Origin of the sequence: Paraburkholderia aspalathi, assembly GCF_900116445.1 — a bacterium.
GTDB lineage: Bacteria > Pseudomonadota > Gammaproteobacteria > Burkholderiales > Burkholderiaceae > Paraburkholderia > Paraburkholderia aspalathi.
In genome coordinates, this window is the sequence record NZ_FPBH01000005.1 from 115343 (window position 1) to 344293 (window position 228951).

Consider the following 228951-nt stretch of genomic DNA (forward strand, 5'->3'; position numbering starts at 1 on the left):
CGTAGGTGTCAGATAGACGGTGGAGCCGACGTCTTCTTCCTCGTCGAGGCCCGCGTTGATCGCGTTTGCTGTGCTATGCGTCGCCCCCCAATCCGACTGGACCTGTCCTTCAAAGCGCCAATCATTCTTTAGCACGTCGTTCAGCAGATGCGCGTTCTCACACGCATAGTCGCCATTGAGCCGGTTATAGCTGCACATCACGCTGCCTGGCTGCGCGCGCTTTGCGGCAATTTCAAACGGCAATAGATAAAGCTCGCGCAGCGTGCGCTCGTCGATCTGGCTGTTGCCGCCCCCACGGTTATGTTCCTGCTCGTTGCCGGCGTAGTGCTTGATCGTGGCGATGACTTTCTCACTCTGCGTGCCGTCCGTGCGCTCGGCGAGCATCTCGCCGGCGAGCACTGGATCTTCGCCGAGGTACTCAAACAGCCGGCCACCGCGCGGCTCGCGCGCGAGATTCGTACCGCCGCCAAGTCCCATTCCGAAGCCCTGCGCACGCAGTTCTATCGCAACCTGTCGGCCGAAATTGGAAGACAGGCGGCGATCCCAGCTTGCTGCAAGCGCGATCGTTGCCGGGAAGGTCGTGCTGGCCTGCGACGTGCTGCCGGAGCCCGTCGCGGAGTCGACCATGTTCAGATCAGGAATGCCGAGACGCGGTACCCCTTGAATGTAGCCTGCACCACCTCCCGGCACGGCAGACATTGCGTATTCCGAATGAATAAATTGCAGCTTTTCGTCGAGCGTCATCTTGCTGACGAGGGTGTCGGCGCGCCGATGCGCGGCGGCCGATCCGAACGCGTTCATCGCAGCTGAAGTGGGCGCGAAATCAAGTGAAAAGTCGGGTACATCCGCACGGGCAGCGACGCACACGGCCGCCGCTAACGCGACTGCTGGCCATAGTTTCTTCTGCATAGTTGTCTCTCCGAGATTCTGCTTTTGTTGGAATGCGGAAGCGGAGCGAGTCCGACAGGTTCACAGCGGACACGAAGGCTGGCGACGCAGGATGGCTGCGCAAACGTTTGCCTGCCCGAGCGGAATCGGGACCATCGGATTGACTGTAGCGACTCTCCGTGCAACGTAATGTAAGAATGTAGTCTGACTACAGCATCAGTACTTCTACTAATACGATGCGTTTTTATGCTGAATGAGGGTCGCCCGGTAAAAATTAACAGCGATTAAATGCATTGAGCACGTAAATCCAATGCATTCAGCACGACGAGCTCTGCCCAGTGCGGCTAAGCTTCAATTTCACGAAATGAAATATATCGGTCTATTTTGGTGTCAACGATTATTTTCATTCAAATTGCAGGCGGCTGTCCAATTCCAATGAAATCTGGCGTTCGCCGGCTCCGAGGCTCCATCGAATATGTACTCCGTGATCTGGACCGTCACATGGACATTCGTGCGACTACCCCGTTTTCTGAGCGGCCGTTTCGATCACAACGACGCGTGATTCATAGATGTTTGAGCGCAATGTTCGCCAGCGTGCGCAGTTCGTCGAACTGCGTAACGAGTTCGAGGCAGAGAATAAAGGCCAGCGCCGCTGAAGGTCCCGGGCAGCGGTCAATCCATCGCAGCGCCGGAGTCGCATAGCGCACGCGGATCACACGTCGCGTCATGACATAAGTAATTCCGATTCCCACAGCGGCGCCCACCAGCAAATCGGTTGGGTAGTGAAAGCCGAGATAGGCGCGCGGAACGCAAATGAACAGCACGGTATAGAGAATCGCCAGTACACCGATGCCACGCGACACGAGGAAGATGCCGGTGGCGACCGCCATCCATAGCATCGCGTGATCGCTAGGGAAGGAACTCCAACTTGTCAGCAGTGCTTCCTTGATATTGCTACCGGCAAACTGCAGATGCAGTTCGGCGCTATATACGGGGCGCACTCTGAACGGCAACCAGTGAGTCAGCAGTCTTCCGACGAAGAGCGCCACGAGGCCACTGAGAAGCGTCGCGAGAACCATTTCTCGTCGCCATTCGCGGCGCTCGTCCTTCTGAAACCACATCCACCACAGCACGGGAATGAGTACGAGGCCTTTGAAGGTGTAAAGGTCGGCGATGCTTTCTATGGATTGGGTCGCGAAATGGCCGAAGTGTACGTTGGACAGATATATTTCTATAGACGAATCGAAGCTATTCATCATTTTTTATGAAACTTGGCTAGTCGCATCGAGGCTAGCATAGCCCACTGAATGCGCTGCATTTATTGGTGCTTTCCTTCACTGGCTGCACTCCGAGACGCGCCGCACAGTTCGCAGGATGGCAACCATCGCCAGGTGATGCAGGCGCGCGTCAAATAAAGCGCGATGGAGGGAATCGCGGAGTCCTTCGCTGCGGTCGGGCCTCTTGCGCCGCTACAGCGACTGAAGAAGCTGGCGTGGTTCATCAAGCGCTGGCTCCGGCTCACATGAGAATCGTCAGCGCAGCGCTGCGAAAGGTATTCGGCGTTTCGGACTTAACCTTTGATTGAACCACGCCGTTTTTTAATCAACGTTCAGTCATGGTGACGATGTTTGTGATGGCGCTTGTTCGGTCGGTAGCCGCGGGCATAGTCGTCCGAGTACGAATTGGACCGCGACATGTTGCCGCCAAGCGCTGAACCCGCGCCGCCGCCCACAGCCGCGCCGACGAGGCCGCCCGTGCGGCCGCCCATCGCATTGCCTGCCGCTGTGCCGGCACCGCCGCCGAGCGCACCACCGATGATGGCGCCCGTGCGTTCCCTGCGGTTTGACGTGACTGCGCCGCCGGCGCCGCCGCCAATTGCACCGCCAATGACGGAACCGGTGCTGCCGCCTACTGCGCCACCCAGGGCAGCACCGGCTACGCCGCCGAGCGCGCCGCCAAGGGCATTGTTCATATCGCCGGCCACCGCGGGTAACGACGCTGCAGTGGTGAGCGCTGCAATGGCCACAATCTGGAAAATTCTCTTCGACATAAAAAGGTCTTTAGTTTTTGGGACGGCGCCGAGTATAACCGCCCCACGAAAGCATTTTGTAACCTACCAGTTGGGGCCTCGGTAAGAGGTGTAACAAAATGATCCGATGGCTTTTTAGTGGAACGCTTTCGGCGCCATTGGCGTCAGGCGGCCGCGAAGGTAGGGAGTAGTCGGCCGGAATCGAGTCGTGAAAGATGTCGGCGCTCCTGATCTGGCAGGCGCATCCGGAACGCTACATTTGTGTGTATGACCGTAGATGGCGCCCTGCTATCCTGTTTGAACTACACGCTGCCCTATCCGCGGGCAGCGAATTTCCTGATCGAGCGCCGTCATGAGATCGTCAGGCCTCAGGGTGCGCAGGTTCAGCTCGGCGGCTCAGGAACGCGCGTTCCGGATGGACTATGCGCGGCGCTTCTTCGGACAGCGCAGGCTCGCCATCACAATCTTCACCGCGTTGTGGGTCGCGTTTTCCATCCGCGACTTCCCCCGGTTAAACGTACTCGATCCCGCCCATCTGCACCACAACGAGCTCATTTTCCTGAGAGTCGCCGGCGCGATCGGAATGGCGATTCCCGTGCTGTTCTGGACCCCTCGCGCACTCGATGAACGTTGGGCCGTCGGGCTGCTCAGTGTCTGGACGATCAGTTGCTGGTTCGCCACCCTGAGAATGCTGCAGTTCTATCCGGGCGACCTTGGCTGGCGCGAAGTCTATCCAGTGCTGATGTTTTCCCTTTTCGTGATATTCATGGCTTTTCGGCTTCGGGTGATCACGGCGGCATGGCTAATCGGGATATGCGTCGTCAGCTATCTGGTCATGCTTTATTTCAAACCCGTCGGCGGGAGTGTCGAACTGCGCGTGGAGTCAGTGGCTGCACACGCCACGATGCTGCCGTTGATGTCTATTGTCGGCGTGCTGCTCAGCATTCCGCTGGAACGTGCCGCGAGGCGCGAATTCATCTACCGGCGCACCTTGCGTGCGGCCAAGGCGCGCGTCGAAGCGGCGTCGCGCGCGGTCAACGAGCAAAACAAACGCATGCAGGAGCTCGTCAAGGAGAAAGAACGGTTCTTTTCATCGGCGTATCACGACATCCAGCAGCCTCTCGCCGCCATCAACCTTTTCATCCGAAGCGCCCGGACGAGGATCAAGGACGGCCACGCTGTGGATCGCGAGCTCGATGTCATCGAGGAGACCGCGTCCGACATCCTCGACATGTTCAAGGATATTCAGGACTACAGCGAGCTGGGTTCATATGTTCCCCATGTCGTACCTGTCGATACCCACGGCCTGTTGACCGAGGTCTTCGAGCAATACCGGGAGACGGCGCGATTGCGTGGCATCGATCTAAGAATCGCGGGGCGGCGACGGCACCCGCCTTCCATCGAAACCGACCGATCGCTCTTCAAGCGGTCCGTGTCGAATCTCGTATCGAACGCGATCAAGAACACGTCATCGGGTGGCGTTGTGCTTGGCTGGGTGCAACTGAATGAACAGCTGCGCGTCGATGTATGGGATACAGGCATCGGTATTGCGCCCGCCCATCGGGATGCGATTTTCTCCGAGTATTATCAGATCAACAATCCGGGGCGCGATCGTTCGAAAGGGTTGGGACTGGGGCTTTCGATTGTGCATCGTGCGATCCATATTCTGCCGGGACACAGCATGAGTTTCGCCTCGGTGGAAGGGCGCGGATCACGCTTTTCCCTTTACGCGACGGTTTCGGCATCAACCCCGATCGTCGGGACACATGCTCAGGATGGCGACGTCTACACGCCCGATCTCACTGGCACGTTCATGCTCCTGTGCGACGACGAGCCTACTGTCCTCGAAGGCCTGAGGCGTCTTTTCTCAAGCGCGGGCGCGCTCGTGTACGCCGCCGATTCGATGGCTGGATTCGAAGCCATCCTTGCCGATGACAGCCGTATTCCCGATCTCATCGTCGCCGATATCCGCCTGCGCGACGGAGCCACCGGCAAGGAGGTTGCTAGTCAGATCAGGCGTCATTTCGCATGGGCGGGCGTTATTCCCGTCGCATTTATCACCGGCGAACTGCTGTCCGATCACGTCCTTCGCGACTTCCCCAAACCGTTCGTGCTATTGCGCAAGTCCTCCGCCCCTAAAGACCTGCTGGCGGAGATCAGCCGGTACGTGAGCGCTCAGCGGAAGATGAAATTCGATCTCGCGAACGATCAGTGATTGAAAGCGTCCCGGGCGCGGTGGTTCTTCGAGTACGCTTGATTCGTCTAATGATGGGCGAAAACCGCCACTTTTCAGGCGACGCCATTTAGATCAGCCGCCACTGTGTACTATCTGACCTGAATACATTGGACGATCACTACCGGTTTGGCCATCTTCCGATGTGTAATTGCAGCTCGGCTCGAAGCAGTTCCAGGAGACGATGGGATGCGCGTACTGATCGTCGACGACCATGAACTGTTCAGAGCCGGATTGGCGCTTCTGCTGACGGAGCTCTTTCCGGACATCGAGTTGCTGCACGCGAGCACATTGTCGCAGGGGATGAATCATGCGCTTGGCGAGCTCCTGAACATCGTTTTTCTCGATCTCGACCTGCCCGATGGCAACGGTTGCAATGCGCTTGCCGAATTGAAGGAGTCGCGACCGTCGTTACCGGTGATCGTGATATCGGCCGATGAGCGAGTGGAAACCATCAGTCGATGCATCCAGCTCCGCGCCATGGGATACGTGCCCAAATCGTCACCGCCTGAAGCGCTTCGTGCGGCGATAAGCGCGGTGCTTGCCGGGGGCGTGTTCCTGCCAGCCTCCAGCATCGCCAGTCTCAGTCGTGACATGGACGCTGACAAGGCGCCGGCAAATGGACCTGAAGATAAACAGCCGCGCGTTAAATCGGACACGAGCAATGCGTCCGAGCTGGGGCTCACACCGAGAGAGTTCGAAACGTTGGCGTGGCTGGTGCGCGGACTTCCGTCCAAGGCCATTGCCGTGAGAATGGGGCTCGAGGACATTACGGTACGGAAATACATCAGTCATCTGCTTGCGCATTTCAATCTGCGGCGCCGTACGGAACTCATCGTCATGCTGGCGGATAGAGGGGTCAGGCTGGGTGTCCCGCCGGTTACGGATCCGGCGCTTGACCGAAGCCTGCCGGCTGATGGCGGGCACCCAACCGCCTGACTATCAGATTGACAAGTCTGGTCGCGAACGATCGTAGTGCATACATCTTTCGCCGACGTTTGCTGTCCACCACCTACGCATGTGCGTTGCGACGGCACTTCCCCTGACCAAGAATGGATATGACAGCAACGCTGAGGGTGCATTCGTCGAGTGCACCCGGAGCGGTTGGTCGTCGTGATGAGCTGATATGGAAAACTCAACGCAGATAAAGGAACCAACATGAAATCACCACTGATAGTCGTATCCGCTGCCGTGCTGTTTGTTGTGGCCGGTACTGCGCATTCGCAAGGCACGCCGCAAACCTCTCAGCCCGTCCCGCAAGAAAACGCCGCGACACAAGCCAATGATCCGAGCGCGGGCATGGAAGCATACGGCGGCACGCCCGACACACGGGTACAAGGCGGTACAAAAAATGTCAGACCGTGCCGGATGGATCCTCAATGCAACGTTTTTTTCGGAGGGAGCTAACAGGCGCGCGAGGCGAGACGATTTCAAGAGCTAGCGGAATGGGCGTCGCTAACGCAACCCGTTGATGACGAAGGTGAAGAAATGAAAGTGCAACCCTCGGCCGTAACCGTCGTGCTATTCCTGCTGACCGCGGCCAGCGCTGCCGACGCTCAGGAAATGCAACCGTCAGACGTCCCTAGCCACTCATCCAGTCAGCAGTCGATGAATTCATCGCAGCGGGCAATGCCGATGGGCGGCGACAGCACGTGGGACCATGGAGCCCAACCGGGCGGACGAAATGGCTACGGCAAAACCCGAGACGGTCAACCGTGCGTGGTGGGGCTGTCGTGCGATATCTATCAGGGTAGTTAGCCCGCCATCTCAAACGGCGTATCCCTCAACCTCTTCCCCGTTAACCTGAACACCGCATTCGCCACTGCCGGAGCCACCGAAGGACTCGACAACTCGCCAACGCCTCCGGGTTTCGACATGTCCCCCTGCACAATCAAAATATCGACCTCCGGCATATCACTCATCCGCATCACGCGATACGTATCGAAGTTCTTCTGCTCCACCTGCCCATGCCGAATATCGATCCGATCGGCCGTCGCATGACCTAACCCCCACATCAACCCGCCATACAGTTGTTCTTCAACCCCACCCGGCGACACAGCCAACCCGCAATCCGCCACGCAGGTCAGCTTCTCAACCACCACCGCATCACCCTTCCTCACAACCCGCGCCACTACCGCAACGTAGCTGCTATACGCCTGATTCGTTCCAACACCCAATGCCGTCCCCACAGGCAACGCCTTCCCCCACCCCGCCCGCTCCGCCGCCTCGCGCAACACCGCCTTATGCCGCGGGTCCTTCATATACGCTAGCCGGAACTCAATCGGATCGCGCCGCGCGGCATGCGCGGCCTCATCCATGAACGACTCCACCGCGAACACGTTCGGGATATAACTCACCGCGCGATACCAACCGGTCGGCACACCGGTCTCGTGACGTACCCAACCAATATCAACGTGCGGCGCATCGTAAGCGAACTCGTATTTGCTGATCGCTTCGGTGGTGCTGTAGTCCATCCGATCCGGACGATCGAAATAACCCGGCTCCCATTGTTCCGGCGATGCGGGCATCACGGCACGCAATTGCAACGTGGTGAGATTGCCATGCGCATCGAATGCGGCTTTCGCACGGTGATAACTCGCCGAGTGATAAAAGAGCGCACGCATTTCATCTTCGCGACTGTTCATCAGCTTGACCGGTTTGCCGACTTTCAACGCAAGCCATGTCACTTCGAACAACCAGTACTTCGATTCACGCGAACCGAAGCTGCCACCCGATACAAGCTCATGCAATACAACGCGCTCAGCAGGAATCCCGCCGATCACCTCGGCGGCTTCCTGCACTGTGGAAGGCACTTGCAAACCACCCCAGTATTCAATACGCCCGTCTTTCGCCCACGCAGTGACATTGATCGGCTCAAGCGCGTTTTGCGCCTTATAGGGCATCGAATACGACGCCTCGATCACACGCGCACCATGTGGCCATGCAGTCTTCGCGTCACCGGTTTGAATCGTCGGCACAACATGCGCGACAGGATCGTCAAGCCAGGCAGCCTGACGTGCGGCGAGCGTACTGCTGTCGAAGGTTTCCAGCGGACTGTCTTCCCACTCGACCTTCAGCGCCGCCTGGCCTTGATGCGCCGACCAATAATCATCGGCCAACACAGCAACGCCCGCCTGATTGCCGCCAAGAAGGTCGGGGCGGCCAGGAATCTGCAACACCTGCCGCACACCCGGCACGGCTAACGCCGCTTTAGCATCGACGCTCCGCACACGCGCATCGATCACCGGCGCACGCGTGACAACCGCTACCAGCATCCCCGGCAACGACACATCGATGCTGTACGGGAACGCCCCTCTCGCTTTCAGATCGGCACCACGCTTCTTCTGCAGCTTACCGATGTATTTGAACTGCGACGGGTCTTTCAACGCGACGTCTTTCGGTGCGGGCAATTGGGCAGCTACGCTCGCCAACGATCCGTAGTTCGCGCGCTTGCCACTTGCTTTATCGATAACAAAGCCGTTTTCCGTCGAACACGCGGACGGCGTCACGTTCCATTGTTTCGCTGCGGCTTCGATCAACATGGCACGTGCGGTTGCACCTGCGCGCCGCAAGCGATCGTACTCAAGCGAAACGCTGGTACTGCCACCTGTCGAGAACACTTTCCACAGCGGATGAATGTAGTCTCCGTAAAACGGATTCTCCGGCGTGATCACCTCGACGCGAAACGGATCGACGTCGAGTTCCTCGGCGACAACCGCAGCGAGTGCCGTACGCGTCCCGGTGCCCGAGTCGTGCTTATGAACCACCAGTTTGATCGTGTCGTCAGGCAGCACACGCACCCACGCGTTCGGTTCGAACTCGCCTGCTTGCGGTTTAGGGTCGCCGCTTACGTTGGCGTCTTTGGCGAAAGCCTCGGGCAGTTGAAAACCGATCGCGAGGCCCGAAGCCAACAATGCCGAACTCTGTTTGATAAAACGCCGACGCGCCGCGCCGTGTGCGCCGTTCAGCGCTTGCTTGTCATTGCGCATTCAAGCCTCCTCTTTCGCGGAGGTGCACACGGAAGCGCAGATGGACTCGCCCCACGTGACTGACGCGAGCGCCAGATCACCGGAAGCGGCGCGTTTGATCGCCTTCCGAATGCGTGAATAAGTCCCGCAGCGGCAGATGTTGCCGGACATGGCCGTCGCGATGGTTTCATCGTTGACCGTCGGCTTGTCCTTCAGAAACGAGGCCGCCTGCATCAACTGACCCGACTGACAGTAGCCGCACTGCGGCACGTCTTCCGCCACCCACGCGAGTTGCAGCGGATGTCTGCCGTCTTTCGACAGACCTTCGATCGTCGTGATGCGTTTGCCTGCCACCGCAGCAATCGGCAACAAACAGGAGCGCACGGCCTCGCCTTCCAGATGCACCGTACACGCGCCGCAAAAGCCGCCGCCGCAGCCGAATTTCGTCCCGGTCAATTTGAGCCGGTCGCGCAACACCCACAACAGGGGCATGTCTTCCGGTACATTGTCGAGCGAGTGCCGCGTGTCGTTGACCACGATCTCGATCATGCGCTGTCTCCTGAATGGTGTTGTGCAGCGCGGCGCGTGATTCAAAGGGTCCGCGTGCTTGTGGCCATTATTGAAAGCCGTTAAGCACAACGCCAGCGACGATTTCTTCCATCACCGGTAAGTCCGGCTAACACCCATGTTGAAACGCTACCCTTCCATTCAGTCGATGCAGGCCTTTCTGCAAGCGGCACGCGTCGGCAGCTTTTCAAGCGCGGCGCGCCAGCTATCGCTCACGCATAGCGCGATCAGCCAGCAGATCCGCACGCTCGAAGAGTTCGTCGGGCAGCCGTTGTTCGTGCGCGAAAGCGGCCGCGTGGTGCTGACCGATGCGGGCGTGCTGTTTGCGAATCAACTGGCAGATGGCTTCGAACAGATCGATCGCGCGTTGTCGTCGGTGAAAGAGCGCACGGTCAAGCAGTCGATCACGCTCGACGTCGATCCCGAACTCGCGCAGAGCTGGCTGGTCACGCGCTTGCCCGCTTTACTCGATGCGTTGACCGGCACGTCGTTGACGGTACTGTCCACGCCGCGGCATGAACGTAGCGCGTTCGATCGCATCGATATTGCGTTGCGGTATGGGTATGGAGAATGGGAAGGTTTCGAAAACGCGCTGATTTGCGGCGATCGGCTGACTGCCATGGCATCACCCGCGCTTCTTGAAGCGCGCGGGCTGAGCCTGCCGCTCACGCCCGAACAGGTGCTCGATTTGCCCTTGCTCGGCTATACGAAACGCTCGTGGATTCCATGGCTTTCCGCGGCAGGCATGCCCGAGGTCGAACCGGATGCAGTCGCCGTGTTCGACAATGCCGCCGGACTGATTGCAGCGGCCAGCGCAGGCGTGGGCGCGGGTTTAGCGCGCGGCCTGCTCGCCGCGGATGCAAAACGCGAGGGACGTCTGGTCGAACTCACTCAAGTAGAAATTCCGACGCATTACAACCTGTATGCCGTATGGCCGCGCGAGAAAGCGGCCCGCGTTGCGCCCTTGATCGAGGTTATTCGCGAGTTGGTCGCGCAAACGGTCAACCCATGCTAGCAGCCACTTCGCGCACCGTATCGAGAAACAACGACAACACCGGCGACGGATCCTCAGCACGATAGCGCGCATGCAGCGACACCTCGGGACGCGGCGCAGCCAGCGGCACGAACGCGACATCACCAGTCGTCAATTGCCGTGCCGAAGAAGGCAGCAACGCCACACCCAGCCCTTCACGCACGAGACACAGCAGCGTATGCACCTCGACCACCTCCTGATCGATCTGCGGTGTAAACCCTGCCTCGACACAACAGTCCTGCAGAAAGCGCGCAAGCTGCGACTGCTGCAAACCGAACGACACAAAGCGCTCCGTCTCCAACTCGCGCAACGCGATCTCCTCACGCGCGGCAAGCCTGTGCCCTAACGGCAACGCCACCACCGCCGATTCGCGCATCACCACCTCACTACGAATCTCCGGGTCCTCATGCGATACCCGGAAGAAGCACACATCCAAGCGCCGCTCCTTGAGCGCGAGAATCTGCGCGGCGGGTGTCATCTCGTGCAGCGTCCACTGCACTTGCGGATGCTTCTCCGCAAATACCCGCAGCGCGCGCGGAATCGGATCGACCATCGCCGAGCTGATGATGCCGATCTCGAGACTTCCCACTTCGCCACGCCCCGCGCAACGCGTCAGGTCGATCGCGCGTTCGAACTGCGCGAAGATCAGCGGCACCTGCTCTTTAAGTGTTTTCCCTGCGTCAGTGAGTTCGACACGGTGTTGCGAGCGCGTGAACAACGCGGTGCCCATCTCCTCTTCAAGGATGCGAATCTGCTGACTCAAAGGCGGCTGCGAAATGTGCAGCCGTGCGGCTGCCCGGCCGAAATGCAGTTCGTCGGCAAGTACCGCGAAGTAACGCAACAGCCGAATGTCCATATCGAGAACGTATCAAGATCGTGGTTAAAAAATATTGTACAGAGCGTTTTTATCTTGTGAGACTGCATCGCAAGCAGCAGTGCACATCAGTGTGACACTCGATGCCGGCGAGGGGAAGGCGCACAAAAATGGCGCCTTGCAAAGGGCCGCATGGGCAAGCCTGTCTGGGCTCCGTTCCATCGATGCGCCTGCCCGCGATCCGGCAACTGGATACACCAGTTCCTCTCAAGGAGATCGAGTACATGATCATCGACACCAGCTGTTACCCGACCAATCTGGTCGACCTCGCCTGGCGCCACGACGGCGAGCCATTTACCGGTGAGCGTCTGATCGCAACGATGGACGGCCCGTACCTCATCAACGGCAAGCCGCGCCGCATCGACAAGGCCTTCATTCAACCGCCGCAAGGCAACACCATTTATACGTGGACCGACGGCAATCGTTCGGGCCGCGAATCGATCGACGATTACATGGCGTACACCGTCGAAATGACGCAAAAGTACCCGGATCGTCTGATCGGTTGCTTTGTGTACAACCCGCGGTGCGGTCCTGAGAACGGTGCCGAAGCGATCGAGTTCTATGCGAAGGAACACGGCTTCAAGATGGTGCAGTTGCAGGCCAATATGCATGCGTACCGTCCCGATCGCGCACTCGACTGGCTGCGTCCTGCATTGCGTAAATGCGCGGATCTCGGCCTGCTCGTGAAGCTGCACACCGGCGACGGGCCGTACAGCATTCCGAGCGAGTGGTATCCGTTGATCCGCGAATTCCCGTCGGTGAATTTCATCATGGCGCACTTTGGCGTGCAGACGGGGGGCGTGTATTGCTTCGAGCCGTATCAAATGGCGCTCGATACGCCGAACGTCTACTGCGAATCGAGCTGGTGCTTGCAATCGCGGATCGTCGAATTCGCGAAGGTGCTGCCGACGCACAAGATTCTCTACGGCTCGGACACGCCGCCGAATGAACCCGGCATGTGGCTGCGCTTGCTCGAAGTGTTGTGCCACGAGCCGCCGCAAGGCCTGAATCTCGACGAAGACACGCTCGAGGATTACCTCGGCAACAACCTCGCCCGCATGATCGGCATCGAGCCGAGCGCGCCGCCGAGAAGCGTCGAGGAAGCGCAAGCCTATCTGAAACAGCATGCCGGCGCGTCGCAGAAGCACGCCGCTCAGGCATCACAAGCAGCCTACGCAGGAGCCCGCTGATGATCATCGATACCCATCTGCACCCGACCAACCTCGTCGACGAAGCGTGGCGCCACACCGGCGAGCCGTTCACCGGCGAACGCCTGCTGAAGATGATGGACGGTCCGTACATCATCAACGGCAAGCCGCGCCGTATCGACATGGGCTTCATCCAGCCGCCGCCTGGCAACACAGGCTATCGCGACGGCAATCGCCGCGGCCGTGAAGGCATTCGCGACTACATGGCGTATATCGCCGAGCTGACGCAGAAGTACCCGGATCGCTTTATCGGCAACTTCACGTACAACCCGCGTTGGGGTCCGGAGAACGGCGCCGCCGAACTCGAATTCCACGTGAAAGAGTACGGTTTCAAGATGCTCAAGCTGCACGCGAACATGCACGGCTATCGTCCGGATCGCGCGCTCGACTGGTTGCGTCCGGCGATGAAGAAATGCGCGGAGCTCGGCGTGGTGGTCCTGATTCACACCGGCGACGGACCGTACACGATCCCGACGCAGTTCTATCCGATCATCCGCGAATTCCCGATGGTGAATTTCATCATCGGTCACTTCGGGATTCAAACAGGCGGCAACTACTCGTTCGAATCGTTCTGGATGGCGATGGATACGCCAAACGTGTATTGCGAATCGGGTTGGTGCTATCAATCGCGCATCGTCGAATTCGCTCGTGAGTTGCCGCGCAACAAGATCGTGTTCGGTACTGATTCGCCGCCGAACGAACCGGGCATGTGGCTGCGCGAACTCGAAATGCTATGCGGTCCCGCGCCGCAGGGCATGGATCTGGATGAGGACGGTCTCGAAGACTATATGGGCAACAACATCGCCCGTCTGGTCGGCATCGAACCGACCAAGCCGCCGAAGGATCTGGCCGAAGCAGAGAAGCGTTTGAAGGCGACTTACGTGAATGACGTCACGCAGCCGGCTTAACGCGTTTAGCGCTTGATGATGGACAGGCGCGGCCAACGGTTGGTGCCGCGCCTGCCTCGCCCGACAGTCCGCTTTCGTTATTGCTTTCGACGGAGTTCACTATGGCGGATAACCTCTTCCGCGCCACGCAGGATTTTCATCGCTTTGCCCTGGCGTACCGCGAGCAGTTTCCCGACGATGTATTGACCATCAAGCAGCCGGTGTCCGCGGATCAGGACGTCACCGCTATCGTGGCCGAACTGGCCGCGCGCGGTCGGCATGACATGTTGATCTGCGAAAAGGTCGACGGCATTGCGACACCGCTGGTTACCAATTTCTTTGCTTCACGTACACGCATTGGGCGTTTGTTCGACGTTGATGCGCCGGGCTTATTCGACGCTTACCAACAGCGTGCGAACACTCCTATCGCGCCGGTTTTCGTTCCGACCGGTCCGGTTCTCGATCAGGTTATCGAAGGCGACGCTGTCGATCTCGCGCATCTGCCGATGATCCGCCACTTCGATACCGATCGCGGTCCGTACATCACCAACGCGGTGATCGTTGCAGAAGATCCGGTGACGGGCGTCGCGAATCTCAGCTATCACCGTTCGATGCGGCATGCGCGCAATGCGCTCGCCACCAGCCTGCATTCTCGCGGCCACCTCTGGCGCATGCTGCAAACCGCGCAAGCGCGCGGCGACACATTGAAAGTCGCGATGGTGATCGGTGCGCATCCATTGTTCATGCTGGCCGCTGCGGCGCGCGTGCCCTTCGGTACCGATGAGCGAGCGATTGCAGGCGGATTGTTTGGCGCGCCGCTGGAACTGGTGCGTACGCCGCGATACGGAATCGGCGTTCCCGCTTCCGCCGAGTTTGTTCTGGAAGGCACGATCGATCCGGACGCTCACGCAGAAGAAGGCCCGTTCGGCGAATTCACCGGCTATTCGTCGGATCGCTCGACCAACAATGTGCTGCGCGTCGACACGATGATGCGGCGTAACGATGCATGGCTCGTCGATGTCGTCGGCGGCCCGTACGCCGAGCATCTGACGCTGGCCCGCTTGCCACGCGAAGCGGAAATGAGCGAGAAGCTGAAGGCACGCTTTCCTTCCGTCACTGCGCTGCACTATCCGAACTCGGGCACGCACTTTCACTGCTACGTCGCGCTGAATCAGACACGCGACGGCGAAGCGCGTCAGATCATGCTCGCGCTGCTCGGCTGGGACCCGTATCTGAAGAACGTGGTGGCGGTGGATAGCGATATCGACATCACCAACGATTCGCAAGTGTTGTGGGCCATCGCCACGCATTTCCAGCCGCATCAGGACGTGTTCATCGTCGATGGCTTGCCGGGTAGTCCGCTCGATCCGTCATCGTCCGCGGCGGGCACCACGTCGCGCATGGGTATCGATGCGACACGCGGGTCTCACTTCGACGGCATCCGCGCGAAGATCAGCGAGCGCGCTACGCAACAAGCGGTTGAGGTTCTGAACCGCGCCGCCGCCGGAGCCCAGCAATGACCCCGCGGCGACTCGTAGTCGGCATCAGCGGCGCATCCGGCTTCACGTACGGCGTACGCCTACTGCAATTACTGCGTGAGCTCGGTATCGAAACGCATCTGACCGTCTCGCGCAGCGCGCTGCTGACGATGACGCATGAAACCGACTACAAGTTCGCCGAAGTCAGCGCCCTCGCCAGCTTCACCTACCGTTGCGACGACATGGCCGCGGCGATCTCCAGCGGCTCGTTCCGCTCGCTAGGCATGATCGTCGCACCCTGTTCGATGAAGACGCTTGCCGAAATTGCCAGCGGCATGTCGTCGAGCCTGATCTCGCGCGCCGCCGACGTCACGTTGAAAGAGCGCCGCCCCCTGGTGTTGCTGGCGCGTGAAACCCCCTACACGCTGGCGCATCTGCGCAACATGATCGCCGTCACCGAAATGGGCGCCATCGTCGCACCACCGGTACCGGCGTTCTACTCGCGCCCTGCTTCACTCGATCAGATGATCGACCACACCCTAGGCCGCGTGCTCGATCTGTTCGGTCTCGAAGCTGGCACAGTCAAACGCTGGCGAGATGGCAAGGCAGAAACCGCATTACAAGAAGCGACACAAGTACCCCATGTCGCCTGACCAGCCGAACCGCACCAACCGCAGCACGAACGAAGAAACGGAGACGAGCCATGAATCACATTCACACCACTCACAATGAAATCGAGAAAATTCCCGTCACCGTGCTGACCGGCTTTCTCGGCGCCGGCAAAACGACGCTGCTCAACTATATCCTGCGCGAGAAGCACGGCCGCAAGATCGCGGTGATCGAAAACGAGTTCGGCGAAATCGGTATCGACGGTGGTCTCGTGCTCGAATCGACCGAAGAGATCTACGAGATGACGAACGGTTGCGTGTGCTGCGTCGGCGCGGTGCGTGAAGACCTCGTGCGGATCGTACGGATGTTGGTGGAAAGGCCTGACCGGCTCGATCACATCATCGTCGAAACGAGTGGGCTCGCTGATCCGTATCCGGTCGCACAGACTTTCTTCCTTGATGACCCGATCGCGAAGCAGGTGACGCTGGATGCGGTCGTCACGATGGTGGATGCGAAGCATATCGCCGCACACCTGGACGACCTGGTGCTCGACGGCAGTGACAACCAGGCGGTCGATCAGATCGTCTGCGCGGACCGTATCGTGATCAACAAGGTCGATCTGGTGACTGCTGAAGATATCGCTTCACTGACGCAGCGTATTCGCGGGTTGAACGCCACAGCAGAGATCGTCGAATCGAGCTACGCCCAGATTGATCTCGACAAGATTCTCGGCGTCGGTGCGAACGAGTTTTCGCAGATTCTCGTCGAGACGGATGGCTTGCATGAAGAAGCGCACGAACACGAGGATCACCACGACGCGCACGAAGCCCATCACGATCATGAGCATGCCCATCATGACGACGACCACGCCGACCACCAGCACGACGAAAGCGTGTCCTCGGTGGGCATCGAAGTCGATGCAGACATCGATCTCGACGCGCTGCAAGTCTGGCTCAACGAACTGCGCCAGTCCGACGCCACCAACCTGTTCCGTATGAAAGGCATTCTCGCTTTGCAGGGCCAATCGCACCGCTATGTGCTGCAAGGCGTGCACAACGTGATCGAACTTCGCGCGGCGCAGGTGTGGGGCAGTGAACCACGCTCGTGCCGCATTGTATTCATCGGACGCGATCTCGATCGCGCCGCGCTGACCGACCGCTTCCATGCCTGTCTTGCCGTGCCAATTGCGGCCTGACGGGAGACTTGGCCGGCACGCGACGTGATGCTGCACGGCAAAGCCGTGTGGTGCGTTCCGGCCAGAAACCGAAAATCGCTGCGCTGAGACTGGAGTAAACGCCTAGGCACCCACTCCGGCCGGCAGCTTTGCGTGACAAAGGAGACACGTCATGAACACCGCCATACATCCCGTCGATCGGATTCTGCCGAAGCGCCAGATGATCACGCTCGGTTTGCAGCACATGCTAGTGGCTTATATCGGCGCGATCGCAGTCCCGTTGATCGTCGCGTCGGCACTGAAGATGTCGCCGGCCGACACGACCGTGCTCATCAGCACCGCTCTGTTTTGCTCAGGCATCTCGACGATCCTGCAGACCGTCGGCGTCTGGAAGTTCGGCGTGAGGCTGCCGATTCTGCAAGGCGTCGCGTTCAGCAGCGTCGGGCCGGTCATTGCGATTGGTTTGAGTCCGGGCGTCGGTTTCGCAGGCGTGTGTGGCGCGGTGATTGGCGCGGGTCTCTTCACGATGTTTGCCGCGCCCTTGGTCGGACGCTTACGAAGATTCTTCCCACCTGTGGTGACCGGCTGCATCGTCACGGTAATTGGTTTGCAACTGTTCCCCGTTGCGTATCAATGGGCCGGTGGTGGTGAGGCCGCGCAGCAGCAGTTCGGTGCACTGCCCTTCCTGAGCGTCACGCTATTCGTCGCGCTGGTGATTCTCGCAATCAACCGCTTTGCTGGTCCGTTCCTGCGCAATCTCTCGGTGCTGATCGGATTGATCGCAGGCGGCATTCTGGCGTGCTCGCTCGGCATGGGCAATTTCACCAGCGTCAGCGCCGCGCCATGGTTCACGCTGCCGATGCCGTTCCACTTCGGCACGCCCGTGTTCTCGCTGGTGCCGGTGCTGACGATGATCGTCGTGATGGTGGTGCAGATGGTCGAATCGATGGGGCTGTTCGTCGCTATCGGTGACATCGTCGGCAAAGACGTGAGCGAGGACGACGTGGTGCGCGGCATGCGTGCGAATGGTCTCGCCAGCGCGATCGCCGGCATGTTCGCTGCGTTCCCCTTTATCGCCTTCATGGAAAACGTCGGCCTCGTGATTCTCACCGGCGTGCGCAGCCGCTGGGTGGTTGCGATCAGCGGCGTGCTGATGTGCGTCGTGGCGCTGGTGCCGAAGATCGGCGCGGTAGTCGCATCAACACCTGCCGCGGCGCTGGGTGGTGCAGGCATCGCAATGTTCGGCGTGGTGGTGGCGGCCGGCGTGCAGACCCTGGCGAAGGTGGACTTCGAGCGCAATCGCTACAACGTGCTGATCGTCGGCTTTACGATCGCCACTGCGTTGATTCCGGTGATGGCGCCACAAGTCTTCAAACACATGCCCGACTGGACGCAGCCCTTCCTGCATAGCGGTGTGGTGCTGGCGTGTCTGGTGTCGGTCGTGCTGAACGCGGTGTTGAACGGCGCGCACGAAGAAGAAAAAATCGTCGAGGCGCACAGCAACCTGGTGCGCGAATCCTAGTACGCGAATTAGCGACCGGGACAGCAGGACGAGCGCGGCCGTTGTACCTCCATGGACCGGCGGCCGCTTCGAAGTATCTGAAAGGACATTGAATCGTGAGCATGCAAACTGAAGCGTTGCTGATCAAGAACCCTGTCGCGGTGATGAGCGGCCGAAGCGGCGATAACGCCCGCCTGGGCCAAGTCGATCTGCGCATTCGCAACGGCCGTATAGAAGCCATCGCGCCCAACCTCGAACCGCGTGCTGACGAGCGGGTGATCGACGCGCGTTCATGCGTCGTTTATCCGGGCTGGGTGAACACGCACCATCATCTGTTCCAGAACCTGCTGAAGGCGGTGCCGTCCGGCATCAACGCCGATTTGCAGGAATGGCTGGCCGCCGTGCCGTATCCGCGTCTCGCGCGTTTTACTCCGGACCTGGCGCGTGTCGCTGCACGTCTGGGTCTTGCCGAGCTGCTGTTGTCCGGCGTGACGACCTGTGCCGATCATCACTACCTCTATCACGCGGACGGCACCACTGAAACCGGCGATCTGCTATTCGACGAAGCGGCGTCGTTCGGCATGCGCTTTGTGCTGTGCCGTGGCGGCGCATTGCAGGCGGCGGGGGACCATCCGGGTTTTTCCAAAGTGGCGTTGAAACCCGAGACGCTCGATCAGATGCTCGCCGACGTGGAGCGCTTGAAGTCGCGCTATCACGATTCGCGGGCGGCTTCCATGCGTCGCGTGGTGGTTGCACCGACTACGCCGACATTTTCACTGCCGCCAGAACTGCTGCCTGAAGTCGCTCGCGCGGCGCGGCGCATGGGCCTAAGGCTGCACACGCATCTTTCCGAAACGACCCGTTACGTCGATTTCTGCAAAGAGCGCTTCAACAAACTGCCGGTCGAGTTCGTCGCCGATCACGAGTGGCTCGGGCCGGACGTCTGGTTCGCTCACCTCGTGCATTTGCAGCCGAGCGAGATCACGATGCTTGCGGAAACCGGCAGCGGCTGCTCGCACTGTCCGGTGAGCAATGCGCGCCTCGGCAGCGGTATTGCGCCGGCACCGCAGATGGCGGCGGCGGGCGTGCCGATGTCGCTGGCCGTAGACGGCGTCGCCTCGAACGAGTCCGGCAGCATGACCAACGAAGCGCACTTCGCGTGGTTGGTGCATCGGGCGGCGCAAGGCGCGTCGGCGACCACCGTCGAAGAGACGATTCATTGGGGCAGCGCGGGCGGCGCAGGTGTGCTCGGCCTCGATGCAGTCGGCACGCTCGAAGTCGGCAAGGCAGCGGATTTCGTGCTTTATGACGTCAGCGATCTGCGCTTCAACGGCTTCCATGACGTGGCCATGGCGCCGGTGACGGCGGGTGAGCCGGCTCGAGTTCGCTACAACGTGGTGAATGGTCGGGTCGTGGTGGACAACGGTGTGATTCCGGGCCTCGATCTCGAGCAGCTTCGCTATGAAGCCGCTGAGGGCGTGAAGCTGTTGCTCGCCGACTAACCCCATCGAAGCACTCAAGCACCCAAGGGGCACACCACGATGCAACACAGGAGAATCCGGCTCGGCATCCTCACGCCGTCGTCGAACACGGCGTTGGAGCCGATTACTGCTGCCATGCTCAGCGAACTGCCGCACGTCAGTGCACACTTTGCGCGCTTCACGGTCACGGAGATCGCGTTGTCGGAGCAGGCACTCGGCCAGTTCGACGCGAGCCGGATTCTCGCAGCGGCGTGTCAGTTGGCCGATGCACGTGTCGACGTGATCGGCTGGAGCGGCACGTCGGCCGGTTGGCTCGGCTTTGAGCGCGACCAGGCGTTGTGCCGCCAGATCACCGAGGCGACCGGCATTCCCGCAACGACCTCGGTACTGGCGCTCAACGAGATTTTCGCCAAGACAGGCGTGCGACGGTTCGGTTTGGTGTCGCCATATATCGACGAGGTTCAGCAGAGGATCGTGCGCAACTACGAGAAGCTCGGCATCGAATGCGTTTCCGAACGACACCTCGGCTTGCAGGACAATTTCAGTTTTGCCGAGGTGCCGGATACGCAACTGGCGATCATGATGCGTGAAGCCGCGTTTGCGAGGCCGGATGCGCTGACAACGTTCTGCACGAATCTGCACGCGGCGCATCTGGTGCGGGCGTTTGAGATGGCGACGGATATTCCCGCGTATGACACGGTGGCCACCGTCGTTTGGAAGGCTTTAAGGATGTTGGGCGTGGACACCAGGCCGCTTGGGAGTTGGGGTAGATTGTTTGAGGAGGTGGATTGAGCGCGGCCGCAGGGGGTGTAGTGAGCAGACTGGATGAGTCCGGTTTGCAATGACATTGAACGGTTGAGCAAGAACGATAGCTTAAAGGCACAGGTCCGTGCGCCTTTAAGCCGGTGATGCTGTCATTGCTTCATTGCGTGCAAGGCGGCAACGCACACAGTCGCAAATGCTCGACGCCCTCGGCGAGCGCAAGCGTCGACTGCTGCCCGTCGCGCATGCGAATGCTGATCGTCCGATCGCGCTCATCGCGCGAACCGACTGCGACGAAAATCGGCACCTGCTTCTCCCTTGCATCGACGATCTTCTTCTCCAATCGCTCCGGTCGGCCATCGAGCAGTGCTCTGATGCCGGCGTCGTCAAGCGCCTGCATCACTTCTTGCGCGTAGGCCGCGTTCGCGTCGCTGATCGTCGCGACCACGACCTGTTCCGGCGTGAGCCACACCGGCAACCACCCTTCGTGATGTTCGAGCAGCATCGCGATGAAACGCTCCATGCTACCGAGCACCGCATGATGAATCATCACCGGCCGCTCACGTTCGTTGCGCTCGTTGACGAACTCCGCGTCGAGCCGATCGGGCAGCACGAAATCGAGTTGGATCGTGCCGCATTGCCAGCTGCGTTCACGGCTATCCGTCAAATGAAACTCCAGTTTCGGCCCGTAAAACGCGCCCTCTCCTTCGAGTACGTCGAATTTAAGGCTCGCTGCACGCGCTGCATTGGCCAGCGCCTCTTCTGCACGATCCCACGTTTGATCGTTGCCCGCGCGCATCGCAGGCCGTGTAGCGAGTGCCACTTTGAAGTCCGGGAAACCTAGGTCCGCATAGACAGCACGCAGCAGAGAACAGAAGCGGCCTACTTCGCCTTCGATATGCGCCTCCGTGCAGAACACATGCGCATCGTCCTGCACGAAAGCACGCGTACGTTTGAGCCCTTCAAGCGATCCTGAAGGTTCGTCACGATGACACGCGCCGAACTCGCTATAACGAACCGGCAGCTCGCGATACGACCGCACACGCTGGTTAAACACCTGTACGTGACACGGACAACTCATCGGCTTCAAACACAGCGTGCGTCCTTCTTCCGCGTCGGCCAACGAATACATCGCCGCGCCGAACTTCTCCCAATGGCCGCTTTTCTCCCACAACGAGCGCGCCAGCAGTTGCGGTGTACGGATCTCGCGAAAGCCCGCGCGCCGCATGCGGGCACGAATGTAGTCTTCCAGCACGCGGTACAACTCCCAGCCGCGTGGGTGCCAGAACACCATGCCGGCGCCTTCTTCCTGTTGATGAAAGAGGTCGAGTTTGTTGCCAAGTACACGATGGTCGATGTCGTTCACGATGACACTCCGTTTGATTTGATCTTGCAGATACTGAGGATCGATGCCGCAAACGGAGGTCCAGAAACGCCAAAGGCCCCGTCCGTTTCCGGCGGGGCCTTTGGTGGTCTGCCACAGCTTCCTGCTTCTAGCGTGCGCGACCTCCAGACGACCCGCCTGTGAAGGTGGTCGTCGTGGTGGTGACGGCAGCGAAGGGAATCGAATGGAAGTCCATGGATCGACAGTAAACGATTTTGTGGCGACGCGTCAATCGCAATCTGGATAAGCGATACGATGGATGTTTGATCCGGAGCCGCCGCATCTTCGCTAAACTTCGATCGACCTTCCAACAAACCGAGCACCTCACCTTGACCATCCACATCCGCCCCGCCCACGCAGCCGACGCCGCTCTGATTCTCCGCTTCATCACCGAACTCGCGGTGTATGAGAAAGCGGAGCACGAAGTTGTCGCGACCGTCGAAGACATCGAAACGAGCCTGTTCTCCGCTACGTCCACCGCGAAGGCTTTGATCTGCGAAATGAACGGCCAGCCGATCGGTTTTTGCGTTTACTTCTTCTCCTATTCGACGTGGCTCGGCAAACAGGGGCTCTATCTGGAAGACCTGTACATATCGCCGACATCGCGTGGCAGTGGCGCGGGCAAACAAATGCTTCGCCATCTTGCGCAAATTGCCTGCGAAACGGGCTGTGGGCGCTTCGAATGGAGTGTGCTCGACTGGAACGAACCCGCGATCGGCTTCTATGAATCGATCGGCGCGAGCGCGCAAAGCGAATGGGTTCGCTATCGGCTGGCGGGCGAGGCCCTTACGGCGTTCGCCGATGGCAATTCGTGAGACACGCTTGCCCCCGGACAGAAACGTAGCCGCTAGCCGATTAATCCCCCGCGCCGCTCGCCACCGGCGCGACTTCAAACGCATCGCCCGTGGCGAAGAACGTCCCGCCCGCCACGTAATGGCATGTGCGCAGATCCGGATCATCGCCAAAGTGCCAGCGGTTGTTCGAATACGCGCGGCTGTCCGCATAGGCGGCGACCACTTCGCCAATGATCAGATCGTGCCGTTGGCTATCGTCCGGAATCACCTTGCATTCCATCCACGTGATGCAGCCCGCCAGCATCGGCACATCGATTTCTTGTGCCGGGAAAGTCTCAAGGTTGAAGGCTGCGAACTTGTCGAGTTCCGCGCCTGGGTTCGTTCCCACTGCCAGCGTCTGCGCGGCAAATCCGCGGCTCGGCAGTTGCAGCCCGAACACGCCGCTCGCTTCGATCAGTTGTCGCGTGAGCGTGCGGCTGTCCACCACGACGACAACCTTCGGAGGGGTGAAATCGAGCGGCATCGCCCACGATGCCGCCATCACATTCGAGCGGCCGCCGTGCGCGCTGGTGATGATCGTGACAGGTCCATGATTCAGTAACTGCGTGGCCCGCGACAATGCGACGGGTTCCCGGGTGACTTTCATACGTGCTCTTCCGCGTCAAATGGATCAGGCAGATTGTAGCGGGGACACGTAAAACGGGTGCAGCGTGTCGCATGAAACGGAAAGTGAAAACTGCGCCAGGTCGGTGAGAAACTGCTGATGCAGTTTCTTCCTCGACTAGCCGCTGTGACATCAGAATAAGACGGCCCCAGCCAAGGAATGCAATCAAGTCTCCTGCTGAATCGATGCGACAACATCACCTGCGGAGACGACAGCGTTCCTTCCACTTCTTTTGGCCGCGTACAGCGCCATATCAGCTGAATTAGTCAATTCATCCAGCGACAAGGAACGTGAGCGTCGACCGGTCGCGCATCCAATACTCACTGTGAAGGGCGAAATTTTCGCAGAAGCCACAGCCTGTCGCCCATGCTCGACTTCACGACGTATTGCTTCAGCAATCTGAACCGCGCCCGCTTCATCCGTGTCGGGTAACACCACAACAAATTCTTCTCCACCATATCGTGCCGCGACATCGCCACGACGACGCGCGTGACGATTGATGCACTCCGCGAGATGTTGTAATGCTATATCGCCCTGAGCATGGCCGTGGCTGTCATTGTATTTCTTGAAGTTATCCGCATCGACGAACAGCAGTGACAGGTAACCATCATGGCGCTGAAGTCTGCCCCACTCGTTTTCGAGCACTTCGTCGAGGGCACGGCGGTTCTTGAGCCCTGTCAACGCGTCGGTTTGCGTCAGCTCTGTAAGCAGCACCTGAGTCTGTACCTGGTCCCGCAGTGCGAACGCAAGCAACCAGACCGCTGCACAGAACGCGAAGCTAACGGACGATGCGGAAATCCCGACTATCCATGACAACTGCTTCCAGGAGGCCAGTACGTCGCTTTCCGCCGGCGCGACGACGGCGATGAGTGGCGTGCCGGGAATGCGCTGGAATGTATACAGACGAAGTACGCCGTCCGAGATCGATCGAGCAGCATAGAACCCGGAATCATGGTTCACCATCCGCGGAAACACTGGAGATGTACCCACATTGACCTGCCCAGCCCGGCTGCTTGGGGGATTTCTGGCCACCAGCGTGCCGTCCGTCCGTACGATCGCAGTGATACCCTTTGGCCCCACGTCCAGTTTTGTAAGGAGTTGCCTGAAATACTCGACGTCAATAGCGACAATCGCTACCCCGCCGAATGACCCGTCGGGCCGGGTCATCCTTCTCGAGATCGCGATTGACTGCGCGCCTGGCCGCGACCGTGCCCGGTAAACTGATGACACATAGAGCCCGACATTCGCCGACTGGCGATGAACTATGAAATAGTCCCGATCGCTGAAATCCCATGTATGGGAGCTGGAACAGCAGCCGTCGATAAGACGACCTTGATCGTCCGTGACTCCCATCCCAGTGACGTACTTGGCCGCGGTCTGGTCAAACAGCAATTCGTGACGCAGGTCAGGATCCATGCTTTGGACCACAGGTTTGTCCAGCGCCGAAATCAAGGCGAGAAGCGAGTTATTTGACGTTTCAATCGTCCTCGCGATATTGCTGACCAAAACGGCAGTGACGTTTCTGGACGTTTCATGGGCATGTTCGACGGCGGCCTCACGGGAGGCCAGAAGCGTGATCAGACTGATCGCCAACACGCCCAATGACATCAGACTACCGAGCATGCCGACGATCAAAGGATGGCGGCCGGCGAGAACAGCCAGTTTTCCGGTAGTCATGGAAAGAGACACGGTAATGCTCTAATGGGTGCACCCGGTCCTAACAACGTTGTCCCGCAGGCGCGCCGTAGAGTCGGGTTGGAGTAAACGGATTCAGCGGCGAAGGATTGCCAAGGTTTCGCGGATAGCCGATGACCCGGTTAACGGCAGCGTCAAAAAAAAATGGACCCTCGGGTCCATTCGGTGGGCAATTTTCCTGCTGCACCTGAAGCACGGTCCTTCTTCCGAACGACGGGGTAGTTTGGCGCCTCGCGCGGTCCTCCGGCTAAGGCACGTCTCGGACTCCAGCTCGTGGAGCATGGCCAGAAACTTTGACCTTACGCCGAAAGAAAACGTGGCATTTGACGATTGGCGGCGGATGCCCGTCCATCTAGTACCAGCGAACCGGAACTGGCATCCAGACGAAAGAACGAAATAGCCTGATTAAGTTGCCGCCCCTGGTCTTCGAGCGACTTGGATGCGGCCGCCGCTTCCTCCACCAGCGCAGCGTTCTGCTGCGTGACCTCGTCCATCTGCGTGATCGACTGGTTGACCTGTTCGATGCCCCTGCTTTGTTCCGTCGACGCGGCGGCGATTTCGCCCATGATGTCGGTCACCCGCGCGACGGCCTGCGTGACCTCCGACATCGTCTTTCCCGCCTGATTCGCGAGCAACGATCCATCGTGGATTTTCTGGACGGACGCGTTGATCAGATCCTTGATTTCCTTCGCCGCGCTCGACGACCGCTGCGCAAGGCTGCGCACCTCGCTTGCAACCACCGCGAACCCGCGGCCCTGCTCCCCTGCCCGCGCCGCTTCCACCGCCGCGTTCAGCGCCAGGATATTGGTCTGGAACGCGATTCCTTCAATAATTCCCGTGATCTCCGCGATCTTGGTCGAACTCGTGCTGATCTCGCCCATCGTACCGACGACCTGACTCACTACCTCGTTGCCCTTTAGCGCCACTTCGGACGCGTTGGCGGAGAGCGAGCTTGCCTGCTGAGCGTTTTCGGCGTTCTGCTTCACTGTCGAAGTCAGCTCTTCCATGCTTGACGCGGTTTCCTGCAGCGATGCGGCCTGCTGTTCGGTGCGGGACGAAAGATCGACGTTGCCCGAAGCAATCTGGCTGGAGCCGGTCGCGATACTGTCTGCGGCGGTACGCACCTGACCAATCAGGCTGACGAGACTTGCCTGCATTTCACCCATTGACGCGAGCACGCTCCCTCCCGGCGCATTCTTCGCGCCTGCGACGGGACTCAGATCGCCAGCGGCTACGCGCCGTGTGACCTCACCGAGGGCCACAGGCTCAGCGCCGAGTGCACGCAGCAATCCTCGCGTGATAACCATGCCCGCCACGACCGCCAACGCAACAGCGGCGAGACAGATCGCCATCAGCAGATTCCGCTGCGTTGCATAATGTTCCTGGGACTGTCGAACGAGTTCCTCTTCACGGCCGCGCGTGTATTGCGCGTAGTCGTCCGTTGCCTTGACCAGGGCGGCGAGCAGCGGACGACAATCGTCGTCAATTTTCTTCACCGCCTCGTCGCGCTTGCCTCCAACGGCGAGAGCAACGATTGCTTGGGCGACAGGTGCATACACGGCCTCAATCCGGTTGATTTCGCCCACAAGGCTGCGGGTCTTTTCCGTCGCGTCGGTCGCGGACGAAACCATCTGGGTCAGTTTCGCGATGTTCGACTGGACATCCATCTGGGCCTGCGCTTCAGCAGCCTTTTCCATCTCGAAATCGCCTGGCGTGGTCACGAGCGCCATGTTGCGTGCGGCAATCGCACGTCGGTCAACTGCGGTTCGAACCTGCTCAGCCATAGTGGCGCGGGCATTGACGCCCGACACGAAATTTGCGAATCGGTCGTTGGCATCGTTCAGTGACTTCAGCGAAATGCCTGACACGATAAGGACAGTGGCGGCAAGCACGCCAAAGGTCCCCGTGAGTCTTGCCTTAACTGACAGATTGCTGAGATTCATATTTCAACTCCAGTTGCCAATCGGTGGTGCACAAAAAAAAGAAATTCGAGGCGTCGAGTAGACCAGAAGACGTGCGGGCTCCGAATGCACGAGCTTCAGCTGCATGCATCTGACTTTACGGCGTGCTGTCGCATTGCTAGAGGGGCACAAACACTGCGCGACCGGACGCAAAGGTTTGCGCCCAATTGAATTTATATATGGCTAGATCAATGCCATTTGTCAGAGGATTGTTGGCACTGAACATGCTGGCCGTGTCGGGCAATGGATAGATCCGCGCACTGTTCATCACGCTCCTCCTTCAGGTTCTCTCAATGTCCGGTCAAAAGCCGTGCGGCCATCGCCAGCACGAGCGCAGGCAGCATCACGACCATGCCGATCCTGCAAAACTGCATGAAGCTCACCTCTTCGCCTTCGCGGCGGATCGAAAGCAGCCACAGAATGGTCGCGAGCGAGCCGGTGATCGACAGGTTCGGGCCGAGATCCACGCCGACCAGCATGGCGTCGATGACCCGCTCGGGGCTATGCGCCTGCAATGCGGTCGCGCTGGCGATCAGCCCTGCCGGAAGGTTGTTGATCGCGTTGCTGCCCAGCGCGACGATGAGCCCCGATGTCGCGGCCGCAGCCAGTTGACTCTGCTGCGTCGCCTGCGCGAGCAGCCGCGACAGTTGAGCGATAACGCCCGTGTGCGCGAGCATCTCCACCAGCACGAAGAGTCCCGCCACGAGCGGCAGCACGCTCCATGAGATGCCGCTAATTAGTTCCGCCGGCGACTTGCGTTCCTTGACGAGCACCACCAGTGTCGTGAGGATGCCGAGCACGGCGGTCGGCAGGCCGAGCTGCAGATCGAGGGCGGAGACGACAAGCAACGCGATCGCCGTCACGCCGATGCCCGCCAGCGCCACCTTGCCGTTCGCGCTGAGCGTGTCCACCGGCAGACCGGAGGCGCACTCCCCTTGCAGATCCTGACGTTGCGTCCAGCGCAGCATGAAGAACGTCACGACGATCGACAGCACCGACGGCACGGCGAAGCGCGCCAACCACAAGTCCAGTGCCGGCGTGTGATTCGCGTAAAGCACGAGATTGGCGGGATTCGAGATTGGCAGGACGAAACTCGCCGCATTGGCGATGAACGCGCACACGAACAACAAAGGCAACGGCTTCGTATTCGCCTTCTTCGCGGCGGCAAACACGGCGGGTGTCAGCACGACGGCAGCGGCATCGTTCGACAGAAACGTCGTCACCACGACGCCGACCAGGTACACCAGCAGAAAGAGCCTGCGCGGCGAGCCCTTCGCGTGGTTCACGGCAAGCACTGCGATCCAGTCGAACAGTCCTTCACGGCGACCTAGCTCCGACAGCAACATCATGCCGATGAGGAACAGATAGACGTCGGTGCCTTCTGCGACCGCCTGCAGCGCGAGGCTGACAGGAAGCAGCCCGAGCGCGACGAGCAGCACCGCGCCTGTCACTGCCCAGATCGCTTCCGGCCATCGGAAGGGACGCAAGATAACGCCAGCGGTAGCGGCAAACGCGATACCCCAGGAGAGGAAAGTCGGATTCATGTAACGAGCGGATTCTGGTTGGCGAGATCGTTGTGAATGCCACAGGCCTTTTTCAGGAAGGTGCCGAACAGCAGCCACAGCGCAAGCGAGCTCACCGACACGGCGCCCAGCACGAGAAAGGCCGCCGCATAGCCGAAGTGTTGCGCGAGGACACCGCCGAGTGCAGGACTCAGCGCTGCGCCTACACCCTGCACGGTCATCACCACGCCCTGTCCGACGTTGACACGCCCGGTGCCCTGCAGGAGCCGCACGATGAGCGCTGGAACGGCCACGCTTTGCAGCCCCGCGCCGATGCCATCGAGCGCCTGCACGGGCCATACCCCCCAGGCCGAGATGAACAGCGCCGCGACTAGCCCGCGCAGCGGCAGCGCAAGAAAGGTGATGAGGATCACACCCCAGTATCCAACGCGCTGGATCAACCGGTTCGCGAAGCACGCTGCGAAGACCATCACCAGTTGCGCGACAACGATCGTCTGCGCGGTGAACGCGCTCGGGTCGCCCTTATGCGCGGCGACAACTGCGAGGCCGTAGAGCGGCAGCATCGCGGCATTACCGAGGTGAAACATCGCGAGCGCGGCGGACAACAGCAACAGCGGGCGGCACGTCAGCAGCACACGAATGCCGCTCGCCTGTTCGTGCTCATGCGTGGAAGGGGCGGCGGCTAGGCCCCGTGCGCGGTCGTGATCGATTGAATCAGCTCGGATCAGCAACGTCGAGACAACCGACAGCGCGCCGAAGACACCTGCGAGCGCGAACACCGCGCCGAAACCATAGCGCGAGCCAAGCCAGCCCGACAGCGCCGCGCCAACCACGTTGCCAGCGTGATTGGCCACCTGGTTGCGGCTAAACTGCCGGTCGAAGCCGCGCTCGTGGACAATGCCGAGCGTCACGCCGGCCACGGCCGGCCCGAGCGCGGCGCCTGTCACCGCCGTGAGGATCTGCGACGCCGCGACCATCCAGTACGTATGTGCGACCCATAGCACGAGCGAGGCGAGCGTCGTCATCACACCTGCCGCGACAATCAAGCCGCGCTTGTGACGAGTTGCATCGACGAGCGCGCCGGACGGCGAAGTCGCGAGCATGCCCGCTATGCCACCGAGCGTCATCACCGTGCCGATCGCGTCGGGGTGCCAGCCCTGTGCCTGCAGAAAGACGCCGAGAAACGGCCCGATGCCCGCCTGGACATCGGCCATGAAAAAGTTGAGCCCTTCGAGCGCGTATTGGGGATTCATCGGTCGAAAACCGTTTGCAGGCGATCGATGCTCCGATAGCCGTCGTCGGACGAAGCGTGCAGATCCCCGAAGTGCACCCAGCTCAACATGTCGCTTTCTCCCTGTACGGCCGGACCTGCTTCAGGCGGCGGTTTCTGCGTCGATGAGTTCGGCGATCTCGTCCACTTCAACGGTTCGCCCGTGCCGGTTCCTGATGCCATGTCCCCAGGCATGGACATGCGCCCCAGGCGCCAGGTACGACGCCAGTTCGGCGGCGGCATGCGGCGGCATGCGCAACGACGTGCCATCGTCCAGCAGCGCTCCGCGCAACTCGCCCTTCGGACCGAACAGTGACAGCAGCACTTCGCCGCTCGCCTCCATGGGGCTGCGCTCAGCGTCAGGATGATGATGTTTCTCGCCGTCGCGATGCGGGCCTTCGTCGAGAATGACCTTGCCTGTCTTCAACGTGAGCGAGACGGCTGCGATCATGTCTGCGCCGCGCGGCTTGACGCCGCGTACGCGCACCGTGTCGCCTACCGCCACGAGCCGCGCGATCTGCCGCGACAGATGGGGCGGAAAATGGACTTGTTGCAACTGACGCGAGCCGAGCACGAAGCCATCCAGTTCGCCGTGCGGATTCAAAAGAAAACGCGTTACCGTGCCGCGCGTTTCGGGAAGACTGTCGGGATCGATCCAATGCATGGTCGTGGTCCTTTTTTTCGATGATGGTTGAACGGGTGAATGTCAGGTGCGGTTACCGGGCGCGCTCAAGGGGCCGGTGGCGCGCGATCGTAGAGCCGGGTCAGATTGCCGGGCGATCCAAATGCCGTCGCCTGCAGTGCAGTGCCGTACTGGGTGCGCGTGCCGTAGCCTTGCGCCGAGACCTTCGCGCCGGTTTGCACGAGCGTCGGAAACTGCTGGGCGATCGGCGGCGTCAGCCGGATCACGGTGCCGTCGGCCAGGATCACGCCGTCCGGCTCGCCGCGTGGCGCGGTCGTGACGTGCGCCACCTGGCCCTGCACGCTGAGACGCGACAGCGCGACGCCGCGTAGCTCACGCGGCAGCCGCTGGGTGCCCGGCAGTGGCGGCTGATCTTCCAGTTGCTGGCCGCTGCGCGTGTCGGTGATGCGCTGCGCCGCGAGCGCGCCGCCGGCATCGCGCCTCCCGCTCACCTGCACGTTGTCACCCGGACGAACCATCGACGTAAGCTGCGGACCCATGTGCGGCGGGACATGCACGAGCACGCCGTCGCTCGTCAACAAGCCGTCGACGTCGCCATCCGGATTGGTGAGAAAACGCGCGACGGTGCCCTGCGCGGTCGTGAGATCTCCGACATCGGTGAGCGGCGCCGGGCCGCCGACTGGCTGCGGGAGCAGCGCCATGGCAGCGACGCTGGATGGAGGCACGGGTGGCGTCGCGCCGGTCGCGACCGGTGGCGGCGGAGGCGCGGTTGGCGGCTCAGGTTGAGTCTGGGCGGCACATCCGGTGCTCGCCGCCATGAGCGCCGCGAGGCTCATCGCGCTCAAGACGCGCGTAGCGATGCTGCTAAGCGGGTAATTCGGAATCGCTTGCATGGTCCACTCCTTCGTAAGACGAGGAGCTTTCTGCAAGGCCTATGCCATCGGCCAGAAATCCCATGCGGCCGGGCAGCAACGCAACGAAGCAGGGCCGCAGTGTCCATTAACCTGACAGGTGCTGTCCGGTTAATGGACACCTTGGACACCTTCGAACGGTCAGGAGTCGGACAGGCCGAGATTCGCCAGACGCGTATAGAGCGACTGGCGGCTGATGCCGAGCCTGCGCGCCGCTTCAGCGCGATTGCCATCGGCGAGCGCAAGCGCCCGGACGATCAGGGCGCGTTCGAGTTGTGCGAGGGCGTCGTTCAGCGGAAGGTCGATGAGGCCTGCGGGAATCGCATAGGCGTCGTTCGCGGCCGGATCGAACAGGAAGGTGAAATCTTCGCGGGTCAGCAGCGCGGCAGGCGCAAGCGCGCTCGCGCGTTCGATGGCGTTGGCGAGTTCCCGCACGTTGCCGGGCCAGCTGAAGCCGACGAGCAGGCGCTGGGCGTCCGCGGAGAGGTGCTTGCGCGCCGCTTCGGAGGGACCAGCGACGGCCGCGAGGAAATGCTCCGCCAGCGGCAGAATGTCGGCTACGCGCTCGCGCAGAGGCGGTATGTGCAGCGGAATCACGCTGAGCCGATACGATAGATCCTGCCGGAACGTGCCCGCTGCGATCATCGCCGGCAGGTCGCGATGCGTCGCGGCCACCACGCGTACATCGACAGCAAGCGGCCTGTTGGTTCCGAGCGGCGTGATCTGCCGCTCTTGCAGCACGCGCAGCAGCTTCGCCTGCATCGCGAGCGGCATGTCGCCGATCTCGTCGAGAAAGAGTGTGCCGCCATGCGCTTCTTCGAAGCGACCGCGCCGGTCTGCATGTGCACCGGTGAATGCACCCCTGGCGTGGCCGAAGAGTTCGCTCTCGAGCAGGTCTTCCGGGATCGCCGCACAGTTCACGGCGACGAACGGTCCGCCCACACGCGCCGACGCACGATGCAGCACGCTCGCCGCCACTTCCTTGCCGGTGCCCGTCTCACCGGTAATCAACACCGTCGAGTTGGTGCCGGCCGCGCGGCCGAGGCGCTTCTGTACGTCGCGCATGGCTTCGCTGATGCCGAGCAACTGCGGTTCGCGCGAGGGTGTTTCGTCCGCGAATCTGTGGATCGCCTGTGGCGCGGGCGTATTCGTGCGGGTTGCGAGAATGCGCGCGAGGAGCGTGGCGATCTCGTCTCGGCCAACCGGTTTGGTCAGATGCTCGAAGGCGCCGAGCCGCATCGCGCCGATCGTGTTGTCGCTGGTCGCGTACGCGGTCAGCATCACGACCGGCACGTCCTGCAGACCAGCCGTCCCGCGCAGCGTTTCGAGCACGGAAAGGCCGTCCGCGCCCGGCAGCCGGAAGTCGAGAAAGATGCAGTCGGGCGACGCCTCCTCGCGCAGACGTTCGATCGCTTCTTCGCCCGAACGTGCCTCGAGCGGCGTGTATCCAAGGTCCTGGATGGTTTCCGCAAGGCCGTCACGGAAGGCGTCGTCGTCGTCGATGATCAGGATGGTCGCCATGGCATATCGATTACAAAACAGGTCAATTCCGGATTGTCCTCAAGCCACGCGCGGCCGCCATGCGCCGATGCGATCTCGCGCACGACTGCGAGGCCCAGACCCGACCCGTCGGGCCGGCCTGTGACGAACGGCTCGAAGATACGTTCGCGCTCGCCCGCACTCACGCCGGGGCCATCGTCGATCACTTCGAGACGGAGCCGCTCGCCTCCATCCTCCGACATGGCGCGCGCCTTGACCGTGACGTGTCCGCCGGACGGTGCGTGACGCAGCGCGTTGACGATCAGGTTATCGAGTGCGCGCGCCAGTTGCGCCGAATCGAAGACCGGCTGCGTCGTGCAGGACGCAGCTTCGGCCTGCAAGGTTACGTGCCGGCTTTCCGCCCGAGATTCGTGCGTACGGACCAGTCCGGCAAGCCACGCCCGCAGGTCGACTTCCTGCGCGCGGACGGTGACGAGCTGGGTAAGCGCGAGCAGGCTCGACAACTGCGACTCGATGCGCCCCACCTGCTCGATGATGATCTTCAGCGCGGATTCGCGCCGGGCGGCGTCGCCCGCCAGCGCATTTTCCGCTTTGAGCCGCATGGCGCCCACCGGATTGCGGATTTCATGGGCGATCTGTGCGGCCATCTTCCCAAGCGCGCCGAAACGTTCCGCCTGCCCGAGTTTCGCGGTCAACTCGTTCGCCTCGCGTTGCAGGTGCTCTGCGCGTTCGACATAACGATTCAGCGCATCGACGATATGGTCCAGATCGCGCTCGCCAAGTCGATCGATCCGCCTGCCCTGCTCGAGTCGACCGTCTGGCGCAAGCGCCTGTTCGAGCCGCGTGAGGTTGCGCTTCCAGCGTCTGAGCGCCATCGCGAGCAGCAGCGCCAGCGCCACGATGATCGCTAGCACGCCGGCGAGGAACGTCGCGGCCCGCTGCCCATACGGCCCAAGCGGCGGCCGCGCGCGCGTGAGCGTCCAGGCGAGCAGGCCGGCATGACGCGGAACCGGACAGGCGACGGCGACTATCGCATCGGCGCCTCCAGCGACGACGTCGGCGCGCATCTGGCCGGTGCTGACCACGTTTCGCAGCGTGCGAAGAATGAGCGGTGTCTCAGCCTCGGGTATATCGCGTTTGACACCGCTACCTTCGTAGGTGGGAAACGCGTAGGCGAGAAAGCCGCTCGGTGCGCTGGGCACGGGTGCGGAAGTCCAGAAGCCGCCTTCGATACCCTCCGTGCGGACCAGGACGAGATCGAGCACGGCGTGCATAAGATCGACATTCGTTTCGCCCGGCCGCTGCACCGACATGTCGTAGCGCGACGCGACCGCCGCGCAGGCCGTGGCGGCCTGCTGCTTCGCATCCGCGACACGCTCCCCGAGCGCCGACGACAGCATCACCCACACGGTTACGGTCAGCAGGCAGCACAGTACGGCGATAAGGATCCACAGCGCGTAAAGCTGGGTGGAAAACGAAGGTCTCGGCATGATGAGCCTGCAAGGGAACTGGAGCGGAACTTCAGACGCAAAATTCCTGCCTGCACATAGGGACGAGCGACGGTACTCGCGGCGCCAGACGGCCCCGGCGATGCGACGGTCGGCCGCTTCATCGTATCGACTGTTTTCAACCAGCAACTGCAGCTCGTTCCAGATTGATATGCCCGATCAGAGGTCGCGCGTGCGCGGGATGACAACCGCCTGGCCGTGCAGTTTGCCGTCCATGTCGAGAAGCTGCCACAGCGTGGCTTCCTCGATCATGAAGCGCTGGCCCGACTTGGTGATACGCACACCCTTGTAGCCCGCCTCGTAGCCGAGCCGCTGTACGCGTGCGAGAAATTGCTGCCGCTCCTCGCGGTTCGGAGCCTCGGCCGAGAGTCGGGACGGCAGTCGAGTGATTTCATCCCAGCTATATCCGAAGCGGCGCTGCGCGGCCTTGTTGCCGTATATAAAGAGCGGGTCGGGATCGGTGTTATGCGCGAGTACCGCGAACGGGGCGTGCTCATAGAGCCATTCGGTAGCTTCGGCCACGGGCATGGCCTGGTGCACCAGGGGCCGACCAAGTAGCCGGGCATAGCTGTCGGCAAGGAGCTGATAGAAAGCTGGATCGCTGTGGAGTGGAATCATCTGGGGCATTTCGACGGAGATCGTGGGGTCTGTGCGACGGCGGTGGCGCTCACGATACAACATTGGCCGTGAAGGTTTCCAGCTTCCCGGCGCACTGTGTTGCTGGTCGAGACTACTTATCGCGAGACGTGAAGTCTCGTTCCCAATTACTCAACAGACCTGTTCGTTCCCCGCGACCGACAACAGCGATCCATCGCGAACTCACAATCCGCCGCGCCACTCACCGATCACCGCCACCATCGATTGATCTGTTTTTTTGATGCTCAGGTCAAAAATATATCGGTAGTCGAGCATTTCTGTCGTATCTAGACTTGGCTCCATAGCGTGAAGTAACGATTGCATGTCACAGCAACGGCACACCACGCAGGCTGCAAGCACACGCAGATCGATAACCCCACTGAGATTCAGTCATACCATGGACGCCACCACCAACATTCCCCCTTTCCATCTCGCCTTTCCGGTTCACAGCATCGCGTCGGCCCGGGAGTTCTACGGCGAACTGCTCGGCTGCCCTGAAGGACGTAGCGCCGAAGACTGGGTGGACTTCAACTTCTACGGTCATCAAATTGTCGCTCACCTCGCGCCGGAAGAAGTCGGCCACGTCAAGACCAGCGCCGTTGACGGTGATGCCGTGCCAGTGCGCCACTTCGGCGTCGTGCTGTCGATGAAGCAATGGTCCGAAATGGCAGGGAAGCTCACAGCGGCACACACGAAATTCATCATCGAGCCGCACATCCGCTTCAAGGGTGAGGTCGGCGAGCAGGCGACGATGTTCTTCCTCGACCCGTCGGGCAATGCACTCGAGTTGAAGGCGTTTGCGAACATGGCTGCACTGTTCGCCAAGTAAGTCGTCTGCTCCGTCGCGCTGCGCGCGCCGTTCCCTCTTCGACATCATCGCCCTCTATCGTCATGAAACGGACTCTGGTTGCCAATCGCGACGAAATGCCGTCGTGGACCATCCACCCATCAGGAGAACGGCTGCTCATCGTCGAACTCGCGGGCGGCGACACAGTGCAGGCCAACCGGATGGCGCGCGCCTTCGCTGCGCGGATCGTGTCGGCACGGCCAGATTACGTCACAGACATCGTTCCGGCCTTGACGACTGTCGGCATCCACTACGACCCGGCACGCGTGCCGCGCGATGCTACCCGGCGGATGCCGTTCGACACGATCCGCGACGCGCTCGGCGCGCTGCTGCAGAGCGTCGATATCGTGCAGCCCGCGGCGACCCGTATTGTCGAAATTCCCGTGTGCTACGGCGACGAACACGGCCCCGATCTCGACGAAGCCGCCTGCGCATGCGATCTGTCGTCGACCGAACTCATCGAGCGTCACAGCCGCGCACCCGTGGACGTGATGATGCTCGGCTTTGCGCCGGGACACCCGTATATCGGCCTGTTCGACGAAACGCTTTCGCTGCCCAGGCGTGCAACACCCCGCACGACTGTCCCGCCAGGCTCGATCGGCCTCGCGAACCGGCAAACAGTTATCTATCCGCTGACGTTGCCGGGCGGCTGGAATCTGATCGGCCGTACGCCGCTGTCGCTGTTCGCGCCAGCGCGCGCCGAACCGTGCCTCGTGCAGGCGGGCGATCAGGTCCGCTTCGTGCCGATCAGCGCGGCTCAATTCGACGCGCTCAACGAACACCCGGGAGCCTCTCAATGAACATCGAAGTGATCAAGCCCGGCGCATTGAGCACCTTTCAGGATCTCGGCCGCGTTGGCTTTCAGCATCTCGGGATTCCGGCAAACGGCGCCATGGACGAACGTGCCCACCGCATTGCCAACGCGTTGGTCGGCAATGCGGCGACGAACGCAACGCTTGAAATTACGCTGATGGGACCGACGCTGAGATTCCTGCACGACACAGTGATCGCGCTGAGCGGCGCCGATCTCGACGCGAAGCTCGACGCTACGCCGGTCCCGCTCGATCGGGCGACGATGGTGCCCGCCGGCAGCGAGCTTTCTTTCGGCAAGCGCCGCAGCGGCCTGCGCGCGTATCTCGCGGTGCGCGGCGGCTTCCGCTTCGATCCGGTGATGGGCAGCGCCAGCACCTACACGCGAGGCGGCTACGGCGGTCACGCGGGACGCCCATTGAAGAAAGGCGATCTGCTCGCCGCTCACGCGCCGACTCGACCTGTACCGCACCATCCGGACCGGACACTATTCGACGAAAACGTTCTGAGCGCGCCGGACGCGCCGATCCGCGTACTGCCAGGCCGCGAATGGCAATACTTCTCAATGAAGGCGCAACAGACGTTTCTGCACGAACCTTACCGGCTCGCGCCACAATCGGACCGCATGGGCTATCGCCTCGAAGGCGGGCGGCTCGATTTGAGCGCACCACGCGACGTCGCCTCCGAAGCGGTCAGCTTCGGTGCTATCCAGGTACCGGCGGACGGCCAGCCCATCATCCTGATGGCGGATCGGCAGACCACCGGCGGCTATCCAAAGATCGGTCACGTTTGCGCGGTCGATCTGCCCCGGCTCGCCCAGAAAATGCCTGGCGAATCCGTGCGCTTCACCCGTGTCGATCTGGAAACCGCGCAACAGCTTCTGCTGTTGCAGGAGGACTGTTTCGCCGCACTGGAACAACACGGTCATGGTTGAAATCGACTTCAACAGCGATCTCGGCGAAAGCTTCGGCGTGTATCGCCTCGGCTGTGACGACGCAATACTTCAGCACGTAACGTCGGCCAACATCGCCTGCGGTTTTCATGCGGGCGATGCGCAGACTATCGCGGCCACCTTCGCCCGGCAGATCCGCGACGCGTTGACCCGCGCCGGTGTTCTCGTTACGGCGCCGAGCTGTTCGTGCTCGAATCGATGAAGATGGAAATTCGGGTCGAGGCGGACGTATCGGGCCACATCGGGTCGTATCTCGTCGCAGAAGGAGAAGTTGTCGAGGAAGTTCAGACTGTAGCTCACTTCATTCCGGACTGAGCCGGTCGATCCTGTCACACCCGGGTATCCGTACTTATATTCGGCATGCTTATCATTTTAGAGGTTATTTCCTCGCTGTTTTTTCAGTCCCGGCCCGTGCTGAACGCATCCGGCCAACCCTAGCTGGGTGAACCGAAGCCACCGATCGTGCGTCGACCTCGCATCGAAGGAATCGGACGCTCTTTCTATCTCGTCCTAGTGTTACCGTCACGTGGGAATCATCATGTCGAATGCCTCAGCTGCAGAGTTCGATGTCGAAACGACGCCATCTTCGTCCGTACCCGGCACGACCGCCCGCAAAGCCGCCATCGCTGCAACCGCCGGCACCGCGATCGAGTACTACGAATTCGGTGTGTACGGTTATATGGCCGCGATCATCGGACCGCTATTCTTTCCTGCCGACAACGCCACCGCGTCACTGCTATCGGTACTGGCCGTGTTCGGCAGCGCGTTCCTGATGCGCCCGATAGGCGGCATCGTGCTCGGCCGGATCGGGGACAGAATCGGACGCCGCTCGGTCCTGCTCGTCACGGTGATCGGCATGGGCATCGCAACCGCTGCGGTAGGCATGTTGCCAGTCGCCTCCACAGCGGGTGTCCTCGCACCCGTTGCGCTGCTAGCCGTACGGCTCGTTCAGGGTTTCTTTTCCGGTGCCGAAGTGACCGGCGCCGCGGCCTACGTTGCGGAATCGGCGCCGCGCGGCAAACGCGGCCTGTTTGGTTCCGCAACGCCGGTCGGTGTCGCGATCGGTGGCTCGCTTGCAGCGGCAGTCTGCGGACTGACGACTGCATCGGTCAATAGCGCCGCACTGCATGACTGGGGCTGGCGCATCCCGTTTCTCATGGCGGTGCCGCTCGTCGTGATTGCTGCGTATATGCGCCGGCGTATTGACGAATCGCTCGCGTTCAAGAAGGTCCTCGAAGCAAGCGAGCCCGTCAAGGCACCGTTGCGCGAAGTCCTCGCCCATCATCGTGGGGCGATGCTCAGGGTATTTCTGGTGTCGTTCGGACAGAATGCCGGGTACTGGGTCGGCTTCGTGTTCATGAGCATCTATATGATCACGTACCTGAAGTACGACAAGACCAGTGTCTTCTGGATGATGTCGCTCGTGAGCATGACGATGGCCGCATTGATGCCGCTCTGGGGTGCGCTGTCCGATCGGATCGGCCGCCGCAGAGTGCTCGCGATCGGCTTCGCTTCGTACGCGGTCCTCGTGATCCCGATGATGATGCTGATGAACCACCACAATATGCCGCTGGCGTTTCTCGCGATGTTCATCGTCGCGTTGCCGATGCCGATCGTGCAGTCGGTCGGTTACCCGACCTACACCGAGCAGTTCCCGACGCGCGTGCGCTACACCGGCATGGCGTTCAGCTTCAACTTCGGCGCGATCCTCGGCGGCGGCGTCACGCCGTATCTCGCCACCGCGCTGATCGGCCACACCGGCAATCTGCTGAGTCCCGCCGTCCTCCTTGTCGGCGCCGCGGTGGTCGCGCTCGTGACCCTCGCCGGCATCCGGGAAACGGCCGACACATCTCTCGCCTGACACCAACACACGCAGCGCTTACTTCGCGCCTCAACACGGACACCTGGCATGACGCAAACCACTACAGTCCGCGTCGACGTTGAAGCTCAAGCCGCGCTCGCGCCAACGCCCTGGACCGAGCGCGCGAGAATACGGGCAGGCTTCAGCGGCAACACCAGCGGCATGGCGCCTGGCTACGCGCAAGGCAACCTCGTCGTGTTGCCGAAGGCGTGGGCGGACGATTTCGCCGCCTATTGCCGCGCCAATCCGACACCTTGTCCGTTGATCGGCATGACCGAACCCGGCAGCAGCCTCGTGCCGATGCTCGGCGACAACATCGATCTGCGCACCGACCTGCCCCGCTATCGCGTATGGCGCGACGGCGAACTGGTCGAAGAACTCGACGATGTCTCGGCGTTGTGGCAAGCGGATTGGGTCGGCTTCGTGATCGGCTGCTCGCTGTCGTTCGAACACGCTTTGCAGGTTGCCGGTCTGAACGTGCGTCACGTCGACGAACAGAAAGTGGTGCCGATGTACCGCACGTCGATTCAGACGCGGCAGGTGGGCGCTTTCCGCGGGCCGATGGTGGTGTCGATGCGGCCTTACACGCCGGAGCATGCAGCGATCGCGTATGCAGTCTGCGAGAAGCTGCCAGGCGCGCATGGTGCGCCCGTTCATATCGGCGATCCGGCCGCGATCGGCATCAGCAACGTCAACGTGCCCGACGAAGGCGAGCCGACCGCGATTCTCGACGGCGAAACACCGGTGTTCTGGGGCTGCGGTGTCACACCGCAAGCCGCAGTGATCGAAGCACGCCCACCGATCTGCATCACGCATGCGCCCGGTCACATGCTGATCTGCGATGTCCGGACCGACGACCTGAAGCTGCTTTGACCTCGCCCACGGCAGCCTGCACTCAATGCCCGGTGCGGGCGGTACAAGCGGTCTGTTTTTTTGCGCCGCCGCTTTGTGATGAAATACACGCCACACCAACGCCAGCGGCCATCCCACCGCCCCAGACGCCATGATGCGCGAACTCAAGACGTTCCTCGCCGTAGTCCGCTTCGGCACCTTCGGCAATGCCGGCTCGCATATCGGTCTGACGCAATCGGCGGTGAGCGCGCAAATCAAACGGCTGGAAGAAGATCTAGGGTTTCCGCTCTTCGATCGGACCGGACGCTCCGCAACACTCAACGAAGCCGGCATCAGGACTGCTGCCGTCGCCGAAGATCTGCTTCGGCAATATGCGACGCTCTCCGCTCAGGCCGGCGACTCGAGCGCAACCGGCTTTCTTCGCATTGGCGCCATTGCGTCGGCCCAGGCTTCGCTGCTGGTATCCGCGATTCAAAGGTTTCGTGTGAGCTCGCCGGGTTGGCACGTGCGCGTCGTGCCTGGCGTATCGCTGAATCTGCTGGCACAGGTCGACTCCGGCGACGTGGATGCCGCGCTGATCATCAAACCGCCGTTCGCGTTGCCAGCCGAATTGAAGTGGCACCTCCTCTGCGCCGAGCCCTTCGTTCTACTCGTGCCTAAGAAGCTCGCAAAGACGCCCTGGCGCGAATTGCTCGCATCGGAGCCGTTCATTCGCTACGACCGGAACTCGTTTGGCGGCCGTCTCGTCGAGCGCTTTCTGCGCAGGATACGCGTGCGCGTACATGACGTCGTCGAACTCGACGAGTTGCAAGGTATCGTCGGCCTCGTCGAACAAGGCGTCGGCATTGCGTTGATACCGAACGCGGCATCGCTGCATATTCCACGAGGTCTAGATAAGCTGTCGCTCGGCGAGCATACATTCAGCCGCGAGATCGGGCTGGTCGAGCGCGGCGGGCAAACTCAACGGACGGCGATTGCCGAGTTCAATCGCTGCGTCGTCGAGGCGGCGCCGGGCGGCAGAGCTTCGCCCACGACGATGACACAACGCCCCGGCTCGGCCGGGGCTTGAATGGCGTTAGCGCCACCTCATTTGCAGCGGACACCATCATTTGATGCGATGGCCAGGTGGTTTCCAACCCATCAGTGTCTCTGCGCTCCATTCCGCTGCGGCAAGTCTGGAGATGAAGAAATCAGCCAACGCGCTAACCTTCGCTGGCCGTGCGCGGGCAGTAGGGGTAACAAAATACAGACCACCTTCGGGTAGTCGCCAATCAGTCAGAATCGGTTCAAGCTGTTTGTCCGCGAAATACTGTGTCGCGACAAACTCGGGAAGCTCCGCAATGGCAAGTCCTGCGATGAGCATGGGCAGTAACGCTTCTACGCTTGTTACTCGCAATGCCCCAGTTGGTGTGATCGTGCATTCCTCGCCACTTTGGTGGGTAAAGCGCCAAACGTCGCGCTTGCTCCTGTTGGCGTAGGTCAGGCACTGGTGGGCGCCAAGATCGTGTGGGTGCTGCGGTCGACCACAGCGCAACAGATAGGCTGGAGATGCCACGACAAACCGACGCACGGGTGCAATGAGACGTGCAGCGAGTGACGAGTCTTCCATGATCGCGATACGAAGCGCGGCGTCGAAGCCGTCTCCGATCAGATCGGCATGGACATCCGTGAGATGAAGATCCACGGCAATATCCGGATAGGTCCGGAAGAACTCAGGCAGCAACGGGGCAACCCAGCGAGCACCGAAGGACAGTGGTGCGGCGAGCTTTACCAGGCCACGCGGCCGGCTCGAGGTCTCACGCGCGAAATCCTCGGCCTCCTCGGCGTCAGCGTAGATTTTCGCCGCTCGCTCGGCAAGCGTATGGCCGTAGTCCGTGAGTGCAAGTCGTCGGGAGGTACGGTTAAAAAGCCTCCCCCCGAGTCGCTCTTCCAGGCGCGTGACCGCCCGGGAAACCGTGGCGACGGAGACGCCCATTGCCGCCGCCGCGGCTGCAAACGAACCTTCTTCAGCGACCTTCGCGAACATCGCGAATCCTTCAAAGTCCGGTAATTTTGACATCGGCAATTTTGCAACGATGGTTTTCAATCATTTCTATTTCGAAAAGTAGCACGCTGCCATAAATTTGTCTCGTCGCACAGGAGATAAATCATGGAACGAAAGAGGACACCAGGGCTTGTCGATCTCGCCAGCCCCGATGCCACGCAACAACAGAGCATGCTCGAAGTTCATGCTTTCGCCACGCCCAACAGCATCAAAGTTCCCATCGCACTGGAAGAGATGGGGCTCGACTATCGGCTGGTTCCCGTCAATCTGCGCCAGGGCGAGCAGAAGACCGACGCCTTCAAGGCAATGAATCCCAACGCGAAGGTCCCGGTTCTCATCGACCGATCGGTTCCTGGGGATGGCGACGTGATACTCAGCGAGTCTGCCGCGATCCTCGTGTACCTCGCAGAGAAGACCGGGCAGCTTCTTCCGAAAGACGGCCCCCAACGCGGCAAGGTCTTCGAGCAACTTTTCTTCCACGCATCCGGCCTCAGCCCGGCGTTCCTGCAGTCATTCCAGGTCGCGATCCAGGCGTCGCCGCAACCCGAGGCAAAAGCGCGGGCGCTGGCGGAGGTCGATCGAACGCTGGGCGTGCTCAACCAGATTCTCGAGCGTCATCCATACGCTGCTGGCGTCGAGTACAGCATCGCAGACATTGCCCATTTCGGGTGGGTATGGCGCCATCAGGCGATCGGAGCGGCCCTCGACAAATTTCCGTTCGTCGCTCGCTGGTACGAAGAGATTTCGACGCGACCGGCTGTCGTCGCAGCCATCGCAAAGACCGTGGCGCTCGCTCGGTAATGCGATGCAACCTCCAATTCCCCAGACTTCTACACATCGTGACGTGGCTCTGTCCAGAGTCAATCACCAAGGAGAATCGCAATGAACGACCGCATCCATGAGCTGCTTTATCGTAACCTTCAGGAGGTCTTTGGCGAAGGTGACGCAGCGCGTCGTCGCGCGGCCATCGAGGAGCTTTATACCGAAGATTGTGTGCTCTACGTGCCTCCGGGTACGTTCGTCGGGCACGACGCGCTCGACAAATTCGCGGGAGATCTTCGGGCGACACACCCGCATTTTGTTTATGCGCCGCACGGTGAAGCGCAGGCCCTCCACAATGCTGGTCGCCTCGCGTGGGGTTCCGGTCCGCGTGGTGAGGTACCCGACTATACGGGCGTGGATGTCATCATCGTTCGCGACGGGAAGATTGAAGCACTCTACGTCTTTCTGGATTCCGTGCCGTCATAGCCACGCCATGATCCACTTGGCTTCACATTATTTCGTAACGAAATCACCGCGCAAAGCGAACAAACCCAGCGGCAGATTCCTAAACGCGAAAACGCGCAGATTTATCTGCGCGTCTCTACGTCATTCCATCAACAGACCAAGGACGTCTTGGCAGCACTCAATCAACGACACAAGGCTGCAATAAATCCCGTCAATTTATGCGCCGCCGAAAAACACGGGCTTCATTCCATCATTCGGGTCCGGGCGAACAGAGCCTTGAATTTTATGTCCCAGGTGGGAGACAGCAGTGCCGAACGAACGCAGCTCATGATGGCTGCCCGCCGCTGAAGTGCCGTCAGCAACACCGCCAAAACCGGTCGCGGCGCTAGTTTGTGCGGCCGGAGCGACCGCTTCGTTGGATTGAGCAAAAGATGAGACAGCCGGAATTGCAAGAGCAGCTGCGACGATGAGCGATTGAACGAGTTTCATGATGCTTACCTCCAGACTTCGTTTGTTCCGCAAACGCCCGTTTGCGTTTCAGTGCTTGCAGTCTAGGCTTGGGCCTGCTCGCAATTAAGTACCTGCAGAACAAAACAATGTTGAAAAAATAAGTACAAACCCTTAGAACTGAGCGTCGCGCATGCAGCATGCTTGCGTTTGCCTTGCCATCTACACCACCATGACCTCAGTTCGCGCCCCAATCGAACAGCAGAAATCCTGCGAGTCGAGCGCTCAAACGCGAGCGAGCGTTTGACCCGCTATCAAGCAAAGGCAAGTCATCGCAATTTTGCATTGTCATTAATTTGCCTCGCTATTTAATAAGTTGAAACAAGGCATTCCATAGACTAGAGTGGTCGGTAACTTCTATCTGCCTACATATTCGAATCTCCGACACGGAAAGCGGATAACAGGCTATCTCGTCATTGATCACTGTGACCCATGGTGGATCATCGGTAGCGTCTTGGTTGTACCAGCCAGCAATCCTAACTAACCGTGCCCGCTTTCCGATGAAAGCCAGCGCAATTTATCCCGCTATAGACGCGCGAACGGCATATATAGCAAATTTTTATTTTGCAAAAAACTCGACTTTCTTTCGATCTGCTCCTATATCGAAACGCAAGGTGTGCCCCGCTGTGCCGCATTTGAATTTATCGCAATCCGGGTTTTATCCCAGGAAAAGGGGATCACTATGCAATCCGCATGCAACATGATTGGCAATGTGCGCTATGTTCGCCGCGTCCTGATTGTTTTCACTCTGATCGCGGTCGCTGCATTCCAGCCTGCCGCAGGCCAAAGTCTCACCATCAAAGATCTCGGCGCGCTCCCCGGTGAATTTAACTACAGCAACGCGCTCGGGATCAACGAGCGCGACCAGGTGATCGGCTACTCGATCACAGCGGGCGGCAACACGCACGCTTGTCTGTTTGAAAACGGCGTGGTGACCGACTTGGGCACGCTCCCCGGTGGCAGCTACAGCTCAGCTAGCGCGATCAACAATCGCGGCCAGGTGGTCGGTTCCTCGAGCACCGCGCGTGGGAATTCGCACGCCTTTCTGTTCGAACACGGGGCGATGACCGACCTGGGTACGCTCCCCGGCGGCGACTTCAGCGGAGCTAGCGGGATCAACGAGCGCGGCCAGGCGGTTGGTTTAGCGTCCAACCTACGCGGATACGTTCACGCTGCGCTGTTTGAAAACGGCGTGGTGACCGACTTGGGCACGCTCCCCGGTGGCAGCGATAGCGGAGCTTTGGGGATCAACAATCGCGGCCAGGTGGTCGGCTATTCATCCATCGCAGGTGGGTACGCGCACGCCTTTCTGTATGAACACGGGGTGATGACTGACCTGGGCACGCTCCAGGGTAGTAACGGCAGCAGCCATGCTCAGGCGATCAACAATCGCGGCCAGGTGATCGGCATATCGTCTACCGCAAGCGGGGACGTGCACGGCTTTCTGTTTGAAAACGGGGTGATGACTGACCTGGGCACGCTCCCCGGTCGCAACGACAGCAACGCTTTTGGGATCAACAATCATGGCCAGGTGGTCGGCGAGTCGGATACCGGAACCAACCCGTACTTGCCGCACGCGTTTCTGTTTGAACACGGGGCGATGGCCGACCTGGGCACGCTCCCCGGGGACAACTTCAGCGAAGGTGTCGGGATCAACGAGCACGGCGATATCGCGGGTAACTCCACGTTGCACGCTATCCTTTGGACACGAAAAAAATGATTGGCAGTCTCTAGTGGGCTCACAAGTCATGTTGAAATTACGGGACCAGCATAGCCAACGGCACGGTTCAGCGAACCGTCCGCTGCAACCGATTGTTAGGCACCCTTACTGACGCACATAGCGCAAGTGTGTGGCAGCCGGACCATCGAGAACCCTGTCAATGCGAAACTGCGGCCCGGGCTCGCGCAGGTTCTCGAAGAGACGCCGCCCACTGCCGAACAACACGGGTGACAAAGCAATTTCCAGTTCGTCAACGACACCCATGGTCAGGTACTGCTGGATCACATCGGCTCCACCCGCGATACGAACATCACGACTGCCTGCGGATTCCCGAGCCAGCTCAAGGGCACGCTCCGGCCCGTCATTGATGAAGTGGAAGGTCGTGCCACCCGGGCGCACCCAGGGCTCGCGTTTCTCATGGGTAAGAACGTATACCGGTGTGTGAAACGGAGCCTCCTCTGGCCAGGCGCGCTCGCCTTGCTCAAACATTCGCTTGCCCATAATGTTGGCACCGATGCGCTCCGTGGTGCTGCGAAGCAGGTCATTGACCGGGCCGGTCTCTCCCCCTGGTCCGAGCTTGAGGTTCTCGCGGAAGTACTGTTGATTGAAGATCCAGGCCATCAACGCCCCCCACTTGGCGCCCCAGTTCTTGTACTCAGGCGTGTCCCAATTCTCCATGGTCATTCCTTCCGGTGCCATGTAGCCATCGAGGCTAAGTCCAATGTTGACGAATACTTTGCTCATGATTCTCCTTTCGCATGTTCGGATGTCGTCTCACTTTGATATGGGGCGAAAGTTTTGCGCCCTAATTTCGACGACTACCGGTTCAGGGAGTACGGCCTTGTGCTTGCTCGAACGCGGCTTTGAGAAATGCCGCGACGTCCGCGGGAGATTGCTCCTGTGCTTGCAGAACACCCCCTAATGTGATGCCCCTGGTCAGGCAACGCTTCGACTCAGCCACGGCGGCGGGGCCAGAGAGCGTCGGCCATCTCGGACCATTGTGAACCTCCTGCTGTCAAGATCATAGGAGCCCACCGCAGGCATTAGCAGCTAACCCTCCCCATCGTCCTCACCGAATCAAACCGCGGGTCGAGCGATCAAGGAAATCGTAAAAAGGCTTAACCTCGGCATGGGCTGTTGCAATCTCAGCAATCTCCGGCTTCGCTTGGTCAAGCGTCTTCCCGCTACGGTAAAGCAGCTTGTAGGCGTTCCGGATAGCTTGTATCGCCTCCTTGCTGAAACCACGGCGTTGTAGCCCCGTGGTATTCACTCCGACAGGTGAAGCATGATTGCCTTGAGCAATAACAAACGGCGGCACATCTTGCGCGACACCAGAACACCCCCCCACCATAACGTGCGCTCCGATGACGCAGAATTGATGGACTGCGCACATTCCGCCGATGATCACGTGATCATCCACGATAACGTGACCGCCTAGCGTTGCATTGTTTGCCAGAATGCAATGGTCACCAACAATGCAATCGTGGGCAACGTGAGCATTGACCATCAGAAGGTTGTCGTTTCCAACCTTGGTGATACCGCCTCCTTGGACCGTGCCGCGATGGATCGTGACACTCTCGCGGATTCTGTTGCGATCACCCACTTCCACGACGGTTGGCTCCCCAGCGTACTTCAAGTCCTGGTTGTCTTCTCCAATCGTGGCGAAAGGATAGATTGTGTTGTCTCGGCCAATGCGGGTGTGCCCGCTTACGACAACGTGCGACTTAAGGACGGTGCCTTCGCCAATCTCGACGTCACCACCTATACAGCAGTAGGGACCAATGCGAACGCGAGCCCCAATGACGGCACCTTCTTCAATAACTGCGGTGGGGTGGATGACAGCCGTTTCGTCGATCACAAATGTAGCCTCTCGGGAATGTCAGCATTAGACTTTAGCTCAAATTAAATGCTTGAGCAGCAAGCTGCGATTCGCTTTCCGCCGTACCCTTAGAATTTGTGTACGATCCCAACCCCGATGCCGCGCGTGTCAGTGCCGGGCGCGATCGTCAAGCCCGAATATGCCGTGCCGGCCAGCGTATAGGCCGCCTGATTCCTGTTCTGGATAAAGCCGGCGGCGGTGTAGAGCTCGGTCGCCTTGGACAGGGCGTATTCGAAAAGCAGGCCGAGTTCCTGCGCATTGTTGCCCCCTCCCGTGCGGTCGTGCACGTAACCGTACATCAGCGAACATAAAGCATAGGGCGAGACCTGATACGAGTCCGAGATCTGGTAGACGTCGTGCTGCATGTATTTTGGCGTGTTGGTCAGGTTCTCCGTGTGATAGGCCAGCCAGATGCGATTGGCTCCGATCGCATACGAAGCACCGGCGTTGAACACGCTAAATACCGCGCCAGGACCTGCGGCAGCACCGCCCGCCAACGTATAGCTACCACCCGCTCCGACGGCGGGCTCATCTCCTCGTTCGTAACCAGCCGCTACATTCAACGGCCCGTTGATGTACTGGACGACAACGTTGTAGAACCCTACGCCGCTGCCCGCCCCGGTACTCGGATCACGCAACGCCACCATAAATTTGGCATTCAGCCCGCCAAACGTAGGCGTGTAATAGGAGATGCCATTGTTCGCGCGGATGATCAGGCCGTTAAAATTATTCATTGGCGACGCGATGCTTTTAACCCAGGAAGGGTCCATCGCTGCCTGAAGAACGTCGTATTGCGGCGAGTTTTGCAAACCAAAACGGACTTCTCCGAATCCGCCGGACAGGCCGACGAACGCGAGACGATTAAAGGCTTCGGCCGCATTTGTCGCAGCACCTGTCTGACCGGAGAAGGCTTGCTCCAACTGGAAATTGACGTGCAGGCCGCCGCCAATATCCTCGCTGCCCTTAAAGCCGAAACGTGTCGCGAACAGTCCACCAGGCACCGCGCGCATCGCCGAATTGTCGCCGCCCGAACTTTGATAGACGAAGCCATTGTCGAGCACGCCGTAGAGCGTGACCGACGACTGAGCGAACGCGGAGGAGGCGGACACGCACGACAAGACTGCGCCGGACGCGAGAGTGATAAACCTTTTCATGCGGTGTCTCCATTTTTATCCGCATCGGCACGCCGATGCTTTTATAAATATCTATTTTGTTTGTACAGCTAATATAAAAGTCATGCGATTAGCACTCGAACGTCCCAGATACGCCCGGGTATGTCGGGGTTATGGAGGGGTCGTCGATTCCGGTGAACAGCGCACTGAAATTCATCTGGCAAGGTTAGTCGCGCGAACGGCGATGGGTCCATGGATAAAACTTAGATTGGTTGGCATTTTTCTTATATGAACCGGACGGGGTAAACCAGTATCGATGCCGTGGGTCGCGCGCACTTGCGGAGTTCGTCGAATGGTCAATGCGTGGAAAAAAACGAGCCCTCGAAGGATGGCCGCCTTGAGGACAAAAAGTAAGCACATGCCGCACGCGATCAAATTGGAGTTGCTCCAATGCCGCTATCCATGTGCGTATTTCAAGCACATGCAGCGCGGATTGCCCGCGCGGGCTGTTGGCGTCTAAGGCTCACTCGCCTGGTGGCGAGCAAGCCTCAACCGCGTAGCGCCACAGTAGCCACCACGAGAGCGGAGAAGACCAGCGCCGGGGCGAGATGCCCGAACGGCTCCCGGTTTCGTAGCAACGTGATGAGCGCGGCGACCATGATCGCACCGGCCAGCGTTAGGCCCAAAACTCTGGTTTGTTGTCCAAAAAGAAGTGCCGCAGACAACAGCTCAAGCGCGCCACAGAGAAAACGAAACCACGCCGGGTAACCCCAGCGTGCGAAGTCGCGCTTCACCGCGCCGAGTCCTATGAGATTGACCACCCCAGCAACCACGAACAGGACCGCTACGATCATCGCGAGAATCGATTCGAAAGATGCACTACTCCACGCCATCGTCATGCTCCGTTGAGTTGCTGAAAGTGCGTTTGCACAGAGAGGTCCGCAATCAGGCCGGGGCCTTGGGGCTTCCACGCAAGAACTTGCCGGGCGTGCTGGCCGCTTACTACCTGGTCGAGCGCCAGTGCGTCAGCGAACGGTCCAAGCGAATTGCGAGCATCGTCGAGCGGCCAGAGTTCGACGCGATCGGCGCCGACCGAGGCCCGAATCGCTTCACCCATTTCGGCAACGGCAACGGCATCTTCCGCGACCACGTTGAAGATCTGTCCCGCGACTCGACCGTCCTCACTTGCCGCCCGCTCCACCGCACTCAGGTAGGCCGTGGCGAGATCATCGACGTGAACGGCAGGCCAGTGGTTGCGACCGTCACCGACGATCCTCACACCGCCGGTCTGACGGACCATGCCGGCAAGCATGCCGAAGACGCCGCCGCCGTAGCCGTGCACCATCGCCGGCCTGAGGACCACTGCAGCAATCGAGCGGCGTGCTGCTAGCGCCAGCACCTGTTGCTCCACTGCGGGCCGCCAGGCGATGAGTGGTGTCGGGTTAAGCGCCGATGCTTCAGTCGCGGGCTCCCCCTCCGTATTGCCGTAGACCCAGGTGCCCGACGTGTAGACAAACGCCGCGCCCGGACGCAAATGCGAAAGCATCGCTACAGCCGCGGCCTCATCAGCGGCACCAGCGGAGGCATCGTTGGTCGACGCGGCGTGCACCACGCCGTCAGCGGCGCCGGCAGTCGCAGCGAAAGATTGTGGCTCGCGCAGGTCGCCGGAATGCAGTGTCACACCGAGACGTGCCAGCGCGCTGGCGGCCGCCGAGCTGTCCTTGCGCACGAGCGCCGTTACCTGATGACCGAGGCTGATCGCCTTGCGTGCGACCGCTTGCCCGATGAAGCCAGTACCACCTGTCATGAACAGTTTCAAAGCGTTCTCCAATGATTGGCTGCGAAGTTGAAAAGCCATACAACGAGACTTGCCGGTCTCGTTTTGTCAAATCTAAACGAGACTGGCCAGTCTTGTCAACTACTCAACGATCTGTTATTTATCTGGGATGGACACTTCTTCTCTCCCCGGCCTGAGCCCGCTGCAATGTCGCAAGCGGTCTGCAATCCTCGACGGCGCAAGAACCGTTTTCTTACGCGAAGGTTTCGGTTTGGCAACGATGGACGACGTCGCCTCGGCCGCCGGCGTCGGCAAACAGACGGTCTACCGCCACTTCAAATCGAAGGAGGCGCTCTTTGTTGGTCTGGTGAGCGCGATGTGCGCTCAGGTGGGCGCGGTGCTTGCGAGCGCTCAGGGCGAGCAATCCGATGGCGCACCCGAAGTCGAGTTGCGCGAGTTGGGATGGGTGCTGGCACGAAGCCTTATTACGCCGGATAGTCTGGGGCTTTACCGGGCCATCGTTGCCGAGGCCGCGCGTTTTCCGGAACTCGGCCAGGTGTTTTACGAAAATGGTGCGAAGGTCGTGCGCGCCTTCGCCGCAAAAATTCTGCGAAAGCGATTTGACGAATCGACCGCTGCATTGCGGGCAGCGACATTCGTTCAGTTGGTGTTAGGCGACGCGCATCTGGAACTGACACTTGGCTACACGGTGCCCGATGTTGATGCGCGCTTTGCGCTGCAGATTGATGAGGCGGTAGCGGCTGCACTTCGCTAAGGAGCGGCACATAGCATGCGGAATGCAACAACGTGTGGCGCGAGAAACATTTCCATCCCGCCCGCGGTCACGCGATGCCGCTAGCTTTAGTCAGCAGTTCGCCGAGGTGTATTGAAACCGGGTCTTCGGGCGAACGCCGCGCTAGAAATCGGATCAGGTCCTTTTCACTGCTGGGGCGACTGAGGAAAGTGAGGAATTGCTTGATCAAGGCAAACCCACCGCTGAGCACTAGCCGTATATATGTCTAGCATCGGCTTAAAGTCAGAAGTGTCATCCAGCGAGGGAAATCGGATAGAAGTGACTTGTGGATAAACTGAGCTTTGCGTGAACAAGGGGGTTCCGCAGTCAGGGCAAAAACTACGGGTTGTGAGGCCACCGCTGCTTGCAGGAACTGCATATGTTTTCGGCTTACCACTGATCTCAAGGTCGGCAGTCTTGACGATGACGCCTGACGCGAAAGGAGCGCCACTTGAGATCTGACAGTCTCTGCAATGGCAGTTGACCATGGCTAAGGGCTCCTGCACACATGCATAGCGAACCGATCCGCATGCGCACCCGCCTGAAAATGGAATAGTCATATTGCGCTCGTCAATCGATAGCTAGATTGACCGCGAGTCTACAACTTTTTGTAATAGCCGCTTCTGGCCGAATTCAGCCTGATGCGGTCGGCTCAGTTCGACCCGCAAGCAATGGAGAGCGAACGAATAGCGAGCATCGCACGACATACCGACCCAACACGCCACCTGCGCATCCACTCACAACAAAATCAGGATATCCCTACAAGCCTTCCCCTGTGCCAACTCTAAGCGCGCGCCGTTTACCTGTCGAGAACGTGAAAAAGTACAGGACCCGCCATGCGCAGCACCACACGAACATTCCTCCTGTGGCTAAAAATCCGCCGGTATCGCCAAGCCTCCGAGCTGGGTTTCTCCCACCTTGCCGAGAACGCTTCGCTGTATATCTGCCGCTACGATCGCCACGGCCGCTTTCTCTACGTAAGCCCGAACATGGCAAAGGCTTTGAACGTCGGCCCGCACGACCTGATCGGAAAAATCTCGACCGTCACGCGTCATCCTGACGGCCGCTTCGACACTTACTATGACGCGCTCCAACAGGTTCTCGCGACCAGCGAGCCGAAGGAGTTAGAGCTCACCGTCCCTTTAGGCGGCGGGAACACGGCGATTCATCACGTGCGGCTGGTGGCGGAGCACGATTGGCTGGGACGGTTGGTAGGCGCGCTCTGCGTCGGCCGCGACATCACTGAGACGAGGCTGGTCGAAAGATCGCTTCGTGAGCAGGAGGCGGAGCTTCGCTCGCTGATGGAGGGCGCCCCCGACAACATCGCCCGCTACGACCGCGAATGCCGCATCACCTTCGCGAACCGCAACCTGATGCACCGCGTGAACGTGCCCGTGGCGCCGGTCGTCGGACAGCGGTCACACGACATCAGCTGGGGTGAGACGCTCGCGGCAGAAAAACGCCGCTACCGCGAAACACTCGAGCGCGTGATTCGAACCGGCGAAGCGGAGACCGTCGAAGTCCTGATCGGCGCGCCCGATTCGAACGAGCTACGCCTGCACCACATCAAGATGGTGGCCGAGCGCGATCAGGACCAGCAGATCAGGGGCGCCCTGGTGTTCGGCCGGGACATTACCGAACGCAAGCGCATGGAGGAACTGCTGGCCGCCCACGAGCGCGAGTTTCGCTCGCTCGCCGAAAACCTGCCAGACATCATCGTCCGCTTCGATTGCGAAGGCCGCCGCACGTACGTCAACGGTGCTCACGGGCGCTTCACCGGCAGGCCGCCGGAGACGTTTCTCGGCAAGACGGTGCTAGAGATTTCAGCGTTTTCAGTGGAGCAGCACACGTACCACGAGCAAATCCGCCAGGCCATCGAAACGGGCCGAGACTCCGACGTCGAATGGAAAGCGCGCGGCTCGGACGGCATCGAGCAAACTTTCCACACGCGGCTGCGACTCGAGCGCGACGCCAACGGCAAAGTGCTGGGCCTGCTCGCTGTCGCGCGCGACATGACCGAAGTCTACGAGTACCGGAGCAAGATCCATCAGCTCGCGTATTTCGACACGCTGACTGGGCTTGCCAATCGCGCCCAGTTCAACGAGCGCATTTTGCAGGAGTTGCAGCAGGCCGCCCAGGAAGGCAGCAAGGTCGGCGTCCTGATGATGGACCTCGACCGCTTCAAGACCATCAATGACACGCTCGGCCACGTCGCCGGCGATCAATTGCTGTGCGAGGTCGCGCGGCGGCTCGAAGCGAGCGTGCGCGCCACGGACACCGTGGCTCGTCTCGGCGGCGACGAATTCATCATCGTCGCGCCGCACGTTCGCGACGCCGTGGAACTGCGCGGCCTCGCCGACCGCATACTATCGACCGTGGCCGCTCCGATGCAGCTCGAGGGCCGGGCGCTCGTGGTCCAGGCGAGCATCGGCATTGCCGTCTATCCCGATCATGGCGACGCCACGGAACAACTCGTGCGCTATGCCGACGGCGCCCTCTATCACGCCAAGGAGACCGGGCGCAACAACGTGCAGTTCTATACGCGCGACATCACGGACAACGCCACCGAACGCTTGCGTCTCGAAGCGGACCTGCGCCGCGGCATCGCCCGCGGTGAACTTGACGTCCACTACCAGCCGCAGATCGATCTCGCGACCGGCTGCATCGTCGGCGCGGAGGCACTGTTGCGCTGGCTGCATCCTGAACTCGGCTGGATACCACCGTCCGACTTCATCGGCATCGCCGAGGAGACGGGTTTGATCGTGCCGATCGCCGAGCAGGTCATGCGCAAGGCATGCAGCGTCGTTTGCCGATGGAACTCGTGGCAGGAGGACGAGCGACACATCGCCGTCAACCTGTCGCCGAGCCAGTTTCACCTGAGCCACCTGCCGACCGTCGTGCAGCGGGTCTTGCACGACACCGGCTGCCGGCCGGAATGGCTTGAACTGGAGATCACCGAGGGGCTGCTGCTCGTCAACCATGCGACCACGCTCGACACGCTAAACGCCTTGAACCAGATGGGCGTACGCATCGCCATCGACGATTTCGGCACCGGCTACTCGGCGCTCAGCTACCTCACGCGCTTTCCCTTTGCTACGTTGAAGATCGACCGCTCGTTCACGCAGTCGGCCACCGGTTGCCCAAAAAACCGCGTGCTCGTGGAAGCCATCGTCGCGATGGCTCACGGCGTGGGGCTCACGGTGGTGGCCGAAGGCGTCGAGACGCGCGAGCTGGCCGACTGGCTTGCCGGCATCGGCTGCGACATGGGGCAGGGCTACCTATGGTCCAGCGCGGTTCCTGCGGACACGCTTCTCGAGATGGAAACGCACGCGGGTGGCGCTCTTGCGAGTTGCCACGATGTCGTGCCGGCGCAGTCTTATGCCGCTCGCAAGAGTGGGTAATGTCTCCCCAAAGCGCTACGTTGGGCGACAGGAATTCAGGTTGGCTTGCGTCATCATTTGCCTGTCGTAAGAGAGGCACTGCATTCGGCGCGCGATCAGTTATTGCTCCGCCTGTTGCTCTCTCTGACGTCGAATCAGCACTGACGCCAGGCAGACAATGATTGTCGCCACAACGAAGCTCATGACGAGTAACGCGCCGAGCAATACGTTTTCTTCGCCCTCAGAACCGACGACACCAAATAGGTGAAACACCGGCGTCAGCGCATTCCACACGGCATCACTACCCACCCAACGCGCAAGCGGGTCGATACGCGAAAGCCCGAAGAATACGAGCGGTGTAAGTAGGATGGCAAGGCCGGTATGCAGAAGCACTTTCATCCTAAATGTACATTGCGCTGGCATGCCGATCCTTTGAGCCTGTGACTGCCGCAACGTATGACAAGCTAAGCGGTTTGCGCAATCGATGTGGCGTCGCGGTGCGCGAGAATATGCGGCGCGCATTGATAATCTAGCGTTATAGGGCTACGCATGCGAGCGGCGCTCTCAAGCTGTCCGGCTGATTAATGCAAGCACCAATCTTCGCAGTTGCTCACGACTCTGTCCGGGACATGCTGTCGCGGGTGGCGAAGCGTTGCCACCAGTAGATCAATTTTTCGCAACTGTCCATTAGTGAAGCAGCTTCAGGTGCCTGCATGAAGCACGCGAAGATTGGAGCGGCGTACAGATCAGCAAGCGTCACGCTCCCGCCGATCAGGAACCCCGCTTCGTCGGACAAACGGTCCAACTCAGATAAACATACAGCGGCGTGCGGCAACGCGGCGGCGATCTTCTGCTCATTTGCTAACCGGCCTTCGCGGGCCGATACCACGCGCTCAACGTATATGTCCCAAACGAGCGTTCGATATGCATAGGCGTCCAGTATCCCAACCATCTGGTTCATTTTGGCGCGAGCTTTCGGATCTGTCGGCTGCAGTCTGCATCCGGGGAAAGCGTCGTCGATGTAGCGCACAATCGCGCCTGTTTCGTAAAGATGGAAATCGCCATGCTCGAAGGTCGGAATGCGGCCAAACGGGTGACGCTTCAAATGCTCCTGCGGAACACCATTTTCCGCAAATACATCTACCTCGACCAAGCGGTAATTGACCTGTTTTTCTTCCAGCGCAAGCCGGGCGATCCGCACATACACACTCCATGCGGCACCATATAGATTCACCACTTCAGTTGTTTGCACAAGATCGCCCAATCGCGCGGAGAAGCGCGGACTCGACAGTTTAGATTAGCGAAGGCAGAGACATCCAATTCGACTCTCTCTGCTCTCTGCATCAACTCAATTACGCGGCTCCTGGCACAAGCTTGCGACACGCCCTTGCAGTTGGAAACCCATTGCCTCGTATAGCGCTCCGGCATGGTAACTTTCATCTGCAACCATGACGAGCCGGTCCGATTGTCCGGCCGTCAGTTTGATAACCTCGCTCACCAAGGTCTTACAAACATTTCGGTTTCGATGCTGTTCCGCGGTAAGAACCGATTGGAACCGCCCAATGCCGCCGAGGAAGAATAAGCCCAGACTTCCCACCTGTTCATCATTGATAAACGCTCCCCACCAGTTTCCAAGACCCCGTGCAATTAGAGTCCTGTAGGCGGTCTGTTGATGTGCCATGTACCGCTGTGAGGTAATGTTCGACGGATTGGGCATGTCGGCGAGCTGCATTCGAGACCAATCGTCCCAATCCTTCTGCGTCCCAAACTTGCGGACGTCGACCAATGAGTTTGTCGCAACTGGTCGTATGTCATTTGGATGCGCAGCCAGCACACGACAAACCGTTGCGTCGTAACCTTGCTCAACAAACGCGTCGAGATTCACAACACTGTCTGCTCTTTCCGGCCAGGCAAACGTGCGGTGTGCGATCAGCGGTGGGATCCCGACAAATTGGGCAAAATCGGCCTCCAGCCGTTTTAGATCGGTTCCCGAAGGTCGTTGCTCCAGGACGAGCATGTTGCCAAAAAAATATTCTGGTGCGTCCGGTGTCCGGACGACGACGTAGTCATCCTGCGACTCGACCATACCGGTTTCTGCGTGCAGTAATAGATCAGTAGCTAGACCCAGGTTATCGGAAAAATTGAGCATTTCAGTATCGTTATCTACAAGGTGCAACGGTTTGAGCCTACAGGGACGACTGTCGATGATCTAGGCACCGATCGAATGCCGTCATCCGGCACGACGCGCGGCCATTTCCAGGCGAGAATACAAAACCACCACAACCCGTTGGAGAAACAGTGCGTATCGTCTGCTTGCACACCGCTGACAGCAACATCGCCTTGTTCGATGCCGCGGCCCGCGCCGCCGGATTCGAAGCACTCGAGTTGACGCATGTGGTCCGCGCCGACTTGCTCGCGGCCGCCGAGCAGGCCGGCGGCTTGACCGAGGCGATCGCATCGCAAACCCGCGAGGTGCTCCTCACGCTAACGGACAACGCGCACGCCGTGTTGCTCAACTGCTCGACGCTCAGCCCATCAGTGAACGACGCTCTCGCCGCGCAAGCTGCGCCGGTACCCATTTTACGGGCCGATGCCGCGTTGGCTCAGCGCGCGGTGGAAAAAGGCGGCAAGGTTGTCGTGCTATGCACCGTATCCACCACACTCGAGCCGACCACCCGCGTGTTCGCTCAAGCCGCCACGCACACCGCCGCGGAAGTCGAGGTTAAGTTAGTAAGCGGCGCATGGGACCGTTTCAGAGCAGACGACACGGCGGGCTACCTGTCCATGATCGCCAGCGCTGCGGATGCAGCCTACGAAAACGGCGCGAACGTCCTAGCGTTCGCACAAACATCAATGGCCGGTGCGGCTTACCTGGTCAAGAGCGGAGCGAAACCTCTCACCACACCAACCATCGCCCTCGCCGCCGCAGTCCACGCAGCCACCCTCGCAGCCTGAAGCGCGATGTTCGCCGAGTACCTCGTCAAATGGGACCTGCTTTCGGACGGCGAGCCGATTCGCACGCATAGCAGCCGGCTGCTGCCGGTGCGCCAGCATGGCGTCGCCGCGATGCTGAAAGTTGCGCAGGAACCCGAAGAGAAATTCGGCGCGCAACTGATGGTGTGGTGGGACGGCGACGGCGCAGCCCGCGTGCTCGTCCATGATGCCGACGCCCTGCTATTGGAGCGTGCTCAAAGCAATCACGCGTTAGCGGACCAGGCCCGCACAGGCGACGATGAAGCAGACGACCACGCCATCGACATCCTCTGCGCCGCCGCGGCACGACTCCACGCACCACGTCACAAACCGCTGCCCGAACTGATCGGCTTGCCGCGCTGGTTCCAGAGTCTCTGGCCCGCAGCGCAGCAGTACGGCGGCTGGCTCTCCGACAGTGCCGCGACAGCACAAGCCCTACTCGCCGCGCCGCAAGACCCGATTGCGTTGCACGGCGATATTCATCACGGCAACATCCTCGATTTCGGCGCGCGTGGTTGGCTGGCGATCGACCCGAAAGGTCTCTACGGCGAACGCGGCTTCGACTACGCGAACATCTTCTGCAATCCAGACGAGGCGTCCGCGCTAGCACCTGGACGGTTCGAGCGTCGCGTCGAACGCGTGGCGCACATCGCCGGGCTCGACAGACACCGTCTGTTGCAATGGATTCTCGCCTGGTCGGGATTGTCAGCGGCGTGGATTCTCGAAACGGGCGAGACACCGGACATCGATATAGACATCGGCGGAATGGCGGCCGAAGCGTTGAAGCGGAAGTGAGAGCTGAGAGCTGAAGAGAAAACTGCCTTGGGCGGCCGCCCGCAAGCCGCCGCCCAAACCCTACGTCAGTTAATGCGGCGCTTTACCGTTGGGCAGGGCGTCCAGCGGTTTGTGCTGTTCTTCGCCGAGCCCTGGGAAGAACGCGTTCCATGCGGCGCGCACGCCCTGGGCCGCGGTGGCCTCCGCGCCAATCGATTCTGCCTCGCCGTCCGCAGCTTTCGAAGGGTCAGAGGAAAGGCCGCGCCAGTGCGTGAACACCAGCAGCGGTTTCTCGGTCCATACGCCCTCGCCATATTTCGCAAATGCCGTGTCGCCGCTCGTCAACTGCACCTCGTACCAGCCCTCATGGACAGGCGTATGGGCAGCAAGCTCAAACCAGGCGGTCGGTTCGATTTCCTTCATGTCGTCTCCGGTCGGATAAATCGTCAAAGATAACCACAAGCAAGGCATTCTTCATGCCCGAACCCGCTGGCGGCCCGGCAGGCGCGCGCCGCATGTCACGCGGTGCTGCAGGGCGGTGCGCTGGGCATGACCTGCGGGCGATTCGTCGACGTCGCGCACTTCGAATTCGCCGCGCATAGACGACACGATAGCGCGACATGGGCCGCGCGGACAGACGTAAAAAGTTACACAGCGCGTCGGGTTGTCGACCGGCTACCCGACTCAACCGCCATCTCCCGCACCAGCGTGGCCAATACGCGGACAGCGAGCGCCAATTGTTCGGCTGACGTGCTGCCGTAGCCGATCACCAGCCCGTTGGTTTCCTCGCGCTGCTGCAATGCAAAACCCGACAACGGACGCGGATTGAGCCGCCTGGCGTGCGCGCGTTCGGCGAGGGTCCGATCGGAAATATGCGGCGGTAAGCGCAGCGTCAGATGCATGCCGCAATTGCCGCCCAGAATCTGCGACGGCGCGAAATGCATAGTGAGCGCATCGCGCAGCGCCTGCTGGCGCTCCCGATACAAACGCCGCATGCGGCCCAGATGCCGCCCGAATTCGCCGCTATCGATGAAATGCGCGAGCGCCAGCTGCTCCAGACGATGCCCGCCGCGCAGCATCTCCTGCAACGCGACGGCCGTGTGCGCGGCGATCACGCGCGGCAACACCACGAAGCCGATGCGCAGCGCCGGAAACATCGTTTTGCTGAATGAGCCGACGTACAGAACCGGCGCTTCCTCGACCAGCCCTTGCATGCTGGCGATCGGCTCGCCGGTATGGCGGAATTCGCCGTCATAGTCGTCCTCGATCAGCCACGCGCCGCAGCGGCGCGCCTGCGCGATCAGTTCCAGCCGGCGCGCCACCGACAACACCGCACCGGTCGGATACTGATGCGCGGGCGACGTGTAGATCAGCTTGGGAGGATGCGCGCGCCACGCATCGGACGGCACCGCGATGCCTTCGGGATCGACCGGCATCGGCAGCATGCTCAGATCGCCGAGGTTGAAAGCGGCCTTCGCGCCGCGATAGCCCGGATCTTCAACCCATGCGATGTCGCCCGGATTGGTGAACAGCCGCACGCACAGGTTCAGCGCTTCCTGCGCGCCCTCGGTGATGACCACCTGCGAACCCTCGCAGCGCACGCCGCGCGCCATCCGCAAATGCGCGGCGATCGCGTCGCGCAGGGCCGGTTCGCCCGCCGGGTCGCCGTAGCCGAGCGCAACCGGCAACGCGCGCTCCATCGAACGTTCGAGCGCGCGCCGCCAGGCGGCTAGGGGAAAGCGGTCCAGCGCAGGCGTGCCCGGTGTCAGCGGCAAGGTGTTGTCGGCATGGGTGCGCGTCGCCGCGAATTGCTCGACGCGCGCCGCGTACGCAACCTCCGGCGCGGCCGACGATGTCCGCGTTTCACCGCGTGCCGAAGGACTGGAGAGCGGACTGACCCGCGTGCCCTTTTTGTCGGCCACCACATAGCCCACCGCGGCCAGATGCTCGTACGCGATCACCACCGTGTTGCGCGATACGCCCATCTCCGCCGCCAGCAAGCGCGACGACGGCAGTAGCGACCCCGCCGGCAAGCGCCCCGTGAGGATCGCCTGTTGCAAGCGTTCGATCAGTTGCTTTTGCAGCGGCACGGATTTTTCACCGTTGCCGCTGGTGGTCGTGACGGCCGGGTTGGCGAGCGGACCAATGATTTCGATCATCCTGGCTGGACCTATCAAATTCTGTTCTGCTGGATCTTTTTAACATACCACGTTTGCCGTATCGTTCTCCATAAGCATCGACCATCCAACTATCGACAGGAGAACAGACATGGAACCCAGACGTAACGCGTTCGATCAGCCGATTGGCGTCCCCGTGCCAGATTGGAAAGGCGCCCAGGCGCCTGGCCGCGAGCCGCTGGTGGGCAGCTATTGCCGGATCGAGCCGGTGGACGTCGAACGCCATGCGGCGGACCTGTACGAGGCCTACAGCTCGGCGCCCGATGGCCGCGACTGGACCTATCTTTCGGTCGGTCCGTTCGAGAGCCTTGCGGCGTATCGCGAGCACCTGACGCGCATGGCGGCATCGCCCGATCCGCTGCACTACGCGGTGATCGATCTGACTACCGGCAAGGCGGTCGGCACGCTCGCGCTGATGCGCATCGACCGCGCGAACGGCGTGATCGAAGTCGGGCACGTCACCTATTCGCAGCGCCTGAAACGCACGCGCATCGCCACCGAAGCGATGTTCCTGCTCATGAACCATGTGTTCGACGACCTCGGGTATCGCCGCTTCGAATGGAAGTGCGATTCGCTTAACGGACCATCGCGCACGGCGGCGTTGCGCTATGGCTTTACGTTCGAAGGAATCTTCCGGCAGGCGATCGTGTATCGCGAACGGAATCGCGATACCGCGTGGTTTTCGATCATCGATAGCGAATGGCCTGCGCTGCGTCCGAGCTATGCACACTGGCTCGACGCCGGCAATTTCGATGCGCAGGGTAAGCAGGTTGAACGGCTGGTGGACTTGATCGCGCGGCAGCGGGCAGCGGCCGGCAAAAGCGGTCAATAAGGCGGCCCGTTGCGGGCTGGTTGCGAGCCGGCCAGAAGGCCGGCTCGGGCCGAGTCGTCGATCCCGAGACTGCAGAGACTAAATAGACTTCCGGCGAGTGCCGCGCGGCGGCTCAAGCAACGCCCGCCGTTCGCCGCAGCAGGATGGTGGGGTTGCCTTTGTACGTCGTGCGGAGTTGCTCACGGTAACCGCACTTGCGCGCGACGTTCAGCGAAGGCTGGTTTTCCGGCGCGATGATGCAGGCCGTCTCGCCGTCAGGCCAATTCGCGTCGGCCCAATCGAGCGCAGCGCGCACAGCTTCGGTCGCATAGCCGCGGTTGTGGACGGCAGGATCCAGCGCCCAACCTATTTCCGGTGTGTCCAGCAAGGAAGGTTCGATCTCGCGGTGGTAGTCGGCAAAGCCAACTTCGCCGAGGAACCGGCCACTGTCCTTTTCCCGCACCACCCAATAGCCGTATCCCAGCATCGCCCAATGCCCGGCGTAGCGCAGCAGGCGCGCCCAGACTTCTTCGCGCGTAAACGGCTTGCCGCCGATGTAACGGATCACTTCGGGATCGGACCACATCGCATAGCTCTCGAGGAAATCGTCGCGTGCGTGCGGACGCATGATCAGGCGGTCGGTGGTGAGAAGCGTGGGGCGGTTGGACATAGGCGGGCAGGTGGTTGGCGTAGAGGCTCGGAAAGCCGTGTGTTTGATGATCGCAGATTCTAGCAATGCTGTTGTTGTCTCGTCGCGCAAAAAACGACGCCAAGGAAAGGCTCGGCGACAAGGCAAAGCTCATCCGCTCGTGGCACAACTCCCATCACTACATCCCATTAATATGGCTCCCTAATTAATGGTATCTTTACAATCCTATTCTTGAAGAGGCGAGGCACCTCGTTCAAGGACAGTTCAGTCAAAATAGTCCGCAACAACTTCCCGCAAGCAATCGTCTTGTAGGGGAACACCTGCTTGCGACAACACGCTGGGAGGCCGCGCACCAAGATGATCGTCGAAAAACACACCATTGAGATTCTGGATCGCTATAGCGACGTTGCTCCATTTGTAGATTCAGTCAACGAGGCAGCAGACAGCGATAAAAATGCCCTTGGATTCTTCCCGTCGCGTGTCTTTGAAGACTTTGCGCGGAAGGAGCAACTCTTCGTAGCGGTCGAACGTCATGCAAAGGGCATGTCGTATGCAGGCCACTTACTGTTTGAAGCCAGGCACCCGAAGGGACGAGTCCGACAGATTTCGTCGCGCCTGCGCTCAGAAAACATGGGATAGCCACTCGCCTATTGCAACACCTCAAGAAACATCTAACAGACCATGCTTTCATTTCCATGTATGCACGCGTGGCGGAGGACCTCACTCAGGCCAACAAATTCTGGGAAGAACAAGGCTTCTACGTGCAGCGCGTCGAAAGAGGTGGTGAAACGAGAAACCGGACGATCGTTGTTCGCAGTCACGAGCTAGATACACCGCAATTGTTCGCGCCAAGCGGGCTCAACGCCGCCGACCCCTTGGGCTTGAATTCCACATTTGGCGCGTCCACTCCTCTCTTCCTTCTGGACCTGAACGTACTGTTCGATCTTGGTCCACGCAGACGCAGAAACGAAGAAGTCCTTGATCTGTTTCGAATTGAAAGAGCCGGTTCCTGCCAATTAGCCTTGAGCACAGAGATTACGGACGAACTCGCCCGAACGGCAAGCGTTGGCGTAACGGACCCGATGTTGGCTTATGCTCGCATATTCCCCTCTTTTCCGACCCCGAGTGCAGAGGAGTGGAATGTACTCAAGCCGGAATTGGCATCCATAGTATTTCCGGAACGCCATCGAGCCGATGCATTGAGCAGCAACGACCTTTCCGACCTACGACATTTGGCCACTGCCATTCAGAACGGGCTCGCCGGTCTAATCACAAATGATTCTTCGATACTCAACGCGGCTGCGAGACTATACGACCGGTGCGGAATCCAAGTTATTTCGCCCGGCGCTTTTAAAGCGTTGAATGCTGGCGAAACAGGAGAAGAAGTATTTCAGACCGGAGGGGATAACGCACTCTCGATAGCATCCATTACGCAGGCGGACGAAGTCGAAGTCCATCGGCTTTTATCCCAGCTCGGAATTCCGGTCGCGGCCATCGTCGCCGCGTGGGCCGCAATCGACTCGAACGAGCGAGTCTGCAACCGTCACGGTGTCTGGTCCGATGACGTTCTGGTGGGATATCTGATGTGGCCCAGGACGATCACTGGCGTCGATCTCAATGCACGCGTCGCAATTGATGAAACTCAACCTGCTGCGATGCATGCAGCCCGTCTCCTGCTTGGATACCTGATAGAGCAAGCCACGGCAGAAGGACCGATCCAAATCAGGCTGACATTTCCTGCCCAGCAAGCGCAAATCCGCGAGGTAGCGTCCGCGCTCGGCTTTGGCGGATTGACGGGCCAAACATCGCTGGCCAAGATTGCCGTCGGACGCGTCGTCACGACATCGAATTGGGCAGACTGCAAGGATCATCTCTTTCGGGCGGCCCGCTTGGGCCTGCCAGACGCGCCACCGGTCTACAGAGACGTCGACCAACAGGTTCGCCTCGTCAGGCCTGATGGAAACGTGGGATATGTCTCCTTGATGACTCTGGAAACGCTGTTTTCGCCAGCGCTCTTTTGCCTGTCCGGACGAGCGGCCGTGATTTCTCCGGTGCGGCACGAGTTTGCAGAGGACTTACTGGCACACTCCCCCCAGAAAAGCCTCCTTCCGCACGCCCGGGCCAGACTGTATAAAGAGCGTCACTATTTGAGCGGCGCCAACACGCTTAGACACTTTAAGCGTGGTAACCTGATCTTGTTCTACGAATCCGCGAAGAACAAAGGTCTCGGCGCAATTGTCGCGATCGCGCGCGTACAGCACGCGTATTTGAAATCCCAAGAGGCGATGGAGAATTCGGACCTCGATCCGTCAGTTCTTGACTCGGTAGGACTCGAAGCGATTGGTCGATCCAAGACGAAAACCGTGACGGTGTTCGACAACATTATCTGCCTTGAACGTCCAGTTCCGCTCGCCACACTGCAGCGGTTGGGCTGCGGCAGTCCGCAAGACCTGCTTACCACGCATGCAATCAACAACGCACAGCTTCAAGGAATCCTCCGGGAAGGGTTTGTCCATGGAACACCCAGAGCACGTACTCATATCGCTTGAAGAGCGGCACGCTGAAAACATACTTGCGGGCACCAAGCATGTGGAACTTCGGCGTCGTGCGATGAACGTGAAAGCCGGTACTGTCGTCTGGATTTATGTGAAATTACCGGTTGGCCGCGTGGTCGGTTGCGCCAAGGTGAGCGCTGCCCATTCGCTTGCGCCCACCACGTTGTGGCGGCGATTCGCGAATGTGTGTGGCATCACTCGAAGCGAATTCTTCGACTACTTCGATGGTCTATCCAAGGGCTTTGCTTTGGGCTTGCATGAACCGGAACGACTCTCTGGCACCATTTCGTTAACGGAGTTAAGAGCTGTATCGGCCGGCTTTCAACCTCCGCAGTTCTTTATTCGCATTGCACCTGACAGCCCGCTCCTTCACGCCATCGAAGGCAAGCGCACGTAGGCAGCACTTATCGCGACCGCGCACGATGAAAGCCCGCTTGCGTTACCTCTCCGCGCTGGTCGTGAACGTCGCCTTTCCCTGGCTCGCCTACCGGCTTGCGTTCCCTCACTACGGCCAGCTCGGCGCGCTGGTTGCATCGGCACTCCCCTTGATCGCGTGGATGAGCTGGGACCTTGTCCGCTATCGCCATTTCGACGCGCTCAGTGCCATCGTGCTGGTCGGCATCGTGCTGTCGCTGCTTGCAATGGCCACCGGGGGCAGCGCGCACATGCGCGCGCTGGAAGATCCAATGGTCTCAGGGATGATCGGCGCGTCGTTCCTCGTCTCCCTGGCGTTACCGCGCCCGCTCGTGTACTACCTCGGCCGTTCGACGAGGGCGCGCGAAGATCATCGCAGCGTCGAAAGCTACGAAAAGCATTGGCGCGAACGCCCTGCGCTCGTCGCCTATGTCCGGTTGATGACGCTGGTGTGGGGCCTCGGTATGACCGGGGAGAACCTCTTGCGCAGCCTGATTATCTGGCAGCGGCCGAACGGTCCGCACTCGGAGCTAGCCTCCGACATACTGCGTTACGGCGTCTATGCTGGCTTAACAGCATGGACGTTCTGGTGCCGACAGCGCCTCAAGCAGGACGCCATGCGCTATCCAGCCGATCCTGCCGACCCTGCGAACGCCACCGACCATCTGGCGAATTCATGAAGCCGCCTCTCACGCCATCTCGAGAAACCGCGCCAGACACGGATTGCGATTAGCCGGCGACCACGCCAGCACCTGCTCGATCAGCGGCGCGTCGACTAACGGCCGGAACACCACGCCCGCGAGTTGCGCTTTACGCATCGAGGCGGGCACCAGCGCCACCCCTACCCCTTCATCGACGAGACTGAGCACCGTCTGCTGCAACTGCACTTCGAAGCGGATATCCGGTTCGAAGCCGCCTGAGCGGCAATGCTCGAGAATGGCCGTGCGCAAGCTCGGCGCGACTTCCTCGGACGCCAGCACGAATGGCTCGCCCGCCAGTTGCGCGATCTTCAGACGCCGGGCGCGGGCGCGTGGATGGCTGCGTGACAAGGCCACGCACAAAGGTTCGCGAAGAATCGTCCGGATCGCGATGCCCTTGTCGGGCACGCCTGGAAACATGATCGCGGCGTCAATCTGGCCGGCCAGCACTTGTGCAGCCAGATCGTTCGATACGACCTCGCGCAGGTTCAAGGCGACCTCGGGAAACGCGGCGCCGAACGTGCGCGCATAGCCGGGCACGACGCTGTACGCAGCGCACATCGTGAAGCCGATGGCGAGCTTGCCGGCGTCGCCATGCGCCGCCGCCTGGGCATTGCTGACGGCTTGCTCCACGGACGCAAGGATCGCCTTCGCATCGGCGTAAAAGCGCTCGCCCGCCGCGGTCAATGTGACGCTTCGCGGACTGCGCTCCAGCAGCGTCACACCCAGGTTCGCCTCCAGCGCCGCCAGTTGCCGACTCAACGGCGGTTGCGACAGATTCAGGCGCGCCGCTGCGCGGCCGAAATGCCGCGTCTCAGCGAGAGTCACGAAGTAGCGTAACGGCTTGATATCGATCACGACGCCCTCGCGCTGAATGACGATGCAGAAAAGGTATTGTTGCCGGCAGAAAACAGTATTGGATTGTATCAACGCAAGCCACTACGCTGGCGCATCGCTCCCTGCGCCCACGCTTTCTATTTAATCGATGTTAGCTACTCTCGAGATTCTGCTTCCCGTGTTCGGCCTGATTTTCGCGGGCTTTGCATGCCGCCGGCGCGGCGTGCTCGGACCGAACTCCGCGTCCGAACTGAACCGCTTCGTCGTCTGGCTGGCGCTGCCGGCGCTGCTGTTCGACACGATGGCGCATGCCACGTGGCAACAGCTTTATCAGCCGGCCTTCGTCGCGGCGTTTTCGATCGGGTGCCTCGGTGCGTTTCTGCCGATTCTCGCCATGCGGATGATCGGGGGCCGGCATCTGGCCGACGCGAGCGTCGATGCGATTGCGGCGTCGTATCCGAACACCGGCTACATCGGCTTTCCGCTTGGCATGATCGCGTTCGGCTCGGCCAGCCTGACACCGACCACGATCGCCACGATCCTCGTCGCGTGCGTGCTTTTTGCGCTTGCCATCGTGCTGATCGAAATCGGCCTGCAGACCGAACGCACGCCGCACAAGCTGGGGTTGAAAGTGTTGGGATCTCTGGCGCGCAATCCGTTGATCGTGTCGCCAATCCTGGGCGTGCTGTTGGCGAGCACCCATGTCGCGTTGCCGCAAAGCGCGGAGACGTTTCTGAAGCTGCTGAGCGGCGCTGCCAGTCCGTGTGCATTGGTCAGCCTTGGCTTGTTCCTCGCTGAAAAGCGTCCGTCCGAGGCGGGCGCGGGCGGCATCTCGCTGCTGCTGACCGGCGTCAAGCTAGTGGGGCAGCCGGCGCTGACCTGGTGGCTCGCGGCGCGCGTGTTCGGGCTCTCATCCACACTGGTCGAGATGGCTGTTGTGCTCGCCGCGCTGCCCACCGGCACCGGTCCATTCATGCTGGCCGAGTTCTACCGACGCGAGGCGCACATCACCTCGCGCACGATTTTGCTGTCGACGGTGGGGTCGATCGTGACCCTTTCGCTGTTGCTGCTAGTGATGGGGCATCGTACGTAAGCAAAGCCAGAGAATATCCGGCCCGCCGCGCCTCGCGCTATGCTTCGCACACGGACCACCAAGGTCCACACTCTCCTTCCGCAAAGAGCAAAGAGCGAACAGCAAACAGCAAACAGCAAACAGCGAACCGAACTGCCGTGCCCAAAGCCCGCCCACCCGAACTTCACGACGACGCCGACGCCCGCTCCCTCGCGCGGCGCTATCCGCGTGGGCTGCGCATCGACCCGCATTCGCACACGTGGGCGCAGGTGCTGTATGCGGTATCGGGCGTGATGTGGGTGGAAGTCGGCCGCGAGGCGCTGGTGGTGCCGCCGCAGCGCGCGGTCTGGTTGCCGGCCGGCACGGTCCACTCCATCCACATGATGAGCGAGGTGGAGATGCGCAATATCTATCTGCACGAACGCAACGTCGGCCATCTGAGCCGGCGCAGCGACGTGTTCGAGATCAACGGCCTGCTGCGCGAACTCATCACGTCGATTGCGGAACACGAGCGTACCCATGCTCGCGACGAAACCTATCTGGAAGCCGCCTATCGTCTCGCGATGCTTGAGCTGGGGCATGCCCCGCGCTCATCGCTGCGCATCGCGCTGCCCGATGCGTCGGACCGGCGGCTCGACGCGTTGTGCCGCGCGGTGATCGACAACCCGTCGATCGCGATCAGCTTCGAACAGCACGCGGCCTCCGTCGGCGCGAGCGTGCGGACCTTGGCTCGCCTCTTCACGCGTGAGTTGGGCGTGGGCTTTGCCGAATGGCGGCGTCAGGTGCAACTTGCGGTGGCCGTGTCAGGTCTCGCCGAAGGTCGCTCGGTCAGCAGCATTGCGCGCTCGCTGGGCTTCCAGCCGAGCAGCTTCAGCGACATGTTCCGGCGCGAGTTAGGCGCGCCGCCGACCGGCTTCGATCCGAGCGGCACACTCAGCGAGGCGGCTTCTGAAGCTTCGCTGGAGCAGGCCCGAGACAAGCTGTCCACTGACGGGTAAGTTATACGCACTGACGGCAGCGAGATTCGCCCTTGCAGCTAAGCCAGCGCTCGCTGGCGGCTTAACGAACCGCGCTGACATCCGCGCCCTCCACCGTCGGCCAAGCCGTTTGCGCTGCCGGCCCAACGACGCCCAGCCTGGCCTGTAGGCCGCCACACCGCACGTCTTGTCCGAAATTCGAAAGTCTTTGTCTCAACGCCTTTGTACCGGTCATCTAGACTACGCTCATCGACTGCACGACGCAGCGCACGACCTGACAGGAGTGACACGCAATGAAAGCGATTCAGTTCAAGACTTTTGGCAACCCCGAAGTGCTCGAATACGTCGATCTGCCAACGCCCCAAGCCGACGCAGACAGCGCCGTCGTGCAGGTCAAGGCGGCCTCGGTGAATCCGAGCGACGTCAAGAACGTGTCCGGCCATTTCGAACACACCGTTCTGCCGCGCACGCCCGGCCGCGACTTCAGCGGCGTCGTGACAGCCGGTCCCGCCGAATGGCTCGGCGCCGAAGTCTGGGGCACGGGCGGCGATATCGGCTTCACACGCGACGGCACCCACGCCGAGTTCATCAAGATTCCGCTCGCCGCGTTGTCGCGCAAACCCACCACGCTCAGCCACACGGAGGCCGCCGCGATCGGCGTGAACTTCGTGGTCGCGTGGCTCGGCACGGTCGAGTACGCACACCTGCAAGCCGGCGAGACGATCGCCGTGATCGGCGCGGGCGGCGGCGTCGGCGGCGCGGTGGTGCAGATCGCGAAAGCGCGGGGCGCTCGCGTGATCGGAGTCGATCGTCATCCACTTTCCGCCGACACGCCCGCAGGCCGATTGATCGACGACTACGTTCCGTTCGACGAAAACGCAACCGCGGCTATCAAAGCGCTGACCGGCGGCGCCGGCGCGGACGTGGTGTACGACACGGTCGGCGGCGTCGCCTTCGAGACCGCACTGAGTCTCGTCAAGCGCCGCGGCCGGGTGCTGGAAATCAGCGCCACGGGCAAACGCCGCGTGGAATTCGACCTGATCGATTTCTATCACAACGAGACGCAACTGCTCGGCGTGGACAGCGCCAAGCTGGGCGTCGCCGAATCGGCGCCGTTGATGACGGCGCTGGTAGAAGGCTTCGAGAACGGCAAGCTGCAAGGGCCGGCCATCGCGCAGGAATTCCCGCTCGAACGGGCACGCGAGGCCTACGAATCGGTGGCCGCCGGCACGCGCGGCCGGGTCGTCATCACGATGTAATTGCCGACATGACCGGCGGGCGTGGCTGCCCGCATTTCAGATGGGTATGAACAACATGAAAGCGTATTTGGTCTCGCTCGCGGCCGGCGTCGTAGTCGGTTTGATCTACAGCGTGATGCAGGTGAAGTCGCCCGCGCCGCCGACCATCGCCCTGGTCGGGTTGCTCGGCATGCTAGCCGGCGAGCACGCAATCCCGTTAGTGCGGACGTGGCTGTCCGTCGGTATTCACTGACGCCCACCCACTAACGTCATCCCACTAACGTCAGTCATCGACCTCTCTTCGCACCAATAGCTTTTCCGCCACCGGCCGCAGCACGCTAAGATGGAGCCCGCTGGGTCGGCGAGCCGCGCTTGCAGCTTCGCCCGCGCATGTGCCACCGACATGCGCGCCGCCCGGAGACCACAAGAAAAGCCTGGCTCGGAGAATCAGATGTCTGAAGAATATGAAGTGCATGGTCCGCACGACCATGCGGTTGAACACGCTGGCCACCATGACTCGGACCCGTTTGCGAGCCGCATGGCCGTGATGACGGCGATCCTCGCGACGATCGGCGCACTGTGTGCCTACCAGAGCGGCAACAGCGAAAATCTGGCGCTGTACTACAAGAACGAAGCCGCCATTAAAAAGACCGAAGCGTCGAATCAATGGAACTACTACCAGGCCAAGGGCGAGAAAGAGAATCTCGCTGAACTCGGCGCGGCGCTGTCGCTCGGCAATACCGATGCGCACGCGAAGTTCGCCGCCGACGTCGACAAGTACAAGCAGCAGAAAGAGCCGATCCGCGCGAAGGCTGAAGCGATCGAAAGGGAAGTCGTGGACAACGACGCTAAAAGCGAAGCGTTGCTGCATGGCCATCATCGCTGGGCGCAGGCCACGACCTTGATTCAGGTGGCCATCGCCCTCTGCGCGATCACGTTGCTGACCCGCAAGAAATGGCTACGCAATCTGTCGTTCGGGATTGCGGCTGCGGGTGTGGTCACTGCCGCTGTGGCCTTCTTTTCGGCGTGATTTCGCAAATGACGTTTGCCGCGATGCTCGGCATGGCGTGCGTCAGTTGATCCGGTAAGTTACCTACGTACGGTTCAATGCGCGCGGCCGCGCGCGGCACGCTCGAGCAACAGTTCGCGCTCGCGAGCATTGCGCGTCATGCCGGCAGCGCGTTCGAATTCGGCGCACGCCTCTTCCACGCGGCCGAGTTTCTCCAGCAGATCGCCGCGCACGCTCGGCAACCAGTGATAGTTCGCGAGCGCAGCATCGGCGGCGAGCGCGTCGACGATTTCCAGACCGGCAGCCGGTCCGAATGCCATGCCGACTGCCACCGCCCGATTCAACTCCACCACCGGCGAAGGCGTCACCTGCGCCAGCGCGTCGTACAACGCGACGATCTGCGCCCAATCGGTCTCTTCGGCACGGCGGGCACGCGCGTGGCACGCGGCCAGCGCAGCCTGCAGCGCATAGGGACCGCTCGCGCCGCCCAACGCGTGCGCGGTGCCGAGCGCGGTCAGCCCACGGCGGATCAGCAGCGGGTCCCAGCGGCTGCGGTCCTGGTCGAGCAGCAGCACCGGTCGGCCCTCGGCATCGGTGCGCGCATGCGTACGCGACGCCTGGATTTCCATCAACGCGACGAGGCCATGCACTTCGCTTTCGTCCGGCACGAGTCCGCTCAGCACACGCCCCAGCAGCAGCGCTTCCGCGCACAACGCCGGACGCATCCAGTCGTCGCCGGTTGTGGCCGAATAGCCTTCGTTGAAAATCAGATAGATCACCTGCAGCACCGACGCGAGCCGCGGCGCACGCGCATCCGCCTGCGGCACCTCGAACGGCACTTTGGCCGCAGACAACGTGCGTTTGGCTCGCACGATGCGCTGCGCGATGGTCGGCTCGGGCACGAGAAACGCGCGCGCGATTTCGTCAGTGGTGAGGCCGCCGAGCAGGCGCAACGTCAGCGCGACGCGTGCGTCGGTGGACAACACCGGGTGGCACGCCGTGAACACCAGGCGCAGCAGGTCGTCGCCGATATCGTCGGCGCGTGCGGCATCGAGGGTATCGACGAAATCCGGCACGAGGTGCGCCTCCATTGCGTCGAGATCGTGTCCCAACTCTTCACGCTTGCGAGCATGCAGCGCTTCCTGGCGCAAGCGGTCGAGGGCGCGGTTCTTCGCGGTCGCCATCAGCCACGCTCCCGGGTTGTCGGGCACGCCCGCGTCAGGCCAATGTTCGAGCGCCGCCACCAGCGCGTCCTGCGCCAGCTCTTCGGCGAGCCCCACGTCACGCACGATCCGCGCGACGTGGGCGATGACCTTGGCGGATTCGATCCGCCAGACTGCCTCGATGGCACGATGGGTGGCCGGTTTTGTCACGGGATCAGCCCGCTGCCTTGGCGTTCGGATCCATGTAGATCAGCTCCCAGATGTGTCCGTCGATATCTTCGAAGCCGTGCCCGTACATGAAACCGTAGTCCTGCGGCGCGCGCGGCACCGTGCCGCCAGCGGCAAGCGCCTTCGCGACCAGCGCATCCACCTCGCCCCGGCTCTCGCACGAGAGACCCACCAACGCCTCGGTGCTTTCCTTCGGATTGCAAAGCGACTTGCGCGTGAAGGACTTGAACAGGTCCTTGACCAGCAGCATCGCGTAGAGGTTCTCGCCGAGAATCAGACACGCGGCCTGCCCGTTGGTGAATTGCGCCTCAAAGCTGAAACCGATCGTGCTGAAAAATGCCTTCGACCGTTCGAGATCGTCGACAGCGAGATTGACGTAGATCTGCTTATGCATGATGAAATCCAGTGATCGGGTTGGGCGCTCGCCGGGGCGGCGCATTGCGTCGTAGTCCGCCACGCATGCAGCGTTCCCGCGTACTCAGCTCGCCTCGGCCAGCGTTTTCAGATTGCTCAGGCCATCTTCGAAATCCTTGCCGACCATGCGGTCCATGCTGACGAACACCTGCATCAGCTTCGACAGAAACGGCGCTGGCCCATACATCGCCCAGGTGACCTGAGTCGCGCCGGCCTCCGGCTTCAACGTGAAATCGGCCATGTTATGGGCCTCGAACGGCTTGATAAAATCGAGGTTCATCGTCACGTTCGCCGGCGCCGCCGTGTCGACGATCTCCATCTGCCCCACCCCAACCTTTTCGCCTTGCCACGCATAGCGCGCACCCTTGCCGCTCGGCGTGCCGCTGTAAGTGCCCTGCGCCGCGGGATCTTTGCGCAGGAACGGATTCCAGCGATTGAACTGATGCAGGTCGTCGATCAAGCCGTAGACCCGCTCGGGCGGCGCCTCGATGCGCACACTGCGTTCGATCCGAAAATTGTCCGGCCGCGTCGCCGCGTAGATGAGCAGCAGACCCACCGCCGCAACGACGGTGATCAGAATAACTTTGAGCATGATGAATCCTCTCGATGTGGCCGGATCGGCGTCGCGATTAATGTTTGGCCGCGTCCAGCTTGCGGAAGCGGTCCACTTCCGGGCTCGGCTCGAAGTCCTCGAGTTCATATAGCTGCCGCACTTCGATTTCGCCTTCGGCATCCTCGCCGAACGGCGCCGGGAAGCGCCGCGCCCATTCCATGGCTTCTTCGCGGGAGCGAACCTGAATCAGGGTGTAGCCGGCGATCAGTTCCTTGGTTTCCGCGAACGGACCGTCGATCACCGTGCGCTTGCCCCCGCTGTAGTGGATACGCCAGCCTTTAGAACTCGGCTTCAGACCGGTTGCGTCGAGGAGCACACCGGCCTTGGCCAGTTCTTCATGGTAGGCGCCCATCGCCGCCATCAGGGCTTCGTCCGGCTGGCCGCCGGCTTCGCTGACGGCCGTCGCCTTCACTATGATCATGAATCGCATCGCAATCGCTCCTGGGGTGGTGTGTAGTTGGTGGAGAGCCGTTATCTGTTTGCTGGCTCCTTATTCACACGACGAGCGATGCGTGGCCAGATCGACATGTTTGTCGTTAGCCTAGGGAAAACCCCCAGAAAATAGTTACGAATGGGCAAACCCGCTTATAGGAAACAAGGCCCGAGCTTGCGGACTTCGACAGTGCACCACGAGGCCGCCGGGCAGGCTTGCGCGATCGCCACCGCTTCTTCGCGGGTTTCAACATCGAGCAGGTAGAAGCCGCCGATCATTTCCTTGGCTTCGGCGAACGGACCATCGAGCAGTTTCGCTTGACCGTCGCGCACCTGCACGCGCACGGCGTCATTCGTGGAGGTCAGCGCTTCGGCTGCGACCAGCTTGCCGCGCTCTTTGAGTCCGGTAGCGAAACGCACCATCTGGTCATAAACCTCGCGCCCCGCCTGCTCACCGCGTTCGACGCGTTGATTCGGGGGTTCGACGATAAGCAGCATGTAAGACATGGCGTCTCCGATTGATCGCGCCGCGCAGTGAACACCAGCGAGGCGTACCACGGCAAGAGCGCGCTTACAGTTGGGTTGCGAAAGCCAGTCTAGCAAGCGCGGATGACTCCAGCAAACCCGTTTCACTGCCCGGGCACCCGCGGACCGCAAGCCCTACGGACACTCGTAATACAGTTGCGGCACATGGATTGCTGCTTCGGTTGCATCGATACACATCCGAGGTGACATCATGCGAAATCGATCTGGTCTGGGCGTTATTGCGATGGTATTGGCGCTACTGACATTGATGGCCGGCTGTACCCTTGGCGGTGCGGCAGCAGGCGGCGTGATCGGTAACGAGGCGACCAATCACAGCGCGGTCGGCACAGTCGGCGGCGCAGTAGCCGGCGGCATTATCGGACACGAATTGGGCAAATAATTAGCGCCTGAACTGTCTGAAGCAATTCGATCAGAGAATATGGCGGGTCCGCAAACGCGACTACCCTTCATATTCTCCTATTCAGTCGTTCTCCCACGCGACACAACAACACCACTTTGAAGTATTCTCCCAACGCTTAAGCGCGCGTCGCGAACGCATTGTGTGTGGATTAAAGGCAGCAAATAATCTGCTTTCAATTCGATAAACCGACGCGGCAAATGCAATCGAATTTATCGGCATAATCTGCCGGCATAACAAACTAATCATAGAAACAGGGCATCGGGGAAATTCATGCATCGATCGTTAGTGCGTAGCGGCGTCGCGGCCGCAGTGGCCTTTGCGTTGTTCCAACTCGGCGGTTGTGGCGGCGGCGGTTCCAGTTCAACGTCGTCGAGCACGTCGACGGTCACGGCCACCTCGGTGAACGGCACGGTCGCCGCCGGCAGCGCCGTAGTGGGCGCAACCGTCACGCTGACCGATGCGACCGGCGCTCAGGCCACGGCAACCACCAACACCCAGGGCGCGTACACGATCTCGGTGAAGGGCATGACCGCGCCATTCCTGATCGTCGCCACCGACGCCGCCGGCATCTCCGCCCCGCTCGTCTCCGTGCTCGCCAAACTGCCGAATGGCACGGCGCCGGCTGTCGCCAACGTCACCACGCTGACCACCGCGATTGCCGCCATGCTGACAGCCTCGGGCAACCCGCTCGACCTCGCGTCCACCACGGCACTGGCCAAGGTGACGCTGCCGTCCGTGCAGATCGCCACCATCACGCTCGACACGATGCTGACGAAAATCCTCACGCAGAACGGCATACTGACGGCGGGCTTCGATCCGATCGGTACGGCCTTTACGCCGAACCACACCGGCGCCGATGCGGTGATCGATACGGTGTCGGTCGTATCGGCGGCCAACGGCGGCCTCTTGCTGCTATCGAATGCGGCGCCGGGCACGACCATCGCGCTGAACAACCAGACTGCCCAATCGATCGCACTGGCAGCGCCGTCCGCGGCGGCCAACTATCTGGAACCGCTTGCGTCTCTGCTGACGGCCTGCGCGGCGACCGGCACGCTCAACACGTCATGCTCGCCGGCCATCGACTCCGCTTACCTCGAAAGCGGCTCGACCGATCTGGCCGTAGCCCACAGCCTGACGGAAGCGACCTTAACGGGTGCGGTGTTCGGTTCGCCGAAGACGCTCGCCTTCTTCACCCGCAATGGCAAGCAGCTCGCGCTCGTGCAGTTGCCGGTCACGCTGGCGAGCGGCACGCCAACAGCGCTCTACACCATCGCGCAACAGCTCTCCACGCCCGTCACGCTCGCCAGCGGCACACAACTCGGCTGGGATCTCATCGGAAATCAGTCGCAATTCGCTGTGGCGATCATGTCCCAAATCCAGCGTCGCACTTTCCTCGATTCGAAGTTGAGCGATGTGAACCGCTACGAGTCGGGTCTTAAGATTGCGATCCCGACTACTTCGAATCCGACGGTGTATTCGGCTTCCGTCACGGGACCTGGCCTCGCTGCACCGATCTGGCTGATGCAGCGCAATGCGCTCGGTATCAGTTCGCTGGGTCTGTCGGATCAGCCGTTGAGCGCTGCGCCGGTTTCGCCCGCGACAACCAGCAGCAATACGGAGCTGTATCGCTGGTCATGGCAATCGCTGTCGTCGACTGCGAATTTCACGCCGGCGGCTTCGAGCGGATACTACTCGGCGCAATCGATCGACGCGAGCACCGTGCCGCTCTACTCGACCTACACCGTGACGTTCTACGACCAGAACGGCGCGCAACTCGGCCAGTCGTCGATCATCAATCCGGGCAGCCCGTTGAACGCGGCGGCGGGTAGCACCGTTGCGTGGCCGACGCTGCTGCCGGACTTCGCGACCCAGTTCCTCACGCCAGCCGGATCGCTGGCCAGCGTGCAGTACGCGATGAGCGTGACGTGGTCGAGCCTCGTGAATGGACAGAATCTCGCGTATCCGGTGACGTCCGTGCAGATTCAGGCCTCCCCTGGAACGAGCACCGGCTCGACGACTGCAATCAATGGCTTCTCGATTGGTGCGCCGAACAACACCACGGTCGGTCAGTATCAAACCACCGTCTTTGCAGGAGTCAATGCCGCGGGTGTACAGACTTGCACGAACTGCCCGTTCCCGGCGTTGACGTCCGGTGGTTCGCGGCTCGTGCAGTTGGGTGGCGGACGGAGTGGAATCACGTACTACGACATGACGCAGTACAACGATTAGAGCCGGACAAACGAGAAACGCCGGCCCATCGCAGCGGCTTTCACGTAGCTGGCAACAGCGACCGGGCCTGCTCGAGAAGTGCGCGGGACGCCGCAAACTCGTTGCGTCCCGCCATCGTCAGTGCGGCGTGGCCGGTGCTCGCGAACAGTTCGTCGTTGGACGTTACGACTGCATTCGAACCGGCACCCGGCTGGTCGTAGCGGCGAAAGAACGCGAGCATCTGGAACGCGTCGAGTCGCCAGTCCTCTGGACCGGCCTTGGCCAGAAGCTCAGCGGCGGCCGCCAGTTGCCGCGTGGCGGCGAGGAATTCAGAGCGTTCCATGACACCTGTCTCCTTGTGGGTCGCCGTCACCGGGCGTTCTGAGAGTTTAGCGCAGGACTTCAATAGGCCATCGACCCAGCCGTAGTCTTGCAAACTCGCAGGCCCAAGCAACAAGCCCGCGAGTTTGCATCAACAACGCGTCACGACGCTTTTTCCAGCTTCACGATGGTCATCGTGCCGTCGACGTCTTCAACGCGGACCTTCACTTTGTCGCCTTCGTGAATCTGCTTGATCATCGCGGCGTCCTTCGCCTTGAAGGCCATGGTCATGGCCGGCATCCCGACGTTCTGCAGCGCGCCGTGTTTCAGCGTGACCATGCCGGAGGCCGAGTCCACTTTTCGCACCACCGCGTCCGTGAGGGCCGCATTCGGCGAGTCCTTTGAAGCCGCCGGCTTCATGGACATGTTCATCCCTGCCATATCGTCGCCCGCAAACGCGGGGGCCGCAGCAATGCTACCGAAAGCAGCAAACGCAACAATCCATTTCTTCATTGAAGTTCTCCAGTTTGAGTAGTTGGCACGGTTGTGCCGGAAGGTACTGCATGAGAAAGCCGCGCGTCGGGCAGACGCTTCGCGCGGCGGCGTTGCAGCAGGAACCACGCTGCGGGAATAACCAACATCGAAAGGATGGGCGCCGTGATCATTCCGCCCACCATCGGCGCGGCGATGCGCTGCATGACTTCGGAGCCGGCGCCGTGCCCGACCATGATGGGTATAAGACCGGCAAGCACGACCGCGACCGTCATCGCCTTGGGACGTACACGCTGTACAGCTCCCTCTCGAATTGCATCGAGAAGCAGCGTTTCGGTCAGCGGTTCGCCTGCGTCGAGTCTGCGATTCAGCGCACCCTTCAGGTAAAGCAGCATCACGACACCGAACTCCGCGGCCACGCCAGCGAGCGCAATGAATCCCACGGCGGTCGCGACAGATACGGCATGCCCCAGCATCCAGATAAACCAGAAGCCGCCGATCAGCGCAAAGGGCACCGTCGACATCAATAGCAGCGCGTCACCCACAGAGTTAAACGTCAGAAAAAGCAGCACGAAAATGACCACCAGCGTCACGGGAATCACCGTGCGCAACTTCGCCGCTGCTCGCTCCAGATATTCGAACTGACCGGACCACGCAATCGAATAGCCCGCGGGCAGCGTTACTTTCTCTGCGACCGCGCGCTGCATGGCCTGCACGGCCGAATGCAGGTCCGTATCGCGGATATCGACGTACACGTAACCGGCGAGCCGCGCGTTCTCACTGCGAATCATCGGCGGGCCATCGGCAATCGTGACGTGCGCCACGTCAGCTAGCTGGATTTGCGCGCCACGCTCGGTCACGACTGGCAGCTCGCGCAGCTTCTCGAGCGAATCGCGGATCTCGCGTGGATAGCGGACGTTGATCGGAAAGCGTTCCCGGCCGGCAATGACCTCGCCGACGTTCTCGCCGCCGACTGCGGTGGACACAATCGACTGGATGTCCGCAACCGCGAGGCCGTAACGTGCCGCTGCCAGCCGGTCGATATCGACGTCGATGTATCGACCGCCGTTCAGGCGCTCGGCAAGTGCGGACGTCACGCCGGGCACGGTCTTGACCGCTGCTTCGACCTGCGTTGCGACCTTATCGATTTGCCCGAGGTCGGGGCCCGAAATCTTGACGCCGACCGGCGTCTTGATGCCCGTCGACAGCATGTCCAACCGATTTCGGATAGGCGGAACCCACACGTTCGAGAGCCCCGGCACTTTGACGGTGCGGTCCAGTTCGTCGACCAGCTTCTCCGGCGTCATGCCCGGCCGCCACTCGCTGCGTGGCTTGAACTGAATCGTGGTCTCGAACATCTCGAGCGGCGCGGGGTCGGTCGCCGAGTCAGCGCGGCCGGACTTGCCGAACACGGTCTGCACCTCCGGGACGGTCTTGATGAGCCGGTCGGTCTGCTGCAGCAGTTCACTCGCTTTCTCCGCCGAGATGCCCGGCAGCGCGGTCGGCATATACAGCAGATCGCCTTCGTCGAGCGGCGGCATGAATTCGCCGCCGAGCCGCGAAAGCGGAATCGCCGACGCTGCGAGCGCAACCACCGCCAGACCGATCGCGACCCACGGACGACGCAACGTCGCCTCAAGCAACGGGCGATAGAGCCGGATCAGGGAGCGGTTGATCGGGTTCGCGTTCTCGTGCGGGATGCGGCCGCGGATCAGCAAACCCATCAATACCGGCACCAATGTCACCGACAGCCCCGCCGCCGCTGCGATCGTGTAGGTCTTTGTGAACGCCAGTGGGGAAAACAGCTTGCCTTCCTGGCCTTCGAGCGAAAACACCGGAATGAACGACAACGTGATGACGAGCAACGAGAAAAACAGCGCCGGCCCGACCTCCGCGGCCGACGTCGCGATGAGTTCCCAACGTTCAGCCGAACTGATCGCCTTACCGGGATGCGCGTGCTCGTACGCTTCGAGATGTTTGTGCGCGTTCTCGATCATCACGATGGCCGCGTCGATCATCGCGCCGATGGCAATCGCAATGCCGCCCAACGACATCAGATTCGCGTTCACGCCTTGATAGCGCATCACGATGAAGGCGGCCAGCACGCCTAGGGGCAAGGACAGGATCGCGACAAACGCACTGCGCAGATGGAACAGAAAGACCGCGCAAACGAGCCCGACGATGATGAATTCCTCGACGAGCTTGTCCTTCAGGTTATCCACCGCGCGTTCGATCAACTGTGAGCGGTCGTATGTCGTCACGACTTCCACGCCCGCGGGCAGCGAACGCTTCAGCTCGGCGAGCTTTGCCTTCACCGCCTCGATGGTGGTCAAAGCGTTCTTGCCGGAACGCATCACGATGACACCGCCCGCCACTTCGCCCTGACCGTTCAGCTCACCGATACCGCGCCGCATCTCGGGTCCGATCTGAATACGCGCGACATCACCCAGCAGCACGGGCGTACCGGCTTCGTTCGTACGCAGGACGACGTTGCGAAAGTCGTCGAGCGTGCGCAGGTAACCGGACGAGCGCACCATGTATTCGGACTCCGCCATCTCGACGACTGACCCGCCCGATTCCTGATTCGCCTTGCCTAACGCGTCGGCGACCATCGCCTGTGTAATGCCGTAAGCGCGCAGTTTGTCCGGGTCGAGAACGATCTGATATTGACGCACCATGCCGCCGATGCTCGCGACCTCGGACACATCCGGTACCGACTTCAGCTCGAACTTCAGGAACCAGTCGTTCAGGGCGCGAAGCTGTCCTAGGTCGTGCTGTCCGCTCCGGTCGACGAGTGCATATTCGTAGACCCAGCCGACACCGGTCGCATCCGGTCCGAGCGATACCGTCGCGCCAGGAGGCAGCCTGCTTTGCACCTGATTCAGATACTCGAGTACACGGGAACGGGCCCAATACTGATCGGTTTTGTCGTCGAACAGGACGTAGACGAACGCATCGCCGAATGACGAATACGCGCGAATGGTTTTGGCGTCCGGTACGCCCAGCAGCGTCGTGGTGAGGGGATAGGTGACCTGGTCCTCGACGACCTGCGGCGCCTTGCCCGGATACGACGCCTTGATGATGACCTGCGTATCGGACAAGTCGGGCAGCGCGTCGAGCGGCGTTTGCATTACCGAGTAGACGCCCCATGCCGTGACGAGCACGGTGGCAAGCAGCACCAGAAATCGGTTGTAAATCGACCATCTGATAAGACGCGAGATCATTTGGCGCCTCCCACCGGTTCGACTGTCGTCAACTGGTAACCGCTGTCCGTCTGCCGGAATGCGAAGTGCACTACGTCACCGGGTTTTGCGTCAGGAAAGGCCGTGGGCGATGGTTTGCCGAATGCCATTGTCATCTTGCCCCAGCCCAAAGCCGGGACCGGCTGGTGGGAGAACGTGATGTCTTCAGCAGTCACCTTTTCGACCCTGCCGGTGGTCTCGTACGTTTGGGATGCACCGGCCGCGGCGGATGCGGGTGCTGGCGCGGGTGCGCTCGGGCCTGCGTTGGCGCTCCCCGCGAGGCGAGGAAGAACTGATTTGAGGCTGGCTTCCGAATCGATCAGAAACTGGCCGGACGCCACAACCCGATCGCCATCGTTCAAACCGCTCAACACTTCGGTTTCATCGCCTGCATCTTTGCCGACGGTGACATTCACCGGCTGCAAACGGCCATCGCCGTTCCTGACGATAACCACGGTGCGCTTGCCGGTCGTGATGACCGCTTCGGACGGAACAAGCAGACGCGAGGCCGGTTTCCGCGCGCCGACCCGCACGCGCATCAACATGCCCGGCGTCAGCTTGAACGCGGCGTTGTCGATCTCGAGACGAGCCTGCAGCGTACGGCTGCCCGTGCTGATGCCCGGCAGGATTTCGCGGATCTGCCCTTTGAAGTGCTGAGTGGGATCGCCCGCGAATGCCGCGTCCACCGTCATGCCGGGCTGCACGGTCAGTGCAAGGGATTCCGGTATTTCGACGATGAGCCACAACGTCGAAAGCCCGGCGATCTTGGCGAGCGTCTGCCCGGGCGTCACCATCGCGCCATCGCGGACGTTCAGCTCGCTGACCACGCCCGTTTCCGGCGAGGTCAGCACGACATGCGTCTGCGCCTTGCCGCTCCGGTCGAGATTCGCAACGACGCCGTCAGGGATCGACATCGCCCGCATGCGCGCGCGAGCCGCGTCGAGCATGCTGCTGTCCATACCACTGCGTTTGAGCGCGAGGTATTCTTCCTGCGGCGCCAGCCAGTCCGGCACGAAGAGCGACGCGATCGGCGCGCCCTTCGCTATCCGTTGCATCGGTGCGTCCGCGTACAAGTGGTCGATGTAGCCCGTGACGCGCGACTGCACCACGTCGGCGCGCGATTCGTCGAATTGCGTGGTCCCGACGGCATCGAAGCCTTCGGTCACTTCCTGCCGTCGCGCCGTTGCGTAGCGGATGCCGAGGTTCTGCTGCAAGCCTGGATCGATCTTGACGCCACTCGTGCCCGCATCATCGGCGAAGACCGGTTCGAGCTGCATGTCCATGAAAGGCGACTTGCCCGGTTTGTCGAAATGCTGATTCGGCACCATCGGATCGTGCCAGTACAGCACCTTGCGGCCCGTCTTCGGGTCGATCTTGTCGCCTGCCGCAGATGTCGCGGCGGGCATCGTGGCGGCAGAAGCCGAACCCGCCTGCGTGGAGTGACGCGCGCCGGCCAGGTAGCCTGCGCCTAACAAAGCCGCGGCGGCGAACGCAATGAGAACCGCGCGTGCCAGTTGTTTCTTTTGCATGGTGTTCTCCTTCACTGGCTGATGGACATCGACGCGGGCACTACCTGGTATTCGAGCTGGGCCCATGTCTGGGACACCTCGCGCCGAAGGTCGAGCACCTGTAGCTGAGCGTCGAGCAACGCACGTCGGGCAGCAAACGCGTCCGCAAGCGACCCGCTACCCGCCCGATAGGCCGCGGCAGCGAGCTGGACGCGCCGGTCTGCAGCGGGCAGCAGGGAGTCGGTGAGATGGACGATGCGCTCGCGGCCGCTGGCAAGCGTCGCCGACTGCGTGCGGATATCCGCTTCGACTTGCCGCTGCGCGTCTTCGTACATCAGCCGCGCCTTGGTGCCGAGTTCGGCCTTCTCGTCGGCGTCGCGGTTCTGGCGATTCTTGCGATTGATCGGCAGCGGAATGCTGACGCCGACCGAAACCATGTTCGAGTACTGCCCGCCACGCTGCTGATAAGAGACTTCCCACGTCCAGTTGGGACTGCGGTCGCTGTTGGCGACAGCCGTATCGGCATCGGCGACGGCAATGTCCCGCGAAGCGGCCACCAGCACCGGCTGAACGTCGCGAAGCTCGTCGGGCGGCAGAGACGACACATACGATTGCGGTGCGGGCGGATCACCGCTCACATCGAGAACAGGCGTAGCAGTCCAGCGGGACAGTCCGATCAGTGCGGTTTGAAACGCCTGTTGTGCCTTGAGCAGCTGATCCTGCGTCTGCGCGAGCATCGCCTGCGCCTGCACGACGTCGGCTGCGCTTGCCTTGGCTCCCCGGTAAGACGCTTTCGTCGCGTCCAGTTCGTGACCCATATGACGCACCAGCTCCTGCTGCAACGCGAGCGCCTGCTTTGCGTAGATAGCGCTCAACCACGCAGACGCCGTTTGTTGCCGTGTGTTCACGAGCTGCAGCAGATAGCCGGCTCGCTCGCGGTCCACGACATCGTTCGCCCGCGCGGAGAGCAGGCGGCGTTTGTCACCGGAGACCCATTCCTGCTCGATGCCGATACGGCGCATCGTCATGAAGTCCTGACCGATGGTGAACCGTTGCGATCCGTTCACCGGCAGGTTGTCGATACCCGCTTTGAGCATCGGATCGGGCAATTGACCGGCCCGGACCGCGGCATCGGAGCTGGCGCGCACAGAAGCCTGTGCGGCTCCCATAGCGGAAGAGCGGTCGGTCGCGGCCTGAAGTGCCGCATCGAGCGTGTAGCTTGCTTGCTGGGCGTGCGCCGCGCCGCTCGCGAGAATTAGCGCGGCGAAAAGCGAACGCGCGCGCAGTGGTGCACACCGATTTAACGGTGTGCGAAAAATGAATGGCATGTTCTAACCCCAACGGCGAACTCCCAAACGGAGTCCACGTCCTGGACACAGGACGACCTCACCGCAAATGCGGTGAACCTGTCAGCAAGGGATTAGATGGCGCGAGGAGGTCGCCACGGTCCGGTCGGCTCACGGACCGGCAGCGATTGCGCGTAGTGGAAAACAACGGTGCTCGACAACCCGGCAGGCCGGGTTATACCGGTCGGAGAGACCGGGTGATACAGACTGCCGATCTGGCATTGAGCCATTACCTTGCAGAAAAAGCCCTTGGCTTTTTCTGGCTGCGACGAATGCATCGACTCGCAGCCGGGCATGTCAGCCGACATCGCATCGCTCTCGTCGGCACTCATGCTCATCTGCATTGGACATTCTCCCGTCAAGCCGCTAGCCGCCAGCCCACTAATGGGCAGCGCAGCGCATAGCAACAAGAGGAGCAACGTCCGCAGAAATTTCATGCCGGAGATTATAGCCGCAGTAATTTAACCGGGTGCATCGGATTGGCTATCAACAGCAGGATCGCCGCTGATGCGAAAAAACGCCCCATGCGGGACGTTTTTCGTTTGGGCGTTAGCTTGCTTGCGACGGAGCGGGATGTTGCTTAAACGGTTGCTTCGACAATCGCTTGCGTATGGGCCGATCTCATCAGCCCCTCGATCATCTTCGCTTCCGCGTTCGCGATCTCGCTCAGCGATGCGATCGACAGTTGCCCATCGAGAATCGCCAGCGCCGAGCAAAGACGGGCGTATTCGCTGTCTTCGAGCACCCAGGCGCCGTCTTGATGCTCACGCGCGTCGAGCTGCACCATCGCCGCATGCGCGCTTTCGATATCGGCAATGACGTCTTCGCCAAGACCAAGACGCGCCAGCTCTTGCGACACCAGCAGATGCCGGCTCAAGGTCAGGTGCAAATCCCGCGTGCCCCGACCGCGCCGGAATGCATCGAGGGCGGTGTAGCACTGCAGGAGCATCGCCTCGGTGACCGGCTCGTGGGCGGTGCGGCTATAGGTCAGCGCGCGCAGCAGCGGGGACATGGCCGGCTGGGTGTGCTTGCGGACTCGCGATTTACTGGACATATCGATTCAACCTCCTTCGCTAACTCTCGGCTTTGCCACCGAATGCTGTGCTCTCCGGTGGCAAACGCCGCCGATGCGCTGGCGGCTTGACAGGCCCTTAATGTGAGTCTGTGCAGCCATCATGGCAAGCAACTATTAAGACAGACTTAAACAACTCAAAGTCTCGAATGTGCTCGGCGTCTCACCGCGCGAGCAGATTTTCCGCTACGGCTGGCCGGAAATGCAACGCTGCCATATAGGTTCGGATCGAATAAATACAAGTCACATCGGCCGCATCGACGAAAAAAAAGCCCTGTTCCCGCGAGGGAACAGGGCCGGACAGGATGGAAGAGTCGTACAGGCGCGTGGATGCTTGCCGACTTTTATAACCATCACAAACTACCAAAGCCGTTGCTACCAGAACTGCTACTGCGTTATTGCGGTACTGCTTTACTGCGGTATTGCGGTATTGCGTTACAGCTCGGTCCCTCGCCATCAACATCGCCTCGCTGCAACCCCCTGCTGATTCGTGCGCGTGACTGCTGCGATTGCGCACTATTTGCATTGCTTCGACTTCCTACTGCTTTACTGCCCTGCCACGTCGGTCAAACGCGGCAAACTGCCATCAACGGTACGGTTCAAAACAACGCGGGGGAAGACCGCGTCCATGGGCTCGGTGACTTGTCGCTCCATGGAAAACAGTTTATGTGAACACACGAAAATGCAATTGCGCGAAACGAGGGGAATTGGCACGCCAGTTTGCCGAATCGCCGCGGTGTGAAGGTTTCTTCAGACTTGAGCCGTGAGCGTAAGCGCCCGAAACACAAGCGCGCGGCCTGTACGAACGCCTGGGCTTCGAAATCGTCGCCGAAGAGGAAATAGAGTTTCTGATGCGGCGCGCGCCGCACGCGTCTGCGCAAATTCGAGCAGAATGACCGTCTGACAAAGACGGAACGAAACCCGCCATGACCTTTCGCGATACCTCGGCCATCGAGAGCTGGCACGCCCACGTTTACTTCGATTCAGGTAGCCGCGACGCCGCGTGGACCTTTCGCGAGCAAATCGAAGCTCATTGGAACGGCAAACTGCAAATGGGCCGCTTTCACGAACGCCCGGTCGGACCGCACCCGATGTGGTCGTATCAGCTCGCATTCGCGCAGGAGCAGTTCGCCGAGCTCGTCGGCTGGCTCACGCTGAATCACGGCGCCCTCGATATCTTTCTGCACCCGAATACCGGCGACGCCTTGCGCGACCACCGCGACGCGGCGCTGTGGATCGGCCGTTCGCATGAGCTCGTACTGAGCGCTTTCAACTAGGCGCCAAGGCATCCGCAGCGGCGCACGGCCGCTAGCCCAGTCACATATTCGAGTATGAGTTGCACCATCCACGCGCGGCGACCTGCTTGTCGCCGAACAGCGTGCAGCCACCGTAGGAATCGGTAGGCTTACCCTGGAATAGCGAGCAGTTGGCGCAGGTTTGTCCTGCGGCGTAGCTGGGGAACTTCGCCTTGTCGACCTTTGCCGCGTCCTCTTTATAGCCGACGGCCTGCGCCTTCGGATCGGCTTCGCTCAGTGCGTTCGCGGTGTCGGCGAACGCGACGCGGGACAGCATGAGCGATGAGCTCACGCCCACACTCAGCATCAGAAAATGGCGGCGTGAGGTTTTCATCATGGTCCGAGGGGAAGATTGGAAAGTGGGGATGCCCATGGATCGGGTTCAATCGAGAAATCGCGTGAACCGTTCAACCGGTTCGCGATCCGTGCGTAACGTATTGACCAGCGCGTTTTCGTCGGCGAAACCGAGCGACATGCCGCATACCAGTTGCTCTTCGGCCGGCAGGCCGAGATGCTCGGCAATCAGCCGGTGAAACTGCGTAAAGGCCGCCTGCGGACAGGTATCGAGGCCGCGCCCGCGCGCCGCCGTCATGATCGCTTGCAGGAACATGCCGTAATCGAGCCAGCTGCCGAGCTCCATTACCCGCTCGATCGTGAAGAACAGGCCAACCGGCGCGCCGAAGAACCGGAAGTTCTGCGCATGCTGTTCATGCATGCGCGTCTTGTCGCCCTTCTCGATACCTAGCAAGCCGTACAGATCCCAGCCGATCTTGCGGCGGCGATCGATGTAGGGCGACACCCATTGGTGCGGATAGTAGCGATACTCTTCCTGATACAGCGCATCGCGTTGAGGGTCGTCATAGGCGGCGACCAGAGTCTCCGACAGGCGCGCGAGCGACTCGCCCGTCACCACATAGACTTTCCACGGCTGAGTATTGGTGCCCGAGGGAGCGCGGCTGGCCGCTTCGAGAATCGCCTCGATATCGGCGCGCGCAACCGGCGTGGGCAGAAAGGCGCGGATCGACCGCCGCGATATCAAGGCGGCGTCGACCTGGTTGGGGGACGTGGTCATCGGCAGAAATCCGGCAGGGCCAACGGTTTTTGGCGGTCTGCGACGATTCTAGCGCGAGCGCCCACTTTTCCGCTGGCAGGCGTGCAGGGTTCCGGGCGGGCGCGTCACTGCTGCGACGCTGCGCCCTCAGAGTCGGCTAAAGCAGCCCCATACACACGGCTGCAACGATCGACCCGATCACCAACACCGTGCCGACGGTTTTGCGTTTGTTCAATTCCGTCCAAAGCAGGACGCCGGTGAGCGACAGCAAAATGATGCTGCCCGCCAGCGTATCGATCAGCAGCACCCAGCCGACGCTCAAGCCGACGCCCTTGTGCAGATTCGTGAGCGTCACGAGAAACGAGTTTTCACTGCGTTTGACCGTCACATAGCCATTGCCGACCCAATACTCCGCGGCGGTGCTTTCGTGCGGCGACGAAAAGGTGAGCTGCCAGTGCTCGGGCTGAAGCACGCTGCGATCGCCCCACGCGACCGGATGCGCGGGCTCTTTCTGCGCGCGTCCCGGCGTACCGGCCAGTTTCAGTTCATGCTTGAGCCACTTCCCGAGTTCGCGCGGCGTTTCCGGCGCCGGTTGCGGCAACGGCACCTGCACGACCGACACCTGCGGGTCGCCGGTCGACACCTTGAGCGGCCCGCCACGATGATTCAACAGGAAACCGGTGGTGCCGAACAGCAAACCCAGCGCAGCGCCCCACAACCCGATCCAGCCATGCACTTTGCGCAGCCATTTAACGAAGGTGGCGCGGCGCGAACGCTGCTGCCGTGCCCTCAGTTCGTCACGGTCGAGCCGCTGCGGTTCGACCGCCTCGGCGTCGATGGCCTCAGCCGGTCGGAATTCAATAGCCTCGGGTACGCTCACGTTTCACTCCAGGTGCGCAACAGGTTGTGATAGCAACCGACGAGGCTGCGTCGCGCGGCATCGTCGGCATGCGTGGCGTTCAGACGTTGAATCGCCGTGTCCATATCGAATAGCAAAGCGCGCTGCGTGTCGCTGCGCACGAGGCTTTGCACCCAGAAGAAGCTGGCGAGGCGCGCACCGCGCGTGACCGGCGTGACCTGATGCAGACTGGTGGCGGGATAGACGATCATGTCGCCCGCTGGCAGCTTGACCTGTTGCACGCCGTAGGTATCTTCGACAACGAGCTCGCCACCGTCGTATTCGCCGGGTTCGGAGAGGAATAGCGTCACCGACACATCCGTGCGCAGCTTCACGCCGTTGGGCAGCACCCGCACTGCACCGTCCACATGGCTGCCGAATTCCATACCGCCTTCGTAGCGATTGAAGAGCGGTGGGTAGACCTGATTCGGCAGCGCCGCGCTTATGAAGAGCGGGTTGCGTTCGATCGACGCGAGAATCACGTCGCCGAGTTCACGCGCGATCGGTGAATGCTCGGCGATCTGCTGGTTGCGTTTGACCGGCGCGCCCTGATAACCGGCGGTGGCGCGGCCGTCGACCCATGCGTCGCCGGCGCTATCGAGCCGCTCGCGCACAAAGCGCAACTGCTCGGCGTTCAGTACATTCGGAATGTGCAGCAGCATCTTGAGTTTCCTTGGCCTCGTTACGTCGGCCTGCCGTTTGCGAGAACGGCAAGCCTACCGTATCAATGAGGCACGCTTCAGAACCGGTAGTCGAACGTCGCCAGCAGCGTGCGTCCAATCCCCGGCACCGAACGGCCACCGTCCGACTGGATGAGCGCGTCGTAGTACATCTTGTTCGTCAGGTTCAGCAGATTCAGCCGAACGTCGTATTTCTTCGCGTGATAGGCGGCAGTCGCATCCCAGCGCGTGTAGCCCGGCACCTGCACATAGTTCGTGTTCGACGCGTAGCGCGGCGACATGTAAGTCGGGCCGCCGCCGATTTCCCAGTGCGGCGTGAGCGCGTAGGTGGTCCAGAACGTGAGCGTATTGCGCGGCGTGTTGGCCGGTGTGTGCCCCTGGGTGCCGTCGAGCGCCTTCAGGACGATGGCGTCCATGTAGGTGTAGCCACCGAACACTTGCCACTTGTCGGTAATGTGGCCCGTCACGCCGGCCTGGAAACCGTCGACGCGGATGTCGCCGTCGAGTTCGTATTCGGTCGGCGAGACTTGCGTACGGGCGTTAGTCATTTCCTCGCGGAAGAACGCGGAGTTCACCGAAATATTGCCGCCCAGCAGATCCCACTTGCCACCGATTTCATACGACCTGGTGGATTCCGGCGCGAGATTCTGCGTCAGGTTGGTGACCGTCAGCGCTTCGAGAGACGGATCGAACGACGTGCCGTACGACACGTAGTACGACTGCCAGTCGGTCGGCTGATAAATCACGCCGGCGCGAACGCTGGTGAAGAAGTTCGTTTGCGTCGCGTAGCCCGGCAGGCTGACCGTGTTGTGGATCTGCGCCTGGAAGCGATCCCAACGCAAACCGCCAATCACCTTCCAGTGCTGACCGAGCGACACCGTGTCGTTCACGTACGCGCCAATTTCGTTCGAGCCGGAGTCGGCGCGGTTGCCGATCGTGGTGGTCACACCGGCAGGCGATGACAGATACGCCGGGTTCACCATCGAAACAACCGGCAAGTTGTTGCGCGTGTAGGCCTGATTCGAATAGCTGTCGTGACCCAGATCGACCCCGGCAATCAACTCGTGCTTGATCGGCCCAGTGTCGAATTTGTACTGAAGCGAAGTGTCGTTGTACAGCGAGTGGTTTTCGATTACACGGTCATGGCTTTGCAACTTGATGAACAGTTGCGAAGGCGACAGCGTCGTGAAATTGCCATTGGTCAGCGCCGTACTGGTGGCGAGCGGCCCCGTCAGCACCGCTTGCGGCGCGGTTTCGCGCGCATCGGTCATCGAGTGCGAGAACTGCGTCTGGTTGGTCAGCGCAAGCTGGTCCGAGAACTTGTGTTTAATCACGGCGGTGAACGTCTGCACGTCCTGAATCGTGCGATCGGTGGTCAAGCCATAAAACGTGTTCTTCGGTACCGGCGACGGGCGGCCGTTCAACGCCTGCACGCCGTAGTCAGGCATGTCGTAGTTGTGCTGGATCAGCGCGGAGATCGTCACTTCAGTCGGCGTGCCGATGCCGAAGCGCACTTCCGGCGCAATACCGTAGTCCTTGTTCTTCATCTCGTCGCGCGTCGAACCGAGGCTTTGGCCGAATGCGTTCAGGCGAATCGCGGAGGTGTCCGTCAGCTTATGGTTCACGTCGACGGTGCTGCGATAGCGGTCGTCGGTGCCGATCATGCCCGTGACTTCCGCCGAGTCTTTCAGGTTCGCCTTCTTGCTGACCTGGTTGATCACGCCACCCGTCGAGCCACGGCCGAACAACATCGACGACGGACCGTACAGCACTTCGAGTTCTTCGAGGTCGAAAGTGTCGCGATAGTACTGGTTGCGATCGCGGAAGCCGTCCAGATAGATGTCGTTCTGCGCGGTGAAGCCGCGCAAGTTGATGTTATTGCCGATCTGGCCGCCTTCGGCCCCGCCGATCGTCACGCCCGGCGCATTGCGCAGCGCGTCCTGGAACGACGTGGCGCCTTGGGAGGCGAGCACCGCCTTGTTGATCACCGTCACCGTCTGCGGAATGTCGCGCAATGCGGTGGGCGTCTTGGCGCCGACCGTCGAGCGTTCTGCCTGGAAGTCCTGTTGTTCAGCCTGCGCCGCGACGCCGATGGTCGGCAAGGTCGCGTTGTCGGCCGCTGCGGGCGACGGCGCGTTTTGCGCCGACGGCTGCGACGCAGCTTGCGGTGCGGTCTGCGCGACGACGGGCGTCGCAAATGGAACGGCAAAAGCTAGCGCTAACGCAGTCGCAAGCGGCGTGTGATTGAACATGGGAAATCCCGTCGGAAGTGCGCTTGCCCGATCCGCATGCTCGACATGGAATCAATGACAAAACCGCAATTGGCTGGCTGCCGGTCTCCTGCTTGGAGCAGGAACGACGGGATGGCTGGCTAGTTGTTAAATGAGAATCGATATCATTCCATACGCATAACGACGCATCAATCGCGGCGAACCTTACCTGATGTAATGGAATTGTTTCTAATTTTTACCAACGTTGGGAATACGTAATTTTCGAAGTTTCGTGGTCAGCTAAAAATTACTTCTTTGTAATGTTAAGCAGCCTGACTGATGGCGGTTCTGGATATTTGTTAGACAAATATTCAGGCACGTGTATATCCTCGATAAACACATCAACTTCTCTCAACACTCATCAGACCTGATATCAATGACCCGGGTGATATCGCTCGGCGATGAAAGCACATGTCACTTAAGCAAATCAGTCGAGCCGGCCAAAAAGCTTTCTAAAAGCTAACGCTTCGCCGCGCTTGCGTGTGCCGGGGGCCGAACGCGAAATCGCCACACCGTTTATCCTTTTTACAACACCGCATACCGCAACCGTCCCATCCATCTTCGGAGTTGAGCATGCAATACCGCAAATTCGGCCGCACCGGCCTGACCGTTTCGCGCCTGTGTCTCGGCACGATGACCTTTGGCCTGCAGACTGAAGAAGACGTTTCGCAGCGGATTCTCGACACGGCGGCGGACGCCGGCGTGAACTTCATCGATACCGCCGACGTTTATCCGCTCGGCGCCGGCGAAAGTAATGCTGGACGCACGGAGGAGATCGTCGGACGGTGGCTGAAGGGCAAACGCGACCGCTTCATTCTGGCGACGAAGGCGGTCGGCAAAATGGGGCCGTCAGCGTGGGATCAAGGCGCGTCGCGCAAACATCTGCTGGATGCGATCGACGCATCGCTGCGGCGGCTCGGCACGGACTACGTGGACCTGTACCAGCTCCATTCCGACGACGCGAACACCCAGCTCGATGAGACGCTCGAAGCACTGGACGTGATCGTGCGATCCGGGAAGGCGCGGTATATCGGCGTGTCGAATTTCCTGGCGTATCGGCTGGCGCGGGCGCTGGGTCGCGCCGATGTGCTGCGCGTGGCACGATTTGTATCGGTGCAGCCCCGCTATAACCTGTTGTTCCGGCAGATCGAGCGAGAATTGTTGCCCTTGGCGGATGAAGAGCAACTAGCCGTGATTCCCTATAACCCGCTGGCAGGTGGTTTGCTGACTGGTAAGCATCGGGTGGATGCTGCGCCCACATCCGGGCGATTCACCGAAACCGTCGGGAAAGCGGGAGCCGTCTATCAGGAGCGGTACTGGCATCCGCGTGAGTTCGAAACGATCGAGAAACTGAAGGCGATCGCTACGCCGACGGGCGAGTCTTTGACTCGGATTTCTCTTGCGTGGGTGCTGGCGAATCCGCTGATTACGTCCGCGATTATTGGCGCCAGTAGCGCCGAGCAGTTGAGCGACACGCTGTCGACTTCGGAGCTTGTGCTCGATGCACAGGTTAAGACACAGCTTGATGAGGTGAGTCACGAATATCGATGGGGTGATGCGGCTAGGTAGTGGGATGCCGATGACGGCGGCGCCGGTTGCCGGCCCGCCGCCATCGAAGGCACAGAATTTACCGTCCGTATCGAAGCACCGTACTCGCCGCAGCGAGCACATGATCCTTCATCGCCGCCAGCAACGCGTCGCGCGTCAATCCTGCCGGCAATGCGTCCGGCGCTAAATCAAGCGCATAAACCTGCGCAACATAGTGATGCGGGATGTCCCCAACCGGCGGGCAGGGTCCGTAATAGCCAGGGCCACCCGTCCGGTTCGTGCCGGCCACGCTACCGGCCGGCGTCACGCCTGCACCAAGCCCGGTCGCCGACGGCGCAACGCCATACATCACCCAGTGGACAATGCCCAGACCCTTCGCGCCGTCCGGATCGAAAATAGTAATGGCGTAACTCTTCGTGCCGGCAGGCGTGTTCCGCCATTGCAAGGCCGGCGACACATTTCCGCCACCGCAATTATTCGCGCTCGCCGCATGGCTCGAATCCAGCGTGCCGCCGTCGGTCAAACCGGGCGAAGACAGAGCAAATGCATCGGCCGCGCGGGCACTCGCTGCAGCAAAAGTCAGCACGGCGCACATGCTGACAAATAACAGGCGTCGTGCAACGCCAGCGGTATGGCTTCGAATCATTGTTGGCTTCCCCGGGTATAAGTTAGCTAAGCTGAAAAAGGTCGTGCCGCAACAAACGCGTGTCACGGCCACCGGTGACAAACGTATCGATCGGTCGCTTTATTCCGTCGACGCGCTACGAAGTCATCCGTAATTCACGCCTCACTTGAACCGGCCCGTCCGCTCATTCGCCTCCGGCAACTGCCGCGTCTCACGCAGTGACTTCGGATGCCACAAGCGCGCGCCGCCCTCGATCCCCGCATCGTTCGATACGGTCGCGACGTTCGCGGGCAACTTGAACGTCAGCCGCGCCGCGTTGCCACCGCCGATCCACAGCTTGTCGTAGTTCACCAGCGAATTGAGAATGCCGATTATCTTCTCGACCCGGCGATTCCAGCGCTTGTTTCCCGCCTTCTCGCGCGCCGCGTCGCCGATGTATTCGTCGTACGCCACCCCCTTCTTGCTGACCGGATGATGCGCGAGCTCGAGGTGAGGCATCAACTCGCCATCGCGGAACAGCGCCGTGCCCGCGCCCGTGCCAAGCGTCAGTACGAGCTCGATCCCATGACCTTCGATCGCGGCAAAGCCCTGCATCTCCGCGTCGTTGATCATGCGCACCGGCAGACCGCCGAGGCGCTGCGCCAGCGAATCCGCAAGCGGAATGTCGTGCCAGCCTTCAACGCCAAAATGCGGCGCCGTCAGAATACGGTTGTTGCGCACCACGCCCGGGAAGCCAATCGACATCAGCGTGGGCGGCTCTTTTTCGACTAGCGGCTCGACCAGCTTCACCAGCGCATCCACCAGTTGATCCGGCGTGCACGGATGCGGCGTCGGCACGCGCAAGCGGTCCGTTTTCATCTTACCGTCCGCATCGATGATCGCGGCTTTCAAACCCGTGCCACCGACATCGATCGCCAGAATCCGCTCGGTACTGCTTTTTACTTTCGTCTTACGTGTGGCCACGGTGTCCCCCGATTGTGTTGGTGCGCCTCATGGAATTACTTCTTTTCGACTGCATCCTGCTTCAAAGGCCGCCATGCGTGGCCGTCGCGTGCGAGCAGTGCGTCTGCTTCGGCAGGCCCCTCGCTGCCGGCTGCGTAACCATGCACCGGAATCGCGCCGCCGGTTTTCGGGTGCAGCACGTCGTCCACCGCGCACCAGCTCGTTTCGATGCTGTCGGCGCGCTGGAACAGCGTCTCGTCACCCAGCATGCAGTCGTACAGCAAGGTCTCGTAGCCGACGTTGGCCCGTTCGGCGAAGAAGTCCGCGTAGTCGAACGACGACTGCACCGCGCCGATCTGCATCACCGGCCCTGGCGTCTTCACATTGAAATCGAAACTCGTGCCGTGCGCGGGATCGATGCGCAAGGTCAGCACATTCGGCGTGAGCGCGTCGACCGGCGTATCGCGGAACAGACGGAACGGGACCGGCTTCAGTTGCACCGAGATCTCCGTACGGCGCGCAGCGAGCCGCTTACCGGTGCGCAGATAGAACGGCACACCCGCCCAGCGCCAGTTCTCCACATACACGCGGGCGGCGGCGTAGGTTTCGGTCGTGCTGTCCGGTGCGACGTCCGGTTCCTCGCGATAGCCGATGCCCGCCGGACCCCTTTCGTATTGACCGAAGACGACGTCGTCAGCAGTCAACGGCTGGATCGCGTCGGAGATTTCGGCCTTCTTGTCGCGCACGGCTTCGGCGTCGAACGAATTGGGCGGTTCCATTGCGACCATGCCGAGCAGTTGGAACAGGTGGTTCGGCAGCATGTCGCGGAACGCGCCGGTCTGCTCGTAAAACTTGCCGCGTCCCTCCACGCCGATCGTTTCGGCCGCGGTGATCTGCACGCTGTCGATATATTCGCGCCGCCAGATCGGCTCGAACAACGCATTCGCAAAGCGCACCGCGAGAATGCTCTGCACGGTGTCCTTGCCGAGAAAGTGATCGATGCGATACACCTGCGACTCGTCCGCGTACGACAGAATGTGCGCGTTCAGATCGCGCGCCGAAGCGAGATCGGTGCCGAATGGCTTCTCGATCACGATGCGGCGGAAGCCGCCCGCATCGCCCTCACCTTCTTTCAGCAAACCCGCTTTGCCGAGATGCTCGACGATCGGCTTGAAGAAACGCGCAGTGACCGCCAGGTAAAAAATCACATTGCCACCCGGCGATTGATCGAGCTTTTGCTTGAGCTTCGCGAACGTGTCGTCGGTTTCGAATTCACCGGCCATGTATTCGAGCCGTTGCGCGACCCAGTCCCACGCTTTGTCGTCGAGCTTCCCGGCGTGGAACGTGCTGGCTTTGTCGGCGGCGAACTGTTGCAGCGACTTATGCAAATCTTCGCGCCATACGCTCGTCTCGCGTTCGCCGTGATTCACGCCGATGATCTTCATGCCGTCGTCGAGCAGACCGTCCACGGCGAGGTTGTACAGCGCGGGCATCAGCAAGCGTTTGGTCAGGTCACCGCCCGCGCCGAAGATCACCAGCGTGCAAGGCGGCGCAGGCCGTTTGCCGGCCGGCGACGATGGCGCGTCATGCGGACCCGCGCTGACTTTGCAACTGGGTTCACGAGCGGCGGAAGTTGGGGTGTTCGGAGTAGTCGACATGGGATTCGCTTATGGAAGCTACTTGGTTACCGCCGTTACCAGCGCGGGCGCAGGTTCGGGCGCGGACTCAGTTGGGCAGGCGGGAGCCGGCGCCGAAGTCGACGTGGGGATCGGCGCCCGATCCGGTTCGCCAGCCAAGGGCACATTGCCGGATGCGCCCATCGCCCTCGGTTGCAGCAGCAGTGCCACCAGGCCGCTCCAGCCGGTTTGATGCGAAGCACCCACACCACGTCCGTTGTCGCCATGGAAATACTCATGGAACAGCACGAGATCGCGCGACCGCGGGTCAGCCTGCAATAGCGGATATGCACCCATCACCGGACGTTCGCCGTTCTTGTCCTTCAGGAACAGAGTGGTCGCGCGGCGCGCCAGTTCGTCGCCGATTTCGCTGAGCGAAAACTTCTGCCCTGAGCCGGTTGGATATTCGACGCGGAAGCCATCGCCGTAGTAGCGATGAAATTCGTAGAGCGATTCAATCAGCAAATAGTTCACCGGCATCCACACCGGTCCGCGCCAGTTCGAATTGCCGCCGAACACGCGGGTGTCGGACTCGGCCGGCAGATACTTGACCGTCACGCTGGTGCCGTTGTGGTTGAACTCGAACGGATGGTCGCGATGGAATCGCGACAGCGCCCGCACGCCGTGATCGGAGAGAAATTCGCTTTCGTCGAGCGCCCGGCGCAGCAACGCTTTCATCCGATGCCCGCGCAGAAGCGAGAGCAGTAACGCATTGCCCTTGCCAGGCTCGTTCCAGCGCGAAACCAGCTTCGCCAGATCGGGGCGATGCTCGAGGAACCAGACGAGCCGCTCGCGCAGACCCGGCAAGTGACCATGCAAACGTTCTTCAAGCACATGCACGGCGAAAAGCGGAATCAGGCCGACGATCGAGCGCAGGCGCATCGGAATATTGCTGCCGTCGGGCAGGCGCAATTTGTCGTAGAAGAATTCGTCTTCGCTGTCCCATAGACCGGTATCGCAACCGTCGTCGCAACTCACGGCCTCGGCGATATACAGGAAGTGCTCGAAAAACTTCACGCCGATGTCGACGAACACGTGGTTCGCATACGCGAGTTCAAGCGCGATCCGCATCAGGTCGAGCGCGTATGCCGCCATCCAAGCAGTGCCGTCGGACTGATCGATGTGACCGCCCGTCGGCAGCGGCGACGAGCGGTCGAAGATACCGACGTTGTCCAACCCGAGAAAGCCGCCCTGGAAAACGTTACGGCCATCCGCGTCCTTGCGGTTCACCCACCACGTGAAGTTCAGCAAAAGCTTGTGAAACACGAGCTCCAGAAAATCCCGATCCGCCTTGCCGGTCAGCGCGCGGTCGATTTCATAGACGCGCCACGCGGCCCAGGCATGCACGGGCGGATTCGCGTCGCCGAGCGCCCACTCGTAGGCCGGCAGTTGACCATTCGGATGCTGATAACGGTCTTTCACCAGCAGCAACAATTGACGCTTGGCAAACGCGGGATCGATCAGCGCGAACGCGGCCGCATGAAACGCCAGATCCCATGACGCGTACCACGGGTACTCCCACTTGTCGGGCATCGACACGATGTCCGCGTTACACAGATGCCGCCAGTCCACATTGCGGCCGCGTTTGCGCGACGCAGGCGGCGTGGGTTGCAGCGGATCCCCTTCGAGCCAGCGTTGCACGTCGTACTGGTAGTACTGCTTGGACCACAGCATGCCGGCGAGCGCCTGGCGCTGCACGAGGCGCGCGTCGGGATCGGTGATCTCGTGCTGCAGCGCGCCATAGAATTCATCGGCCTCGGCGATGCGGTGAGCGAACACTGCATCCGCATCGAGTTGCGCGTCGTCCGGCGCCGACTGCGGACGCCAGCGCATATACACCACGGCGCGGCCATGCGGCCCGAGTTCAATCGACGCGTGCGCGCCCGCCTTGGTGCCGGCGTCGCGGCGGACCGCCTGTTCGTCGCTGTGGACGAGGTAGTCGTTGAAGCCGTCCTTGAACGGCCCGGCGCCCTCCATGTTGAACAGACGCTTGACGTTGGTGTCGTTTTCGCAGAACAGCCACGCCATCTGCGGCGCGTCTTTCGACCACGCTGTCACGACGATCGGATCATGGCCATGCTGCTTGCCGATCAAATGGACTTCACCGTTGTGGTCCTTGCCCGCGACCAGCGACGGCTTGTCCTTGTTCTCCTTCCACGACCACGAATTGCGCGCCCAGATCTGCGGCAGCACGTCGAGCGAAGCTGCCTCGTCCGCGCGGTTCTCGATCGTCACACGCATCAGGATGTCATCGGGCGCGTGCTTCGCGTATTCGACCTGCACGTCGAAGTAACGGCAATCGTCGAACACGCCGGTGTCGAGGATTTCGTATTCCGGCATGTCGCCATCACGCCGCGCGTTTTCCTGCACGAGATCGTCGTACGGAAAGGCGGCGTGCGGGTACTTGTAGAGCATCCGCATGTACGAATGCGTCGGCGTGCCGTCGACGTAGAAGTACAGCTCCTTCACGTCCTCGCCGTGATTGCCCTGCGCGTTGGTGAGGCCAAACAGACGTTCCTTCAGGATCGGGTCTTTGCGGTTCCACAGCGCGAGCGACACGCACCAGCTGAGTTTGTCGTCGCCGAAACCGGCGATGCCGTCTTCGCCCCAACGGTAAGCGCGGCTGCGTGCGTGGTCGTGAGGGAAAGAGTCCCAGGCGGTGCCGTCCGCGCTGTAATCCTCGCGGACCGTGCCCCACTGACGCTCGCTGAGATACGGCCCCCAGCGTTGCCAATGGGCACAGTCGGCGGAGTGCAGGCGGGAACCTTCGATCGTGTCGAGCAGATTGGCAGCGCGCAGCGGTGGCATGACTACGTCCTTGCGTCGGGCCTGGCGGTGGGACTCACATCGTAGCGCGGTTTAAGGGGCGATGGACTCCAATCGGGCAAGCAGGTTTTCGAGGCGCAGCAACTCGCCGAGCGACCACGCCTGAAACGGCGTACCGGCGGGCGTGTGCGGCGCATCGCCGTCGGCGATTTCGGAGAGATGGTCGAGGCCGGCGTGATCGAGATGCGCGTACAGCGGATCGAGAAAGCGCGCTTTGGCTTGGGCACGGGCATCCGGCTCTGCGCCGTGGACCCGCAGCCACGCTTCAACGAATGGGCCTAGCAGCCATGGCCAGACCGTCCCTTGATGGTAGGCACCATCCCGCTCCAGCGGCGTGCCGCCGTAGTGCCCGCGGTAGGCAGGATCGGACGGGGCGAGCGTTCTCAGGCCAAGCGGCGTGAGCAGGTGCGCTTCGACCTGATCGACCACCGCGCGCGCCGCCGCGCCTTCGAGTAACGGAAACGGCAGGCCGCCTACGGCAAAGATCTGATTTGGGCGGATCGAGCGGTCAACGGCGCCTTTCACGAAATCCACGTCGACGTTATCGACGAGCGCTTGCGTCGACGGATCGGTAAAACGTTCATGAAACGCTTGCAGCGCTCGGTCCGCAGCTTGCTGCCATTGCCGATTCCACGTTGCTGCAATGCGCAATGCGTTGATCCAGAGCGCCTGCACTTCCACGGGTTTGCCGATGCGTGGCGTGACCACCCAGTCGCCGACCTTTGCGTCCATCCACGTGAGTTGCACGCCGGGTACGCCGGCGCTCAGCAGGCCGTCGTCGGTGGAGGCTTTGATGTTGAAGCGCGTGCCGTTCGTGTAGCCCGTGAGGATGGTCTCGACCGCCTGCTGCAACCGTGTTCGGGTGTCGGCTTTTGGGTGGTTCGTTGCCAGATAGTCGTGAACGGCGATGACGAACCATAACGATGCATCGACGGAGTTGTATTCCGGGGTGTCGCCGTAGTCGGGAAAGCGATTCGGCAGCATGCCTTCGGACAAGGTGCCCGACCATTCGAGCAGGATCGCTTCGGCTTCGTCGAGGCGCTCCGTTGCGATCAGCAAGCCGCGCATGGCGATGAACGTGTCGCGGCCCCAATCGGTGAACCAGGGAAAGCCGGCGAGGATCGTGCGGCCTTCGTTACGGGCTACGAGGTAGGCATCGGCGGAACGTTGCAGGCGTGAGCCGAGTGCGCTGCGGCGCTGCTGTTCGATGTGTGCGAGTTCCGTTGCATGGGAGGCGGCTGGTTTGGCACTTGCCGGCACCGCCGCCGAGGACGCGATCGACGCGCTGAGGATCATCACCGCTTCGCCGTCGGCGAGATTGAAGCTGAACACGCCTGGCGTAGCGAGGTCTTCGCTGAAGTCGAGGCCACGCTCGCGCTCGCGAACGTAGCAGAAGTTTCGGTACCAATCCGGTGCGTGCGTGTAGACGCCATTGGTCGCCGCACTGATGACCGGCAGGTCGCCATAAGGTTGCCAATTCACGCACGCCTGATCGCTGCTTGTCTGCGCCTTGAAATTGAACGCGGGGTTTTCGTGGTGCAGTGCATGGTAATCGCGCCCGGAGAGCAAGGGCCTGACTTTCAGGTTGAACGTGCCCGCGCCAGAAGCCGCTACTGCGCCTTCCAGCCGCCAACGCAAAACCGTTTCACGCGTCGCCTTGCTCACGAACACTTCCGCTATCAGCGTTACCTGCGGATCAAGTTGCAAACGCCATGTCGGCCACGGGTCGGTGTCGAACGAGAGAAGACTCGCCGTCGGGTCGGGATAGATCACGTCCGGCATGTATCGCTGCATGCTCAACGGATAACGCTGGCCGTTCGCTTCGAGCCACGCTTCCACCCCGTTCACGAGTACCACGCGCCCGCCAGGCGCGCGCGTGGCCGTGAGCAGCAAGGCCTGATAGCGGCGCGTGCGCAGCGTGCCGACGGTTCCCGAAGCGAAGCCGCCGAAGCCATCGGCCTCGAGCCATTCGTCTTCGAGACGCGTGATGTCGAAAGGTCGTTCGATGCGTGTCATGGACCTGCCAAAGTATGCGAAGCGCAAATCGTTCGGTGTGCCAGGGCTTCAGCCGTGTGGCGCTAACGTGACCATTCTCCTGCTTACTGCTTTCCAATTGCTTTCTAATAGCCAACATTGCGACCTAAGTCTATCCACTCGCAAACGTTTCACAATTATTTCTCGAAAGGAATGGAGACTGCATCCGCCGTCACAAATTGGATGCAGACATGAGAACAGACACCCGCCTCGCCAGCGCCGTCTTCGTTGCACTCGCAACTTTCGCGTTGAGCGGTTGTGGCGCCGATGACTCCGGCTCGAGCTCAACATCTTCATCGCCAACCGCCGGGAACAACGCTGCCGCGCAAAGCGCCACGACGGCCCCAGCAGCGGCAATGCTCAACGCATCAGCGCCACTCGCAGCCGACCCTGCCGCTGCATCCGATCCGATCACACAAAACATGCAGGCGAGCCTCGCTGCCGACAGCCAGCAAGTCACGCCCGTGATGCATTACGCACCGGGCGACAACGCCAACAGCAACTGATCCGACTCCACCGGCGCGCGCGAGGCGCGCTATTCTTTCCCCACCCGCAGAAGGTGATATTCGATGACATCAAATAGCCGTCGCCGTTTCCTGCAGACCGTGGCTTCATCCGCCGGCGCTGCCGCCGCGCTGACCGCGCTGCCCGAGTCCATTCGCAATGCGCTCGCCGTGCCCGCGTTTTCGCGCACCGGCACGATCCGCGATGTCGAGCACATCGTCGTGTTCATGCAGGAGAACCGTTCGTTCGACCACTACTTCGGCCATATGCGCGGCGTACGTGGTTACAACGACCGCTTCCCGATTCCGCTGCCGGGTGGCAAGCAACCCGTGTGGTACCAGCCGTCGAAGGAGAACGCCGCGCAACCGGTGCTGCCGTTCCATCTGAACACAGCGACAACCAGTGCGCAATGTATCGGCGACCTCGACCACTCGTGGTACCCGACGCACTACGCGATGAACAACGGAGCGTACAACCAGTGGCCCCAGTACAAGACGGACATGACGATGGGCTACTACCTGCGTAGCGACATCCCGTTCCACTATGCACTGGCCGATGCGTTCACCGTGTGCGATGCCTATTTCTGCTCGCTGCCGGGACCGACGCACCCGAACCGGTCGTACCTGATGACCGGCATGGTCGATCCGACCGGCACCATGGGCGGCCCGCTGCTCGACAACAACGATTTCGTCGACAACGACGGTCCGCCGGCTTATCAGCTGCTCTCGTGGACCACGTATCCGGAACGCCTGCAAGCCGCGGGGATTACGTGGCAGGTGTATCAGCAGGGTCTGACCGGCGCCGATCCGTTGAACGGCAACTACGGCACAAACGTGCTGCAGAACTTCGCGAATTTCATCAACGCGCAGCCGGGCAGCGCCTTGTACGAGCGCGCGCAGACGGTGCGCACGATTGCGGACCTGAAGAACGACGTGCTCGCGGGTAATCTGCCGCAGGTGTCGTGGTTGTGCCCGCCGGCTGCATACTCCGAGCACCCGAGCTATACGCCCGCATACGGCGCGGAATACACGTCGCAGATTCTCGATGCGCTGACGTCGAATCCCGAAGTGTGGAGCAAGACCGTCCTGTTCATCATGTACGACGAGAACGACGGCTTCTTCGATCACCTCGTGCCGCCGCAACCGGCGACGACGCCGGCCCAGGGACAGTCGACCGTCAGCACCGACGGTGAGATTCACAACGTGGTGAATCCCGGCCGTGGCGGCAGCTACACCGCGGACGGTTTGCCGTATGGCCTCGGCCCGCGCGTACCGATGACGATCGTGTCGCCGTGGAGCAAGGGCGGCTTTGTGTGCTCGCAGGTGTTCGATCACACCTCGGTGATTCGCTTCATCGAAACGCGCTTTGGCGTCTATGAGCCGAACATCACCGCATGGCGCCGTGCCGTGTGCGGCGACCTGACCACCGCGTTTGACTTCCGCACGCCGGACTCCTCCGTACCTGCGCTCCCGGACACGAGCAACTACCAGCAGATCGCCAACGAGTGCTCGTCGCAGCCGAAACCCACGGTGCCCACCACGCCGGTGGCATTCGACCCGCAGGAAAGCGGCATCCGTTTCGCCCGTGCCTTGCCGTACGAGTTGCACGTGAATGGTCACGCGGACGTGAAGAAGAACACGTTTGACATCGCGTTTGCCAATAGCGGCAATCAAGGCGCGCATTTCTACGTGTACTCGACGAATCGCACGGATGGTCCGTGGCGCTATACCGTCGAAGCCGGCAAGTCGCTCAACGAGAGCTTCGATCTGACGACGACGAACGGTGTGTACGCGTTCGAGGTGTTTGGCCCGAATGGTTTCGTGCGCAAGTTTGCGGGTAATACGCAGGCGGCGACGGCGCAGACTGCGCAGGCAGCCTTTGGCGGACATGGCAACAACAAACCCGCCCAGCCCGAGATCAAGGTGCAATACGACGTTGCGAACGGCAATGTGTTTATCAAGTTCAGCAACAAGGGCGGCGGTATTGCCCGCCTGACAGTGACGGACAACGCGTATGGTGCGCGCACGCGTCCGGTGCTGGTGCCGGCAGGGGCGCACATCGAAGAGGCCTGGGTGCTGGCATCGAGCCATCACTGGTACGACTTGACGGTGACGAGTAACGACGACGCCAGCTTCTCGGTTCGTCTGGCTGGGCACGTTGAGAATGGCCGGCCGAGTATTAGTGACCCGGCGGCTGTGGCGCCGGTGTTGGTGGTGAATTAAAGCAAGGCGATGATGGACGGGCTTCGGTTGGGTGGCTGCTTTGTTGGGTTGCCTGATCGAAGCTCAGTTGCTCCGGGCTATTACGGCGAAGGAAAATTAGAACGGTCTTAGGCCGATTAGCCAAAGCTAGATAGTTAGCTTAGCAAAGTGAATTTTAAGAGAAGAGCGCATTTATAATCTGGCGGTCGTCAAAACAATGATGACCGGGTGTGAGAGCCCGACTGTTCCGATCGCATAACCTGTTGTGCAGGTCCGTGCGTTTGCCTTAGCGCGTCTTCAACGGGCGGGTGATGGCGAGGGGGCCGCAAGGCTCGCCGGCTTGTCGGGACACCGGTCTCTCAACCTCGCTACGTGCCCGCCCACCCGTTTGCAGCGAGTGTCGGGCGATTTCGAGAATCAACCGGAAATCGCGCCATGAGCAAACCCGCTGAAGCTCCATTTATGAACCCTCGTCTTTCGGTGAAGCCCGCTGAATATAAGCGACTTGCCGGCGAGGTACTGGAAGCAACCCGCACGTATGTGGAACGGCTTTCATCGCTGGCTATGCTGGCGAGGACGCTGCGCAAAGGTATCGCGATGAATCATTGCGACCGTCGCGACCAGATGTTGCTTGCGGAGTTGTTGGAGCGTACGGCACAGCAGTACGAAACCGAGGCGAACATCGAGCGAGGAAAGATCTCAGTCGTGATGGCCGATGCGGAGGAAGCGGAATTGAATGCTGCGCGCCGCAGGAAAGGGTTGGGTGAATCAGTGGCGCCGCGCACGAGAACGCGCAGGAAGCTCGGCTCAGGTGTAACGGCGCCGGCATAACACACGGCTGCGCTCTGCACGAATTAGCGGATAGCGTTACAGTAAATCTTCGCAACTGCTAGCCGCTGAGGGCGCCATGGACCGCAAAGCATTCACTGAAAGCCTCACGAAAGAAGGATTCCCCGAGGCCGTCGTTGTGACGCGGGAGGCGAACATCACGATGGACGTACACGAACATCCGTTCGAGGCGAAAGCGTTGATTCTGGAAGGCGAGTTGCACATACGCGTGGGCGACACCGAGCAGGTATACAAAGTCGGCGACGTCTTCCAATTACCGGCGAACAAGCCGCATGCAGAGCGTTACGGTCCGAATGGTGTGAAGTATTTGGTAGGAAGGAAGTAAGTAAGAAAACCCGCAGATGGCAGACGCACCCTGCAGGCGGGCGTGATCTGATATCACCAGCACGCCCGGCCTTCAGCAAAACGAATAACTCACGCCCCCAACAAGACCCCGGTCCTGAACGCCTTCTTCCCCGTAACACGCCCCAGCGGCGCCCCAGCCGTCACAAACCGAATCGCCCGCCGCATATAGAACACACCCTCGGTGTTGCTGCACAGCGTAGTGGTCTCATCCGTCAACGGATCGACGATATCGAACAGCGCCTGGCCAACTCGAATCGTGTCCCCGATCTTCGCGCGATGAATCAGAATTCCGCTAACAGGCGCATAGAACTGCTCGCTGCCAGCAAGAGGTGTAGCAGGTGCAAGCAACTCGGGCAAAGGCTTCACATCGAGCTTGATAGCCTTGCGCCAGACCAGATAGTCGACCAACGCGTCCGCATCCTCCTGCGCAACTTCATAAGACACATCCCGCTGCCCACGGCATTCCACAGTGACAGCAATCGCGCCATTCGGTACCGGCTTATCAGCAGGCATAGCTTGCTGCAGCTGCCACCACAACAAACTATGCGTCTCATCAAACGACTCCCCGCCCGAGTTAGTCGCCAGCAACGAAGCCTGCGCACCAAGATACCGTGACAGGGGTTCAAACTCAGGCCAGGCAGCTTCACTGGTATAGAGATGCATCGCCGCTTCCAACGAGCAATGCAGATCGATCACTACATCCGCATCGAAAGAAAGCTTCAGCAGCGCCAATTGCAGCGACTCGAACTCAGTCAACGGTTTCTGCTCGGCGAGTTCAGCAGCGATCAACTCGCGAACAATCCGCCGATTCTCCGCAGCATCCGAACCCAACGCATCCTTAGCCCGCTCCACCAGCTTCGAAAACTGCATGAAGTGTCGATTGAAGTTCTTGCCGCTGCCCAGATCGAAGCGCCCAAGAAACTGCCCGAGTACGTACTGTCCAAGCCCAACCGGATTCGCGACCGGCACCAGCACGATTTCCGCGTTCAACGCACCTTGCTTCTCCAGTTCAAGCAATCGACGCTTAAGCAAAACCGTCGTCAACATCGCCGGCGTTTCATCGGCATGCAGGGACGACTGGATATAAATCTTCTGTCCGCTATCCGCAGGACCAAAATGAAACGACACCAGTTCGCGGTGCGTGCCGATAGCCGGCGATAGAAGCGGAATCGATTGCTTATTCATGAGAGCGAGAAGCCTGGAGAAAAATATGAAGTGAGAAAATCAATTGCCATACGGATCGAAATCAAAGTACTTCTTCGCGATCTGCGCGTACGTACCGTCCTTGCGCATCGAAGCAATCGCCTCGTTAATGGACGCCTGCACCGCAGTCTCATCCTTGCGCAGACCGACACCCACGCCGCGATCACCCATCGAAAGCGGCTCGCCGACAAAAGCAAACCCCTTCCCCGCCGGCGTGCGCAAAAAGCCGTAGTCGGCCTCAACAGATCCGAGCAACGCGCCATCGAGGCGACCGTTCTGCAAGTCGGCGAACACCTCGTCCTGACTCTTATACGCGACCACGTGCACGCCAAGCGGCGCCCAATTCTTCAGCGCATAGCCCTCGAACTGCGTCCCCGATTGCACACCGATCTGCTTGCCGGCCAACGCATTCAACCCGCCCGCGAGCGCCGAACCTTGCCGCGCGATCAACCGCGATTTGAACTGGAACAGCTTCGACGAAAACAGAATCTGTTGCTCACGCTTCTCCGTGATCGCCATCGACGACAGGATTGCGTCGATCTTGCGCGCCTGCAGCGCGGGAATCATCCCCGAGAACTCGAGCTCGACCCACTGGCAATGCGCATGGATGCGCCGGCAGATCTCGTTGCCGAGGTCGACGTCGAAACCTTTGAAGCTGCCGTCGGGCGCCTTGGAATCCATCGGTGGATAGGTCGGATCGATACCGAGGCGCAGCGTGGCGGAGTCGGCGGCAAACGCAGCACTGCTGAAAGCCAGCGCGGCGCTCAAGATCATCAGCGGAATTTTCATGGGAGGCGGGTGTGGGTTGGGCGGATTACTACACAGCCATCCTATGTCGCCGTTGCGCCTCAAAGAAGTCCCGAAAGTAATATCATGATCACTTTTACCGATCACTGAGACTCCTCATGGCGCTGACGATCTCCCAGCTACGCGCGTTCACCGCCGTTGCCGAGCACGGCAGCATTCGCGCAGCGTCGCGGGCGCTCGGCATCGCCCAGAGCGGCATCACGCAGCAGTTGCAGAACCTCGAATCGATGCTGGGTGCGACTTTATTCACCCGCACGAACCGCGGCATCGCGCTAACCGCGCTCGGCCAGCGGCTCCTGCAGCGTGCCGGCGCGATTCTCGGCGAATGCGAGCGGGCCGAGCAGGAAGTGCAGCAGTTGCGTGGCGACTACGCGGGCGAGGTCACGTTCGGCATGACCACCGAGCCGCTCATCGACGCCTTCGCGCCGGTCCTGATGGAATTCCGCGCGCGCTTCGAGCGGGTCGCCGTGCATTTGCGCACCGGCACCTCGCGGATGATGATTTCGTGGATTCGAGAGGGCAGGCTCGATTTCGCCGTCGCGCTAGTGTCGAAGCACACCGATACGGCCGATCTATCCGTGACGCCGCTCTATCCGTCCGATCCTGTGGTGGTCTGCCGTCGCGGTCATCCGAAAGCGGGTGCCACCTCGATTGCCGATCTCGCCGATTGCACTTGGGTGGCGACGCCCTCGCCGAATCTCACTGACGATCCGCAGGTCAATCGGCTGAACCATCTGTTTGAGAGCCACAGTCTGCCGCCGCCGAAAATCATCGCGACGGTTGAAGGTCTGTATGAGACGCTGCATCTGGTTGGCGCGACGGACTGCCTGTCGCTGGAGTCGTCGATTGTCGTGAAGCGTGGGCCGTTTGCGAGCACGCTCACGTCGATCAATGTGCGCGAACGGGCGGTCGAACAGAACGTCTGCCTGTTGCAGCGCGCGGCGATTCCCGTCACGCCAGCCGCACAGGAACTCGCGACGATGATTGCGTCGTACATGCGCACTGTGCGGGCGCGATGAGCGTTGGAGCATAAAGAGCCAACGAGCGCTCGCAGCAACCACGCTCGACAAAATCAATCTGGCGTTTCGAGCGCGATCAGCTCCTCGATAGTTTGCCTGCGCCGAATCAACCGCGGCGTGCCGTTCTCCACCAACACCTCAGGCGCCAACGGCCGGCTGTTGTAGTTCGATGACATCGACGCGCCGTATGCCCCGGCGTCATGAAACACGATGAAGTCCCCCACTTCCGGCGCCGGCATGGAGCGGCTCGTGACAACACCACCCGCCTCCTGCGTGAACACATCGCCCGCTTCACACAACGGCCCGGCCACCGCGAAAGAGCCAGGCGGAGCTTCGCTCGGCATGCCATTACCCTTCACCACCGTCATCTCATGATGGCTGCCGTAAAACGACGGCCTCACCAGATCATTGAATCCCGCATCCACCAAGGCGAACTGCCGGTTCGGCCGCCGGTTCAGCGCGTGCACCTCGGCAACCAGCGCACCCGCTTCGGCGACCAGAAAACGCCCCGGTTCGATTTCGAGTCTCACGCGATGCCCGAGATGCGCTTCGATCTGCTTGCGCGCCGCATCCCAAAGGCGGAAATAATGCTCGGCATCAATCCGCGGTTCGCCTTCGCTATACGGCACCGACAAACCGCCACCGGCTGAAATCGCTTCGATATCGTGGCCCAAGCCTTGCACCGCTTCGACCATCGCATCACACACGCGCGATAGATGCGTGTAGTCGACGCCGGAGCCGATATGCATGTGCAGCCCGACCAACTTCAGACCGTAACGCCGCACCATGGCAATTGCCAGCGGCACATCATCTAGCCAGATCCCGTGCTTGCTATGCTCGCCGCCCGTGTTGGTCTTGTTGCTGTGTCCATGCCCGAAACCGGGGTTGATTCGCAGCCACACACGATGCCCTTCAGGCGCTTGTCGTCCAATACGTTCGAGCATTTCGAGCGACCCAGCGTTGACCGTGATGCGATGCTCGATCACTGCAGCCAGCGTTGCGTGATCGACGAGGTCAGCCGTAAAAACCACGCCCTCTGGATCGCCATCCGGCGTGAAACCCGCCGCGAGACTGCGCGAGATTTCGCCCAAAGACACCGCGTCGACCATCGCCCCTTCGTCCCGCATCAGCTTCAGGATGTGCACGTTCGAACACGCCTTCTGCGCATAGCGGATCAAGTCGAAGCTGCGCAATTCGGCAATACGCTGGCGGATCACGTCGGCGTCGTAGACCCAAAGGGGCGTGCCGTACTGACGCGCAAGTTCGACGAGTTGTGGTGGATTGAATGTGGTCACGGTTCGCGGCTCTCTATCTCGAAGCATTAGTGAGCAACATGATGCTGAGAACCGGTCATTCAGTAAAATACCTATTCTTTGTGAATCCATTCATTCTTGATATACACATCATGGCGCTCACTCATCGACATATCGAAGTCTTCCGCGCGTTGATGACGGCAGGCAGCGTCACCAAAGCGGCCGAGATGCTCTTCACCTCGCAGCCAACGGTAAGCCGCGAGCTGGCGCGCATGGAACAGAGCGTCGGTTTTGCCTTGTTCGAACGTGTGCACGGGCGGCTGCGTCCTACCATGTCCGCGCTGACGCTATTCGATGAAATCAAGCGCGTCTATATCGGGCTCGAACGGGTGGCGTCCACGGCGGCAAGTCTGCGTGAATTTCAGGGCGGCCAGCTTTCCATCATCGCGTTGCCCGCGTTTTCGCATTCGATCCTGCCAGGCGCAGCGAAGCGTTTTCACGATGTACAGCCCGGCGTCAGTCTCTCGATCGCCACGCAGGAATCACCGTTTCTCGAAGAATGGCTGACCGCGCAACGATATGACCTCGGCTTGACCGAACATGGCGCGCCGCCTGCTGGAACACGCCTGACGCCCTTGCTCGAAGTGGACGAAGTTTGCGTGCTGCCCGATGGGCATCCATTGCTCGCCAAGCGCGTGATCGAATTGAAAGACTTCGCGAATCAGCCCTTCATCAGCCTGTCGTCGAACGATCCGTACCGGATTCAGATCGACGAAGCCTTCACGCAAGCAGGCATCGCGCGCCGCCAGATGATCGAGACACCCACCGCCGTCTCCGTGTGCAGTTTCGTGCGGCAAGGTCTCGGCGTGGCCATCGTCAATCCGCTTACGGCGCTGGATTTCGCGGGCCGCAATTTGCATATCCGGCCGCTCGCCGTGTCGTTGCCGTTTCGGGTGAGCGTGGTTCATCCGGAGCATCGCCCAAGCCATCCGCTGGCCGGCGCATTCGTTGAAGCGCTGCAAAGCGAGGCCGCTGAGTTAAGAATACAATTAAAAACCCACTCGAAACGCAAGCAGCAATAAGGGCGCTATTCGACCAACAACCCGCGCCACGTTCGCCCATCAACCGGAGTTTCCCAAATGATGAATCGAGACAATCCCGTCTGGCTGATTACAGGCTGTTCCACCGGCTTCGGCCGCGAGTTGGCGAAGTTGGTGCTGGAGCGCGGCTGGCGTGCGGTGGTCACCGCACGCGACGCGTCGAAAGTGAAAGATATCGCCGAAGCGCACGGCGACCGCGCGTTGGTTCTACCGCTCGACGTGACGAACCGCAAGCAGATCGCGGACGTGGTCGCGCAGGCCAAGCAGCGTTTCGGGCGCATCGACGCGCTCGTCAATAACGCGGGATACGGCTATCTGGCCGCGATCGAAGAAGGCGAGGACGACGAAGTCCGCGCCATGTTCGAGACCAACGTGTTCGGTCTGGTCGATATAACGAAGGCCGTGTTGCCGATCATGCGTGAGCAGCACAGTGGCTTGATCGTGAATGTGTCGTCGATTGGCGGCATCACGAGTTTCGCCGCGACCGGTTATTACCACGCCACCAAATACGCGGTGGAAGGCCTGTCCGAATCGCTCGCGACGGAAGTGAAGCCGCTCGGTATCGACGTATTGATCGTCGAACCCGGCCCGTTCCGTACGAACTGGGCGGGTCCGTCGATCAAGCAATCAGCGACGGAGATCGACGACTATGCGGCCACGGCCGGTGAGCGCCGCAAACAGACCGAGGCGCGCAGCGGCAAGCAGGCGGGTGATCCGGTGCGCGCCGCCCAGGCAATCATCGACGCCGCGCTGTCAGACAAGCCACCGCTGCGTTTGCTGCTCGGCAAGGCCGCGCTCGAACTGGCGCGCAAGAAGCTCGACTTCATGCGCGGCGACTTCGATGCGTGGGAGGCCACGACGGTCGGCGCGGATTTTCCGGCTTAAAACTCGACCAACGCAAAATCTTCCTTGCCCACGTCGCACAGTGGGCAACGCCAGTCGGCCGGGACCTCTGCCCAGCGGGTGCCCGGCGCGATACCTTCTTCCGGCAAGCCGGCGGCTTCGTCGTAGATCCAGCCGCAGATCACGCAAACCCATTGTTTGAAGTCGTCCGCAGGCGCCGCGCTTTCTTCCGCGGCATGTGGCGCATCGACCGCGCGCGACGCCGCCGTCGTCTCATCAAGGCTCACAACCAAAGGCGCGACGGTACCCGCACTACTTTCAGCCAGGCGTGCCTGCAGGGTTTCCAACAGCCGTTGCGCTTCGACCTGCGTCAAATCGATCCAGTACGGATCGCCGGCGCCGTCGTTGAGCCGTTCGGGAGAAAACTGAATTTCTACAGCGACGCCCTTCTTGTACATGGCAAATCGGAATATCGATGAAGCCGGCGACGAGCGCCGGCATAGGGTCGGATGCTTGAAGCGAGGGCTTCGTGGCGGGGTCAGGCGAACTGGTTCAGCACAATCGCTGCGATCAGGCCGGCGGCGCCGATGAGGCCCAGCAGTTGCAGCAGAGTGAGGGATTTGCGGGATGCGGTGGGGATGTGTTGCGTAGTCACGAGGCGTTCTTAAAGATTGGAAAAAGCGAAATGGTACACGGGTCGGAGGTCAGCGCATCTCGATTGGCGCAAACCTCGGCGTGTCAGATGTCATTATCGCTGCTCGATCGGCCTGAATTCCCTACCGGGTGGAGATGGATTCGTTCTCCACCGGGCGGAAAGCCGACTTACGAAAGCGCCACCTCGCCAGCATGCTCAGAAACCGCCGCCACGATCGCGGCAACGGCCGAAGCCCCAAAAAAAACTCGAATATCAAGTATTCGACAATGGGTTGCCGTGACGCGAATCCCAGAAGCGGATCACCGCAGCGCCACCCGTGCCGGCGCCCACCACCTGATCCGGCGCACCGCTTTCGCGCAACAAGGCGCGTAGTTCGTTGATGACCGGAAACACCTCGTGATTCCAGTCCGCGCCCTGCGAATCGTGCGCACGTTGTTCCGCTTCGACGATCTCGCGGTCTTCCTTGAAAATGCGTTCGGTGAACCACACGAGCAGCGGCCACGCGAGATTCAGCACGCCGGGAATGCCCGGTTTGCGAATCGATAGCAGGCCAAAGGTGCGGTTCGTACGTTGCTCACGATCGAGCGGCACGTAGACGATCCACAAATCCATCACCAGCGTCTGATCGGACGTGCGGATCTGCAGCGTCTGATACGGATACTCGGTGCGGATCGTCATCACGTCCTTGTCGTTGTCGCCACCGGTCTTGCGGCTCTGGCCGAACACGATCGCCTCGCCGATCGGCTGCTGGCCGGCCATGCGCGCAAACGTGTAATCGACTTCGACCCAGCCCTCGCCGCGCCGCCGGCCCAGCGAACGGGCGCGCATCTGACCCATCTGGCGGCGATGCAGGAACTGATGGTTCATATCCATCAGATTCTCGTGCATGAACGAATAGTGGCAATTCACCGGACGGCCGAAACGGCGCGTCTTGTACTTCTTGTCGGATACGGAGCTGAACGCGGGCAGCGGCCGTTCTTCGGCCAACTCGGCATTGCCGGGAAACACAAAAATCAGGCCTTCGACTTCGCGGCACGGATAAGAACGCACGCCATTGGGCAGCCGGTCGCGGCCCAGATACGGCACGTCGATGCAGGTGCCGGAGCAGTCGTAGGTCCAGCCGTGATAGCCGCAGCGGATCGACTCGCCGTCCACCACGCCCTGATGCAACGGTACCTGGCGATGCGCGCAGCGGTCTTCGAGCGCGAACACCTTGCCGGACTCCGTACGCGCCAGCACGATCGGCTCACCCGCGAACGTCACACCATGCGTCTTGCCCCGCTTCACCTCATGCGACCACGCGAGCGGATACCAGTAATCAGGGTGAATACCTACGCGCCGCAGATCGCGCACTGGGGCGTCGTTGGCGGCCTGATCCGGCGCGTGGGGTTTCGCGCCTGTTGAGGCGTTGGTTTGCGCGGCTGTATGAGCAGGCGACGCATCGACCGGCGCATCGACGGTGTCTTGTTCGAGCGGGGGAACAGCATGCATAGGTGGAGCCTCCGTGCACGAGCGGATAGAAGGTGGTCGCCCTGCAATTCGCGGGCCGACATCGCCGTACAGTCTACTCGAACCCGAAGCGGCATGGTTCCCCCGCCTGCGTGCCGTGTCCGGCTCGCCGCCCGTTGGGTTGGCGAGCCATTCTTCCTCTCCATGTGCCTTTGGTCAGATGATCGGCGGCTAGCTTTCGTCGCGCGTCACGAGCCCGGAGCGGCGTTGCACGCCCCACGAGCGTCCGCCGCGCAGGAAATGCAGCCAGCCGAGCAGAGCGCCGACGTGTCGCACGAGCTGGAATGTGAACGGCTCGGCGATCGCCGCCAGCACCGCCATCCACAAACTGGAGCCGGTGCGATGGCCAGTCCAGCGGCGATACAGATGGATACACCAGAGATAAAACGCGAGGTCGATCGCCGTTTTAAGGCCGATCACGCTGAAAATCGACACGACGATCGCGCCATGCCCGCCGAACAGAAAGCCGAGCAGCAACGCGAAGGCGGTCAACCCGTAGATCGGCTGCATCGTATCGATGGCCTTGACCGGCAGCATCAGCATGCCCATCTTGCCGTAGCGCGGGTTGCCGGTCATGTCGCGGTTCCAGTATTGCGTTTGCAGGAAACCCGCAAACCAGCGACGGCGCTGCCGCAGGAAACTGCCGAGGTTGTCCGGCGCGTCGGTGTGCGCATGGGCATCGCCGACCACACGCACGTCCCAGCCGAGATCATGATCGACCGAATAGCGGCGCAGCCGATGAATCAGTTCGTAGTCTTCGACCAGGCACTGCGGATCGAAACCGCCCACGTCGACCAGCGCGTCACGCCTGAACGACGCGAAGGCGCCGGAAATCAGCAGCAGACTGTCGGCGCGCATCCACGCAAAACGGGCGATGAAGTTGCGCATGTACTCGTAGGTCTGGAACCACTGGAACACGCGGCCCGACACCGATTTGCCGCACACCGGCACCAGAATGCCGGCCGCCGCGACCAGCTTCGGCTCGCTCGCGAAGGCGGCGCGCATCGCGTAGGTGGCGTCGTCGTCGAGCAGCGTGTCGGCGTCGACGGTCATCACGGTCTCGGTGGTCATGACCATGATGGCGGCGTTCAGCGCGCGCGCCTTGCCGCCGTGCGGCACGCGCAGCCAGTACAGATTCGGGTACAGCGAACTCGGCGCGCTCAGCACACCGTCAGCGGCGGCAGTGAGGCCAAAGCGTTCAGTGAGCAGCGCGTGGGTGGCATCGGTGGAACCGTCGTCGGCGATCACAATTTGCGCCGGGCCATGCGTCTGGCGCAGTAACGCGGCGAGCGTCACCGGCAATACCGTCGCCTCGTTATGCGATGCGACGATCACACCCATGTCCGGCAAGTTGCGCGCATCGAAGTCTGGCTCGAGCGGCGGCGTGGGCCGCATCAGCGGCAGCGTTTTCCAGGTGACGAACGCGAGCAGCAAGGTGTCGTACACGACGTACGCAATGCCGGTCGACCACGCCACCACACCTTGCAGAAAGAATGCGCGGGCGAACAGCAGCAACCACAGCACGACGACGCTGAAATGAATCAGCGTGCTGAGCAGCGTAGTGGGACGCGGCAGTATGCGCGGCGATGCGAGGGCGAGCGCCTGTTCCAGAGTTTTCTTCAAAATGACTGCCGAGTTCGTCGTTGGTGGTTATTAGATAGAAAGCAGCGTGGCGATGCTTACGGCACCATGCGTTTCAGAACCGACTTGCGATCGATCCATTGATGCTTCAGCGCGCCGCCGATATGCATTGCCAGCAACGCATACAGCGCGTAGCCGAGCCACGTATGCAAGGCGCCGAAGCGGTCGTGCAGTGTCTCCTTGAGCACCGGATCGAGATTCATCACATAGCCGATGCGCGGCCAGGGAAACAGGTTGAACAGATGCATGGGATGCGTGGCAGCATCTTTCCACGCGGAATCGTGCAGCCAGCCGGATAGCGGCAGCGCGATCATCAGCAGGTACAGCAAGAAATGGGCAACGTGTGCGGCGATTTTTTCCCACGACGGAAACTCACGCGGCAACGGCGGCGGCTTATGCGTTACTCGCCACAAGATGCGCATCAACGCGAGACCGAGCACGGTGATGCCGATCGACTTATGCGTGTCGACCACCGGACGTACCCAGTCGTCGGGCCATGATTCCGCGGTCAGGCCGAGTACCACATTGCCGATCATCAGCAGCGCAATCAGCCAGTGCAGCGTTATCGCCGTGCGGGTATAGCGCGACGCCAGCGGCGTGCCGGTTGAATCGGTCAAGGAGTCGGCGTGAGTATTCATCGGTCGTTCCGTCTGCAAATGGTTTTCTAGCGAAAGCTGTTTGAAAATTCGGCCGTGCCGCAGCAGGCCTGATCTCGCCGCCGGTATGAAGCAAACGCATCAGTTTGCCGTTTTATTCCGTCAATCGCTTAATTGTGTGTTTCCGATTGTTTCGACGTATTTCGACGGCGCGAGGCGAGTCATTCCTCGAGCGCCGCACCAACCCGCGCCCGCAAAGTCGGCAATACGTCTGCTTCGAACCAGGGATTGCGCTTGAACCACGCGATATTGCGCGGTGAGGGGTGCGGGAGCGGTATTACGTGCGGGCCGTAATCGCGCCAGCGCAGCAGCGTATCGGTCAGCGTCGGCCCGAATGCGTCGCCGAGGCCAAAACGCTGCGCGTATTGGCCAATCAACACCGTGAGCCGCACCTCGCGCAACTGGGCGAGCAAGGCCTGATGCCAAAGCGCGGCGCATTCGGGCCGCGGCGGCAAATCGCCACTCGTGCCTCTGCCCGGAAAGCAGAAGCCCATCGGCACGATGGCAAATTTCGAGGCGTCGTAAAAGGTCTCGTCGGAGACTTCGAGCCAGTGGCGCAAGCGTGCGCCACTGGCGTCGCTCCATGGAATGCCCGAAGCATGCACGCGCGCACCGGGCGCCTGGCCGATGATCAGAATGCGCGAATCAGCCGACGCCACGACGACCGGCCGCGGCGCATGCGGCAGCACCGGCGCGCATACCGTACAGGCGCGAATGTCGTGCAACAACGTGTTCAGTGAAATGGGTTTCCTTGCGGTCATACCGAGGCGCGGATCAGGATTCGGTTTAGCGTTTTACAAACCGATAGTGTCCCACGCCCCACTCATTCCCGTTGGCGTAGCCGAACAACTCGGCCACGGCCATATAGAACATCCGCCACCGCTGAAACCATATAGCCGCATCGCGCGCGCCATATGTATGGACCAGCATCGGCATCACGCGGTCACGCGCTGCGTCGAGCGCGGCGAGCCAGTGATTCGCCGTGCGCTCGTAGTGCGCGCCGCTCACCCACCACTGCCGCTCCATCCGCAGATCGTCCTGGAAGTTCAGCAGGAGCGCTTCGGAGGGCATCGTGCCGCCAGTGAAAAAGTACTTCGACATCCAGTCGTTGCCGTCCTGCACCTGAAAGTGATACGCAAGCGTGCGATGCACGAAGATATGCACGAACAGCTTCGCGTCATCGCGCATCCAGCGTGAAATCTTCGCGAGCAGCAGCCCGTAGTTCTTCATGTGCTCGAACATCTCGATCGACACCACGCGATCGAAGCCGCCACCAAGCTGCGCTTCCTCGAATTCGAAATCGACGACATTGCCCGTGACCACCGAGAGGTTGTGCAAACCGAACTCCGCCGCGCGCGCTTCGATGAACACGCGTTGCCCATGCGAATTCGACAGCGCGACGATCTGCGCGTTTGGATAATGCGCCGCCAGCCACAACGACAACGAGCCCCATCCGCAACCGAGATCGAGAATCCGCTGACCGTCGGCCAGTTCCGCGCGTTCGGCGTAGCACTCTAGCATCGCGGCTTCGGCTTGCACGAGCGTCTCATTGCCGGTTGGGTACAGACAGCACGAATACTTGAGATGCGGCCCGAGATGCGCGTGGAAGAACGACGCTGGCACCTCGTAATGCTGCCTGTTGGCGGCCTGCGTTTCGATGGCGATCGGGCTTGAACGCAAGTCGTCCAACAGACGGTTGAGCCGTTGTGCGCGCACCTCGCCGTTGTCGATCGCTTCGTCGCGCAAACGCTGGCGCATCAGCTGACGCATGCCGAAACGGATCACGCTGTCGGGCAGCCAGCCGCGTTCGCAGCTCTGGATCAGCCAGCCGTCGCTCGGCTCGGCGGGCGACGAAGGCGGCAATGTACGGCCGGTGGTGGAAAGGCTCATGAGGCTCACTCCCTATCGTCTTTTCTGGGCTTTCGCGCCGTAGGCGGCTCATCTCAATGCCGCGGCGGCCACGGGATCAGCGCGCTGGTGGTGCGCATGTAATCGGCGTAACCGGCGCGCCTTTTCGCCATGCTTTCTTCGAGCAGCGGAATGCCGGAGAGCTTCAGCAGCAGAAAAGCCATCAGCACCGGTGGCAACACCGTGAACCAACCCCATGGCGTGCCGATCGACAGCGCGATGTAAGCAAGCCAATGCACGCATTCAAAGAAGTAATTCGGATGCCGTGAATAGCGCCACAAGCCAACGCGGCACACGGCGGTGTGATTGGCCGGATCCTGCGTGAAGCGCTTGAGTTGACGGTCTGCGATGCCTTCGCCGACTACCGAAACTATCCACACCGCCGCAGCCAGCACAATCCAGCCGATGGCCGGTGCGCTGCTCCGGTACGACGGCACCAGAAATGCAATCGACAGCAGCATCGAAATCACGACTTGCACCTGGAAAAACCAGAACATCTTGCTGGCCGCCTTGTCGCCCCATTCTTCACGGAAGCGCCGATAGCGCGCGTCTTCCGGTTTGCCGAAATTGCGCTTCCACAGATGCGTGCCGAGTCGCACGCCCCAAACCAGGCCACCCAGCGCGGTCAGTGCACGCGATACCGGATCGCCGTTGCCGAGCACGGCGTAGAGCACCGCGACCAGGCCGAGCGAATAGGCCCAAACCGGATCGACCATGCCGGCGTTCCCGGTCTTCAACTGCCATGCCCAGACAGCGCTGAAGATCGCGATGAGCCCAATCAGGGCGATCACGGCGGCGGCAAATGGCGGCATGGGGGCCTCTTTCGATGGCGATGCGGGTTATACGCAGTGAGGGCGCGATCGGATGCGCGCGAGCGGGATTTCCAGCCCGATCGCCTGTTCGGCGGAGTTAGGCGTCCACGGCCCGATAGCGGTATCGTGTCGGCAACGCCTGCTCCATCCGAATCTCCCGCCCATGCCGACCCGCTTCAACGCCGCTTTCACCGCTCTGCTCGCCGCCGCCTTGTTCGGCGCGACCACGCCGCTCGCCAAGGCGCTGCTCGGCTCGCTGTCGCCGTTTCTGCTGGCCGGACTGTTCTACCTCGGCAGCGGCACGGGCCTTGCCGCCGTGATTCTGGCGCGCCGCCTGAAAGGTCAAGCGGAGGGGCAGCCGGTCAGTCACCACCGCTTCCCGGTGCGCGAAGTGCCGTGGCTCGCCGGCGCAATCGTGGCAGGCGGTGTCGCGGGGCCGGCGCTGCTAATGCTGGGTCTGAAAACGACGCCAGCCGCCACCGGCTCGCTGCTATTGAATCTCGAGGGCGTATTCACCGCGCTGATCGCGTGGATCGTGTTTCGCGAGAACGTCGACATTCAGGTGTTCCTGGGCATGGCCGCGATCGTTGCGGGCGGCGTGGCATTGTCGTGGCAGCCCGGCGCGGCCGGCCTGCCGCCCGGCACCCTGCTGCTGGTCGGCGCGTGCGCGTGCTGGGCAGTCGACAACAATCTCACGCGCAAGGTGTCGACTCACGACGCCATGTTCATCGCCTGCGTAAAGGGGCTCGTGGCCGGATCAGTCAACGTCACGCTCGCGCTCACTTTTGGTGCAGCGTGGCCCAAGGCCACGACCGTCGCGCTCGCCATGCTGACGGGTTTCGCGGGCTACGGCGTGAGTCTCGTGCTGTTCGTCGTCGCGCTGCGCAATCTCGGCACCGCGCGTACGGGCGCCTATTTTTCGGTCGCACCACTATTTGGTGTGACCTTATCGTGGCTGCTGTGGCCGGAGATGCCGCCGCCGTTATTCTGGGTGGCCGCTGCCTTGATGACGCTGGGTGTCTGGCTGCACATCCGCGAACGTCACGAGCATCCGCACACGCATGCCCCGCTGGATCACACGCATCGTCACCGGCACGACGCGCATCACCAGCACGAACATGATTTCGCGTGGGACGGCCACGAGCCGCACACGCATCCGCATTCCCACGCGCCGATCACGCATGCGCACGCGCATTTCCCAGATATTCATCATCGGCATACACATTGATTTTCCGCATCCCCGCATGGCGCGGGCGCTTGCTGCAGTGCAAGACAAAAATCTCTGTGGAGCGAGTCATTCGATAGACCAATTCAATTGGCATCGTGGCCAAACGCATCCTCTAATGAACTCCTGTCGTGCGCCCGTTCCCGGCGACCCGCCGGTCCATCCCGCTTGCCCCGGAGAGTTCCATGTCCCAACCCGAGCCAAATGTCGACGAAGTGGTGAGAAGCATCGCAGAGGAAACCGATACCCCGACGGAAACGGTTTCGAAGATGTACGCAGACACCCTGGCTGACTACCGGCACGAAGCGCGTGTATTCGATTACGTACCGCTGTTCGCCGCGAAGAAAGTACGCGACAAGCTGCGCCATCCGTCGAAACAGAAACACTGACACGGCGGCGCGCGGAGACCACCCCCTGCCTGGTAGTACGCTGGATCGCCCCTGTTGGCTCGCGCGGCGATTCGCTAAAACACATACCGAATTATTTTTCGCGTTGCCAGAACGCGTACCGGTTTATTTTTCCCACTGCTAGACTCTGACCCGGATACATCGACTCGGGGGAAGATGGCATGCGGGTGACAATCGTAGGCGCGGGCATCGCCGGCTTGAGCACAGCGTGGTCGCTTGCGAAGCTGGGACACGACATCACTCTGATCGAGCAGGGCTCGATTCCGAACCCACTCGCCGCGTCGGGCGACCGGAGTCGCATGATCCGTCGAGCGTATGGCGATGCTGACGGCTACGCACGCACCATCGCCGAGGCATTCGATAGTTGGGATCTACTGTGGAATGACCTCGGCGTATCCCACTATGCGAACTGCGGCGTGCTCGGCATTTCGCAACACGCAGGTGATGGCGCGGAACAATTTCGCACCGGTCTCGATCGGATGAAATTCGAGTACGAACAGTTCGACCCGCTCGAAGCGGCCGCGCGTTATCCGTTTCTCGACCCTGCCACGTTTCGCTACGCCTACCTCGATCAGGATGGCGGCGCGCTGTTTAGCGAACGCATCGCTCGCGACATGAAAGCGTGGCTCAAGATGCGCGGCGCCGAAATTCGCACGCATACCAAGGTACTCGCAGTCGATGCGCATGCGGCCTCCGTACGCATCGAAGACGACACGATCATCCGCGCCGACCGGCTCGTAGTCACCGCCGGCGCGTGGACGCTGCAACTGTTCCCCTCGCTCGCCGAAAACCTGATGACGTATCGCAACGTCGTCGCCTATCTCGAGCCACCCGCGGATCTGGCGGAAGCGTGGTCGAATGCGCCCGCTATCGTCGATATTGGCGGCGCCAGCAGCGGTTACGTGCTGCCGCCAATCGACGATGTCGGCCTGAAGTTCGGCGCCAGTGTGCAAAAATCACGTGCACCTGATCCTGATGCCAATCGCGTCGCGGCGCCCGGAGAGGGCGATAGCCTGCGCCGCTTGTTTTCACCGCCGTTCAGCCGCATCGACGAATATACGGTTACCGAAGTGAAAACTTGTGCTTACACGTTCACTTCGGACGAACGCTTTTTTTCGAAGCGCATCGGCAACACACTGGCGGTATCGGCATGCTCGGGCCACGGTTATAAGTTCGGCGCGGCAGTCGGGCGCCGGGTCGCACAGGCGCTGGATACCGATGACGACGCCGGGCTCGCGCGTTGGCTCAGGGCGGAAGCGGTCTAGTTCTCTTTCGTCACAACAATACGATGTTCGTTCGCGATCTAGCGTAGCCCACGCACCACGGCGGCGAGTCGCGCCACCAATGCGTCGGCTTCGTGCGGTTTGACACCCGCGTAGCCGAGCATGAATCCGTTATAGCGTGCGGCGTCTTTAGCAGGCGGCTGACAAAACGCACTGAGCGCAGCGATATGCAAACCGTGCTCACGTGTCACTGCGCTCACGTCCTGATCGCGCAGCGGCACATCGAGTCGCATCGTCAGATGCATGCCGCCGCCGTCGGATGACACCGTCACCAGGTCGCCCATATGCCGCTCGATCGCGTTCACCAGCGCGGTGCGGCGCTGCTGGTACAGCCGCCGCATACGTCGCAGATGCCGCGCATATTTCCCACTATCGATGAAATCCGCCAACGCGATCTGCTCAGCCACGCGCCCTTGTCGTGCGATCTCGCTGAGCGCCTCGTCGATGTCGGCGACAAGGTGCGCCGGCACGACCATGAAGCCCATCCGCAGCGCCGGAAACATCGTCTTGCTGAAGGTGCCGAGGTAAATCACCGGCGTGTCGGCTGCGAGGCCCTGGATCGACGGCAACGGTGGACCGCTGTGGCGCAGTTCGCTGTCGTAGTCGTCCTCGATGATCCACGCGCCGCGCGCCATCGCATTCTCGATGATCGACCAGCGCCGCTCGAGGCTCAGCACACTACCGAGCGGATATTGGTGCGACGGTGTGATGTACATCAGGCGCGGTGGCGTCAGTTCCCAGTGATCGGGCGTCGGCGCCATGCCGGCAGCGTCGACGGGAATCGGCACCAGTTGCAAACCCGCGGCCTGGAATGCAGCCTTTGCACCGTGATAGCCGGGATCCTCGACCCAGACGCTGTCGCCGGGGTCTGCCAGCATGCAGGCGCATAGATCGAGACTCGCCTGCGTGCCCGAGGTGATGAACACCTGCTCCGCCGAACACCGCGCACCACGCGACACGCGCACGTATTCCGCAATCGAGCGGCGCAATGCGGGGTGCCCAGCATTGTTGCCGTAACCGAGTTCCCGCGGTTCGACCGTGCGCCATGCGCGCTCCATCGAGGCACGCCATTGCGCAAGCGGAAATTCATCGAGTGCGGGCACGCCGGGACGAAACGGCGTGGGGTCGTCGGGATTCGTGCGCTCGCGCGGCAGATTGGCGACGCGGCGTGACAAGTGATTTTCAGGCGTCTGCACGGTGCCGCTTATTGCGAAGATCGAAGCGCCTGAACCGCTCACCATGCTGACGATGGAACCATGCCGGCTCGCCGTGATGAAGCCCTCGTCGGTGAGCCGCTCGTATGCGTAGAGGACAGAGTTGCGCGCAATGCCCAACTGTTCGGCAAGCGCTCGCGTGGCAAGAAGACGGCTGCCGTGACGGATATCGCCATCGAGAATCGCGCGACGCAGACTCTCGTAGAGCAAGTCCTGCTGCGTAAGCTTGCGCCCACCCATTGCGCGTTCGACGTTCGACATCAACAGACCGTAGTCCAATTTCGTGGCTCCAAATTCTGGTCGCACTGTGGAGCTAACAATGGTGCCACAAATTTCTTATGCTGACGGTTCTGGAGTCGCTGAATACTGCGGGAGAGACCGTTGCCATGAATACGCATGCACGTCACGCCGTCACCGCACGCCTGAGCTATGGCGCCGCGGTGAAGTGGTGTGTGGCGCTGGCGTGCGCGGCTTATGCCTACGGGCTGCTCGAGCCGGCGGCAACGGCACGCGCAAGCCTGGATGCCTGCGTGAACGAAAATCTGGAGCAGCGCGGGAGCGATGACGGCTCAGCTTCAGCAACGTCCGCAGCACCTACTGCTGAAGAAGAGCGCGAGCAGGCATTCAGCGCGGCCGTCTATGCTTGTTCAACTCAGCCTTAGCGGCCGCGACGTACTCGCCCTCAACCATCACAACACAAGGAGCCACACCCATGTCCGACGCGATTCAAATCCGCCCCGTCACGCCCGCCGACTTCGACGCGTGGCTGCCGCTGTGGGACGCCTACAACGCGTTCTACGGCCGCTCGGGTGAAACGGCATTGCCGCGCGAAATCACGCAAGTCACGTGGGGGCGTTTCTTCGACGCTTACGAGCCAATGCACGCAATGGTCGCCGAACGCAACGGCCAGTTGCTCGGCCTCGTGCACTTCCTGTACCACCGTCACACGACCATGGTTGCACCGACCTGCTATCTGCAAGATCTCTACACGCTGGAAGCCGAGCGCGGCAAAGGTGTCGGCCGTACGTTGATCGAAGCGGTGTATGCACGGGCTAAGGGCGACGGTTTGCAACGGGTCTACTGGCAAACGCATGAGACGAATCACACCGCAATGAAGCTGTACGACAAGGTCGCGGACCACTCCGGTTTCGTGGTGTACCGCAAGGCATTGTGACGTTGTGATACAGCGCAGCAGGCCCGCCTGACGGGCTTTGCGGCCCCGCTTCGCATCCCGTTCTCGCGTCGCCATTCTTGCGCGACCAGACAGCACATTCGCATGGCCGGCGGCCGATCCAGCCGGCATGCGTAGCGCATCGCCTTCATCGACGCTCACCGCATTCGTTCCCTTCGCCGCTCAAGTTTGCAGGCAGCCTGCCGTTATCGCCATTGGACGGAGCGCCATCTGGCTCCCACGCGACCTTGGGCGATCTCCTCACGAAGGGGCGCAAAACGAATCGGAAACTGTACATGCCTTCGATCATCGGCATCGATCTTGGAACCACGCATAGTCTTGCGGCCGTCTGGCGCAATAACGAGGCTGCCCTCATCCCGAACGCACTGGGCGATGTGCTGACGCCGTCGTGCGTCTCGATCGATGACGACGGCTCGATCCTCGTCGGCCGCCCCGCCCATGACCGGTTGCACACACATCCCGAACGCACCGCCGCCAACTTCAAGCGCTACATGGGCACGAATCGCAACGTGTCGCTCGGCGCACAGACACTGCGTCCTGAAGAACTGTCTTCGCTGGTGCTCAAATCGCTGAAAGCCGATGCCGAGGCATTCCTCGGCGAAGCGGTAAACGACGCCGTGATCGCCGTGCCCGCCTATTTCAGCGACGCGCAACGCAAAGCCACGCGCATCGCCGGCGAACTGGCCGGCCTCAATGTGCTGCGCCTCGTCAACGAACCGACCGCGGCCTCGCTCGCGTACGGCGTGCATCAGCGCGACAGCGAACGCAAGTTCCTGATCTTCGATCTGGGCGGCGGCACGTTCGACGTCTCCGTGCTCGACTTCTTCGAAGGCGTGATGGAAGTGCGCGCCAGCACGGGCGACAATTTTCTGGGCGGCGAAGATTTCACGGAAGCGCTCGTCGATCTGTTCTGCCAGCGCAATCGCCTTCAAGGCAAATCGCTTACGCCGATTGCTGCACAACGTCTGCATCAGCAGGCCGAACGTGCGAAGCGTCTGCTCACGCAGAGCGGCGCCGATAGCGTCACGCTCAAGCTCACGGTCGGCGATAACGAGCATAGCCTCCAACTCGATGCGGCTGCCGCGGAACGGACTTGCGAGCATCTGCTGCAACGTCTGCGCAAACCGGTCGAGCGAGCGTTGCGCGATTCGAAGATCGCCGTCGATGCGCTCGACGAAATCATCCTCGTCGGCGGCGCCTCGCGTATGCCGATGGTGCGCAAGCTGGTCTCGAAGATGTTCGGCCGATTGCCCGCCGCGAATCTGAACCCGGATGAAGTCGTGGCGCTTGGCGCTGCTGTGCAAGCGGGGCTTGTCACGCGGGACGCAGGTCTCGACGAAATGGTGCTGACCGATGTCGCGCCGTATAGCCTCGGCATCGATACTGCGATGCAGGTCAGTGCCAATCAATATGTCCCCGGGCACTACTTGCCGATCATCGAGCGCAATACGATCGTGCCGGTGAGCCGCATGCAGCGCATCTTTACGGTCAGCGACCGTCAGCGCATGTTGAGCATCAAGGTGTTCCAGGGCGAAGCGCGTTTGACCGTCGACAACGTGGCGCTCGGCGAATTCACGCTTGAAGTGCCGGTCAAGCCGGCCGGCCAGGCCGGGGCGGATGTACGCTTCACCTACGACGTCAACGGCGTGCTGGAAGTGGAAGCTACTGCGTTTCCCGGCGGCGTGAAGCGCGCGATGGTGATTGAAGAGAACCCGGGCGTGCTGACGCCGGAAGAAATCGGTGAACGACTCGCGGCCCTGGCTGCGTTGAAGATTCATCCGCGCGATCAGTTGGAGAATCGCACGCTGCTCACGCGTGCGGATCGCGTCTACGAGGAAACGCTGGGGGAGCATCGGCAATATCTGGCTGCGCATATCGCGCGCTTTCAGTCGCTGCTCGAGCGGCAGAACGCCGAGGAAATCGCCCATGTGCGCAGCGAATTGAGTGCGTTGCTGGATCGCTTCGATGTGCATGTGACGTACTGACCGGCTATGGATACGACTTCTGCCCACCACTGGCCGTGGGACGTACTCGGCCTTGCGGCAAACGCCGACGAGCGGACCGTGCGCCGCGCTTATGCGCGTCTCTTGAAACAGCAACGCCCGGATGAAGATGCTGAGGCGTTTCAGCGGCTTCGGTACGCGTATGAGTCGGCTTTGCAGATGGCGAGCGGCGGTGCTGCGGGGACCATAGCCGCGGTGTCGGCTTCGGTACCGGTGCCTGTGTCGGTACCCAGTCCGCCACCTGAGGCTCACCACCTTCCCGAACACGACGCCTTCGAAAGCGCCGTGCAGTTGTGGCAGCACTTCGTCTTGCAACGGGATCAGCTCGAGTCGCGTCGTTCGCTGCAGGATCTATTCGCAGCCGTCGTCAATATTCAGATGCGCGACGAACTCGAATGGCAGGCGCTGGTTCATTGTCTGAACGAGGATTCGCCGGCCACGCTGCGCATGAACCTGAGTGCGGTCCTGGGATGGCGGGACAACGCCGCGCATCTGCGGCGGCGCAACGCGGCCATCGCAACCCTCGCGCTAGACCGCGTATTCGCCGACGAGGACTACAACGCGCTACGCTTGCGCTTCACGAATGCGATGGCGCTGCTCGAAGGGCCTCAACCTCCGTTGGCGGCCGGTGCACACGCACTGCTGCGCGCTGGCGTGCGAACCGAGATGGAGCAGTTATTGACCGCGCTCGCTCGTTATCATCCGAACGTCGTGCGCCTGCGGCTCGACAGCGAGAAGGTCGAATTCTGGACCCGCTGCCTGTCGTTTCGGATTGGCGCAGGACGCCTGTTCGGGCCGGCGCTCGCGCTGAGCGCCTGGTGCGGCTTGCTGTTCGCCAACGCGTCAATGAACCTGAATAGCAATCGGTGGTTCGATCAATGGACGCCTGCTCAGCTGGCTGTGCTTCTGGCCACGCTGATGGTGACGCTGGTCACCAGCGCCGCGACAACTGTGCTGCTGTCCGAACCGCAGCAACAGCGGCTGCGGACGCTGCGCTCGATTGGCTGGCTGCGTTACGGATGGATTCCTGTGTGGCTTGGCGCGACCGCCGCCGCGTTATGCGACGCAGGTAGCGGGCGCTTGACGTCGATCGCAATGAACACACTTGGGATCTGCACGATGTGGGCCGCGCTGATCTATGGATGGCCGCGCATCAAACAACTCGCGATCCTCGCCGCCGTGGGCGCGATCGGGTTCGGCTTCGCCGGCCATTGGCTCTCCACCGACCCTCGCGCGTGGCAGATGCCGTTCGCGCACGGCGCGCTGTTCGCTTTTTTCTTCTCTTTTGCGCAACAGGAGTGTCGCGGCTGGCTCGCACGTCGGCCGCGCCTTGCGTGGTTTGTAGCGACGATGTGGTTTGCGGGCTTCGCCACGTTGATCGTTTTGCTGTTGCAACGGGAAGAGCGTTCGACGCAATTTGCGTGGGCGATTTTTACGGTAATGGCGGCGACGGGTGGAGTGTTGGCGACGACGCGTTGGAGCGATTTGCGCGGGGCCGTGCCGCCCTTTTTCCGTGGCTATGTACACCTCGTCTGGTTGGCGATTGCACTCTCCAAGCCGGACATCATCGCTTGCGTGAGCGCGGGATTGATGAGTGTCTGGATTATTGAGGAGCTGAAACAACGACGTCTATCGCACCGGACGGCGCTTTAAAGTCACGTCCAAAGGGCGATCCAAAAACAAAGGGCACACCACCCAGTGCGCCCTTCGCCCTCCTGCCATTGCGGTACAACATCAACCGCCCACCAAACCCATCACACGCCAAAAGGCATCAAGCCTCGAGCTGCTCCAGCACCTTCCCCTTGGTCTCAATTCCAAGAAAGTGCACCGCGATCGCCGCAATGAACGGCACAGCCGCGAGAATATAGAACGCCACTTCCAGGTTGCCGCCGATCATCGTCTTCGACACGATCGCCGGCGCGAAAATCGCCGCTACCTTCAGCCACGCGCCGCCCACACCGCAGCCCATCGCACGGATACTCGTTGGATACAGCTCCGGCGTGTACACATAAGCCGTGATAAAGCCGCAAGCAAGGAACCCGAGCGAGAAGGCGCAACACGTCGCCACCACATACACCGACGAATTGTGGAACACACCCGCCAGCAGCAACGACAACGCACACGCCACGAACGACAAATTGATGATCGGTTTACGCCCCACCTTATCGACCAGCAACGCACAGGTCAGCGAACCCACCACGCCCAGCACCGAAGCCGCCACCGCCAGATTCAACGCCAACTGCAGCGGCGCGTGATAAACCGTGCGATAGATCGTCGGCAGCCAGGTCGACAGACCGTACTGAATGAAGCCGCACGTAATCCACAGCATCGCGACCGCCATCGTGCGCTTCAGATACGCCGGCCCGAACAGATCGCTCATGCGGCGCTTCGGATGGCGATTGGCCATCGCGTCAAACTCGGCCGCATTGGCAACCGGCGGAAGCGGACCTTTCACCGCGCGTTCGAAAGCATGCACCGCCGTATCGGCATCGGCCATCCGTTCGCGTTCGGCCAGCCAACGCGGCGATTCCGGCACCAGTTTCCGCAGCACGAAGAACAGAATCAACGGCATACCGCCGATGAAGTACATCGCCTGCCAACCGAAACGCGGCACGATCCACGCACCCAACGCGTTCGATGCGAGCAAGCCAACTGGAAAAACGATTTCATACAAGAGCACGAAACGTCCACGGCCATGCGCGCGGCTGATCTCGTTGATATAGGTCGCGGCCACCGGCAATTCGCCACCCAGCCCGAGCCCCTGAATCACACGCAACACGACAAACGCCGCAAAGGTCGGCGCAAAGCCGCACGCAATACTCGTAATGCCGATGATCCCGGAGCTCAACGCAATAGCCTTCACACGGCCTTTGCGTTCCGCGTACCAGGGGAACACGAACGCGCCGATCAACTGGCCGACCGAGCCGGAGCCGATCAGGAAGCCAATTTCCCACGGCGTCAGATGCCACTTCGCAATCAGGATTGGCAGCGTGGCCGCAATTGCGATCACGTCGAAACCGTCGAAGAACGTCGCGAGACCGATCAGTATGCGCGCGCGCACCTGCATCGCATTCTTCGGCAAGCGCTCGAGACGCGCGATGATCGAGCCCCGGGTCACGGGGCCTGAGACACCGGCGCTGCTGCGGTCCCCCATGGTGTTGTCGATGGTTCTCATGCCGTGGTGCCGTCCGTAGGTGTGGTTAGGCAAGCGCCGTTGAGGCGTCGGTCAGGGTGGCAAGGTCGATAGTCCGGCCCTGGTTCATCCATTTGCGCGACAGTTTCAGTTCGCGCGGCGTGTTGATGGCGATGACACCGCGAATCGCGCTGTCTTCCAGATGAAAGAGCGTGGCGCGTTTGCCAGGCAAATCGCCGCGTACAGCGAGCTGCGCATCGCCCGGAATGTCGCCGAGGATTTGCAGATTGACGTCGTATTGATCGGACCAGAACCACGGAATGTCCGCGTACGGTTCAAACTTGCCGAGTAAGGCTTTTGCCGTCGAGATCGCCTGGTTTTGCGCGTTGGCCCACGATTCCAACCGCACGCGGCGCTTCAACCAGGCACTCGGATGGTTCGCCACGTCACCGCAAGCGAAGATGCGCGGGTCATCGGTCGCGCCGAAATGATCGACGACAATGCCGTCTTCCACCTTGATGCCCGCCGCTTCCGCCAGTGCCGTATGCGGCGTGAGGCCGATGCCGGCGACGGCGAAGTCGGCGTCCAATGAGGAACCGTTAGCGAACGTTGCGCGGATACGGTTGGCGTCGTTCGGATGATCAGCAATCGACACGAGCGATGCATTCAACCGCACATCCACGCCGTTCGCACGATGCAGTTGCAACAGGAAATCCGACACCATCGGCGGCAGCGAGCGGGCGCACAGACGTGGCGCGCCCTCCACTACCGTCGCGTCCACACCGAGCTTGCGCGCAGTAGCTGCGACTTCGAGACCGATCCACCCGCCGCCAACCACCAGCACGCGCTTGCTTGCGCGCAGACGTTCGCCGAGAACGACCGCTTCATCGAGCGTACGCAAATAGGTAATGTGCGAGGTCTTCACCAGCGCGTCCGGCAAACGACGCGCTGCGCCGCCGGTTGCAATCACGAGGCGGTCGTATTGCACTTCACGGCCCGACTGCGTGCGCACGATGCGCTGTTCACGATCGATCGACGTCGCGCAATCCGGTTGCCATGCTTCGACATTCAGCGCGTCGAAATCGTCAGGCTTCACGAGGCGCACGGTTTCGATATCGGCTTCACCGGAGAGCACGGCCTTCGACAGCGGCGGGCGCTCGTACGGCAAATGGATCTCATCGGCGATCATCACCAGGCGGCCATCGAAGCCTTCCTTGCGCAACGTCTTCACGACCCAACCCGCCGCCTGGCCACCGCCGATCACGACGATCGTGCGCGGCGCTTCGAGTCCGGCGTGTGCAGCTTGAGCCTTTTCAGCAGCAGCGTCAGTCATTTTTCCGCTCCGTCATGAACTTGCCTTCCGGCGCCTTCGCGTTTTTCTGGCGACGTGTATTGCCGTCGATGCCGCCGTCGATCGCCCATTCGGCGAACACCGTCGGACCCGGTTCGAAATCGCGCGGCTGCCATTCGGGCGTGAGCTGGTCTTCGTCGGCGTAGTACTCGATCAGACCGCCGGCCGGATTCTGGAAGTACCAGAAGTACGCCGACGACACCGGATGACGTCCCGGACCGAGTTGCGTATCCCAACCGCAGCGGCTGATATGCATGCCGCCGCCAAACACTTCGTGGATATCGCGCACGGTGAACGCGACGTGATTCAGGCCGCGCTTACCACCGGGCAAAGCCAGCAGGAAAATGTCGTGATGGCCACCGTGCGGTGCGCAGCGCATGAACGCGCCACGGCCCGGATAGCGGTCCGACATTTCGAAGCCGAGCAGCTCCTGGTAGAACTTCTCCTGTGCCGCGAGTTGGTTCGTGAAGAACACCACGTGGCCGACTTCAACCGGTTCAGCACGTTCGTAAATCGGCGACGGTTGATCGACGCGCAACGTCTGGCCCCACACGTTCGACGGCGAACCGTGAATGTCGAGCGCACGCTTGCGAGTCACTTCAACGCGAATCGCCATGCCGTTCGGGTCGATACAACCCACAGCGTCTTCCGTTTCGAAGTGGCCTGGCTGACCGGCAAAACGGCCGCGCAGTTCGTCGAGTTCCGCTTTCGTTGCCACGCCCCAGGTCACTTCACGCAGCGTCGGACCTTCTTCGAATGCGGGCGGCAGCGACGGGTCGGTTGCATCGACGACGAGAATCGTGCAGCCGTTCAGTGTTTCAAAACGTGCGTGCGTTTCGTCATGCGCGACTTCTTTCAAACCCCAGTCCGCGAAAAAGCGGCGACAGGTGGCGAGATCCGTCACGCCGTAAATAATCTGTTCAATGCCGAGAATCGTCATAACGTGCCTCTTGCGTATTTCGCGTATTAGTTCGCCCACGCCAGCGGCGCGTCGTTCAAGCCCCAGTAGAGGCTCTTCTGCTGCATGTATTCGCGGATGCCGAGTCGGCCTTTCTCGCGTCCCATGCCGCTCTCTTTCCAGCCGCTGAACGGCGTCGATATCGAGAACAGCTTGTAGGTGTTGATCCATACGGTGCCGGTTTCGAGCGCGCGGGCGATGCGGTAGGCGCGTTTGTAATCGCGCGTCCAGATGCCGGCGGCGAGACCGAACACACTGTGGTTGGCTTCTTTCAGCAGCGATGCTTCGTCGTCGAACGGCATGGCGACCAGCACCGGGCCGAAGATTTCTTCCTGGCAGATGCGGGCGTCGTTCGTGAGACCTTCGAGGATCGTCGGCTGAAAATAGGTGCCTGCTTCGCGGCCATCGCCGACCGGGCGTTCGCCGCCGCACAGCAAGCGACCGCCCTCCTCCAGACCCAATGCGACGTAACGTTCGACGGTTTCACGATGTGCGGCAGTGATCAGCGGACCCATCTGCGTTTCAGTACGCGACGGATCGCCGACGCGCAGCTTGCGCGCACCTTCCGCGAGCCGCTTCATGAACGCGTCGTAAATCGAGCGTTGCACGAACAGGCGCGAGCCCGCGATACATGCTTCTCCCGACGAACTGAAAATGCCGTACAGCACGCCGTTCACTGCATGATCCAGGTCGGCATCATCGAACACGATGGTCGGCGATTTGCCGCCGAGTTCGAGCGACACGGGCATCAGCTTGTCCGCAGCAATGCGTGCGATGCCACGGCCCACTTCGGTGCCGCCCGTGAACGACACTTTCTTCACCAATGGATGGCGCACCAGCACGTCGCCGATCACCGAGCCTTTGCCCGGCACCACGCTTAGAACACCCTTCGGCACACCCGCTTCTTCGCAAATACGAGCCAACGCCAGCGAAACCAACGGAGTGACTTCGGCCGGCTTCAGTACCACCGCGTTACCGCCTGCCAACGCCGGAGCCAGCTTCTGCGCATCCGATGCAATCGGCGAATTCCACGGCGTAATCGCCGCGATCACACCGATCGGCTCGTAAATGCTCATCGTCAGATAATCGCCACGCGAGGGGGTCACTTCTTCGTCGAGCGTTTCAAGGCAGGCCGCGAAATAGCGGAAGGTGTTCGCAGCACTCGCCACCAGCACGCGCGTTTCGTTGATCGGCTTACCGTTGTCACGACGCTGCAGTTGCGCAAGCGCTTCGTGGCGCGCCATGATCAGATCCGCGATGCGATACAGAGTCAGCGCGCGTTGATGCGGCTTCAAACCCGACCAATCCGCGCGCCGCCATGCGATATCCGCGGCTTCCACGGCTTCGCGGGCGTCGTCGGCATTTGCTGTGGAGATTTCCATGTTGACCGACTGATCCGCCGGATACAGGCTTTTGTACGGGTTGCCACGCCCTTGCCGCCATTCGCCGCCGATGAAAATATCGCCGGTGGGCACGAGGCTGGTATCGAAGTGAGTCATGTCGGTCGTTCCGGTTTGCTTCAGCTAATCAGCGAATGTCTTAAATCACGCAACGGGCCGCGCGATTGCGCAGCGCACGGATCGCGCTATACGCGGTCAGTGCGGAAGTCTTGGGGTTATCCGGCAGTGGCTTGCCGCACATTTCCAGCGACATCTCGCCGAACGCGCCGCGCGCCACGATGCGGTGCACATTGCGCGACACGTTCGGGTCCGCAATCAGACGGACCATGGTGTGGTCCAGGCCCAGACCGGCCAGCGCGATCGTCGCCGCAACGTTGGCGTTCTTCGGATACAGGCGCGCCGCCTCGCGCGCGCTGCCTTCGAAAATTACGATCTCTTCGTTCAGCGTGTGCAGATCGCAGAGCTGTTCCGCGGGCGTGCCGAGCCAGCCCGAAGGCGGCTTGCGGCCGGTGTACAACACTTCGTCGAGGCCGCCGAGCTTGGCGGCAGACAACGCATCCACGCCGCCGATTGCGCCCGACAACAGCGTCAACGTCGCGTCGCCTTCATCGGCTGCAGCGGAAAGCGCGTCCAACAACATCATGTCGGAGAGCGCACCGATCGATGCGACCGCGCAATCCGTACCGGCTTTCAGCAAGGGCACCACGTGATCGACCAGTGCGCTGTGCCCCGCGCATTCCAGCGCGAAATGCGGTTGGCTGCTCAATGCGGACACGGAGGCCACCACATCGACCGATGCGCCCACCACTTCGCGCACCGACGCCATATGGCGCTCCGGCACGATCACGTGCGACACGCGCACCGTCGGATCCGACTCGACCGAGCGATACACCGCCTGGCCGATCGCGCCGAAGCCGATCATCGCGACGTCGACGGGTGCGTGATGCCCCGCGTAGCCGGTCTCACGCATGTTCCGGCTCCTTTTCCTTGACCGGCGGGCCCGCGAACGCTGTGGCGAACGAGCCAACCGACAGCATGTCCACTTCAACCAATACGGGGCCCGTCTTCGCCATACCTTCGCGGATGATCTCCTCAGCCTGATCGAGCGATTTGATGCGGTAGTGCGTGAGCTTCAAGCTCTCGCAGAACTGCGCGAAATCCGGCTGGTGCAGATCGACGTAGCAGCGGCGGCCGCCGTATTGCGCGTCCTGAATGTTGCGGATCACGCCGTAGCACTGATCGTTCATCAGCACGATCATCACGTTGGCGTTTTCCTGCACGGCTGTTGCGAGTTCGCCGACGTTGACCATCAGGCCGCCGTCGCCAACCAGGCACACCGTCTTCGCGGCATTGCCCGCGAGCGCTGCGCCGATCCCCATCTGCATGCCCTGGCCGATACCGCCGCCGAGTGCATGAACGCCCGCGCGCGGCGAGAAGATCTTCAGCATGCGGTTACCCCACGTGCTGTTCGAGATCGTGACGTCGCGCACCCAGTTGTAGTCGCGGCCCACGGCCTGCTGCAGCGCGTCGACGAGGCGCTTGTACGGGCCGAGACCCTTGCCCACATCGGCGACGGCGCTTTCGCGCGCAGCAGCCAGGTCTTGCGCGAACGTCGGATCGACCTTCAGACGGCCTTCGAGCAGCGTCGCGAGCTCTTCGAGAACGGCCGAGGCATCGCCGTGAATGAACATGTCGTTGCGATAACCGCGGTTGTCGGCGAGCGCGTCGGCGTCGATGCGATACAGCGGTTGCGGCAGCGCCAGCTTGTACTTCAGCGTTTCATTGCCACGCAGACGCGAACCGACCACCACCAGCGCGTCGCACGTCTTGTAGAAGCTTTCGACAGCGGCATGCACGTTGAACGCGCCGAGCGTCGCCGGATGATCTTCCGGCAGCACGCCACGACCCTGCACGCTGGTCACCACACCGAAGCCCAAGGCCACGAGACGTTCAACCGCAGCACGTGCATGACGCGTGCCGCCGCCGAGCCACAACAGCGGACGCTTCGCATTCGCCAGTTGATCCGCGAGTTGCACGACACGCTGGCTGCAATGCGTCAACGTGGTGACATGCGGCGCGGCCAAGTCGGCAGGCCATTCGATTTCGGCCGCTTGAATGTCGATCGGAATTTCGACGCTGACCGGACCGCTCGGCGCCGTTTGCGCGACACGTACAGCTTCGCGGATCGTCGGCAATGCGGTTTCGACCGAGCGCACGCGGAACGCGGCCTTCGAGATCGACGACAGCATCGACAATTGATCCGGCGCCTCGTGGATATAGGCGAGATCCTTGTCGAGGTATTCGGTTTCGATCTGGCCCGTCACATGTAGCAACGCGGTGCCCGCGGTCAGCGCTTCGACCATCGCGCCGGCAGCATTACCCGCAGCAGTGCCGGTGCTGGTGAATGCCACGCCAAGGCCGCCGGAGACGCGCGCCAGGCCATCAGCCATGTTCACTGCGCCCGCTTCGCCACGTGCGCCGACGTAGCGAATCTTGCCGCGGTTGTGGATCGCGTCGAGGATCGGCATGTTGTGGATCGAGATCACGCCGAATGCGGTTTGAACGCCGCATTGCTCGAGAAAAGCGGCGATCAGTTCGCCAACGGTGGTTTTATTAGACATGTCGTGCAACGCCTCCAGAAACATCGATGTGACTGCCCGTCGTATAGGACGACAGCGTCGTAGCCAGATAAAAGAGCGCTTGAGCGGCTTCTTCGGGTTTGCCGAAGCGGCCTAGCGGAATGTTTTTCTTGCGCGCCAGTTCGGCGGTCCAGTCTTCCCAGCTCTGGCCCGGCTGCGCTTCTTTTGCGTAACGGCGGCGCCATTGACCCGATTCGACGATGCCGATCAGAATCGAATTCACGCGAATGCGTTGCGGCGCGAGTTCAACCGCGAGCGATTTGATGAGGCTCAACACGCCGGCGCGTGCCGACGAAGTCGCCACCATGTGCGGCTCGGGCTGCAGGGCGAGCAGCGAGTTCACGCAGACCACCGCGGGGTTTGCTGCGTCGCGCAACATCGGCAAGAAGGCGCGGGTCGGGCGGATCACGCTGAAGTACTTCAGGTCGAGTTCTTCGCGCCAGGCGTCGTCGGTGGTGTCGGCGAACGTCGACACGCGACCCTGGCCGGCGTTGTTCACCAGCATGTCGGTGCGGCCGAAACGCGCTTGCACTGCTTGCGCAAATGCTGCGACCTCGTCCGCGTCCAGCACGTCGCAGGTTTGCGCCAGCAATTGCGCTTGTGGAAACTGCGCCTTCAGCGAGGCTTCCGCTTGCGCGAGACGTTCGCTGTCGCGGCCGCAGATCGCGACCGAAGCGCCTGCTCGCAGAAACAGTTCGGCAGTCGCAAGGCCGATGCCGGACGAACCGCCCGTCACCACCGCTACCTGTCCGGTCAAGTCGATTTGAATCATTTGAGCCCCAATGCCTTAAAGTATTTCGCGCCCGAGTTCGCGCTACCCGTCGGCCGATAGTTGAGCCGCTGCGAGAGTTCGTCAGCCGCGCGGCGGACCTTGTCGATCAGGCCGCTATCGAGCAGGGACGCATCGATCTCGTGGCGCGGAATCGTCGTCGTAATCACGGCGACGATGCGGCCCGTGTCGTTGCGCACCGGCGCACTCACCACCGAAATGCCGCGTTCGAACGACGACTCGCTGATCGCGTAGCCGCGCTTGGCGTCATCGCGAATGCGTTCGTACAAGTCGTCGATGGTGGCCGGCGTTTGTTTCGTGAAGCGTTCGAGTTCCGGTTCCGGGTAGAGCTTTTTCAAGTCGTCGAGCGTCATGTCGCCCATCAGCACCTGGCCGTGCGTCGTTGCATGGGCCGGCAGGCGCGTGCCGACATTCACCTTCACCGAACTGAAAATCGGCGCATGGCTTTGCGCTTTGGCAACGAACACGACGTCGCGCCCGTCGCGAATCACGATGTGGCTGGTGAGGCCGGTGTCGTTACGCAGCGCTTCGATGATCGGCAAACCGAGGTCGGTCAATTCGAGCGAGCTCAGATATTCGAAACCGAGCCGCAGCACCGCGACGCCGAGGCGATAGTTGCGGTCCTTATCGGCGCGCTCGAGAAAGCCGAGCGATTCGAGCGTTTGCAGCAGACGGAACACCGTCGTGCGGGGAATCTTCAGGCGCTTCGATAATTCCGGTGCGCCTAGAACCGGCTCGCGTGGCGAGAACTCCGTCAGAATCTTCAGACCGCGTTCCAGACCTGGCACGCGATAGCTGATATCGCTGCCTGTGTCTGCGTCGTTGCGGTCGTCGTCCGCGTCGCGCTCGGCGCTAACCATGTCATGCGTGTCGGACGTCATTCATTGGCTCCGTTGTCCGTCGCTTGCGCGGCAGAACGTGTCGATGATCGCGGTGTACGCGGCGGGTGCTTCGATATAACCGGCGTGCCCGGCGCGCGGCACGACCTGCAGTGTGGTGCCGGCGGCGAGAGCAAGTCGCTCGCAGGTTTCGGGAAGCGTAATGGTGTCTTCAGCGCCTACCGCGACGCTGATGCGGCCTTTGTAGTGTGAGAGGTCGCTGGCAAGATCGGCGTTGGCGAGAAGATGCGTCGCTTGCGCATAGCCGTGCGGAATCACACGCGACATGTTCCAGCGCACCCATGCGTGGGCTTCGGCGCTCGCGTGGGTTGACAACATGTTGGTGCTGCGTTTTTCGGCGAGACCTTGCGGGCCGAGTTCTTTCAGCATGGCCAGACGTTGATCGCGTTTGGTTTCGCGCACTTCCGCTGCGGAAGCGCCGTAACCGCCAGCCGGCGACAACAACAGCAAACCGGCCACTCGCTGCGGATTCGCCACGGCAAACGCACCCGCGATGATCGCGCCAAGCGAATGACCCAGCAGCACACAGCGTTCAATGCCGAGCGCGTCGAGCCATTGCTTCAATACAGTGGCGTAATCGCTTGCTGCGGGGGAATCGGCTTCTACGGGTGTCGATGCACCGTATCCCGGCGCATCCCACGCCAGCACACGGCGCGTCTCACCCAGCACTTCAAACTGCTGCACCCACGAAGCCGCACCCGAACCGATACCGTGAAGCAGCACCAAAGGCAGCGCTTCACTTTCGGCACTATCCACATCGCGATAGCTCACCGCGCGTTGCGAAGCCAGCCAGATCTGCTGCGCGGGAAAGCGTGCAAGGCGCGCTTCGAGCGTAGCGTTCTGATCAGCGGTAGCGGACGGGACTGCGGACATGATTTCCTTCGCGGGTGTTTTTAAAGCAATACCGGTGTCTAAAGGCTTAGCGCTTGAGCGTGGCCAACGGCGAATCCGGCGGATACGTCGGCGTAATCGGTTTGGCCGCACCGAGCATCACGCACATCAACGCATCTTCTTCACCGATATTCACTTCCGTGCGATACACGCCCGGCGGCACCGAAATCAGATCGCGTTCACCGAGTACCGCTTCCCACGTTTCGCCGTCTTTCTCGCAGATCACTTTCATCTTGCCCCGCAGCACGAAGAAAATTTCTTCGACATCCATATGGATATGGCTCGGACCGATGTTGCCGGCTGGGATCACCATCGTCGAAAACGTGAAGCCGCCTGCGGGCACGGTGTTCATGTCCTTCGCGACGCCCGTGCCGCCCGTGCCGACATAGCGCATTTGCGCGCGGCGATATTTCGGGTCGTAGTCGGCCTGAAACTTCAGCGCGTCCCAGTCATAACGACGCGTTTCCAGGCGCGCGACGCGGCTGTCCAACCATTGTGCAAAGCTCGCGTCCGCGGGTTGTTCCCACGATTTGCGTTCGAGTTCGGCGTCCGCCATCTCTTTCTCCTTTCGATTCGACAAGATCAATTCATCACGAAACCGCCGTTGACCGGCAGCAACTGGCCAGTCACAAAGCGCGCGGCATCGGACAACAGGAACAGCACCGGCCCGGTGACGTCGTCGGGCACTTGCGCGCGTGTGAGCGCGCGGCCTTGCAGGTAGTACTGGTGACGTTCGGCAGGCACGTAGGCGGTGGCCTCGACTTCGGTGAGGCCGGGTGCGATCGCGTTGACCGTCACTTGATGTGTGCCAAATTCACGCGCTAGCGAGCGCGTCATCGAAATCACCGCGCCCTTGCTCGCGACATACGCGAGCAATTTCGGCGCGCCCCATATCGCTGTATCCGACGCGATGTTGACGATGCTGCCGCGGCCCGAATCACGCAGATATGGCAATGCGGCGGTGCTCATCAGCCACGTGCCGCGCACGTTGACGTTCATCACGGCGTCCCATGTCTCGATTGACAACTCATCGGCGAACTTGCCGCCCGAGTTGGTGATCGCCGCGTTGTTGATCAGCGCGTCCAGTCCACCGAGTTGCACTGCGGCCCGATCGGCAAACTGCTTGATGCTGGCGGGGTCGGCAAGATCGAGCGGCAGATACGTCACTGCGTGACCTTGCTCGACCAGTGACGCCGCAAGCGCCCGGCCTTCGTCATGCAGCACATCGCCGAACACGACTTGCGCACCGGCTTGCGCCAGCGAGCGAACGAACGCTGCGCCAAGGCCGCGCGCGCCGCCCGTCACGAGGACGCGCCTGCCATGGAGTGCAGCCAATGCCGGAGACGCTTCGTTATGCATGGCTGTGGCCTGCTGCTTCGGTTTGCGCGGTGCCGGCCTGAGCGGCTTGAGCATGATAGGCATCCAGCTCAGCGAAATGCTGCTGCGCGCGCTGACGGAACATGCGGCGCACACGCGTCATGCCGACGTCGTGCTGATAGAGGAATTCGTGCTCGCGTGCATTCGGCGCCATGCTTTCGAGAACGTAGCGGTCCTGCTCCAGTACGGCCCAATGCAGACCTTCCAGACGGTTGCGATACATGAAGCGCCATGCGTCGCGCTGCCACCCCGACACCTTGCGCGTGCGCCAGAAGTAAACCTGGCAATTGTTTTCGTCGACCGGCGTAGCAAAGCCGATGATCCCGAAGTTGCCGCCCGGGCCGAACTTCTTCTTGTACGGAATCGCGAGGCGCATCCACAGCGCGCCGGTTTCACCGAGCTCAACCCAGTCGAAATTCACGTCGCGCTGGCCGACCTTTTCGAACATCAGACCGGTTTCGGTCTTGCGCACGCGCATGTCGGCCTGCTTGTCGCCTTCGGCCATTGAATGTGACGTTGCGTGCAGATACGCGCCGTGCATCGGGTCCATCACGTTGTCGATCGCGTATTGGTAATTGCACTTCCAGTTCGACATGCACAGGAAGTTCGCGTACTCGTCGCCTACCAGTTCTTCCGGCAACACTAGTGGCGTGGGTTCTTTATGGGCGTCGTCGCCGAACCACAGGAAGATCGCGCCGGCGTGCTCTTCGACCGGATACGACTTCACGCACTTCTGGCCTTCCAGCGGGCAGTTCGAGACAGCCGGCACCTTCGTGACCGTGCCGCCGCCGTCGATTTCAATGCCGTGGTACCAGCACGCGACGCTGCCACCGAGGTTCCAGCCGAGCGACAGACGCGCACCGCGGTGCGGGCAGCGATCTTCAAGCGCGCGGACTTTGCCTTCCTTGTCGCGCCACAGCACGATCTGATCGCCGAGGCGCGTGACGCCGACCGGCGCGTCGCCGACTTGCCAGCTCGGTGCAACGGGATACCAGTAATTACGCAGGCCGCGGTTCAGATAAGACTGGATAGGGTCGGCCGCGCCTTGAGTCGTTGTATTGGGGGACGTCATGAAAAGACTCCGGATGCGAAAGCGAAGAGACGTGTGCGGGAGAGCGCGCTTATTCAGCGAGCAGGCGGAATTCGGCGGCAAGGCGATCGGCGTTCCACGCATTGCCTTCCGGAGTACGGAAGCCCACGCGGTTCAAACCGTCAACGACTTCCTGCAACTCATTCGCGCCGGCTTCGAAAACCTTTTCCAGCGCATCGCCGAACTCGTTTTCGTACTGGGTCGGCTCAGCCTTGCGCGTTTGCCAGATGAAGTTTTCGGTCTCACCCGGCTTTTCGATCACGCCCTTGCCGGCAACGTTGTTCGGCTGCGGCGCGAGCCACGGCTTCAGGAAGGGATTGAAGTTCACGATGTGTTCTGACATGTCATTCCACCTTGATCTGGATTTCTTCGCCGGCGAGACGTACCGAGTACATCTTCAGGTCGCGGCCGCCCGGCTCTTTCAGGCATTTGCCGGTCGGGATATGGAACACGGCTTCGTGCAGCGGGCATTCGACGGTGTCGCCGTCGACAAAGCCCTGCGTCAGCAGCGCGTACGCATGGGGGCAGACGTTTTCCAGCGCGTACAGCGCATCGCCCACCTTGTAGATGCCGATTTCCGTGCCGTCGAGTTTGAACTCGAGCGGCGCGTCGTCGGACAGGTCGCCGGCATGGCCGGCGCAGCGCCATTGTTCAGTCATTTCTCGCCTTCTCCTGAAGCCTTATGTTCCATACAAGGAACATCAGTTCGTGTATGGATAATTATAGGAGTGGCTTTGGCTCGAGAAAATAAAAATCTGGGCTGGTAGGGGAAAACACCGACTGTGGCATTCGCAACACAGCTTTGTGTGAACTGACGTGAACGGCAGTTTCCGCTTGATAGCCTTTCTGGGCGTGGGTTTGCCCATAATTTTCAGACAAATGCTGTGGCCCTCATGCGGGTTTGTACGGGGTCCGAAAATTTATTTTGACCACTTCCAGACTCACTATAATTTTCCATAGGCGATACAGACGCCCATAGGTGGAACATAAAGCGGAGCAGTTTTGGCGCATAAACCCGAAACTGCATTCAACCCAAAGCAAGGATCAGGGACGACGAAATCGGCGCGAGCTATCCGTCGTGTGATCAGGAGAACCAACGGTGAAGCACATCATTGCGGCGGCCGGCTTGACGGCAATCTGCGCAACGACCGGCGCCTGGGCGCAAAGCAGCGTGACGCTCTACGGCAGCCTGGATGCCGGTATTGCGTACATCAGCAATGCGGGTGGCCATTCGAAGTGGATCGAGGAACAGGGCAACATGCAGCCGGACCGCTGGGGCCTGAAGGGTGTCGAGGATCTGGGCGGTGGTCTTAAGACTGTTTTCCAGCTGGAAAACGGTTTCTATACCAACACGGGAGCATTCGCCAAAGCGGGCACGCTGTTCAATCGCCAGGCTTTTGTCGGATTGAGTTCGGACCAGGTCGGCACGGTGACGCTCGGCCATCAGACGCCGTTCAGCTTCGACGTGCTGGGTCCGCTGAGCACGGCTTATCTGGCCGCGAGCTGGTACGCGTTCCACCCGGGCAACATCGACGAACTCGCCGACACCGGCGTGGTGCCGTTCGACAACTCGGTGAAGTTCCGCTCGGCGAGTTTCGCCGGTTTCTCGGTCGGCGCGATGATGGGTCTCGGCAACACGACCAACTTCTCGACCGGCAAGACACTGAGCTTTGCGCTTAGCTATGCCAACGGTCCGTTCAAGGCGGGCGCGACCTATGCGAATGAGCACGACCGTACGCCGTCGATCGTGACAACGGGCATCACCAGCTTCCAGGGTGTCGCGGCGGCTAACTACTCGGCGGCCAAGGTCGAGAACATGGGCGCGGGCGCGTCATACCAGTTCGGCAAGCTGCTGGTGCACGGTTTATACACGCGTGTGAAGCTGGAATCGTCCGGCCATTCGGACACGTATCAGAGCTACGACGTGGGCGCGAATTATCAGTTCACGCCGTTCAACAGCGTTGCCGGCGGCGCCGCGACCACGACGATGGCCGGCCATCGCTGGACGCAGTTCGAGATCGGCGACATCTACGCGCTGTCAAAATCGACGCAGCTGTATGTGAATGCGCTGTACGAGCGCGCGGGCTCGAATACGGACGCCGCGTTCTTTACGGCGGGTGTGTCGAGCGGCCGGAACCAGACGATTTTCCTGACCGGTATCCACCACTCGTTCTGATATCAATTCGCCGCAACCGACCTGCGACGCGCTTGAGCCGCGGTCGGATCATCCGGCCGCGGACGATAGCTGAGCCGCTCGGACAATTCGAGCGCCGCCTGGCAAACCGCGATGATGAGCGGTTCGCGTTCTTCCGCTTCGCCGATATCGGAACGGGGAATGGTGACCGTCAACGCGGCCGCGATCTTGCCGCTTTGGTCGCGCACCGGCGCGCTCACTACTGAAATGCCACGTTCAAAAGACGCTTCGCTCAACGCGTAGCCGAGCGCCGCGCTTTCGCGCACTCTTCCGTACAGTTCTTCAACGGTCGCCGGCGTGCGTTCGGTGAACCGTTCGAGTTGCGGCTCGGGATACAACTGACGCAATTCTTCGAAACTCAAATCGCCCATCAGCACTTGGCCGTGCACCGTGGCATGCGCGGGCAAACGCGTGCCGACATGCACCTTCACCGAACTGAACATTGGCTCATGCGTTTGCGCTTTGGCGACGAACACCACGTCACGCTGGTCGCGGATCAGCAGATGCGTGCTGAGGCCAGTCGTGTCGCGCAAACGTTCGAGAATCGGCGTGCCAACGTCGGTCAGTTCGAGCGAACTTAGATATTCGAAACCGAGCCGCAGTACTGCGACGCTCAACCGGAAATAGCGGTCGCCGTTCACGCGCTCGAGAAAGCCTAAGGCTTCGAGCGTTTGCAGCAGACGAAATGTGGTGGTGCGCGGAATGCCGATGCGCTTCGACAATTCGGGCGCACCCAGAATCGGCTCGCGCGCGCTGAATTCGGCGAGGATGCGCAGGCCGCGCTCCAGCCCAGGCACGAGATAAGTCGATCCGCCGGTGCTCTCTTCATCGGGGGAATCGGGAGAATCGACGCTGTCCGCCAGGGATCGCGCCGCCTCGTCTCGCGGAGTCGAAACTGTCGCGCCGCGTGGCCTCGCGTGCTTGCGTCCCGCTCCTGTCTGCTCTTCTTTTGCCATCTTGGCTGCCGTCTTTGCCGTTGTCTCTGCTGTTCATCGGATACAGATCAGCATGATAGCGCGAAGCACACGGCGGTCATTTTCGTTTCGCGCGGTGCTATGCTTTGATGCGGTCCATCGCGCGAGGTCTCACTGCCGCGCATTGGCTCGCGCCAGGCGTCCGGAGGCCACGCTCATGTCCGATTCCGTACAGATCCAGGTTGCCGACTCACATCTTTATCCGGGTTGCGCAGTGCAGATCGCGCACCTGCCCGAGCCGGCCCGCGCGGCGGCAGCGGTAGTCGAATTCGCGGACGGCTCCGGCGCACATGCCACTTGCCATCGGCGGACTTTCGACGAACTCGAATTGACCGTTGACCGTTACGCTACGCAGCGGCGTCATCCCGTGGACGCCAAACATTGGCTTCTATTCGCCGTCGACTCGACGCACAACAGTTGGCGCGTGAAGCGACGATTACCCTAGCCGTGCCGGAACCTTCCGGCCACCTCGATTTTGAACCCGGTGCCGCGCGCACGCCGCCCCGAGCGCTAGCTTTCTGGCGGTGAAGCACCCGTCACGCAAACTCCGAGAGATACCGATGACAGACAACGACTCCACCCTGCCACCGAACCCCGACGACACCCCGGACGATCCTGAACGCCGCCGTGTCCTGACCGGACTCGCGGCAGTCGGTATCGGGCTGGCGCTAACCGGGTGCAAAACTGACCAAAGTACCGCGAGCGAGATGACGCCGCGCAGTGCCGCCGACATGCGGCTCGACGCCGCGCTACACGACCAGGTCAAGCAGATCGTGGTGATCTACGCCGAGAACCGCAGCTTCGCGAATCTGTACGGCAACTTTCCGGGTGTCCAGCATCCGCTCGATGCGGTGAGCGCCGAGCGTTATCTGCAACTCGACCGCGACGGCAAGACGCCGCTGCCGCGCCTGCCGGCAATCTGGGGTGGCCTCGTGCCGCAAGCGCAGGAGGTGGACGGCAAGCGCTACATGATCGGTCAGAAGGATATTGCCAACCTGCGCAACGGCCCGTTCCACATTACCGACGCGCAAGGCGCACCGTTGCCGAATGGTGTGATCACGCGCGATCTGGTGCATCGCTTCTATCAGAACCAGATGCAGATCAACGCCGGGCGCAACAACCAGTTCGCCGCATGGGGCGACTCCGGCGGCCTGGTAATGGGACACTACCGCAATTCCGCCGACACGCTGCGCCTGTGGAATCTCGCGCAGCAATACACGCTGTGCGACAACTTCTTCATGGCGGCTTTCGGCGGATCGTGGCTGAACCACATCTTCCTGATCTCGGCGCAGGCACCGTTCTATCCCGACATCCACAACAGTCCGGCGAAGAAGATGGTTTCGGTGGTGGACGGCGACGATCCGACCGGCGTGCGGCTGAAACTGGCGCCCGATTCGCCGGCGTCCGCGCTCGACGGTCCGCCGAAGTTCGTCAACGATGGCGCGTTTACCGCCGACGGCTACGCCGTCAACACGATGGCGCCGCCCTACCAGCCGAGCAGCGTGCGTCCGGCCGAAGGCGGCAATCCCGCGCTCGCCGACCCGTCGAATCCGCGCGTGATGCCGCCGCAAAACTACGCGACGATCGGTGACCGGCTGACGGACAAGGGTGTCGACTGGGCGTGGTACAGCGGTGCGTGGCAGTACGCGTTGGAGCATCAGGACACGGGTGCCGTGCCTGATTTCCAGTACCACCACCAGCCGTTCAACTACTTCACTAATTACGCGCCGGGCACCGCCGCGCGGCGCAAGTATCTGCGCGATGCGGGCCTCGGCGACGATGCGTCTACCAATCGGCTGATTGCCGACATCGATGCAGGACGTTTGCCGGCCGTCACGTTCTACAAACCGCAGGGCGATCTGAACATGCACGCGGGGTATGCGGATGTCGCATCGGGGGATCGTCACGTCGCAAATGTGATCGAGCATATTCAGCGCGGCCCGCAATGGGCCAATACGGTCGTAGTCGTCACGGTCGATGAAAACGGCGGCTGGTGGGATCCGGTCTCGCCGCCGAAGGGCGATCGCTGGGGGCCGGGATCGCGGGTTCCAGCGTTAGTGATTTCGCCGTTGGCGAAGAAGGGCTATGTCGATCACACGGTGTACGACACCAATTCGATTCTTCGCCTGATTAGCCGGGTGCATGGGCTGGCGCCGCTCGATGGGGTTGTCGCACGTGATCGGGCTTTTGCGCAGAATGGCCTGGCCCCGCTTGGTGATTTGACCGGTACGCTGGATCTGGCCTGAGCGGCTTGCCCATTGCGCTATTGTGTTTGTCTATTGCGTCGGGGTGGGCAGCAGTGCATCAATCACTGCGCCACCCCGTGCAGCTTGGCAATCACTGCATCTGAGATCTGCTGCGCTGTCTTCCCGATCGTCTTCTTCTCGTCACCACTCGCCATCACGAACTTCGCCGCGATTACGTACGGATTGAGTTTGATCGCCGCGCCTGGCTTTCCCTTGCTGTCGGCTTCTTCGACGGCCTCATAGAGCGGCGGCAAATCAGCCGTCGCGAGGCTATCGCACGACACCGCCACCTGAATATTGTTCTGACCCGCACCAAAACCGACCATTGCACGTCTTAGACGATTGCCGTCGTCGACGCTCAGAAACACGCCACGCACTTGCCAACCCGTTGCGGGTAGTGGCTGCCCGGGCGCAATACGGCGCGCATCGACACCGCCTTTTTTCAGGTCCGCAGTCAGCGCGTCGCCCATCTCGTTCACGATGTCTTTGGCGTGGTCCTGCGGATTCTTGTCCTTGCCCATCGGTCCCGGACCGCTCGGCAACAGACCGCGCAGGCGGCGCACGCGTTGCCCCGGTCCGCTGTCAGGCGTCACGTTGGCCACGTCGAGGTCGAAGTCGGATACATAGACGATCGGCACGGGCGCGGCGAACGGGGTGCTGTCCGCGGCTGCACTGAGCGTCGATGTCGCGCCGAGGCACCCTGCCATCATCGTGAGTTGCAGCAATCGACGCAGCATGGCTCGCCTCCGCGAATGTCTTTCCGACGCGGCTATCGTACAGCCGTGCGCGCTGGGCGTAAGTTTTTTTCGTGCCCGATCGTCGTACCTTTTCGCCTTGCATAACACGCGTTGCGACATAGACTGATAAAGCATTACTTCGCAATTTGTACGGAGCTGCCATGCGCCTGACCATCCTCATCAACGGCTCCGATCCCACCGTCAGCCACGACTACGCTGTGTTATGGCTCGACACCGACGAACATCGGTGGTCGAGGGAAGCGCATCAAGGGATCGATCTGCCCCCGTGGGGCGAGTTACACGACGACAATGGCGTGACGACCCTCTGTGCTCCGAGCACGGATGCGCCGCTGTGCACGTTGCGCGGATTGCATGTCGATCGCAAACAACGCGTGAGCGCGGCGCAAGGTGCCGCAGCGTGGACAGCCTTGCCGACACGCGCGCCGGCCAGCGGTTTCTGGCGCTTGCAAGCTGTCGATCGGCAGAACGTGCACGCCGAACACAGTGTTTTCGGCAATTAGGTTTCGGCGCTTTTTTTCGTCGGTCGAAATTTCCACTCATCCAAAACACGCCGCCTGCGGGCGTGGCGGGTGGGTTCGTGTGCGCGTTCGACCGTCGGTCCACGCTTTCGCACTCCGCATTCCGCATTCCGCGCTTAAGTCCGTCTTAAGTTTGCGTGAGTAGAGTTTGAATTCCACGCATTAGGGTCGCTGCAAAGCGGCCCGTTTTTTTTGGTGCAGCGGTTTTTGCCGTGCTTCTTCGGCTTCTTCCGCTCGCTGCATTTTCATCGCTGCGGGCACTGCGCCAAAGCCCCTTTCTCCCTTCATGTTCTTCTGCATTCCACCTCGCTCGACACAGGCTCGCGACGCTATACTTGCGCCCCCAATCCCTCAACTGACCCACCCATGAAGAAGTGGTTTGCCTGTCTGTTGTTCGCCGTTGCCGCTCACGCGAGTGCGGCGCCTTCCTGCACCCAGTTCACCCCGAATGCGCAATGGCCTGTTCTGTCCAATCAGAAGATGGCGCCGAAAGCGCGCATGCTTTGCTATAGCGATTTCGCGGTGCTGCATTCGGGTATCACGCATGGTCCGTTGTGGTCCGCGGAACATCTGACGCGCGACCATATCGAAGCCGCGAAAGACATGGTGCGCACCAACAAGTTCTTCGAAGACGCGCGCTTGCCCGATGGTGAAGGCGCGACGCTCGCGGACTATAAACGCAGCGGCTTCGATCGCGGTCATATGAGTCCGGCAGGCAATCGCTGGAATCAGGAAGCGATGGCACAATCGTTTTCGCTGGCGAACGTCGTGCCGCAAAATCGCGAGAACAATCAGCGCTTGTGGGCGCGTATCGAAACGTCGGTGCGTAAGATCGCGATGTCGTACAACGATACCTATGTCGTCACCGGACCGATTTTCAGTGGCCAGCAATTGCAGACGATTGGACCAACGCGCGTCTTTGTGCCGACGCAATTGTTCAAGGTGGTCTACGTGCCGTCGCGGCAGATGGCGTTCGCGGTAGTCGTGGACAACGTCTCGACCAACCGCTACGACATCAGGACGATTCACGAACTCGAAGCAACATCGGGCATCCGTTTTCCGGGCATTCCGGAAAATCTCAAAGATCAGCGGCCGGGAGGACTAAAAGGTGTTTAAACCCTATTCGAACGATGACGACGTGCTCAACATCCAGGGCGATGCACTCACCGTCAGCAACGGCACCACGCGCGTGGTGCTGAACGGTACGCTGGAGTTGACTCAGGACCAACGCGGACTGAAGGCGGCACTCGCACTGAAGGAAGCGATCGATGCGGTAGTGGCCGCGCTGCAGGCACAGACCAATCTGCCGGCGAAAGTGAAGGACGAGCCGGACACGAAGCCGGGCGTCGTGCAGAATCCGTTTCAATAGTGCGTTCGCGCAATCGCTCAGGCGCGAAGGTACGGCTTTCCCCGCTATCTTCGCGGCTGAAACGCGAAACCGCTTCGGGTTGATTCAGGACCCCGATATGTATCCGCCGTTACGTTTTGTCACCAGAGCATCGTCAACTGCTGTCTTCCCGCCAACGTTAAACCGGCAGCGCTGAAACATTTCAGCCGCGACACAAAGAACAACCGGTTTAACCAGGAGTTACATCATGAAGACGCTTTTCGCTGCTCTCGCTTCCGCTCTCGTCGTGTCGACCGCATTTGCACAAACCGCAGCACCGGCGGCCGCGCAACCTGCGCAAACGCAACCCGCGGGTCAAGCGAACCTGAAGGCGAGCACCGCCGTGCAAACGGGCGCCACGGACCAAGGCGCCGCCACGACCAAAGCGCCGACGAAGGCCGCGACGAAGGCGCATGTGAAGAAGGCTTCCGCCAGCCACACGGCAAAGCCCCATAAGGCCGCCAAGAAGACCGCAGTAGATACAAGCGCAAGCAAGACAAAGACGGAGAGCGCGAAAGAGGCCAGCAATGCCCCGGCAAAAGCCGACGGCGCAAAGACCGACACGACTAAAACGCAATAACACGTGATCGGTATTCGGCATGCACCGGCCAGGCATCTGTAGTTAATCGAAGCCGAACTCTGCCGTTCAGGGAGGGCGAGTCTCACGACTCGCCTTTTTTTATGGGCGTGTCATATGGACAGAGTTGAAGCCCACGCACAGTTAAATTACCGGCACGGCTGCTGGCTGATGCAATTCGAGCAACTCATCTAGTCCTCGTGATTTTTTCAGCGGATACCCCAATTTTTGCACTGCGTTTACCCGTAGACGTCTAATCTCGAACTGTCTTGATCAACCATGGCGTCAATGAACGCCGCATCAAATGGCACTCACGCAATCAATCGACAAATTCGAAACGCAGCCGCTTAGCGCGCCGCCGGTCCAGCGCAACAATGTCATCCCCTTCCCCGCGGCTCGCGCCCGCTTGCAGATCACCCTGCCTCATCCCCCGCACGATCTTCCCGGCACCCAGCTCCGCACACTGCTTCATTCGCCGCTCGGCGTGTATGTGGTCAGCACGGAAGCCGTGCGCGAAGAAGTGCGCGTGCAACTCGACATTGCGCTCGACGACCTCGACTTCACCTTGCATACGCTGATCTCGACACTCCCAGCAGCACTCATCGGACCATTGAAGCGCCGCCATGCCGTCGCAAAGGCGCGCTAATCATGTTCTCAGGAATCTGGCTGCCCATCGTCACCCCGTTTCGCAACGGTGAAGTCGACGTCGACGCGTTGCAGCGCCTCGCGGACTATTACCTGCGCACGGAGATCAGCGGATTTGTCGCCTTGAGCACGACGGGCGAAGCCGCTTTGTTACAGGAATCCGAACGCCTCACCGTCTTGCAGGCGCTGACCGATGTGATCGGCTCCCGTCTGCCGATGCTGATCGGTGTTGGCGGCGCCAATACGCGCGACGTCCTGCACGATATTCAGCGCTATGAGCGCTGGGACTGCGCCGGCTATCTCGTGTCTCCACCCTCGTACGTATGTCCGGATCAAGCCGGCGTGCAATGGCATTTCGAACAGGCCGCACTCGCCACCGAACGCCCTATCGTTCTGTACGACGTGCCGCATCGAACCGGTGTGGCGATCGCGCCTGAAACGGTTGCGCGTTTGGTCGAATACAGCAACATCGTCGCGATCAAGGAATGCGTGAAGGACCATTTCAGCAAGCTGCGCGGCCTGTCGATCAGCGTGCTATGCGGCACCGACGAAGCATTGGACGACTGTCTGCACAGCGGCGGCACCGGTGGGATTCTGGCGAGCGCACATGTTTGCGCGGACCTGCTGGTTGCCGTACAGGAATTGATCCGCGTCGATCGCGACCTGGACGAGCGCAATCTGTTCGCCAGCTTGCTGCCCGTGTTGCGTCTGCTGTTCGCCGCACCCAATCCGTCCGCGATCAAGGCAATGCTGGCATTCGATCATTCAATGACAGACGAAACACGTATGCCGATCACACGCGCGTCGGCACAACTCGTCGAACGTCTCGGCACCGCGCGCGACAGGTTGCAAGATCTGCGTGCCGAGTTTGCTGGAGCGATGAGCTAAAGCGCTAAAGAGCTGGAGCGACGACAAGAGGGCCCGAGGAGGAATGCGCCGCGAATGAGTTCATCATTCGTGGCGCAAACTTGCGTCCAGACGCTGCATCCGTAGCACGACGCGTTGCGCGTAACCGCGGCCACCGCCGCTGTAGCGAACGAGCGCGGCGTCGAGATCGCCGCCGCTTTGATCGAGGTAGCCGCGCAAAATAGTCGAGCCGATCCGCACATTGATTGCCGGATCGGATAAGTCAGTTGTGCCCGCAATCAATTGCGGATGCGCAGCGGGCAAGACCTGCATCAACCCTCGCGCGCCCGCGATACTGACCGCGTGGCGATCGAAACTCGACTCGACCGACATCACGGCAAGCAGCAAGACCGGCGAGATGGCTTGACGCTCGGCTTCGATCAATACCGCGCGAGCGATCTTCATGGATTCCAATGGCGCAACGCGAAACTGCGCGCGCAGCATGGCGGTGATATCGCTGAGCGCCGGCAAGCCGGCATCAGGCGCTGCGTCGCTCGCGACAATTGGAGTGGCTAACGGCAATGGCAACGCCGACTGCGCGGCGGCGGCGTGCGATGCCGCTGCGAACGAGAAGACGATCGCCGCGAACATCACCTTCAGGCCGGCTTTGCGGCGAAGATTTCGTTGTACCTGGACACCATCCAGAGCGCTATTTCCATGCATAGGTTCGCTTCCTGACCGGGGTACATCGACCTTACCGGGCTTGGTGTAGCGAATCGCCAAAGAAATAGGGGTGCGCCGTAAAATGCTTATAAAGATGCAGCGGCGTGTGAGTGGACGTATAGGGGATGCAAGGTCGCGCTTTGCGCGTAGATCACGGCGATCACGCGGTCGGATTCAGATCAGCCAGCGCCCTGAGCTTTTGCACGTCGGTGATTTCGATTTCCGCATAGCCGAGCTTCAACGCACCCTGCGTCTCGAACTGCTTGAGCACCTGATTGATCGTCTGCCGCGACAGGGCCAGCATCATCGCGAGATCCTCCTGCGGCACTTTGAGTACGCGCCGCAATGCGCCGGGTTCGCCATAGCCGCCTGCCATCAACAACAAGCGCCGCGCCACGCGCGGTGCGGCGGGCAGCAACGCGGCTTCTTCAATGGCGTCGAAAGCGAGGCGCAGCTTTTGCGTCAACAGCAAACCGAAGACATGCCAATACTCGGGCGCGCGTTCGAGCAGTGGGGCAAGCGCGGCGCGCGACACATGAAACAGTTCGGAATCGCGTTCGGCATACGCGTCGTGGGTTCGCGGCCGATTATCGAACAGCGCGATCTCGCCGAACCAGTTGACCGGCTCGATGACCGCGAGCAACGCCTCTTTGCCGGCCGAGCTGGCCGCGCCGATTCTCACGAGACCGTCGAGCACGCAGTAGAGGCCGTCGTCGGAATCGCCACGCGTGAACAGCCGTTCACCGGCCGCGAGGCGCTCGACACGCCCCGCTTCGATCAGCTGAGCCCGCATGGCAGCGGGCGCCGAGCGAAACCACGTGCTGCGTTCAAGCAGCACGGCAAGCTCATTCGATGAAAAACTCGCAGTCATAGAACGGTATCCGTGCCCGATTGTCGGCTACCCGATGGTTTCAAATTCCGCTGCCCGCGATTATGCTGGCTTTGATTGAGGAGCGGCATCCATGAGAACGCTGACGCAACAGCTTACGCAATACGCGGCCTACCATCGAGACCGGCGCAATATCGCCACGCATTTCATCGGCATTCCGATGATCGTGCTCGCGCTGGCGGTGTTGTTGAGCCGGCCTGCTTTCAGCTTCGGCGCGTTGCCACTTGCCTTGTCGCCCGCGTGGGTGTTGTTTGCTGCGGCGACCGTTTATTACCTCGTACTCGATGTGCCGCTCGGCGTGATGATGGCAGTCGTATCGATACTATGCGTCGCGTGCGGACAGTGGCTCGCTGCGCAAACTACCCTCACCTGGCTCGCCTCCGGCATCGGACTCTTCGTGATCGGCTGGGTGTTTCAGTTCATCGGCCACGTCGCCTACGAACATCGCAAGCCGGCATTTGTCGACGATGTGATCGGTCTGCTGATCGGGCCGCTATTCGTACTCGCTGAAGCGCTGTTCGGTTTTGGCTGGCGGCCGGCGCTGCGCGAAGCGATCGAGGAACAGGTCGGCGCAACGCGTATCAATGCGGATCGTGCGGCAGCGCATCGCTGAACCGCGGCATGTGATCCAGTGGCCGAAACTCAACGCGGCGCAAACCGAACGAGCCGCACGCTATGCAAGGCCGTCAGCGCAACCGCCATCCAGATCGGAACATACGTGGCTAACTGCGCGGCGCTGAGCGTCTCGCCAAGCAGCGTGATCGAGACGAACACCAGCAACACCGGTTCGACATAGCCAAGAATGCCGAACAAAGCGACCGGCAACAAACGGCTTGCCTTCAGATACGAAGCCAGCGCAATGGTGCTGAGCGCGCCGAGTCCCGGCAACAATAAGCACCACATGTCGATACGGCCGCCGATCATCGTCAACGAACCACCGATAACGATGAACACCGCCGCCGCGGGCAACAGCAACGCCATTTCGACGGTGAACATGGCGAGCGAATCCTGGTTGATTTTGCGGCGCAGCACGAAATACGGCGGATAGCCGAGTGCGACGAGCAAGGTGGGCCACGAAAAGGCACCCGTCATCCACAGTTCATGCACAACCCCCAATGCCGCGCAAATAACAGCGAGCCACTGCAGACCGTCGAGGCTCTCGCGATAGTAGAAGCGGCCCACCAACACCATCACCAGCGGCAGCAGAAAATAGCCGAGCGAGACTTCGAGCATGCGCCCGTGCAGCGGCGCCCAAAGGAACACCCACAGTTGCGCGCCAAGCAACGCCGCGCTGACAACCATCGCCGCGCCGAGCGTCGGCTCCGTCACCATGCGGTAAAGAAGTTGCCGGAGAATCGGCAGGCGTTTGCGCAACACGATCAGCAATAGCGCCCCGGGGACAGTCCACACAATACGCCACGCGAAGATGTCGAGGCCGCTCAACGGCGCAAGCAGCTTGGCGTAAGCCGACAGTAAAGCAAACATTGCCGATGCGCCCACCGACAACGCGATAGCGCGCTTTGGGTCATACTGGTTCATTGCGCGGCCCGTGGCGCAATCGCTTTGGATGCAGATTCAGGTGTGTGCGGCGCAGCATACGGCTGCGTGCCTCGAGCTATTGTCATTGGAAGTAGAGTCTCACAAGCAGGCAGTACGGCGGGCAGTGCGTATCAAGCGCTGCGTTTTTATCTTCGATATGCGATGCAAGCCGGCATTCTAGACGGGTTCCCGAACAACGTGCCCGTTCGCTCTTTGCAGCCAATAGCAATTTTTCCCGTGCGCATCGCGCGCCGATGCACTAGAACATAACTTCATGCGCGACAGGCGAATCCGCAGTTGCAACGCCGGCAAGTTTCAGCGCAGTTGCGCAAGCGCGAATCTTGCTATGAAGTCTAGCGGCATCGTTTGCAACGTCATCTGAGACATCTTGGATATCCGTCGCAAGCGTCATTTTCAACTGTCATCACAGCATCAATGAGCCGGGCCGGCATAGGCAGTCCATACGGACCGAGCCCGCCCTTCTTTCCCGCGGCATACGGTAACTGCGCGCAACTGCAAGCAACTGCGCTCCGTTGCACCTGCCGCCGCCCGGCCAGCAATCCCGCACATCGAATGTGACTACTGGAGCCAGCATGACCCAGCCAGCCCTATCGCACGACGCATCGCCCGACCTACTCCGCGCCACGTTTGCCGCCGAGGTACGCGCCGGACTCACGCATACGCCGCAAAAAGAATTGCCGTCGAAGTATCTGTATGACGAAGTGGGTTCTGCGCTGTTTGAAGTGATCACCGTGCTGCCCGAATACGGCGTGACACGCGCCGAGGAACGCCTGCTCGCGAAGCACGCAGCGGACATCGTCGCGCATCTGCCGCACGACGTGACCGTCGCCGAACTGGGTAGTGGGAGCGGCCGCAAAACGCGGCGCATTCTGGAAGCGCTGTGTAAAAAGCGCCCCACTTCTTACTTCCCGATTGAAATTTCGCGCAGCGCGTTGCAGTTGTGCAGGCGCGAACTTGGCGACATCGAGCGGATTTCGATCGTCGGTTATGAACGCGATTACCTGGCCGGACTCGCCGAGGTGAGCCAGGACCGCGCGGCGGACGAACGCTTACTCGTGCTGTTTCTTGGCAGCACGATCGGCAATTTCGGCCGGCTCGCAGCGACGCGTTTTCTGCGCGATATCCGCAACATGCTCGCGCCCGGCGACGCGTTGCTGCTCGGCACGGACCTGATCAAGCCGATACCGGTGCTGGTGGCCGCCTACGACGATTCGGTCGGCGTAACCGCGTCGTTCAATCTGAATCTGCTGGCGCGTATCAATCGGGAGCTCGACGGCGACTTTCCGCTCGATGCGTTCGAACACGTCGCGCGCTTCAATCCGGACGCGCGCAGCATCGAGATGCATTTGCGTGCGAAGCGCGATGTCACCGCGCATGTGGGCGCCGCGCAATTGACGGTCTCGCTCAAGGCGGGCGAAACGATCTGGACCGAGAGCAGCCACAAGTACCGCGCGGACGAAGTGCCCGCGATTGCAGACGATGCGGGCTTCGTGTGCAGCCATCAATGGATCGAAGACGGATGGGGGTTCGCTGAGAGTTTGCTGGTGGCGCGCTAGGCGCAAAGCGTTATCGGCTGACTAATCGGACAAACAGGACGCGCAAACGACAAGGCGGCGCGCCATCGAGGTGATGGCGCGCCGCCTTTTTTGCGTGAAGCTCAAGTGCTCAGTGCTGCTCGAACCGCTCGAAACGCTTTTCGGTCGCGCGCTCTTCGCCGGTCACTTCGGTGACGCGCGCCGCCGGCGGCCCGTGACGCAGCCACGACAGCATTCGGTCGACCTGGTTGGCCGAGCCCTGCAAGATAGCTTCGACGGAACCGTCGTCGAGATTCGCCACCCATCCCTTGATACCGAGCGCGTGAGCCTGCCGCACGGTGGCGTGGCGAAAGCCCACGCCCTGCACGGTGCCGCGCACTCGCACGTAATATGTTTCGATCCGCTGGTCCAGATCCGGGGCCATGCCGTCCTCTCGTCGCAATCTTTCAAGCCGGCATTCTAGACGTCTCGCGGCAACATTGCTCGGTGGTCTCTCTGAGTTCCCCTGCACGCCTGAGCCGCACGGCGCGACACGTGGCCCGCGCGACACGTACAATCCGTCGACTGTCACGCAGGGAATCAAACAGAATGACCGAACAGAATCGCGATCTCGTGCTCGTGACCGGCGCATCCGGCTTCGTCGGCTCGTCGGTGGCGCGCATCGCGCAACAGAAGGGTTTCAAGGTGCGTGTGCTGGTACGCGCCACCAGTCCGCGCAAAAACGTCGAGGCGCTGGATGCGGAAATCGTCGTGGGCGATATGCGCGACGAAGCGTCGATGCGCAACGCGCTGCGCGGCGTGCGCTATCTGCTGCACGTCGCCGCCGACTATCGCCTGTGGGCGCCGGACCCGAGCGAAATCGAGCGCTCGAATCTCGAAGGCACCGAGGCGACCATGCGCGCGGCGCTGAAGGAAGGCGTCGAACGCATCGTCTACACGAGCAGCGTGGCTACGCTGAAGGTCACCAGTTCCGGTCAGTCCGCCGATGAAACCTCGCCGCTCAAAGCCAACCAGGCGATCGGCGTATACAAGCGCAGCAAGGTGCTGGCCGAACGCGCGGTGGAGCGCATGATCGCCGAAGACGGACTGCCGGCCGTGATCGTCAATCCGTCCACGCCGATCGGTCCGCGCGACGTCAAGCCGACTCCGACTGGGCGCATCATCGTCGAAGCAGCGCTCGGCAAGATTCCCGCGTTCGTCGACACGGGGCTCAATCTCGTGCACGTGGACGACGTGGCCGCCGGCCATTTTCTCGCGCTCGAACGCGGCAAGATCGGTGAGCGCTACATTCTCGGCGGCGAAAATCTGCCGCTGCAACAGATGCTCGCGGATATCGCGGCGCTGACCGGCCGCAAGGCGCCGACGCTGAGTTTGCCGCGCTGGCCGCTTTATCCGCTCGCCGCGGGCGCGGAAGCCGTCGCCAAGATCACCAAGCGTGAACCGTTCCTCACCGTCGACGGTCTGAAGATGTCGAAGAACAAGATGTACTTCACTTCGGCGAAGGCGGAACGCGAGCTCGGCTATCGCGCCCGGCCCTATCGCGAGGGCTTGAGCGATGCGATCGAATGGTTCAGGCAAGCCGGGTATTTGAAGGCTTGATAAAAGTGCTGACGCAGGTCGCGCCGATCCGGTGCGGCCTGCACGCACTTTGTTACAACGTCACTGTGTTTGCGACAGGTAAAAGCCTACGCGCAGCAGTTAAAATCGTGGGTCTTACCAGAGAAAGCTCGCATGAATCTTCACGAACAGCTCGGCGCGCTGGAAATGGGCGTCGATCAGCTCATCCAGGCTGTCGTGGCCCCGCAGGCCGAAAACATCCCCGAGACACCCGCACACGCTGCAAACACCGCAGAGGTGGCAGCGCAGGAAACGCCAGCGGCGAATCACGCCTCATCGGAATCAGAAACGCAAACTGTTGCGTCTGAGGCAACGACGGCGGCAATAGCGGCGGAAGCAGCGGCGTCCGACAAAGAGCCGGCCGCCCAGGTGCAGCCCACGCTCGAAATCAACCGCCCCGCGCAAAACGAAATCACCATGACGATCGGCGGCCAGATGGTCGCGCTGCGTGCCGAGCAGATCGGGCAGCTGATCGAGGAATTGTCGAACGCGCGCGCCTCGATGACGCCGGAACCGCCGCCGGGCATTCCGCCGGGCTGGCGTTTCGTGTCGACGAAGAACCCCGTCATGGCCGTGCAGAAACAGTCGAATGGCGACCGCCTGCTGGTCATGCGCCACACCGGTCACGGCTGGGTGCCGTTCACGTTCTCGCCCGACATGGTGATCCAGATGTACATGATGCTCACCAAGGGCTGAAGCAAAGGTCGATATAAAAAAACGGCGCCCGAGGGCGCCGTTTTTTGTCTGATCAATCCCTGTGCACGCGCGTCTCAACGCTCCTGCACCGGCGCCTGCACTCGCGCCTTCCATTGGCCGCCTTTGCCGCGCCAGTAGCGCACCGCCGACGCAAACGTCGCGCCGACATAGAACAACGCCACCAGCGGCAGGAACGGGGCCCACAGCGGCGAGCGACGGTAGTAGCTGAGCATCGGCGCATACGCGCAGCACATGGCGGCCCAGGCGAGCCACGCGGGCGCGCCCTGAGGTCCGAGCACCAGCGCGGCCGCCGGCGGCACCAGGTAGATGATCGTCATGCCCAACAGCGTGCCGGCCAGCAACAGCGGCGAGTAATGCAGCTGCGTAAAGGCCGTGCGCGCGATCATGTTCCAGATCTCACGCCAGCTATCGTAAGGACGCAACGACACGCTGCGCGCCGCCACATCGAGGCGGATCGGATGACGCCCCGTGCCGCGATGCTTGATACGCGCAGCAAGGCTGCAATCGTCGATCAACTCGGCGCGAATCGACTCGATGCCACCCGCCTCTTCGAGCGCGCTGCGCCGCACCAGCATGCAGCCGCCCGCCGCCGCGGCCGTTCGGTTGCGCGGGTTGTTGACCCACGAAAACGGATACAGCTTGGCGAAGAAGAACACGAAGGCCGGGATCAGCGCCTTCTCCCAGAACGAATCGCAGCGCAGACGGACCATCAGCGAGACGAGGTCGCGCTTTTCCGCATCCGCACGGGCGACGAGTTGCGCGACGGCGTCGGCGGGATGGCCGATGTCGGCATCGGTGAGCAGCAGGAAATCGGCCGGCAGGCCAAGCGTGCGCACCGCCTCGATACCTTGCGACTGCGCCCACACCTTGCCGGACCAGCCCGGCGGCAGCGGCTTCGCGCTCAGCACCGTCAGACGATCGGGGCATTGCAGTTGCAACGCGGCCGCGCGAGCGGCGTCGGCGGTGCCGTCGGTGCTGTGGTCGTCGACCACGATCACGTGAAATTCGCCCAGATAGTCCTGCTCGAGCAGCGTGGTGACCGCTTGCGCGATCACATCGACTTCATTGCGTGCCGGCACCACGGCGGCGACCGCCGGCCATGTTTCGCGCGGCTCAAGCGTGAGCGGCGCGGCGGGCCGCGCCCGCCAGAAACCGCCGCGCGCAAACAGCAACACACACCAGATCAGCAGGGAAAGACACGAAAGGAGAAACAGAACCACCGCCATTAAGCATTACCCTCGAGTGAACCGGCTTCTACGCCGACGCGCCGCGACAGGCGCATCACCACAGTGCGTACCGCGACGACGCACCAGTCAAATGTGTTGAGTACCGGCCGCTCGCGAAACACGTCGTAGCCGGCTTTTTCGATCCGTTCGAGGATCCGCAAACCGCCATGGATGGCGCCGCACAGCTCGATTCCCAAGCGCCCTGGAATCCGCAACGCGAGCGGCGCGCCACGTACCAGCGTGGTTCGCACGAACGAAATTTCGTAGGCCATCAGCTTCGTCCAGGCTTCGTCGACGACACCTCGCGCGATCTGAGCCTCGGTCACGTTGAAGCGCCGCATATCCGCGAGCGGCAGATACACGCGATCTTTTTCCCAGTCGGCGGCGACGTCCTGCCAGAAGCTGATCAGTTGCGAAGCCGTGCAGATCGCGTCGGCGTCGGCGAGATTCTCCGGCGTGGCGGCGCCCACCAGATGCAGCATCAGATGCCCGATCGGGCTAGCCGAGTGGCGGCAATAGTCGAGCAAGGCGGAGCGGTCCGCGTAACGGCGGGTGTCGATGTCCTGACCGCAGGCGTGGAGCAGATCGTAGAACGGCGCGAGCGGCAGTTTATACTGCGCGATCACGCCGGCGAGCTTGCCGAACAGGAGCGGGTGCACGGGCGCCGCGCGCCCCTCCGCTACCGCGTCGAGCCCGGCGCGGAAGTCGGCGAGGCGGGCATGCCGCTCGGCCGGGCTCCAGTCGCCCTCATCGGCGATGTCGCCAGCGGTGCGGACAACCTGATAGATAATGCCGATAGGCGCGCGCAGCGCCTTTGGCAGCAGCACGCTCGCGACCGGAAAGTTTTCGTATTGATCGACGTCCATCCAGCGAGCCTCGAAACCTTTTTGTAATGCGGCAGCCGATACGTGCCGCAGGACCACGTAGTTTAAGGGTTCCGCCAAACCGGTGCAGAGTGTAATCATTGCCACCTGCGCCACGCGGGCGGCGCCGGGCCGCAGCCCGCAGTGCGGCGCGGTCCCAACACCCTGGCGGGTACGCCAAAGCAAAGCCGGCCTGATAGCGTTAGAATGCGCGTTTGGTTTTGCTGTACCGGCTGGCAGCCGGGGCTCAAGACGTCAACTAAATAGATGATCGCGGCGATAAAGTCATAATTACCGACTTCTTCGAAACCCGCGTCAGTCGGAGTTCGCCAATTTATGCGAGTCATCCTTGCTCAGCCCCGCGGCTTTTGTGCGGGTGTTGTACGTGCAATCGAGATCGTCGATCGCGCGTTACAGCAACACGGCGCGCCCGTGTATGTTCGCCACGAGATTGTTCACAATCGCCACGTGGTGGATAACCTGCGCCAGAAAGGCGCGCGCTTTGTCGAAGAACTCGATGAGGTGCCGCACGGCGCCGTGGCGATTTTCAGCGCGCATGGTGTCGCGCAAACCGTCGAGCGCGACGCGGAGCAGCGCGGCCTCGACGTGCTCGACGCGACCTGCCCGCTCGTGACCAAGGTCCACGTGCAAGGGCGCCAATATGTGGCGGCGGGTCGTACCCTGATCCTGATCGGCCACGCGGGCCATCCGGAAGTGGAAGGCACGATCGGCCAGATTCCAGGCAAGGTGCTGCTGGTGCAAAGCGAGGCTGAAGTCGCGCTTCTGGACCTGCCGCTCGATACGCCGCTTGCGTACGTCACGCAGACCACGCTGTCGGTCGACGACACACGTGGCATTATCGATGCCCTGCTGCGCCGTTTCACCGACATCGTCGGTCCCGACACGCGCGACATCTGCTACGCCACGCAAAACCGTCAGGCGGCGGTGCGCGAACTGAGCAAAGAGGTCGAGGTGCTGCTGGTGGTAGGCGCAACCAACAGTTCGAACTCGAACCGGCTGCGTGAGATCGGCAGCGAGACCGGTGTGGCGAGTTATCTCGTCGCCGACGGTTCGGAAGTGAAGCCGGAGTGGTTTGCGAACGTGCAGACCGTCGGCATCACGGCTGGTGCGTCAGCACCGGAAGAGATGGTAATGAACGTAATCGATGCGCTGCGCGCATTGGGGCCCGTCGATGTCACGACGATGGCGGGCCGTGAAGAGAAAGTCGAATTCAAGTTGCCATCGAAACTGATGCAACCACTCGCTGCACGCGAAGTTTAAGGAGGACGTCTTGTCTATTCCGCTGCTACAGAAAGTCCGGGTTGGCGCGTACATCATGCGTCAGCATCTCTCTGGCAACAAACGCTACCCGCTCGCCTTGATGCTGGAGCCGCTGTTCCGCTGCAATCTTGCCTGTAATGGCTGCGGCAAGATCGATTATCCGGATCCCATCCTGAATCAGCGTCTGTCGCTCGAAGAATGCCTTGGCGCAGTCGACGAATGCGGCGCACCGGTCGTTTCGATTGCAGGCGGCGAGCCGCTCCTGCACAAGGAAATGCCGCAGATCGTGAAGGGCATCATCGCGCGCAAGAAGTTCGTGTACCTGTGCACGAATGCGTTGCTGATGGAAAAGAAGATGGACGACTACGAGCCGAATCCGTACTTCGTCTGGTCGGTTCACCTCGACGGCGATCAACAAGCGCACGATCACTCGGTATCGCAGGAAGGCGTGTACGACAAGGCTGTCGCCGCCATCAAGGAAGCGAAGCGCCGCGGTTTCCGCGTGAACATCAACTGCACGTTGTTCAACGACGCTGTGCCGGAACGCGTCGCCGCGTTCTTCGACACGCTCGGCCCGATGGGTGTGGACGGCATCACCGTCTCGCCGGGTTATGCGTATGAACGCGCGCCGGATCAGCAACACTTCCTGAACCGCGACAAGACCAAGCAACTGTTCCGCGAGATTTTCAAGCGCGGCAACAACGGCAAGAACTGGTCGTTCAGCCAGTCGGGCATGTTCCTCGACTTCCTGGCCGGCAATCAGACGTACGAGTGCACGCCTTGGGGCAACCCGGCGCGTACGGTGTTCGGCTGGCAGAAGCCGTGCTACCTGGTCGGCGAAGGCTACGTGAAGACCTTCAAGGAATTGATGGAAACCACGGAGTGGGAAAAGTACGGTACGGGCAACTACGAGAAGTGCGCGGACTGCATGGTGCACTGCGGCTTTGAGGCGACTGCCGTGATGGATACGGTGGCGCACCCGTTGAAGGCGTTGAAGGTCAGCCTGCGCGGCCCGAAGACTTCGGGTGCCTTCACCAAAGATATTGCTTTGGATAAGCAGCGTCCGGCTGAGTACGTGTTCTCGCGGCACGTCGAGATCAAGCTCGAGGAAATCGGGCGCGCTGGAACGGGTAAGAAGGTGCAGACGGCGGCTTCCGCTTCCGCACACTAAGCGCTGTGCCTGGGGCGGCTTAGGGCCGTTTTATCCGCCCCATGAAGTACACCTTAGGTAGAAAAAAAGCGCGGTGGCCTGATTGCCACCGCGCTTTTTCTTTTTTGCGCTGCTATATGTCAGCCCGTGGTCAGCCCGCGCTTCGTGCGTTATGCGCAGTCAGGAACTTGATCAGCCCATCCACGCCGCCCTTGGAAATCTGATCGGCGAACTGCGTCTGATACACCTGGATCAACCAGGCGCCCATCATGTTGATGTCGTAAATCTTCCAGCCGTTAGCGCCCTTGGTCAGCCGGTAATCGATGGCATCGTCGCCGCCATTGCTGAGCACGTGCGACTGCACCACCAGGTCCTTGGAGCCGGCCGGCACATTGACCGGCAAGAACTTGAACTTCACGTCCTGATCCCGCAACTGCGACAGCGAGGCGGCGTAGGTGCGCACCAGCAGCAGCGTAAACTGGTCATAGAGCTGCTTCTGCTGCTCGGGGGTCGCCGTACTCCATGCCTTCCCTACCGCGATCCGGGTGGTTCGCTGAAAATCGGTAGCCGGTACGAAGCGCGTTTGAACCAGCTCGGTGATCTTCGCCATATCGCCACCGCGCGCCTGCGGATCGGCCTTCATCGCGGCCACCGTGCCTTCGACGGCACCCTTCACCACCGCATCAGGCGCGCTTTGCGCATAGGCCGCAGTGGACACCACGGCCGCAGCCAGAAAAGCAGACAGATAACGTTTCATACGCTCGCCAAAACCCCAGGAAGTAAGCGCCGGCAGGCTCGCAAGCCCGCAGCCAAAGCAAGATAGACCAGTATACCGATATTGCGTTCCCGCCCCCAGCCGCGCCGCCCGGGTGTCGTACTTGCTACCGAAGTGGAGCCGAGTCGCTCCGGCTCTGTATACTTGTGCACTTTCGTCAAAAACACCACTCGTGATAAGGCCACCTCCGCCTACATGCTGAAGTCATCTATCGTCCGTCTCGTCGCCTATTCGGTGCGTCATCCGTTACGGATCATCGCTCTGTCGCTCGTGCTCGCCGTTTTGAGCGGCTTCTACGTTGCCCATAATTTCAAAATCAACACCGATATCAGCAAGCTGGTCGAGACTGACAAGCAATGGTCCGCGCTCGAAAATGCGATGGACGCGGCCTTCCCGGATCGCGGCCAAACCGTGCTGGTGGTCGTCGAAGCGCGTGCCCCGGAGTTTGCCGACGCCGCCGCCAATGCCCTGACCGCCGCGCTCAAAGCCGATCCGAAGGAATTCGTCGCGGTCTCGCAACCCGCTGGCGGGCCGTTCTTCGAACACAATGGACTGCTGTTCCCGTCGACCAATGAGGTCCTGTCCACCACCTCGCAGCTCGTTCAGTCCCGCCCGCTCGTCAATGCTCTTGCGCACGATCCGAGCCTGACCGGCCTTGCCGGCACCCTCACCACGAGCCTGCTGCTGCCGCTGCAGCTGGGTCAGGTGAAACTGGCCGACATGAGTCATTTGCTGTCGCAAAGCGCAACCACGCTCGATCGCGTGCTGGCCGGCCAGCCAGCGGCGTTCTCGTGGCGCGCGCTGGTCGACAAGAGCGCCGCCACGGAGCCGGCGCGTGCTTTCGTCACGGTGCAGCCGGTCGTGGACTACGACGCGCTGGAGCCGGGCGCCACCGCATCGAAAGCGATCCGCGCCACGGCCGCATCGCTGCACCTCGATGCGCGCTATGGCGCCACGGTCCGTCTGACAGGCGAACAGCCGCTCGCGGACGAAGAATTCGCATCGGTCAAGGACGGCGCCGTGCTCAACGGTATCGGCACCTTCATCGTCGTGCTGGTGATTCTCTGGCTGGCACTGCGTTCGGGCCGCATGATCGTCGCCGTGTTCATCACGCTGTTCGTCGGGCTCGCGATCACCGCGGCGCTCGGCCTGTTGCTGGTGGGCGCGCTCAACATGATTTCGGTCGCCTTCATGGTGCTGTTCGTCGGGCTCGGGGTCGATTTCGGCGTGCAGTTCGGCGTCAAATATCGTGAGGAGCGGACTCGCGACAACCGTCTTTCCGCCGCCCTCATGCATACCGCGCACAGCATTGGCGTGCCGCTGACGCTCGCGGCTGTGGCGGTCGCGTTGAGCTTCTTCTCGTTCCTGCCGACGGCTTACCGCGGCGTGTCGGAATTGGGCGAGATCGCTGGCGTCGGCATGTTCGTCGCGTACTTCACCAACATGACGCTGCTGCCGGCGCTGTTGAAAATCCTCAAACCGCCGGTTGAAGCCGTTTCGCCCGGCTTCAAGCAACTCGCCCCCGTCGACGATTTCCTCGATCATCACCGCAAACCGGTGCTGATCGGCACGCTCATCGTCGTGATTGGCGCGACACCTTTGCTGACGCATTTGCGCTTCGACTTCAACCCGCTGCATCTGAAAGACCCGCATACGGAATCGATGGCCACGCTGCTGTCGTTGAAGGATTCGCCGGAAGCCGCGGTCAACAACGTCCATGTGCTCGCGCCGACGCTTGCCGACGCGGACCAGAAGGCCGCGCATCTGCGCGCGCTGCCGGAAGTGGGTCGTGTGACCACGCTGAGCACCTTCATTCCGACTGAGCAGCAGCAGAAGCTGATGCTGGTTGCAAGTGCCGCGCAGCAGCTGTTGCCCGCGCTGCAGCAGCAGCCCGCGCCTCAAGCCACAGACGCGGTACGCGTCGCCGCGTTGAAGCGCGCCTCGAACCAGCTCTCGCTCGCCGCGGACGACCACCCGGGACCGGGCGCCGCCGAAGCCCAGCACCTGTCCACGACGCTGCAAAAGCTGGCCGCCGCCGACGCCGCCACGCGCGATCGCGCCGAAACCGCAATGTCCGAGCCGCTGCGCATCGCGCTGAAGCAACTGGCGGATCTGCTGCAGCCGACCGAGATTACGCGCGACAACCTGCCCAAGGAGATTTCCACGAGTTGGGTTTCGAAAGACGGCCGCGCGCTGGTCGACATCGCGCCGAAGGTCAAACCCGGTACCGATCCAAACGACGACGCCATGCTCGCCCGCTTCGTTCACTCGGTGAAGAAAGCGGAGCCGGACGCGATCGGCGGCCCGATTTCGATCCTGAATTCCGCGGACACGATCATCAAGGCGTTCCTGCAGGCCGCGGGCTATGCGTTGCTGTCGATTGCAGTCCTGCTGTGGATTGCGCTGCGACGGGTCAGCGATATGCTGCGCACCCTGGTTCCGCTGCTGGTATCGGCGCTGGTGACATTGGAGTTGTGTGTGGTATTCGGCATGCCGCTGAACTTCGCGAATATCATTGCGCTGCCGCTGATGCTCGGCGTCGGCGTAGCATTCAAGATTTACTTTGTGATGGCGTGGCGCAACGGACAGACTGGCCTTTTGCAGTCGAGCCTCACGCATGCCGTGTTGTTCAGCGCGGCGACCACGGCGACGGCGTTCGGGAGCCTCTGGCTGTCGCATCATCCGGGGACGTCGAGTATGGGACGCTTGCTGGCACTCTCGTTGTTTTGCACCCTGATCGGCGCGGTGGTGTTCCAACCCGTACTGATGGGCAAGCCGCGTCAACGTCGCGCGAAGCGTAAAGGAATATAAGTATGAAGCTGCGAAACACCGTGCTGGCGCTGGCCGCCACCGGTCTGATCTCTGGCTGCGCGACCGGCCCCGACCGCAAGCCTGGCGATCCGTTCGAGCCGGCAAACCGTGTGATTTTCAATTTCAACGACGGTGTGGACCGCTTCATCGCCGTCCCGGTCGCCAAGGGTTACCAGAAGGTGACACCACAGCCGTTGCGTACGGCGGTGAGCAACTTCTTCTCGAATCTGGGCGACCTGACCAACGCCGCCAACAACCTGTTGCAGTTGAAGATCACCGACGCGACCGAAGACTTCGTGCGTTTCGCGTTCAACTCGACCTTCGGGCTCGGCGGCCTGCTTGACTGGGCGACGCCGGCCGGCTTGCCGAAACACCACCAGGACTTCGGTCTGACGCTGGGCCACTGGGGTATCCCGTCGGGCCCATACCTTGTCCTGCCGCTATTCGGTCCGAGCACGGTACGCGACAGCATGGGGTTGATCGTGGACGTGAAGTTCAACCCGTTGAACTACATTGAGCCGGCGGTACGCAATCCGCTGTACGTGCTGCAGTTCGTGAGCGTGCGTTCCGATCTGCTGGGCGCATCCAGCCTGCTGCAACAGGCCGCGCTCGACAAGTATTCGTTCGTGCGCGACGCCTACACCCAGCAGCGTAAGGCACGCCTGCGCGGCACCGGCGACAACGCCGCACCGCTCCCGACCTACGACGACCAGGACGACTCCGGCGCCGCCGCCCCCGCCAAGGGCGCATCGGGAGCAGCGGCAGGCGCCCCAGCGGGCGTCCCGAACTACACCGACCCGGGCGACGCACCAGAAGCCCCGAACGCCGCCTCAGGAAGCGCCACAGGCGCCCCGGCAGGCGTCCCGAACTACACCGACCCAGGCGACACACCGAGCGCTCCAGCGGCAGCGCCTGCTGCCGCGTCGGGCGCAACGACGCAGGCACCGCAAACGGCGCCGACGGACAAGAAACCGCAGGAAGCAACGCCAGCGGTCCAATAAGGGATGTGGGTCAGATCCCCGGCGCGCTTTGCGCGCGTCGGGCAGCGAAGAACACGCAGACAACTCGCCTGAAAAAACCAGACGGTTTTATGAATTACGCTTCGGCGCGCGGAGCGCCGCCGGAAGTATGACGCCCTTGTCACAAGCTTATGCACGGGCACGAACACAGATTCCAGATGCACCACTACCCGTAGCAGACCACGGTGCCCACTTAGCAGGGGCTTCTAGCCGCTTTCTTTGCTTATCTTTCTTTGCGGCGGCAAAGAAAGTAAGTGCCGCCCCGCACAGGGGCAACGCTAATAGACCACTAACAAAACAAGGAAAGGCACCAAACCCAGATCAGGGAAAGGCCAAAGCGCCCGCCGCCGCCATAGCATGCCGCGCCTGCACCAACGAGGTCCGCGCCGCCCGCGCATCGACGGCGACTTGAATCAGCGCCGCAAGCTGCGAAGGCTGCCGCAAAAGCTCCCGCAAAATCGGCCCTAACGCAGTAGTCCCATCATCCCGCAGGCCAGCAGTCGCAGCAGCCGGCAACGTCCGCCAGGCCGGATCAACAACCGCACGACAAACCGCAAACGGAACCCCATGCGCGGCAGCCGTCGCCCCAGCAATATGCGACTCCATATCAACAGCCAAAGCACCCGTCGAACGATGCAGTAACCGCTTGTCATCAGCGCTGACCAAAGGCGCGGTGACAGCCGCCATCACCCCACGCCGCAGACGCGCCGCGAGCGGCCCCGTTGCCAACGCAGCGGCAAACCTGTCAGCCCATGAGCGATCAGTTTCGAGCCGCCCGAACGGCCCCTCAACGGCCTCACCGACGATCAAAGTGCCCGGCTCCAGATCGGGCGCCAACCCACCCGCCGTACCAAAGCTAACAATCCCCGAGCACCCACGCGCAACCGCCGCACTCAACGCCCGCTCCAGCAGATCCGCGCGAGCCGCGTAGACCACCTCGACACCCTTGCCGCGCGCGATGCGCGCTTCGAACGCCATACCCGTCACCACGATCACCGGCAAGGTGTTGCGGCCGGCGTCGGCTGACAGCGTTGTTGAAAACGCCATCCGTTACATCCCGACCGCGACGCGCGTCAGCCCGTTGCGTTTCAGATGACGGAAGCGCGCCAGCGCCCACAACGGGAAGAACTTGCGATAGCCGTGGTAACGCAGATAGAACACGCGCGGGAAGCCGGTCGCCGTGAAGCGCGTTTCGTCCCACAACCCGTGCTCGCGCTGTTCGCGCTGCAGATACTCGACGCCACGCGCCACCGCCTCATGATTCACCTCGCCCGCCGCCATCAGGCCCATCAGCGCCCATGCGGTTTGCGAAGCCGTGCTCGGCGCGCGCTCGTAGCCGTGATAGTCGAGCTTGTAGCTCTCACCGCCCTCACCCCAGCCGCCGTCTTCGTTCTGGATCGACAGCAGCCACAACGCAGCGCGCTTCATGCGCGGGTCGTCGTGCGGCAGGCCAGCGGCGTTCAGCGAACACAGCGCGGTCCAGGTGCCGTAGATATAGTTCAGGCCCCAGCGGCCGTACCAGCTGCCATCCGATTCCTGTTCCTTGAGCATGTAATCGAACGCGCGCTGCGCCGGCTCGCTGCCCTGCGGAAATTCACCGAGTTGCGCTAGCATCGACAGGCAGCGGCCGGACACGTCCGCAGTCGGCGGATCGAGCAAGGCGCCGTGATCGGAGAACGGAATGTTGTTCAGGTAGTACTGCGTGTTTTCCGGTTCGAACGCACCCCAGCCGCCGTCGCTGCTCTGCATGCCGACCACCCATTCGCGCGCCCGCGCAATGGCTTCGCGGTCGACATCCGATTGCGTCAGCGCCGCCGAGCGTTGCATCGCCATCGCCACCACCGCCGTATCGTCGACGTCCGGATAGTGCGCGTTGTTGTACTGGAACGCCCAGCCGCCAGGACGCACGTTCGGACGGCGCGAGATCCAGTCGCCGCGCACGTCGAGAATCTGCAGCGGGCGCAGCCAGGCGAGCCCGCGTTCAGCCGCCTGTTCGGCATGCGCTTCGCCGGTCTCGAGCAGCGCATGCGCCACGAGCGAGGTGTCCCACACCGGCGACAGACACGGCTGGCAATATGCTTCGTCATCCTTGATGACGAGCAGCTTTTCGATCGACTGACGGGCGATCGCGCGGTTCGGATGATCGGCCGGATAGCCGAGCACGTCGTACATCATCACCGAGTTGGCCATCGCCGGGAAAATCGCGCCGAGGCCGTCTTCGCCGTTCAGCCGTTCGTCGACGAAGCGCACCGCCTCGCGCACTGAACGCTCACGCGTCGCCTTCGGGAACAGGCCGTCGACCATGCGCAGCATCACGTCCACGCCGCGGAAAAACCGGAACCAGCCGAGATGCTGATGCGGCGCCCGATCACGCATGCCGGTATTGACCGGCGCGCCGCGGAACAGCTCGTCGATCCGCACACGGCGCGGATTGCGCGCCACGGGCCGCTTCGCGTTCAGCACCAGCAGCGGCACGATCACGGTACGCGCCCAGTACGACACCTTCGACAGATGGAACGGGAACCACTGCGGCAGCAGCATGATTTCCACGGGCATCATCGGCACGGCACGCCACGACACCACGCCGAACAGCGCAAGCAGAATCCGCGTGAACACGTTCACCGTTTCCGCGCCGCCGTTCGCCAGAATCGCTTCGCGCGCACGGACCATGTGGTCGGCGTCCGGCGAGTCGCCGATCATCTTCAGTGCGAAGTACGCCTTGACGCTCGCGCTGATGTCGAGCGCGCCGTCGGTGAAGAGCGGCCAGCCGCCGTCCGCCAATTGGATGCGGCGCAAATAGCGGCCAATCTTCTGCTCCAGTTCCACGTTCGGCGTTTCGCCGAGATAGTGAACCAGCAGCACGTATTCGGCGGGAATCGTTGCATCGGCTTCGAGTTCGTAGACCCAGTGACCGTCCGGTTTCTGCGCGCCGAGGATCGCGTCGGTGGCACGCGTGATCGCGGCGTCGAGCGACGGCGCGTACGCTTGCGGCGCGGCATCAGGCGCAGCGCTCGACACCGCGCTTGGCACATTCAGCGCCGCATCGGCGATTTCAGGCAGGACGGCGTCCAGCGGCTGGGCTTGAGATAAGTCGTTCATCGGCGTTCCATCGGTTGATTCAGCAGCGTGTCCGCGGCCTTCTGGCCGGAGCGGATCGCCCCTTCAATCGTCGCGGGCAGGCCGGTGGCCGTCCAGTCGCCCGCGAGCATCAAATTGTTCCAGCGAGTGCGCGTGCCGGGGCGCAGCATTTCCTGATCCGGCAAGGCGGCAAACGTCGCGCGTTTTGCCACCACGACCTGCCAGGCGGGCATCGGCTCGGCCGGCACGTTGGCAGCCTGAGCCACTTCGGCCCAGATGGTTTTCGCCAGCGCTTCATGCGGTGTGTCGAGCAGGCGCTCCGCGGCGTTGACCGTGGCCGACATGCGGCCCTCGAAGGCAAACAGCCAATCGGCCGTCGCATTCAGCAGCCCCGTGATCGGCGCCATGCCGAACGGCGGCTCGACCGCGAAATGCACGTTAAGGGTCTCGGTGAAGCGATTCGGCGAGCGCAAGCCGGGCACGAGCGTCTGCGCGATGTCCGGCGGCACCGCGAGCACTACGGCCTGGTTGGCTTCGATCGCGATGCTTTCGTCCGCGAAATTCAGTGCCGAGATGCGGGCGGGGCCGGCGCCGCTGTCGGCAAACACGATGTCGGTCAGACGCGACCCGAGCCGGATTGCCGCGCCGCCGTGCTGCAACAGACGCAGCGCCGGGTCGACAAACGCGCTGCCCAAACCGTTTTTCGCCACCAGAGGCCGGCACGCCAGACCACCGGCGACCAGCGTCTCCCTGACCATCGCGGCCGTGAGCTCCGCCGACGCTTCACGCGGCTCGACATTGAGCATCGCGAGAAACAGCGGCCGCAGCAGACGATCCCACAGCGGGCCATTGCAACGCATGGTTTGCGCCACACTGCGCCCGGGTTTGGCGAACAGCAGCGGCACGAGCGCCAGATAGTCGCTCGGTCCGGTGTTCGGCACGCGCGCGTTCGGGTCGAAAATCCACCAGGGCAGGCGGCCCGGCGACATGCGCACGGTCCAGCGCGCCCGCGTCGCCAGATCCATGAACGGATATTCGGGCTGGGACGGGCCGACCAGCTCGTCGGCGGCGCCGATCGCGCGTACATAGTTGAGCGTGGCGTAATTGCCCGACAACACCATGTGATTGCCACTGTCGATGGTGGCGCCGAGCTTGGGATCGTAATACGACCGGCAACGGCCCCCTGCCTGTGGCGCAGCCTCATGAAGCACGACTTGTGCGCCGCGCCGCTGCAATTGCACCGCTGCGGCCAGGCCGGCGAGGCCGGCGCCGATCACATGGATGAGCTTCGGCATCAGCTCAGAAGAGCGCGTAACGCGCGACGATCCACAGCATGCGCAGTTTCGGCTTGCTGACCTTCGTACGCGGAATGTCGAAGCCGCGCTCGAGCGTGCGTTCGAGCAGCACGCGATAGACGCCCGACATGATGCGCGGTGCGCGCACATGGCTGCGCGGCTCGCGGTCCATGATCGCGTCGGAAGCGGCGAAATGCTCCTTGGCGCGCTCGGCGAGCGTCGCGCAGACGCGCGGCAACGACGGATCGTCGGCGATCTGGGCCGGGCTCGTCACGGCAATACCTTCGCGCGCCAGCAATTCGTGCGGGAGGTAGCAGCGGTTGATGCCGGCGTCTTCGTCGATATCGCGCAGGATGTTGGTCAGTTGCAGCGCGCGGCCCAGATGGTGCGCCAGCAAACGGCCCGGCTCCTCCTGCATCCCGAATATCCTCACCGACAGACGGCCCGCCGCGCTCGCGACGCGGTCGCAGTACAGGTCGAGCGTGGCTTCGTCGGGCGCGCAGATGTCGGCGGCGGCATCCATCGCCATACCGTCGATCATTGCGTAAAAATCTTCGCGTTGCAGGTGAAACGTATGAATGTGCCGCGTCAGCGCGCGCAAGGAAGCGCGCGGTGAGCCGGCGTAGCACGCGTCGATGTCGGCGCGCCAGCGCTCGAGCGCGGCGGCGCGTTCGGCGCGCGGCTTGTCGCTGTCGGCGATATCGTCGACAGCGCGGCAGAAAGCGTAGACCTGATACATCGCGTCGCGCTGCGCGGCCGGCAGGATGCGCATTGCGAGATAGAACGAGCTGCCGGACGTAGCGGCAGCGGCGTCGATTTCTGTATCGTCCACGACAAGATTGGAAACAGCCAAGACGATCTCCGCTGGAGGCGCCCGCTGAAAGGCGTTCAAGAAATTTGGTGGTTACTGCAAGGCATGCGCCCCGCGCGCGCGGACACGCGCGAAACACCCGGCAGGGATGCCGGAAACGGCGAAAAGTATAACAACCTTTGTGAGATGCCGCAGTTTAGGGGTGAATAAGGGGCCGGAAGACGGATGTGGCGCTTCGCGAGAAACGCTCAGGTAAACGCCACCGAGCGATTGCGCCCCTGCCGCTTGGCGCTATACAGCGCCGCGTCGGCTTCATTGATGAGCACGTCGTACGCCGGCACGCCAAGGCGCGCTGCCGCGCCACCGACGCTCGCCGTCACCGGCACGCTTGTGCCTTGCACGTCGACCGGCGTGTCGGCGATCGTGCAGCGGATTTTCTCCGCGACCCGCATGGCGTCTTCCAGCGGTGTACACGGCAACAGCAAGGCAAACTCCTCGCCACCGAAACGCCCGAAGGTATCCTGCGCCCGCACCACCTCGGCGACCCGTTGCGCCATCACGCGCAACACCGTATCGCCCACGCCGTGGCCGAACTGGTCGTTGATTTTCTTGAAGTGATCGAGATCGAACAGCAGCACGGACATCTCGCCGCCGTAGCGTTGCCAGCGCGTGAATTCGTCGCGCAGGCGCGCTTCGAAGTAACGCCGGTTGGCGATGCCCGTCAGACCGTCACGGTCCGCGTATTCCTGCAGCTTGGCGACCGCCTCTTCACGCTCGCGCTGCACGATGCTGACATGCGTGACGTCGGAGATGGTCACGCACACGGCCACCACTTCGCGATCGCGCGTGAGCGGCATGAAGGTGCAGTCCTGCTGCATGAAGTCGACGCCGCCGGTAATCGGCCGGTCGTGATCGAACTTGAAGAGATACGGGCGCTGCTCCCACGAACTGAACGCGAAACTGCCGAGCTGAAACACGCTTTCGATCTTGCGCGACAGCCACACGCGCGGCAATTCCGGAAAGTGCGTGAAGAGCGATTTGCCGACCACCTGCTCCGGCGTCAAGCCGCTGTGATCCTGCATGAAGCGATTCCACATCAGCACGGTCATATTGCGATCGAGCACGAAGATGCCGAAACCGACACGTTCGACCACCAGATCGCTCAACGACTCCGCGGACACATTCATAGGCTGGACAACAGCTCGTCGAGCGCCTCGTTCATATGGCGGATCGACTCTTCGGCCATCAGCATCACGAGGTGCGCGCGAAAACTCTGGTCCTCGAGCGCGAAATTGACTTCCACCAGCAGCGCGACTTCCCACTGCAACACGCCGGGCTGGAACACTTCGTCGAGCGTCATCGCCTCACCGAGCAGGCCAGGCGCTGAGAAGACCGGCGTGCGGCCGAGCTGGTCGAGGATGCACGAGACACACGCGCCCGTCAGCACGTTCGCGACGTCGAACACGAGTTCCTGCTGGCTCACCGCCTCATAGCTCGAGCGCGAATAGGGGTCGCTCACGAGCGAACACAACTGGTCGATGCTGTCGCTGCGGCAGATCACCAGCGCTTCGCCCTTGATATCGGAGCGAAAGCCCTGGCGCACCGCGCTCACCGTGTCCTCGATTCCGGTCATCTCGCGCAGCGCCTGTGCCGCCTCGCTCACCGCCACCACCTTCACGCGCGGCACCGATAATTCGATGAACGCATCGAGCAGGCTCGCGAGACGCGTCGCGGCCTGGCCCATCGCCAGATTGGCGACCTCTTGCAGCGCGTCGCGCTGGTCTTCGGTGAGGACTGGCTCAGACATACAACCCGTACTCCTTGAGGATGGGTAGTACCGCCTCGGGCGTCACGGGCTTGGCGATGAAAGCGACGGCGCCGAGCGCGCGCACGCGCGACTGCGCCATCGGCTGGACATCGGCGGAGACGACTATGACGAAGGTGTTCAGATCCTCATGCTGCAATGCTTCCAGCACCTGATAGCCGGTCATGTCCGGCATCGTCAGGTCGAGAAACATCACCGACGCTTTGCCTTCGCGATACAGGCCGAGCGCTTCGCGCCCGTTCGTCGCGTAGGACACGTCGACATCCCAGTCCGGCGGCAATGCCTTGGTGAGCACCTTGCGGGCAAGCAATGAATCGTCGGCGATCACAATGGGCAAAGGCATGGGCGGGTCGGTAAGCGGAATTAGCTCTTGCGCGTTAACGGCGGGTAGAGGTGATTTCTTTAGCGTGCGGTCTGTCGACCGGCGCTCAAACGGGCTGAAGCTTGCGAGAATGAAGCTTGCAAACGAGCGGGGTGCCCGCACAGCGAGGCGCGTGTGACGGAAGCCGTGGGCGCGCATGAATGCGCGCGGGCACGGTGGACGACGGCTATGACCGGCATGTTCGAGCCTACCCCGTAGATGAATCCGCGCGGCTCCACGGATCGGGCTGGTCCCTTGCCGCGCGGCTGTTTCCGCGAGCGCCTTCGGTCACGCGTTGTGCGCGTTGCCTGGCGGTCCTCGTGGCAGATGCATCCGAACATGGCGGACGCATTATTTGTGATGACATCGATTTTCGAAGCAAATTGGCGGAAAGGCAACTCGCCAATTTCGCTTTGATTAAAGAAATTTTCCCATTAAATGCTATTTTTGAAAATATTTCGGTAGATTTCAGAGTCTTTCTTTTACATTTATACTTTTGTGTACGTTTGCGCTGCTCGATTTGTCACTGATTCAAACGGCCGACAAATCGGGGGCCGACCATTTGTCACAGTAACTAGTACGGCTGCTGCATGTCTATGCTTTTCGTATGACGCCGATTCCCGGCCTTTTCGTCCAGAACGACCTTAGCGTTACCGACCATGACATCAGAACGGTTCGACCCGCCTGAAGCGAGCCGCCCTCCCCCTAGCCGCCAGGACGAGGCGCGGTTTCCGGCCGTACCGGAACAGAATTTCCACGTCCGGCGCATCACGCTGATCGCGCTGCTTATCGCAGCCATCGTGCTGCCGTGCGTGTACGTCGCCGCGATGGCGTTCAGCGATCTGCGCGCGCGCATGGCCGACGCGACCGACGTGACGCTGCGCACCGTGCGCGTGGCCGAAGAACACGCGCTGAAAGTGTTCGACATGAACGAGACGCTCGATTCGCGCATTGTCGATCTGACGCAAGGTCTGGACGACAACGGCATTCGCGCTCAGGAAGGCGAGATTCACGAGAAGCTGCGCACTATGGGCGGCGGCTATCCTCAGGTGGCGGCCGTCTCGATCTTCGGCCGTGAGGGGGATCTGCTCGCCACCAGCCGTTTCTATCCCGCGCCGGAGTTGTCGATTGCCGACCGCGACGATTTCACCGGCATTCGCGACGGCAAGGGTCTCGAGCATGTCTCGAAGGTCATGACGGGACATGTGGTGGGCGAACAGGTGTTCAACACGGGCGTGGAGCGGCAAGCAGCCGACGGCTCATTTGCTGGCGTCGTCTCGGTCGCACTGCGGCCCAGCTATTTCGACGCGTTCTACCGGGAACTGCTCGGCGGCAGCGACAGCACGCCGATGATCATGAGCCTCGTGCGCACCGACGGCGCGATCCTCGCACACTATCCGCGCCGCCCGCGCGAGCCGCAGGCTACGGCGCCGCATTCGCCACTGGCCGAAGCGCTGGCGCAAGGGCGGCGAGCCGGCGTCGTACGTATGCACTCCGACATCGACGACGACAACGTAATCCTCGCGTTCCGGCGCATCGGCGCCTATCCGGTCTACGCGTTGTGCGGCTATCGCACCTCGGCCATCTGGGCCGCGTGGTACCGGCATCTAAGCGTACTGATTCTGTCGATGTTCACGCCGTCTATCGTGCTGTGGTGCGTGATCTGGCTGTCGCTGCGGCGCCTCGGCGCCGAGGAGGAGGCGTGGGAGCGCTGGCAGGCCGAAGCCTCGATGCGCCGCTCGATCGAATCCGCGTATCGCCAATCGCGCAAGATGGAGGCGCTCGGCAATCTGGTCGGCAGTGTGGCGCACGATTTCAACAATCTGCTGATGATCGTTTCTGCCAACGTGCAGATCGCCCGGCGGCGCGGCGCGCCGGGGCTCGACCGCGAATTGTCGGCGATGGAGCGGGCGCTCAAGGGTGGCCAGTCGCTCACCCGGCAATTGCTCGGCGTCGCGCGCAAGCAGCCGTTGCGCAACGAGACGCTGGCGCTCGAGCGTTGGCTGCCGGCGTGCCGCGAACTGCTGCGCGCATCGCTCGGCGCGAAGATTTCGCTGGTGATGGATATCGGCGTCGATATCTGGCCCATGCGTGTCGACGTCGCCGAGCTCGAACTGGCGCTGATCAACATCGCGGTGAACGCGCGCGACGCCATGCCCAACGGCGGCCGCTTCACGGTTCGAGCCGCCAATATCAACTTCCGCCACCAGGACGGCTTTCCGCTGACCGGCGATTTCGTGCAACTGTCGCTTGAAGATACCGGTGGCGGCATGCCGCCTGAAGTGCTCGCGCGCGCCTTCGAACCGCTTTTCACCACGAAGCCGAAAGGCATGGGCACCGGTCTCGGACTGCCGCAGGTTTTCGCCTTCTGCGAGCGCTCCGGCGGCCTTGCCGCGATCGACAGCGCAATCGGCGCAGGCACCTCGGTGCGCCTCTACCTGCCGCGCGCCACAGCCGCTCCCGAAGCCGAACTGCCGGCCGAAACGGGTGTCGAGGAAAGCGGCGCGCCGCACGGCTTGCGCATCCTGCTGGTCGAGGACAACGACGAAGTCGCCGCCGGCACCGAGGCCCTGTTGCAGATGATGGGCCACCAGGTCACGTGTGTATTCAACGCCGATACCGCGCTCTGCCTGTTCGACGACGCCCACGCGAGGCAGGCGCGCACCGGCGAGCCGCTGCCGTTCGACCTGGTGCTGTCGGACATCCACATGCCGGGCACGATGAACGGCATCGACCTGGCCGAAGCCGTACAGGCTTTCGACACCCGGCTGCCGGTCATTCTGGTCACCGGCTACGCGGAAGAACTCGACCGCGCGCGGCATGTGAACGTGCGGGTGCTGTCGAAACCCTTCGATATCGCCTTGCTGGAAGAACTCCTGCAAGCGATCCAGCGCGAACTGGCGCAAACGGGCGCCGATCCGGCTGCGGCGGCCCATCCGGCCGACTAACGCCGCTTTTTCAGCATCGCCGCCAATTACCGGCGGTTGTAAAAGCGCGGCAGCGGAATGCCGCAGTTTCTATGCGAACACATGGCGCAAGCGGCCAGCAGCGGGCGTGCGGACACGCCGTGCCGCCCCGGCATGATCGTTGCGATGTTTTTAGGGAAGGAGGCCGACGCGTTCTTGCGCCGTTCGATCCACCTAAAACCGCCGGGAGACAGCCATGCGACATACCGTGATTGGTTTATTCGACACCTATTCTCAAGCCGAGGCCGCGCGCGACACGCTTGTACAGACCGGTTTTGCACGCGAAACGATCGAGTTGCAGGCGAATCCGGAACCCTCCGTCGGCTCCGCAACCGACGAGGTCGCCGGTTCCGGTGTGCTCGCCAATATCGAGCGTTTTCTCTCGAGCCTGTTTGCGAGCGGCCCTCGCGCGCCGGACACGGCTCGCTACACGGAAGCCGTGCGCCGCGGCGCCGTGCTGGTCTGCGTGAGCGCGGCCAGCGAATCGCATGCAGAACTCGCTCGCAATACCTTGACGAGGCTGGGTGCGACCGACATCGGCGAGCGTTCGCCCGACTGGGACACGCCAGCTGAATCGAGCCGCGATCATTCGATACTCGACGAACTCGGCATTGGCGCGGTGACGCCAGGCACGCCGCATACATCGAGCACGACGACGGCCGGCGTAGCGACGCCGGCTTCAACGACACAGCCTAAGGCCTCGGCCGATCCACTCTATCCGCCGCCGCTCATGGGCACCGACGCCGAGCCGTTCGTCCCGCCGCCGCGGGCTGAGCGGCCGATGCGCGACCCCGTGAGCGAGCCGGTCATCGACCCGCTGGTGGGCGATGCGGGACGTACCGCGATTGCGGCAGGTTCGATGCCGGGTTCGGGCGCGATCCTGCAGCCGTCGGACGTCGTCTCCGAAGCCGGGCAGCCGACCGCGGGTTTAGGTAGCCAGATGCCGAACGAGTATCTGGAATACGAAGAGGATTTCCGCACGCACTATGACGAGCAATACGCGGCTGAGAACGCGCGCTATGAAGATTACGTGCCGGCCTATCGCTACGGCGCGGAGATCGGTCAGGACGCGCGTTTTCGCGACCGGGCATGGGACGACGTCGAGCCGGAAGCCCGGCGCCATTGGGAAACCACCTCGCCCGACAGCACGTGGGAGCGCTTCAAGCTCGCCGTGCGTCATGGTTGGGAACGGGTGACGGGACACCATCACGTCTAAACGGGGGAGCGGCAACGCCGGCGTGCCGTGAAGTTACGGCGACGTCGGCGTTTTCAGTCTGGGCGGGTGCTTTGATATGGCCCGAATTGGCCGTCAGGCAGCGGTCTGACGTTTGACCCATGCAACGTAACGGTCGACGAAGGTCTGCAAAAACTTGCGGGTGCCGTCGTTCACGATCTCGCCTTTCTCGTTGATCGCCGCCGGGTCGTGCTTGATGAACACTTCAGGCTGGCCAAGCGTGGCGACATCGAGGTACGCCAGTACATTGCGCAGATGCTGTTGCGCGAGCGCCGTGCCGGTCGCCCCGAGCGAGGTGCCGAGCACCGCGCCGGGCTTGTTGCCCCATGAATTGGTGCCCCAGGGCCGCGAGCCCCAGTCGAGTGCGTTCTTCAGGACGCCTGGCATGGAGCGGTTGTACTCGGGGGTGACGAACAGCAGGCCATCTGCGGCTTCAACGCGCTTCTTCAGGTGTTTGGCGACTTCGGGATAGTCGGCGTCATAGTCCTGACTATAGAGCGGCAAGGAGCCGATATCGATGAACTCGAAGGTAAAGTCCGCGGGCGCGAGAGAAATCACGGCCTGCGCCAGTTGGCGGTTGAACGACTCGCGGCGCAGGCTGCCGACGACCACTGCGATGTGATGGGCCATAGTTCGCTTCCTCGAGGTTAGGCGCTTGACGCGCTAAAGGGTACGAACTGTTCATCATAGGCAAAAAGCCGGGCGGTACGGCAAGGGCGCGCACAAAAAGCGCCGACTTCTGGTTACGCGGTCCGGACCTCGAAAGTGGCGACCGGTGGATAACCCGGTAGCGACAAAAGTTATCCACAGATTCACTGAATAACCTTGTGGATAACTGGTACTTTTGCCTTGTCAATCAAGCATGCTTTCGGCCTAGGACGATTTGAGGCAACTCGACGTTCTTCGCTGTCATTCCGGGACAGCGATGTCGCCATCCACAAGCTGCCAGCCGTACGTCTCGGCAAACACCTGAGCCGCATCCGCATTTTCGAAAAACGGCATGTCCGCGTGGCCCTGGAAGGGATAGATCACGCGCTCGTCGCTTAACCGGATTACTTTCAGCGTCGGCACCGTCCCGCTGGAGGTTCGACGCGACGACACGGCGACCTGATAGTTTGCGCGGCCCGTCAACGGCATGGAATTCGCGCCCTGCGAGCGCCTGGAAATGTGGCTTGCCATCGGTGCGCGCATCAGAGTCCGGCGATCGACTCGCCGGCAACCATGCCGTCGATCACCCGCTCCGCGTAACTTGCTGATGCAATGCGTGCGTCGCCAGCCGCGCCAAACGGAGAACGGCTCGGCACGCGAAATACACGGCTGCTGGTCAAGGTGTCGTCGGTGCCGCGCCGGCAGATTCGCACCGCGGCGTCGAAGCCCGAATCGTAGTGGCGAACGCCATCGGCAGAACGCGGCTGGTGCGGATAAACCAGTGGATAAATCTCAAGGCCCCGGTAGCTTCTGATCGTATTGTTCATGGTAGTCGTCTCCGGTAAAGGATCTCGCTTGAAACGTGTGGCTGTGTGTTGGGCATGACGCCGGGCGAGTCGCGGCGTTTCAGCAAACAGGTGCTGGTCGGCGACGATGCGCGTCTGGAGCGGCGTCTGTAAGGCCACGCCGGCGACACCGTCGAACGAAGTAGAAGGAAAGGACCCCGTTCGGTTCAGGGCGCTGTGATGAGAGGCGGATGCCTGAGGGACTGCGCAGGGCGCGCAGGAGAACTGCAAGCTGTTGGCTCACTGTAACACGTTAGAAGAGTGAGCATTAGGCGCATTTGCGCGCCAGGCGCGGGTGTTGCTTCGGAGTGCCGGGTATTGCGTACCGCTTTCTGTTTCTCGACGCTTGCACACCGGAGAAAGGGAGTCGCAGCCCTGTTCTGCAGACGCTTCATACGTGCGTCAAACGTGCGGGATTAAATGCAAAAAGGGCGCCTTTATCGGCGCCCTTTCTTGATTTCGAGAACCCGTCTCGTCAGCAGACTTGTGCCGGACCGGTGTCCGGCCGCGTCCGCCAGACGATTAGTTGCCGAAGAACACGTTGCAATACGATGCCGGGCCGCTGCATTGAGCCGGTGCAGCAGCTTGAGCTGCGCCCGAAGCAGCAGCAAACAGGGCGACGGAAGCGATCAGGGCGGTAAGAATGCGTTTCATGGTGCTACTCCTCTTCGGCGTTTAGTTCGCGATCTGGGGCGATCGATGGAGTGGAGAATAGCGATTCAGTGCCCGCCTAAAAATACCGAAGACGAGAAGATGTTTTTTCAAATATTGAAATAATCCAGCCGCGTATTTGCGGCGAGCTTGAAACGTGTGTCACTACACGCCTCGCCCATGCGCCTGAAGTTACGGTTGCGCCGGCGCAGCCTTGATTTCATTTTTTGCAATAATATTTTTGCTGTCATAAAGCCTGTTGCGGCACGACTAAGCTCATCGAGTCTTCGCTTGCTGGCGGGCACATGTTCAATACCAATTCGCTTGCGCAGGAACGTGCGGGAGAATGGCGCACACGTCCGGGAACTGCGCGAGGAAACCCACCCGTCTATGAACCACAACGATCCAGAAGAAAACGCGCGGCAACCGCAAGCGCGGCGATGGAGCCCGCCATGGCGCAAGTAAGTGGGCCGGCGCTCGATGATCCCGTTTATCTGACGCAATTGCGGCGCGACCTGTTGCGCTTCGCCCGTTTGCAACTGCGCGATGCCGCTGCCGCCGAAGACGCCGTCCAGGAGGCTCTGGCCGCCGCCTGGACACAAGCCGACCGGTTTGCCGCGCAATCGGAGCACAAGACGTGGGTGTTCGGCATCCTGCGGCACAAGCTCATCGACACCTTGCGCGCCCGGCAGCGCACGGTGAATCTGTCGGCGCTCGAATCCGAAATCGACGGCGAGACGCTGCTCGATCGTGAACTCTTCAAGGACAACGGCCACTGGTCACGCGAGAGCAAGCCGCAACCATGGCCGACGCCGGAAACCGCGCTGCGTCAGCAGCAATTCTGGACCTTGTTCGAGATGTGTCTGGAACACCTGCCCGAGCACATCGGGCGCGTGTTCATGATGCGCGAATTTCTCGATCTCGAAACCGAAGCGATCTGCGCCGAACTGCAGATGACCGCCAATCACTGCAGCGTGCTGATCTACCGCGCGCGGCTGCGCTTGCGCACTTGCCTGAGCGAAAAGGGCCTATCCAGAGAGGATGCGAATGGGGAAGTGTAAGCACATCACGCGGCTATTATCAGACGCGCTCGACCGCCGTTTGACGACCGGCGAATGGGTCGCGATCCGGCTGCATCTGCCGACTTGCAGCGGCTGCCGCAATTACCGCAAACAGATCCGGCTGCTCCGCGTGGCGGCGCGCACGGTGAGCGGGATTGCGACGCCGGGCGCGGGTGGTGGTGAGGATTGAGGTGGCGCCTGTTAGCGCTCGCCGGGTGGCGTGTTCCGGTAGCACTCGAAGAAGCTTGCGTGTGACGCTTCGTCGATGGAGACGGGATGCGCTTGGGCACCGGCCGGATGTTTGGCCAGCTGCGCGCGCGTGCGGATCGGCCGATGCTGAAAATTGCCGCCACAGTTCGGACACACGTTGCGCAGCGTGCTGAGCGCACACACTTCGCAGAAAGTGCATTCGTACGTGCAGATCATCGCGTCGGGCGCGTTCGGCGGCAGTGATTTGCCGCATCCTTCGCAGGACGGTCTCAGTTCAAGCATGGTGGCTCCGGGTCGGCAGGGAAGCGAAGCGCGGGACTGCGCCTCGTCTGTGTCGAAGCAGTGTAAGTGGATCGGGCCATGTGGAATTGACAGCCAGGCGTCAATTCCTGCCACCGCTTGCGATCCTTGGGCCAGGCTCAGGTCAACACGGTCCACAACGCGAACGTCAAGACGAGGCCGACGACGGATACGATCGTCTGCAGCACCGACCAGACCATCACCGTCTGCTTCAATTGCAACCCGAAGTACTCGCGCACCATCCAGAAACCGGCATCGTTCACGTGGCAGAAGAACACGGAACCTGCGCCGATCGCGAGCGCCATCAGCGAATTGTGCGTCGCGCTGAGGCCCGCGACGACCGGCGCGACGATACCGGCGGTCGTGGTGGTCGCAACCGTCGCGGAGCCGGTCGCCTGCCGCAGCGCGACAGCGATCAGCCACGCCAGCAGAATCAGCGGCATGTGCGCGCCGACCGCGATCTTGCCGATCGTCGTGCTGATGCCGGCCACCACCAGCGCCTGCTTGAGGCCACCGCCGGCACCGATGGTCAGCAGCAGCGCCGCGATCGGCGGCAAGCTCTTGCGCAGAATGCCGCCGACCCGGTCGCGTGCCATGCCGCGCGACCAGCCCAGCGCCACTACCGCGAATAGCACGGTGAGGCCGAGCGCGACCAACGGCTCACCCAGGAAATTGAGCGCGTCGAACAGGAAGGTTTCGGGTTGCAGCAGAAGTTTGGCAACCGTGCGGCCGAGCATCAACACGACCGGCAACAGGATCGTGATGAGCGAGATCGCGAAACTCGGCGGCTCGCCGGTGCTTTGTTCTGCGGTGAACAGCTTGCCCATTTCTTCCGGCTCGACCACGTGCATCCGCTTCGACAACCAGATGCCGTAGACCGGTCCCGCCAGAATGACCGCCGGAATGGCAACGATCAGGCCGAGACCAAGCGTCAGACCGAGATCGGCATGCAGTGCGCTCACGGCGATCAGTGGACCTGGGTGCGGTGGCAACAGGGCGTGCAATGTGGTCATGCCGGCGAGCGCGGGAATCGCAATCCGCAGGATCGGCTGCTGCGAACGGCGCGCCATCACGAAGATGATCGGCACCATCATCACCAGGCCGACTTCAAAGAAGAGCGGCAGGCCGACGATGATCGCCACCAGCGCCATCATCCACGGCAGCGTACGTGGCGTGGAATGTTTGAGGATGGTTGAGACGAGCCGGTCAGCGGCGCCCGATTCGGCCATAAGCGCGCCGAGCATCGCCCCGAGCGCGATGATGATGCCGACGTCGCCGAGCAACGCACCCGCGCCTTTGCTGAATGCGCTGGCTACTGCTTCCAGCGGCAGACCAGCCGAAAAACCCGCCGCGAACGTGCCGACCAGAATCGACAGAAACGGTGCGAGCTTCAGCACGCTGATGAATACGATGATCAGTGCGAGCCCGAGCACGCACGACAAAATCAGTTGAGTGTCGTGGGATGACCACGGCGCGAGTGTTGTCGTCAGATGCACGATGTCCCTTTTCCGATTGACGCAGCCGCGACTGCGCGCGGATGACGGATTGTAGCGGGGCAAGGTGACTTGACGCAGTCAGACACGCAGAGCGGGACCGCTGGGGTGTCCCGCCCCCTCCGGCGTGATTTGCTTATGCGAATTTATCGGTTCGTCCAGGCTTGCAGACGAATTATCGTCAACGCTAATCGGTCCGTTTCGCGTCCGTCTTTTTAACGAGCACTTTTATGTCCCGTCATCTGTTGCTCACGCGCCGCACGTTTATCGCCGGCGTGGGCGCCTCGCTGGCCGCCGCGGCCTTACCCGTTGTCTCCACGTCAGTCTTCGCCGCGGATGCGCATGCGAAGGAATTTCGCATCGGTTATCAGAAAGCGGCCAACACGCTCGTATTGCTGAAGGCGCACGGCACGCTCGAAAAGCAGCTCGCACCGCTTGGCTTCACGGTCAAATGGACTGAGTTTCCCGCCGGCCCGCAGTTGCTCGAAGGATTGAATGTCGGCGCGATCGACTTCGGTTATGTCGGCGAGGCGCCGCCGGTGTTCGCGCAGGCGGCCGGCGCGAACTTCGTCTATACGGCGTATGAAATCCCGACGCCACATGCCGAAGGGATCCTCGTCCATCAGGACGCGCCGATCAAAACGCTCGCCGATCTGAAGGGCAAAAGGATCGCGTTCAATAAAGGTTCGGACGTTCACTGGTTTCTGGTCGCCGCATTGCAGAAGAGCGGCGTGAAGTACAGCGACATCCAACCCGTCTTTCTGGCGCCCGCCGATGCGCGTGCGGCCTTCGAACGCGGTGCGATCGACGCATGGGCGATCTGGGACCCGTTCCTCGAGGCGGCAAAACGCCAGTCGAATGCCCGCTTGCTGGCCGACGCCGAAGGGATCGTCAGTCACCATCAGTTCTTCCTGAGCGCGCGGCCGTTTGCGGAGAAAAACGGTGACGTGCTCGCGATCGTGATAGATGCGGTGAGTAAAGAGGGCGAGTGGGTGCGCGGGCACTACAGCGAAGCAGCCGCACAGCTTGCACCGATTCAGGGCCTCGACGCCGGTGTGATCGAAGCGGGTTTGCGACACTACGCGCACATCTACAAACCCATCGACGCGAGTGTGCTTGCAGAACAGCAACGTATCGCGGACACATTCAGCGAGCTGCGCATCATCCCGACAAAGATCGTGACGAAGGACGCTGCATTGGCTGCCAAGGCTTAGGTCGCTTCGGCTCGGGTCACGTAGATCGCGATGCTTCGACGCCTAGGCGAATAGCGCTTCGACATTTTCCGGCGGGCGGCCAATCACGGCTCGCCCGTTCCGCACGACGATCGGTCGTTGCAGAAGGATCGGGTGCGTTTCCAATGCTTCGTATAACTGAGCGTCGCTCAGCGTGGTGTCGGAGAGGTTGAGTGCTTTGTATTCGGCTTCGGTGTCGCGGATCATCTCGCGGACTGTGCAGCCTAGCTGCGCGTTGAGTTGCTTCAACTGCGCGGCCGTGAGTGGTTGCTTCTGGTATTCGATGATTTCCGTTGGTTCGTTGGCGCTGTTGTAGGTGGTGGCGATCAGGTCGCAGGTAGCTCGCGATTTTGAACAACGGGGGTTGTGGTAGATGGTGATCATGGTTGGGTGAATGGTGCTTGTGTTGGGTGCGGGGTGTTTTTTGGTTGGGGATTTTAGCCGGTGCGGGAGTTGGGTGGGGCGATCGGGTTTGTTGAGGCAGGAACGTGGCGTTGTCTGTTGGTGATGATGTCGTTCGGTTTATGCGCATAAAGCGCCTGCCGGAAGTTGTCGAGCTATCGCCGGGTGGCTTGGGCCGCTCTACTGAAAGCGTCAACCCATGTTGGTTGAGCCTCCCCCTTTGTATGCATGGACACGAGGCTTCGTGCAGCAGCCAGTCCCACCTCCGTGCCGTGCCGCAGGATCATGCATCGATCCCTACACCCCCCAGCAACGGCGGCTCCATGCTTGAGTCACGCCCGAAAAGTTTATGCGCATAAAGGTGTCTATGCGTGACGGCTCGCGGGGCACGAGTGTGGCCCGGATATGCCTCGACGCCGCCAACAGTTGGGGCCTGTAAAAGCGATGTGACGCAGCAACGCCAACCCTAAGTAAGCGGCACGGCGTCGAATCCCAGACTACCGACACACCACGACCCATACCCGTGGGCGCAGCTTCGCATCGCACCAGATCCAGTAGCGAACTCCCCCTTCGATACCTCACCGCGTCTGACACCTTCCCGGCGCCGCAAACCTATCGCCGTTGATCCGCTTCACACCCGCTGCGCTTTAGCTCAGCCATGCCACAACCTTTATGCGCATAAACCTATCCCGTTCGGCTAATTCTTCTCGCGTTTACACAAAAACGATTGAAATGCGAATTCATCCAGGTAAAATCCTTTTGCGTCTAAAAAGAGGAGGTGAAGATTGGCAGCAGAAATCATCGCGGTAACTCAGCAGAAGGGCGGGGTCGGGAAGAGCACAATCGCGATGCACCTCGGGGCTGCGTTCCATGAAAAAGGCAAACGCGTCCTCGTCGTAGACGCCGATGGTCAAAACACCCTGGTCCATTGGGCCAGCGCATCATCAGACGGCGAAACCGGCATTCCGTTCCCAGTCGTCAACCTCTCCGAAGCCGGCAGCCAGATCCATCGCGAGATCAAGAAATTCGTGGCTGACTACGACATCATCGTCGTCGACTGCCCACCCTCCATCACCGAGAAAGTGTCCGGCGTCGTGTTGCTCGCGGCGAGCGTCGCGATCATGCCAACGTCGTCGTCGCCCGCCGACTATTGGTCGAGCGTCGGGCTGGTGAAACTCGTGCAGCAGGCCCAGGTCATGAACGAGGATCTGCGCGCCGTCTTTCTGCTGAATAAGACCGAAGAGAAACGGATGCTGACGCGCGAACTGAAGCGTGCGTTGGAAGAGCTCGGTTTCCCACTGCTGAAGACCCAGATCCCGACACGGGAAGCCTACAAACAGGCAATGGCCTTAGGGCAGACAGTGCTTCAGATGAACGATCGCGGCGCCAAGCTCGCCGCCATCGAAGTACGGGCGTGCGCCAACGAGATCGCAGCCCTGCTCCCCTGAATTTATGCGCATAAAGGACCCTGAATGAAACCCTCCCAATTCGCCAAAGGCTTTCAAGCACGTCCTGATACGACTAGCAGCGAAAAGCGAACCGCTCTCGACCGCCTGAACGCGATCGACGGTTTGGTCAAGAATGGCGCCCCAACTGGCGATGTACCGAACCGCGTCATCCAGCCTGTCCTTTCCCAGGACGTCACCGAACTCGAAGCGGCGGATATCGCTAATGAGTCGGCGGCCTACCGTGCCTGGCGGATCGAACACGCTTACCGGCCGGGCCAGGTCATCGAACTCGCGCTCAAGACGATCAAGCCGAGCCCGTTCAATCCGCGCCATTTCTATCTGAAGGCGTCGATTGCCGAGCTTGCTGTCAATCTGGCGAAGCAGGGCCAGCAGCAGGCAATTCACGTCATTCCCGATTACGACAACCCCGGCACCTACTACGTCAGCGACGGCGGTCGGCGTGTGCGGGCGCTTAAAGAAGCAAACAAGGAATCGGTGAAGGCGATCGTCATCGATCTGCCGATCGGCATCCAGAGCTATAAGCTCGGCTACGACCTCAACGTCCAGCGCGATTCGCAGACCGTGTTCGACAACGCCGTCGTCTGGAAACGCTTTCTCGACGATCGACATTTCCAGAGCCAGAAGGAGCTCGCCGAACATCTCGGACTGGACGAGTCAACCATCGCGGTCGCCCTCTCGATTGCGAAGCTACCCGAGGCGGTGATGCATGAGATGGTCGCAAGGCCTGACCGCTTTGGTTCGAACATGGCGTATCAGGTGGGCCGCTATCACACTGCCCGCGGCGCCGACGCTACGCTGCGCCTGATCAACAAAATCCTCTCCGACGACCTGAGCACGCGACAGGTTGCGGACATCGTCAAGGGCAGAGCAAGCGCGCAGGAAAGCACCAAGCCGGCGGGTCGGCAGCGCTATGCGCAGCGTCTGGAAATCAAGCTCGGCGGCGTCTCGGTCGGCGATCTGAAATCGTATGGAGACGATCGAATCGAACTGCGCCTGAAGGGCCTCACCCGTGAAAAGCGTGACGACATCCTTCGTCAGATTGAAAAGATGCTGAAGTAACGAAGGAAGAGCATCAGCAGGAAAAGAAACGGCGGCACACGAAAGTGGCCGCCGTTTTTCTTGATGCGATCTTGACGATTACGCCGCGCGCGATTGGCTCAGCGTGAAGGCGAGCAGGTCGCCATCGGTGGGTTCGCCCCAGGTTTTGCGAGCCAGCCAATCGAAGAACGCCGTTTCGACGATCTTCGAATCCAGCCCACGACGACGCCAGTCGTCCCGCATATGTGTGCCGAGATCCGGCAACACGTCGTCCTCAAACGACTTCCGTGCGATCTCCCGCTCCGACTCACCTTGCTCGTCGTAAAGCTCGCGCGCTTCCTTGCGACGAACCGCCGAGTACTCGCCGAGCAGCCGCGCTTTCAGGTCGTCCGCCGGCGCAGCCACCGCGGCTTTACCGCCGCTACCGGACGCCAGCGCCTCGACCGGCGGCGCATAGCCCTTCTTCAACGCATCCTTGAACAGAGCCGGCGCGCTACGCACAGCGGGCAAGGACGTACTGCGCATGCGTTGCTCGGTCATCTGCAGCGCCGCGCGAATCCGGTTTTCTTCGCTATCGGCGTACAGTGTTTGCGCTTCTTTCAGCGGAATGCCGATCTTCACCATCCGGTCGACCAGGGTGCTGTCGAATACATTCGGGTGTTCGTCGAGTGCGAGCATAGGCTGTTTGCGCTCGGTCACGCGGAACTGGATCTCGGCAACCCGCCGTCCTTCCCGGTGCTCGATCAACTCGACAAAGATGTTGGTGACCGCATTTACTTCGGCGATGGCCGGGCGCAGGTAATCGCGCTTGAAGTACTTGTACTCGCGCTTCGCCTCATCACCCGCTTCGGTGTCAGGCGTGCCCGAGAGAATAGGGCGCCACCATTCCCATGTTTCGCGCATCGTCAGATGGCTCGGGTTGGTCAGGTAGCGAACGCAAATCTCGTAAAGTGCGAGCCCCGCGCTACTGCGCAACTGGCTCTGGAACTGCAGACTCAACCGCGCATACTGAACAGGATCGAGCAGCTTCTTTTTGATCTTCGGCGCAAATGAGAACTCCACCCACACACGGCGAGTGGTGGGATCTTCAAGAATTTCCGCGTCGGCAATCAGCGTGGAAATACCCCATTTCCGACCCGGCTTCTGGCTGGACGTGCCGGTACTCCATTCGACCTGCACCGACACCATGCGCCGCAGGTGCTCTTTCACGAGCGCCGTGTCGTTCGAATCGAATGCGGAATTGGCGACGATGTCAGACAGCAAGGCCCGATACGTATCGCCGGACTCATCGGCTTGCTGAGCGACGGCAAGGAGAACGTTGAACAGCTTGCGGGTGAGGAGCGTGATCTTGCCGCTCTTGGGCTGGATGGCGATCGCCTCAACGGCCTTGCGTAATTCGGCCGAGCTCGGGCTGACTACATCTGTCTTCTTCGCGCGCTTCGTAGCCATGCGTCTGGTCGAGGAGGGATTTGGCGAGAGCATACCGGCTGTGGTGATACGCGTCTATAGCACGGGTCTCACCGTTCCCGGTGAAGTGAGTTTACGAGGCACAACTCACCTCGAGCAACTCCCGAAAACCCTCACCTCACCCGTTTCGCGCCAGGTTCAGGGCATCCTTACAGGTCGCGGCCTCCAGAAAATTGACCCATTTCTGACCTGCCGCGAACCGGAGCTATTCGATCCCGAATCTTCTCACCTCAAAAAATTTTCGTGAATTTTGGCTGCACGCACGTAGCGAGCGAGACGCACTCGTACTCGATCGGTGGCTTGGATGCACTTTTGCCGATTTCAGCGGATAGGGGAGGGGAGAAACCCGACAAGCGCGCCGAGCCTCCTCCCTAAGCAGGCACCACGCCGAAGCCCGCCGGCACGCATATGCGTCGATTGCGGCCATGTGGCCTTCGATGCACAGATGCACACCGCAATCGCCGCATATTTGATTGAGCAAATGGCCCGCGACCCTGGCGGCAAGACATCTGATTCACGCGGCAGTGAGATCCGAGTCGCGAGAATCTCCCCCGAAAAAGCTCACCTTAACGCTAGCTGAGCGCTTGGAACGACGCGGCCTCCAGACCTGGGGCGCTGAAAAAACACCGATAAATAGTCCCGAAGAGCCTCACCTATGAGTCCGAATCAGGCCTACGCAGCGCATGAAAAAGCCCCCCCGAAAAACCTCACCTTTGCGCAGCGCACAAAAATTATCCAATGATTTCATTGACTTATCAGACCACTATTCACCGAGCCATGGGCACACGCTCCCGTATATCCTCACCTTTAACAGCTTTTCAGTGAAATTCGACGTTTCCGGTCGCAACCCAAAGGGCCCCGAAAAACCTCACCTTAAGATTTTCGCAGCCCCAAAATCAGAATGACTCTGACAGCGTCAGTAGGGCTTTTCCGGCCCATTGCGGCGACTTCAGTCCTGTATTTCCTCACCTTAGCGAAGACAAACGTCCCAAAAGGCTCCCGAAAAACCTCACCTCAGGCCCAAAACAGCTTTTTTGGCGATTCGGCTATCGCCTCGATCCAGGTCTCCCGAATTCGCTCACCTTTCCGCAATGGGTGATCGACGACCTCATCGGCGCACCGAACCGAATTTGGGCCGAAATCAGCTTCAGCTCCCGCAAACCCTCACCTTAAGCGTCCAAATGCACAAAATTGAGGCAAAAATGACGCCTCGGCCCCGGAAAGTCTCACCTTCAGTTCGCGTTTTCTCCTGTCTTGACTCACCAATGGGGTTAACGAGGCCAAAATAAGGTCAAAAATTGGCGGCCGCGGTGGTCCCGAAAGCGCTCACCTTAAGGCCCATCGAGCTCCGCACCTACTTTTGAGTGCTGCCGGGCGATCCCGGTCGCTCAGGTCCCGCAAAATCTCACCTTTAGCGAAACCACACTTTTGGGGCAGCTCCTGAACCCGCTCACGTTCTGTCCCGGACCTGCTCACCGAGGCCCCCGAACCTCATCACTCAACACTCCCGCAAGACCTCACCACCTCTCCCGTAAAGCTTCACCTTGCCGGGCTGGAACGCCCACCTGGTAAGGGTTTGCCATGGCGTTAACGTTTTTAACATGGGTTCAAAGGTGTTTACTTTTATTACTCTCTAGACTTTCCCCGCGCGTCCTTCGGACAAGACTGCTTCACCCCCAACCGCTCCCATGACGCCCGCGTGAAACAGTGAGCGATCAAAAAGAAACTACTGAAACTTCTTTATTTACAACAACTTATTAGCTAGTCTTCGTTTTGTTTCACGGAAAAACCAAGCTCGCTCCGATCTTGTGAGCTACCAGCAACGTCAAAACACGCCAATTGGCTAAATAACACTCGTCCCCAACAAATACGTAGCAAACAATACGTAAATTGTTATGATTCATCCAATTCGAGCGACATCGAGGTATACATGAATCTGGACCAGGAACGGCAAGCCATCCGTGACGAGCTTGAATCTTTGAGGGCTAGCGGAGCACGGCGGCAAGAACTATCGCTGCATGCTTGCAAACGACTTTTCTTCGATTTGGGCATTCGCCCGTCCATGGCGGCCGTCCGCGACCTGACACAAACAGGCAGCGCAAGTGACATCCCAAAGGACATCGACCACTTCTGGGAACGGATCCGAACGGTGTCGCGCGTCAAAGTTGGCGCCGGCGCTATCCCGAAAGCATTGGAAGATCGCGCCGGAGAATTATTAGGCGCCCTTTTCGAAGAAGCCGTCGTGCACGCCCGCTCTACCCTCGACAACGAACGCGAGGAAATTCGCGCCCAAGTCACCCTCGCCGACCAACGCGCACGGGAAGCGGAAATTCGCTGCGACGTTTCGGAAGAAGCGATCAAGCGCAGCGAACTCAGAGCTGAAGCCGCGTGGGAACGTGTTCGCGCACTCGAGACTGAGCTATCCAGCGCCACCACACATGGGACCGCTCACCAGGAAGGCTTGCAGGCCACGGTCCGTCGACTTGATGGCGAAAACGAAACGCTGCGCCAACGCCTCGATACCGAACAGGCGACGAACGCGGCGCTCCGCGACCGGATCGATGCGCTACATGTCGAATTGCGCCAAAGCACCGAGCACTATGCGCAACAGATCAAGGACGCCGTCGCCGAAGCCGAGCGCCGTGTGAAGCCAATGCTGGTCGAACTCGATTCCTTGCGCAGCATGGCGGCCACCTACCAATCGGGGGTGCGTGACGCCAGCCGCAAGGAATTCGAGTTTATTCAGCAGCTCGCTGCGGCCAAGGCGCGCGGCGATCGGCTCGACGCGCAACTGCGCGAGCAGTCGGATGAAGTGGATGTTTTGACGAAAGAAGTCGCTGCGCTGCGCGGCCAGCAGGACATCGATCCCGCCGTCGCGAACCTGTTGTGTTCGCTAGTCGAAGCCGGCAGGCTCACGACCGACGAGCTATCAGCGATCGGTACTGCGGCGGACGGCCATGTCACGTTGCCGCTGCGTTGCCCAAAATGTGAGGAAGGTGAGCCCGAGTTGTCGCAAGTGGATCACCGCTTCGAGCTGCAGTGTCCGGAATGCGATCACTCATCAGGACCCGGCGAATCAAGGCTGGAGGCGGTTAGCCGGTTTTTGTCGAGTGGCTCGATTGCAGCGTCGGCGTGACCCTCGGCGCACGCGTCATAACGGATAAATCGCCAAAGGTGAGGAAATTCGGGACCTGATGGGTGAGTATTTTCAGGACCCGTTCACTCACCCTTTCCTCGTCAAACGCCCGTCACGCCTAGGCGCGGGCAATGGCGGAGCAGCTGGATCCGGTTTATCCACTGTTGGCGAATCCTGCTGATCCATCCACCTTTGCCATGCCCGGTACAAACGGTTGGCAGACACGGCCTGGACAAATCCCAGCCATTGCCCGACCTGTTCCGCCTCAACTCCACTCTCGAATAGATCTGCCGCGAAGGTGTTGCGCAAAGTTTGCGGACTGGCGCGTGAGGCTCGGGACGCGGCGATGCCTGCGGCGTCGATCAACGCATCGACGCCGCGCAGCATGGTCGCCTTGTGCATTGGGCGTCCTGAAGGCGAAGCGGGAAAGACCAGATTGCCGGCCAGTTCGGAAAGGCGCCGTTCCGCAAGCCAAGCGTCGAGAACGGCCGCCGCGAAGGGTGCGAGCCGGGTACGGCGCGTCAGCATCGGATTCGAGGACTCGATTGTGACCCACGGCGATCCGACGTTCACGCAACTAACCGTAAGTGCTGCCGCTTCCCCGGTCTTGATACCGCCGCCGAGAAACACAGCGATCAACGCGCGGTCACGCCGCTCTCTCCAGCGCTGCGCAATGGACAAAACCGGCAACGGCGAAAACAGATGCGCAATGAGCGCTGCGCGTTCTGCATGATTGAGAAACCCGGTCGGCTCGTTATCGCGTGCATTCCGCCATGCTGCTTCGCCATCCTGAGCAATGAAGCGTGCAGGATTGGTCGACGCGGATTCGATTTCGCGCACGTGATCCAGCACCCGTTCAATGAGCCGCAAATACCGGACACGTTGCGGTTTTCGGATCTCAAGGCCGGCCACGAATTCGGCGATGGTTTGCGTGTCGACCGTGACCAGACTCTTTTGGCGAACCGCAAGCCAGTCGAGGAAAAGCCCCCACTGTGCTTGATAGACTTCAGCAGAAGAGCGTCTGAAATGTTGCTTGGCAAGCCACGCGTCGAACGCGATTTGCGGATCGCGGCGCCAGTCTTCCCGTTCCTGATCGAAGAGATCCGTTGACGGTGCAGGGCGTGGAACCGGGTCGGACAGATTAGGAGGCGACATAGGCTATTCTTCCGTTAGTTGCGCATATTGTAGGTGGCAACCGATGAAAGTACAGCGCCTGAGTCAGTCGCCCCACGCCCGTGCGTGCTTTAGCGGCGCGTCTTTAGAAGTGGGTTGCGCTGCGCGCCGTGCCGCCTCTTCATAGGCCGAGACGGCAAAGGCAAATACTGCAGGCAATGCCGTGGATGTACCAAAATCCACCGCCTCATCCGTTTCCGGATAAGGCAACTCGGACGGCCGTTGGAAGAGCCCGAGCATGATCGCGTCGTGCCGGCTCGCAAACCCGAGGTCTGCCAACGCTTCGGCTTCGATTGCATGAAGCAGGCGCCACGAGAGCGGCACCTGCTGGACGATGTAGCGCGCGGCGATGTTGCGCACGATGTGTTCAAGATCGCGCGCCGCGGTTTGATAGCGCAGCGCGGCCAGAGCATGCTCGGCTTGTTCGGTGGTCAGGTCGTTCATTATCGGCTCCAGTCGACACCCTGTACTGTACAAATATACAGTGTCTCGCGCAACCTCGGCCGAACGGACAATTCAGTCCAATTCAGACATCAACCTGCAACGGTGCGCCTACCCCTCAGCCGTGAATCACCACTAGCAATGCTTTCGCCTCGCCCTTTCCGGCGTTGCGGATTGCGTGCGGCTCGTCGGCGACATAGCGCGCGGTGTCCGCGGCCTTGAGCCGCTTCGTCGCGCCCGCCGCCTCGATCTCTATCGATCCCTGCAGCACCGTCAAATGCTCACGCGTGCCGGGTTCGTGCGCGTTCGACACCAGCGCCCCACCCGGCTGCAACGTCAACTCGTACCACTCGAACTTGCCGGCCAATTCGATCGGACCCCAGACTCGCAACTGATACTTGGCCTCGTGCCCGCTCAAAGTCGGGATGTCGTGCGGACCGGAGACGGCAATCGCCTCCGGCGCCTTCTGCGGCGCGAACAGTGAATCGAGACTGACGCCGAGGGCGTTCGTCAGACGCCACGCGACCGCGATCGTCGGATTGGCCTTGTCGCGCTCGATTTCCGAGAGCATCGATTTCGACACGCCGGCCGCGCGCGACAGGTCGTCGAGCGTCATGCGCCGTTCGGCGCGCAGACGCTGAATCTGCTCGCCGACGCGAGGCGGCGCAGCGATCGCCGGGACCGGACTCGCGCCTGAAATGGGTGCCGCGTTGGCTGCTGCGCGGCGGATTCCCGAACTTGCCATTTACTGACCTATCGTTTAGAGTTGTTCGACATACCGGATTTTAGTTCGGAAAAACGAAAATATCCGATAAAACTGACAACCGACTATAACAGCCCGCCTCGACGTCGAACATGCCGCAAGTGCCGGACATGTGCTGGACATGTCGGGGTGCACCACCCTTTCAGGAGTCTGGTTCATGCGTGACCTTTACCTCGCCCATCTGCGCGGCACACTCGAGCAGATCCGCGCCGACGGTTTTTACAAGAACGAGCGCGTGATCGCCAGCCCCCAGTCGGCTGACGTGCGTCTTGCGAACGGCACGGAAGTGCTGAATTTCTGCGCGAACAACTATCTTGGTCTGGCCAACGACGAACGCCTGATCGAGGCCGCGAAACAAGGCCTGGATAACGACGGCTTCGGCATGGCGTCGGTGCGCTTCATTTGCGGCACGCAAACAGTGCACAAGGATCTCGAAAAAGCGTTGGCCGCATTTCTGCAAACTGACGACTGCATTCTCTACTCCAGCTGTTTTGATGCGAACGGCGGTCTGTTCGAAACCTTGCTCGACGACAACGACGCCATCATCAGCGACGAGTTGAACCACGCGAGCATCATCGACGGTGTGCGGCTGTCGAAGGCGAAGCGCTTTCGCTACAAGAACAATGACCTCGTGGATCTCGAAGCCAGGCTGAAAGAAGCGGATGCCGCCGGCGCACGCTTCAAGCTGATCGCTACCGACGGCGTCTTCTCGATGGACGGCATCATCGCCGACCTCGCAGGCATTTGCGATCTCGCCGACCGCTACGGCGCACTCGTGATGGTCGACGATTCGCACGCGGTCGGTTTCGTCGGCGAACATGGGCGCGGCACGCCGGAACATTGCGGTGTGCTGTCGCGCGTCGACATCATTACCGGCACACTTGGTAAGGCATTGGGCGGCGCATCGGGCGGCTACGTTGCAGCGCGCCAGGAAGTCATCGATTTGCTGCGTCAACGCTCGCGTCCCTATCTGTTCTCCAACACGCTGACACCGAGCATCGCCGCCGCTTCGCTGAAAGTACTCGAATTGCTCGCCAGTGACGAAGGCGCGCAACTGCGTGCGCGCGTCCGCGAAAACGGCGCGCATTTCCGCCGCGCGATGAGCGCGCTCGGCTTCACGCTCGTGCCCGGCGAACACCCGATCATTCCGGTCATGCTGGGCGACGCGCAACTCGCATCGAACATGGCCGACGCGTTGTTGAAGGAAGGCGTATACGTGATCGGCTTCTCGTTCCCCGTGGTGCCCAAAGGCCGCGCACGCATTCGCACGCAAATGAGCGCCGCGCACACGCCGGAACAAATCGATCGAGCTGTCGACGCATTTGCGCGCGTCGGCCGTCAACTCGGTGTCATCTGAAGCGGAGGCGCATATGAAAGCATTGGCAAAACTCGAACGCGCACCGGGCCTCACGCTGACGGATGTGAAGAAACCCGAAGTCGGTCACAACGACGTGATGATCCGCATCACGCGCACCGCGATTTGCGGCACCGATATCCACATCTGGAAATGGGACGACTGGGCGCAAAAGACGATTCCCGTACCGATGCATGTCGGCCACGAATACGTCGGCGAAATCGTCGAGATGGGTCAGGAAGTGCGCGGCTTTGCGATCGGCGATCGCGTGTCGGGCGAAGGGCATATCACCTGCGGATTCTGTCGCAACTGTCGTGCAGGACGCCGGCATCTGTGCCGCAATACGGTGGGCGTTGGTGTGAATCGCGAAGGCGCATTCGCCGAATACCTCGTGATTCCCGCGTTCAACGCGTTCAAGATCCCGCCTGAAATCTCCGACGATCTCGCCGCGATCTTCGATCCGTTCGGCAACGCAACGCATACGGCGCTGTCGTTCAACCTGGTCGGCGAAGACGTGCTGATTACCGGCGCCGGGCCCATCGGCATCATGGCGGTAGCGATTGCGAAACATGTTGGCGCACGCAATGTGGTGATTACCGACGTCAACGACTATCGCCTCGAACTCGCGCGCAAGATGGGCGCGACGCGTGCGGTTAACGTCTCGCGTGAATCGTTGCGCGACGTGATGGCTGATCTGCACATGGCCGAAGGTTTCGACGTCGGGCTGGAAATGTCAGGCGTGCCGAGCGCTTTCACCAGCATGCTCGAAGCGATGAACCACGGCGGCAAGATTGCGCTGCTCGGCATTCCGCCTGCGCAGACCGCTATCGACTGGACCCAGGTGATCTTCAAAGGCCTCGAAATCAAGGGCATTTATGGCCGCGAGATGTTCGAGACCTGGTACAAGATGGTCGCGATGCTGCAGAGTGGTTTGGATCTGTCGCCGATCCTCACGCACCACTTCAAGGTCGACGATTATCAGGAAGCGTTCGCCACGATGCTCTCAGGCGAGAGCGGCAAGGTCATTCTCGACTGGACCGCTGCATGATTTGAAAAAGCGCTGCATTCAAGCGCAACTGCTGAAACAAAACGCCCGCACCGCGCTCACGCGCCTGCGGGCGTTTTTTCGAACTCAGCCTGAATACGCACATGAATATCGTCGCCGACAGCCGGATACCATGTCGACAAACCGAACTTCGCGCGGCTGAAATGCCCTTCCGCGGAAAAGCCGAGTGTGTCTTTTTTCGTGAGCGGATCGGGCGCGAAGCCGTTGAAGGTCACATCGAGCGTCACAGGTTGCGTCACGCCGTGAATCGTCAGATCGCCGGTCAACGTGCCGCGCGAATCGCCGGTGCGCTCAAAGTGCGTGCTGACGAAGCGCAGCTCAGGATAGCGTGCGACGTCGAGCATGCTGTCGCTTTTCACCATCTTGTCGAGTAGTGGCACATTCGTATCGATGCTCGCGGCGTCGATCGTGATCGCCACGCTACTCTTGTCCATCCCGCCTTCGTTCCAGTCGAGTTGCCCCTGCCTGCGATCGAAGCGCATCGTAAAGCGCGAGTACTTGAAGTGATCGATGTCGAAGGTGATGCTGCAATGGTCCCGATCGAGATCGTAGCGGCCAGGCGGCACGCGTGCTTCGTTCTGGCTGACCGTATGGGTGAGCACTTGCAAAGGCGTGCAGGCCATCGAAGTCAGCAGCGCTGCGCTGAGTAACGCGCGTACCAAGGTGATGCGGACAACAGGGAAGCTCATGGAATTCGTCCGGTTGGTCGATCAGCATCACGATAACAGCATGCGCAGCAATCCGCCGAAGCGCACAAAAACTTGACGAAGGAGAATGATCGTTCTACCCTTCGCACATGGCTACTCAAACCCCAACTGAATTGCTTGCATCCGGCAGCGCGCGTGAAAGGCTGCTCGATGCCGCGGAGGCGTTGATCTACGCCGGCGGTATCCATGCCACCGGTGTCGATGCGATCGTCAAGCAATCCGGTACTGCGCGTAAGAGCTTTTACACGCACTTCGAATCGAAAGACGCGCTTGTCGCGGCCGCGCTGGAGCGGCGCGACGAACGCTGGATGAACTGGTTTATCGCGGGCGCGTTGCAGCACGGCAAGACTGCACGCGCACACCTGCTCGGCATGTTCGATGTGCTGCGCGAATGGTTCGCGTCGGAGGACTTTCACGGCTGCGCGTTTCTGAACGCCGCCGGCGAAATCGCCTCCGCGGAGGATCCGATCCGGATCGTCGCGCGTGAACACAAGGAGCGCCTGCTCGTGTTCGTGCGAACCCAGTGCGATGACTACGCGGCCGAATCGGGCATGGACGCGCGCCGCGCCGCGCGCTTGTCGCGCCAATGGCTGATCCTGCTCGACGGCGCCATTGCCGTGGCGCTGGTGAGCGGTGAGGCCGACGCCGCGCTCGACGCGCGAGCCGCCGCCGAAGCCTTGCTCAATACCGAGTCCGCAAGCGAATCGAACCCACTCGCAGGTAAGTCCGCGAGCAAGTCCCCAAGTGAAGCCCGAAGCAAACGACCGCCATCCCGGCGCACAGAAACCTGACTGAGGAAACACACACCATGGCTGACTCGATCGAAACCCGCCCGCCTCTTCCGCCCTTCACACGCGAAACCGCGATCCAGAAGGTACGCGCCGCGGAAGACGGCTGGAATACCCGCGACCCCGAACGCGTGTCGCTCGCATACACACCGGATAGCGTCTGGCGCAACCGTGCCGAGTTCACGCATGGCCGAGCGGAGATCGTCGGCCTGTTGCGCCGCAAATGGGCAAAGGAACTCGACTACCGCCTGATCAAGGAACTATGGGCATTCACGGATAACCGCATCGCTGTGCGCTTCGCTTACGAATGGCACGACGACTCCAACAACTGGTTCCGTTCTTACGGTAATGAGAATTGGGAGTTCGATGAGCACGGGCTGATGGCGCGCCGGCATGCCAGCATCAACGACCTGCCGATCCGCGAGGCCGACCGTCTTTATCATTGGCCGCTCGGCCGCCGTCCTGACGACCATCCGGGCCTGTCCGACCTCGGCCTCTAGACCTCTCCCAACGATCGAAGGTGGACACGTGCCGTGTGTTCACCGCTCTGCCATCGGTTCTCCGTTATCGTTGCGTCTGCGCCCTGGGGCACGTGCCGTGCCCGCGTGCCCGAGCGTGTCCTCCACATCGCCAGTACGGGTTGAGGTACAGTGCGCGACGGACGACAAGCAAGAATACCTAGAACACAGATGACACCGGCGTTCGATCGGTGGCGGAGAATACATGCATTTTCGTCAGACAAAAAAGCAGATTCGACACGCGGCCGTAGCGCTCGTCGCGAGCCTCGCCGCAGCGTCCGCTGCGCATGCGGGCAACTGGTGCGAGGGCGGCATATGGGTCGACGCCATGCTTGGTTCGTATCACATCAATCCCGACCCCAATACCCATTTCGAGCAGTTCAATCCTGGCCTTGGCGTTGAATGCTGGCTCAACAATCAATGGGCGGTGACTGCCGGCGGCTTCCGCAATTCGCTGCGGCGCCCTTCTTATTATGGCGGCGGTGTCTGGGCGCCCGAGTTCGCGCACTGGGGCATTGTGCGGATCGCGGCGATCGGCGGGATTATCTCGGGCTATAACTACGGCAACTGGGGTCTCGGCCGCAACCACACGATCGGGCCGGTGGTCGCGCCGATCGTGATGGTCGACTACAAGCGCGTCGGGGCTAACTTCATTGTGATTCCGCCGATCCCCTCGGACAATCTTCCGTTCACGATCGGGTTTCAGGTGAAGGTGAAGTTCTAGTCTGCAAAGGTGAGCGATTCCAGGATGGTGAGGAATTCCAGGAGATGGCGGCATCGTGACCAAAGGTGAGGATCGCCAGGAAATATCGTCAACACAGTCAAAGGTGAGGAATTCCAGGAGACGCAACTACCTCGACGAACGGTGAGCTGTTCCAGGGAGCATGACATCACGTCGGCGAGAGGTGAGCGGTTCCAGGAGGTGTCGCCATATCAGCGAGAGGTGAGTCGTCTCGTGAGCTGAACTGCACCGTAGAAGCAAGCAAAGCCCACGCCAAGGTGAGGCGTTCCAGGAGGTCGCTCGCCAAAGGTGAGCGATTCCAGGAGGTGAGCAATCGCCGCGTTGAGTACGCACCTGAAATAAGGTGAGGATTTCCAGGGAGTCGTAGTCATTGCCGCTGACAGCGCACCACGACACTAAGTGCTTTCCCGCTCGATCAGACTGAACCCCACATCGACGATTGGCTCACTGCCAGCGCGATTCTCAATCCGATCGACTAGCATGGTCGCCGCAAGCGTTCCGATTCTCGTGCCGTCGATTCTCATGGTCGACAACGGTGGCGTGGTGTCCTTCGCGAAATTCAGATCACCGTAGCCAATCACACGCAGTTTCTCTGGTACTGAGATATCCCGGTACTCAGCTTCCATCAACACGCCTAGCGCCAGAATATCCGCGCCGCAAAAAACGGCGTCAATATCGGCGTGCGTGTCGAGCAAGCCCTTCAGCGCCCGTCGCCCGTCGCCCAGATTCGCAGGTGACTCGACCGTCATGACAGGAATGGAGGAGATTGCTTTGCCATTTCCGAACGCTTTGAGGAAAGCTTTGGTGCGGGCCTGCGCGCGCCGGTCGCTGGGCGTGACGACAGCGGGCCGCCGCACGCCACGCGTCTTCAGAAAGTCCGCGGCTGCCCTCCCGACGTTCTCATGAGAGAAGCCGACCAGCATGTCGATAGGCTCGCGTGTCAGGTCCCAGGTCTCGACGACAGGAATGCCGCACGCGCGCAGCTTTTGCCTCGCACTCTGGGAATGGATGACGCCGGTCAGTACGATGCCGGCCGGTCGGCGGCCGATCACCGCATCAAGCAGGGCGTCTTCGCGCGACTCGTCGTATCCGCTTTGCCCAATCAGCAACTGGTAGCCCGCCGCGGCAAGCTCGGTCGTCAGGGCGCCGACGGTTTCCTGAAACACGCTCCCGGCCATCGCCGGAATCAACGCGACGATGAGATGGCTGCGAGTCGACGCCAGCGAACCGGCGATGAGGTCAGGCGTGTACCCGGTTTGCCGGACGGCCGCCTGGACACGCTCCAGCGTATCGACCGAAACTAGTTCAGGCGTGTTCAGTGCGCGTGAGACGGTCACTTTCGTCACGCCGACGAGCGCCGCGAGATCGCTCAGCGTTACGCGGCCGGAATTCTTGCGGGCGCGCCGGGAGGCGCTGCGTTCGACAGGGGCAAGCAGGGTAGTTGGCGGTTTGCTCACGACGTTGATCACTCAGGCCCGAAAAAAGTTGCTGGCGATTATGGCAAAACCATACTACCATGCGTCGTATGTTACCGGTTACATGAACCGGTAACATCGATTAGAAGAAAAGCGATTGGCGCGACCCGAGTGCGTGCGCCCAGAACTTGAGAGACAGGAGAGCAGCATGTCGCAGGCTGGTACGGTGTTGAGCGAGCCGCTGATCCGGCTTAACGCCGCGGACAATGTACTGATCGCGCGAGAATCGCTGTCGATCGGACAGCAACTGTGCATCGGCGAGGCGACGATCCGCATCCGCGCGCAGGTCACCGCGGGTCACAAAGTCGCCGCTTATCGTATCCCACGTGGTGCGCCGATCCGTAAATACGACACCGTCATTGGCCTCGCGGCTCGCGACATCGAGGCGGGCGATCACGTCCACACTCATAACGTCGAGCTGATCGATTTCGAGCGCGATCCGGGTTTCTGTCTCGATGTGCGTCCGGTCGAGTACGTGGCGGAAGCTGAACGGGCCACATTCAACGGCATCGTTCGGCCCGATGGGCGAGTCGCGACGCGCAACTTCATCGGGATTCTGGCATCGGTCAATTGTTCGTCGACCGTTATCAAGAATATCGCCGCCTGGTTTACGCCGGAGCGGCTTGCGCCTTATCCCAATGTCGATGGCGTGGTCGCATTCGCGCAGACAAGTGGCTGCGGGATGTCATCGCCCAGCGAACACTTCGATGTCCTGCGCCGGACGCTCGCCGGCTATGCGCGTCATCCCAATCTTGCCGGGGTGCTGATTGTCGGGTTGGGCTGCGAACGCAATCAGGTGGGCGACCTGCTCGATTCACAAGGACTTCATGTCGGTACGTCGGTCCACGCGTTGGTGATGCAGGACGAAGGTGGCACCCGGGCAACGATCGAAGCGGGGATCGCTGCCATACAGAAGATGCTGCCGTCGGCGAACGATATCGAGCGTCGCCCGGTGTCGGCGAGCCACATCAAAATCGGTCTGGAATGTGGCGGCTCCGATGGCTTTTCGGGCATCACGGCCAATCCGGCCCTGGGCGCGGCCATGGATATTCTGGTGCGCCATGGCGGCACGGCGATTCTTTCCGAAACCCCCGAAATTCACGGCGTCGAATACATGCTGACGCGCCGTGCGGTGACACCGGAAGTCGGTCAGAAATTGCTCGACCGGCTTGCGTGGTGGGAGCGTTATACGCGCGGCCACAACGGTCAGTTCAACGGTGTCGTCGGCCCGGGTAATCAGAAGGGCGGACTCGCTAACATCTTCGAAAAATCGCTCGGATCGGCGATGAAAGGCGGCACGACGCCGCTGCAGGCCGTCTACGAATACGCCGAGCCGATCGATCAGGCTGGCTTCGTCTTCATGGATTCGCCAGGCTACGATCCCGTTGCGGTGACCGGACAGATTGCAAGCGGCGCAAACCTGATTTGCTTCACGACCGGCCGCGGTTCCATGTTCGGCTCGAAGCCCGCGCCCACGCTCAAGCTCGCGAGCAACACGCCGATGTTCAAGCGGCTCTCCGACGACATGGACATCAATTGCGGACTTGTCCTTGATGGTGAGCGGTCAGTCGAGGAGATGGGGAAAGATATCTTCGAGCACATTCTGCGGGCCGCGTCGGGTGAGCGCACCCGTAGTGAATTGCTCGGGCTGGGCGATCACGAATTTGTGCCCTGGCATATGGGCATCGTGAGCTGAAACGCCACCTCATTCCTACAAAAAAAGCGGAGACAGAGATTGAACCAAGCCTTGCAACAGGCGCCACGCAGCAAAGTGCGCTGGCTGGTGGCCGGTCTGATGTGGTCGGCCATTGCCATCAACTATATCGACCGCACGGTGCTGTCCGCCGCGGCTCCCCATCTTCAGGCGGAGTTCCATCTCAGCGCGATGGAGATGGGCATTGTGATGTCGGCCTTCTTCTGGTCATACGCGTTGCTGCAATTGCCTGCGGGCATGCTTGCCGATCGCTTCGGACAGAAGATCGTGCTGGGTGCGTCCGTGTTCTGGTGGTCGCTTGCGACCGCCGTAACCGGACTCGCCACCGGCTTCAAGTCTCTCGTGCTCCTGCGGGTCATGCTGGGCATCGGCGAAGCGGGCGCCTACCCCAGTAACGCGGGCATCGCCTCGCGATGGTTTCCGCGCAAGGAACGCGCAACGGTGGCCGGCATCTTCGATAGCGGGTCCAAGCTCGGCGGCGCGGTGGCGCTGCCGCTGATCGCCTGGCTGCTGGCGACGTTCGACTGGAAGGTCACCTTTGCGATCACCGGTGTGCTGGGTCTCATCTGGTGCGTCGTCTGGGTGTTCGTGTTCAGGGATTCGCCAGCGGATCACAAACGCGTGAATGCGGCCGAGCTTGCCCATATCCGCGATGGCGAAGCGGTGTCGCGCGGCGACAGCACGGGCGCGGCCGCCGATGTACCCTGGCACAGGCTGTTTGCGCATCGGAACATCTGGGCCATGTGCATCGGCTTCTTCATGATCAACTACAACTCGTACTTCTTCATCACCTGGCTGCCGACGTATCTCGTCAAGGAACGCGGCATGAGCCTGATGGAGATGGGCTTCATGGCTTCGCTACCGCTCGTCCTTTCGATGATCGTCGAGGTATTCGCGGGCTGGGCTTCCGATCGTGTGTATGCATCTGGAAAGTTGTCGCTCACCGCGACCCGAAAACTGTTCCTCGTGGTCGGCCTGGTGATGGCGTCAAGCATTGGACTCGCGGCGTTCGCCACTTCTCCGCTCGTGGCCGTCGCATTGCTCTGCGTGGCGAAGTCGGGCACGACCGTCGCCGCATCCCAGGTCTGGGCGCTACCGGGCGATGTCGCGCCGGGGAACATGGTGTCGCGGGTGGCGGGCATCCAGAACACCGTCTCCAACATGGGCGGCGTGGTCGGGCCGATCGTCACCGGCGCGATCGTCGGTGCAACCGGTTCGTTCATTCCCGCGCTGCTGTTCTCGTCGGGGCTGATCGTGATCGCGATCCTCAACTACCTGTTCCTGCTCGGAAAGGTGGAGCCCATTCAATTCAATCAAGTCCCCGTGGAGGCTAGAAATCGTGATGAACGCAACGTCGATGTCAGCGCTTAACCCATTCAAGGCGGCGCTTGCAAATGGTCAACGACAGATCGGCTTCTGGCTTTCGATGGCCGACGCCTACCTGGCCGAAGTCAGCGCGACCGCCGGCTTCGAGTGGCTGTTGATCGACGCCGAGCACGCCCCGAACGACGTGCGCAGCATTCTTGCGCAATTGCAGGCGGTCGCGCCGTATTCCGCCGAAGCCGTCGTGCGACCCGTGAACGGTGATCCGGCGCTGCTCAAGCGCCTGCTTGATATCGGCGCACGTAACCTCCTCGTTCCGATGATCGATACCGCGGATCAGGCTCGCGCGTGCGTGGCTGCCGTACGCTATCCGCCCCATGGAATTCGTGGTGTGGGCAGTGCGGTGGGACGTGCGTCGCGCTGGAGTTCGCGGACCGACTATCTGGATATCGCGGACAGTGAAATCTGCCTGCTCGTGCAGGCGGAGACGGTCACAGCGCTCGACAATCTCGAAGCCATCTGCGCGGTTGACGGCGTGGATGGCGTCTTCATCGGGCCAGCGGATCTGGCCGCGTCCATGGGCCATCGCGGCAAGCCCGGCGATCCGGAAGTGCAGAACGCGATCGAAGCCGCGATGCGCACCATCATTGCTTCCGGCAAGGCGGCCGGCACGTTGACCTCGGACCCGGTGCTCGCACGTCGCTATCTCGAGCTTGGATGCACGTTCGTCGCGACCGGTGTGGACATCCTTATGTTTGCGAACGCGGCACGCAAGCTCGCCCGGGAATTCATCGAGCAGTGAAGAATGGTGAGGAATTCCAGGAGACGACATCATCTCCTTCAGAGGTGAGTCATTCCATGAGTCGAACAGCACCTTAGGAGCAGGCAACGCCGCACTAAGGTGAGGAATTCCAGGAGATGATCTGCAAAGGTGAGCGATTCCAGGAGGTGAGCAATCGCCTCGCTGAGCGCGCACCTTAAATAAGGTGAGGATTTCCAGGGAGTCCTCGTCGTGGTCGCTTTCGGTGATGCAGCGAGCACTCCAAACCTCACCCTGACACGTGCAAGAGCAAGACCGATACCGCCAATCTCCTTACATCCTCTTCCATATACAAACAAAGGGTGAGCGCGACAGCTTGCGTCGGGTCACGTCGCAAAGGCCGTGCTACCTGCGCCGCACGGCGATACACACCGCAGCTTGTGCGCACCAGAAGCGGCCAAACTTCGCCATCTTGTAACGCTCTCGTAAAACATGATCTTTCGCTCGTTGATAAGTTGCGGATAACGCGTGTCGTCGCCACTCGAGCAACGACTTTGCGTCACCGTAGATCTATCGATGGAGAAAGCATGAAGAAGCTGTTGGCAATCGCGGCGCTGGCCGCACTGAGCGCAACCTTGAGCGGATGCTGGTGGGGGCCGCCTCCAGGTTGGGGCGGTGGAGGCGGCGGTGGGGGTGGACCTGGTGGCGGCGGACCGCACGGTGCGATCGTCGTTCCTGGCAACGCTGCTCAGGGCTGAGCCGGAAACCAGGCCAGAAACTAGGCGGGAAACGTAAGCGTCACCACGAACCCGCCGGCGGCGGCGTTATCGGCATGAAAAACGCCGCCGTTATATCGCACGAGGCGCCGCACGATCGCAAGCCCGAGCCCGCAGTGCGCATCGCCGCTACGCGCTTCATCGAGTCGCACGAACGGTTGCAGCGCACGATCAAGTTGACCGCTCGGAATGCCGCCGCCGTGATCGCGGACCTCGAGCGTATATTGGCCGTCGCGGCGGGACGTCGAAATTTCCACCGGCGGCTCGCCGTAAGTGAGCGCGTTCTCGATCAGATTGGTCAGAATCCGGTCGAGATCGACAAGCGGCAACCCAAAACCATCGCCAGCTTGTAGATCGAGGCGCACGAGCGCATCGTCCGCGAGGCCGTCGCCGTAGTGCCGGCGACAGTGGGCATCGACGCTGGTGCTTGGCGAGGTATCCGCCGTCTCACGTGCGAAGTCGAGAAACTGCGTGACGATGCGTGACAACGACTCGGAGTCTCGCAAAAAGCCGCGGCGATTCGCTTCGTCGGGCAGCAGATCCGCGCGCACCTGCATGCGGGTGATCGGCGCACGCAGATCGTGCGCCACGCCGGCCAGCATCACCGCGCGCTCCTGCTCGGCCTGCGCAAGTTCATGCACCATCTGATTGAAGTCGCCGATCAGTTCCTTCAACTCGCGCGGGCCGCTCGCCTCCACGACCGGCGCGCGATGGCCGACGCGGAACTCGCGCGCGGCGAGCGCCAGCCGGTGCAACGGCCGCTGCAATTGCCATGCGCCGAGCAGCGCGATGATCACCGCCAACACCAGCATCGTCGCCGATGCGCCCAGGAAGCGACGCGCCGGCAGCGTCGAGTTTTGCATTTTGAGCCAGCCTGGATTGCCCGCGTAGTGGACCCAGACCGTGCCGTTCTCGCCGTCAGATACGACCTGGCTGCCTGCTGGCAATTTCTCGCGCAAGTCGTGTTCGAACGGACCCGAGGTGTTCTCACACGGCGCAGGACAGCCATACCGAATCGCGTCTTGCGCGCTCACATAGGACACACCGAGCGTTGCCGCGACCTGGGAGGCGGCGAGCGGGCCGCCGCGTTCAGCCTCAACCGCGAGCACTAAAGCGCGTTGTGCATGACCCGCGTCGATCTGGCCGCGGTCTCGGTCAACGAGAACGATTGCGGTGATGTGCACCAGCACGATCAGGCTCACCGTCATCAACGCGAGCCGGCCAAACAGTGTGTTAAAGGGATTTTTCATCGTCATTGGCGTCGGGCACGAACATATAGCCGATGCCGCGTATGGTCTGGATCCGGCGCGGATTGGCCGGGTCGTCTTCAAGCAGACGGCGCAGGCGCCACACCGGTACGTCGATACCGCGTTCGGTTACTTCTGAGTTCGGCCCATGCAGCAGATCGACGAGCTTCGAGCGCGACAGCGTTTCCATTGGATGCGCGGCGAGCACTTCGAGCAGCGCATATTCGCCACCGGTCAGCTTGAGCGCTTCGTCATCGCGAAACAGGGTGCGCCTCGCGAAGTCGAGCCGGAAGCGGCCGAAGCGCAGTGCTTCACGTTTTTCGAGCGCCGTAGCCGTGGACCCCGACGATGGCTGCGCATGCCGGCGCAACACCGCATGAATACGCGCAAGCAGTTCCTGCGGCATGAATGGCTTGCCGAGGTAGTCGTCGGCGCCGAGTTCCAGACCGATTATGCGATCCACGCCGTCCGCGCGCGCCGTCAGCATGATCACGGGAATCGTGTCGCCATGCGCACGCAATTGCCTGAGCGCGCTGAGTCCGTCGACGCCCGGCATCATCAGATCGAGCACGATGATCGAGGGCCGTTCGCGTTCCAACCGGCGTGCCAGATGGTTCGCGTCGTGCAACACGGACATTTCGATGCCGCGTTGTTGAAAGAAGGTTCTGAGCAGGTCACGAAGGTCGGCGTCGTCGTCGACCAGTAAAACCTGGATGGGCGTGTCTGACATGGCTGGGCCCTGATCGATGAGGACAATTGACGGACGGCGCGGCAGCGCGTCTATCGCATGTCGCAATATAGCGAATCTCGCGGTGGCAGCGGTTTCGGGTTCTTATCTGCACTTACAGTTTATTACGGCGCCTGCCTTTGGTTTTGTCCGCCTGCGTGAAGCAGGCCGTGCCGGTCAACGTCACACCGTCCGATTCATCGCAACACCACGCGCCTCGTTACAACTCGTAATCCTCGTCTAAGCCACCGTAAGACGCCACTCACTATGCTGGGCCACTTCTCGCCGCTGGTGGCGTTACGCGGTTTCCTCCGGGCTCAGTGGGTTGGTTTGCGCGCAGATTCAGGCGCGTGGTCGACCGACACGTTTTCACCCGCCCCGCTTTAGCGAACAACGCATGCCAGACGGCCCTTTGTCGAATTGAGTCGAAGGATGCCCACAGCATGCCGAATAATCCTAGCGCGTCCGGATCTTCCTCGCGTGTACCGAGATTCACCTATCTTGCCGCCACAGTCGCTGTCGCCACGTTTTGGCTGGCGGGTTGCGGCGAGCAGGCGCCGCATGGCCCGCCACAGTTGATCCCCGAAGTTGGCGTCCAGACGATCGCGCCGCACGCCGTGGTGTCGAGTACCGAATTGTCCGGGCGACTGTCGGCGATCCGCGTCGCCGAAGTCAGGCCGCAGGTCGAAGGCATCGTCAGAAAGCGCCTCTTCACGGAAGGCTCGCTGGTTGCGGCCGGGGCGGTGCTGTATCAGATCGACCCGTCCAGCTACCAGGCAACTTACGACCAGGCCGTCGGCACGCTGGCCAAAGCCGAGGCGACAGCGAGCGCCGCGCAGACCAAGGCCACCCGCTACGCCGAACTGTCGAAGATCGAAGGCGTGAGCAAGCAGGACTACGACGACGCCGTCGCCTCCCTGGAGGAAGCGAAGGCCGACGTGGTCGCCGACCGTGCCGCATTGAAGACCGCCGCGATCAACCTCGGCTACACCAAAGTCGTTGCGCCCATCGCGGGACGGATCGGCAAATCGAGCGTGACTGAAGGCGCGCTCGTCACCGCGGAGCAGACCACCGCGCTCGCGACGGTCCAGGCGACGACCGAGATGTATCTCGACGTCACGCGCTCATCCGCCGACTGGTTGCGGCTGCAGAAAGAATTCGCCAGTGGCCAGTTGCAACAGGCGGGCTCGGACGGCGCAGTCGTTCATCTCGTGATGGAAGACGGCAGCACGTACACGCAGCCAGGCAAGCTGCTGTTCTCCGATATCACCGTCGACGCCACCACCGGCTCGGTCACCTTGCGTTGCGTGTTCCCGAATCCGGACGGCGTGCTGCTGCCCGGTATGTTCGTGCGCGCCCGGCTTGAAGAGGGTGTGAACCAGCAGGCGATTACGGTGCCGCAACTCGCGGTCTCGCGTGCATCCGACGGCTCGGCGAGCGTGCTGACGGTCGGTGCCGACAACAAGGTCACGCAAACGCCCGTCACGGCGGACACCGCTTCAGGCGCCGACTGGCTCGTCACGCGCGGCCTCAAGGCGGGCGATCGCGTGATCGTCGCCGGATCGCAGAAAGCGCGCGCGGGCGGTGTTGTGAAGCCGGTCGAATCGCCAGCCATATCGGGTGCGCCCGCCACCGCGGACACCATGTCGGCCGCACACAGCTAAAGCGAGACACTTATGGCAGGTTTCTTTATCAACCGACCGATCCTCGCATGGGTTATCGCCATCGTCATCATGATGATCGGCGGCGCCTCCATCGGGACACTTCCGGTCGAACAGTATCCGAGCGTGGCGCCGGTCTCCGTGCAGATCACGGCGACGTATCCGGGCGCTTCGGCTGAAACCGTGGCGACAACGGTCACGCAGGTGATCGAGCAGAAACTGAGCGGCATCGATCATCTGCTCTACATGTCGTCCACCAGCAGTTCGGCCGGACAGGCCACCATCACGCTCACGTTCCAGCAGGGCACCAATGCCGACATCGCCCAGGTGCAGGTGCAGAACAAGGTCGAACAGGCCAGTTCGTCGCTGCCGCAGACGGTTCAGGACCAGGGCGTGCAGGTCGCGAAGGCAGCCAATGCGTTTCTGATGATCGTGTCGCTCTCGTCCTCTGACGGCAGCATGAATTCCATCGATCTCGGCAACATCATCGCAACGCAGATCGAAGACCCGCTCACGCAGATCGACGGCGTCGGCGACGTCACGCTGTTCGGCGCGCAGCACGCCATGCGTATCTGGCTCGATCCGGTGAAGCTGCAGGCCGTCGGTCTGACTGCCGGCGACGTCACCACCGCGATCACGAATCAGAACGTGCAACTCTCGGTCGGCCAGATCGGCGGCTCGCCGTCCACGAAGACGCAGGCGCTCAACGCGACCATTTCGGCATCGAGCCTGCTCACCACGCCCGCGCAGTTCGGCGCGATCCTGCTGCGCGTGAATAGCGATGGCTCGAAGGTCATGCTGAAAGACGTCGCGCGGGTCGAGGTCGGCGGCGACGACTACAGCACGGACTCGCGACTGAACGGCAAGCCGGCGGCCTCGCTCGCGGTCAAACTCGCGAGCGGCGCGAACGCGATGAGCGTAGCCAAAGCGGTACGCGCGAAGCTGAACGAAATGAGCGGGCAATTGCCGCACAACGTGGTGGTCGACTATCCGTACGACACCACGCCGTTCGTGCGCATCTCGATCGAAGAGGTGGTGAAAACGCTGATCGAAGCGGTGATGCTGGTCTTCGTCGTGATGTACGTGTTCCTGCAAAACCTGCGCGCGACGCTGATTCCGACCATCGTCGTGCCCGTTGCGTTGCTCGGCACGTTTGCGGTGATGTCGGCAGTGGGCTTTTCGATCAACGTGCTGTCGATGTTCGGGCTCGTGCTTGCGATCGGGCTGCTGGTGGACGACGCGATCGTGGTCGTGGAAAACGTGGAGCGGCTGATCGCGGAAGAGGGACTATCGCCCGTCGAAGCCACGCGCAAAGCGATGAAGCAGATCACCAGCGCACTGGTCGGCATTACGACCGTGCTGATTGCCGTGTTCATTCCAATGGCGTTTTTCTCGGGGTCCACGGGCGCGATCTACCGGCAGTTCTCCATCACGATCGTCGCGGCGATGCTGCTCTCCGTGTTCCTCGCATTGACGCTGACACCGGCGCTGTGCGCGACCATGCTGCGGCGCGCGGACGTCGAGCACCACACGAAGCGCGGCGTGCTTGGCTGGTTCAACCGTGTGCTGACTCGTGGAACCGATCGTTACGACTCGGCGGTTGCGCGCGTGATTGGCAAGCCGATGCGTTATATGGTGATCTACCTGCTGATTGGGGGCGTGGTTGCGCTGCTCTTCATGAAGCTGCCGTCGTCTTATCTGCCGGACGAGGATCAGGGGATCATCATCACGTCGATTTCCGCGCCCGTCGGCACGCCCGCCGCGCAGACGCTGGAAGTCGTGAAAAAAGTCGAGGCGTATTACCTCGGTCTGCCGCAAGTGGACAAGATCATCGCGCTGACCGGTTTCAGCTTTAACGGCTCGGGGCAGAACAACGGCCTCGCGTTCGTCAAGCTCAAGGACTGGAGCACGCGGCGCGGCAGCGACGGTTCGGCGGCGGCGATCATCCAACGCGCCAACATGCATTTCGCCGCCTCGCACGACGCGCAGATTTTCGCGCTCAATCCGCCGGCCATTCAGGAGCTCGGCACGCAGAGCGGTCTCGACTTCGAACTGGAAGATCGCGCCGGGCAGGGCCACGACAAGCTGATGGCCGCGCGCCAGCAATTGATCGCGCTTGCCGCGCAGGACAGCGCGCTAGCCGGCATGCGTCCCGGTGGCCTCGACGATACGCCGCAGTTCCATGTGGATATCGATCGCGAGAAGGCGAGTGCGCTCGGACTTTCAATCGCCGACGTGAACGACACGTTGCAGACCGCGTTCGGTTCGACTTACGTGAACAACTACGTCGATACGGGACGCATCCAGAAGGTCTACGTGCAGGCCGATGCGCCTTACCGGATGATGCCGTCCGATATTGGACGGTGGTATGTGAAGTCCAGCACGACGAGCAGTTCGAGCACGAGTACCAGTACGAGCACTTCAAGCAGCTCGACCACAAGCACGAGCAGTACGACCACCACAGGCTACGACGGCCAGATGGTCCCGTTCTCCGCGTTCGCTACAGGCAAATGGACCTTCGGGCCGCCGCAGATCGAACGCTTCAACCGCACGCTGGCGATGGAAATCACCGCGCAAACCGGTGCGAACACCAGCACGGGCCAGGCGATGGCCGCCGTCGACGCGCTCGTGAAGAAGCTGCCCGCCGGCTATGGCATCGACTGGACCGGGCAATCGTACCAGGAGCGCCTTGCCGGATCCCAGGCGATCTACCTGTACGCGATTTCGCTGGTCGTGGTGTTTCTCTGTCTGGCCGGTCTGTACGAGAGCTGGTCCATTCCGATCGCGGTGATTCTGGTCGTGCCGCTCGGCGTGCTCGGCGCGGTACTGGGCGCGCATATTCGCGGGCTGTCCGACGACATCTACTTCAAGGTCGGCTTGCTCGCGACCATCGGGCTCTCCACCAAGAACGCGATCCTGATCGTCGAATTCGCCAAGGACCTGCAAGCGCAGGGCCGCAGCCTGATCGACGCCACGCTGGAAGCCGCGCGACTGCGTCTGCGGCCGATTCTGATGACATCGCTCGCTTTCGTGTTCGGCGTACTGCCGCTGGTCATCAGCACAGGCGCCGGCTCGGCGAGCCGGCATGCGATCGGCACCGGCGTGATGGGCGGCATGATCGCCGCAACGCTGCTCGCCATCTTTTTCGTGCCGGTGTTCTTTGTCGTCGTGCGCCGCCTGTTCGGCGAACACGGCGATGCCAAGCAACAGGAAGGTGTTGAATGATGAGACTCAAATTGAGCGCATGCATGGTGGCGTTCGCTGTTGCCATGCTGACGGGGTGCACGCTGGACCCGCACTATGAACGGCCCGCAGCACCCGTTGCGGTGGCTTATCCCAAAGGCGAGGCGTATGAGAGCACTAGCGCTGCGGCTTCGGGAACGGCTTCAGGAACCGCGACGCCTGGCACGACAACAACCGCACCGCCGCTTGCCGCCGACATGGCCTGGCGCAGCTTCTTTCGCGATGAACGTCTGCAACGGTTGATCCAGATCGCGCTCGACAACAACCGCGACCTGCGCGTCGCCGCGTTGAACGTAGCCGAGTACGAAGCGCAATACCGCATCACGCGCGCCGCGCTCGCACCGTCGATCAGCGCGAGCGGCAGCCTGACTCGCGAGCGTACCTCGGGCGTGACGAGCAGTTCCAGCGACGTGAGCGTGGGCACCACGTCATGGGAGATCGACTTCTTCGGACGCTTGCGCAGCCTCAAGCGTCAGGCCCTGGAAAACTATCTCGCGACGGATGCCTCGCGGCAGAGTACGCAGATCAGCCTGATCGCGACGGTAGCGACCGACTACCTGACGCTCCTGTCCGACGAACGTCTCCTGCAAATCACCGAAGACACGGTCAAGGCGGATCAGTCGACATACGACGTGACCAAGCGCATTCAGGAGTTGGGCAATTCGTCGATGCTCGACGTGCAGCAGGCGCAAAACTCGTTGGCGAGCGCGAAGGCGAGCCTTGCGTCCTATCGGCGCGCCGTCGCGCAGGACCGCAACAACCTGGTCGCCGTGCTCGGCGCGCCGATTCCCGACGACCTTCCACCCGCCCGCGAATTCGACGACGAGACGATGTTCGCCGACATCGGTGCGGGCGTACCGTCGTTGCTGCTCACCCGTCGTCCCGACATCGTGCAGGCGGAACATGCGCTGAAGGCGGCGAATGCGAACATCGGCGCCGCGCGCGCTGCGTTCTTTCCCAAGATCGAGCTGACGGCTTCGGCTGGTACATCGAGTTCGACGCTTTCGAGTTTGTTCAAAGCGGGCACAGGCGCTTGGGAATTCGCGCCGACCGTGTCAGTGCCGATCTTCGATTACGGCAGCAACAAGGCATCGCTCGACGTCGCCAAGATCGAGAAACAAATCGAGGTCGCTGATTACGAGAGCGCCATTCAGACAGCGTTCAAAGAAGTCGCGAACGCGCTGACTGCGCGTGCAACGTACGTCGATCAGGTGGCGGCGGATCGTGACTACGTGACGTCGTCGCAGCGGTACTACACGCTTGCTCAGGCGCGCTACAAGGCGGGTACGGACAGCTTCCTCACGTTCCTCGACGCGCAGCGCACGCTCTACACCGCGCAACAGCAACTGGCGTCGGATAGTCTGTCGCGACAGGCCAATCTCGTGACGTTGTACAAGGTGTTAGGCGGCGGTTGGGAGGGGAGCTGAAAGCCGAAAGGTGAGAACATTCGGGAGCGTGTGAGGTGATAATGTTGCTACCTGTCGACGCACTTTCGATTCGAAGGTGAGAAGATTCGGGAGGCCTGCGCCAAACGCAAACGCAGTCATCTGCGCGTTACTTTCCATTCATATGGAGCACGTTCCCAATGACGCCTGACGCTTTCGGTGAAGAAATCAAGGCAGCGCTGGCGCCGCACGCGGATGCCGGACGCGCCGTCGCGATGCGCGCCTACATGCGCGACCAGTTCGAGTTCATCGGGGTGCCGACGCCGCTGCGGCGCAAAGCGACATTGCCGGTCTTCAACCGGCTGCCTGTTGAAAACGCGGAACACCTGCTCGCGTGTGCGCACGTCTTATGGGCGATGCCGCAGCGCGAATACCAATACGCGGCTACCGATCTGCTGGCGCGCAAGTGGAAGACGTTGGCGATCGCGGACATCGAGCATCTACTAACAATCGCTCAACGCAGCGCGTGGTGGGATTCGATCGATCCGCTGGCGGGTGTGGTCGGCGACATTCTGAAGTCGGCGCGCGGACAGACGCCGCACGCGCAAGCATGCATGGACGCGGCGCTCGAGCATGAATCGTTATGGGTTCGCCGTATCGCGATGATTCATCAACTCGGCTGGCGTGACGATACGGACGAGACGCGTTTGTTTGGTTATGCACGCTCGCTCGCCGCAGAGCCGGACTTCTTTATTCGCAAGGCAATCGGCTGGGCCTTGCGGGACTATGCGTGGCATGCGCCTCACGCGGTCAGCGGCTTTCTGATGACCGCGCGAGACATTCTGTCACCGCTCACGTTGCGTGAGGCGTCGAAGCATCTGCCGCCGATCCGCTGACGCGGCGATCGCGAAACAACGGCCGTTAACGGCGTCGAAACTAAAATCTTTAGAAGAATATTTAAGCTCTCGGGCGTGGCCAAACGCTCTGTAGTCATCGCTTAGTAATATGCGCCAGCAATACTCGGCAGCGCTGCAAGCTTGACTCAAATTATCAAATAACGCGCTGCCCCGATCGAGGGCGGACGCGAAGGCCATACCCCCGGGGGTTTCACATGACTATCCGTCATCGCATCACGCTATTGGTTGTCTTGATGTTCGTCGCCTTGTCGGCAATCGGTGGCTACGCCGTGTATCAAACGCGCGGCAGCGCAGGCGAAGTGCGCAAGGTGACCGAGGGCGTCGTCCCCAGCGCGCTGGCTTCCGCCGACCTCGTCTCGCAAGTGAAAGACGTACAGCTTGCGACCATGACCTTGGTCTACGCGCCGGACGCCAACATGGTCGCCCAGGCACAAGACGAACTGAAGAAGAAAAAGGCCTCGTTGCAACAGGCTCTTGCGCTGCAAGGCAAAGATGCCGCGAGCCATGCCCAGCAAGGCCTCGTCTCCCAAGCCAACGACAGCCTCGAGAACTACTTCTCCGCAATCGCCGAGACGGCGAAGATGAAGGCCGACGGCAAGAACGAACTCGCGCAAGCGTATCTGTTCGCCAACGTCGCGCAGTATCGCGACGAACTCGAAGGCATTGTCGAAACCCTGCGTGTTGAGAAGAACCGCCAGAAAGACGATGCGATCACCGCACTGAACGCCACGCTTTCCACCACTACGACGGCCATCGCCGTCGTGACCGGTATCGCGATCATTCTGCTGACCTTCATCGGCACGCTGCTCTACCGTCAGATCACCCGTCCGCTCAGCCGCATGCAAGCGATGATGAGCGAGATCGCTTCGAGTCAGGATTTCACGCGCCGCGTGCCGGTGGGCCGGTTGGATGAGATCGGCCATTCGATCGTTGCCTTCAACGGCATGATCGAAAAGATTCAGGAAAGCTCCGCGCAACTCAAGCAGAAAACGGCCGACATCCAGGCGATGTTGCAGAACATGCAGCAAGGTATCTTGACGGTGGTCGACGGCGCCGTGATCCACTCGGAGTACTCGGCGTATCTGGAAGACATCTTCGAAACGAAAGACATCGCCGGGCGTGGTCTGATGGATCTGGTGTTCTCGGATACCGATCTCGGCTCGGACGTGCTCTCGCAAGTCGATGCGGCCGCGCATGCCTGCCTCGGCGAAGATTGCATCAACTTCGCGTTCAATCAGCATCTGCTGGTCGGTGAAATTTCGAAGCGCATGCCCGATGGCCGCGTGAAGATTCTCGACCTCAGCTGGTCGGCAATCACCGACGAAAACGACGTTATCGGGCGCTTGATGCTGTGCGTGCGCGACGTTACCGAACTGCGCAAGCTCGCTGCGGAAGCCAGCGAACAGCGCCGCCGTCTCGACATGATCGGCGAGATTCTCGCGGTGAGCGAAGAGAAGTTCCATCACTTCATTGAAAGCTCCGCAGGTTTCGTCAGCGAGAACGAGCGCATCATCCGCAAGCATTCGGAAGCGGACCATGCAGCGATCGCCGAGCTGTTCCGCAACATGCACACCATCAAGGGCAATGCGCGGACCTATAACCTGGCGCATCTGACCAACGTCGTTCATGAAACCGAGCAGAGCTATCACGAACTGCGCCAACCGGACGCGGACCGCTCGTGGGATCAGGAACACCTGATGCAGGAGCTGACGCGCGTGCGCGAGGCGATCGAGAGTTACGCGAAGATCAACGAACATAGCCTCGGCCGCAAGAGCAAAGTCGGAGCGAATAATGCTGGGAATGCGGGCCGCTATGTGATGGTCGAGAAGGAGCAGATTCAGCAGACCTTGAGCATGCTGGACAAGACGAACGCCGGCGAACTCCACGAATTGCAGTCGATGCGCGATGCACTGCGCCAGACCTTGCGCGCCTTGGGCAGCGAAAGCGTGCGCGACGCGCTCTCCGGCGTGCTGGACTCGCTGCCTTCGTTGGCGCAGGAACTGGGCAAGCCGGCGCCGGTCGTGCGCATCGACGACAACGGCTACCGTCTGCGCGGCCAGGCAGGCGGTACGTTAAACAACGTGTTCATGCATCTGCTGCGTAATTCGATGGACCACGGCATCGAAGCCGCCGAGGCGCGCAGCGCACACGGCAAAACGCCGGCCGGCACCATCGACATCGAAGTGGGCGTGGACAGCGGCGCGCTGCAGATCACACTCAGCGACGACGGCCGCGGCCTCGCACTCGAACGGATTCGCGGCATTGCCGCCGAGCGCGGCTGGATCGGTAGCGACGAACACCTGAGCGATGAAGCAATCGCCGAATTCATTTTCCGGCCGGGCTTCTCGACTGCCGCAACGGTGACGGAAGTATCGGGCCGTGGCGTCGGCATGGACGCGGTGCGCGACTTCCTCAGGCGCGAGAACGGCCGCATCGAACTGCGCTTCACCGACGATCACAAGGGCGCTTCGTTCCGTCAGTTCCAGACGATCGTCTGCCTGCCGGATAGCTTCGCCGTCGACACGCTGGGTGTGGCGGCGCGCGGCGATGCCGGCGAACTGCAACTCGACGCGATGGCGGATTGACCGTTGGTCGGAGCGCCGATTGACGCGCTTCGCGACGGACTTCGGAAGGATAGGTTGTGATTCAACAGTACGTATTGGCGGCGATGGCGGGCAGCGCGGTAACCGCGCTGCTGGCTTTTGTCGTGCACAAGTTGCAAAGCGCGAGGCTGACGGCACGGTTGCGTGACGAAGCAGATGCACGGATCAAGGCGTTATCGGCGGCACAGGCGGACCACGCCGAAGCGATCCGGGAACGCGAACAGGCCGCGCAGGAGATGGAAGCCCTGGCCGCGCAGTTGCGTGAGGAGCTGAGGCAGCAATCAGCCAGCGTCGACGAACTGCGCGTAACGTTGAAAGCAGCGACTGACGATAAAGACCAGTGGGCGCATCAGGCGCGACAGATCGCCGGCGAAGCCGCGCGTCTGAAGAGCCTCGGCGCCACGTTCGAGCGTTGGCACGAGCAGATGATCTCGCTGATGACGCAGAACCACGATATGCACGCGAAGAATCAGGAGCTCTCGTCGATCGTCCGGCATGTGGTGATCGTGTCGTTGAACGCGTCGATCGAGGCCGCGCGCGCGGGTCCGGCAGGACGTGGCTTCGCGGTGGTGGCGAGCGAGGTTCGGGCGCTCGCTGCGCGTTCTGAGGAATTGTCGAAAAGCTATCGCGACAGCCTGCACCGCAACGATCTGACCACCACGTCCACGTTCCAGGACATCCAGGCGGGTGGCAAGATGATCGCGGCGTCGCTCTCCAGCGTCGAATCGCTTGCCAATCAGTTCCACTCGAAGCTGCACCAGGTGCCGGCGTGATCACGAGCCAGGCGAAGGACAGCTTCGAACGCATTTTCCGCAAGGCGGCACAGGCGCGTTTGCCGCGGGATTCTGGCGATACGTGTGAGATCGCGCCGCTCAGCGAGGCCGGTGAGGGCGCAACGAAGGACACCCAGGTGGTCGTGCTGACCATCTCGTCGATCGTGTTCAGACTGCTGCTGATCCTGCACTTCGACGAAAACGACAGCACCCGCGGCTACTACCTGAAAGAAGGCGACGAGCGGCCGTTTCAGGAAGCGTTTCTGGAAATCTGCAATCTGTGTTGCGGCGCGATGAATCAGGAGCTGCTGCGTTATTTCCCGGACCTCGGCATGTCGACGCCTTATGTGTTGAGCGCGCGTTGTCTGGGGCATCTGCCGGCATTGAAGCCGGGTTTGCTGTCGTCGTATTCGGTCACGCTGAACAGTTCCGTGCAGCTTGCCGCGACGGTATGCGTGTGTGCCCATGCGCCGATCGACTTCGTGGCCGACACGAGCGCGATCGAAGAATCCAGCGGTGAGCTGGAGTTGTTTTGAGTGTTGGGTTTCGACCATGACGTCGATATCCGCAGCGAGCAGGAACGCGAAATGAACATGAACAAGCCGGTCAGCAAGGTGCTGGTGCTCGACGATTGCCCCGTGCACAAAGCGGCGCTGAAGCGCTTTTGTGACGAGAACAATCTGGTTGGCGTGAAAGTCGGCAAGAACCGCTTGCAGTCGGTGCTGCGCTCGAACATCGATCTGGGCGCGGTTCTGTTCGCTGAAGGCTACGGTGGCTCAGCCGAAGCGAGCGCCGAAATCGCGATCAGGATCAACGCGGTGCGCCCCGAGCTGCCGATCATCATCCGGCGGGATGACGATCCGAGCGTCGAGAGTCTGCCGGAGAGCTTGCGCCGCGTGGTCTGCGCGGCCTACGTCGCACACGATATGGCGCCGTTGCGCAAGGTGATCGACGAATACATCTTCAGCCTGGATTATCCGAACGCGCTGGTGCGCGGCATCGCCGACATGACGCAGGCGATTCTCGGCGACGTGTTCAAGGATCTGACCATCACGTGCGACACGCCTTATATCGTGCGCGACCGGATCATCTTCGGCGAAGTGTTCAGCCTGATTCCGCTGGAAAGCGCGTGGTGCCGCGGTTACATGATGATGCAAGCGGAAGAGGCGCCGATCCTCGAACTGATCGATCGTTATCGGATGAGCGAGCACGCGGAAGACGGCGAAGCAAATTTCCGCGATCTGAATGGCGTGCTCGGCGAAGTGACCAATCTGATCTGGGGTTCGTTCAAGAACCGCTATGTCGGCGATGCGGACGCCTGGCTGCGCAGCCAGGTGCAGGTGCCACTGCTGGTGAATCACAAGCACAAGTACATCTCGTTCGGCAGCGGCAATCCGCAGCTGTGTTTCATGTACTCGCTGACCGACCCGCAGACGGGCCGCTCGGTCAAGCTGCATCAACGTTTTGTGTTCAGCCTGAGCTGGTCGCCGGAGGACTTCAAGGAAGTCACGGACGACGTCGGCGCGATGGTCGAAGCGGGCGAACTGGATCTGTTCTGAATGTTGTCATAGGAAACAAACATGTCGAAAATTCTGGTGGTAGATGATTCGAGCACGGTGCGCGACGAAGTGGCCGGCTTTCTGAAGAAGAACGGCCTGGACGTCGACACGGCGGTGGACGGCAAGGACGGCCTGGCGAAACTGAAGGCCAGCCCGGGCATCAAGCTGGTGATCAGCGACGTCAACATGCCGAATATGGATGGCCTGACGATGGTCGAAAAGATTCGCGGCGAACTCGCGAACACGACCGTCAACGTCATCATGCTGACCACCGAGAGCAGCCCGGCGATGAAAGAGCGCGGCAAGGCGGCGGGCGTGAAAGGCTGGATCGTCAAGCCGTTCAAGGGCGACGCAGTGCTGGAAACGTTCCGCAAGCTGGCGAGCTAGACGCCGCATGCGCGGCGGGCCGGCCAAAGGTGAGGGTTTTCGGGAGCGCTGCGCCGGTGATTTGCAAAGCATGATTCGCTATAACGGCGGCGGTTGAAACACGCTAGTCTGCGAGCATGTGCCAACTGCTCGCCCTCAGCTGCGCCGAACCCACCGACGTCAGTTTTTCGCTGACGGGCTTTGCGGCGCGCGGCGGCCTTACCGATCACCATGTAGACGGCTGGGGCGTGGCGTTTTACGAGGATCGCGCGTGCCGCGTGTTCGTGGATGAGAAGCCCGCGTATCAGTCGCCGGTCGCCGAGTTTCTGAAAAGCCATCCGATCAAGTCGCGTAACGTCGTCGCGCATATTCGCAAGGCGACTCAAGGCGGCGCGCGCGTGGAGAACTGCCACCCGTTCATGCGCGAGTTGCGCGGCCAGCAATGGGTGTTCGCGCATAACGGCGACCTGCAGCCGCTCGGTGAACCGGAGCAAGGTCCGTATGCACCAGTCGGCACGACCGACAGCGAAGCGGCGTTCTGCTTCATCATGAATCGCCTCTACGCGCATTTCGCCAATCATGCAGACACGAATGACATCGACGCGGTATTCGACGTTATCGAGCAGGCGACGCACGCACTGAACCCGTATGGCATTTTCAACTTCGTGCTTTCGAACGGCACAGCACAGTTCGCGTATTGCTCGACGCGTCTGTCGTACGTGATACGTCACTGGCCGTTTTCGAGCGCGCGTCTCGTCGACGGCGACCTCTCAGTTGATTTCGCCGAGCGCGGCACGCCTGCGGATCGCACGGCAGTCATCGCCACTACCCCTCTCACCGATGAAGTCTGGACCACCTGCCAGCCGGGCGATCTGCTGATGTTCCGCAGCGGCGCGCTGTTGCGGCGCGCACACGTACCCGTTCCTGCCGAAGTCCTTGCCACCGCGAAATACGCACCTTCCGAGCTGTCCGCCATCCCTGCGTGACATCACGCCAACGCGTGGCCTTAGAAGCGCTCACGCTACCGGTATTTTCATATTCATCGAAGAATTCGTTAGTTTGCCGACACAAATTCCTCTCGTATCGTTGCGCCAGATTTAAACAAATACAACATTGATACGGGAACTCCAAAAATGAAACGTCTTTCTCTCCTCGCATTGCCCGCAGGTCTTTTGCTTGCTGCCGGCGCTCAGGCACAGAGCAGTGTCACGCTGTACGGCATCGTCGATGCCGGTATCGCCTATGTTCACAACGCACAAAACGCGAGCGGTCAGAATCAGTCGACGCTCGTAAAGTTCAGTAGCGGCAACCTGTCTGGCAGCCGTTGGGGCCTTAAGGGCACCGAAGACCTGGGCGGCGGCCTCGCCGCTGTGTTCCAGCTCGAGAATGGTTTCAACATTGGCACGGGCGCGCTTGGGCAGGGCAGCCGCGAATTCGGCCGCAAGGCCGTGGTCGGCTTGTCGAGCGGCACGTGGGGGACGGTCACCCTCGGACGTCAATACGACCCGGTGGTCGATCTGGTGCAAGGTCTCACGGAAGACAACTACTTCGGCGGCGTGTTTGCCACGCCCGGCGACCTCGACAACTACGACAACAGTCTGCGCGTAAGCAACTCGGTCAAGTACGTTAGCCCGTTGTTTGCCGGCTTCCAGGTCGAGGCGCTGTACGGCGTGGGTGGTGTGGCGGGTGCGACCGGCAGTGGCCAGACGTATAGCTTCGGCGCGGCCTATGCAAACGGCCCGTTATCGCTCGGCGCAGGTTACTTCTACGCGAACGGCGGCAACACGACGACGACGACGGCGAATGTGCGGACGTGGACCAGCACTTCCGATTCGCTGTTCAACACCGTCATCAACGCGGGCTTTGCGAGCGCCAAGTCGATTCAGATCGTGCGGGTGGGTGGACAGTATGTGATCGGCGCGGCAACGGTCGGTGCAGCTTACTCGAACACGCAGTACGCGAACGACACGTTCTCCGCTTTCAGCAGCACCGCCAAGTTCAACAACGGCTCGGTGTTCTTCAACTATCAGATCACTCCGGCCTTGCGCACGGGCGTTGGCTATAACTACACGTCGTTGACGGGTCCGAGTTCGGCACACTACAACCAGGTCAACCTCGGTGCGGACTTCGCGTTGTCGAAGCGCACCGAACTGTATGCGCTAGCGGGCTACCAGAAGGCGAGCGGCAACACGCTGAACGCGAGCGGCAAAGTGGTGAGCGCGCAAGCCTCGATCGGCAGTTACGGCGTGAATTCAGGGACCAACAGCCAGGAAGTGGCAGTGGTGGGGATTCGTCACAAGTTCTGATTGCCTGGTTGAATGAGCCGGCTGCCCTGATGGCGGCCGGCGTCTTGAATGTCTTCACAAAGCTCAAAGGTGAGAATATTCGGGAGCGTGATGCCTTAGCGCACACGTGAGTTGCATCGCATTACTCCTCTTCACCTTCCGACAATTCCGTCGACGACTCCCGCCAGTATTTTCCGAGCAGATCCGCCATCGGCGCGGAATGTGAGTGCCTGACACACGTCGCCTCTTACCTGGGTATGCAGATTACTCGACCCCTTCCAAAGGTGAGGGTTTGCGGGAGTAGCCGGTTCTGAACTACCGGTTGCCCGCCCAGCATGCCTTTGCGGCCTTCCCCCAAGCTCGAAAGGTGAGGGTTTTCGGGAGCGCTCCGATGGGCACTTCGCGCCTGATCTCGTTCGCTCCGTACCAAAGGTGAGATTTTTCGGGAGCCAGCGCGCACATCGTAGGCTGACTTTGCGAGTCTTCCCATATCACGTTCTGCGTTGAAAGAGTTGGGAAGAAATTGCCAACCTTGGGGGCTGTTCCGCGTTTTGAGAATAGCGGCATACAGGGAAGATGGCGACGCGGACGACAAGCGGTCAGCGGATTTGCTATTCCCGCAATCCATCGCCTGTCTCTGAAAACCGATCGTCTCCTGGAATCAGTTGGATGAGTCAGCACATTCTCTTTGTTGGCGCCGATGCCGGTTTAACGGCAGTAGTGGGCGAATCTTTACGCGGGCAAGGCTGCGGCGTATCCGCACGTCCGCATTGCGGCGGACTGAAGCACGTGGTCGAGACGGAGCGGCCGGCGTTGCTGGTGCTCGACGTCTCAGCGCCGCATGGCGACGGCCTTGCCGTACTGCGCGACTTGCGCATGAGCGGCAACGACGTGCCGGTGATTTTGCTGTCGGCGAGCAGCAAGGCGATCGATCGCGTGATCGGTCTCGAACTCGGCGCCGACGATTTCATGAGCAAGCCCGCCGACCCTGCCGAATTGCTCGCCCGCATCCGCGTGCTGCTGCGCCGGCGTGGCGCGCTCGCGCCAGGCGCGCCGGAAACGCGGCCGCCGTACCGCTTCGGACGTTGCGAGCTGAACTTCTCCGCACGCGAATTGCGTCGCGACAACGAGCATTTCGCGCTGCGCAGCTCCGAATTCGCGTTGCTGAAAATCTTCGTCAATCACGCGATGACCGTCCTCACGCGCGTGCAACTCAACGAGAAATTGCGCGGTAATAGCGTGCTGCATCAAGGGCGAAGTCTCGATGTATCGATCTGGCGGCTGCGGCGCCTGATCGAGATCGATCCTTCCGAGCCGCGCTATGTGCAGACGGTGTGGGGACGCGGCTATGTGTTCGTGCCGCACGGCGAGATTGGAGCGGCCGAGCGCGACGTGATGGTTGCGCCCGGCGTGTGAGGTGCGGCCTGCCAGCCGCAGCCGGGAACGATTGCCGCAATCGGCTAATCCAGATTGCGCGCGAGTGAATTAAGGCAGTGGCCCGAGCATCTCGGCGAAGCGCCGCGCCGCTTCGAGACCGAAACGAGTGGGCAGCAGCTTTACATCGCGATCATGCTGGACGTCGAAACCCATTCGCCATGCAGCGATTCGTTTGCCGTAACAGATCAGCGTATCCAACGACTGCATGACGAAGACAATCGCCGGCAGCACCTGGCCGTACAGCGCTTCGGCTTGTGCAACGTCGCCACCGACGAACGCCCGGTAGATTCGCTGCTGCCAGTCGAAACAATCGGGCGCCACGATCATGCCCGCGCATCCGGCACGCAGATTGTCGAGCAACTCCATGCCGCCACGCCCGTTGAGCACGGGCATCAGATGGCCGACGCGCGCCACCGTTTCCGCCAGCACGATCGACGGACCTTCACCCTTGAGCAGGCGGAAGTTCGGGCACTGTGCGGCGAGACGTTCTAGGCTTTCGGCCGACAAGCCGATGCCGAGATATTCGGGCGCATTCTGAATGCCGACCGGCACGCCGAGTCCGTTCATCACGTCGGCGAAGAAGTTGAAATAGAACGCCTCGGGTTGCGGCGGCGCGCCGGCGGCCAGCGCAGGCGGCTGCAGGATCAGCCAACTTGCGCCTTGTGCAATCGCGTAGCCAGCCAGATCGCGCTGGGCCTCAACTGAACTGCCGCTTACCGTGACTGCGAGCGGCAGCGTGCCGCCGCTGTCTTCGATTGCCCACTGAATGATCTGTTCGCGCTCGATTCGGGAGAGCTTGTTGACTTCGGTGGCGAGTCCGAGCACGGCCACACCAGGAGCCTGGGCGCGCACGACGGCTTCCATCTGTCGGCGCATCGCGCCGCGGTCCAGATGGTTGTCTCGATCGAAGAATGCGTAAAGGATCGGATAGATTCCGGCGATGCTGCTCGAATGAACGGAAGCTTGGTTCATGACGTCCGCTCAATGCGAGTCGCGCGGCACTGCCGCACCGCTGGAACCGACGAGGAATGCCAGGTCGGCTCCCAGATTGGCCTGCTGGACCGTCTCGACATACAGCTTGTACCAGCCGCGTGCGGGCGGTTCCGGCGCCTTCCACTCCGCTCGGCGGCGCTCGAGCTCCGCATCGTCGATATCCAGATGCAGGCGTCGCCCGGCAACGTCGAGTTCGATCATGTCGCCATCGCGAACGAGCGCCAGAGTGCCACCCGCGGCCGCTTCGGGCGCTACGTGCAACACGACTGCGCCGTAGGCAGTGCCGCTCATCCGGCCGTCCGAAATGCGCACCATGTCGGTAATGCCCTGCTTCAGAACCTTGGTGGGGAGCGGCATGTTGCCTACCTCGGCGAAGCCGGGATAGCCCTTCGGGCCCGCGCCTTTGAGCACCATCACGCAGCTGGCGTCGATGTCGAGGCTCTCGTCGTTGATGCGTGCGTGCAGGTCCTCGACGTTTTCAAACACCACGGCGCGGCCGCGATGCTGCAAGAGTTCGGGCGTGGCCGCCGATGGCTTGATGACCGCGCCATCCACTGCAAGATTGCCTTTGAGCACGGCAATGCCGGCCTTCGGCTTAAACGGCTCTGCGACCGGAAAGATTACCTTGCGGTCGAAGCATTCTGCGCGACTCACGTTCTCCCAGATGCTGCGGCCGTTTACCGTCAACGCGTCGCGATGCAACAGTTGCGCCTCGCCGAGTTCGCGCAGGACGGCGGGCAAGCCGCCGGCATAATAGAAATCTTCCATCAAGAATTCGCCGGAGGGTTGCAGATTCACGAGGCACGGCACATCCGAACCGCGTTCCCAGTCTTCCAGCTTCAGGTCAACCCCGATACGTCCCGCTATCGCCAATAGATGCACCACGGCGTTGGTCGAGCCACCGATCGCCGCATTCGTGCGGATCGCGTTTTCGAACGCTTCGCGCGTGAGAATCTTGCTCATTGTGAGGTCCTCACGGACCATCTCGACGATGCGGCGTCCCGCCATATGAGCCAGTACCTGACGGCGCGCGTCGACGGCGGGAATCGCGGCGTTGTGCGGCAAACCCATTCCGAGTGCTTCGACCATCGAGGCCATGGTCGACGCCGTGCCCATGGTCATGCAGTGCCCGCGCGAGCGGTTCATACAGCTTTCCGCCTCGATGAACTCTGCCATCTCCATCTTGCCCGCTCGCACTTGCTCTGACATTTGCCAGACGCCGGTACCCGAACCGATGGTCTCGCCCCGGTAGCGGCCGTTCAGCATTGGGCCGCCCGAGACCGCCAGTGCGGGAAGGTTGCACGACGCCGCGCCCATCAGCAGCGCGGGCGTGGTTTTGTCGCAGCCGCATAGCAGGATGACACCGTCGATCGGATTGCCGCGAATCGACTCTTCGACATCCATGGACGCGAGGTTGCGAAACAGCATCGCCGTAGGCCGCAAATTCGATTCACCCAGCGACATGACCGGAAATTCGAGCGGGAAGCCGCCTGCTTCGTAGACGCCTTTCTTGACGTATTCGGCGAGTTCGCGGAAATGCGCATTGCAAGGCGTCAATTCAGACCACGTATTGCAGATGCCGATGACAGGCCGGCCATCGAACAGATGATGCGGTAGACCCTGATTCTTCATCCATGAGCGATGGATGAAGCCGTCTTTGTCGGCTTTGCCGAACCAGGCCTGGCTGCGCAATGGCTTTTTGGGTGAGGTGCTCATGGTCGTCTCCTTCACGCACTCGCGGACTCGACAGATGCTCCGCGTATTCAGGTTCTTCGAACGGCCGGATGCGGTTCGAACCGAGCGTGGTTATCGGGTAACTCTATGGGCGGTGTGACGCTTCGTCAACTTACTTTTCCGCTGTCCCACTATGCAGAAATTTACTCATCTCTAGATTAGCTTTGCTAACTAATGTAGTAATGCCATTGAATTGGGCAGCGTCGTGTACGATCAGACAGGTGGGTTGGTGGATAAGGGTTGAGCGCAGCGCGATGGTTGCGCCCGGCGTGTGAGTATCGGCTTCTCCGCCGAAAGGTGAGGTTTTACGGGAGCACGAAGCTCGCGTATCAGGCCTGCTTCGCGACCTCGCGAATGTCGGCCACCGGCGTTTGGCCGAATGCATCGCTGAAGGCGTAGTCGAGCAACTGGGTGGCGCATTGTTCGGGCGTCGAAAGCTGACCGTTGCGCTTGAGGTCTTCGAATTTTTCGCGCATCGGGAACTGTTCCTCGCCGCTGCTGCGAATCTCCGCCTGCATATTCGTATCGATAACGCCCGGCGCGAGGCTGCAGATACGCAGTGCGCGATTCGCGTCGAGTGCAACGGCGCGTGCATGATGATCGAGCGCGGCCTTGGTCGCGCAGTAGATGCTCCAGCCGGGATACGCATTGCGCGCCGCGCCGCTGGAAATATGCATGATGCGGCGGTCGGTCGCGTCGACGCTGGCCTCGGCGAGTGCGCTCGCCAGCATCAGCGGCGTGGCCACGTTCAGACTCACGGCGGTCGCGATGTCGGCGGCGTTCTGCCCTTCGATCGGACCGATTGGCTGAACCATGCCTGCGTTGTTGATCAGCAGGACGCTCTGTGCGCCGCTGACGAAGCTGCGCAGTGCATCGGTTGCGATCCACTGTGCGACGCGCGTGGGATCTGCAAGCTCAAGCTCGATTTCGTCGAGCAGTGCCGGGAAACGCTCTTTGAGCGTGGCGTGACGCGAGCGGGACAAACCCAGTACCGCGACACCGCGCGTCAGCAGTTGTTCAGTGAGAGACGCGCCGAGGCCGCGATTGTGGCCGGTAACGATCGCACGGATCGGAGAAGAGGGAGACATGTCGTTCCTTGTGATCGTTCGCTTGAGAAGACCGCTATTTTCTCACGCTATGTCTGATGCTTGCAGCGGCGCGGGTCTTCAAGTCGCATTCCGGCGGCGCGCTAACGGCTCTCCTGAATGGTGCCCATGCCGCCGTCATCCTGCTTCCCTCAGGCAGAGCGAAAGCGCTCGCGATATTGCATCGGCGTGACGCCGATTCGCTTCGTGAAGACAATGCGCATCCGGTCCGCGGTGCCGAAGCCGCAGTCATACGCAATCGCCTTGAGCGCGGCATCGCTGCTTTCGAGCAACTTGCGCGCCGCATCCACGCGAGCACGCTCGACGAATTCATGCGGCGTCACCCTGGTCTCCTGCACGAACACCCGGGCGAAATTCCGCGCGCTCATTCCGGCGACGTCCGCCAGTTGTTTGACCGTAAAGCTCTCGCGAATCCGTTCCATGACGTGCGCCTGCACTTTGGCGACCGGCGAGGCGTCGTCAGCGGGTGCGGTCAGGTAAGGGCTGAACTGCGATTGACCGCCTTGCCGCTGTGCGAACACCACCAGCCGTTTGGCGACGGCGAGCGCCGTATGCGGCCCGTGATGTTCGGCGACCAACGCAAGCGATAGATCGATGCCCGCTGTTACACCCGCTGACGTGACCAGGTTGCCGTCGCGCAGATAGATCCGGTCGAAATCGACATGGGCTAGCGGAAACTGCTCGGCGAGTTGCGCCGCGTGCTGCCAGTGCGTCGTTACCTTGCGTGCGTCGAGCAGCCCCGCGTGGCCGAGCGCGAACGCGCCGGTGCAGATCGAGCCGAAACGCTCGCATTGTGTGGCGGCTCGCGACAACCAATCCAGCAAACGTGTGTCGGGCGTGGTGCCGTCGGGCAATGCAGGGCCGCCTGCAACCAGCGCAAGATCAAACGGCCGGCGTGCCTGGTCGAACGTGGCATCGGCGACGAGCGTCATGCCGTTGGACGCACGCAGTGGACCCGGCTCCGCGCTGAGCAGCGTGATCTCATAGCGATCCTGCGGCGCGATGAAGCGATTGGCTTCGGAGAACACATCGACCGGACCGGCGACGTCGAGCGCCTGCACGCCGGGAAAGATCGCGATCGCGACGGTAGGCATCGAATGCTCTCCTTTGACGGTGGATGGGAATCCGCGGCCCGCGGCAGTCAACGCGGTGCGTTTGGCAGTGTTCAACGGTCCGCGACGATTGCCCGCGACGGCCTGCTGAACAATACTGAGCTTCATCGGACGCGCTGCTCGACGGGTCAAATAAGCAGCCAGAAAAAGCATCGCGGACCAGCATACCAAACGCGCTATCGAGTCACAAAGACCGCGCGTCAGGTTCACTCAAGTCTTTCATGGAGCACTTCACATGACCACGATCGCAGGCATCC

General features: G+C 61.3%; 220 protein-coding genes and 1 pseudogene (2 of these 221 only partly in view). 105 read left to right on the plus strand and 116 right to left on the minus strand.

The features are described 5' to 3' along the window. The 3 genes from BM438_RS10260 to BM438_RS10270 all read right to left on the minus strand — a co-directional run. On the minus strand, positions 1-909 hold the start of the coding sequence (locus tag BM438_RS10260; protein ID WP_093634174.1) for a beta-glucosidase family protein. It extends 1305 nt beyond the left edge of the window; 909 of the gene's 2214 nt are visible here — the first part of the coding sequence; the start codon lies at positions 907-909; its stop codon lies beyond the left edge, outside the window. Positions 910-1451: 542 nt separating this feature from the next. After that, a complete protein-coding gene (locus BM438_RS10265) occupies positions 1452-2144 on the minus strand; it encodes a phosphatase PAP2 family protein (RefSeq protein WP_093634432.1) in 693 nt (230 codons plus the stop codon). Positions 2145-2497: 353 nt separating this feature from the next. Then, positions 2498-2938 carry a hypothetical protein gene (locus BM438_RS10270; RefSeq protein WP_093634175.1) on the minus strand — a complete coding sequence of 147 codons (441 nt, stop codon included), beginning with the start codon at positions 2936-2938 and terminating at the stop codon, positions 2498-2500. A gap of 394 nt (positions 2939-3332) precedes the next feature. Between BM438_RS10270 and BM438_RS10275 the strand changes: the two genes are divergently transcribed. From BM438_RS10275 to BM438_RS44775, 4 genes are all read left to right on the plus strand, one after another. Continuing rightward, on the plus strand, positions 3333-5132 hold the full coding sequence (locus BM438_RS10275) for a hybrid sensor histidine kinase/response regulator (protein WP_167378363.1): 1800 nt from the start codon (positions 3333-3335) through the stop codon (positions 5130-5132). A 207-nt stretch (positions 5133-5339) separates the two neighbouring features. Continuing rightward, the gene (locus BM438_RS10280) at positions 5340-6089 is read left to right on the plus strand and encodes a response regulator transcription factor (RefSeq protein ID WP_093634177.1); all 750 of its coding nucleotides are present in this window, start codon (positions 5340-5342) and stop codon (positions 6087-6089) included. A gap of 219 nt (positions 6090-6308) precedes the next feature. Beyond that, positions 6309-6557, plus strand: a complete 249-nt coding sequence (locus BM438_RS10285) for a hypothetical protein (RefSeq protein WP_093634178.1) — start codon at positions 6309-6311, stop codon at positions 6555-6557. Between the two features lie 81 nt (positions 6558-6638). Further along, positions 6639-6908, plus strand: coding sequence for a hypothetical protein (locus BM438_RS44775; RefSeq protein ID WP_143131688.1), 270 nt, complete (start codon positions 6639-6641; stop codon positions 6906-6908). Here BM438_RS44775 and BM438_RS10290 read toward each other — a convergent pair. Together BM438_RS10290 and BM438_RS10295 are read right to left on the minus strand one after the other, a co-directional pair. Beyond that, positions 6905-9139 (minus strand): xanthine dehydrogenase family protein molybdopterin-binding subunit, encoded by a 2235-nt coding sequence (locus BM438_RS10290; RefSeq protein ID WP_093634179.1) that lies wholly within the window; start codon positions 9137-9139, stop codon positions 6905-6907. The two genes, BM438_RS44775 and BM438_RS10290, sit on opposite strands and share 4 nt — an antisense overlap. Beyond that, positions 9140-9667: a (2Fe-2S)-binding protein gene (locus tag BM438_RS10295; RefSeq protein ID WP_093634180.1), complete on the minus strand. Its 528-nt coding sequence runs from the start codon at positions 9665-9667 to the stop codon at positions 9140-9142. It lies immediately after the preceding gene. 136 nt (positions 9668-9803) lie between these two features. On the opposite strand from BM438_RS10295, the gene BM438_RS10300 reads away from it, so the two are divergent. Then, positions 9804-10700 carry a LysR substrate-binding domain-containing protein gene (locus BM438_RS10300; protein WP_093634181.1) on the plus strand — a complete coding sequence of 299 codons (897 nt, stop codon included), beginning with the start codon at positions 9804-9806 and terminating at the stop codon, positions 10698-10700. Here BM438_RS10300 and BM438_RS10305 read toward each other — a convergent pair. Next, complete coding sequence (locus BM438_RS10305; protein WP_093634182.1) at positions 10687-11574, minus strand: LysR substrate-binding domain-containing protein; 888 nt, start codon at positions 11572-11574, stop codon at positions 10687-10689. The genes BM438_RS10300 and BM438_RS10305 overlap by 14 nt on opposite strands. Before the next feature lie 242 nt (positions 11575-11816). Between BM438_RS10305 and BM438_RS10310 the strand changes: the two genes are divergently transcribed. The 8 genes from BM438_RS10310 (at position 11817) to BM438_RS10345 (ending at position 20722) form a co-directional block, all read left to right on the plus strand. Next, complete coding sequence (locus BM438_RS10310) at positions 11817-12782, plus strand: amidohydrolase family protein (protein WP_093634183.1); 966 nt, start codon at positions 11817-11819, stop codon at positions 12780-12782. Further along, positions 12782-13708, plus strand: a complete 927-nt coding sequence (locus BM438_RS10315; RefSeq protein ID WP_074289307.1) for an amidohydrolase family protein — start codon at positions 12782-12784, stop codon at positions 13706-13708. The genes BM438_RS10310 and BM438_RS10315 overlap by 1 nt, the downstream gene beginning before the upstream one ends. A gap of 101 nt (positions 13709-13809) precedes the next feature. Further along, on the plus strand, positions 13810-15207 hold the full coding sequence (locus BM438_RS10320; RefSeq protein WP_093634184.1) for a UbiD family decarboxylase: 1398 nt from the start codon (positions 13810-13812) through the stop codon (positions 15205-15207). Then, entirely contained in the window at positions 15204-15818 is a 615-nt protein-coding gene (locus BM438_RS10325; protein WP_093634185.1) for a UbiX family flavin prenyltransferase, read from the plus strand. The genes BM438_RS10320 and BM438_RS10325 overlap by 4 nt, the downstream gene beginning before the upstream one ends. A gap of 50 nt (positions 15819-15868) precedes the next feature. Then, a complete protein-coding gene (locus BM438_RS10330; protein ID WP_093634186.1) occupies positions 15869-16969 on the plus strand; it encodes a CobW family GTP-binding protein in 1101 nt (366 codons plus the stop codon). A 151-nt stretch (positions 16970-17120) separates the two neighbouring features. After that, positions 17121-18470 (plus strand): nucleobase:cation symporter-2 family protein, encoded by a 1350-nt coding sequence (locus BM438_RS10335; protein ID WP_093634187.1) that lies wholly within the window; start codon positions 17121-17123, stop codon positions 18468-18470. A gap of 101 nt (positions 18471-18571) precedes the next feature. Next, positions 18572-19951, plus strand: a complete 1380-nt coding sequence (locus tag BM438_RS10340; protein ID WP_425270732.1) for an isoxanthopterin deaminase — start codon at positions 18572-18574, stop codon at positions 19949-19951. A 39-nt stretch (positions 19952-19990) separates the two neighbouring features. Continuing rightward, positions 19991-20722, plus strand: coding sequence for a maleate cis-trans isomerase family protein (locus BM438_RS10345; protein ID WP_093634189.1), 732 nt, complete (start codon positions 19991-19993; stop codon positions 20720-20722). Positions 20723-20852: 130 nt separating this feature from the next. Here the strand turns inward: BM438_RS10345 and thrS are convergent, their stop codons facing one another. Beyond that, positions 20853-22058, minus strand: a complete 1206-nt coding sequence (gene thrS / locus BM438_RS10350; protein ID WP_093634190.1) for a threonine--tRNA ligase — start codon at positions 22056-22058, stop codon at positions 20853-20855. A 347-nt stretch (positions 22059-22405) separates the two neighbouring features. Between thrS and BM438_RS10355 the strand changes: the two genes are divergently transcribed. Further along, on the plus strand, positions 22406-22891 hold the full coding sequence (locus BM438_RS10355; protein ID WP_093634191.1) for a GNAT family N-acetyltransferase: 486 nt from the start codon (positions 22406-22408) through the stop codon (positions 22889-22891). A 40-nt stretch (positions 22892-22931) separates the two neighbouring features. Here BM438_RS10355 and BM438_RS10360 read toward each other — a convergent pair whose 3' ends face one another. The 10 genes from BM438_RS10360 to BM438_RS10405 all read right to left on the minus strand — a co-directional run bounded on the left by BM438_RS10360 (position 22932) and on the right by BM438_RS10405 (position 35163). Beyond that, positions 22932-23516, minus strand: a complete 585-nt coding sequence (locus BM438_RS10360) for a flavin reductase family protein (RefSeq protein WP_093634192.1) — start codon at positions 23514-23516, stop codon at positions 22932-22934. 183 nt (positions 23517-23699) lie between these two features. Next, positions 23700-25211, minus strand: a complete 1512-nt coding sequence (locus tag BM438_RS10365; protein ID WP_093634193.1) for a GGDEF domain-containing protein — start codon at positions 25209-25211, stop codon at positions 23700-23702. Positions 25212-25528: 317 nt separating this feature from the next. Next, positions 25529-27172 carry a methyl-accepting chemotaxis protein gene (locus BM438_RS10370; RefSeq protein ID WP_093634194.1) on the minus strand — a complete coding sequence of 548 codons (1644 nt, stop codon included), beginning with the start codon at positions 27170-27172 and terminating at the stop codon, positions 25529-25531. 308 nt (positions 27173-27480) lie between these two features. Further along, positions 27481-28734, minus strand: coding sequence for an arsenic transporter (locus BM438_RS10375; protein ID WP_093634195.1), 1254 nt, complete (start codon positions 28732-28734; stop codon positions 27481-27483). After that, complete coding sequence (locus BM438_RS10380) at positions 28731-29966, minus strand: MFS transporter (RefSeq protein WP_093634196.1); 1236 nt, start codon at positions 29964-29966, stop codon at positions 28731-28733. The genes BM438_RS10375 and BM438_RS10380 overlap by 4 nt, the downstream gene beginning before the upstream one ends. A gap of 120 nt (positions 29967-30086) precedes the next feature. Further along, entirely contained in the window at positions 30087-30647 is a 561-nt protein-coding gene (locus tag BM438_RS10385) for a hypothetical protein (protein WP_093634197.1), read from the minus strand. Positions 30648-30712: 65 nt separating this feature from the next. Further along, positions 30713-31519 (minus strand): hypothetical protein, encoded by an 807-nt coding sequence (locus BM438_RS10390; protein WP_167378364.1) that lies wholly within the window; start codon positions 31517-31519, stop codon positions 30713-30715. Positions 31520-31678: 159 nt separating this feature from the next. Beyond that, positions 31679-33058 carry a sigma-54-dependent transcriptional regulator gene (locus BM438_RS10395; protein WP_093634198.1) on the minus strand — a complete coding sequence of 460 codons (1380 nt, stop codon included), beginning with the start codon at positions 33056-33058 and terminating at the stop codon, positions 31679-31681. Next, positions 33043-34527, minus strand: a complete 1485-nt coding sequence (locus BM438_RS10400; protein WP_093634199.1) for a sensor histidine kinase — start codon at positions 34525-34527, stop codon at positions 33043-33045. Before BM438_RS10400 ends, BM438_RS10395 begins: the two co-directional genes overlap by 16 nt. Positions 34528-34704: 177 nt before the next feature. Further along, on the minus strand, positions 34705-35163 hold the full coding sequence (locus BM438_RS10405; RefSeq protein WP_093634434.1) for an MEKHLA domain-containing protein: 459 nt from the start codon (positions 35161-35163) through the stop codon (positions 34705-34707). 415 nt (positions 35164-35578) lie between these two features. Between BM438_RS10405 and BM438_RS10410 the strand changes: the two genes are divergently transcribed. The 8 genes and pseudogenes from BM438_RS10410 (at position 35579) to BM438_RS10445 (ending at position 41572) form a co-directional block, all read left to right on the plus strand. Next, the gene (locus BM438_RS10410; RefSeq protein WP_093634200.1) at positions 35579-36010 is read left to right on the plus strand and encodes a VOC family protein; all 432 of its coding nucleotides are present in this window, start codon (positions 35579-35581) and stop codon (positions 36008-36010) included. A 62-nt stretch (positions 36011-36072) separates the two neighbouring features. Further along, on the plus strand, positions 36073-36828 hold the full coding sequence (pxpB, locus tag BM438_RS10415) for a 5-oxoprolinase subunit PxpB (protein ID WP_093634201.1): 756 nt from the start codon (positions 36073-36075) through the stop codon (positions 36826-36828). Next, a complete protein-coding gene (locus tag BM438_RS10420) occupies positions 36825-37772 on the plus strand; it encodes a 5-oxoprolinase subunit C family protein (RefSeq protein ID WP_093634202.1) in 948 nt (315 codons plus the stop codon). Before pxpB ends, BM438_RS10420 begins: the two co-directional genes overlap by 4 nt. Beyond that, a pseudogene (locus BM438_RS46190) lies at positions 37765-37917 on the plus strand (LamB/YcsF family protein); the annotation flags it as partial. The gene BM438_RS10420 and the pseudogene BM438_RS46190, both read left to right, overlap by 8 nt. Before the next feature lie 77 nt (positions 37918-37994). Next, on the plus strand, positions 37995-38105 hold the full coding sequence (locus BM438_RS46975) for a hypothetical protein (RefSeq protein WP_425270733.1): 111 nt from the start codon (positions 37995-37997) through the stop codon (positions 38103-38105). A 223-nt stretch (positions 38106-38328) separates the two neighbouring features. Beyond that, positions 38329-39651 (plus strand): MFS transporter, encoded by a 1323-nt coding sequence (locus BM438_RS10435; protein WP_093634205.1) that lies wholly within the window; start codon positions 38329-38331, stop codon positions 39649-39651. A gap of 48 nt (positions 39652-39699) precedes the next feature. Next, a complete protein-coding gene (locus BM438_RS10440; RefSeq protein ID WP_093634206.1) occupies positions 39700-40524 on the plus strand; it encodes a putative hydro-lyase in 825 nt (274 codons plus the stop codon). Between the two features lie 130 nt (positions 40525-40654). Further along, the gene (locus tag BM438_RS10445) at positions 40655-41572 is read left to right on the plus strand and encodes a LysR family transcriptional regulator (protein ID WP_093634207.1); all 918 of its coding nucleotides are present in this window, start codon (positions 40655-40657) and stop codon (positions 41570-41572) included. A 36-nt stretch (positions 41573-41608) separates the two neighbouring features. On the opposite strand, the gene BM438_RS10450 is transcribed toward BM438_RS10445, so the two are convergent. After that, positions 41609-42562 (minus strand): LysR family transcriptional regulator, encoded by a 954-nt coding sequence (locus tag BM438_RS10450; RefSeq protein ID WP_093634208.1) that lies wholly within the window; start codon positions 42560-42562, stop codon positions 41609-41611. Positions 42563-42652: 90 nt separating this feature from the next. Here BM438_RS10450 and BM438_RS10455 point away from each other — a divergent pair, with 90 nt between their 5' ends. Continuing rightward, positions 42653-43348 (plus strand): glutathione S-transferase family protein, encoded by a 696-nt coding sequence (locus tag BM438_RS10455; RefSeq protein ID WP_244179338.1) that lies wholly within the window; start codon positions 42653-42655, stop codon positions 43346-43348. A gap of 81 nt (positions 43349-43429) precedes the next feature. Beyond that, positions 43430-43795 (plus strand): nuclear transport factor 2 family protein, encoded by a 366-nt coding sequence (locus BM438_RS10460; RefSeq protein ID WP_093634209.1) that lies wholly within the window; start codon positions 43430-43432, stop codon positions 43793-43795. Between the two features lie 195 nt (positions 43796-43990). Here the strand turns inward: BM438_RS10460 and BM438_RS10465 are convergent, their stop codons facing one another. Beyond that, positions 43991-44263: a hypothetical protein gene (locus tag BM438_RS10465; protein ID WP_093634210.1), complete on the minus strand. Its 273-nt coding sequence runs from the start codon at positions 44261-44263 to the stop codon at positions 43991-43993. A gap of 700 nt (positions 44264-44963) precedes the next feature. Between BM438_RS10465 and BM438_RS10470 the strand changes: the two genes are divergently transcribed. Further along, positions 44964-46001: an HAF repeat-containing protein gene (locus BM438_RS10470; RefSeq protein WP_244179339.1), complete on the plus strand. Its 1038-nt coding sequence runs from the start codon at positions 44964-44966 to the stop codon at positions 45999-46001. A 105-nt stretch (positions 46002-46106) separates the two neighbouring features. Here the strand turns inward: BM438_RS10470 and BM438_RS10475 are convergent, their stop codons facing one another. The 5 genes from BM438_RS10475 to BM438_RS10495 form a co-directional block, all read right to left on the minus strand. Then, positions 46107-46745, minus strand: coding sequence for a dihydrofolate reductase family protein (locus BM438_RS10475; protein ID WP_093634211.1), 639 nt, complete (start codon positions 46743-46745; stop codon positions 46107-46109). Between the two features lie 325 nt (positions 46746-47070). Continuing rightward, entirely contained in the window at positions 47071-47859 is a 789-nt protein-coding gene (gene lpxA / locus BM438_RS10480) for an acyl-ACP--UDP-N-acetylglucosamine O-acyltransferase (RefSeq protein WP_093634212.1), read from the minus strand. Positions 47860-47948: 89 nt separating this feature from the next. Further along, a complete protein-coding gene (locus BM438_RS10485) occupies positions 47949-48989 on the minus strand; it encodes a porin (RefSeq protein ID WP_244179340.1) in 1041 nt (346 codons plus the stop codon). Between the two features lie 551 nt (positions 48990-49540). After that, positions 49541-49891, minus strand: coding sequence for a DoxX family protein (locus BM438_RS10490; protein WP_244179341.1), 351 nt, complete (start codon positions 49889-49891; stop codon positions 49541-49543). After that, positions 49888-50811: an NAD-dependent epimerase/dehydratase family protein gene (locus BM438_RS10495; RefSeq protein ID WP_093634437.1), complete on the minus strand. Its 924-nt coding sequence runs from the start codon at positions 50809-50811 to the stop codon at positions 49888-49890. The genes BM438_RS10490 and BM438_RS10495 overlap by 4 nt, the downstream gene beginning before the upstream one ends. Positions 50812-50938: 127 nt before the next feature. Between BM438_RS10495 and BM438_RS10500 the strand changes: the two genes are divergently transcribed. Then, a complete protein-coding gene (locus tag BM438_RS10500; protein ID WP_093634215.1) occupies positions 50939-51544 on the plus strand; it encodes a TetR/AcrR family transcriptional regulator in 606 nt (201 codons plus the stop codon). Between the two features lie 164 nt (positions 51545-51708). On the opposite strand, the gene BM438_RS46980 is transcribed toward BM438_RS10500, so the two are convergent. Further along, the gene (locus tag BM438_RS46980; RefSeq protein WP_093634216.1) at positions 51709-52122 is read right to left on the minus strand and encodes a GFA family protein; all 414 of its coding nucleotides are present in this window, start codon (positions 52120-52122) and stop codon (positions 51709-51711) included. A gap of 276 nt (positions 52123-52398) precedes the next feature. Between BM438_RS46980 and BM438_RS10510 the strand changes: the two genes are divergently transcribed. Further along, positions 52399-54963: a sensor domain-containing protein gene (locus BM438_RS10510; protein WP_093634217.1), complete on the plus strand. Its 2565-nt coding sequence runs from the start codon at positions 52399-52401 to the stop codon at positions 54961-54963. Between the two features lie 99 nt (positions 54964-55062). Here BM438_RS10510 and BM438_RS10515 read toward each other — a convergent pair whose 3' ends face one another. The 3 genes from BM438_RS10515 to BM438_RS10525 form a co-directional block, all read right to left on the minus strand. Next, entirely contained in the window at positions 55063-55341 is a 279-nt protein-coding gene (locus tag BM438_RS10515; protein WP_093634218.1) for a hypothetical protein, read from the minus strand. Between the two features lie 211 nt (positions 55342-55552). Then, a complete protein-coding gene (locus BM438_RS10520; RefSeq protein WP_167378365.1) occupies positions 55553-56194 on the minus strand; it encodes a glutathione S-transferase family protein in 642 nt (213 codons plus the stop codon). 96 nt (positions 56195-56290) lie between these two features. Further along, positions 56291-57091 (minus strand): GNAT family N-acetyltransferase, encoded by an 801-nt coding sequence (locus tag BM438_RS10525; protein ID WP_093634220.1) that lies wholly within the window; start codon positions 57089-57091, stop codon positions 56291-56293. Between the two features lie 149 nt (positions 57092-57240). On the opposite strand from BM438_RS10525, the gene BM438_RS10530 reads away from it, so the two are divergent. Together BM438_RS10530 and BM438_RS10535 are read left to right on the plus strand one after the other, a co-directional pair. Next, positions 57241-57897, plus strand: a complete 657-nt coding sequence (locus BM438_RS10530; RefSeq protein WP_093634221.1) for an aspartate/glutamate racemase family protein — start codon at positions 57241-57243, stop codon at positions 57895-57897. A gap of 6 nt (positions 57898-57903) precedes the next feature. Further along, positions 57904-58710: an aminoglycoside phosphotransferase family protein gene (locus tag BM438_RS10535; protein ID WP_093634222.1), complete on the plus strand. Its 807-nt coding sequence runs from the start codon at positions 57904-57906 to the stop codon at positions 58708-58710. Positions 58711-58779: 69 nt separating this feature from the next. Here BM438_RS10535 and BM438_RS10540 read toward each other — a convergent pair whose 3' ends face one another. Continuing rightward, entirely contained in the window at positions 58780-59112 is a 333-nt protein-coding gene (locus tag BM438_RS10540) for a hypothetical protein (RefSeq protein WP_093634223.1), read from the minus strand. A gap of 224 nt (positions 59113-59336) precedes the next feature. Then, entirely contained in the window at positions 59337-60848 is a 1512-nt protein-coding gene (pdxR, locus tag BM438_RS10545; RefSeq protein ID WP_093634224.1) for a MocR-like pyridoxine biosynthesis transcription factor PdxR, read from the minus strand. Between the two features lie 109 nt (positions 60849-60957). Between pdxR (BM438_RS10545) and BM438_RS10550 the strand changes: the two genes are divergently transcribed. Next, a complete protein-coding gene (locus BM438_RS10550; RefSeq protein ID WP_093634225.1) occupies positions 60958-61698 on the plus strand; it encodes a GNAT family N-acetyltransferase in 741 nt (246 codons plus the stop codon). Positions 61699-61810: 112 nt separating this feature from the next. Here the strand turns inward: BM438_RS10550 and BM438_RS10555 are convergent, their stop codons facing one another. Beyond that, positions 61811-62347 (minus strand): GNAT family N-acetyltransferase, encoded by a 537-nt coding sequence (locus BM438_RS10555; protein ID WP_093634226.1) that lies wholly within the window; start codon positions 62345-62347, stop codon positions 61811-61813. Positions 62348-62683: 336 nt separating this feature from the next. Here BM438_RS10555 and BM438_RS44780 point away from each other — a divergent pair, with 336 nt between their 5' ends. Genes BM438_RS44780 through BM438_RS10575 form a run of 4 tightly spaced genes read left to right on the plus strand, consistent with a single transcriptional unit; the run spans position 62684 to position 65975 of the window. After that, positions 62684-62965 carry a hypothetical protein gene (locus tag BM438_RS44780; RefSeq protein ID WP_143131689.1) on the plus strand — a complete coding sequence of 94 codons (282 nt, stop codon included), beginning with the start codon at positions 62684-62686 and terminating at the stop codon, positions 62963-62965. A gap of 11 nt (positions 62966-62976) precedes the next feature. Continuing rightward, complete coding sequence (locus BM438_RS10565; RefSeq protein ID WP_244179342.1) at positions 62977-64875, plus strand: EVE domain-containing protein; 1899 nt, start codon at positions 62977-62979, stop codon at positions 64873-64875. Beyond that, positions 64841-65278: an ASCH domain-containing protein gene (locus BM438_RS10570; RefSeq protein ID WP_093634229.1), complete on the plus strand. Its 438-nt coding sequence runs from the start codon at positions 64841-64843 to the stop codon at positions 65276-65278. The genes BM438_RS10565 and BM438_RS10570 overlap by 35 nt, the downstream gene beginning before the upstream one ends. Before the next feature lie 25 nt (positions 65279-65303). Continuing rightward, a complete protein-coding gene (locus BM438_RS10575; RefSeq protein ID WP_093634230.1) occupies positions 65304-65975 on the plus strand; it encodes a VC0807 family protein in 672 nt (223 codons plus the stop codon). Positions 65976-65984: 9 nt separating this feature from the next. Here the strand turns inward: BM438_RS10575 and BM438_RS10580 are convergent, their stop codons facing one another. Continuing rightward, positions 65985-66851, minus strand: coding sequence for a LysR family transcriptional regulator (locus BM438_RS10580; RefSeq protein WP_093634438.1), 867 nt, complete (start codon positions 66849-66851; stop codon positions 65985-65987). 127 nt (positions 66852-66978) lie between these two features. Between BM438_RS10580 and BM438_RS10585 the strand changes: the two genes are divergently transcribed. The 5 genes from BM438_RS10585 (at position 66979) to BM438_RS10605 (ending at position 71147) form a co-directional block, all read left to right on the plus strand. After that, positions 66979-67923, plus strand: coding sequence for an AEC family transporter (locus BM438_RS10585; protein ID WP_093634231.1), 945 nt, complete (start codon positions 66979-66981; stop codon positions 67921-67923). A gap of 137 nt (positions 67924-68060) precedes the next feature. Then, positions 68061-68900: an AraC family transcriptional regulator gene (locus BM438_RS10590; protein WP_093634232.1), complete on the plus strand. Its 840-nt coding sequence runs from the start codon at positions 68061-68063 to the stop codon at positions 68898-68900. Positions 68901-69172: 272 nt separating this feature from the next. After that, complete coding sequence (locus tag BM438_RS10595) at positions 69173-70138, plus strand: quinone oxidoreductase family protein (protein ID WP_093634233.1); 966 nt, start codon at positions 69173-69175, stop codon at positions 70136-70138. A 55-nt stretch (positions 70139-70193) separates the two neighbouring features. Further along, the gene (locus BM438_RS10600; protein WP_093634439.1) at positions 70194-70370 is read left to right on the plus strand and encodes a DUF1427 family protein; all 177 of its coding nucleotides are present in this window, start codon (positions 70194-70196) and stop codon (positions 70368-70370) included. A gap of 198 nt (positions 70371-70568) precedes the next feature. Further along, complete coding sequence (locus BM438_RS10605; RefSeq protein ID WP_093634234.1) at positions 70569-71147, plus strand: DUF4337 domain-containing protein; 579 nt, start codon at positions 70569-70571, stop codon at positions 71145-71147. A 74-nt stretch (positions 71148-71221) separates the two neighbouring features. On the opposite strand, the gene BM438_RS10610 is transcribed toward BM438_RS10605, so the two are convergent. From BM438_RS10610 to BM438_RS10630, 5 genes are all read right to left on the minus strand, one after another. Continuing rightward, the gene (locus BM438_RS10610) at positions 71222-72499 is read right to left on the minus strand and encodes an RNA polymerase sigma factor (protein ID WP_093634235.1); all 1278 of its coding nucleotides are present in this window, start codon (positions 72497-72499) and stop codon (positions 71222-71224) included. A 4-nt stretch (positions 72500-72503) separates the two neighbouring features. Then, positions 72504-72911 carry a VOC family protein gene (locus BM438_RS10615; protein WP_093634236.1) on the minus strand — a complete coding sequence of 136 codons (408 nt, stop codon included), beginning with the start codon at positions 72909-72911 and terminating at the stop codon, positions 72504-72506. A gap of 84 nt (positions 72912-72995) precedes the next feature. Continuing rightward, entirely contained in the window at positions 72996-73523 is a 528-nt protein-coding gene (locus tag BM438_RS10620; protein WP_093634237.1) for an SRPBCC family protein, read from the minus strand. A gap of 37 nt (positions 73524-73560) precedes the next feature. Continuing rightward, positions 73561-73974 carry a YciI family protein gene (locus tag BM438_RS10625; RefSeq protein ID WP_093634238.1) on the minus strand — a complete coding sequence of 138 codons (414 nt, stop codon included), beginning with the start codon at positions 73972-73974 and terminating at the stop codon, positions 73561-73563. 155 nt (positions 73975-74129) lie between these two features. Further along, positions 74130-74483, minus strand: a complete 354-nt coding sequence (locus tag BM438_RS10630; RefSeq protein WP_093634239.1) for a YciI family protein — start codon at positions 74481-74483, stop codon at positions 74130-74132. Positions 74484-74745: 262 nt separating this feature from the next. Here BM438_RS10630 and BM438_RS10635 point away from each other — a divergent pair, with 262 nt between their 5' ends. Both BM438_RS10635 and BM438_RS10640 read left to right on the plus strand, forming a co-directional pair. Further along, entirely contained in the window at positions 74746-74901 is a 156-nt protein-coding gene (locus tag BM438_RS10635; protein ID WP_372342256.1) for a glycine zipper 2TM domain-containing protein, read from the plus strand. Positions 74902-75192: 291 nt separating this feature from the next. Beyond that, the gene (locus tag BM438_RS10640; protein ID WP_093634241.1) at positions 75193-77151 is read left to right on the plus strand and encodes a hypothetical protein; all 1959 of its coding nucleotides are present in this window, start codon (positions 75193-75195) and stop codon (positions 77149-77151) included. Between the two features lie 40 nt (positions 77152-77191). On the opposite strand, the gene BM438_RS10645 is transcribed toward BM438_RS10640, so the two are convergent. The 8 genes from BM438_RS10645 to BM438_RS44785 form a co-directional block, all read right to left on the minus strand. Beyond that, positions 77192-77473: a hypothetical protein gene (locus tag BM438_RS10645; RefSeq protein WP_093634242.1), complete on the minus strand. Its 282-nt coding sequence runs from the start codon at positions 77471-77473 to the stop codon at positions 77192-77194. 140 nt (positions 77474-77613) lie between these two features. Beyond that, positions 77614-77964, minus strand: coding sequence for a copper-binding protein (locus BM438_RS10650; RefSeq protein WP_093634243.1), 351 nt, complete (start codon positions 77962-77964; stop codon positions 77614-77616). Further along, entirely contained in the window at positions 77961-81167 is a 3207-nt protein-coding gene (locus BM438_RS10655; RefSeq protein WP_093634244.1) for an efflux RND transporter permease subunit, read from the minus strand. The genes BM438_RS10650 and BM438_RS10655 overlap by 4 nt, the downstream gene beginning before the upstream one ends. Then, positions 81164-82714 (minus strand): efflux RND transporter periplasmic adaptor subunit, encoded by a 1551-nt coding sequence (locus BM438_RS10660; protein ID WP_093634245.1) that lies wholly within the window; start codon positions 82712-82714, stop codon positions 81164-81166. The genes BM438_RS10655 and BM438_RS10660 overlap by 4 nt, the downstream gene beginning before the upstream one ends. 11 nt (positions 82715-82725) lie before the next feature. Continuing rightward, on the minus strand, positions 82726-84021 hold the full coding sequence (locus BM438_RS10665) for a TolC family protein (protein ID WP_093634246.1): 1296 nt from the start codon (positions 84019-84021) through the stop codon (positions 82726-82728). A 92-nt stretch (positions 84022-84113) separates the two neighbouring features. Continuing rightward, the gene (locus BM438_RS10670) at positions 84114-84476 is read right to left on the minus strand and encodes a hypothetical protein (RefSeq protein ID WP_093634247.1); all 363 of its coding nucleotides are present in this window, start codon (positions 84474-84476) and stop codon (positions 84114-84116) included. 143 nt (positions 84477-84619) lie between these two features. Then, complete coding sequence (locus tag BM438_RS10675) at positions 84620-85093, minus strand: hypothetical protein (RefSeq protein ID WP_093634248.1); 474 nt, start codon at positions 85091-85093, stop codon at positions 84620-84622. Positions 85094-85274: 181 nt separating this feature from the next. Then, the gene (locus BM438_RS44785) at positions 85275-85637 is read right to left on the minus strand and encodes a hypothetical protein (protein WP_143131690.1); all 363 of its coding nucleotides are present in this window, start codon (positions 85635-85637) and stop codon (positions 85275-85277) included. A gap of 400 nt (positions 85638-86037) precedes the next feature. Here BM438_RS44785 and BM438_RS10685 point away from each other — a divergent pair, with 400 nt between their 5' ends. Next, the gene (locus BM438_RS10685) at positions 86038-86388 is read left to right on the plus strand and encodes a DOPA 4,5-dioxygenase family protein (protein ID WP_093634249.1); all 351 of its coding nucleotides are present in this window, start codon (positions 86038-86040) and stop codon (positions 86386-86388) included. 40 nt (positions 86389-86428) lie between these two features. Here the strand turns inward: BM438_RS10685 and BM438_RS10690 are convergent, their stop codons facing one another. The 5 genes from BM438_RS10690 to BM438_RS10710 all read right to left on the minus strand — a co-directional run bounded on the left by BM438_RS10690 (position 86429) and on the right by BM438_RS10710 (position 91287). Further along, a complete protein-coding gene (locus BM438_RS10690) occupies positions 86429-86740 on the minus strand; it encodes a high-potential iron-sulfur protein (RefSeq protein ID WP_093634250.1) in 312 nt (103 codons plus the stop codon). A 48-nt stretch (positions 86741-86788) separates the two neighbouring features. Next, positions 86789-87478 carry a nitroreductase gene (locus BM438_RS10695; RefSeq protein WP_093634251.1) on the minus strand — a complete coding sequence of 230 codons (690 nt, stop codon included), beginning with the start codon at positions 87476-87478 and terminating at the stop codon, positions 86789-86791. Between the two features lie 136 nt (positions 87479-87614). Next, a complete protein-coding gene (locus tag BM438_RS10700) occupies positions 87615-88337 on the minus strand; it encodes a PepSY-associated TM helix domain-containing protein (RefSeq protein ID WP_093634252.1) in 723 nt (240 codons plus the stop codon). Next, entirely contained in the window at positions 88334-89017 is a 684-nt protein-coding gene (locus tag BM438_RS10705; protein ID WP_093634253.1) for a Fe2+-dependent dioxygenase, read from the minus strand. Before BM438_RS10705 ends, BM438_RS10700 begins: the two co-directional genes overlap by 4 nt. 77 nt (positions 89018-89094) lie before the next feature. Further along, positions 89095-91287, minus strand: a complete 2193-nt coding sequence (locus BM438_RS10710; protein WP_093634254.1) for a TonB-dependent receptor — start codon at positions 91285-91287, stop codon at positions 89095-89097. 591 nt (positions 91288-91878) lie between these two features. On the opposite strand from BM438_RS10710, the gene BM438_RS10715 reads away from it, so the two are divergent. Continuing rightward, positions 91879-92874 (plus strand): aldo/keto reductase, encoded by a 996-nt coding sequence (locus BM438_RS10715; RefSeq protein ID WP_093634255.1) that lies wholly within the window; start codon positions 91879-91881, stop codon positions 92872-92874. A 58-nt stretch (positions 92875-92932) separates the two neighbouring features. Here BM438_RS10715 and BM438_RS10720 read toward each other — a convergent pair whose 3' ends face one another. The 5 genes from BM438_RS10720 to BM438_RS10740 all read right to left on the minus strand — a co-directional run bounded on the left by BM438_RS10720 (position 92933) and on the right by BM438_RS10740 (position 100938). After that, positions 92933-93499: a YbhB/YbcL family Raf kinase inhibitor-like protein gene (locus BM438_RS10720; protein ID WP_093634256.1), complete on the minus strand. Its 567-nt coding sequence runs from the start codon at positions 93497-93499 to the stop codon at positions 92933-92935. Positions 93500-93640: 141 nt separating this feature from the next. Continuing rightward, positions 93641-94441, minus strand: a complete 801-nt coding sequence (locus tag BM438_RS10725) for an ROK family protein (RefSeq protein WP_093634257.1) — start codon at positions 94439-94441, stop codon at positions 93641-93643. A 35-nt stretch (positions 94442-94476) separates the two neighbouring features. Then, positions 94477-96078 (minus strand): glucose-6-phosphate dehydrogenase, encoded by a 1602-nt coding sequence (gene zwf / locus BM438_RS10730; protein WP_093634258.1) that lies wholly within the window; start codon positions 96076-96078, stop codon positions 94477-94479. Positions 96079-96096: 18 nt separating this feature from the next. Then, positions 96097-98904 carry an MGH1-like glycoside hydrolase domain-containing protein gene (locus tag BM438_RS10735; protein ID WP_093634259.1) on the minus strand — a complete coding sequence of 936 codons (2808 nt, stop codon included), beginning with the start codon at positions 98902-98904 and terminating at the stop codon, positions 96097-96099. A gap of 51 nt (positions 98905-98955) precedes the next feature. Continuing rightward, a complete protein-coding gene (locus BM438_RS10740) occupies positions 98956-100938 on the minus strand; it encodes an amylo-alpha-1,6-glucosidase (RefSeq protein ID WP_093634260.1) in 1983 nt (660 codons plus the stop codon). Positions 100939-101147: 209 nt separating this feature from the next. Here BM438_RS10740 and BM438_RS10745 point away from each other — a divergent pair, with 209 nt between their 5' ends. From BM438_RS10745 to BM438_RS10760, 4 genes are all read left to right on the plus strand, one after another. Further along, positions 101148-101462, plus strand: a complete 315-nt coding sequence (locus BM438_RS10745) for a hypothetical protein (protein ID WP_093634261.1) — start codon at positions 101148-101150, stop codon at positions 101460-101462. 63 nt (positions 101463-101525) lie between these two features. Continuing rightward, positions 101526-103682, plus strand: coding sequence for a phosphocholine-specific phospholipase C (locus tag BM438_RS10750; protein WP_093634262.1), 2157 nt, complete (start codon positions 101526-101528; stop codon positions 103680-103682). A 414-nt stretch (positions 103683-104096) separates the two neighbouring features. Next, positions 104097-104492, plus strand: a complete 396-nt coding sequence (locus BM438_RS10755) for a hypothetical protein (RefSeq protein WP_167378366.1) — start codon at positions 104097-104099, stop codon at positions 104490-104492. A 76-nt stretch (positions 104493-104568) separates the two neighbouring features. Continuing rightward, positions 104569-104835, plus strand: a complete 267-nt coding sequence (locus BM438_RS10760) for a cupin domain-containing protein (RefSeq protein ID WP_093634264.1) — start codon at positions 104569-104571, stop codon at positions 104833-104835. Positions 104836-104924: 89 nt separating this feature from the next. On the opposite strand, the gene BM438_RS10765 is transcribed toward BM438_RS10760, so the two are convergent. Continuing rightward, the gene (locus BM438_RS10765; protein ID WP_093634265.1) at positions 104925-106040 is read right to left on the minus strand and encodes a succinylglutamate desuccinylase/aspartoacylase family protein; all 1116 of its coding nucleotides are present in this window, start codon (positions 106038-106040) and stop codon (positions 104925-104927) included. Between the two features lie 39 nt (positions 106041-106079). Beyond that, the gene (locus tag BM438_RS10770; RefSeq protein ID WP_093634266.1) at positions 106080-106847 is read right to left on the minus strand and encodes a transporter substrate-binding domain-containing protein; all 768 of its coding nucleotides are present in this window, start codon (positions 106845-106847) and stop codon (positions 106080-106082) included. A 116-nt stretch (positions 106848-106963) separates the two neighbouring features. On the opposite strand from BM438_RS10770, the gene BM438_RS10775 reads away from it, so the two are divergent. Beyond that, a complete protein-coding gene (locus BM438_RS10775; RefSeq protein ID WP_093634267.1) occupies positions 106964-107884 on the plus strand; it encodes a LysR substrate-binding domain-containing protein in 921 nt (306 codons plus the stop codon). Between the two features lie 53 nt (positions 107885-107937). On the opposite strand, the gene lysA is transcribed toward BM438_RS10775, so the two are convergent. Then, positions 107938-109206 carry a diaminopimelate decarboxylase gene (gene lysA, locus BM438_RS10780; protein WP_093634268.1) on the minus strand — a complete coding sequence of 423 codons (1269 nt, stop codon included), beginning with the start codon at positions 109204-109206 and terminating at the stop codon, positions 107938-107940. A gap of 83 nt (positions 109207-109289) precedes the next feature. On the opposite strand from lysA, the gene BM438_RS10785 reads away from it, so the two are divergent. Further along, positions 109290-110219 (plus strand): LysR family transcriptional regulator, encoded by a 930-nt coding sequence (locus BM438_RS10785; protein ID WP_093634440.1) that lies wholly within the window; start codon positions 109290-109292, stop codon positions 110217-110219. 57 nt (positions 110220-110276) lie between these two features. Further along, positions 110277-111122: an oxidoreductase gene (locus tag BM438_RS10790; protein ID WP_093634269.1), complete on the plus strand. Its 846-nt coding sequence runs from the start codon at positions 110277-110279 to the stop codon at positions 111120-111122. On the opposite strand, the gene BM438_RS10795 is transcribed toward BM438_RS10790, so the two are convergent. From BM438_RS10795 to BM438_RS10830, 7 genes are all read right to left on the minus strand, one after another. After that, a complete protein-coding gene (locus BM438_RS10795) occupies positions 111119-111538 on the minus strand; it encodes a rubredoxin (protein ID WP_093634270.1) in 420 nt (139 codons plus the stop codon). The two genes, BM438_RS10790 and BM438_RS10795, sit on opposite strands and share 4 nt — an antisense overlap. Positions 111539-111987: 449 nt before the next feature. After that, a complete protein-coding gene (locus BM438_RS10805) occupies positions 111988-113226 on the minus strand; it encodes an aromatic ring-hydroxylating oxygenase subunit alpha (RefSeq protein WP_093634271.1) in 1239 nt (412 codons plus the stop codon). Positions 113227-113415: 189 nt separating this feature from the next. Beyond that, positions 113416-114867, minus strand: a complete 1452-nt coding sequence (locus tag BM438_RS10810) for a glycosyltransferase family 2 protein (RefSeq protein ID WP_093634272.1) — start codon at positions 114865-114867, stop codon at positions 113416-113418. A 56-nt stretch (positions 114868-114923) separates the two neighbouring features. Further along, on the minus strand, positions 114924-115523 hold the full coding sequence (locus tag BM438_RS10815) for a cytochrome b (protein ID WP_093634273.1): 600 nt from the start codon (positions 115521-115523) through the stop codon (positions 114924-114926). Between the two features lie 179 nt (positions 115524-115702). Further along, entirely contained in the window at positions 115703-116302 is a 600-nt protein-coding gene (locus BM438_RS10820) for a uracil-DNA glycosylase family protein (protein WP_093634274.1), read from the minus strand. A 25-nt stretch (positions 116303-116327) separates the two neighbouring features. Beyond that, on the minus strand, positions 116328-117431 hold the full coding sequence (locus BM438_RS10825) for an SAM-dependent methyltransferase (protein ID WP_093634275.1): 1104 nt from the start codon (positions 117429-117431) through the stop codon (positions 116328-116330). Positions 117432-117484: 53 nt separating this feature from the next. Further along, complete coding sequence (locus BM438_RS10830) at positions 117485-118261, minus strand: DUF1295 domain-containing protein (protein WP_093634276.1); 777 nt, start codon at positions 118259-118261, stop codon at positions 117485-117487. 163 nt (positions 118262-118424) lie between these two features. Here BM438_RS10830 and BM438_RS10835 point away from each other — a divergent pair, with 163 nt between their 5' ends. The 3 genes from BM438_RS10835 to BM438_RS10845 all read left to right on the plus strand — a co-directional run bounded on the left by BM438_RS10835 (position 118425) and on the right by BM438_RS10845 (position 121158). Then, positions 118425-119489: a DMT family transporter gene (locus tag BM438_RS10835; protein ID WP_093634277.1), complete on the plus strand. Its 1065-nt coding sequence runs from the start codon at positions 118425-118427 to the stop codon at positions 119487-119489. A 182-nt stretch (positions 119490-119671) separates the two neighbouring features. Continuing rightward, positions 119672-119875 (plus strand): DUF3562 domain-containing protein, encoded by a 204-nt coding sequence (locus tag BM438_RS10840; protein ID WP_093634278.1) that lies wholly within the window; start codon positions 119672-119674, stop codon positions 119873-119875. A gap of 179 nt (positions 119876-120054) precedes the next feature. Next, complete coding sequence (locus tag BM438_RS10845) at positions 120055-121158, plus strand: NAD(P)/FAD-dependent oxidoreductase (protein WP_093634279.1); 1104 nt, start codon at positions 120055-120057, stop codon at positions 121156-121158. Positions 121159-121196: 38 nt separating this feature from the next. Here the strand turns inward: BM438_RS10845 and pdxR (BM438_RS10850) are convergent, their stop codons facing one another. After that, positions 121197-122669, minus strand: coding sequence for a MocR-like pyridoxine biosynthesis transcription factor PdxR (gene pdxR / locus BM438_RS10850; protein ID WP_093634280.1), 1473 nt, complete (start codon positions 122667-122669; stop codon positions 121197-121199). 107 nt (positions 122670-122776) lie between these two features. Here pdxR (BM438_RS10850) and BM438_RS10855 point away from each other — a divergent pair, with 107 nt between their 5' ends. From BM438_RS10855 to BM438_RS10870, 4 genes are all read left to right on the plus strand, one after another. Then, the gene (locus BM438_RS10855; protein ID WP_143131691.1) at positions 122777-123052 is read left to right on the plus strand and encodes a hypothetical protein; all 276 of its coding nucleotides are present in this window, start codon (positions 122777-122779) and stop codon (positions 123050-123052) included. A gap of 50 nt (positions 123053-123102) precedes the next feature. Then, entirely contained in the window at positions 123103-123564 is a 462-nt protein-coding gene (locus BM438_RS10860) for a GNAT family N-acetyltransferase (RefSeq protein ID WP_093634282.1), read from the plus strand. 293 nt (positions 123565-123857) lie between these two features. Beyond that, positions 123858-125567 (plus strand): molecular chaperone HscC, encoded by a 1710-nt coding sequence (locus BM438_RS10865; protein WP_093634441.1) that lies wholly within the window; start codon positions 123858-123860, stop codon positions 125565-125567. Between the two features lie 6 nt (positions 125568-125573). Further along, on the plus strand, positions 125574-127238 hold the full coding sequence (locus BM438_RS10870; protein ID WP_093634283.1) for a J domain-containing protein: 1665 nt from the start codon (positions 125574-125576) through the stop codon (positions 127236-127238). 118 nt (positions 127239-127356) lie between these two features. Here BM438_RS10870 and BM438_RS10875 read toward each other — a convergent pair whose 3' ends face one another. Genes BM438_RS10875 through BM438_RS10940 form a run of 14 tightly spaced genes read right to left on the minus strand, consistent with a single transcriptional unit; the run spans position 127357 to position 140772 of the window. After that, positions 127357-128760, minus strand: coding sequence for an MFS transporter (locus BM438_RS10875; protein ID WP_093634284.1), 1404 nt, complete (start codon positions 128758-128760; stop codon positions 127357-127359). A gap of 25 nt (positions 128761-128785) precedes the next feature. Then, entirely contained in the window at positions 128786-130051 is a 1266-nt protein-coding gene (locus BM438_RS10880) for an NAD(P)/FAD-dependent oxidoreductase (RefSeq protein ID WP_093634285.1), read from the minus strand. Beyond that, a complete protein-coding gene (locus tag BM438_RS10885) occupies positions 130044-131009 on the minus strand; it encodes a VOC family protein (protein WP_093634286.1) in 966 nt (321 codons plus the stop codon). Before BM438_RS10885 ends, BM438_RS10880 begins: the two co-directional genes overlap by 8 nt. A gap of 26 nt (positions 131010-131035) precedes the next feature. Then, on the minus strand, positions 131036-132526 hold the full coding sequence (locus BM438_RS10890) for an aldehyde dehydrogenase (RefSeq protein ID WP_093634287.1): 1491 nt from the start codon (positions 132524-132526) through the stop codon (positions 131036-131038). Between the two features lie 40 nt (positions 132527-132566). Further along, on the minus strand, positions 132567-133397 hold the full coding sequence (locus tag BM438_RS10895; protein ID WP_093634288.1) for an aspartate dehydrogenase: 831 nt from the start codon (positions 133395-133397) through the stop codon (positions 132567-132569). Continuing rightward, positions 133390-135048: a thiamine pyrophosphate-binding protein gene (locus BM438_RS10900; protein ID WP_093634289.1), complete on the minus strand. Its 1659-nt coding sequence runs from the start codon at positions 135046-135048 to the stop codon at positions 133390-133392. Before BM438_RS10900 ends, BM438_RS10895 begins: the two co-directional genes overlap by 8 nt. After that, positions 135041-135838 carry an SDR family oxidoreductase gene (locus tag BM438_RS10905; protein WP_093634290.1) on the minus strand — a complete coding sequence of 266 codons (798 nt, stop codon included), beginning with the start codon at positions 135836-135838 and terminating at the stop codon, positions 135041-135043. The genes BM438_RS10900 and BM438_RS10905 overlap by 8 nt, the downstream gene beginning before the upstream one ends. Then, on the minus strand, positions 135835-136716 hold the full coding sequence (locus tag BM438_RS10910; RefSeq protein ID WP_425270734.1) for an IclR family transcriptional regulator: 882 nt from the start codon (positions 136714-136716) through the stop codon (positions 135835-135837). Before BM438_RS10910 ends, BM438_RS10905 begins: the two co-directional genes overlap by 4 nt. A gap of 21 nt (positions 136717-136737) precedes the next feature. Further along, positions 136738-137628, minus strand: a complete 891-nt coding sequence (locus tag BM438_RS10915; RefSeq protein WP_093634292.1) for an alpha/beta fold hydrolase — start codon at positions 137626-137628, stop codon at positions 136738-136740. A 46-nt stretch (positions 137629-137674) separates the two neighbouring features. After that, on the minus strand, positions 137675-138202 hold the full coding sequence (locus BM438_RS10920) for a cupin domain-containing protein (RefSeq protein ID WP_093634293.1): 528 nt from the start codon (positions 138200-138202) through the stop codon (positions 137675-137677). A 26-nt stretch (positions 138203-138228) separates the two neighbouring features. Beyond that, on the minus strand, positions 138229-139005 hold the full coding sequence (locus tag BM438_RS10925) for an SDR family oxidoreductase (RefSeq protein WP_093634442.1): 777 nt from the start codon (positions 139003-139005) through the stop codon (positions 138229-138231). Continuing rightward, positions 138998-140095: an aromatic ring-hydroxylating dioxygenase subunit alpha gene (locus tag BM438_RS10930; RefSeq protein ID WP_093634294.1), complete on the minus strand. Its 1098-nt coding sequence runs from the start codon at positions 140093-140095 to the stop codon at positions 138998-139000. Before BM438_RS10930 ends, BM438_RS10925 begins: the two co-directional genes overlap by 8 nt. 49 nt (positions 140096-140144) lie before the next feature. Further along, positions 140145-140456 (minus strand): recombinase-like helix-turn-helix domain-containing protein, encoded by a 312-nt coding sequence (locus BM438_RS10935; protein ID WP_093634295.1) that lies wholly within the window; start codon positions 140454-140456, stop codon positions 140145-140147. A gap of 1 nt (position 140457) precedes the next feature. Beyond that, on the minus strand, positions 140458-140772 hold the full coding sequence (locus tag BM438_RS10940; RefSeq protein WP_074289216.1) for a non-heme iron oxygenase ferredoxin subunit: 315 nt from the start codon (positions 140770-140772) through the stop codon (positions 140458-140460). A gap of 440 nt (positions 140773-141212) precedes the next feature. On the opposite strand from BM438_RS10940, the gene BM438_RS10945 reads away from it, so the two are divergent. Then, on the plus strand, positions 141213-142289 hold the full coding sequence (locus BM438_RS10945; RefSeq protein ID WP_093634296.1) for a porin: 1077 nt from the start codon (positions 141213-141215) through the stop codon (positions 142287-142289). Between the two features lie 2 nt (positions 142290-142291). Here BM438_RS10945 and BM438_RS10950 read toward each other — a convergent pair whose 3' ends face one another. Then, positions 142292-143263, minus strand: a complete 972-nt coding sequence (locus tag BM438_RS10950) for an IclR family transcriptional regulator (protein ID WP_093634297.1) — start codon at positions 143261-143263, stop codon at positions 142292-142294. 175 nt (positions 143264-143438) lie between these two features. Here BM438_RS10950 and BM438_RS10955 point away from each other — a divergent pair, with 175 nt between their 5' ends. Both BM438_RS10955 and BM438_RS10960 read left to right on the plus strand, forming a co-directional pair. Beyond that, the gene (locus BM438_RS10955) at positions 143439-143726 is read left to right on the plus strand and encodes a hypothetical protein (RefSeq protein WP_093634298.1); all 288 of its coding nucleotides are present in this window, start codon (positions 143439-143441) and stop codon (positions 143724-143726) included. A gap of 115 nt (positions 143727-143841) precedes the next feature. Then, on the plus strand, positions 143842-145527 hold the full coding sequence (locus BM438_RS10960; protein ID WP_093634299.1) for an acid phosphatase: 1686 nt from the start codon (positions 143842-143844) through the stop codon (positions 145525-145527). Between the two features lie 62 nt (positions 145528-145589). Here BM438_RS10960 and BM438_RS10965 read toward each other — a convergent pair whose 3' ends face one another. After that, positions 145590-146264 (minus strand): DUF4410 domain-containing protein, encoded by a 675-nt coding sequence (locus tag BM438_RS10965; protein WP_093634300.1) that lies wholly within the window; start codon positions 146262-146264, stop codon positions 145590-145592. A 161-nt stretch (positions 146265-146425) separates the two neighbouring features. Here BM438_RS10965 and BM438_RS10970 point away from each other — a divergent pair, with 161 nt between their 5' ends. Further along, complete coding sequence (locus BM438_RS10970) at positions 146426-146785, plus strand: DUF3564 domain-containing protein (protein WP_054034144.1); 360 nt, start codon at positions 146426-146428, stop codon at positions 146783-146785. 180 nt (positions 146786-146965) lie between these two features. Here the strand turns inward: BM438_RS10970 and BM438_RS45455 are convergent, their stop codons facing one another. Then, a complete protein-coding gene (locus tag BM438_RS45455; protein ID WP_167378367.1) occupies positions 146966-147103 on the minus strand; it encodes a hypothetical protein in 138 nt (45 codons plus the stop codon). A 66-nt stretch (positions 147104-147169) separates the two neighbouring features. Between BM438_RS45455 and BM438_RS10975 the strand changes: the two genes are divergently transcribed. The 5 genes from BM438_RS10975 (at position 147170) to BM438_RS10995 (ending at position 150300) form a co-directional block, all read left to right on the plus strand. Then, on the plus strand, positions 147170-147919 hold the full coding sequence (locus BM438_RS10975; RefSeq protein WP_093634301.1) for a DNA/RNA non-specific endonuclease: 750 nt from the start codon (positions 147170-147172) through the stop codon (positions 147917-147919). Next, on the plus strand, positions 147912-148172 hold the full coding sequence (locus BM438_RS10980; protein WP_093634302.1) for a hypothetical protein: 261 nt from the start codon (positions 147912-147914) through the stop codon (positions 148170-148172). Before BM438_RS10975 ends, BM438_RS10980 begins: the two co-directional genes overlap by 8 nt. Before the next feature lie 226 nt (positions 148173-148398). Next, entirely contained in the window at positions 148399-148770 is a 372-nt protein-coding gene (locus BM438_RS10985; RefSeq protein ID WP_093634303.1) for a hypothetical protein, read from the plus strand. A 301-nt stretch (positions 148771-149071) separates the two neighbouring features. Beyond that, entirely contained in the window at positions 149072-149413 is a 342-nt protein-coding gene (locus BM438_RS10990; protein WP_093634304.1) for a hypothetical protein, read from the plus strand. Between the two features lie 2 nt (positions 149414-149415). Beyond that, positions 149416-150300 carry a 4-hydroxy-tetrahydrodipicolinate synthase family protein gene (locus BM438_RS10995; protein ID WP_093634305.1) on the plus strand — a complete coding sequence of 295 codons (885 nt, stop codon included), beginning with the start codon at positions 149416-149418 and terminating at the stop codon, positions 150298-150300. Positions 150301-150363: 63 nt separating this feature from the next. Here the strand turns inward: BM438_RS10995 and BM438_RS11000 are convergent, their stop codons facing one another. Together BM438_RS11000 and BM438_RS11005 are read right to left on the minus strand one after the other, a co-directional pair. Beyond that, positions 150364-150981, minus strand: coding sequence for a lytic transglycosylase domain-containing protein (locus BM438_RS11000; protein ID WP_093634306.1), 618 nt, complete (start codon positions 150979-150981; stop codon positions 150364-150366). Positions 150982-151141: 160 nt separating this feature from the next. After that, positions 151142-151852, minus strand: coding sequence for a Crp/Fnr family transcriptional regulator (locus BM438_RS11005; RefSeq protein WP_093634307.1), 711 nt, complete (start codon positions 151850-151852; stop codon positions 151142-151144). Between the two features lie 91 nt (positions 151853-151943). On the opposite strand from BM438_RS11005, the gene BM438_RS11010 reads away from it, so the two are divergent. Continuing rightward, on the plus strand, positions 151944-152483 hold the full coding sequence (locus BM438_RS11010) for an Mpo1 family 2-hydroxy fatty acid dioxygenase (RefSeq protein ID WP_093634308.1): 540 nt from the start codon (positions 151944-151946) through the stop codon (positions 152481-152483). 29 nt (positions 152484-152512) lie between these two features. On the opposite strand, the gene rarD is transcribed toward BM438_RS11010, so the two are convergent. Continuing rightward, positions 152513-153409, minus strand: a complete 897-nt coding sequence (gene rarD, locus BM438_RS11015; protein WP_093634309.1) for an EamA family transporter RarD — start codon at positions 153407-153409, stop codon at positions 152513-152515. Between the two features lie 593 nt (positions 153410-154002). Between rarD and egtD the strand changes: the two genes are divergently transcribed. Beyond that, a complete protein-coding gene (gene egtD / locus BM438_RS11020) occupies positions 154003-154986 on the plus strand; it encodes an L-histidine N(alpha)-methyltransferase (protein WP_093634310.1) in 984 nt (327 codons plus the stop codon). Positions 154987-155095: 109 nt separating this feature from the next. Here egtD and BM438_RS11025 read toward each other — a convergent pair whose 3' ends face one another. Then, positions 155096-155389: an acylphosphatase gene (locus BM438_RS11025; protein WP_093634311.1), complete on the minus strand. Its 294-nt coding sequence runs from the start codon at positions 155387-155389 to the stop codon at positions 155096-155098. A gap of 164 nt (positions 155390-155553) precedes the next feature. Here BM438_RS11025 and hpnA point away from each other — a divergent pair, with 164 nt between their 5' ends. Next, a complete protein-coding gene (gene hpnA, locus BM438_RS11030) occupies positions 155554-156564 on the plus strand; it encodes a hopanoid-associated sugar epimerase (RefSeq protein WP_093634312.1) in 1011 nt (336 codons plus the stop codon). 132 nt (positions 156565-156696) lie between these two features. Then, positions 156697-157278, plus strand: a complete 582-nt coding sequence (locus tag BM438_RS11035) for a hypothetical protein (RefSeq protein WP_093634313.1) — start codon at positions 156697-156699, stop codon at positions 157276-157278. Between the two features lie 74 nt (positions 157279-157352). Here BM438_RS11035 and BM438_RS11040 read toward each other — a convergent pair whose 3' ends face one another. Next, on the minus strand, positions 157353-158525 hold the full coding sequence (locus BM438_RS11040; protein WP_093634314.1) for a glycosyltransferase: 1173 nt from the start codon (positions 158523-158525) through the stop codon (positions 157353-157355). Next, on the minus strand, positions 158525-159391 hold the full coding sequence (gene hpnC / locus BM438_RS11045; RefSeq protein WP_093634315.1) for a squalene synthase HpnC: 867 nt from the start codon (positions 159389-159391) through the stop codon (positions 158525-158527). Before hpnC ends, BM438_RS11040 begins: the two co-directional genes overlap by 1 nt. A gap of 333 nt (positions 159392-159724) precedes the next feature. Between hpnC and ispH the strand changes: the two genes are divergently transcribed. Both ispH and hpnH read left to right on the plus strand, forming a co-directional pair. Then, positions 159725-160669, plus strand: coding sequence for a 4-hydroxy-3-methylbut-2-enyl diphosphate reductase (gene ispH / locus BM438_RS11050; RefSeq protein ID WP_093634316.1), 945 nt, complete (start codon positions 159725-159727; stop codon positions 160667-160669). Between the two features lie 10 nt (positions 160670-160679). Beyond that, a complete protein-coding gene (hpnH, locus tag BM438_RS11055; protein WP_093634317.1) occupies positions 160680-161840 on the plus strand; it encodes an adenosyl-hopene transferase HpnH in 1161 nt (386 codons plus the stop codon). A gap of 130 nt (positions 161841-161970) precedes the next feature. On the opposite strand, the gene BM438_RS11060 is transcribed toward hpnH, so the two are convergent. After that, positions 161971-162576, minus strand: coding sequence for an MlaC/ttg2D family ABC transporter substrate-binding protein (locus BM438_RS11060; protein ID WP_093634318.1), 606 nt, complete (start codon positions 162574-162576; stop codon positions 161971-161973). A 213-nt stretch (positions 162577-162789) separates the two neighbouring features. Here BM438_RS11060 and hpnN point away from each other — a divergent pair, with 213 nt between their 5' ends. Together hpnN and BM438_RS11070 are read left to right on the plus strand one after the other, a co-directional pair. After that, positions 162790-165405 carry a hopanoid transporter HpnN gene (hpnN, locus tag BM438_RS11065; RefSeq protein WP_093634319.1) on the plus strand — a complete coding sequence of 872 codons (2616 nt, stop codon included), beginning with the start codon at positions 162790-162792 and terminating at the stop codon, positions 165403-165405. Positions 165406-165407: 2 nt separating this feature from the next. Then, positions 165408-166406 (plus strand): MlaA family lipoprotein, encoded by a 999-nt coding sequence (locus tag BM438_RS11070; protein ID WP_093634320.1) that lies wholly within the window; start codon positions 165408-165410, stop codon positions 166404-166406. Between the two features lie 339 nt (positions 166407-166745). On the opposite strand, the gene BM438_RS11075 is transcribed toward BM438_RS11070, so the two are convergent. The 7 genes from BM438_RS11075 to BM438_RS11105 all read right to left on the minus strand — a co-directional run bounded on the left by BM438_RS11075 (position 166746) and on the right by BM438_RS11105 (position 173776). Continuing rightward, positions 166746-167471, minus strand: coding sequence for a phosphorylase (locus BM438_RS11075; protein ID WP_093634321.1), 726 nt, complete (start codon positions 167469-167471; stop codon positions 166746-166748). A 3-nt stretch (positions 167472-167474) separates the two neighbouring features. Further along, entirely contained in the window at positions 167475-169523 is a 2049-nt protein-coding gene (gene shc, locus BM438_RS11080) for a squalene--hopene cyclase (RefSeq protein ID WP_093634322.1), read from the minus strand. Then, positions 169520-170797 (minus strand): hydroxysqualene dehydroxylase HpnE, encoded by a 1278-nt coding sequence (gene hpnE, locus BM438_RS11085; RefSeq protein ID WP_093634323.1) that lies wholly within the window; start codon positions 170795-170797, stop codon positions 169520-169522. The genes shc and hpnE overlap by 4 nt, the downstream gene beginning before the upstream one ends. Before the next feature lie 4 nt (positions 170798-170801). Beyond that, on the minus strand, positions 170802-171650 hold the full coding sequence (gene hpnD, locus BM438_RS11090; RefSeq protein ID WP_093634324.1) for a presqualene diphosphate synthase HpnD: 849 nt from the start codon (positions 171648-171650) through the stop codon (positions 170802-170804). Positions 171651-171856: 206 nt separating this feature from the next. Beyond that, positions 171857-172795 (minus strand): sensor domain-containing diguanylate cyclase, encoded by a 939-nt coding sequence (locus tag BM438_RS11095; protein WP_054034186.1) that lies wholly within the window; start codon positions 172793-172795, stop codon positions 171857-171859. Further along, positions 172792-173415 (minus strand): chemotaxis protein CheC, encoded by a 624-nt coding sequence (locus BM438_RS11100; protein WP_093634325.1) that lies wholly within the window; start codon positions 173413-173415, stop codon positions 172792-172794. Before BM438_RS11100 ends, BM438_RS11095 begins: the two co-directional genes overlap by 4 nt. After that, the gene (locus BM438_RS11105) at positions 173408-173776 is read right to left on the minus strand and encodes a response regulator (protein WP_093634326.1); all 369 of its coding nucleotides are present in this window, start codon (positions 173774-173776) and stop codon (positions 173408-173410) included. Before BM438_RS11105 ends, BM438_RS11100 begins: the two co-directional genes overlap by 8 nt. A 179-nt stretch (positions 173777-173955) precedes the next feature. On the opposite strand from BM438_RS11105, the gene BM438_RS44795 reads away from it, so the two are divergent. The 3 genes from BM438_RS44795 (at position 173956) to BM438_RS11120 (ending at position 177976) form a co-directional block, all read left to right on the plus strand. Then, on the plus strand, positions 173956-174324 hold the full coding sequence (locus BM438_RS44795) for a hypothetical protein (protein ID WP_143131693.1): 369 nt from the start codon (positions 173956-173958) through the stop codon (positions 174322-174324). Between the two features lie 129 nt (positions 174325-174453). Further along, a complete protein-coding gene (locus BM438_RS11115) occupies positions 174454-176742 on the plus strand; it encodes a hybrid sensor histidine kinase/response regulator (RefSeq protein WP_093634328.1) in 2289 nt (762 codons plus the stop codon). Between the two features lie 214 nt (positions 176743-176956). Then, entirely contained in the window at positions 176957-177976 is a 1020-nt protein-coding gene (locus BM438_RS11120; RefSeq protein WP_093634329.1) for a hypothetical protein, read from the plus strand. Positions 177977-178069: 93 nt separating this feature from the next. Here the strand turns inward: BM438_RS11120 and BM438_RS11125 are convergent, their stop codons facing one another. The 4 genes from BM438_RS11125 to BM438_RS46700 form a co-directional block, all read right to left on the minus strand. Beyond that, the gene (locus BM438_RS11125) at positions 178070-178624 is read right to left on the minus strand and encodes an NADPH-dependent FMN reductase (protein ID WP_093634330.1); all 555 of its coding nucleotides are present in this window, start codon (positions 178622-178624) and stop codon (positions 178070-178072) included. A 279-nt stretch (positions 178625-178903) separates the two neighbouring features. Further along, positions 178904-179173, minus strand: coding sequence for a DUF6723 family protein (locus BM438_RS11130; RefSeq protein ID WP_244179345.1), 270 nt, complete (start codon positions 179171-179173; stop codon positions 178904-178906). Positions 179174-179184: 11 nt separating this feature from the next. Beyond that, positions 179185-179469: a hypothetical protein gene (locus tag BM438_RS11135; protein WP_093634332.1), complete on the minus strand. Its 285-nt coding sequence runs from the start codon at positions 179467-179469 to the stop codon at positions 179185-179187. Positions 179470-180009: 540 nt separating this feature from the next. Next, positions 180010-180141 carry a hypothetical protein gene (locus BM438_RS46700; protein ID WP_257021004.1) on the minus strand — a complete coding sequence of 44 codons (132 nt, stop codon included), beginning with the start codon at positions 180139-180141 and terminating at the stop codon, positions 180010-180012. A gap of 449 nt (positions 180142-180590) precedes the next feature. On the opposite strand from BM438_RS46700, the gene BM438_RS11140 reads away from it, so the two are divergent. After that, positions 180591-181199: an RNA polymerase factor sigma-70 gene (locus tag BM438_RS11140; protein ID WP_054034290.1), complete on the plus strand. Its 609-nt coding sequence runs from the start codon at positions 180591-180593 to the stop codon at positions 181197-181199. Next, entirely contained in the window at positions 181186-181389 is a 204-nt protein-coding gene (locus tag BM438_RS11145; protein WP_093634333.1) for a zf-HC2 domain-containing protein, read from the plus strand. The genes BM438_RS11140 and BM438_RS11145 overlap by 14 nt, the downstream gene beginning before the upstream one ends. An 11-nt stretch (positions 181390-181400) precedes the next feature. Here BM438_RS11145 and BM438_RS11150 read toward each other — a convergent pair whose 3' ends face one another. Both BM438_RS11150 and BM438_RS11155 read right to left on the minus strand, forming a co-directional pair. After that, positions 181401-181691, minus strand: a complete 291-nt coding sequence (locus BM438_RS11150; RefSeq protein ID WP_093634334.1) for a DUF1272 domain-containing protein — start codon at positions 181689-181691, stop codon at positions 181401-181403. Between the two features lie 137 nt (positions 181692-181828). Then, positions 181829-183205: a GntT/GntP/DsdX family permease gene (locus BM438_RS11155; RefSeq protein WP_093634335.1), complete on the minus strand. Its 1377-nt coding sequence runs from the start codon at positions 183203-183205 to the stop codon at positions 181829-181831. 227 nt (positions 183206-183432) lie between these two features. On the opposite strand from BM438_RS11155, the gene BM438_RS11160 reads away from it, so the two are divergent. Next, entirely contained in the window at positions 183433-184416 is a 984-nt protein-coding gene (locus tag BM438_RS11160; protein WP_093634336.1) for a sulfonate ABC transporter substrate-binding protein, read from the plus strand. 42 nt (positions 184417-184458) lie between these two features. Here the strand turns inward: BM438_RS11160 and arsC are convergent, their stop codons facing one another. After that, a complete protein-coding gene (gene arsC, locus BM438_RS11165) occupies positions 184459-184818 on the minus strand; it encodes an arsenate reductase (glutaredoxin) (protein WP_093634337.1) in 360 nt (119 codons plus the stop codon). A gap of 803 nt (positions 184819-185621) precedes the next feature. Between arsC and parA the strand changes: the two genes are divergently transcribed. Both parA and BM438_RS11175 read left to right on the plus strand, forming a co-directional pair. Then, entirely contained in the window at positions 185622-186284 is a 663-nt protein-coding gene (gene parA, locus BM438_RS11170) for a ParA family partition ATPase (protein ID WP_054034704.1), read from the plus strand. A gap of 24 nt (positions 186285-186308) precedes the next feature. Next, positions 186309-187364 (plus strand): ParB/RepB/Spo0J family partition protein, encoded by a 1056-nt coding sequence (locus tag BM438_RS11175; RefSeq protein WP_054034705.1) that lies wholly within the window; start codon positions 186309-186311, stop codon positions 187362-187364. A 78-nt stretch (positions 187365-187442) separates the two neighbouring features. Here the strand turns inward: BM438_RS11175 and BM438_RS11180 are convergent, their stop codons facing one another. Further along, a complete protein-coding gene (locus tag BM438_RS11180) occupies positions 187443-188792 on the minus strand; it encodes a replication initiation protein (RefSeq protein WP_054034706.1) in 1350 nt (449 codons plus the stop codon). 1948 nt (positions 188793-190740) lie between these two features. On the opposite strand from BM438_RS11180, the gene BM438_RS11185 reads away from it, so the two are divergent. Beyond that, positions 190741-191946: a DNA-binding protein gene (locus BM438_RS11185; RefSeq protein ID WP_093634338.1), complete on the plus strand. Its 1206-nt coding sequence runs from the start codon at positions 190741-190743 to the stop codon at positions 191944-191946. 87 nt (positions 191947-192033) lie between these two features. Here the strand turns inward: BM438_RS11185 and BM438_RS11190 are convergent, their stop codons facing one another. From BM438_RS11190 to BM438_RS11200, 3 genes are all read right to left on the minus strand, one after another. Then, a complete protein-coding gene (locus tag BM438_RS11190) occupies positions 192034-193101 on the minus strand; it encodes a tyrosine-type recombinase/integrase (protein WP_093634339.1) in 1068 nt (355 codons plus the stop codon). Positions 193102-193164: 63 nt separating this feature from the next. Next, positions 193165-193563: a DUF2471 family protein gene (locus BM438_RS11195; RefSeq protein ID WP_093634340.1), complete on the minus strand. Its 399-nt coding sequence runs from the start codon at positions 193561-193563 to the stop codon at positions 193165-193167. A gap of 115 nt (positions 193564-193678) precedes the next feature. Further along, on the minus strand, positions 193679-194305 hold the full coding sequence (locus BM438_RS11200; protein WP_093634341.1) for a helix-turn-helix domain-containing protein: 627 nt from the start codon (positions 194303-194305) through the stop codon (positions 193679-193681). 175 nt (positions 194306-194480) lie between these two features. On the opposite strand from BM438_RS11200, the gene BM438_RS11205 reads away from it, so the two are divergent. Both BM438_RS11205 and tdh read left to right on the plus strand, forming a co-directional pair. Then, complete coding sequence (locus BM438_RS11205) at positions 194481-195680, plus strand: glycine C-acetyltransferase (protein WP_093634342.1); 1200 nt, start codon at positions 194481-194483, stop codon at positions 195678-195680. 13 nt (positions 195681-195693) lie between these two features. Continuing rightward, positions 195694-196725, plus strand: a complete 1032-nt coding sequence (gene tdh / locus BM438_RS11210; protein WP_028195988.1) for an L-threonine 3-dehydrogenase — start codon at positions 195694-195696, stop codon at positions 196723-196725. Positions 196726-196781: 56 nt separating this feature from the next. Here tdh and BM438_RS11215 read toward each other — a convergent pair whose 3' ends face one another. Continuing rightward, positions 196782-197432, minus strand: a complete 651-nt coding sequence (locus BM438_RS11215; protein ID WP_093634343.1) for a YceI family protein — start codon at positions 197430-197432, stop codon at positions 196782-196784. A gap of 107 nt (positions 197433-197539) precedes the next feature. Here BM438_RS11215 and BM438_RS11220 point away from each other — a divergent pair, with 107 nt between their 5' ends. The 3 genes from BM438_RS11220 to BM438_RS11230 all read left to right on the plus strand — a co-directional run bounded on the left by BM438_RS11220 (position 197540) and on the right by BM438_RS11230 (position 199480). Then, positions 197540-198241, plus strand: coding sequence for a TetR/AcrR family transcriptional regulator (locus BM438_RS11220; protein WP_093634344.1), 702 nt, complete (start codon positions 197540-197542; stop codon positions 198239-198241). 17 nt (positions 198242-198258) lie between these two features. After that, positions 198259-198738 carry a nuclear transport factor 2 family protein gene (locus BM438_RS11225; RefSeq protein WP_093634345.1) on the plus strand — a complete coding sequence of 160 codons (480 nt, stop codon included), beginning with the start codon at positions 198259-198261 and terminating at the stop codon, positions 198736-198738. A 223-nt stretch (positions 198739-198961) separates the two neighbouring features. Next, on the plus strand, positions 198962-199480 hold the full coding sequence (locus tag BM438_RS11230; protein WP_093634346.1) for a hypothetical protein: 519 nt from the start codon (positions 198962-198964) through the stop codon (positions 199478-199480). A 413-nt stretch (positions 199481-199893) separates the two neighbouring features. Here the strand turns inward: BM438_RS11230 and BM438_RS11235 are convergent, their stop codons facing one another. Next, positions 199894-200871 carry a LacI family DNA-binding transcriptional regulator gene (locus BM438_RS11235; protein WP_093634443.1) on the minus strand — a complete coding sequence of 326 codons (978 nt, stop codon included), beginning with the start codon at positions 200869-200871 and terminating at the stop codon, positions 199894-199896. A gap of 250 nt (positions 200872-201121) precedes the next feature. Between BM438_RS11235 and BM438_RS11240 the strand changes: the two genes are divergently transcribed. The 4 genes from BM438_RS11240 (at position 201122) to BM438_RS45460 (ending at position 205528) form a co-directional block, all read left to right on the plus strand. Continuing rightward, the gene (locus tag BM438_RS11240) at positions 201122-202669 is read left to right on the plus strand and encodes a UxaA family hydrolase (protein ID WP_093634347.1); all 1548 of its coding nucleotides are present in this window, start codon (positions 201122-201124) and stop codon (positions 202667-202669) included. Between the two features lie 99 nt (positions 202670-202768). Further along, the gene (locus tag BM438_RS11245) at positions 202769-204058 is read left to right on the plus strand and encodes an MFS transporter (protein ID WP_093634444.1); all 1290 of its coding nucleotides are present in this window, start codon (positions 202769-202771) and stop codon (positions 204056-204058) included. Further along, a complete protein-coding gene (gene hpaI, locus BM438_RS11250) occupies positions 204045-204812 on the plus strand; it encodes a 4-hydroxy-2-oxoheptanedioate aldolase (RefSeq protein ID WP_093634348.1) in 768 nt (255 codons plus the stop codon). The genes BM438_RS11245 and hpaI overlap by 14 nt, the downstream gene beginning before the upstream one ends. Before the next feature lie 545 nt (positions 204813-205357). Further along, positions 205358-205528 carry a hypothetical protein gene (locus BM438_RS45460; RefSeq protein ID WP_167378368.1) on the plus strand — a complete coding sequence of 57 codons (171 nt, stop codon included), beginning with the start codon at positions 205358-205360 and terminating at the stop codon, positions 205526-205528. 20 nt (positions 205529-205548) lie between these two features. Here the strand turns inward: BM438_RS45460 and BM438_RS11255 are convergent, their stop codons facing one another. After that, a complete protein-coding gene (locus BM438_RS11255) occupies positions 205549-206796 on the minus strand; it encodes an ATP-binding protein (protein ID WP_093634349.1) in 1248 nt (415 codons plus the stop codon). Next, positions 206780-207523: a response regulator gene (locus BM438_RS11260; protein ID WP_093634350.1), complete on the minus strand. Its 744-nt coding sequence runs from the start codon at positions 207521-207523 to the stop codon at positions 206780-206782. Before BM438_RS11260 ends, BM438_RS11255 begins: the two co-directional genes overlap by 17 nt. A gap of 440 nt (positions 207524-207963) precedes the next feature. Here BM438_RS11260 and BM438_RS11265 point away from each other — a divergent pair, with 440 nt between their 5' ends. From BM438_RS11265 to BM438_RS11320, 12 genes are all read left to right on the plus strand, one after another. Continuing rightward, positions 207964-209184 carry an efflux RND transporter periplasmic adaptor subunit gene (locus BM438_RS11265; protein WP_093634351.1) on the plus strand — a complete coding sequence of 407 codons (1221 nt, stop codon included), beginning with the start codon at positions 207964-207966 and terminating at the stop codon, positions 209182-209184. 12 nt (positions 209185-209196) lie between these two features. Beyond that, positions 209197-212406 (plus strand): efflux RND transporter permease subunit, encoded by a 3210-nt coding sequence (locus BM438_RS11270; protein WP_093634352.1) that lies wholly within the window; start codon positions 209197-209199, stop codon positions 212404-212406. Next, a complete protein-coding gene (locus BM438_RS11275; protein ID WP_093634353.1) occupies positions 212403-213851 on the plus strand; it encodes an efflux transporter outer membrane subunit in 1449 nt (482 codons plus the stop codon). Before BM438_RS11270 ends, BM438_RS11275 begins: the two co-directional genes overlap by 4 nt. 158 nt (positions 213852-214009) lie before the next feature. Beyond that, positions 214010-214705 (plus strand): DNA alkylation repair protein, encoded by a 696-nt coding sequence (locus BM438_RS11280; protein WP_093634354.1) that lies wholly within the window; start codon positions 214010-214012, stop codon positions 214703-214705. 215 nt (positions 214706-214920) lie between these two features. Beyond that, positions 214921-217311, plus strand: a complete 2391-nt coding sequence (locus tag BM438_RS11285) for an ATP-binding protein (RefSeq protein ID WP_093634355.1) — start codon at positions 214921-214923, stop codon at positions 217309-217311. Positions 217312-217367: 56 nt separating this feature from the next. Beyond that, positions 217368-218102 (plus strand): methyl-accepting chemotaxis protein, encoded by a 735-nt coding sequence (locus BM438_RS11290; RefSeq protein ID WP_093634356.1) that lies wholly within the window; start codon positions 217368-217370, stop codon positions 218100-218102. Continuing rightward, positions 218099-218638 carry a hypothetical protein gene (locus tag BM438_RS11295; protein WP_093634357.1) on the plus strand — a complete coding sequence of 180 codons (540 nt, stop codon included), beginning with the start codon at positions 218099-218101 and terminating at the stop codon, positions 218636-218638. Before BM438_RS11290 ends, BM438_RS11295 begins: the two co-directional genes overlap by 4 nt. Positions 218639-218689: 51 nt before the next feature. Beyond that, complete coding sequence (locus BM438_RS11300; protein ID WP_093634445.1) at positions 218690-219661, plus strand: chemotaxis protein CheX; 972 nt, start codon at positions 218690-218692, stop codon at positions 219659-219661. 21 nt (positions 219662-219682) lie between these two features. Then, positions 219683-220048 (plus strand): response regulator, encoded by a 366-nt coding sequence (locus tag BM438_RS11305; protein ID WP_028196001.1) that lies wholly within the window; start codon positions 219683-219685, stop codon positions 220046-220048. A gap of 116 nt (positions 220049-220164) precedes the next feature. Then, positions 220165-221013, plus strand: coding sequence for a class II glutamine amidotransferase (locus tag BM438_RS11310; protein ID WP_093634358.1), 849 nt, complete (start codon positions 220165-220167; stop codon positions 221011-221013). A 147-nt stretch (positions 221014-221160) separates the two neighbouring features. Beyond that, positions 221161-222333, plus strand: a complete 1173-nt coding sequence (locus BM438_RS11315) for a porin (RefSeq protein WP_093634359.1) — start codon at positions 221161-221163, stop codon at positions 222331-222333. Between the two features lie 648 nt (positions 222334-222981). Then, a complete protein-coding gene (locus BM438_RS11320; protein WP_093634360.1) occupies positions 222982-223728 on the plus strand; it encodes a winged helix-turn-helix domain-containing protein in 747 nt (248 codons plus the stop codon). 69 nt (positions 223729-223797) lie between these two features. Here BM438_RS11320 and BM438_RS11325 read toward each other — a convergent pair whose 3' ends face one another. The 4 genes from BM438_RS11325 to BM438_RS11340 form a co-directional block, all read right to left on the minus strand. Further along, a complete protein-coding gene (locus BM438_RS11325) occupies positions 223798-224721 on the minus strand; it encodes a dihydrodipicolinate synthase family protein (protein ID WP_208620647.1) in 924 nt (307 codons plus the stop codon). Positions 224722-224730: 9 nt separating this feature from the next. Beyond that, a complete protein-coding gene (locus BM438_RS11330; RefSeq protein WP_093634361.1) occupies positions 224731-226458 on the minus strand; it encodes an IlvD/Edd family dehydratase in 1728 nt (575 codons plus the stop codon). Positions 226459-226805: 347 nt separating this feature from the next. Beyond that, on the minus strand, positions 226806-227564 hold the full coding sequence (locus tag BM438_RS11335; RefSeq protein WP_093634362.1) for an SDR family oxidoreductase: 759 nt from the start codon (positions 227562-227564) through the stop codon (positions 226806-226808). A gap of 149 nt (positions 227565-227713) precedes the next feature. Continuing rightward, positions 227714-228676: a GlxA family transcriptional regulator gene (locus tag BM438_RS11340; RefSeq protein ID WP_093634447.1), complete on the minus strand. Its 963-nt coding sequence runs from the start codon at positions 228674-228676 to the stop codon at positions 227714-227716. 253 nt (positions 228677-228929) lie between these two features. Here BM438_RS11340 and BM438_RS11345 point away from each other — a divergent pair, with 253 nt between their 5' ends. Further along, a protein-coding gene (locus BM438_RS11345; protein WP_093634363.1) for an HD domain-containing protein crosses the window boundary here: on the plus strand, positions 228930-228951 show its 5' portion. 617 nt of this gene lie beyond the right edge of the window; the window shows 22 of its 639 coding nt (coding positions 1-22); its start codon is at positions 228930-228932; its stop codon lies off the right edge, out of view.

Excerpts from the sequence above, each read along its gene's own strand:
- BM438_RS10265 (WP_093634432.1), bottom strand. The coding sequence starts at position 2,144 with ATGAATAGCTTCGATTCGTCTATAGAAATATATCTGTCCAACGTACAC.
- BM438_RS10270 (WP_093634175.1), bottom strand. The coding sequence starts at position 2,938 with ATGTCGAAGAGAATTTTCCAGATTGTGGCCATTGCAGCGCTCACCACT.
- BM438_RS10275 (WP_167378363.1), top strand. The coding sequence starts at position 3,333 with ATGGACTATGCGCGGCGCTTCTTCGGACAGCGCAGGCTCGCCATCACA.
- BM438_RS10280 (WP_093634177.1), top strand. The coding sequence starts at position 5,340 with ATGCGCGTACTGATCGTCGACGACCATGAACTGTTCAGAGCCGGATTG.
- BM438_RS10285 (WP_093634178.1), top strand. The coding sequence starts at position 6,309 with ATGAAATCACCACTGATAGTCGTATCCGCTGCCGTGCTGTTTGTTGTG.
- BM438_RS44775 (WP_143131688.1), top strand. The coding sequence starts at position 6,639 with ATGAAAGTGCAACCCTCGGCCGTAACCGTCGTGCTATTCCTGCTGACC.
- BM438_RS10290 (WP_093634179.1), bottom strand. The coding sequence starts at position 9,139 with ATGCGCAATGACAAGCAAGCGCTGAACGGCGCACACGGCGCGGCGCGT.
- BM438_RS10295 (WP_093634180.1), bottom strand. The coding sequence starts at position 9,667 with ATGATCGAGATCGTGGTCAACGACACGCGGCACTCGCTCGACAATGTA.
- BM438_RS10300 (WP_093634181.1), top strand. The coding sequence starts at position 9,804 with ATGTTGAAACGCTACCCTTCCATTCAGTCGATGCAGGCCTTTCTGCAA.
- BM438_RS10305 (WP_093634182.1), bottom strand. The coding sequence starts at position 11,574 with ATGGACATTCGGCTGTTGCGTTACTTCGCGGTACTTGCCGACGAACTG.
- BM438_RS10310 (WP_093634183.1), top strand. The coding sequence starts at position 11,817 with ATGATCATCGACACCAGCTGTTACCCGACCAATCTGGTCGACCTCGCC.
- BM438_RS10315 (WP_074289307.1), top strand. The coding sequence starts at position 12,782 with ATGATCATCGATACCCATCTGCACCCGACCAACCTCGTCGACGAAGCG.
- BM438_RS10320 (WP_093634184.1), top strand. The coding sequence starts at position 13,810 with ATGGCGGATAACCTCTTCCGCGCCACGCAGGATTTTCATCGCTTTGCC.
- BM438_RS10325 (WP_093634185.1), top strand. The coding sequence starts at position 15,204 with ATGACCCCGCGGCGACTCGTAGTCGGCATCAGCGGCGCATCCGGCTTC.
- BM438_RS10330 (WP_093634186.1), top strand. The coding sequence starts at position 15,869 with ATGAATCACATTCACACCACTCACAATGAAATCGAGAAAATTCCCGTC.
- BM438_RS10335 (WP_093634187.1), top strand. The coding sequence starts at position 17,121 with ATGAACACCGCCATACATCCCGTCGATCGGATTCTGCCGAAGCGCCAG.
- BM438_RS10340 (WP_425270732.1), top strand. The coding sequence starts at position 18,572 with ATGCAAACTGAAGCGTTGCTGATCAAGAACCCTGTCGCGGTGATGAGC.
- BM438_RS10345 (WP_093634189.1), top strand. The coding sequence starts at position 19,991 with ATGCAACACAGGAGAATCCGGCTCGGCATCCTCACGCCGTCGTCGAAC.
- BM438_RS10360 (WP_093634192.1), bottom strand. The coding sequence starts at position 23,516 with ATGAAAGTCACCCGGGAACCCGTCGCATTGTCGCGGGCCACGCAGTTA.
- BM438_RS10365 (WP_093634193.1), bottom strand. The coding sequence starts at position 25,211 with ATGACTACCGGAAAACTGGCTGTTCTCGCCGGCCGCCATCCTTTGATC.
- BM438_RS10370 (WP_093634194.1), bottom strand. The coding sequence starts at position 27,172 with ATGAATCTCAGCAATCTGTCAGTTAAGGCAAGACTCACGGGGACCTTT.
- BM438_RS10375 (WP_093634195.1), bottom strand. The coding sequence starts at position 28,734 with ATGAATCCGACTTTCCTCTCCTGGGGTATCGCGTTTGCCGCTACCGCT.
- BM438_RS10380 (WP_093634196.1), bottom strand. The coding sequence starts at position 29,966 with ATGAATCCCCAATACGCGCTCGAAGGGCTCAACTTTTTCATGGCCGAT.
- BM438_RS10385 (WP_093634197.1), bottom strand. The coding sequence starts at position 30,647 with ATGCATTGGATCGATCCCGACAGTCTTCCCGAAACGCGCGGCACGGTA.
- BM438_RS10390 (WP_167378364.1), bottom strand. The coding sequence starts at position 31,519 with ATGCAAGCGATTCCGAATTACCCGCTTAGCAGCATCGCTACGCGCGTC.
- BM438_RS10395 (WP_093634198.1), bottom strand. The coding sequence starts at position 33,058 with ATGGCGACCATCCTGATCATCGACGACGACGACGCCTTCCGTGACGGC.
- BM438_RS10400 (WP_093634199.1), bottom strand. The coding sequence starts at position 34,527 with ATGCCGAGACCTTCGTTTTCCACCCAGCTTTACGCGCTGTGGATCCTT.
- BM438_RS10405 (WP_093634434.1), bottom strand. The coding sequence starts at position 35,163 with ATGATTCCACTCCACAGCGATCCAGCTTTCTATCAGCTCCTTGCCGAC.
- BM438_RS10410 (WP_093634200.1), top strand. The coding sequence starts at position 35,579 with ATGGACGCCACCACCAACATTCCCCCTTTCCATCTCGCCTTTCCGGTT.
- pxpB (WP_093634201.1), top strand. The coding sequence starts at position 36,073 with ATGAAACGGACTCTGGTTGCCAATCGCGACGAAATGCCGTCGTGGACC.
- BM438_RS10420 (WP_093634202.1), top strand. The coding sequence starts at position 36,825 with ATGAACATCGAAGTGATCAAGCCCGGCGCATTGAGCACCTTTCAGGAT.
- BM438_RS46975 (WP_425270733.1), top strand. The coding sequence starts at position 37,995 with ATGGAAATTCGGGTCGAGGCGGACGTATCGGGCCACATCGGGTCGTAT.
- BM438_RS10435 (WP_093634205.1), top strand. The coding sequence starts at position 38,329 with ATGTCGAATGCCTCAGCTGCAGAGTTCGATGTCGAAACGACGCCATCT.
- BM438_RS10440 (WP_093634206.1), top strand. The coding sequence starts at position 39,700 with ATGACGCAAACCACTACAGTCCGCGTCGACGTTGAAGCTCAAGCCGCG.
- BM438_RS10445 (WP_093634207.1), top strand. The coding sequence starts at position 40,655 with ATGATGCGCGAACTCAAGACGTTCCTCGCCGTAGTCCGCTTCGGCACC.
- BM438_RS10450 (WP_093634208.1), bottom strand. The coding sequence starts at position 42,562 with ATGTCAAAATTACCGGACTTTGAAGGATTCGCGATGTTCGCGAAGGTC.
- BM438_RS10455 (WP_244179338.1), top strand. The coding sequence starts at position 42,653 with ATGGAACGAAAGAGGACACCAGGGCTTGTCGATCTCGCCAGCCCCGAT.
- BM438_RS10460 (WP_093634209.1), top strand. The coding sequence starts at position 43,430 with ATGAACGACCGCATCCATGAGCTGCTTTATCGTAACCTTCAGGAGGTC.
- BM438_RS10465 (WP_093634210.1), bottom strand. The coding sequence starts at position 44,263 with ATGAAACTCGTTCAATCGCTCATCGTCGCAGCTGCTCTTGCAATTCCG.
- BM438_RS10470 (WP_244179339.1), top strand. The coding sequence starts at position 44,964 with ATGCAATCCGCATGCAACATGATTGGCAATGTGCGCTATGTTCGCCGC.
- BM438_RS10475 (WP_093634211.1), bottom strand. The coding sequence starts at position 46,745 with ATGAGCAAAGTATTCGTCAACATTGGACTTAGCCTCGATGGCTACATG.
- BM438_RS10490 (WP_244179341.1), bottom strand. The coding sequence starts at position 49,891 with ATGACGATGGCGTGGAGTAGTGCATCTTTCGAATCGATTCTCGCGATG.
- BM438_RS10500 (WP_093634215.1), top strand. The coding sequence starts at position 50,939 with ATGGACACTTCTTCTCTCCCCGGCCTGAGCCCGCTGCAATGTCGCAAG.
- BM438_RS46980 (WP_093634216.1), bottom strand. The coding sequence starts at position 52,122 with ATGACTATTCCATTTTCAGGCGGGTGCGCATGCGGATCGGTTCGCTAT.
- BM438_RS10510 (WP_093634217.1), top strand. The coding sequence starts at position 52,399 with ATGCGCAGCACCACACGAACATTCCTCCTGTGGCTAAAAATCCGCCGG.
- BM438_RS10515 (WP_093634218.1), bottom strand. The coding sequence starts at position 55,341 with ATGAAAGTGCTTCTGCATACCGGCCTTGCCATCCTACTTACACCGCTC.
- BM438_RS10525 (WP_093634220.1), bottom strand. The coding sequence starts at position 57,091 with ATGCTCAATTTTTCCGATAACCTGGGTCTAGCTACTGATCTATTACTG.
- BM438_RS10535 (WP_093634222.1), top strand. The coding sequence starts at position 57,904 with ATGTTCGCCGAGTACCTCGTCAAATGGGACCTGCTTTCGGACGGCGAG.
- BM438_RS10540 (WP_093634223.1), bottom strand. The coding sequence starts at position 59,112 with ATGAAGGAAATCGAACCGACCGCCTGGTTTGAGCTTGCTGCCCATACG.
- pdxR (WP_093634224.1), bottom strand. The coding sequence starts at position 60,848 with ATGATCGAAATCATTGGTCCGCTCGCCAACCCGGCCGTCACGACCACC.
- BM438_RS10550 (WP_093634225.1), top strand. The coding sequence starts at position 60,958 with ATGGAACCCAGACGTAACGCGTTCGATCAGCCGATTGGCGTCCCCGTG.
- BM438_RS10555 (WP_093634226.1), bottom strand. The coding sequence starts at position 62,347 with ATGTCCAACCGCCCCACGCTTCTCACCACCGACCGCCTGATCATGCGT.
- BM438_RS44780 (WP_143131689.1), top strand. The coding sequence starts at position 62,684 with ATGATCGTCGAAAAACACACCATTGAGATTCTGGATCGCTATAGCGAC.
- BM438_RS10570 (WP_093634229.1), top strand. The coding sequence starts at position 64,841 with ATGGAACACCCAGAGCACGTACTCATATCGCTTGAAGAGCGGCACGCT.
- BM438_RS10575 (WP_093634230.1), top strand. The coding sequence starts at position 65,304 with ATGAAAGCCCGCTTGCGTTACCTCTCCGCGCTGGTCGTGAACGTCGCC.
- BM438_RS10585 (WP_093634231.1), top strand. The coding sequence starts at position 66,979 with ATGTTAGCTACTCTCGAGATTCTGCTTCCCGTGTTCGGCCTGATTTTC.
- BM438_RS10595 (WP_093634233.1), top strand. The coding sequence starts at position 69,173 with ATGAAAGCGATTCAGTTCAAGACTTTTGGCAACCCCGAAGTGCTCGAA.
- BM438_RS10600 (WP_093634439.1), top strand. The coding sequence starts at position 70,194 with ATGAAAGCGTATTTGGTCTCGCTCGCGGCCGGCGTCGTAGTCGGTTTG.
- BM438_RS10605 (WP_093634234.1), top strand. The coding sequence starts at position 70,569 with ATGTCTGAAGAATATGAAGTGCATGGTCCGCACGACCATGCGGTTGAA.
- BM438_RS10615 (WP_093634236.1), bottom strand. The coding sequence starts at position 72,911 with ATGCATAAGCAGATCTACGTCAATCTCGCTGTCGACGATCTCGAACGG.
- BM438_RS10620 (WP_093634237.1), bottom strand. The coding sequence starts at position 73,523 with ATGCTCAAAGTTATTCTGATCACCGTCGTTGCGGCGGTGGGTCTGCTG.
- BM438_RS10625 (WP_093634238.1), bottom strand. The coding sequence starts at position 73,974 with ATGCGATTCATGATCATAGTGAAGGCGACGGCCGTCAGCGAAGCCGGC.
- BM438_RS10630 (WP_093634239.1), bottom strand. The coding sequence starts at position 74,483 with ATGTCTTACATGCTGCTTATCGTCGAACCCCCGAATCAACGCGTCGAA.
- BM438_RS10635 (WP_372342256.1), top strand. The coding sequence starts at position 74,746 with ATGGTATTGGCGCTACTGACATTGATGGCCGGCTGTACCCTTGGCGGT.
- BM438_RS10640 (WP_093634241.1), top strand. The coding sequence starts at position 75,193 with ATGCATCGATCGTTAGTGCGTAGCGGCGTCGCGGCCGCAGTGGCCTTT.
- BM438_RS10645 (WP_093634242.1), bottom strand. The coding sequence starts at position 77,473 with ATGGAACGCTCTGAATTCCTCGCCGCCACGCGGCAACTGGCGGCCGCC.
- BM438_RS10650 (WP_093634243.1), bottom strand. The coding sequence starts at position 77,964 with ATGAAGAAATGGATTGTTGCGTTTGCTGCTTTCGGTAGCATTGCTGCG.
- BM438_RS10655 (WP_093634244.1), bottom strand. The coding sequence starts at position 81,167 with ATGATCTCGCGTCTTATCAGATGGTCGATTTACAACCGATTTCTGGTG.
- BM438_RS10660 (WP_093634245.1), bottom strand. The coding sequence starts at position 82,714 with ATGCAAAAGAAACAACTGGCACGCGCGGTTCTCATTGCGTTCGCCGCC.
- BM438_RS10665 (WP_093634246.1), bottom strand. The coding sequence starts at position 84,021 with ATGCCATTCATTTTTCGCACACCGTTAAATCGGTGTGCACCACTGCGC.
- BM438_RS10670 (WP_093634247.1), bottom strand. The coding sequence starts at position 84,476 with ATGAAATTTCTGCGGACGTTGCTCCTCTTGTTGCTATGCGCTGCGCTG.
- BM438_RS10675 (WP_093634248.1), bottom strand. The coding sequence starts at position 85,093 with ATGTCCAGTAAATCGCGAGTCCGCAAGCACACCCAGCCGGCCATGTCC.
- BM438_RS44785 (WP_143131690.1), bottom strand. The coding sequence starts at position 85,637 with ATGCAAATAGTGCGCAATCGCAGCAGTCACGCGCACGAATCAGCAGGG.
- BM438_RS10685 (WP_093634249.1), top strand. The coding sequence starts at position 86,038 with ATGACCTTTCGCGATACCTCGGCCATCGAGAGCTGGCACGCCCACGTT.
- BM438_RS10690 (WP_093634250.1), bottom strand. The coding sequence starts at position 86,740 with ATGAAAACCTCACGCCGCCATTTTCTGATGCTGAGTGTGGGCGTGAGC.
- BM438_RS10695 (WP_093634251.1), bottom strand. The coding sequence starts at position 87,478 with ATGACCACGTCCCCCAACCAGGTCGACGCCGCCTTGATATCGCGGCGG.
- BM438_RS10705 (WP_093634253.1), bottom strand. The coding sequence starts at position 89,017 with ATGCTGCTGCACATTCCGAATGTACTGAACGCCGAGCAGTTGCGCTTT.
- BM438_RS10710 (WP_093634254.1), bottom strand. The coding sequence starts at position 91,287 with ATGTTCAATCACACGCCGCTTGCGACTGCGTTAGCGCTAGCTTTTGCC.
- BM438_RS10715 (WP_093634255.1), top strand. The coding sequence starts at position 91,879 with ATGCAATACCGCAAATTCGGCCGCACCGGCCTGACCGTTTCGCGCCTG.
- BM438_RS10720 (WP_093634256.1), bottom strand. The coding sequence starts at position 93,499 with ATGATTCGAAGCCATACCGCTGGCGTTGCACGACGCCTGTTATTTGTC.
- zwf (WP_093634258.1), bottom strand. The coding sequence starts at position 96,078 with ATGTCGACTACTCCGAACACCCCAACTTCCGCCGCTCGTGAACCCAGT.
- BM438_RS10735 (WP_093634259.1), bottom strand. The coding sequence starts at position 98,904 with ATGCCACCGCTGCGCGCTGCCAATCTGCTCGACACGATCGAAGGTTCC.
- BM438_RS10740 (WP_093634260.1), bottom strand. The coding sequence starts at position 100,938 with ATGACACGCATCGAACGACCTTTCGACATCACGCGTCTCGAAGACGAA.
- BM438_RS10745 (WP_093634261.1), top strand. The coding sequence starts at position 101,148 with ATGAGAACAGACACCCGCCTCGCCAGCGCCGTCTTCGTTGCACTCGCA.
- BM438_RS10750 (WP_093634262.1), top strand. The coding sequence starts at position 101,526 with ATGACATCAAATAGCCGTCGCCGTTTCCTGCAGACCGTGGCTTCATCC.
- BM438_RS10755 (WP_167378366.1), top strand. The coding sequence starts at position 104,097 with ATGAGCAAACCCGCTGAAGCTCCATTTATGAACCCTCGTCTTTCGGTG.
- BM438_RS10760 (WP_093634264.1), top strand. The coding sequence starts at position 104,569 with ATGGACCGCAAAGCATTCACTGAAAGCCTCACGAAAGAAGGATTCCCC.
- BM438_RS10765 (WP_093634265.1), bottom strand. The coding sequence starts at position 106,040 with ATGAATAAGCAATCGATTCCGCTTCTATCGCCGGCTATCGGCACGCAC.
- BM438_RS10770 (WP_093634266.1), bottom strand. The coding sequence starts at position 106,847 with ATGAAAATTCCGCTGATGATCTTGAGCGCCGCGCTGGCTTTCAGCAGT.
- BM438_RS10775 (WP_093634267.1), top strand. The coding sequence starts at position 106,964 with ATGGCGCTGACGATCTCCCAGCTACGCGCGTTCACCGCCGTTGCCGAG.
- lysA (WP_093634268.1), bottom strand. The coding sequence starts at position 109,206 with ATGCTTCGAGATAGAGAGCCGCGAACCGTGACCACATTCAATCCACCA.
- BM438_RS10785 (WP_093634440.1), top strand. The coding sequence starts at position 109,290 with ATGGCGCTCACTCATCGACATATCGAAGTCTTCCGCGCGTTGATGACG.
- BM438_RS10790 (WP_093634269.1), top strand. The coding sequence starts at position 110,277 with ATGATGAATCGAGACAATCCCGTCTGGCTGATTACAGGCTGTTCCACC.
- BM438_RS10795 (WP_093634270.1), bottom strand. The coding sequence starts at position 111,538 with ATGTACAAGAAGGGCGTCGCTGTAGAAATTCAGTTTTCTCCCGAACGG.
- BM438_RS10805 (WP_093634271.1), bottom strand. The coding sequence starts at position 113,226 with ATGCATGCTGTTCCCCCGCTCGAACAAGACACCGTCGATGCGCCGGTC.
- BM438_RS10815 (WP_093634273.1), bottom strand. The coding sequence starts at position 115,523 with ATGAATACTCACGCCGACTCCTTGACCGATTCAACCGGCACGCCGCTG.
- BM438_RS10820 (WP_093634274.1), bottom strand. The coding sequence starts at position 116,302 with ATGACCGCAAGGAAACCCATTTCACTGAACACGTTGTTGCACGACATT.
- BM438_RS10825 (WP_093634275.1), bottom strand. The coding sequence starts at position 117,431 with ATGAGCCTTTCCACCACCGGCCGTACATTGCCGCCTTCGTCGCCCGCC.
- BM438_RS10830 (WP_093634276.1), bottom strand. The coding sequence starts at position 118,261 with ATGCCGCCATTTGCCGCCGCCGTGATCGCCCTGATTGGGCTCATCGCG.
- BM438_RS10835 (WP_093634277.1), top strand. The coding sequence starts at position 118,425 with ATGCCGACCCGCTTCAACGCCGCTTTCACCGCTCTGCTCGCCGCCGCC.
- BM438_RS10840 (WP_093634278.1), top strand. The coding sequence starts at position 119,672 with ATGTCCCAACCCGAGCCAAATGTCGACGAAGTGGTGAGAAGCATCGCA.
- BM438_RS10845 (WP_093634279.1), top strand. The coding sequence starts at position 120,055 with ATGCGGGTGACAATCGTAGGCGCGGGCATCGCCGGCTTGAGCACAGCG.
- BM438_RS10855 (WP_143131691.1), top strand. The coding sequence starts at position 122,777 with ATGAATACGCATGCACGTCACGCCGTCACCGCACGCCTGAGCTATGGC.
- BM438_RS10860 (WP_093634282.1), top strand. The coding sequence starts at position 123,103 with ATGTCCGACGCGATTCAAATCCGCCCCGTCACGCCCGCCGACTTCGAC.
- BM438_RS10865 (WP_093634441.1), top strand. The coding sequence starts at position 123,858 with ATGCCTTCGATCATCGGCATCGATCTTGGAACCACGCATAGTCTTGCG.
- BM438_RS10870 (WP_093634283.1), top strand. The coding sequence starts at position 125,574 with ATGGATACGACTTCTGCCCACCACTGGCCGTGGGACGTACTCGGCCTT.
- BM438_RS10875 (WP_093634284.1), bottom strand. The coding sequence starts at position 128,760 with ATGAGAACCATCGACAACACCATGGGGGACCGCAGCAGCGCCGGTGTC.
- BM438_RS10880 (WP_093634285.1), bottom strand. The coding sequence starts at position 130,051 with ATGACTGACGCTGCTGCTGAAAAGGCTCAAGCTGCACACGCCGGACTC.
- BM438_RS10885 (WP_093634286.1), bottom strand. The coding sequence starts at position 131,009 with ATGACGATTCTCGGCATTGAACAGATTATTTACGGCGTGACGGATCTC.
- BM438_RS10890 (WP_093634287.1), bottom strand. The coding sequence starts at position 132,526 with ATGACTCACTTCGATACCAGCCTCGTGCCCACCGGCGATATTTTCATC.
- BM438_RS10895 (WP_093634288.1), bottom strand. The coding sequence starts at position 133,397 with ATGCGTGAGACCGGCTACGCGGGGCATCACGCACCCGTCGACGTCGCG.
- BM438_RS10900 (WP_093634289.1), bottom strand. The coding sequence starts at position 135,048 with ATGTCTAATAAAACCACCGTTGGCGAACTGATCGCCGCTTTTCTCGAG.
- BM438_RS10905 (WP_093634290.1), bottom strand. The coding sequence starts at position 135,838 with ATGATTCAAATCGACTTGACCGGACAGGTAGCGGTGGTGACGGGCGGT.
- BM438_RS10910 (WP_425270734.1), bottom strand. The coding sequence starts at position 136,716 with ATGGTTAGCGCCGAGCGCGACGCGGACGACGACCGCAACGACGCAGAC.
- BM438_RS10915 (WP_093634292.1), bottom strand. The coding sequence starts at position 137,628 with ATGTCCGCAGTCCCGTCCGCTACCGCTGATCAGAACGCTACGCTCGAA.
- BM438_RS10920 (WP_093634293.1), bottom strand. The coding sequence starts at position 138,202 with ATGGCGGACGCCGAACTCGAACGCAAATCGTGGGAACAACCCGCGGAC.
- BM438_RS10925 (WP_093634442.1), bottom strand. The coding sequence starts at position 139,005 with ATGCATAACGAAGCGTCTCCGGCATTGGCTGCACTCCATGGCAGGCGC.
- BM438_RS10930 (WP_093634294.1), bottom strand. The coding sequence starts at position 140,095 with ATGACGTCCCCCAATACAACGACTCAAGGCGCGGCCGACCCTATCCAG.
- BM438_RS10935 (WP_093634295.1), bottom strand. The coding sequence starts at position 140,456 with ATGTCAGAACACATCGTGAACTTCAATCCCTTCCTGAAGCCGTGGCTC.
- BM438_RS10940 (WP_074289216.1), bottom strand. The coding sequence starts at position 140,772 with ATGACTGAACAATGGCGCTGCGCCGGCCATGCCGGCGACCTGTCCGAC.
- BM438_RS10950 (WP_093634297.1), bottom strand. The coding sequence starts at position 143,263 with ATGGCAAAAGAAGAGCAGACAGGAGCGGGACGCAAGCACGCGAGGCCA.
- BM438_RS10955 (WP_093634298.1), top strand. The coding sequence starts at position 143,439 with ATGTCCGATTCCGTACAGATCCAGGTTGCCGACTCACATCTTTATCCG.
- BM438_RS10960 (WP_093634299.1), top strand. The coding sequence starts at position 143,842 with ATGACAGACAACGACTCCACCCTGCCACCGAACCCCGACGACACCCCG.
- BM438_RS10965 (WP_093634300.1), bottom strand. The coding sequence starts at position 146,264 with ATGCTGCGTCGATTGCTGCAACTCACGATGATGGCAGGGTGCCTCGGC.
- BM438_RS10970 (WP_054034144.1), top strand. The coding sequence starts at position 146,426 with ATGCGCCTGACCATCCTCATCAACGGCTCCGATCCCACCGTCAGCCAC.
- BM438_RS45455 (WP_167378367.1), bottom strand. The coding sequence starts at position 147,103 with ATGCAGAAGAACATGAAGGGAGAAAGGGGCTTTGGCGCAGTGCCCGCA.
- BM438_RS10975 (WP_093634301.1), top strand. The coding sequence starts at position 147,170 with ATGAAGAAGTGGTTTGCCTGTCTGTTGTTCGCCGTTGCCGCTCACGCG.
- BM438_RS10985 (WP_093634303.1), top strand. The coding sequence starts at position 148,399 with ATGAAGACGCTTTTCGCTGCTCTCGCTTCCGCTCTCGTCGTGTCGACC.
- BM438_RS10990 (WP_093634304.1), top strand. The coding sequence starts at position 149,072 with ATGGCACTCACGCAATCAATCGACAAATTCGAAACGCAGCCGCTTAGC.
- BM438_RS10995 (WP_093634305.1), top strand. The coding sequence starts at position 149,416 with ATGTTCTCAGGAATCTGGCTGCCCATCGTCACCCCGTTTCGCAACGGT.
- BM438_RS11000 (WP_093634306.1), bottom strand. The coding sequence starts at position 150,981 with ATGCATGGAAATAGCGCTCTGGATGGTGTCCAGGTACAACGAAATCTT.
- BM438_RS11005 (WP_093634307.1), bottom strand. The coding sequence starts at position 151,852 with ATGACTGCGAGTTTTTCATCGAATGAGCTTGCCGTGCTGCTTGAACGC.
- BM438_RS11010 (WP_093634308.1), top strand. The coding sequence starts at position 151,944 with ATGAGAACGCTGACGCAACAGCTTACGCAATACGCGGCCTACCATCGA.
- rarD (WP_093634309.1), bottom strand. The coding sequence starts at position 153,409 with ATGAACCAGTATGACCCAAAGCGCGCTATCGCGTTGTCGGTGGGCGCA.
- egtD (WP_093634310.1), top strand. The coding sequence starts at position 154,003 with ATGACCCAGCCAGCCCTATCGCACGACGCATCGCCCGACCTACTCCGC.
- BM438_RS11025 (WP_093634311.1), bottom strand. The coding sequence starts at position 155,389 with ATGGCCCCGGATCTGGACCAGCGGATCGAAACATATTACGTGCGAGTG.
- hpnA (WP_093634312.1), top strand. The coding sequence starts at position 155,554 with ATGACCGAACAGAATCGCGATCTCGTGCTCGTGACCGGCGCATCCGGC.
- BM438_RS11035 (WP_093634313.1), top strand. The coding sequence starts at position 156,697 with ATGAATCTTCACGAACAGCTCGGCGCGCTGGAAATGGGCGTCGATCAG.
- BM438_RS11040 (WP_093634314.1), bottom strand. The coding sequence starts at position 158,525 with ATGGCGGTGGTTCTGTTTCTCCTTTCGTGTCTTTCCCTGCTGATCTGG.
- hpnC (WP_093634315.1), bottom strand. The coding sequence starts at position 159,391 with ATGGACGTCGATCAATACGAAAACTTTCCGGTCGCGAGCGTGCTGCTG.
- ispH (WP_093634316.1), top strand. The coding sequence starts at position 159,725 with ATGCGAGTCATCCTTGCTCAGCCCCGCGGCTTTTGTGCGGGTGTTGTA.
- BM438_RS11060 (WP_093634318.1), bottom strand. The coding sequence starts at position 162,576 with ATGAAACGTTATCTGTCTGCTTTTCTGGCTGCGGCCGTGGTGTCCACT.
- hpnN (WP_093634319.1), top strand. The coding sequence starts at position 162,790 with ATGCTGAAGTCATCTATCGTCCGTCTCGTCGCCTATTCGGTGCGTCAT.
- BM438_RS11070 (WP_093634320.1), top strand. The coding sequence starts at position 165,408 with ATGAAGCTGCGAAACACCGTGCTGGCGCTGGCCGCCACCGGTCTGATC.
- BM438_RS11075 (WP_093634321.1), bottom strand. The coding sequence starts at position 167,471 with ATGGCGTTTTCAACAACGCTGTCAGCCGACGCCGGCCGCAACACCTTG.
- shc (WP_093634322.1), bottom strand. The coding sequence starts at position 169,523 with ATGAACGACTTATCTCAAGCCCAGCCGCTGGACGCCGTCCTGCCTGAA.
- hpnE (WP_093634323.1), bottom strand. The coding sequence starts at position 170,797 with ATGCCGAAGCTCATCCATGTGATCGGCGCCGGCCTCGCCGGCCTGGCC.
- BM438_RS11095 (WP_054034186.1), bottom strand. The coding sequence starts at position 172,795 with ATGAATGTGTCCGCGGAGTCGTTGAGCGATCTGGTGGTCGAACGTGTC.
- BM438_RS11100 (WP_093634325.1), bottom strand. The coding sequence starts at position 173,415 with ATGTCTGAGCCAGTCCTCACCGAAGACCAGCGCGACGCGCTGCAAGAG.
- BM438_RS11105 (WP_093634326.1), bottom strand. The coding sequence starts at position 173,776 with ATGCCTTTGCCCATTGTGATCGCCGACGATTCATTGCTTGCCCGCAAG.
- BM438_RS44795 (WP_143131693.1), top strand. The coding sequence starts at position 173,956 with ATGCGCGCGGGCACGGTGGACGACGGCTATGACCGGCATGTTCGAGCC.
- BM438_RS11115 (WP_093634328.1), top strand. The coding sequence starts at position 174,454 with ATGACATCAGAACGGTTCGACCCGCCTGAAGCGAGCCGCCCTCCCCCT.
- BM438_RS11120 (WP_093634329.1), top strand. The coding sequence starts at position 176,957 with ATGCGACATACCGTGATTGGTTTATTCGACACCTATTCTCAAGCCGAG.
- BM438_RS11125 (WP_093634330.1), bottom strand. The coding sequence starts at position 178,624 with ATGGCCCATCACATCGCAGTGGTCGTCGGCAGCCTGCGCCGCGAGTCG.
- BM438_RS11130 (WP_244179345.1), bottom strand. The coding sequence starts at position 179,173 with ATGGCAAGCCACATTTCCAGGCGCTCGCAGGGCGCGAATTCCATGCCG.
- BM438_RS11135 (WP_093634332.1), bottom strand. The coding sequence starts at position 179,469 with ATGAACAATACGATCAGAAGCTACCGGGGCCTTGAGATTTATCCACTG.
- BM438_RS46700 (WP_257021004.1), bottom strand. The coding sequence starts at position 180,141 with ATGAAACGCATTCTTACCGCCCTGATCGCTTCCGTCGCCCTGTTTGCT.
- BM438_RS11140 (WP_054034290.1), top strand. The coding sequence starts at position 180,591 with ATGGCGCAAGTAAGTGGGCCGGCGCTCGATGATCCCGTTTATCTGACG.
- BM438_RS11145 (WP_093634333.1), top strand. The coding sequence starts at position 181,186 with ATGGGGAAGTGTAAGCACATCACGCGGCTATTATCAGACGCGCTCGAC.
- BM438_RS11150 (WP_093634334.1), bottom strand. The coding sequence starts at position 181,691 with ATGCTTGAACTGAGACCGTCCTGCGAAGGATGCGGCAAATCACTGCCG.
- BM438_RS11160 (WP_093634336.1), top strand. The coding sequence starts at position 183,433 with ATGTCCCGTCATCTGTTGCTCACGCGCCGCACGTTTATCGCCGGCGTG.
- arsC (WP_093634337.1), bottom strand. The coding sequence starts at position 184,818 with ATGATCACCATCTACCACAACCCCCGTTGTTCAAAATCGCGAGCTACC.
- BM438_RS11175 (WP_054034705.1), top strand. The coding sequence starts at position 186,309 with ATGAAACCCTCCCAATTCGCCAAAGGCTTTCAAGCACGTCCTGATACG.
- BM438_RS11180 (WP_054034706.1), bottom strand. The coding sequence starts at position 188,792 with ATGGCTACGAAGCGCGCGAAGAAGACAGATGTAGTCAGCCCGAGCTCG.
- BM438_RS11185 (WP_093634338.1), top strand. The coding sequence starts at position 190,741 with ATGAATCTGGACCAGGAACGGCAAGCCATCCGTGACGAGCTTGAATCT.
- BM438_RS11190 (WP_093634339.1), bottom strand. The coding sequence starts at position 193,101 with ATGTCGCCTCCTAATCTGTCCGACCCGGTTCCACGCCCTGCACCGTCA.
- BM438_RS11195 (WP_093634340.1), bottom strand. The coding sequence starts at position 193,563 with ATGAACGACCTGACCACCGAACAAGCCGAGCATGCTCTGGCCGCGCTG.
- BM438_RS11200 (WP_093634341.1), bottom strand. The coding sequence starts at position 194,305 with ATGGCAAGTTCGGGAATCCGCCGCGCAGCAGCCAACGCGGCACCCATT.
- BM438_RS11205 (WP_093634342.1), top strand. The coding sequence starts at position 194,481 with ATGCGTGACCTTTACCTCGCCCATCTGCGCGGCACACTCGAGCAGATC.
- tdh (WP_028195988.1), top strand. The coding sequence starts at position 195,694 with ATGAAAGCATTGGCAAAACTCGAACGCGCACCGGGCCTCACGCTGACG.
- BM438_RS11215 (WP_093634343.1), bottom strand. The coding sequence starts at position 197,432 with ATGAGCTTCCCTGTTGTCCGCATCACCTTGGTACGCGCGTTACTCAGC.
- BM438_RS11220 (WP_093634344.1), top strand. The coding sequence starts at position 197,540 with ATGGCTACTCAAACCCCAACTGAATTGCTTGCATCCGGCAGCGCGCGT.
- BM438_RS11225 (WP_093634345.1), top strand. The coding sequence starts at position 198,259 with ATGGCTGACTCGATCGAAACCCGCCCGCCTCTTCCGCCCTTCACACGC.
- BM438_RS11230 (WP_093634346.1), top strand. The coding sequence starts at position 198,962 with ATGCATTTTCGTCAGACAAAAAAGCAGATTCGACACGCGGCCGTAGCG.
- BM438_RS11240 (WP_093634347.1), top strand. The coding sequence starts at position 201,122 with ATGTCGCAGGCTGGTACGGTGTTGAGCGAGCCGCTGATCCGGCTTAAC.
- BM438_RS11245 (WP_093634444.1), top strand. The coding sequence starts at position 202,769 with ATGTGGTCGGCCATTGCCATCAACTATATCGACCGCACGGTGCTGTCC.
- hpaI (WP_093634348.1), top strand. The coding sequence starts at position 204,045 with ATGTCAGCGCTTAACCCATTCAAGGCGGCGCTTGCAAATGGTCAACGA.
- BM438_RS45460 (WP_167378368.1), top strand. The coding sequence starts at position 205,358 with ATGAAGAAGCTGTTGGCAATCGCGGCGCTGGCCGCACTGAGCGCAACC.
- BM438_RS11255 (WP_093634349.1), bottom strand. The coding sequence starts at position 206,796 with ATGAAAAATCCCTTTAACACACTGTTTGGCCGGCTCGCGTTGATGACG.
- BM438_RS11260 (WP_093634350.1), bottom strand. The coding sequence starts at position 207,523 with ATGTCAGACACGCCCATCCAGGTTTTACTGGTCGACGACGACGCCGAC.
- BM438_RS11265 (WP_093634351.1), top strand. The coding sequence starts at position 207,964 with ATGCCGAATAATCCTAGCGCGTCCGGATCTTCCTCGCGTGTACCGAGA.
- BM438_RS11270 (WP_093634352.1), top strand. The coding sequence starts at position 209,197 with ATGGCAGGTTTCTTTATCAACCGACCGATCCTCGCATGGGTTATCGCC.
- BM438_RS11275 (WP_093634353.1), top strand. The coding sequence starts at position 212,403 with ATGATGAGACTCAAATTGAGCGCATGCATGGTGGCGTTCGCTGTTGCC.
- BM438_RS11280 (WP_093634354.1), top strand. The coding sequence starts at position 214,010 with ATGACGCCTGACGCTTTCGGTGAAGAAATCAAGGCAGCGCTGGCGCCG.
- BM438_RS11285 (WP_093634355.1), top strand. The coding sequence starts at position 214,921 with ATGACTATCCGTCATCGCATCACGCTATTGGTTGTCTTGATGTTCGTC.
- BM438_RS11300 (WP_093634445.1), top strand. The coding sequence starts at position 218,690 with ATGAACATGAACAAGCCGGTCAGCAAGGTGCTGGTGCTCGACGATTGC.
- BM438_RS11305 (WP_028196001.1), top strand. The coding sequence starts at position 219,683 with ATGTCGAAAATTCTGGTGGTAGATGATTCGAGCACGGTGCGCGACGAA.
- BM438_RS11310 (WP_093634358.1), top strand. The coding sequence starts at position 220,165 with ATGTGCCAACTGCTCGCCCTCAGCTGCGCCGAACCCACCGACGTCAGT.
- BM438_RS11315 (WP_093634359.1), top strand. The coding sequence starts at position 221,161 with ATGAAACGTCTTTCTCTCCTCGCATTGCCCGCAGGTCTTTTGCTTGCT.
- BM438_RS11320 (WP_093634360.1), top strand. The coding sequence starts at position 222,982 with ATGAGTCAGCACATTCTCTTTGTTGGCGCCGATGCCGGTTTAACGGCA.
- BM438_RS11325 (WP_208620647.1), bottom strand. The coding sequence starts at position 224,721 with ATGAACCAAGCTTCCGTTCATTCGAGCAGCATCGCCGGAATCTATCCG.
- BM438_RS11330 (WP_093634361.1), bottom strand. The coding sequence starts at position 226,458 with ATGAGCACCTCACCCAAAAAGCCATTGCGCAGCCAGGCCTGGTTCGGC.
- BM438_RS11335 (WP_093634362.1), bottom strand. The coding sequence starts at position 227,564 with ATGTCTCCCTCTTCTCCGATCCGTGCGATCGTTACCGGCCACAATCGC.
- BM438_RS11340 (WP_093634447.1), bottom strand. The coding sequence starts at position 228,676 with ATGCCTACCGTCGCGATCGCGATCTTTCCCGGCGTGCAGGCGCTCGAC.